At 66.5% G+C, this 216,314-nt stretch carries 187 protein-coding genes, 2 tRNA genes and 1 pseudogene (1 of these 190 only partly in view); 96 read left to right on the forward strand and 94 right to left on the reverse strand.

The window, feature by feature from the left end:
• A protein-coding gene (locus ACSQ3D_RS04455) for a methyltransferase domain-containing protein (protein WP_436126181.1) crosses the window boundary here: on the forward strand, positions 1–2,085 show its 3' portion. It extends 1,710 nt beyond the left edge of the window; only the last 2,085 of its 3,795 coding nucleotides appear in the window; its start codon lies off the left edge, out of view; it ends in the stop codon at positions 2,083–2,085.
• A gap of 265 nt (positions 2,086–2,350) precedes the next feature.
• Here the strand turns inward: ACSQ3D_RS04455 and ACSQ3D_RS04460 are convergent, their stop codons facing one another.
• The 18 genes from ACSQ3D_RS04460 to gspE all read right to left on the reverse strand — a co-directional run bounded on the left by ACSQ3D_RS04460 (position 2,351) and on the right by gspE (position 20,980).
• A complete protein-coding gene (locus ACSQ3D_RS04460; RefSeq protein WP_436126044.1) occupies positions 2,351–3,208 on the reverse strand; it encodes a class I SAM-dependent methyltransferase in 858 nt (285 codons plus the stop codon).
• A gap of 51 nt (positions 3,209–3,259) precedes the next feature.
• Positions 3,260–4,153, reverse strand: coding sequence for a class I SAM-dependent methyltransferase (locus ACSQ3D_RS04465; RefSeq protein WP_436126045.1), 894 nt, complete (start codon positions 4,151–4,153; stop codon positions 3,260–3,262).
• A gap of 108 nt (positions 4,154–4,261) precedes the next feature.
• Positions 4,262–5,647 (reverse strand): ABC transporter ATP-binding protein, encoded by a 1,386-nt coding sequence (locus ACSQ3D_RS04470; protein ID WP_436126046.1) that lies wholly within the window; start codon positions 5,645–5,647, stop codon positions 4,262–4,264.
• Positions 5,644–6,447, reverse strand: a complete 804-nt coding sequence (locus ACSQ3D_RS04475) for an ABC transporter permease (protein WP_436126047.1) — start codon at positions 6,445–6,447, stop codon at positions 5,644–5,646. Before ACSQ3D_RS04475 ends, ACSQ3D_RS04470 begins: the two co-directional genes overlap by 4 nt.
• Before the next feature lie 114 nt (positions 6,448–6,561).
• Entirely contained in the window at positions 6,562–7,455 is an 894-nt protein-coding gene (locus ACSQ3D_RS04480) for a peptidylprolyl isomerase (RefSeq protein ID WP_436126048.1), read from the reverse strand.
• 96 nt (positions 7,456–7,551) lie between these two features.
• On the reverse strand, positions 7,552–9,321 hold the full coding sequence (locus ACSQ3D_RS04485; protein ID WP_436126049.1) for a cell surface protein: 1,770 nt from the start codon (positions 9,319–9,321) through the stop codon (positions 7,552–7,554).
• Positions 9,322–9,508: 187 nt separating this feature from the next.
• Positions 9,509–9,922, reverse strand: coding sequence for a hypothetical protein (locus ACSQ3D_RS04490; protein WP_396506017.1), 414 nt, complete (start codon positions 9,920–9,922; stop codon positions 9,509–9,511).
• A 110-nt stretch (positions 9,923–10,032) separates the two neighbouring features.
• A complete protein-coding gene (gene gspD, locus ACSQ3D_RS04495) occupies positions 10,033–12,447 on the reverse strand; it encodes a type II secretion system secretin GspD (RefSeq protein ID WP_396506019.1) in 2,415 nt (804 codons plus the stop codon).
• A gap of 178 nt (positions 12,448–12,625) precedes the next feature.
• Positions 12,626–13,276, reverse strand: a complete 651-nt coding sequence (locus tag ACSQ3D_RS04500; RefSeq protein ID WP_436126050.1) for a hypothetical protein — start codon at positions 13,274–13,276, stop codon at positions 12,626–12,628.
• Positions 13,273–13,833 carry a type II secretion system protein GspM gene (gene gspM, locus ACSQ3D_RS04505; protein WP_396506023.1) on the reverse strand — a complete coding sequence of 187 codons (561 nt, stop codon included), beginning with the start codon at positions 13,831–13,833 and terminating at the stop codon, positions 13,273–13,275. The genes ACSQ3D_RS04500 and gspM overlap by 4 nt, the downstream gene beginning before the upstream one ends.
• Before the next feature lie 7 nt (positions 13,834–13,840).
• Entirely contained in the window at positions 13,841–15,151 is a 1,311-nt protein-coding gene (locus ACSQ3D_RS04510; RefSeq protein WP_436126051.1) for a PilN domain-containing protein, read from the reverse strand.
• 18 nt (positions 15,152–15,169) lie between these two features.
• Entirely contained in the window at positions 15,170–16,030 is an 861-nt protein-coding gene (locus tag ACSQ3D_RS04515) for a general secretion pathway protein GspK (protein ID WP_436126052.1), read from the reverse strand.
• On the reverse strand, positions 16,027–16,698 hold the full coding sequence (locus tag ACSQ3D_RS04520; RefSeq protein ID WP_436126053.1) for a prepilin-type N-terminal cleavage/methylation domain-containing protein: 672 nt from the start codon (positions 16,696–16,698) through the stop codon (positions 16,027–16,029). The genes ACSQ3D_RS04515 and ACSQ3D_RS04520 overlap by 4 nt, the downstream gene beginning before the upstream one ends.
• The gene (locus ACSQ3D_RS04525; RefSeq protein ID WP_396506031.1) at positions 16,695–17,108 is read right to left on the reverse strand and encodes a type II secretion system protein; all 414 of its coding nucleotides are present in this window, start codon (positions 17,106–17,108) and stop codon (positions 16,695–16,697) included. Before ACSQ3D_RS04525 ends, ACSQ3D_RS04520 begins: the two co-directional genes overlap by 4 nt.
• Positions 17,105–17,569, reverse strand: coding sequence for a GspH/FimT family pseudopilin (locus ACSQ3D_RS04530; RefSeq protein ID WP_396506033.1), 465 nt, complete (start codon positions 17,567–17,569; stop codon positions 17,105–17,107). The genes ACSQ3D_RS04525 and ACSQ3D_RS04530 overlap by 4 nt, the downstream gene beginning before the upstream one ends.
• Positions 17,570–17,589: 20 nt before the next feature.
• Positions 17,590–18,048: a type II secretion system major pseudopilin GspG gene (gene gspG / locus ACSQ3D_RS04535; protein WP_396506035.1), complete on the reverse strand. Its 459-nt coding sequence runs from the start codon at positions 18,046–18,048 to the stop codon at positions 17,590–17,592.
• Positions 18,049–18,069: 21 nt separating this feature from the next.
• The gene (locus ACSQ3D_RS04540; protein WP_436126054.1) at positions 18,070–19,332 is read right to left on the reverse strand and encodes a type II secretion system F family protein; all 1,263 of its coding nucleotides are present in this window, start codon (positions 19,330–19,332) and stop codon (positions 18,070–18,072) included.
• A complete protein-coding gene (gene gspE, locus ACSQ3D_RS04545) occupies positions 19,325–20,980 on the reverse strand; it encodes a type II secretion system ATPase GspE (protein ID WP_436126182.1) in 1,656 nt (551 codons plus the stop codon). Before gspE ends, ACSQ3D_RS04540 begins: the two co-directional genes overlap by 8 nt.
• Positions 20,981–21,386: 406 nt before the next feature.
• Here gspE and ACSQ3D_RS04550 point away from each other — a divergent pair, with 406 nt between their 5' ends.
• A complete protein-coding gene (locus ACSQ3D_RS04550; protein WP_396506037.1) occupies positions 21,387–23,117 on the forward strand; it encodes a hypothetical protein in 1,731 nt (576 codons plus the stop codon).
• 206 nt (positions 23,118–23,323) lie between these two features.
• Here the strand turns inward: ACSQ3D_RS04550 and rfbC are convergent, their stop codons facing one another.
• The 6 genes from rfbC to ACSQ3D_RS04580 all read right to left on the reverse strand — a co-directional run bounded on the left by rfbC (position 23,324) and on the right by ACSQ3D_RS04580 (position 30,711).
• Complete coding sequence (rfbC, locus tag ACSQ3D_RS04555; protein ID WP_396506038.1) at positions 23,324–23,872, reverse strand: dTDP-4-dehydrorhamnose 3,5-epimerase; 549 nt, start codon at positions 23,870–23,872, stop codon at positions 23,324–23,326.
• An 18-nt stretch (positions 23,873–23,890) separates the two neighbouring features.
• Entirely contained in the window at positions 23,891–25,699 is a 1,809-nt protein-coding gene (locus ACSQ3D_RS04560) for an O-linked N-acetylglucosamine transferase family protein (protein WP_436126055.1), read from the reverse strand.
• A 33-nt stretch (positions 25,700–25,732) separates the two neighbouring features.
• On the reverse strand, positions 25,733–26,617 hold the full coding sequence (gene rfbA / locus ACSQ3D_RS04565; RefSeq protein WP_436126056.1) for a glucose-1-phosphate thymidylyltransferase RfbA: 885 nt from the start codon (positions 26,615–26,617) through the stop codon (positions 25,733–25,735).
• Between the two features lie 13 nt (positions 26,618–26,630).
• Positions 26,631–27,521 (reverse strand): dTDP-4-dehydrorhamnose reductase, encoded by an 891-nt coding sequence (gene rfbD, locus ACSQ3D_RS04570; protein ID WP_436126057.1) that lies wholly within the window; start codon positions 27,519–27,521, stop codon positions 26,631–26,633.
• Complete coding sequence (gene rfbB / locus ACSQ3D_RS04575) at positions 27,518–28,609, reverse strand: dTDP-glucose 4,6-dehydratase (RefSeq protein WP_436126058.1); 1,092 nt, start codon at positions 28,607–28,609, stop codon at positions 27,518–27,520. Before rfbB ends, rfbD begins: the two co-directional genes overlap by 4 nt.
• A gap of 104 nt (positions 28,610–28,713) precedes the next feature.
• Complete coding sequence (locus ACSQ3D_RS04580; protein WP_436126059.1) at positions 28,714–30,711, reverse strand: SDR family oxidoreductase; 1,998 nt, start codon at positions 30,709–30,711, stop codon at positions 28,714–28,716.
• A gap of 225 nt (positions 30,712–30,936) precedes the next feature.
• Here ACSQ3D_RS04580 and ACSQ3D_RS04585 point away from each other — a divergent pair, with 225 nt between their 5' ends.
• The 3 genes from ACSQ3D_RS04585 to ACSQ3D_RS04595 all read left to right on the forward strand — a co-directional run bounded on the left by ACSQ3D_RS04585 (position 30,937) and on the right by ACSQ3D_RS04595 (position 33,227).
• Positions 30,937–31,497, forward strand: a complete 561-nt coding sequence (locus ACSQ3D_RS04585; RefSeq protein WP_436126060.1) for a phasin family protein — start codon at positions 30,937–30,939, stop codon at positions 31,495–31,497.
• Positions 31,498–31,722: 225 nt separating this feature from the next.
• Positions 31,723–32,385 (forward strand): TetR/AcrR family transcriptional regulator, encoded by a 663-nt coding sequence (locus tag ACSQ3D_RS04590; RefSeq protein WP_396506050.1) that lies wholly within the window; start codon positions 31,723–31,725, stop codon positions 32,383–32,385.
• A 65-nt stretch (positions 32,386–32,450) separates the two neighbouring features.
• Positions 32,451–33,227, forward strand: a complete 777-nt coding sequence (locus ACSQ3D_RS04595; protein ID WP_436126061.1) for a hypothetical protein — start codon at positions 32,451–32,453, stop codon at positions 33,225–33,227.
• 283 nt (positions 33,228–33,510) lie between these two features.
• Here ACSQ3D_RS04595 and ACSQ3D_RS04600 read toward each other — a convergent pair whose 3' ends face one another.
• A complete protein-coding gene (locus ACSQ3D_RS04600) occupies positions 33,511–34,278 on the reverse strand; it encodes a type III pantothenate kinase (RefSeq protein ID WP_056164110.1) in 768 nt (255 codons plus the stop codon).
• Between the two features lie 211 nt (positions 34,279–34,489).
• Here ACSQ3D_RS04600 and lysM point away from each other — a divergent pair, with 211 nt between their 5' ends.
• A complete protein-coding gene (gene lysM, locus ACSQ3D_RS04605) occupies positions 34,490–34,975 on the forward strand; it encodes a peptidoglycan-binding protein LysM (protein WP_056413966.1) in 486 nt (161 codons plus the stop codon).
• Positions 34,976–35,350: 375 nt separating this feature from the next.
• Here the strand turns inward: lysM and ACSQ3D_RS04610 are convergent, their stop codons facing one another.
• The 7 genes from ACSQ3D_RS04610 to ACSQ3D_RS04640 all read right to left on the reverse strand — a co-directional run bounded on the left by ACSQ3D_RS04610 (position 35,351) and on the right by ACSQ3D_RS04640 (position 43,017).
• Entirely contained in the window at positions 35,351–35,770 is a 420-nt protein-coding gene (locus tag ACSQ3D_RS04610; RefSeq protein ID WP_056413968.1) for a rhodanese-like domain-containing protein, read from the reverse strand.
• Positions 35,771–35,803: 33 nt separating this feature from the next.
• Positions 35,804–36,850: a M48 family metallopeptidase gene (locus tag ACSQ3D_RS04615; protein ID WP_436126183.1), complete on the reverse strand. Its 1,047-nt coding sequence runs from the start codon at positions 36,848–36,850 to the stop codon at positions 35,804–35,806.
• Between the two features lie 9 nt (positions 36,851–36,859).
• Entirely contained in the window at positions 36,860–37,645 is a 786-nt protein-coding gene (locus tag ACSQ3D_RS04620) for a lysophospholipid acyltransferase family protein (RefSeq protein ID WP_436126062.1), read from the reverse strand.
• A gap of 60 nt (positions 37,646–37,705) precedes the next feature.
• On the reverse strand, positions 37,706–38,320 hold the full coding sequence (gmhB, locus tag ACSQ3D_RS04625; RefSeq protein WP_056413976.1) for a D-glycero-beta-D-manno-heptose 1,7-bisphosphate 7-phosphatase: 615 nt from the start codon (positions 38,318–38,320) through the stop codon (positions 37,706–37,708).
• A gap of 52 nt (positions 38,321–38,372) precedes the next feature.
• Positions 38,373–40,517 (reverse strand): glycine--tRNA ligase subunit beta, encoded by a 2,145-nt coding sequence (glyS, locus tag ACSQ3D_RS04630; RefSeq protein WP_436126063.1) that lies wholly within the window; start codon positions 40,515–40,517, stop codon positions 38,373–38,375.
• A 22-nt stretch (positions 40,518–40,539) separates the two neighbouring features.
• Positions 40,540–41,445 (reverse strand): glycine--tRNA ligase subunit alpha, encoded by a 906-nt coding sequence (gene glyQ / locus ACSQ3D_RS04635; RefSeq protein WP_056413984.1) that lies wholly within the window; start codon positions 41,443–41,445, stop codon positions 40,540–40,542.
• A 489-nt stretch (positions 41,446–41,934) separates the two neighbouring features.
• Positions 41,935–43,017, reverse strand: coding sequence for a type II asparaginase (locus ACSQ3D_RS04640; protein WP_396506060.1), 1,083 nt, complete (start codon positions 43,015–43,017; stop codon positions 41,935–41,937).
• Between the two features lie 173 nt (positions 43,018–43,190).
• Between ACSQ3D_RS04640 and ACSQ3D_RS04645 the strand changes: the two genes are divergently transcribed.
• Positions 43,191–44,105 carry a LysR family transcriptional regulator gene (locus tag ACSQ3D_RS04645; protein WP_396506062.1) on the forward strand — a complete coding sequence of 305 codons (915 nt, stop codon included), beginning with the start codon at positions 43,191–43,193 and terminating at the stop codon, positions 44,103–44,105.
• Positions 44,106–44,261: 156 nt separating this feature from the next.
• Here the strand turns inward: ACSQ3D_RS04645 and fabB are convergent, their stop codons facing one another.
• From fabB to ACSQ3D_RS04690, 9 genes are all read right to left on the reverse strand, one after another.
• Positions 44,262–45,476 (reverse strand): beta-ketoacyl-ACP synthase I, encoded by a 1,215-nt coding sequence (gene fabB, locus ACSQ3D_RS04650; RefSeq protein WP_436126064.1) that lies wholly within the window; start codon positions 45,474–45,476, stop codon positions 44,262–44,264.
• Positions 45,473–46,006 carry a 3-hydroxyacyl-[acyl-carrier-protein] dehydratase FabA gene (gene fabA / locus ACSQ3D_RS04655; protein WP_056413993.1) on the reverse strand — a complete coding sequence of 178 codons (534 nt, stop codon included), beginning with the start codon at positions 46,004–46,006 and terminating at the stop codon, positions 45,473–45,475. The genes fabB and fabA overlap by 4 nt, the downstream gene beginning before the upstream one ends.
• 170 nt (positions 46,007–46,176) lie before the next feature.
• Positions 46,177–47,802, reverse strand: a complete 1,626-nt coding sequence (gene lnt / locus ACSQ3D_RS04660; RefSeq protein WP_436126065.1) for an apolipoprotein N-acyltransferase — start codon at positions 47,800–47,802, stop codon at positions 46,177–46,179.
• Positions 47,802–48,689 carry an HlyC/CorC family transporter gene (locus ACSQ3D_RS04665; protein ID WP_056413999.1) on the reverse strand — a complete coding sequence of 296 codons (888 nt, stop codon included), beginning with the start codon at positions 48,687–48,689 and terminating at the stop codon, positions 47,802–47,804. Before ACSQ3D_RS04665 ends, lnt begins: the two co-directional genes overlap by 1 nt.
• A gap of 147 nt (positions 48,690–48,836) precedes the next feature.
• Entirely contained in the window at positions 48,837–49,574 is a 738-nt protein-coding gene (locus ACSQ3D_RS04670) for an N-acetyltransferase family protein (RefSeq protein ID WP_436126066.1), read from the reverse strand.
• A 257-nt stretch (positions 49,575–49,831) separates the two neighbouring features.
• A complete protein-coding gene (locus ACSQ3D_RS04675; RefSeq protein ID WP_436126067.1) occupies positions 49,832–50,818 on the reverse strand; it encodes a hypothetical protein in 987 nt (328 codons plus the stop codon).
• Positions 50,818–51,678, reverse strand: a complete 861-nt coding sequence (locus tag ACSQ3D_RS04680; RefSeq protein WP_436126068.1) for a hypothetical protein — start codon at positions 51,676–51,678, stop codon at positions 50,818–50,820. The genes ACSQ3D_RS04675 and ACSQ3D_RS04680 overlap by 1 nt, the downstream gene beginning before the upstream one ends.
• A complete protein-coding gene (locus tag ACSQ3D_RS04685) occupies positions 51,675–52,574 on the reverse strand; it encodes an ATP-binding cassette domain-containing protein (RefSeq protein ID WP_056414208.1) in 900 nt (299 codons plus the stop codon). The genes ACSQ3D_RS04680 and ACSQ3D_RS04685 overlap by 4 nt, the downstream gene beginning before the upstream one ends.
• Positions 52,575–52,648: 74 nt before the next feature.
• The gene (locus ACSQ3D_RS04690; RefSeq protein WP_056166892.1) at positions 52,649–53,131 is read right to left on the reverse strand and encodes an Lrp/AsnC family transcriptional regulator; all 483 of its coding nucleotides are present in this window, start codon (positions 53,129–53,131) and stop codon (positions 52,649–52,651) included.
• Positions 53,132–53,295: 164 nt separating this feature from the next.
• Here ACSQ3D_RS04690 and ACSQ3D_RS04695 point away from each other — a divergent pair, with 164 nt between their 5' ends.
• The 5 genes from ACSQ3D_RS04695 (at position 53,296) to phhA (ending at position 58,486) form a co-directional block, all read left to right on the forward strand.
• Positions 53,296–54,234 (forward strand): lipase family alpha/beta hydrolase, encoded by a 939-nt coding sequence (locus ACSQ3D_RS04695; protein WP_436126069.1) that lies wholly within the window; start codon positions 53,296–53,298, stop codon positions 54,232–54,234.
• Between the two features lie 3 nt (positions 54,235–54,237).
• Positions 54,238–55,236 carry a lipase secretion chaperone gene (locus ACSQ3D_RS04700; RefSeq protein ID WP_436126070.1) on the forward strand — a complete coding sequence of 333 codons (999 nt, stop codon included), beginning with the start codon at positions 54,238–54,240 and terminating at the stop codon, positions 55,234–55,236.
• A 181-nt stretch (positions 55,237–55,417) separates the two neighbouring features.
• The gene (gene hppD / locus ACSQ3D_RS04705) at positions 55,418–56,530 is read left to right on the forward strand and encodes a 4-hydroxyphenylpyruvate dioxygenase (protein ID WP_436126071.1); all 1,113 of its coding nucleotides are present in this window, start codon (positions 55,418–55,420) and stop codon (positions 56,528–56,530) included.
• Between the two features lie 74 nt (positions 56,531–56,604).
• Positions 56,605–57,582: a Bug family tripartite tricarboxylate transporter substrate binding protein gene (locus tag ACSQ3D_RS04710; protein WP_436126072.1), complete on the forward strand. Its 978-nt coding sequence runs from the start codon at positions 56,605–56,607 to the stop codon at positions 57,580–57,582.
• A 64-nt stretch (positions 57,583–57,646) separates the two neighbouring features.
• Positions 57,647–58,486 (forward strand): phenylalanine 4-monooxygenase, encoded by an 840-nt coding sequence (gene phhA, locus ACSQ3D_RS04715; RefSeq protein WP_436126073.1) that lies wholly within the window; start codon positions 57,647–57,649, stop codon positions 58,484–58,486.
• 182 nt (positions 58,487–58,668) lie between these two features.
• Here phhA and ACSQ3D_RS04720 read toward each other — a convergent pair whose 3' ends face one another.
• The gene (locus ACSQ3D_RS04720; protein ID WP_436126074.1) at positions 58,669–59,652 is read right to left on the reverse strand and encodes a tripartite tricarboxylate transporter substrate-binding protein; all 984 of its coding nucleotides are present in this window, start codon (positions 59,650–59,652) and stop codon (positions 58,669–58,671) included.
• A gap of 231 nt (positions 59,653–59,883) precedes the next feature.
• Here ACSQ3D_RS04720 and ACSQ3D_RS04725 point away from each other — a divergent pair, with 231 nt between their 5' ends.
• Positions 59,884–61,473, forward strand: coding sequence for a gamma-glutamyltransferase family protein (locus tag ACSQ3D_RS04725; protein ID WP_436126075.1), 1,590 nt, complete (start codon positions 59,884–59,886; stop codon positions 61,471–61,473).
• A gap of 399 nt (positions 61,474–61,872) precedes the next feature.
• A complete protein-coding gene (locus tag ACSQ3D_RS04730; protein ID WP_436126076.1) occupies positions 61,873–62,871 on the forward strand; it encodes a helix-turn-helix domain-containing protein in 999 nt (332 codons plus the stop codon).
• A gap of 123 nt (positions 62,872–62,994) precedes the next feature.
• Here the strand turns inward: ACSQ3D_RS04730 and ACSQ3D_RS04735 are convergent, their stop codons facing one another.
• Positions 62,995–63,891 carry an esterase/lipase family protein gene (locus ACSQ3D_RS04735; protein ID WP_436126077.1) on the reverse strand — a complete coding sequence of 299 codons (897 nt, stop codon included), beginning with the start codon at positions 63,889–63,891 and terminating at the stop codon, positions 62,995–62,997.
• Between the two features lie 135 nt (positions 63,892–64,026).
• On the opposite strand from ACSQ3D_RS04735, the gene ACSQ3D_RS04740 reads away from it, so the two are divergent.
• The 9 genes from ACSQ3D_RS04740 (at position 64,027) to ACSQ3D_RS04780 (ending at position 74,708) form a co-directional block, all read left to right on the forward strand.
• Positions 64,027–64,815 (forward strand): FFLEELY motif protein, encoded by a 789-nt coding sequence (locus ACSQ3D_RS04740; protein ID WP_436126184.1) that lies wholly within the window; start codon positions 64,027–64,029, stop codon positions 64,813–64,815.
• Between the two features lie 118 nt (positions 64,816–64,933).
• A complete protein-coding gene (locus ACSQ3D_RS04745) occupies positions 64,934–66,616 on the forward strand; it encodes an AMP-binding protein (protein ID WP_396506083.1) in 1,683 nt (560 codons plus the stop codon).
• Between the two features lie 716 nt (positions 66,617–67,332).
• Positions 67,333–68,286, forward strand: a complete 954-nt coding sequence (locus tag ACSQ3D_RS04750; protein WP_436126078.1) for a sugar ABC transporter substrate-binding protein — start codon at positions 67,333–67,335, stop codon at positions 68,284–68,286.
• A 146-nt stretch (positions 68,287–68,432) separates the two neighbouring features.
• Positions 68,433–70,124 (forward strand): sugar ABC transporter ATP-binding protein, encoded by a 1,692-nt coding sequence (locus ACSQ3D_RS04755; RefSeq protein ID WP_436126079.1) that lies wholly within the window; start codon positions 68,433–68,435, stop codon positions 70,122–70,124.
• Positions 70,121–71,116 carry an ABC transporter permease gene (locus ACSQ3D_RS04760; RefSeq protein ID WP_056414035.1) on the forward strand — a complete coding sequence of 332 codons (996 nt, stop codon included), beginning with the start codon at positions 70,121–70,123 and terminating at the stop codon, positions 71,114–71,116. Before ACSQ3D_RS04755 ends, ACSQ3D_RS04760 begins: the two co-directional genes overlap by 4 nt.
• Positions 71,117–71,160: 44 nt before the next feature.
• Positions 71,161–72,180, forward strand: coding sequence for a LacI family DNA-binding transcriptional regulator (locus tag ACSQ3D_RS04765; RefSeq protein ID WP_396506091.1), 1,020 nt, complete (start codon positions 71,161–71,163; stop codon positions 72,178–72,180).
• Complete coding sequence (gene rbsK / locus ACSQ3D_RS04770) at positions 72,177–73,130, forward strand: ribokinase (RefSeq protein ID WP_436126080.1); 954 nt, start codon at positions 72,177–72,179, stop codon at positions 73,128–73,130. Before ACSQ3D_RS04765 ends, rbsK begins: the two co-directional genes overlap by 4 nt.
• Complete coding sequence (gene rbsD / locus ACSQ3D_RS04775) at positions 73,127–73,519, forward strand: D-ribose pyranase (protein ID WP_056414045.1); 393 nt, start codon at positions 73,127–73,129, stop codon at positions 73,517–73,519. The genes rbsK and rbsD overlap by 4 nt, the downstream gene beginning before the upstream one ends.
• A 253-nt stretch (positions 73,520–73,772) precedes the next feature.
• The gene (locus ACSQ3D_RS04780; protein WP_436126081.1) at positions 73,773–74,708 is read left to right on the forward strand and encodes an MBL fold metallo-hydrolase; all 936 of its coding nucleotides are present in this window, start codon (positions 73,773–73,775) and stop codon (positions 74,706–74,708) included.
• Positions 74,709–74,744: 36 nt separating this feature from the next.
• Here ACSQ3D_RS04780 and ACSQ3D_RS04785 read toward each other — a convergent pair whose 3' ends face one another.
• The 3 genes from ACSQ3D_RS04785 to ACSQ3D_RS04795 all read right to left on the reverse strand — a co-directional run bounded on the left by ACSQ3D_RS04785 (position 74,745) and on the right by ACSQ3D_RS04795 (position 78,044).
• A complete protein-coding gene (locus ACSQ3D_RS04785; protein ID WP_436126082.1) occupies positions 74,745–75,290 on the reverse strand; it encodes a hypothetical protein in 546 nt (181 codons plus the stop codon).
• 51 nt (positions 75,291–75,341) lie between these two features.
• Complete coding sequence (locus tag ACSQ3D_RS04790) at positions 75,342–75,929, reverse strand: DUF4124 domain-containing protein (RefSeq protein WP_436126083.1); 588 nt, start codon at positions 75,927–75,929, stop codon at positions 75,342–75,344.
• A 132-nt stretch (positions 75,930–76,061) separates the two neighbouring features.
• Positions 76,062–78,044 carry a lytic transglycosylase domain-containing protein gene (locus tag ACSQ3D_RS04795; RefSeq protein WP_056414057.1) on the reverse strand — a complete coding sequence of 661 codons (1,983 nt, stop codon included), beginning with the start codon at positions 78,042–78,044 and terminating at the stop codon, positions 76,062–76,064.
• Positions 78,045–78,058: 14 nt separating this feature from the next.
• On the opposite strand from ACSQ3D_RS04795, the gene ACSQ3D_RS04800 reads away from it, so the two are divergent.
• Positions 78,059–78,640, forward strand: a complete 582-nt coding sequence (locus ACSQ3D_RS04800; protein WP_056164526.1) for a 5-formyltetrahydrofolate cyclo-ligase — start codon at positions 78,059–78,061, stop codon at positions 78,638–78,640.
• 51 nt (positions 78,641–78,691) lie between these two features.
• On the opposite strand, the gene ACSQ3D_RS04805 is transcribed toward ACSQ3D_RS04800, so the two are convergent.
• Positions 78,692–80,413 carry a diguanylate cyclase gene (locus ACSQ3D_RS04805; RefSeq protein ID WP_436126084.1) on the reverse strand — a complete coding sequence of 574 codons (1,722 nt, stop codon included), beginning with the start codon at positions 80,411–80,413 and terminating at the stop codon, positions 78,692–78,694.
• 305 nt (positions 80,414–80,718) lie between these two features.
• Between ACSQ3D_RS04805 and ACSQ3D_RS04810 the strand changes: the two genes are divergently transcribed.
• From ACSQ3D_RS04810 to ACSQ3D_RS04825, 4 genes are all read left to right on the forward strand, one after another.
• The gene (locus ACSQ3D_RS04810; RefSeq protein WP_396506104.1) at positions 80,719–81,411 is read left to right on the forward strand and encodes a glutathione S-transferase family protein; all 693 of its coding nucleotides are present in this window, start codon (positions 80,719–80,721) and stop codon (positions 81,409–81,411) included.
• A 13-nt stretch (positions 81,412–81,424) separates the two neighbouring features.
• Positions 81,425–81,733: an NIPSNAP family protein gene (locus ACSQ3D_RS04815; protein ID WP_436126085.1), complete on the forward strand. Its 309-nt coding sequence runs from the start codon at positions 81,425–81,427 to the stop codon at positions 81,731–81,733.
• Between the two features lie 62 nt (positions 81,734–81,795).
• Positions 81,796–82,071, forward strand: a complete 276-nt coding sequence (locus ACSQ3D_RS04820) for a type II toxin -antitoxin system TacA 1-like antitoxin (protein WP_056164521.1) — start codon at positions 81,796–81,798, stop codon at positions 82,069–82,071.
• A complete protein-coding gene (locus ACSQ3D_RS04825; RefSeq protein WP_056164518.1) occupies positions 82,068–82,361 on the forward strand; it encodes a type II toxin-antitoxin system RelE/ParE family toxin in 294 nt (97 codons plus the stop codon). Before ACSQ3D_RS04820 ends, ACSQ3D_RS04825 begins: the two co-directional genes overlap by 4 nt.
• A 14-nt stretch (positions 82,362–82,375) precedes the next feature.
• Here the strand turns inward: ACSQ3D_RS04825 and ACSQ3D_RS04830 are convergent, their stop codons facing one another.
• Positions 82,376–82,831 carry a hypothetical protein gene (locus ACSQ3D_RS04830; RefSeq protein ID WP_436126086.1) on the reverse strand — a complete coding sequence of 152 codons (456 nt, stop codon included), beginning with the start codon at positions 82,829–82,831 and terminating at the stop codon, positions 82,376–82,378.
• 44 nt (positions 82,832–82,875) lie between these two features.
• On the opposite strand from ACSQ3D_RS04830, the gene ACSQ3D_RS04835 reads away from it, so the two are divergent.
• Positions 82,876–84,144 carry a multifunctional CCA addition/repair protein gene (locus ACSQ3D_RS04835; RefSeq protein ID WP_436126087.1) on the forward strand — a complete coding sequence of 423 codons (1,269 nt, stop codon included), beginning with the start codon at positions 82,876–82,878 and terminating at the stop codon, positions 84,142–84,144.
• Between the two features lie 258 nt (positions 84,145–84,402).
• On the forward strand, positions 84,403–84,858 hold the full coding sequence (locus tag ACSQ3D_RS04840; RefSeq protein ID WP_436126088.1) for an N-acetyltransferase family protein: 456 nt from the start codon (positions 84,403–84,405) through the stop codon (positions 84,856–84,858).
• Positions 84,859–84,993: 135 nt separating this feature from the next.
• Here ACSQ3D_RS04840 and ACSQ3D_RS04845 read toward each other — a convergent pair whose 3' ends face one another.
• Positions 84,994–85,635 (reverse strand): NrsF family protein, encoded by a 642-nt coding sequence (locus ACSQ3D_RS04845; RefSeq protein WP_056414077.1) that lies wholly within the window; start codon positions 85,633–85,635, stop codon positions 84,994–84,996.
• Entirely contained in the window at positions 85,635–86,174 is a 540-nt protein-coding gene (locus ACSQ3D_RS04850; protein WP_056164502.1) for a sigma-70 family RNA polymerase sigma factor, read from the reverse strand. The genes ACSQ3D_RS04845 and ACSQ3D_RS04850 overlap by 1 nt, the downstream gene beginning before the upstream one ends.
• A 252-nt stretch (positions 86,175–86,426) precedes the next feature.
• On the opposite strand from ACSQ3D_RS04850, the gene ACSQ3D_RS04855 reads away from it, so the two are divergent.
• From ACSQ3D_RS04855 to ACSQ3D_RS04870, 4 genes are all read left to right on the forward strand, one after another.
• Complete coding sequence (locus ACSQ3D_RS04855) at positions 86,427–86,723, forward strand: BufA1 family periplasmic bufferin-type metallophore (protein WP_056414230.1); 297 nt, start codon at positions 86,427–86,429, stop codon at positions 86,721–86,723.
• A gap of 184 nt (positions 86,724–86,907) precedes the next feature.
• Positions 86,908–87,771 (forward strand): MNIO family bufferin maturase, encoded by an 864-nt coding sequence (bufB, locus tag ACSQ3D_RS04860; protein ID WP_056164497.1) that lies wholly within the window; start codon positions 86,908–86,910, stop codon positions 87,769–87,771.
• Positions 87,762–88,565 carry an HvfC/BufC N-terminal domain-containing protein gene (locus tag ACSQ3D_RS04865; RefSeq protein ID WP_436126089.1) on the forward strand — a complete coding sequence of 268 codons (804 nt, stop codon included), beginning with the start codon at positions 87,762–87,764 and terminating at the stop codon, positions 88,563–88,565. The genes bufB and ACSQ3D_RS04865 overlap by 10 nt, the downstream gene beginning before the upstream one ends.
• Entirely contained in the window at positions 88,562–89,038 is a 477-nt protein-coding gene (locus ACSQ3D_RS04870; RefSeq protein ID WP_436126090.1) for a DoxX family protein, read from the forward strand. Before ACSQ3D_RS04865 ends, ACSQ3D_RS04870 begins: the two co-directional genes overlap by 4 nt.
• A 21-nt stretch (positions 89,039–89,059) precedes the next feature.
• Here ACSQ3D_RS04870 and trxC read toward each other — a convergent pair whose 3' ends face one another.
• Positions 89,060–89,506: a thioredoxin TrxC gene (gene trxC / locus ACSQ3D_RS04875; protein ID WP_436126091.1), complete on the reverse strand. Its 447-nt coding sequence runs from the start codon at positions 89,504–89,506 to the stop codon at positions 89,060–89,062.
• 183 nt (positions 89,507–89,689) lie between these two features.
• Between trxC and otsB the strand changes: the two genes are divergently transcribed.
• Genes otsB through otsA form a run of 3 tightly spaced genes read left to right on the forward strand, consistent with a single transcriptional unit; the run spans position 89,690 to position 93,656 of the window.
• Positions 89,690–90,427 carry a trehalose-phosphatase gene (otsB, locus tag ACSQ3D_RS04880; RefSeq protein ID WP_436126092.1) on the forward strand — a complete coding sequence of 246 codons (738 nt, stop codon included), beginning with the start codon at positions 89,690–89,692 and terminating at the stop codon, positions 90,425–90,427.
• Positions 90,424–92,229 (forward strand): glycoside hydrolase family 15 protein, encoded by a 1,806-nt coding sequence (locus tag ACSQ3D_RS04885; RefSeq protein ID WP_436126093.1) that lies wholly within the window; start codon positions 90,424–90,426, stop codon positions 92,227–92,229. The genes otsB and ACSQ3D_RS04885 overlap by 4 nt, the downstream gene beginning before the upstream one ends.
• A gap of 47 nt (positions 92,230–92,276) precedes the next feature.
• Positions 92,277–93,656 carry an alpha,alpha-trehalose-phosphate synthase (UDP-forming) gene (otsA, locus tag ACSQ3D_RS04890; protein ID WP_436126094.1) on the forward strand — a complete coding sequence of 460 codons (1,380 nt, stop codon included), beginning with the start codon at positions 92,277–92,279 and terminating at the stop codon, positions 93,654–93,656.
• A gap of 158 nt (positions 93,657–93,814) precedes the next feature.
• On the opposite strand, the gene ACSQ3D_RS04895 is transcribed toward otsA, so the two are convergent.
• Complete coding sequence (locus tag ACSQ3D_RS04895; RefSeq protein WP_056164478.1) at positions 93,815–94,009, reverse strand: DUF2905 domain-containing protein; 195 nt, start codon at positions 94,007–94,009, stop codon at positions 93,815–93,817.
• A 121-nt stretch (positions 94,010–94,130) separates the two neighbouring features.
• On the opposite strand from ACSQ3D_RS04895, the pseudogene ACSQ3D_RS04900 reads away from it, so the two are divergent.
• Both ACSQ3D_RS04900 and eutC read left to right on the forward strand, forming a co-directional pair.
• Positions 94,131–95,547: pseudogene (locus ACSQ3D_RS04900) on the forward strand (ethanolamine ammonia-lyase subunit EutB).
• Positions 95,544–96,398 carry an ethanolamine ammonia-lyase subunit EutC gene (gene eutC / locus ACSQ3D_RS04905; RefSeq protein WP_436126095.1) on the forward strand — a complete coding sequence of 285 codons (855 nt, stop codon included), beginning with the start codon at positions 95,544–95,546 and terminating at the stop codon, positions 96,396–96,398. The pseudogene ACSQ3D_RS04900 and the gene eutC overlap by 4 nt, the downstream one beginning before the upstream one ends.
• A 238-nt stretch (positions 96,399–96,636) precedes the next feature.
• On the opposite strand, the gene ACSQ3D_RS04910 is transcribed toward eutC, so the two are convergent.
• On the reverse strand, positions 96,637–97,755 hold the full coding sequence (locus tag ACSQ3D_RS04910) for a class I SAM-dependent methyltransferase (RefSeq protein ID WP_436126096.1): 1,119 nt from the start codon (positions 97,753–97,755) through the stop codon (positions 96,637–96,639).
• 19 nt (positions 97,756–97,774) lie between these two features.
• Between ACSQ3D_RS04910 and ACSQ3D_RS04915 the strand changes: the two genes are divergently transcribed.
• Together ACSQ3D_RS04915 and ACSQ3D_RS04920 are read left to right on the forward strand one after the other, a co-directional pair.
• On the forward strand, positions 97,775–98,560 hold the full coding sequence (locus ACSQ3D_RS04915; protein WP_436126097.1) for an SDR family oxidoreductase: 786 nt from the start codon (positions 97,775–97,777) through the stop codon (positions 98,558–98,560).
• Positions 98,561–98,596: 36 nt separating this feature from the next.
• On the forward strand, positions 98,597–98,971 hold the full coding sequence (locus tag ACSQ3D_RS04920; RefSeq protein ID WP_056414111.1) for a dihydroneopterin aldolase: 375 nt from the start codon (positions 98,597–98,599) through the stop codon (positions 98,969–98,971).
• Positions 98,972–99,072: 101 nt separating this feature from the next.
• On the opposite strand, the gene ACSQ3D_RS04925 is transcribed toward ACSQ3D_RS04920, so the two are convergent.
• From ACSQ3D_RS04925 to ACSQ3D_RS04950, 6 genes are all read right to left on the reverse strand, one after another.
• A complete protein-coding gene (locus tag ACSQ3D_RS04925) occupies positions 99,073–99,447 on the reverse strand; it encodes a DUF1090 domain-containing protein (protein ID WP_436126098.1) in 375 nt (124 codons plus the stop codon).
• Positions 99,448–99,510: 63 nt separating this feature from the next.
• Positions 99,511–100,128, reverse strand: a complete 618-nt coding sequence (locus ACSQ3D_RS04930) for an HNH endonuclease (protein ID WP_235503963.1) — start codon at positions 100,126–100,128, stop codon at positions 99,511–99,513.
• A 215-nt stretch (positions 100,129–100,343) separates the two neighbouring features.
• On the reverse strand, positions 100,344–100,529 hold the full coding sequence (locus ACSQ3D_RS04935) for a hypothetical protein (RefSeq protein ID WP_056164457.1): 186 nt from the start codon (positions 100,527–100,529) through the stop codon (positions 100,344–100,346).
• Between the two features lie 158 nt (positions 100,530–100,687).
• Positions 100,688–100,762, reverse strand: a tRNA-OTHER gene (locus ACSQ3D_RS04940).
• A 47-nt stretch (positions 100,763–100,809) separates the two neighbouring features.
• Positions 100,810–100,932, reverse strand: a tRNA-OTHER gene (locus tag ACSQ3D_RS04945).
• 442 nt (positions 100,933–101,374) lie between these two features.
• Positions 101,375–101,653, reverse strand: coding sequence for a hypothetical protein (locus tag ACSQ3D_RS04950; RefSeq protein ID WP_436126099.1), 279 nt, complete (start codon positions 101,651–101,653; stop codon positions 101,375–101,377).
• 163 nt (positions 101,654–101,816) lie between these two features.
• On the opposite strand from ACSQ3D_RS04950, the gene ACSQ3D_RS04955 reads away from it, so the two are divergent.
• From ACSQ3D_RS04955 to ACSQ3D_RS04980, 6 genes are all read left to right on the forward strand, one after another.
• The gene (locus ACSQ3D_RS04955; RefSeq protein WP_436126100.1) at positions 101,817–102,224 is read left to right on the forward strand and encodes a hypothetical protein; all 408 of its coding nucleotides are present in this window, start codon (positions 101,817–101,819) and stop codon (positions 102,222–102,224) included.
• A 162-nt stretch (positions 102,225–102,386) separates the two neighbouring features.
• Positions 102,387–103,373, forward strand: coding sequence for a tRNA 2-thiocytidine(32) synthetase TtcA (gene ttcA, locus ACSQ3D_RS04960; protein ID WP_436126101.1), 987 nt, complete (start codon positions 102,387–102,389; stop codon positions 103,371–103,373).
• A gap of 62 nt (positions 103,374–103,435) precedes the next feature.
• Positions 103,436–104,083, forward strand: a complete 648-nt coding sequence (locus tag ACSQ3D_RS04965) for a DUF4136 domain-containing protein (RefSeq protein WP_436126102.1) — start codon at positions 103,436–103,438, stop codon at positions 104,081–104,083.
• A 65-nt stretch (positions 104,084–104,148) separates the two neighbouring features.
• Entirely contained in the window at positions 104,149–104,790 is a 642-nt protein-coding gene (locus tag ACSQ3D_RS04970) for a histidine phosphatase family protein (RefSeq protein ID WP_056164442.1), read from the forward strand.
• On the forward strand, positions 104,774–105,982 hold the full coding sequence (locus ACSQ3D_RS04975) for a DSD1 family PLP-dependent enzyme (RefSeq protein WP_436126103.1): 1,209 nt from the start codon (positions 104,774–104,776) through the stop codon (positions 105,980–105,982). The genes ACSQ3D_RS04970 and ACSQ3D_RS04975 overlap by 17 nt, the downstream gene beginning before the upstream one ends.
• Before the next feature lie 37 nt (positions 105,983–106,019).
• A complete protein-coding gene (locus tag ACSQ3D_RS04980) occupies positions 106,020–107,855 on the forward strand; it encodes a lysoplasmalogenase family protein (protein ID WP_436126104.1) in 1,836 nt (611 codons plus the stop codon).
• Here ACSQ3D_RS04980 and ACSQ3D_RS04985 read toward each other — a convergent pair.
• The 4 genes from ACSQ3D_RS04985 to ruvA form a co-directional block, all read right to left on the reverse strand.
• On the reverse strand, positions 107,797–108,567 hold the full coding sequence (locus ACSQ3D_RS04985; protein ID WP_436126105.1) for a hypothetical protein: 771 nt from the start codon (positions 108,565–108,567) through the stop codon (positions 107,797–107,799). The genes ACSQ3D_RS04980 and ACSQ3D_RS04985 overlap by 59 nt on opposite strands.
• Before the next feature lie 238 nt (positions 108,568–108,805).
• Entirely contained in the window at positions 108,806–109,867 is a 1,062-nt protein-coding gene (gene ruvB, locus ACSQ3D_RS04990) for a Holliday junction branch migration DNA helicase RuvB (RefSeq protein ID WP_056414140.1), read from the reverse strand.
• 28 nt (positions 109,868–109,895) lie between these two features.
• On the reverse strand, positions 109,896–111,809 hold the full coding sequence (locus ACSQ3D_RS04995) for a trypsin-like peptidase domain-containing protein (RefSeq protein ID WP_436126106.1): 1,914 nt from the start codon (positions 111,807–111,809) through the stop codon (positions 109,896–109,898).
• 99 nt (positions 111,810–111,908) lie between these two features.
• Complete coding sequence (ruvA, locus tag ACSQ3D_RS05000) at positions 111,909–112,484, reverse strand: Holliday junction branch migration protein RuvA (protein ID WP_056414146.1); 576 nt, start codon at positions 112,482–112,484, stop codon at positions 111,909–111,911.
• 81 nt (positions 112,485–112,565) lie between these two features.
• Here ruvA and ACSQ3D_RS05005 point away from each other — a divergent pair, with 81 nt between their 5' ends.
• The 3 genes from ACSQ3D_RS05005 to ACSQ3D_RS05015 all read left to right on the forward strand — a co-directional run bounded on the left by ACSQ3D_RS05005 (position 112,566) and on the right by ACSQ3D_RS05015 (position 115,032).
• The gene (locus tag ACSQ3D_RS05005; protein WP_056414149.1) at positions 112,566–113,522 is read left to right on the forward strand and encodes a PhoH family protein; all 957 of its coding nucleotides are present in this window, start codon (positions 112,566–112,568) and stop codon (positions 113,520–113,522) included.
• A 67-nt stretch (positions 113,523–113,589) separates the two neighbouring features.
• The gene (gene ybeY / locus ACSQ3D_RS05010; RefSeq protein ID WP_056164422.1) at positions 113,590–114,048 is read left to right on the forward strand and encodes an rRNA maturation RNase YbeY; all 459 of its coding nucleotides are present in this window, start codon (positions 113,590–113,592) and stop codon (positions 114,046–114,048) included.
• A gap of 240 nt (positions 114,049–114,288) precedes the next feature.
• The gene (locus ACSQ3D_RS05015) at positions 114,289–115,032 is read left to right on the forward strand and encodes a sulfite exporter TauE/SafE family protein (protein WP_436126107.1); all 744 of its coding nucleotides are present in this window, start codon (positions 114,289–114,291) and stop codon (positions 115,030–115,032) included.
• An 89-nt stretch (positions 115,033–115,121) separates the two neighbouring features.
• Here ACSQ3D_RS05015 and ACSQ3D_RS05020 read toward each other — a convergent pair whose 3' ends face one another.
• Positions 115,122–115,658, reverse strand: coding sequence for a transcriptional regulator (locus tag ACSQ3D_RS05020; RefSeq protein WP_436126108.1), 537 nt, complete (start codon positions 115,656–115,658; stop codon positions 115,122–115,124).
• Between the two features lie 119 nt (positions 115,659–115,777).
• On the opposite strand from ACSQ3D_RS05020, the gene ACSQ3D_RS05025 reads away from it, so the two are divergent.
• Positions 115,778–117,775 carry a DNA methyltransferase gene (locus tag ACSQ3D_RS05025; protein WP_436126109.1) on the forward strand — a complete coding sequence of 666 codons (1,998 nt, stop codon included), beginning with the start codon at positions 115,778–115,780 and terminating at the stop codon, positions 117,773–117,775.
• Entirely contained in the window at positions 117,772–120,786 is a 3,015-nt protein-coding gene (locus tag ACSQ3D_RS05030) for a DEAD/DEAH box helicase family protein (RefSeq protein ID WP_436126110.1), read from the forward strand. Before ACSQ3D_RS05025 ends, ACSQ3D_RS05030 begins: the two co-directional genes overlap by 4 nt.
• A 48-nt stretch (positions 120,787–120,834) precedes the next feature.
• Here the strand turns inward: ACSQ3D_RS05030 and ACSQ3D_RS05035 are convergent, their stop codons facing one another.
• The 3 genes from ACSQ3D_RS05035 to ACSQ3D_RS05045 form a co-directional block, all read right to left on the reverse strand.
• A complete protein-coding gene (locus ACSQ3D_RS05035; RefSeq protein WP_436126185.1) occupies positions 120,835–122,031 on the reverse strand; it encodes an MFS transporter in 1,197 nt (398 codons plus the stop codon).
• Between the two features lie 267 nt (positions 122,032–122,298).
• Positions 122,299–122,769, reverse strand: a complete 471-nt coding sequence (gene dtd, locus ACSQ3D_RS05040; protein WP_436126111.1) for a D-aminoacyl-tRNA deacylase — start codon at positions 122,767–122,769, stop codon at positions 122,299–122,301.
• Positions 122,766–123,722, reverse strand: coding sequence for a cation diffusion facilitator family transporter (locus ACSQ3D_RS05045; protein WP_436126112.1), 957 nt, complete (start codon positions 123,720–123,722; stop codon positions 122,766–122,768). The genes dtd and ACSQ3D_RS05045 overlap by 4 nt, the downstream gene beginning before the upstream one ends.
• 110 nt (positions 123,723–123,832) lie before the next feature.
• Here ACSQ3D_RS05045 and ACSQ3D_RS05050 point away from each other — a divergent pair, with 110 nt between their 5' ends.
• The 4 genes from ACSQ3D_RS05050 (at position 123,833) to ACSQ3D_RS05065 (ending at position 128,793) form a co-directional block, all read left to right on the forward strand.
• Positions 123,833–125,401: a sensor histidine kinase gene (locus tag ACSQ3D_RS05050; protein WP_436126113.1), complete on the forward strand. Its 1,569-nt coding sequence runs from the start codon at positions 123,833–123,835 to the stop codon at positions 125,399–125,401.
• Positions 125,402–125,427: 26 nt separating this feature from the next.
• Entirely contained in the window at positions 125,428–126,054 is a 627-nt protein-coding gene (locus tag ACSQ3D_RS05055; protein WP_436126114.1) for a response regulator transcription factor, read from the forward strand.
• A gap of 1,423 nt (positions 126,055–127,477) precedes the next feature.
• Positions 127,478–127,975 carry a GlcG/HbpS family heme-binding protein gene (locus tag ACSQ3D_RS05060; RefSeq protein WP_436126115.1) on the forward strand — a complete coding sequence of 166 codons (498 nt, stop codon included), beginning with the start codon at positions 127,478–127,480 and terminating at the stop codon, positions 127,973–127,975.
• Positions 127,976–128,088: 113 nt separating this feature from the next.
• Positions 128,089–128,793 (forward strand): ankyrin repeat domain-containing protein, encoded by a 705-nt coding sequence (locus ACSQ3D_RS05065; RefSeq protein ID WP_436126116.1) that lies wholly within the window; start codon positions 128,089–128,091, stop codon positions 128,791–128,793.
• Positions 128,794–129,128: 335 nt separating this feature from the next.
• Here ACSQ3D_RS05065 and dbpA read toward each other — a convergent pair whose 3' ends face one another.
• Positions 129,129–130,547: an ATP-dependent RNA helicase DbpA gene (gene dbpA, locus ACSQ3D_RS05070; protein ID WP_056417150.1), complete on the reverse strand. Its 1,419-nt coding sequence runs from the start codon at positions 130,545–130,547 to the stop codon at positions 129,129–129,131.
• 133 nt (positions 130,548–130,680) lie between these two features.
• Here dbpA and ACSQ3D_RS05075 point away from each other — a divergent pair, with 133 nt between their 5' ends.
• Positions 130,681–132,768, forward strand: a complete 2,088-nt coding sequence (locus ACSQ3D_RS05075) for a putative bifunctional diguanylate cyclase/phosphodiesterase (RefSeq protein WP_436126117.1) — start codon at positions 130,681–130,683, stop codon at positions 132,766–132,768.
• 799 nt (positions 132,769–133,567) lie between these two features.
• Here ACSQ3D_RS05075 and ACSQ3D_RS05080 read toward each other — a convergent pair.
• The 8 genes from ACSQ3D_RS05080 to ACSQ3D_RS05115 all read right to left on the reverse strand — a co-directional run bounded on the left by ACSQ3D_RS05080 (position 133,568) and on the right by ACSQ3D_RS05115 (position 142,296).
• A complete protein-coding gene (locus ACSQ3D_RS05080) occupies positions 133,568–134,200 on the reverse strand; it encodes a hypothetical protein (protein ID WP_436126118.1) in 633 nt (210 codons plus the stop codon).
• Positions 134,197–134,529 carry a hypothetical protein gene (locus ACSQ3D_RS05085; RefSeq protein WP_436126119.1) on the reverse strand — a complete coding sequence of 111 codons (333 nt, stop codon included), beginning with the start codon at positions 134,527–134,529 and terminating at the stop codon, positions 134,197–134,199. Before ACSQ3D_RS05085 ends, ACSQ3D_RS05080 begins: the two co-directional genes overlap by 4 nt.
• Positions 134,530–135,263: 734 nt before the next feature.
• Complete coding sequence (locus tag ACSQ3D_RS05090) at positions 135,264–136,118, reverse strand: hypothetical protein (protein WP_436126120.1); 855 nt, start codon at positions 136,116–136,118, stop codon at positions 135,264–135,266.
• A gap of 108 nt (positions 136,119–136,226) precedes the next feature.
• A complete protein-coding gene (locus ACSQ3D_RS05095) occupies positions 136,227–137,351 on the reverse strand; it encodes a hypothetical protein (RefSeq protein ID WP_436126121.1) in 1,125 nt (374 codons plus the stop codon).
• Complete coding sequence (locus tag ACSQ3D_RS05100; protein ID WP_436126122.1) at positions 137,348–137,710, reverse strand: DUF4150 domain-containing protein; 363 nt, start codon at positions 137,708–137,710, stop codon at positions 137,348–137,350. The genes ACSQ3D_RS05095 and ACSQ3D_RS05100 overlap by 4 nt, the downstream gene beginning before the upstream one ends.
• A gap of 125 nt (positions 137,711–137,835) precedes the next feature.
• Positions 137,836–139,134, reverse strand: coding sequence for a DUF2169 family type VI secretion system accessory protein (locus ACSQ3D_RS05105; protein ID WP_436126123.1), 1,299 nt, complete (start codon positions 139,132–139,134; stop codon positions 137,836–137,838).
• Positions 139,135–139,253: 119 nt separating this feature from the next.
• Entirely contained in the window at positions 139,254–141,611 is a 2,358-nt protein-coding gene (locus ACSQ3D_RS05110; RefSeq protein ID WP_436126124.1) for a type VI secretion system Vgr family protein, read from the reverse strand.
• Between the two features lie 202 nt (positions 141,612–141,813).
• A complete protein-coding gene (locus ACSQ3D_RS05115; RefSeq protein ID WP_056409670.1) occupies positions 141,814–142,296 on the reverse strand; it encodes an Hcp family type VI secretion system effector in 483 nt (160 codons plus the stop codon).
• Positions 142,297–142,978: 682 nt separating this feature from the next.
• Between ACSQ3D_RS05115 and ACSQ3D_RS05120 the strand changes: the two genes are divergently transcribed.
• From ACSQ3D_RS05120 to ACSQ3D_RS05225, 22 genes are all read left to right on the forward strand, one after another.
• Positions 142,979–145,090, forward strand: a complete 2,112-nt coding sequence (locus ACSQ3D_RS05120; RefSeq protein ID WP_436126125.1) for a serine/threonine-protein kinase — start codon at positions 142,979–142,981, stop codon at positions 145,088–145,090.
• Between the two features lie 94 nt (positions 145,091–145,184).
• A complete protein-coding gene (locus tag ACSQ3D_RS05125) occupies positions 145,185–145,940 on the forward strand; it encodes a PEGA domain-containing protein (RefSeq protein ID WP_436126126.1) in 756 nt (251 codons plus the stop codon).
• Between the two features lie 4 nt (positions 145,941–145,944).
• Positions 145,945–146,421: a TssQ family T6SS-associated lipoprotein gene (locus ACSQ3D_RS05130; protein ID WP_156370499.1), complete on the forward strand. Its 477-nt coding sequence runs from the start codon at positions 145,945–145,947 to the stop codon at positions 146,419–146,421.
• Positions 146,422–146,456: 35 nt separating this feature from the next.
• A complete protein-coding gene (gene tagH, locus ACSQ3D_RS05135; RefSeq protein ID WP_436126127.1) occupies positions 146,457–148,778 on the forward strand; it encodes a type VI secretion system-associated FHA domain protein TagH in 2,322 nt (773 codons plus the stop codon).
• Between the two features lie 41 nt (positions 148,779–148,819).
• Positions 148,820–149,563 carry a PP2C family protein-serine/threonine phosphatase gene (locus tag ACSQ3D_RS05140; protein ID WP_235503832.1) on the forward strand — a complete coding sequence of 248 codons (744 nt, stop codon included), beginning with the start codon at positions 148,820–148,822 and terminating at the stop codon, positions 149,561–149,563.
• A gap of 17 nt (positions 149,564–149,580) precedes the next feature.
• Complete coding sequence (gene tssJ, locus ACSQ3D_RS05145; RefSeq protein ID WP_235503833.1) at positions 149,581–150,159, forward strand: type VI secretion system lipoprotein TssJ; 579 nt, start codon at positions 149,581–149,583, stop codon at positions 150,157–150,159.
• A gap of 4 nt (positions 150,160–150,163) precedes the next feature.
• Positions 150,164–151,498: a type VI secretion system baseplate subunit TssK gene (gene tssK, locus ACSQ3D_RS05150; RefSeq protein ID WP_436126128.1), complete on the forward strand. Its 1,335-nt coding sequence runs from the start codon at positions 150,164–150,166 to the stop codon at positions 151,496–151,498.
• A 96-nt stretch (positions 151,499–151,594) separates the two neighbouring features.
• Entirely contained in the window at positions 151,595–152,851 is a 1,257-nt protein-coding gene (locus tag ACSQ3D_RS05155; protein WP_326938662.1) for a DotU family type VI secretion system protein, read from the forward strand.
• A gap of 2 nt (positions 152,852–152,853) precedes the next feature.
• The gene (gene tssM, locus ACSQ3D_RS05160) at positions 152,854–156,486 is read left to right on the forward strand and encodes a type VI secretion system membrane subunit TssM (RefSeq protein ID WP_056411473.1); all 3,633 of its coding nucleotides are present in this window, start codon (positions 152,854–152,856) and stop codon (positions 156,484–156,486) included.
• Complete coding sequence (gene tagF, locus ACSQ3D_RS05165; RefSeq protein ID WP_436126129.1) at positions 156,468–157,211, forward strand: type VI secretion system-associated protein TagF; 744 nt, start codon at positions 156,468–156,470, stop codon at positions 157,209–157,211. Before tssM ends, tagF begins: the two co-directional genes overlap by 19 nt.
• A 44-nt stretch (positions 157,212–157,255) precedes the next feature.
• Positions 157,256–158,257 carry a type VI secretion system protein TssA gene (tssA, locus tag ACSQ3D_RS05170; protein ID WP_436126130.1) on the forward strand — a complete coding sequence of 334 codons (1,002 nt, stop codon included), beginning with the start codon at positions 157,256–157,258 and terminating at the stop codon, positions 158,255–158,257.
• A gap of 305 nt (positions 158,258–158,562) precedes the next feature.
• Positions 158,563–159,111, forward strand: coding sequence for a type VI secretion system contractile sheath small subunit (gene tssB / locus ACSQ3D_RS05175; protein ID WP_056409698.1), 549 nt, complete (start codon positions 158,563–158,565; stop codon positions 159,109–159,111).
• 26 nt (positions 159,112–159,137) lie between these two features.
• Positions 159,138–160,637, forward strand: a complete 1,500-nt coding sequence (gene tssC, locus ACSQ3D_RS05180) for a type VI secretion system contractile sheath large subunit (protein ID WP_056409701.1) — start codon at positions 159,138–159,140, stop codon at positions 160,635–160,637.
• A gap of 371 nt (positions 160,638–161,008) precedes the next feature.
• Positions 161,009–161,794: a type VI secretion system accessory protein TagJ gene (locus ACSQ3D_RS05185; protein WP_436126131.1), complete on the forward strand. Its 786-nt coding sequence runs from the start codon at positions 161,009–161,011 to the stop codon at positions 161,792–161,794.
• Between the two features lie 12 nt (positions 161,795–161,806).
• The gene (tssE, locus tag ACSQ3D_RS05190; protein ID WP_056409707.1) at positions 161,807–162,334 is read left to right on the forward strand and encodes a type VI secretion system baseplate subunit TssE; all 528 of its coding nucleotides are present in this window, start codon (positions 161,807–161,809) and stop codon (positions 162,332–162,334) included.
• Positions 162,335–162,350: 16 nt separating this feature from the next.
• Entirely contained in the window at positions 162,351–164,225 is a 1,875-nt protein-coding gene (gene tssF, locus ACSQ3D_RS05195) for a type VI secretion system baseplate subunit TssF (RefSeq protein ID WP_056409710.1), read from the forward strand.
• Entirely contained in the window at positions 164,222–165,325 is a 1,104-nt protein-coding gene (gene tssG / locus ACSQ3D_RS05200; protein WP_056409712.1) for a type VI secretion system baseplate subunit TssG, read from the forward strand. Before tssF ends, tssG begins: the two co-directional genes overlap by 4 nt.
• Positions 165,326–165,394: 69 nt before the next feature.
• On the forward strand, positions 165,395–168,169 hold the full coding sequence (gene tssH / locus ACSQ3D_RS05205; RefSeq protein WP_436126132.1) for a type VI secretion system ATPase TssH: 2,775 nt from the start codon (positions 165,395–165,397) through the stop codon (positions 168,167–168,169).
• Between the two features lie 35 nt (positions 168,170–168,204).
• Positions 168,205–170,520 (forward strand): S41 family peptidase, encoded by a 2,316-nt coding sequence (locus ACSQ3D_RS05210; RefSeq protein ID WP_436126133.1) that lies wholly within the window; start codon positions 168,205–168,207, stop codon positions 170,518–170,520.
• Between the two features lie 82 nt (positions 170,521–170,602).
• On the forward strand, positions 170,603–172,084 hold the full coding sequence (locus ACSQ3D_RS05215) for an AMP nucleosidase (protein WP_056409721.1): 1,482 nt from the start codon (positions 170,603–170,605) through the stop codon (positions 172,082–172,084).
• Positions 172,085–172,224: 140 nt separating this feature from the next.
• Positions 172,225–174,933 carry an IPTL-CTERM sorting domain-containing protein gene (locus ACSQ3D_RS05220; protein WP_436126134.1) on the forward strand — a complete coding sequence of 903 codons (2,709 nt, stop codon included), beginning with the start codon at positions 172,225–172,227 and terminating at the stop codon, positions 174,931–174,933.
• A gap of 329 nt (positions 174,934–175,262) precedes the next feature.
• On the forward strand, positions 175,263–176,399 hold the full coding sequence (locus tag ACSQ3D_RS05225) for a GGDEF domain-containing protein (RefSeq protein ID WP_436126135.1): 1,137 nt from the start codon (positions 175,263–175,265) through the stop codon (positions 176,397–176,399).
• 173 nt (positions 176,400–176,572) lie between these two features.
• Here ACSQ3D_RS05225 and ACSQ3D_RS05230 read toward each other — a convergent pair whose 3' ends face one another.
• Positions 176,573–177,220 carry an FMN-binding negative transcriptional regulator gene (locus tag ACSQ3D_RS05230; RefSeq protein WP_436126136.1) on the reverse strand — a complete coding sequence of 216 codons (648 nt, stop codon included), beginning with the start codon at positions 177,218–177,220 and terminating at the stop codon, positions 176,573–176,575.
• A gap of 309 nt (positions 177,221–177,529) precedes the next feature.
• Here ACSQ3D_RS05230 and ACSQ3D_RS05235 point away from each other — a divergent pair, with 309 nt between their 5' ends.
• A complete protein-coding gene (locus ACSQ3D_RS05235; protein WP_056409731.1) occupies positions 177,530–178,474 on the forward strand; it encodes an ATP-binding cassette domain-containing protein in 945 nt (314 codons plus the stop codon).
• A 78-nt stretch (positions 178,475–178,552) separates the two neighbouring features.
• Here ACSQ3D_RS05235 and purT read toward each other — a convergent pair whose 3' ends face one another.
• A complete protein-coding gene (purT, locus tag ACSQ3D_RS05240; RefSeq protein ID WP_436126137.1) occupies positions 178,553–179,767 on the reverse strand; it encodes a formate-dependent phosphoribosylglycinamide formyltransferase in 1,215 nt (404 codons plus the stop codon).
• A gap of 223 nt (positions 179,768–179,990) precedes the next feature.
• Between purT and ACSQ3D_RS05245 the strand changes: the two genes are divergently transcribed.
• From ACSQ3D_RS05245 to ACSQ3D_RS05260, 4 genes are all read left to right on the forward strand, one after another.
• Positions 179,991–180,755 carry a diguanylate cyclase domain-containing protein gene (locus ACSQ3D_RS05245; protein ID WP_396505066.1) on the forward strand — a complete coding sequence of 255 codons (765 nt, stop codon included), beginning with the start codon at positions 179,991–179,993 and terminating at the stop codon, positions 180,753–180,755.
• Between the two features lie 168 nt (positions 180,756–180,923).
• Positions 180,924–181,514, forward strand: a complete 591-nt coding sequence (locus tag ACSQ3D_RS05250; protein ID WP_056409741.1) for a DUF3455 domain-containing protein — start codon at positions 180,924–180,926, stop codon at positions 181,512–181,514.
• Between the two features lie 159 nt (positions 181,515–181,673).
• Positions 181,674–182,243, forward strand: a complete 570-nt coding sequence (locus ACSQ3D_RS05255; RefSeq protein ID WP_056409744.1) for a sigma-70 family RNA polymerase sigma factor — start codon at positions 181,674–181,676, stop codon at positions 182,241–182,243.
• Positions 182,240–183,028, forward strand: coding sequence for an anti-sigma factor (locus ACSQ3D_RS05260; RefSeq protein WP_436126138.1), 789 nt, complete (start codon positions 182,240–182,242; stop codon positions 183,026–183,028). The genes ACSQ3D_RS05255 and ACSQ3D_RS05260 overlap by 4 nt, the downstream gene beginning before the upstream one ends.
• A gap of 165 nt (positions 183,029–183,193) precedes the next feature.
• Here ACSQ3D_RS05260 and cynS read toward each other — a convergent pair whose 3' ends face one another.
• Positions 183,194–183,637 carry a cyanase gene (gene cynS / locus ACSQ3D_RS05265; RefSeq protein WP_436126139.1) on the reverse strand — a complete coding sequence of 148 codons (444 nt, stop codon included), beginning with the start codon at positions 183,635–183,637 and terminating at the stop codon, positions 183,194–183,196.
• Between the two features lie 132 nt (positions 183,638–183,769).
• On the opposite strand from cynS, the gene ACSQ3D_RS05270 reads away from it, so the two are divergent.
• Positions 183,770–184,630 (forward strand): ABC transporter permease, encoded by an 861-nt coding sequence (locus ACSQ3D_RS05270; protein WP_436126140.1) that lies wholly within the window; start codon positions 183,770–183,772, stop codon positions 184,628–184,630.
• Positions 184,631–184,693: 63 nt separating this feature from the next.
• On the opposite strand, the gene ACSQ3D_RS05275 is transcribed toward ACSQ3D_RS05270, so the two are convergent.
• Positions 184,694–186,283, reverse strand: coding sequence for a GMC family oxidoreductase (locus ACSQ3D_RS05275; RefSeq protein WP_436126186.1), 1,590 nt, complete (start codon positions 186,281–186,283; stop codon positions 184,694–184,696).
• Between the two features lie 178 nt (positions 186,284–186,461).
• Here ACSQ3D_RS05275 and ACSQ3D_RS05280 point away from each other — a divergent pair, with 178 nt between their 5' ends.
• The 8 genes from ACSQ3D_RS05280 to ACSQ3D_RS05315 all read left to right on the forward strand — a co-directional run bounded on the left by ACSQ3D_RS05280 (position 186,462) and on the right by ACSQ3D_RS05315 (position 193,262).
• On the forward strand, positions 186,462–187,310 hold the full coding sequence (locus ACSQ3D_RS05280) for a 3-hydroxybutyryl-CoA dehydrogenase (RefSeq protein ID WP_436126141.1): 849 nt from the start codon (positions 186,462–186,464) through the stop codon (positions 187,308–187,310).
• An 86-nt stretch (positions 187,311–187,396) separates the two neighbouring features.
• Positions 187,397–188,236: a crotonase/enoyl-CoA hydratase family protein gene (locus tag ACSQ3D_RS05285; RefSeq protein ID WP_436126187.1), complete on the forward strand. Its 840-nt coding sequence runs from the start codon at positions 187,397–187,399 to the stop codon at positions 188,234–188,236.
• 194 nt (positions 188,237–188,430) lie between these two features.
• Positions 188,431–188,895, forward strand: coding sequence for a MarR family winged helix-turn-helix transcriptional regulator (locus tag ACSQ3D_RS05290; protein ID WP_056409759.1), 465 nt, complete (start codon positions 188,431–188,433; stop codon positions 188,893–188,895).
• 71 nt (positions 188,896–188,966) lie between these two features.
• Positions 188,967–189,383, forward strand: coding sequence for an organic hydroperoxide resistance protein (locus tag ACSQ3D_RS05295; RefSeq protein ID WP_056409762.1), 417 nt, complete (start codon positions 188,967–188,969; stop codon positions 189,381–189,383).
• Between the two features lie 76 nt (positions 189,384–189,459).
• Positions 189,460–189,843, forward strand: a complete 384-nt coding sequence (locus ACSQ3D_RS05300) for a DUF1304 domain-containing protein (RefSeq protein ID WP_396505070.1) — start codon at positions 189,460–189,462, stop codon at positions 189,841–189,843.
• 251 nt (positions 189,844–190,094) lie between these two features.
• Positions 190,095–191,195 carry a DUF2855 family protein gene (locus ACSQ3D_RS05305; RefSeq protein WP_436126142.1) on the forward strand — a complete coding sequence of 367 codons (1,101 nt, stop codon included), beginning with the start codon at positions 190,095–190,097 and terminating at the stop codon, positions 191,193–191,195.
• A gap of 124 nt (positions 191,196–191,319) precedes the next feature.
• Entirely contained in the window at positions 191,320–192,396 is a 1,077-nt protein-coding gene (locus tag ACSQ3D_RS05310; RefSeq protein WP_436126143.1) for a serine/threonine protein kinase, read from the forward strand.
• Between the two features lie 149 nt (positions 192,397–192,545).
• Complete coding sequence (locus ACSQ3D_RS05315) at positions 192,546–193,262, forward strand: response regulator transcription factor (protein WP_056409774.1); 717 nt, start codon at positions 192,546–192,548, stop codon at positions 193,260–193,262.
• Between the two features lie 142 nt (positions 193,263–193,404).
• Here ACSQ3D_RS05315 and ACSQ3D_RS05320 read toward each other — a convergent pair whose 3' ends face one another.
• The 5 genes from ACSQ3D_RS05320 to ACSQ3D_RS05340 form a co-directional block, all read right to left on the reverse strand.
• Positions 193,405–194,163: a hypothetical protein gene (locus ACSQ3D_RS05320; RefSeq protein ID WP_436126144.1), complete on the reverse strand. Its 759-nt coding sequence runs from the start codon at positions 194,161–194,163 to the stop codon at positions 193,405–193,407.
• Between the two features lie 133 nt (positions 194,164–194,296).
• Positions 194,297–195,118 carry a hypothetical protein gene (locus ACSQ3D_RS05325; RefSeq protein ID WP_436126145.1) on the reverse strand — a complete coding sequence of 274 codons (822 nt, stop codon included), beginning with the start codon at positions 195,116–195,118 and terminating at the stop codon, positions 194,297–194,299.
• A gap of 688 nt (positions 195,119–195,806) precedes the next feature.
• The gene (locus ACSQ3D_RS05330; RefSeq protein WP_056409779.1) at positions 195,807–196,427 is read right to left on the reverse strand and encodes an exosortase H-associated membrane protein; all 621 of its coding nucleotides are present in this window, start codon (positions 196,425–196,427) and stop codon (positions 195,807–195,809) included.
• Positions 196,428–196,446: 19 nt separating this feature from the next.
• The gene (xrtH, locus tag ACSQ3D_RS05335) at positions 196,447–196,986 is read right to left on the reverse strand and encodes an exosortase H (protein WP_436126146.1); all 540 of its coding nucleotides are present in this window, start codon (positions 196,984–196,986) and stop codon (positions 196,447–196,449) included.
• A gap of 207 nt (positions 196,987–197,193) precedes the next feature.
• Entirely contained in the window at positions 197,194–200,661 is a 3,468-nt protein-coding gene (locus ACSQ3D_RS05340) for an IPTL-CTERM sorting domain-containing protein (RefSeq protein WP_436126147.1), read from the reverse strand.
• A 332-nt stretch (positions 200,662–200,993) separates the two neighbouring features.
• Here ACSQ3D_RS05340 and ACSQ3D_RS05345 point away from each other — a divergent pair, with 332 nt between their 5' ends.
• A complete protein-coding gene (locus ACSQ3D_RS05345; protein ID WP_056409786.1) occupies positions 200,994–201,302 on the forward strand; it encodes a hypothetical protein in 309 nt (102 codons plus the stop codon).
• A 257-nt stretch (positions 201,303–201,559) separates the two neighbouring features.
• Here the strand turns inward: ACSQ3D_RS05345 and htpG are convergent, their stop codons facing one another.
• The 7 genes from htpG to ACSQ3D_RS05380 all read right to left on the reverse strand — a co-directional run bounded on the left by htpG (position 201,560) and on the right by ACSQ3D_RS05380 (position 211,207).
• Positions 201,560–203,536, reverse strand: a complete 1,977-nt coding sequence (gene htpG / locus ACSQ3D_RS05350; RefSeq protein ID WP_436126148.1) for a molecular chaperone HtpG — start codon at positions 203,534–203,536, stop codon at positions 201,560–201,562.
• A 216-nt stretch (positions 203,537–203,752) separates the two neighbouring features.
• The gene (locus ACSQ3D_RS05355) at positions 203,753–204,688 is read right to left on the reverse strand and encodes a hypothetical protein (protein ID WP_056409791.1); all 936 of its coding nucleotides are present in this window, start codon (positions 204,686–204,688) and stop codon (positions 203,753–203,755) included.
• Positions 204,689–204,784: 96 nt separating this feature from the next.
• Complete coding sequence (locus ACSQ3D_RS05360) at positions 204,785–206,065, reverse strand: esterase/lipase family protein (RefSeq protein ID WP_436126149.1); 1,281 nt, start codon at positions 206,063–206,065, stop codon at positions 204,785–204,787.
• A gap of 107 nt (positions 206,066–206,172) precedes the next feature.
• Positions 206,173–207,195: a pseudouridine synthase gene (locus ACSQ3D_RS05365; protein WP_396505078.1), complete on the reverse strand. Its 1,023-nt coding sequence runs from the start codon at positions 207,193–207,195 to the stop codon at positions 206,173–206,175.
• Between the two features lie 105 nt (positions 207,196–207,300).
• Complete coding sequence (locus ACSQ3D_RS05370; protein WP_436126150.1) at positions 207,301–209,643, reverse strand: putative bifunctional diguanylate cyclase/phosphodiesterase; 2,343 nt, start codon at positions 209,641–209,643, stop codon at positions 207,301–207,303.
• Complete coding sequence (locus ACSQ3D_RS05375; protein WP_396505080.1) at positions 209,640–210,296, reverse strand: methylamine utilization protein; 657 nt, start codon at positions 210,294–210,296, stop codon at positions 209,640–209,642. Before ACSQ3D_RS05375 ends, ACSQ3D_RS05370 begins: the two co-directional genes overlap by 4 nt.
• A gap of 8 nt (positions 210,297–210,304) precedes the next feature.
• Complete coding sequence (locus ACSQ3D_RS05380) at positions 210,305–211,207, reverse strand: DUF4394 domain-containing protein (protein WP_056409801.1); 903 nt, start codon at positions 211,205–211,207, stop codon at positions 210,305–210,307.
• 450 nt (positions 211,208–211,657) lie between these two features.
• Between ACSQ3D_RS05380 and ACSQ3D_RS05385 the strand changes: the two genes are divergently transcribed.
• Positions 211,658–213,385: a methyl-accepting chemotaxis protein gene (locus ACSQ3D_RS05385; protein WP_056409803.1), complete on the forward strand. Its 1,728-nt coding sequence runs from the start codon at positions 211,658–211,660 to the stop codon at positions 213,383–213,385.
• A gap of 111 nt (positions 213,386–213,496) precedes the next feature.
• Here the strand turns inward: ACSQ3D_RS05385 and ACSQ3D_RS05390 are convergent, their stop codons facing one another.
• Positions 213,497–214,243 (reverse strand): Crp/Fnr family transcriptional regulator, encoded by a 747-nt coding sequence (locus ACSQ3D_RS05390; RefSeq protein ID WP_396505083.1) that lies wholly within the window; start codon positions 214,241–214,243, stop codon positions 213,497–213,499.
• Between the two features lie 154 nt (positions 214,244–214,397).
• Here ACSQ3D_RS05390 and ACSQ3D_RS05395 point away from each other — a divergent pair, with 154 nt between their 5' ends.
• Positions 214,398–215,621: an ABC transporter substrate-binding protein gene (locus ACSQ3D_RS05395; RefSeq protein ID WP_436126151.1), complete on the forward strand. Its 1,224-nt coding sequence runs from the start codon at positions 214,398–214,400 to the stop codon at positions 215,619–215,621.
• A gap of 398 nt (positions 215,622–216,019) precedes the next feature.
• Here ACSQ3D_RS05395 and ACSQ3D_RS05400 read toward each other — a convergent pair.
• Positions 216,020–216,314 (reverse strand): general secretion pathway protein GspB (locus ACSQ3D_RS05400; RefSeq protein ID WP_436126152.1); only part of this gene is annotated, 295 nt, incomplete at its 5' end.

Below are 216,314 nucleotides of genomic sequence, written 5' to 3' on the forward strand. Positions count from 1 at the left end.
GAAGTCACCGCGTGGCTGCGCGAGAAGGCCGCCCAGGACAGCCGCGTCACCTTGCTGGAGAACCCCGAGAACCTGGGCTTCGTCGGCACCGTGAACCGCGGCATGGCGCTCAGCGACAGCCACGATGTGCTGCTGCTCAACAGCGACACGGAAGTCGCCAATGACTGGCTCGACCGCATCCGCCGCGCGGCCTACAGCGACCAGAAGGTCGCGTCCGTCACGCCGTTTTCGAACAACGCGACCATCTGCAGCTACCCCCGCTTCTGCGAGGGCAACGACCTGCCGGAAGGCTACAGCACCGCCCGGCTGGACGCCCTGTGCGCAGCCACCAACCCTGGCGCGGTGGTGGATGTGCCCACCGGCGTGGGCTTTTGCATGTACATCCGGCGCGACAGCCTGGCCGACGTCGGGCTGTTCGACACCGAGAACTTCGGCAAGGGCTATGGCGAAGAGAACGACTTCTGCCAGCGCGCCGCCGCCAAGGGCTGGCGCAACCTGCACAACCTGGACACCTTCGTTCTGCACACCGGCGGCGTGAGCTTCGGCGACAGCAAGAGCCCGCGGGAAAAGGCCGCCATGGAGACGCTGCGGCGGCTGCATCCACGGTATGAAACCGAAGTGATGGCATTTGTGCAGGAAGATCCTGCGAAACCCTACCGGCTGGCGCTGGATGTCGCGCGGATACATGCCGCGAGGCTTCCGGTCGTTCTGGCGGTTTTGCACGACCGTGCAGGAGGCACGCTTCGCCACGTGCGCGAACTGGCAGCTCACCTGTCGACACGCGCGCAATTCCTCGTGCTCACCCCTGCGCCGGGTGGCACCGTGAAGCTGCAGTTCGCCGGTGCGCATGAAGGGTTTGCACTGCAATTCTCCTTGGAAGACGAGGCAGACGAGCTGCTGCAGGCTTTGACCTGCCTGGGCGTGGTGCATATCCACTACCACCATTTGCTAGGCCATGATGAGAAAGTCCTGGACCTGCCGCACCAGCTGGGCGTTGAATACGATTTCACGGCGCACGATTTCTTCAGCTATTGCACCCACATTTCCTTGACCGGCCTGGATGGCCGCTACGTTGGCGAGATGGCGCCAGGCAAATGCAAGTGCTGCGCTCCGGATGCAACAGCCCCCTATGGGGGCACCGTGAATGACTGGCGGCACCGAAATCGCCACTTCCTGACAGCCGCTCGAAACGTCATCGCGCCAAGCCACGACACCGCCCGAAGAATTGCCGGACTTGCACCCGGCGCGAATCTCCTGGTGGTGCCGCATACCGACCTTGATCACGCAGTCCCGCGTCCCACTCCGGCACCGAAGGCCTTGGCTTCCAACGGCACACTGAAGGTCGTGGTGCTGGGCGCACTCAGTGCCATCAAGGGCGCCGACATGCTGGAAGCGGTGGCTGAAGAGGCGGCGCGTCGCAATGCCCCGGTCGAGTTCCACCTTTTGGGGTACGGCTACCGCAGCCTGAAGACCCAGCCCAAAACGCATTTGACGGTGCACGGTGCATATGAAGACAAGGACCTGCCCCGCCTGCTGGCGTGGCTGCAGCCTGACGTGGCATGGTTCCCAGCACAATGGCCAGAGACCTACAGCTACACGCTCAGCGCGTGCCTGGAGGCTGGCTTGCCGGTGGTGGCCCCCGACATCGGCGCTTTTGCAGAGAGATTGGCTGATCGCCCCTGGAGTTGGGTCGCGCGCTGGGACCAGACGCCGGCTCAGTGGCTGGAAATGTTCATGCAGGTGCGAGAAGAAAACTTTGTCCGACAACATCTCCCAGCCAGCGTGCCTTCTCTCAGCGTGCAGTTCGCTGCACTGCCATCAGCCCAGCCTGAGTCACCTGCGCCTGTGCACTACGGCAATACATACATGAGCGGTTTCCCGGCCCGTCTTGAAAGCACGCAGTTGCCCAGCTTGACGCACGAATTCCTCGCCAAGCATCGCGCCAACGCGGCTGCGGGTACTGCTGCGAAATCGCTCCTGTTGAATGGGGTGCTGCGTCTTCGCTCGCATCCACTTCTGCGGGGGATCGCCAAGCGTGTGCCTCAGCACTGGCAAACCCGGGTTAAAAACTGGTTGCAAGCGTAGCCCTGGCTTCAATACTCGCAGGGAGTATTCTCATGCGGGGCGCTCCATGCCCCGCCGATGACCCCATGGCGTGGATGTGAAGAGCAGTCTGAGGGGATGAACGGATGCAAAGGCCATCCGCTCCTGTGGTGTTGCTCGTCGGCGGCGTTGCGTTGCTTTGCGTGCCGATCAGATCGACCCGTATCTCAGCGCTGCCCAGCAAAGAAATTGGGCGCCGCCGCTGACATCCTGCATTTGGCAATCTGCTGCCGACGAGGAAACTGCCTCATTTGCCCAGCAGCAGAAATATCTCGTTGTTGAGCAATAGCTCGTCGGGATACCTGCCCTGCAGCTCCGACGGTATGGGCATATCCACATGGCGCCGCTCTTGCCGCACCACATGGAATCCAGCCTGCGCAGTGATCTCCACGAGTTCATCCGCCGTCAACCGGTTGAGTGCCAGGTATTCCTTGAAGACGAATTTTTTATAACCGTCTACCCCAAAGTCCGCAAAACCGAAGTCAACTTCAGCCGCGTCGATAGGGCCTTCATGCTTCTGAATGATGTCCCAGAGCGCATCTTCATCGGCCAGCAAGTGATGCCACGGCACATCGTCATAGCGGCGAAGATGAGACCCAAACGGCGAGTAGAACAGCGGCTCGATCTGCAAGAAGAAAACACCCCCTGGCCGCAAACATGCATGCAGGTCTTTCAGGATCGGCAGAAGTTGATCTCGCTGAACATGTTCAAAAGTCGACCAGCTCATGATTCCGTCGAACTGCGGACGCTTGCCAGCCAGTGCCGAGCCGGGCTGGATGGTCTCGAAGGTCAACGCGGAGGGTATGCGCGCCATGCCCAATTGCTCCTTGGCAATGCGCGGAAGCTTTGCGTACTCCTGGCGGATATCGATGCCATGGATGGACGTTGCACCATGACGCAGCACCAACGACAGGTCGGTGATGCCATCCCCGCAGCCGAAATTCAGCAAACGGGCAGTTTTCAGGTCGAGTGCCCCTTCCATCCAGTGATGGACGACATCGGCCGCGTACTCGAAGTGGGCACGAAACCATTCATCGCTGATCTTGGCCGCATCCCATGGAGCAATGCCCCACATGCGCTCTTGTAGCTTGAGGATCCAGCTCATTCCAAAGGACTTTCTAGCGATAGCGACATGCGATTCAAGGCGGAGGCCTTGTCAACGCTTGCGCAGCACATATGCATCCTGGTGGTTCCAGAAATGGACTGGCTTTTTGTGCACGAGCGTGTCGGCACCCATGGTCTCTGCAATGCGGGCCAGTACGAACGCTTCAGACGTGAACGTGGTGCCATATTCCTGTTCGTCGATCGCATTCGATTCGCTGGAAGCAGCGAAGAAATAGCCGTCGTCGTCCAGCGCCACGTGATCGAAGTTTGCGGCCTTGACGCCGTGCGTACTGAAAACCAGCAGTCCGCCCGGTGCCAAGGCCTCGTACAACTTGGCCAGCCAGCGAGTCCAGGTCGCCTTTGGCAGGTGGCTGAAAAGGGACAGCACAAAGACCAGGTCGTACTTCGCGGGCCATTCCACCTGTTCCGGCGTGCTGGCGGAAAGGAATCCATCCACACCGAAAGTGCCTTTTGCGAACTCCACCGCGCTCGGCACGACATCTGAAACCGCCACCTTGTGCGATCCGACCGCCTTCACAAGATGGCGCGTGAAGCGACCATGACCACTCGCAAATTCAAGGATTCGTCCGGTCTTGAGCAAAGGTTGATCGACCGCTTCGAGCAGCAGCATCAGCTCGGACAGCGTGCGCCACCCGTCGGCCAGATAGTCGCGCAGCGGGTTGCGGCTGGAGTGATGGCCGGCAAAGAAGCCAAAAATATCGTCTTGCGGGGAGATGGTGCAGTCCAGCCCCATCACATTGTTGTAAGAGCCGACGAGGTCGTTGGCTTCAATCAGACTGTGGGCTGCCAGGAGCGTATCGCGCTCGTCCCTGGCACGCGCCAAAACCTGCGCAGCGCCGACCCGGTCGCCCTGAGCCAGCAGCTGCCGGCCTTCATCAAGGAGTTGTTCTCCTGGCGTCATTTGTTGGATTGCCTTGGTTGTCATAGTCGCTGCCGATTATTCATGGATTCGGGGTTTGCAACGCATCGGTGTGAATCCCGCGCTCCGGGCGAACATCACTGACCGGATCGATCGATGCAAAACGCCATCACTTCAGCTCCAATGGTGCGGGAGCCGCACCAAGCCCGGCAAAGGCTTGGGGAAAATAAAGCGAAAGTGCAGGAACTGGAACCATTCGTCGTAGACCGCCAAACCCGTCTCGTCAAAAAGAAAGGCGCTGATGACATAGTCGCCACTGTGCAAAGGCAGGTCCGGGAAAGTCAGAACGGACTGCCATGTGCCGTCCTCCAACTGCACCGGCGCAGCACCATCCTCATGGGTCGCCAGCGATGTGATGCCCACCCCTTTGGACTGCTCGATCATGAAGCCGATGTTGGGCCTCTCTTGTCCACGCCCCCGCGCCTTGATCGTCACGACCAGGTCATTGCCTTTCAAGACAGCCGGCTGGTTCCGCTCTGGCTCCCCAAGGTTGGCAACATCGACCGAGAGAATGCATGCGCTGCCCCCGTCAGGTTCACGTCGCGGTGACTGTCCCGCGTGCAGGTGTGCAGTGTTGTCACCCACCGCTCCGGCTGCCACTTCGTCAGAGGTCGCCGCGCTGGCGCCTTCGGCGTTCTCTGGTTGTCCTCTTGCGAGTGATTCAGCCTCTGCGTTTGCGGTGCCGCCGAGCGCCAGTTGGCCGGTGACATCCGCCGCCGCTTTTTCTTTTTCGCGGGTGTAGACGTCGTAGGCTGCCAGTACAGCTTCGGTTCCACCAAATTGCTCGACCCGCCCGCCCTTGAGCCAGAGCGCGCGATCGCACAAGTGTCTGATGTGATACGGACTGTGCGAGCAAAAAAGAATGGTGCAGCCGTTGTTGCGAAAGGCAGTGATGCGCTCGACACACTTCTTCTGGAAAGTCTGGTCACCCACCGCCAGGGCCTCGTCGATGATCAACACGTCGGGCTGCACTGCGGTCACCAGGGCAAACGCGAGCCTTACCGTCATGCCGGACGAGTAGGTCTTGACGGCCCGATCCAGGGCCTCACCCAACTCGCAAAATGCAATGATCTCCGGCTCCAGCCGCTCCATCTCCTCGCGCGAAATACCAATGAGGCTTCCGGCGAAGTAAAGGTTGTCGCGCCCGCTGAAATCGGGGTGAAAGCCGGCCCCCAACTCCAAGATTGCGGTCACGCGGCCTACCCGGTCGATCTTGCCGTGGCTCGGCTGCAGCGTGCCGGCCAGCAGCTTGAGCAATGTACTCTTGCCGGCGCCGTTGTCACCGATCACCCCAATGCACTCGCCCCGCTGCAGTTCGAACGACACGTCGTTCAGTGCCCAATGGCTGCGGTGCGTTGCCTTGCCCGTGACCAACGCACGCAAGCGGGCGCGGGGTGTGGGGTACAGCTTGTATTCCTTGGCCACGCTCTGCACGCGTAGGACCGTGGTGTGGAGCGCTGCTGGCGCTGACTGTGCTGCGGTGGTCATGGTGTGGTTCATAGCCAGTCCACCAGTTGATCGCGGCTGCGCTTGACCGCGACGCTCAGCAAAGCGGCGCTGAGCACCATCCATGCCAATGTCACCCACCATACGCTGGCGGGGGGCCACACTCCTTGCAGCAGGATCTGCTGGTAGCCCTGCACCAACGCCGTCATGGGGTTGAACCAAAGTACCCACCGCCAATTTTCAGGAAACAGGCTGAGCGGAAACAGGATGGGAGACAGGTAGATGCCCACCGACAGCAAAAAACCCACCAGCTGCACGGTGTCTCGCAAAGCGGCTGCCAGTACAGCTAGTAGGTAGCCCAGCAGAAGGCATATGAGCAATTGCAACAGCAGCAACAAAGGCATGCCTGCCAATAGCGGCAATGCGAACCTGTGAAGTGGTGCGTAGGCCAGGGCGACCATCGCCAGCAGCGGCCCGTAAATGAGGGCACTGGCCAACACTGCGCGTGTTGTGAAGAGAACGGGAGGCAACGGGTTCTTCTGCAACAAGCCACCGGCTTCGATCAGACTGTTCATGCCGCGCGATATGGCGTCGCAGAATGCCATCCACGGCAGTGCGCCGACGATGAGAAAGGTACCGACGTTGTGCGACGGGGCACCTTCGCCCAGGCGCATGGAGAACACGACGTCAAAAACCAGATAGTACGCAGCCACTGTGAGCAGAGGCTGCAGGTAGGGCCACAGCACACCCGCAGCGGTACCCGTATGACGCGCGGCAAGTTCTCGCCGGGTGAGCACCCATACCAACGCACGTGCACGCCAGAGCGCTTGCACTTCATTCAGTAGGGTGAACATGACAAGTCAGCAATCATCAAAAGCGAAAGCCCGCCCTCACGGGGTGGGCGGGCCGTCTCGTGGTCACGCCCTGCCCACGCGAAAGCGGTAAGTAACAGCGCAACGATCGATGCGCTATTGCGCCGGCTTATAGCTTGCAGCGAATGCGTTCACGGCCTCCTGATTGACCTTGGCACCCTCCTGCATCTTTTGTGCTTCAGCACTGCGGGCATCTTGCGTCAGACCCAGGCGGATTTCTTTCATCAAATCGCTTTTTGCCTCTTCGAACGTTTTGATCCGAGAAGGTTTGCGCTCGTTGAATTTTATGATGTGGTAGCCGAACTTCGTCTCGACGATCCCGCTCAATTCGCCAGGCTTCTGCATGGCGGCTGCTGCGGTTTCGAATTCTGGAACCATGCGTCCTTTCGCAAAGAATCCCAGATCGCCCCCCTTGTCCGCGCTTGCCTTGTCGGCGGATCGCTCTTTAGCAACGACGGCGAAGTCAGCACCCTTTTTGAGTTCTTGCAGCGCTTGCTCAGCCAGCTTTCGCGATTCTGGCACTGTGCCTGCGAACAGAATGTGGCTGACACGGACTTCTTCTTCAGTGCGGAAACGGTCCGGTTTGGCCCGGTAAACATTGCGCGCGAGGCCTTCCAGGGCTTCGTCTGTCGGTGCGTTCTTTTTGTCCTGATACTCAAGCATCGCGTCTGACAAGACCTTGTCACGCGCTATCTTCAATGCGGCCGCCACCTTGGGGTCCTTGTCCAGCCCCTCCGCTTCAGCGCGTATTGCAAACGCACGCCGGGCGTACAAGTTCGAGGCGATTTGCAGCACTGTTTCGGGCTTCTGCAGAATCACTGTGCGCATTTCAGCGGGCATGCGCAAGGAATCTGCCTGCATGTCTTCGGCCGTGATAGCGACCGAAGCACCCTCGATCAATACTGGGCTTGCAGCCCACCCAGGCGTTGCACAGGTGAAGAGGGCAGCAGCAGCTAGTCGTTGAATGGGAGTGCAAAGAAAGCGGTTCATAAGCAATTTGATCAGCCAATTCGAGCAGTTAAAAAAAAAGGCGGGGGAAGCCCCCCGCCTTTTTGGATCGCATTGCTGCGATTAAGTGCCCACGAATTACTTCGTGAAGCGGTGTGGCCAGGTGATACCGTAGGTGCCCACGGTGCCAGCAGAGGCTTGTGGGTTCGTCAGCTTGATGAACGAAGCACCCAGGATTGGCAGGCCAGTTTGCGAAGCGTAACCAGCGGCCAGTGCAGTAGCAACGTTAGACGTGCCTGGCAGGCTGTATGTGCCGCCCAGGGTCGTCGTGAACGCATTGCCCGTACCGATCACGCTCCAGCCGTTGGTGAACGGACCGGAAGCAGCGCCAGCAGCCACGTTTTGACGTGCCACGGAGGCAGCCAGAACGGAGTTACCGGTGTCAGCAAAGCTCAGGACGCTGGTTTCACCGCAGAAGCGGGTTTGCGACACGGAACCTGGCGAGAACACAGCACCAGCAGTACGCGAGATTTCTTCACGGTCGAAGAAAGCTTGACCGGTGGAGTTCACGCAGATCAGACCGCCTTGGAGGGCGGTGTTTTCTGGTGCAAACCACGTTGCGTAGTTAGGGCCAGCGCCACCAGCACCAGTGTCCAGCGTCGTGTACAGACGATAGTTGTTGTCCGCAGTCGTTGCAGCTGCGTAGTTAGCAGCAACGCTGTAGCGACGGGTAGGCATCGAGAACACCCAGTCAGTCTTGGCCGTGATCGTAGGATCGTTAGCGTACTGGTTGGTGATGGACGTGACAGCCAGTGCCTTGGTCAGGTTGTAAGCCTGAACACGGGTATCAACCGCAGCAGTACCGACAGCAGCCAAGGTGTAAGGCGTGGACAGGTCAGGCAGGTCGTAGTTGGCAGCGCGCAGAGCAGCCGTAGTGACCGCAGCGTTGGCGTTGTTACGCGTGAAGTTCACACGGAACAGGGGATCCGACGTGAAGGACTCAGGCGAAGGAGCAGCAGTAGCGTTTTGTGGGAAGTGCACAAAGTTACCGCGACCAGCCGTGGTACCACCAGCAGCCGTCACAGCCGTCAGAGCCGTAGCTGCACCAGCGAACGTGGTCGATTGAGCCACGTTGATGATGTACCAGTCACCCATCAGACCGGTCGTGGGGGTATCCAGACCCAGCTGACGAGCAGCTGCTTCGGTCGTGACGTTAGCCAGCGTAGCGTTCAGGACAGAACCCGTGCAAGGAGCGGTACCGTTCACGTGCTTGATGGCAGTGAACAGATCGCTGTTGGCGGTACGAGCGGTGCCGTAGAACTTGCTGCTGTCGATGTCAGCCATGTTGAAAATTTCAACGTAGCCTTCGCGCGTTTGTGCAGCGACATCACCAGCCTTGTCGCTCAGACGGTCGGTCACAAACGACTGGGAAACACCCTTGGCCAGCGCAGGCAGCGTGCAGGTGCCGTCGCCGGTGGTCAGCTGGGCGACGCCGTTAGCGCCAGCGCTGACAGCAGCGGTCCACACGTCGCCAGGCGACAGGAACACTTGGAAGTCAAGAATATCGTCAGAGTTGGCAGCGGAGCGGAAACGCACCTTGGCCAGCTTGCCGTACACCGTGTCGGTGTTGACCACATGCAGAACGGTCATGTTGCCGTTTTGCGCGTTGAAGTAAGGAACCACCAGCGAGTGGCCAGTACCGCCTTCAGTAACACGCAGATCGCGGGCATCAGTCGTGGTCAGCTTCCAAGCAGTCGCTGCAGTGGCCGCGTCTGGAATCCAGACACCGCCTACAACCGAACCGCCAGCGCCGCCAGTACCCGGCACCACATCAGCAGAAGCGATGTTTGCAAAGCCCAGGCCACCAATCATGGCAGCAATGCTCAGGGCCAGAACATTTTTCTTCATATCAAGAACTCCAGTTAAAAAAGTTTGTAAGCGCAACTACCACGATTGATTACGCTAAGGGATGGTAGCACAGCGATTCGAGAGGTTCCATCACGTTGCTACCGTAAAAAACCCGTTTGTTGAAGAAATGCAACACTGCTCCTTGGCAGTGGCGCATCTCCCCCTCTAAAGGGCTTCGGCGGCACCGTCAAAGGTCGTGATGGTGCCACCACTGGCCGTCCTCGAGCAGCCAAGTCTCGTCCAGGTGCGTCTCTATATTACTGAGCTTCAGGCCCACCAGGGCGGGTGTTACACCCAGTTTTAGGCGTGCCGTGCACTTTTCTGCTTCGCATGTGACTTTCGTCACCTCAGCGCTGACCACCGATGCAGCAGCCCCCTGCGCTTGCCTGAACTGATCGAGCGTGCGGGCCTTGCGGTAAGACGGGGTGGCCAATGCATACATCTTGTCGAACTGACCTGCCTGGCGCGCCTTCCAGTAGGCCGTCGCGCGCTGTTCCACAGCCGCTTCGGGCGAGGATGGAGTCATGGATGCACAACCCGCCAGCACGGAAGCCGCCAAAGCGAGGGCACCCAGCCGATAAGAAACGAACGATTTAGCCATAGTGTCTAGAAATCCTTAGAAAGTGAGTGTGGGCCGGTGTGCGCTGAAAACAACACACACCAGTCACGGTGCTGAAGCTTGCCGCCGAACCAAGCAGTCTATCCGCCACGTCAGTTGGAGGTGTTGGTGGACTGCGGGACTGATTGCAACGGGGTCGCCTTGGTTCCCAGGCCCAGGTTGTCGATGTCCTTCAGGCCCTTGAGCCTGTCGCGTAAGTCTTCGCTCACTTCACGGATGTCGATATCCGTGCGTACCACCCGCGGCGTGATGACGACGAGCAACTCCGTGCGCCCGCCGTTGACTGTGTTGGTGCTGAACAGCTTGCCCAGCAGGGGCACGTCCTGAAGCAGTGGAACGCCGGATTTGCCATTGGTAGCGTTGTCCTTGATCAGGCCGCCGAGCACGATGGCCTCGCCCGAGCGCACCGCCACCTTGCTGCTGATCTGCCGCTGCAAGAAAGCGCGCTGGTTGTTGGCCTCAGGAATCTGCGCCCCAACATCCGTCACCGTCTGATCGATCTGCATCGTCACCAAATTGCCGGAATTTACGGAAGGGGTTACCGAGAGCCCCACACCGGTGTCCTTGTATTGGATGGAACTGGTTGTGGCGCTGCTGGTGACGTCCGTCGTCGGCGTTGTGATGCTGCTGGTGATGGGCTGCTGGTTCCCCACGGTGATACTGGCCGTGTGATTGTCGAGAACCATCAACGACGGGCTCGAGATGACCTTGACCAGCGACTTGCTCGCCAGAGCGTGCAAAGTGGCCCGCACATTGCCGACCGACTTGCTCAGCGAGTAAGAGAAGCCACTGCCGGGGTTTTTGAATGTGCCCGTATCGCTGTTGCCGAGCACACCGGTACCGCTGTAGTTTCGGCCATTGATGCTGTGCATGTCATTGAAGGCCCATTGCAAGCCGTACTCCAGGTCGTCCGTGAGGGTGACCTCGACAATGGTGGCCTCGATCAATACCTGTGTGGGTGGCAGGTCCAGCCGCTTCAAGGTGGCCTCGATCTTTGAATACTCTGACTTCGTGCCCCACACCAGGATGGAGTTGTTCAGCTCGTCCGCCATGACGCGGATGTTGCCGATGGTGGCCACCGCCTGGCCGGCGGCCTGGGTGCCTTGCTGCGGGGTTCCAAAGCCACTACCGCTTTGATTGGTGCGGCCAAACGATCCCATCGCGGAGCCTGCTCCACCCAGGCTCAAGCCGCTCCGGTTAGCCTGCGTGCCGCCGCCCACCAGACTTCCTGTGTTGCCGAATGCGTTGGGCACCGTTTGCCCGAATGAATTACCAGTGACGCTCGACAAACCGGGGGCAATCCCGGTGTTGGTGTTGGTAGTGGAAGGGCTAGCAGCCCCGCCGAAGATGCCGCTCAGCACCGATGCCAAATGGCGTGCATTGCCGTTTTGCACCTTGTAGATGTGAAGTTGGGCTTCGGCCCCATTGTCGCTGGGCTGATCGAGCTTTTCGATCCAGCGGCGGGCCTCTTCCAGATAGGATGCCCGCGGCGTTACCACCAAAATGCTGTTGAGCCGCTCGATGGGCATGATGCGCAGGGCACCAAAGAGCGGGTTGGCTTCGCCCAGTGCCGAGGCCCCTGCCGATGGGGTGCTCGCTGATGCCACGCCGGGGCGGCCAGCGGAAGTGACGGCCCCGGGCGCACCCTGCCCCTGGCTTGCACCAGGGTTGCCGCCGCTGACCAGGGCCAGCGCAGCCTCTACTTCCTTGATACTGGCATATTTGAGAGGGAACACGCCGACCGACATGCCCTTGAGCAGGTCTACGTCGAAGGTGTTGATCATGTCGAGCCATCCCTCGGCCTGCGTGCGGGTGCCCGCCAACACCAGGAGGTTGCGCAGGTTGTCGACGCGCACCATCGATTCCGCTGGCATCATCGGGCGCAGGATGGCGGCCATTTCTGCCGCCCCGATGTACTGCAGTTGCACCACGATGGCCCCCTGCCCCGGTGACAGCGGGCCCGTGCCCACCTGACGCACAGAGCCCCCAATGGCGCGCAGCGCATCCGGACGGCCCACATGGTAGGAGCCGCGTGCATCCCGTACCATCCCCAACCCATTGGCCTGAAGGGCGCTTTCCAGCAGGAATGCCGCCTGGTCTGGAGTGACAGGATTGCGGGTGGCCAGCGTCACACTACCGGCCAGCGGCGGATGCAGAACGTAGTCCACTTTGAGAATATCGCCGAGCACGGTGCGCACCACCTGCGCCACCGGAGCTTCTTCGAAGTTCAGCGATACCGCCGGACCGTCGAACTGGGGGGTTGCCTTGGGTGCTCCCAGCACCTTGTCGTTGCCGCGAATGAGGCGAGGTTGGTTGACCGCTGCTTCGCCATCGGACGCAGTTGGGGAACTGCCACGCTCACTCACAGTGCCGTTGGGAGAAGCATCGTTGGCAGACATGACCGGCACAGCGCCCGGCGCCGGCACCTGGACCGGTGCCTGCTGCGCGTTGGATAGCTGACATACGGCAAGCGCGGTGGCAGTGAAGGCGTATTGGAATCGTTTCATAACTAGATATCTGTCCGGAGCGTAGCGTCTTTGCGCACATTCTTGCCAACGAAGACCAATGACCGCTGCGCCGAAAAGGCGGCGTCACAGTCCATGAAGCATGAGAGCGCAAAGGCTGATGATGACGAGACACAGTCGCTTAAAGCGGGCGTGCGGCGAACGCAGGCTGTCTGCATGGCTATCGGCTGCCCCCAAAAGTTGCACGTCGGGGGTCAGGCCGGTTGGGCGCCGCAGCGCCACCATTGGTACTGGCATCCGCGGATCCGGGTAGAGGCGCAGCAGCAGCAGGCGGCGGCGATGAGGGCGGCGGCACCACAGCCGCGGGCTGTCCTGTGTAGCTGGTCAGAGCAGCACGGGGCAGCGTCAATGTGCGCGTCTGCCCGGAACCGACAAACGTTGCGGTCATCCCTGAGACGGACTGCAGTACCCAGCCCTCGATGGATTCATTCAGCCGGACCCTGCGGTCAACTCCGGCAATATTGATGATGATGCTCGCCCCAGAGGGCCCCTGGAAAATTCCGGATATGCGGGCCGAACTCAGGTTGTCCACCAAGGCCGGCGTCGTCGGCTCCGGCGGTGGTGGCGGAGGAGGAGGCCGCCGGGTCACAGAAAACAGCGGCCGCTCCAGAATCGCCACGAACAGCCCCGTGTCTACCGGTGCAGCATCGGACAGACGCGGAAGCATCGCCACATAGTCTGCCTTTTGGGCACGAGGCGCCTCCCAATGCACGTTGCGGAGTTGGCCTTTGGGCGTGACCCAGAGCCCGGCGAGCACCATCACCAAGGCAACATTGATCAACACCAAAGTCAGCAGTACCGTTCGCTTCATGGGTGCTCTTTCAGCGCACTGAACGCAAAGTAGACCGCCAGCTTCGGATGGAACTTGGGAATGGTGTTTCCCAGTCCGCCAATGATCTGCACTTCAAACTCGTCGATCACCACGATGGGAGCCTGGCTTGCCAGCACGGATAGTGCACTTTGCACGGAAAGCCACTCGCCTTCTGCACGCACGGTGATAGGTATGCGGTCGTAGCCCTTGCCCGTCTTCGGCGGCAGCACCTGACTGCTGCTGATCTGAAGGCCAGCGCTGGTAAGCACATCACGAATCTGCTGCTGCGCGGCATTGCCAGCCTGCGTGGCCTCTTGGGAGGCCGGATACACGTACTTCGCCCGCGCTGTGCGGGCCGTGGTCAACGCTGCCTCAATCTCCTGACGCTGAGCGTCCAGCCCCAGCAAGCGGGAGTACCTGGGCTCAAGTTCATTGAGACGGTCTTGCGCCCATTGGTGCTTGCGGAAAATATAAGTCCCGGCGGCGCCCAAGATGGTCAAAACAAGCAGCGCCACACAGGCCAATGCCAGCATCTCGGCGGATTTTTGGCTCTTCATAAGAATATCAGGGCTTCTTGGCAGGTGAAGGCTCGCCACCTTGGGACGGGGGAGGCCGAGTGCCACCAAATGTTGCCCCCCCGAAAGTGGCCGCCGCGGGAGATGGATTGGTTTTCGGGGTATCCGCTGGCTTGGCGGCTGGTATCACCGACCCACTACCCGCTGGCGCAGACGCTGCAGGAAGCGAAGGCACAGACGACGCAGCACTGGCGGGCACTGCCGGCGCTGCAGTCACTGGAACGGCAGACGCTGCGGGCTGCGGAGGCGCCACCGTCAGAACCCCAAAGAGCTGGGGATCCAGCACAAACTCGATCATGAAGTTTTCCTTCAAGGCTCCGGCCATGCGCGTAGCTGCCGAAGGAGCACGAACGTCACGCACCCCTGGCTGGTCACTCAGTATCTGCATGAGTGCGGACGCATTGCCGGTCAAACCCACGATGGTCACTTTGTCTGCCTGGAGCTTCACGCTTTGCAAAGCCGTGTCGTCGGGCAGCGCGATCGTCAACCGGTGCATGAGCCGCAGCGGATCGATGCGGCGTCCCATGATGTCCGACAGGATGTTCAACTGCTCCACGGCTTGAAGAAGCTCCTCCCGCTGCGCCACTACAGGACGGGCACGTTCGAACACTTCACCGTAGGCGTTGACCGCCTCAATGGCCCGCAGCCGCAGTTGCGCCGTGGGCGTGACAGCCATTGCGAGCAACCAGAACAGCGCAAGAAGCAACAAGCCGTAGCCAACGGCTCGCCAGCGGTTCTCTATGCGTGCACGCAAGGTTTCCCCGTACCCCGCCATCACGATGGCGGGGCCGTGAACGGACCTCACCCAGACCTCGGGGATAGGTTCACCTGTGAGCTGCTCCTTCTGCGAAGCCAAGTATTGCTCGACTTGCTTGCGGGATGCCAAGGCGATATCAAGGTTCACCGCCCCCGGACCGCCACGCACAACCGAGTAGCCCCAGATGACGTCCTGCGCGCCGAACGGACTCGATGTTTTTACGTCGAGCGCTACAGCGCTGGCGATATCGCTCTCTGACATCGGCGGCAGGTTCAGCGTCCTGCGCAGAACCAGTGTTTCCGGCAGTTCCAGTGCCACGCACCGAGCCACAGAGACATTCATGGATCCACGGCCAGACTGCAGCTTGCCATGGAGCCACAGGGTCTTCTGTCCATCCACTTGAATCAGACGAACCGGAATGGATGGATTGATCCATGCGAGCGGCGGCCGTTTTTGCAGCGCTTGCCAGCCCTTGACCGCGGCGCGCCACACGGCATGGAGGTCCACGCCTAAAAAGCGGGCATCAGAAGAAATGGTGGGCATGTTGGGTATCTGGGTCACTCAGCGCGACATGGGTTCAATACTGCGTTCTGCATGGAGCGTTCGCCAGGCGAGCCCGTCCCGGGCGCTGGCCCCCACATCTACGATACGGGCGACACGGACGACCCCCCCGTCCGAAAGAGGCACCGCAGCTTCCACACGATATCGGCGAACAGAGGAAACCGAAACCAACGATGCGTCCAGGGAAGTAGTGTCTATCCCTTCAGCTCCGGCTTCGCGCTGCTGGACAATGCGGCGAGCCACCGCTTCATCTCCATTGGCAAGCACCATCAGAACGCCCAGCGGAGCTGCCAAAGGGTTGACCCGAGCGCCACCTCCCGATGATCCGTAGACGGTCACGAGCGGCGAAAGTCTAGCATAGAGGTCGTAGCCCACTCCTGGGATGCGCAGCAGGTCCTCTGGGGCTTCAAATCGCTCGGCCTGACCTCGCCAATCCTTTTTCTCCCGCGCTTCTATTGTCGATTGCGCCAATTGCTGCGCCGCGTCAGGCCCCAGCCCTCCCGCAAACTGATACAGGCGCGCCAACAGCGCCAGAGAGGCTCCATTCAAGTCTATCCAGCCGTTGAGCGGAGCCAGTTGAACCGGAACGGGCAAGCCCCGGTAGCTCATCGTTCCGGTGACCCCTCTGGATGGTCGGGTGGGGTTGGACGTGAGTTCTTGCAAAGCCAGTGTGATGGCCGCATCACCTATGGCTTGCGACTGCACGGCCTGACTCTGCGCAGACACTGCGCGGATTTCGCCACGGGTGGCTCTGCTCATGCCTGTTACCAAAATGGACAGCGCGGCGACGACCCACAGCACCGCAATCATGGCCATGCCCTTGGCTCTTCGATTAAGTTGCAGAGACGGCGTGCGCATCATGAGCTTCCACCGCCAAAAACCGCATCACCACCCGACCCTCGAGCACCCCGGGGCGTGGAGCGCATGGGAATCACCATCATGGGCCATTCACCCGCTGACGAGGCGACCGCAATGGCCACCCGGTCCGGCAGCAATTCGGGATGGCTCCAGCCAGCCACCCACTGCACGGGCTCCAGGTTCGTATTCGCGTAACGGAAAGCAAGGGTATTGGCACCGGGCAGCAGCAGACGACTTTGCGCCTGAGACCAGTCCGGCACAGGCACCTCGCCCGCCCAGGGCACGAAACTGAGAACCAAGCCAGTCTGCCCATCCGCTTGCCCCAGCGCCAGTCGGAAATAGTAACGCCCACCAATCCCATGCCGTGCCGGCATGATGCCGATCCAGGTGACCGTGGTGGGAGTGCCCTCGAAGAAGTAAGGGGCCTGCCCTGCCACCGAAGGTTCGTTCAGCCTCTGCAAGAAAGTGCGGCCCATGGCGGACCGGAGAAATCCAGAAGCAATACGGAGCTCGTCAGTCTGCAGCAAACGGGCGTCTATTTTTTCACCGGTCTGCGCCGTGGTGCGCAGCGCGGAGCCCATGGCCAGAACGATGAGAGACAGAAGTGTCATCACCACAAGCACTTCCACAAGGGTGAAGCCGCGTGACGGCTGCCGAGACGCGATCTTCACCGGGGAGCCCCCAGACCTTCGATTTTGCGCTCGGGCAGCAGTGTGGTCATCGCGATGGTTCGCGCAGTGGCTCCGTCTTGCCAGCTCACCAAAAATTCCACCTCTTGAAGCTTCGGCACGGCAGGGCCTTGCACAGATGTGGCATAGGGCGCACTGCGGACTTGCCACACATAGCCACCCGAGCTTCCGCCGTCCTGCCACCCGTCTGGCGAAACGCTGTCTCGCATGGACAGCAAAGACTCGGCCAAAAGAACTGCGCCCTGCTGGCGCTCAGCCACCCCCGCTGCACGCGCACTTCCGCCACTGGCCCTAAAAAGCATGGTCAAGGAAATCGCCATGATGACAAAGGCCACCAGCAATTCAAGCAGTGAAAAGCCACGCTGCCCGGACATACGCGGTTGCCCCTTCATGGCCCCACAGGCTCTTGGCTGACGCGACCTGAAAGCCAGTCCACACGCAGCCTGACGCCTGCATTGCTGGATGCACGCAGCACGTCGATGCTTCCGCCCGTGGCGCCGCCATCCGGCAGGAAACGAATGGCCGCTACGCCCTCGGCTGTCAGCTCGGCACCAGCGACTGTTGCGCGCACCGTGAGCGATTCTGGAAGTGCATGCATGGTGTTGCCCTGAACCCCGAAGCTGCGTTGCTGCAGATCAACGCTGAACCGGGTCTCGGTGCGCCGCGCGACAGCCTGTTGGCGCGCTTCACGCAACTCCGAGAGCATGGTGCGCAAAACATCCCGATATTGGGCAGTCTCGCGCATCTTCTGGTAGGCAATCGGCGTGATGCCAATCAAAAGCCCCATGATGGCAAATGCCACGAGAAGCTCCACCAAAGTGAAACCTCCGTGGCGCCTCGGCTGCAAGCGCACTTCAGTGATCCAGGAACAGGTCAGGGGGTGTTGCGAACGTCTGCGTTCTCACCCTCGCCCCCGGGAGCACCGTCAGCACCCAGCGAGAGTATTTCTATGCCCCCGTTAGAACCGGAGTTGCTGTAGCGGTACGGGCGTCCCCATGGATCCGAAGGAACATTGCCCTTAACGTAAGGGCCAGACCAGCTGGCGGCATTGCCTGGACGCTTTACCAGCGCTTCCAGCCCCTCCTCGGTGGTGGGGTAACGCCCCACATCCAACTTGAACAGTTCCAGGGACTTGTCCAGGTCTGAAATTTGCACACCCGCCGTCTTGGACTTCGCTCCACCCAACTGATTCAGAACCCTTGGGCCCACCAAACCAGCGAGAAGCGTGAGGATGGCCAGAACCACCAGCAATTCGATCAGGGTGAAACCACGCTGGAGGCGACCATGGGCCCGCGCCACGCGCGCGACCTGGGATGTATGAGTACTCGTCATGGGAAGATGATTCCTTAACATTTAAACAGCGAGATCATTCACGGAAAGAATGCCAAGCAGGATGGAGACGATGATGGCGGCAATAAAGACCCCGAGAATCAGGATCAAAGCGGGCTCCACCAAAGTGAGAAGTCGTTTGATCCCGGTTTCAACCTCCCGGTTCAATATGTTTGCCAATTCCAGCATCATGGGGCCGGTGCGACCTGTCTCTTCGCCTACGCGGATGAGATTGATGGCAAGGGGCTCAAAAATACCCGTGGCTGAAATCGCCTGCACCATCTTGCCCCCCTCCTTGACGATAGGGGCCACCTTGACCAACTCCTGACGCAGTACGGAGTTACTGACGGTCTCCGTCGCGATGTGCAGCGCCGTCAAAAGGGGCACTCCATTGCCAAGCAGTGTCCCCAAGGAGCGGGAAAAAAGCGTGAGTTGATACTTCAAGGCCAAGGGTCCCATCAAGGGCACTCTCAACAGCCGCACCTGCCACCAGCGCTTGCCAGAAGGCGACTTGAGCCATCGTGACAGTGCAACCCACAACAACACAGCCCCCACACCCAGAAACAGACCATAGCGCGTAAAAATTTGGCCCAGCCCCATCACCAGGCGGGTGGGGGTGGGCAGCGCGTCTCCCATGTCCATGAACAACTTTTCGAACTGGGGCACGACGAAGCCCAGCATCACGATCAGCGAGAGCACGGCGACACCCAGCAAAATCGCGGGGTAGATGGTGGCAGAAATGACGCTGTCGCGCAGAGCTCGCTGGCGCTCCATGTGCTCGACCAAGCGGTCGAGCACTGCCGACATCTGTCCGCTGGCTTCGCCCGATCGCACCATGTTGATATAGAAATCGCCAAACAGCGACCCGTGGCGCGCCAGGGCCTTGCTCAGCGGAGTTCCGCCTTTGACTGCATCCAGCGTCGAGCCCACGAGTTCCGCCACACTCGGCTTGTGGCTCATATCGATTAGCACGCGCAGGGCGTTGTCCAGTGCAAGCCCCGCGCGTAGCATGATCGCCAGTTCCGAGGTCAGCGCGAGCACATCTGCTGAATTCACGGCGCTTTTGTCCACACGGCTTTTGCGCCTGCTTCCGAACACGGAAGCGCCGGTCTGCACGCCCGATACCGCGGCGCCGGCGCCACCGGACGCTGCCGCCTCTTGTACCGTCAGTGGGGTCAGTCCTTTGTCACGAAGCGCCTTCATGACCGCCACGGCACTGCCGGCTGACAGTTCGCCCTCCTGAATTTGCCCCTGCGCGGAGGCCGCCCGCCAGACGAAATCAGGCATCGGACTGGTCCTGCGTCACTCGCGCCAATTCGTCGAGGGATGTCGCACCGGCAGCAACCTTGCGAAGACCATCTTCATGCAGGCTCAACATCCCATTGGCCGCCGCGATGCCGTGCATGGTATTTGCGTCACGCCCTTCAAGGATGGCCCGTCGAATGGGCTCATCCAGCACCAGTAGCTCGTGGATGCCGGTGCGCCCCTTGTAGCCCGACTGCCGGCATTCGGGGCAACCGACGGCCCGGTAGATCAGGCGTTGCCCTTGCGGCATGAAGCGATGAAGTCCTGAACCGGTCATCACGGTGGCATCAGGCTCATAAGATTCCTTGCAGACATTGCACAGCGTGCGCACCAGCCGCTGGGCCAACACACCATTGACCGACGACGTGATCAGATAACGCTCCACGCCCATGTCCTGCATTCGAATGACCGCCCCAGCAGCGGTGTTGGTGTGCAGCGTCGACAGGACCAAGTGGCCAGTGAGTGCCGATTGGACAGCAATCTGCGCCGTCTCACCATCGCGCATTTCCCCGATCATGATGATGTCGGGGTCCTGACGCAGGATCGAGCGCAAGGCATTGGCAAATGTCAGGTTGATCTGGGCATGCACCTGAATCTGGTTGATGCCATCGAGCTGGTACTCCACAGGATCTTCCACGGTGATGATCTTTTGCTCGCTGGCATCGATCTTCGCAAGCGCGGCATAGAGAGTCGTGGTTTTTCCGGAGCCTGTAGGCCCCGTGACCAGCATGATGCCGTGCGGCTTCGCCAGCAACCCGTTGAAACGTGCGAGGGTATCGGCTTCAAACCCCATTTTTTCAAGATCAAGCCTGACGCTGGCGCGGTCCAGCACCCGCATGACAACGCTTTCTCCATGGACTGTGGGCACGGTAGAGACACGCAAGTCCAGTTCACGGCCTTTCACACGCGTCTTGATGCGGCCGTCCTGAGGAAGGCGACGCTCCGCAATATCCAGATGCGCCAACAACTTGACCCGCGAGCTGACAGCAGCGCTGAGCCGCGGGGGGACCAACTCCCCCGGATGAATGACTCCGTCGACCCGGTACCGCACATGCAACCCATCATCAAACGGCTCCAGATGGATGTCAGATGCTCGCAGGTCGATGACACGCCCAATGACCGAGTTGACCAGCCGGATGACGGGCGCCTCACTGGCGAGATCCTTCAGGTGCTCGACGAAGTCTCCCCCATCGGTGGAGTCTTCCAACCCATCGTCAGCCTCGGCGGCCTCCTCGACAGGCCCGGCCAATGCCTTCTCGATATCGCTGTCCAGCGCCAGAAGGGGCTGGATTTCAAGGCCAGTTGCAAGATGAAGGGCCTTGATGACAAAAGCGTCCTGGGGCTTGGACATGGCCACCTGAAGTACAGCCCCCTCCACGCGCAGGGGGCACACGCCATTGGCATGCAGAAATTCTGGAAGCAACCCATCCACCTCGGGCAACAAATCCGGAAAGTCTTGCGCTTGAGCCAGCGGCAATCTCAACTGGGCAGAAATCGCCAAGGCGATGTCCAGGTCGGAAACTACACCGAGGCGAACCAGAACACGCCCCAGGAGTCCGCCCATTTCCTGCTGCGCCAGAAGGGCGCGCTCAAGATCGCGAGCGCTCAACTTGCCGGAACGCACCAGCATTTCACCTATCCGCAGGTGCGGTGTGTCTGGCGAGCTGTCAGTTGGGATGGATAGCAAAATGGGTTCTGTGGTCATGTGCGCAATGCCCAAGCCGCGAAGAAGTCTTGGGAGCAGCCAGGAGGCGCGAAGGCGTGAGTGTATCCGGGGCAGCAGGGGCACCCCCAGCCATCATTTACATTCCAATGCACGACCCATGGCGGCTACCGCCTCGAAGATTCAGCTTTTCCCTGGTGCACATCTTTTCATGCAGTTACTTTCCTGTGGCACTCGCCCTCAACTCCGACAAATTGCGTGGTACCTGAGCACAGGAGCCTTGGCGCTAGGCGCAGGCGCCTGGGGATTCTGGCTGTTCGCATCAAGCCCACACCCACCAGCACCCGAGAGGGATTCCCTCCTTCTAGCACCCATGATCGGCGTGATCGAGAACTGCATCCTGCGTCCTTCAGATACAAGCGCAGCACCCAGCAACGGCCTTTCCCAAAAATGCGATGGTGAACAAGGGTCCGCTGCGGCGTTGGTGGAGTCGACACTTTCCGCCCTGGCACCCCATTCCACCGCTCAGCTGAAAAAGGTGCAATTGGGCTACACACTCCCCGTGCCGTTGCTGCAGCTGATACGACAGACGCCCGCCGGATGGGAAGTGGATGTTGATACCGCCAACAAGTTTGCGAGAACGATTCGCGACAATGAGCGCCCTCTGATTCTTTACTTGTTCTCTTCGCACTTCTCGACAGGTGCACCGATCGAGAAAATTCTGGCATCCGATGGGGACAACATCGCATCGACCCAAGATGGGCGCCTGAGCACCGGCAGTTACTATGGTGAACCGGTCTACCACTGGTCCACGGCATCGACTCATAACGCCATCACCCGCTGGAGGGTGCGAACCATCAATACGTTGGTCGATCAAATTTGTCGCCTGCCCCCCAAAGACCGAGAGAAGATCCAGGGCATTACCTTGCTGGGCGAGACCCATCAATACTTTCCGAATTTTGAAAGTGGCATGGGCTTTGACTCGCCATATCGGGTCACGGATTACAGTCCACGCTCTGTGGCGGGATTTCAGTCTTTCCTCGCACAGAAATTCGATAGCATCGGCACGCTGAACAGGAGCGTGGGATCCAGTTACTCTTCGTTCAGCGACGTCAAGCCGCCATCCAAGGATATCCGTTCAGAAAAGCTCAGTGGCTTCACTGAGCATATCGACTCTTTTGCCCACGGCTCGCTGCCCATATCGGGGTGGGTCTATGTCCCAGCCAATCACGCCGGCAACACCTCATCGCCGAGGATTCAGATTTACCTCAATGGCAAGTTCTGGGGCAAAACCAATGTGAACATAAGACGCCAAGACGTCTTGGAAGCTCATCCAGAAATGGGCAATGCAGATACCGGCTGGAGAGTGGACATGGACTACCGGCGCATGCCCCTGGGCGTGCACAAGTTGGATATTTTCCTGGAGGCGGGCGGGGGTGGACTCACGCACCTCGGTTCGCGGCGCATTGTCTTGATGGACAAGAGTCAGGCAACGCCTCTGGAACACGCATCGTCAGCGCTGCCCCCGCGCATATCGGCACCATCATTTCCTTTCCATCTTGACCAACCCAGAGATTTGTATTCGTACTATTACAACCCCTTGGTGCCACTCTGGCTGGAATTCCGCGAAAAACAAATCAAGGACTACATTGATTTCTTCGGCCACCTGCTCGCCGAATCATGTTTGTCGGGCGTTCCCAGGTACGCTCACCAGATATTTCCCTATGCCAATCCTAGCTGGGACTCCAACAAGCTGTCAGTGGGCTCATCACTCCAAGGAAGTAAGTCCTATCTTCCGGGCGTCAGTCTCTACGGCGATGCAACATACGGCACGTCATTCTTGTCTTGGCACCAGCGAGGTCCGCGCCGTCCGTATGGCATCACCGAGTTTCATCCGTTGAAGCCGTTGGATGCCAAGGCGATTCAGGACGTGATCGAAACCCATCGGCGCAGCGGCGCTAGGTTTTTGTCGTTCTTCCTTGAACCCCGCTGGGAAGGGACCGCGACTCCCAGGAATCACAATATATTTTCTTTCGACCCGAACAATCCGCAGTTTGGATCGGATGTACTGTATGAATCGGTTCGGCAGGTTATCTCTCGCTAGGGACCCGCTGCACGAATCATCGGGCCGTGTGCATCTGCGGTCTCGGGCGGCCTGCGGCGTTGCCAATACTCGCAATAGCTACGGCTATGGCTGCGTTTTGCGCCTTGCACTCCATCCCGATCCGCAGCGCACATTTGGCAGCTCGATTCCTGCAGAGGATCCCTAGCAAGCGAAGACGGCAAGAACATTGCGGCCAGAAGACATGATCAATCAAATGTCTCGGCCAGATGAAAGGCTGATCCTTCAGCATCTTTGGGCGAGACTTGGGGCGATACTCCATCCAGTTGCCAATCGATGCCAAGTGTCTTGTCGTTCCATACGACACATCGCTCATGGGCAGGCGCATAGTAGTCGGTGGTCTTGTAGAGAAAATCCGCACTCTCGCTGAGAACCACAAAACCATGTGCAAAACCAGGTGGCACCCACAGTTGACGCCTGTTGTCAGCGCTCAGCAACTCCCCCACCCATTGACCAAAGGTGGGTGAAGATCGGCGCATATCCACAGCCACGTCAAAAACAGCGCCGGAGACAACGCGCACGAGCTTGCCCTGTGGCTGTTGAATCTGGTAATGAAGACCCCGCAGCACTGATTTGGCGCTGCGGCTGTGGTTGTCCTGAACAAAGGTGCACTCGCGCCCTATCGCTTCCTCGAAACGCTGATGGTTGAAACTTTCGAAGAAAAATCCTCGAGAGTCCTCGAAGACTTTCGGTTCCAGCACGAGGACGTCGGGGATGAGTGTGGGAGTAACGCGCATGTCAACTTCAATCAAATGTCAATGGTGAGGGGTTGGAAGAGCCGGTACTGAAAACTGCTCAGGAGGCAGACCAGCCTGCCAACGATCGTGCATCGTCGTGAATGCGCGCTCAATGGCGGCGGTGAAAGCTGGGGTGTCAAACAACGGAAGATGCATTCGATGGGTCGACAGCTGCGTCTTCAATTGCGTCAAACGCTGTGGATCATCGGCAAGGGCCTTCGCCAGCGCGAAATACTCGTCGAGCGAGTGCGCGATCAGTTCGGGCAAGTGCGTCGCGTGAAGCAAGCTGGCCGCGACCCGACCTGCAAATGACTGGCCCTGCAACGTGACAACAGGCACACCGGCCCAGAGGGCGTCACTGGCCGTCGTGTGTGCGTTGTAGGGCAAGGTATCCAGCAGCAAGCCTGCATGCACATGCCGAGCCAAATGCATCTCCAGCGATCGACGCTGGGCAAAAACAAGCCGCTCCGCGGCCACACCACGGCTCACAGCCTCCGATCTGAGCCGCTGCTGGATGGTTTCGGATTCACAGATCAACCACAGCACGCTGCCCTTTACCTCGCGCAGCAACTTCATCCAGACGGCGAAAAAGGTCGGGGTTATTTTGTAGCAGTTATTGAAAGCGGCGAACACGAAGCCACTGGGGGGAAGCCCTTCATCCTTGCGCGAAGGAGCATCCGCCGCAATGCCTCTTCGGTTGTCATTGGCTTGATAGCAGGCAGGCATGTGCACGATCTTTTCAGCATAGTTCTGCTGGCTGGAAAAGGGCGTGACGATCGCATCGCCAATCACATAGTCGAAGGCAGACACGCCCAAACTACCTGGGTACCCCAGATAGTTGACGACGATGGGCGCAGGACGCCGAAGCAGCGCAGAGGCCATGGCATTCCTCGTAAATCCTTTCAGGTCGACTGCAATGTCAATCTGAAGCGATCTCAAATGATCGGCAATCGACGCACTCGTCCAATCCCGCACATCCAGAAAATGCTCGAAGGATTTGCTGACACGGTCGCGCATCGGCGATCCGTCATCAGGCCCGAATGACACACCGAAGGTCTCAAAGCGCGAGCGGTCATGCGCTTCGAACATGCCGACAGCGAGATGAGAAGTGGCATGCTCGTGAAAGTCAGAGGAGAGGTATGCAACCTTGATTCGGCTGTTTCGAGGGCGCGGTGGGTGATGAAAAGGAGAAATCTCTTCCCGAATCACAATGTCGTGCGCATATGCTGCGGCACACTTCAGATGGAGCGCTTCGTCTTCGCTGAAAGACAGCGCTTCGAAAGGCAACAGGGCAGGCCGGTCCTGTGCCACAGCTGCCTGAACTCGGGGGATGATGTCTGGCAAATCACTCCATTGACAAGACTCCATGGAGGCCCGCCAAAGACCCGTCCACGCGGCACCGCGGTCTGGCGCCAGATTCAGGGCTGCGCGAAATGCTTCGACAGCTTCCTCATGCCGAGAAAGTGCCTGCAAGATGGTGGCGCGGGTGATCCACGCCGTCACATATTCGGGGCGCATCGCGAGCGCCCGTGAAACGGCATGCAGCGCATCCTGCGTCGCACCGAAATCCTGCAATGCATTCGCAAAATTGTTCCATGCCAGGGGATCGCCGGGGTTGATCTCAACGCTGCGCTGAAGAAGTTCAACGGCTTGCTGGAGCTGCCCCATTTGGCCCGCCAGTACACCCGATAAATGCAGCGCCAACGCATGGCTGGGACTCTGCGCGAGCACCTGCCGATACAAGGCCTGCGCCGCAGCCTTGTGCCCGGATTTCTGCAAATCCAGACCGCGCTTGACCATCTCGAACAACGGATCAACCATGCTCATTTCGACCTGCCCACGTTTCGTTCACCTTCACCATCAGTAAACGACATCCCGAAGAAGGCGCATGAGATAACTGCCGTAACCGCTCTTGGCCAGCGGCTGCGCCAAGCGCTCCACCTGCGCGGCGTCTATCCATTGGTAGCGCCAGGCGATCTCTTCCGGACACGCAATCTTCAAGCCCTGCCGGTGCTCCAGCGTCGCAATGAACTGCCCCGCTTCCAGCAGGCTCTCGTGCGTGCCGGTGTCCAGCCAGGCGTAGCCGCGGCCCATGATCTCCACGTTGAGCTGGCCCTTGTCCAGGTACAGGCGGTTCAGGTCGGTGATTTCGTACTCGCCCCGCGCTGACGGCTTCAGGCTCTTGGCCAGTTCCACCACGCTGCTGTCGTAGAAGTACAGGCCGGTGACGGCATAGCTCGACTTGGGCTGCGCGGGCTTTTCCTCCAGCGAGAGGACCTTGCCCTGCGCATCGAACTCTGCCACGCCGTAGCGCTCGGGGTCGTGCACGTGGTAGGCGAACACGCTGGCGCCGTCGGTGCGCTGCATCGCGTTTCCGAGCAGCTCATGAAAGTCGTGGCCGTAGAAGATGTTGTCGCCCAGTACCAGCGCGCTGGGCGCGCCGTCCAGAAACTTTTCGCCGATGACGAAGGCCTGGGCCAGGCCGTCCGGGCTCTCCTGCACCGCATAGTCCAGGCGGATGCCCCACTGGCTGCCATCGCCCAGCAGTTGCTCGAACCGCGGCGTGTCCTGCGGGGTGCTGATGATGAGGATGTCGCGGATGCCCGCCAGCATCAGCGTGCTCAGCGGGTAATAGATCATGGGCTTGTCGTACACCGGCAGCAGTTGCTTGCTGATGGCCAGGGTGGCCGGGTGCAGACGGGTGCCGGAGCCCCCGGCGAGGATGATGCCTTTGCGTTGCGTCATGGTCAGGTGCCGTTCACAGAATTTCAGCCAGCATGCGCGCCACGCCCGCTTGCCAATGCGGCAGCTGCAGGCCGAAGGTGGCTTGCAGCTTGCCGGTGTTCAGGCGCGAGTTGTGCGGGCGCACTGCAGGGGTGGGGAATGCGCTGGTCGGCACGGGCGCCACCTCTTTTGCTTTGATTTCGATAGCAGGTTGCGCAATCTGCGCCTGCGCCAGCACGTATTTGGCGTAGGCATTCCAGGTTGTCTCGCCCGCGGCCACGCAGTGGTAGAGGCCCGCATCCTGCGGGCGCTGCTGCAGGTGGCGGATGGCGTGGGCCGTGACGTCGGCCAGCAGGTCGGCGCCGGTGGGCGCGCCCCACTGGTCGTCGATCACCGTCAGGCGCTCGCGCTCCTGCGCCAGGCGCAGCATGGTCTTGGCGAAGTTGCCGCCGCGGGCGGCGTAGACCCAGCTGGTGCGCAGGATCAGGTGCTGGGCGCCGGCCTCTGCAATGCGTTGCTCGCCTTCGAGCTTGGTGCGGCCGTAGACGCTCAAGGGGGCCGGCCCGTCGGTCTCCACCCAGGGGCGGCTGCCGCTGCCGTCGAACACGTAGTCGGTGCTGTAGTGCACCAGCCAGGCGCCGAGCCTTGCGGCCTCCTGCGCGATGGCGCCGGGGGTGGTGGCGTTGAGCGTGCGCGCAAAGTCGGGCTCGCTCTCGGCCTTGTCCACCGCGGTGTGGGCTGCGGCATTGACGATGACGTCGGGGCGCAGGGCGCGCACCGTCTCCACCACGCCAGCGGTGTTCGAGAAATCGCCGCAATGCTCGGTGCTGTCGAAGTCCAGCGCCGTCACGGAGCCCAGCACCGACAGGCTGCGCTGCAGCTCCCAGCCGACCTGGCCGCTTTTGCCAAAGAGCAGGATGTTCATGCGCTGGCGTCCGCCACGGCCGCGGGCTCCTGCGCCGCGTACTGGGTCTGCACCCAGTCGCGGTAGGCGCCGGTCTGCACGCTGGCCACCCAGTCGGCATGGTCCAGGTACCACTGCACCGTCTTGCGGATGCCGGTGTCGAAGGTCTCGGCGGGCTTCCAGCCCAGCTCGCGTTCGATCTTGCGCGCGTCGATCGCGTAGCGGCGGTCGTGGCCGGGGCGGTCCTTCACATAGGTGATCTGGGTGCGGTAGCTCTGGCCGTCGGCGCGGGGGCGCAGCTCGTCGAGCAGGCTGCAGACCATGTTCACGATCTCGATGTTGGGCTTCTCGTTCCAGCCACCGACGTTGTAGGTCTCGCCGGGGGCACCGGCCTCCAGCACGCGGCGGATGGCGCTGCAGTGGTCCTTCACGTACAGCCAGTCGCGCACCTGCATGCCGTCGCCATACACCGGCAGGTTCTTGCCGGCCAGGGCGTTGACGATCATCAGCGGGATCAGCTTCTCGGGGAAGTGGTACGGCCCGTAGTTGTTGCTGCAGTTGGTGGTGAGCACCGGCAGGCCGTAGGTGTGGTGCCAGGCGCGCACCAGGTGGTCGCTGGCGGCCTTGCTGGCGCTGTAGGGGCTGTTGGGCTCAAAGCCGCGCGTCTCGGCAAAGGCCGGGTCGGTGGGCGCGAGCGATCCATACACCTCGTCGGTGGAGACGTGCAGGAAGCGGAAGGCCGCGCGCTCGCCCTCGGGCAGTGCGCCCCAGTAGGCCCGCACGGCTTCGAGCAGGCGGAACGAGCCCACGATGTTGGTCTGGATGAAGTCCTCGGGCCCGTGGATGGACCGGTCCACATGCGACTCGGCCGCGAAGTTGACCACGGCGCGGGGCTTGTGCTCGGCCAGCAGGCGGGCCACCAGGGCGGTGTCGCCGATGTCGCCCTGCACGAAGATGTGGCGCGCATCGCCCTGGACACCGTCCAGGTTGTGCACATTGCCCGCGTACGTGAGCTTGTCGAGGTTGACCACGGGCTCGCTGGAAGCAGCAAGCCAGTCAAGAACGAAGTTGGCGCCGATGAAGCCTGCGCCGCCGGTAACCAGAATCATGGGTAAGCCGTCTGAGAATGCCTTGCGGCAAAGCTGGCGATTATCCCACCCGCGTTTCCGGCTGGACGTAACAAGCCCCAACGGGCACAGGCCGGCACCAGGACTCAGAAATGGATGCCGCGCATCATCTGCTGCAGTGCCACCGCCTCGGCCGACAGCTGCGGCTTGGCGGCCTTGTCGCCCTTGTCCCCCTTGGCCGCTGCGGTGGAGTCCGGGAACATGCGAAAGCTCGTGTTCATCGTGATCTGCGCCACGCGCGGCACCAGGGCATGCAGGATCTGCCCGGTGATGCCCAGGCGGGTGGCGATGCGCACCGGCTTGAAGATGCAGGCCTGGGCGATCATGTCGGCCGCCTCCTCGGGGCTCAGCGTCGGCACGTTGTTGTAGATCTTGGTGGGCGCGATCATGGGCGTGCGCACCAGCGGCATGTTGATGGTGGTGAAGGTGATGCCCTGGTCGGCGAACTCGCTCGATGCACAGCGCGTCCAGGCATCGAGCGCCGCCTTGCTGGCCACATAGGCCGAGAAGCGCGGCGCATTGGTCAGCACCCCGATGGAGCTGATGTTCACCACATGGCCCTTGCGCCGGGCCACCATGCCGGGCAGGAAGCCCATGGTCACGCGCAGGCAGCCGAAGTAGTTGAGCTGCATGGTGCGCTCGTAGTCATGAAAGCGGTCGTAGCTCGACTCGATGGCGCGGCGGATGGAGCGGCCCGCGTTGTTGATGAGGAAGTCCACGCCGCCGTGCTTGTCGATCAAGAGCTGCACGAAGCGGTCGCAGTCGGCCATGTCGGCGATGTCGGCCGCATAGGCGATGAACTCGTAGCCCTTGGCCCGCGCCTCGGCGCAGGCCTCGTCGAGCTTGTCCTGGTCGCGCCCGCAGATCACCGTGGTGGCGCCCGCCTCGGCAAACTTGTGCGCGGCGGCCAGGCCGATGCCCGAAGAGCCCCCGGTCACCAGCACCACCTTGCCGCCCACCGTGCCCTTGAGCGAACGGTCGATGAAGAGCTCCGGGTCCAGGTTGCGCTCCCAGTAGTCCCACAGGCGCCAGGCGTAGTCCTTGAGGTTGGGGCAGGTCACGCCCGAGCCCTTGAGCGCCGCGAGCGTCTCGCGGCAATCGAAGCGCGTGGGGTAGTTCACAAACGTCAGCATGTCCTCGGGCAGGCCCAGGTCCTTCAGCACGGCGTTGCGCACGCGGCGCACCGGGGCCAGCGCCATCAGGCCCTTCTTCACGCTCTTGGGGATGAAGCCCAGCAGCGCCGCGTTGATGAACAGGTTCATGCGCGGTGCGTGCGCTGCGCGGCTGAAGATGTCCAGCACGTCGCCCACGCGGTAGCCCACTGGGTCCACCAGGTGGTAGCACTTCTTGACGATGTCCTTCTGGTGGCTGATCACGTTCAGGGCATCGACCACGAAATCCACCGGCACGATGTTCACGCGCCCGCCTTCCAGGCCCACGGTGGGCATCCAGGGCGGCAGCAGCTGGCGCAGGCGCTGGATCAGCTTGAAGAAGTAGTAGGGCCCGTCGATCTTGTCCATCTCGCCGGTCGTGCTGTCGCCCACCACCATGGCCGGGCGGTACACCGTCCAGGGCACCTTGCAGTCCTGGCGCACGATCTTCTCGCTCTCGTGCTTGGTCTGGAAGTACGGGTGGTCCAGGCCCTCGGCCTCCTCGAACATGTCTTCGCGGAACACGCCTTCATACAAACCGGCGGCGGCGATGGACGAGACGTGGTGGAAGTGGCCGGCGTCGATGGCCTTGGCCAGGTCCACCGTGTTGCGCGTGCCTTCGATGTTCACGGCCACCTGGGTCTCTTCGTCGGCCCCCAGGTCGTACACCGCGGCCAGGTGGTAGAAGTGGTCGATCTGGCCCTTGAGCTTTTTGATGTCGTCCGCCGCCACGCCCAGCTTTTTGGCCGTGAGGTCGCCGAACACCGGCACCGCGCGGGCGGCCGTCGTGCCCCAGAAGCTGCGCAGGTCGGCCACCTTGTCAGCGCTTTCGCGGCGGATCAGGAAATGCACCACCGCTCCCTTGCGCTCCAGCAGCTTCTTGACCAGCCGCTTGCCGATGAACCCTGTTGCCCCCGTCACGAAATACTGCATGGATAACTCCTGTGTGATCGCCCGATTCTTGCGCAGGCCCACCGGGCGCGGATTCAGCACAAACCCGCGCCGAATCGGGGGCAGCCCCGGCGCCGCCAGTAGACGGCACGCTCTACACTTTTAGGAGCCGGTGCCTACACCTTGCGCGCCGTGCGGCGTACAGTCCGGCCATGCGTGCAAGGCACCCTGCCCTGACAACCCCACCATCCACACAACGGAGGCCCCATGGTCAAGAAACTGCAGAAACTCAGCGCTGACAACAAGAAGAGCAACGCCCAACTGTCGGGCACCGTGAAGGACTCCGCCCAGCAGATCTGGCTGGCCGGCCTGGGCGCCTTCTCCAAGGCCCAGGAAGAAGGCGGCAAGGTGTTCGAAGCCCTGGTCAAGGAAGGCCTGACCATCCAGCGCAAGACCCAGGCCGTGGCCGAAGAGAAAATCTCCGAAGCCACCAGCCGCGTGACCAACATGGCCACCGACATCGGCTCCAAGGCCCAGGGCCAGTGGGACAAGCTCGAGAACATCTTCGAAGACCGCGTGGCCAAGGCCCTGGCCAAGCTGGGCGTGCCCTCCGCCCGCGACATAGAAGCCCTGAACGCCCGCATCGACGCGCTGTCCAAGGGCACGAGCAAGACTGCACCCAAGGCCGCCGCAACGAAGAAGGCAGCTCCCGCCAAGAAGGCCTCAGCCAAGAAAGCGCCCGCCAAGGCCGCTGCAGCACCAGCCAAGAAGGCCGCCGCCAAGCCCCGCGCCGCCGCCAAGAAGGCGGCGCCCGCAGCATCCAACTGATGCTGCGGCACGCTACGGCACGGGCCGTCCGCCCGCGCTGAAGAGGCCCAAGACAAAACGGCCGGCATGCCTTTGGCGTGCCGGCCGTTTTGCCGTGCGGCCCGGGCGCAGCGCGCCGCGCAAGGCCTATCAGATTTGATGCAATGCAGCATCTGCCGCTCGGTTAGAGTGTCGCCAGAGACAAGCACATACCGATCCCCAAAGACGCGAAGAGGGCCCGCCCACATGGTGAAGAAAGCGCCACGCCGCACCGCAGAACGCATTCTGGAAGTCACGCTCGACCTGTTCAACCGGTTCGGCGAACCCAACGTCTCCACCACGCTCATCTCCGCCGAGCTGCGCATCAGCCCCGGCAACCTGTACTACCACTACCCTGCCAAGGACGAGCTGATCAACGCGCTGTTCGATCGCTACGAGCTGTCGCTCAACGAACTGCTGGCCGCCGCCGACGGGGTGCGCAACGTGGAGGACGCCTGGTTCTTCATGCACACGCTGTTCGAGCTGATCTGGCAGTACCGCTTTCTGTACCGCGACCTCAACGACTTGCTGTCCAAGAACCGGCGCCTGGAGACGCACTTCCAGGCCATCCTGAAGAACAAGACCCGTGCGGTGCGCGCCATGCTGGACGGCATGGGCCGTGCGGACGCGCTGCACATCGACACGCGCGAGCTGGAGGCCACGGCGACCAGCATGGTCGTGGTGCTCACCTACTGGCTCAGCTTCGAATACGTGCGCGACCCGCGCCGGGCCCTGGAGCCCGAGAGCGCGCAGGCGGCGCTGCTGCGCGGCGCCCACCATGTGCTCAACCTGCTGATGCCGTACCTGGAGGCCGGCCAGCGCGCGCACCTGCTGCAGCTCGTGGAGGCCTACGCCGCAGCGCCCGGCTGACGGGCCTGGGCTGCCCGCCACCACCCCCATATCTTCACCAACAAGAACCTCAGGAGACACAGACCATGGCCAAGTGGACCTCTTTCCCACACGCTGGTGAATACACGTTCGATGCTGCAAGCATCAAGAAGCAATGGGCGCGCCTGCACAACGGCGACGCCGAGCCCGTCCCCAAAGAGCCGGCCGTGCTGCAGGCCTGGGCGCTGTTCCACAGCGGCGACTTCGAGAAGGCCGCCGCGGCCGGCATCGCCGCGGGCGGCGCGGGCATCACCGTCGCCAACAAGGCCACGGCGATCTATGCCAACTACCTGGAGCAAAAGGAAAAGACGCGGCTCGACCTCTTCATGCAGGTGGCAGAACGCGCCGCAGCGCAGGCCGCGGCAGAGCCCGGCAATGCCAACGCCTGGTACTGGCATGCGTATGCGCTGGGCCGCTACAGCCAGGGCATCAGCGTGGCCAAGGCGCTGGCGCAGGGCCTGGGCGGCAAGGTGAAGGAATCGCTGGAAAAAGCCATCGCCCTGTCGCCCAAGCATGCCGACGCCCGCATCGCCCTGGGCGCCTTCCATGCCGAGGTGATCGACAAGGTGGGCTCGCTGATCGGCGGCATGACCTATGGAGCCAAGAAGGACACGGGCCTGAAGCTGTTTCAGGAAGCGCTCAAGCTCAACCCCGGCTCGGCCATCGGCATGATCGAATACGCCAATGCGCTGGTCATGCTGGAAGGCGACAAGAAGATGAAGGAAGCCACCCAGCTGTACGAGAAAGCCGCCGCGAGCGAGCCGGCCGATGCCATGGAGCGCCTGGACATCGAGATGGCGCGCGCGGAGCTGGAAGAGGAGTAAGGGGGCATCCCCCTGAGGCGCTTCGCGCCTTCCCCCTTCTCTCGAATCACTGCGTGATTCGGGAATGGGGACACCGCCAGCGCCCGCAAGCGAGGCGCCGCCTTTGCGGCTTGGCGGCCCTTGCGCGGCGGTCGCTGGTCTGGGCAGCGACCGTTTCCACAGGTCGTGTGCAAAGAAACGCTCTTCCAGAGACTGAGCCGTCGAGGGATGGATAGGAACCACTCGGAGCCAGTGGAGGCCTACACCTCAAGATCTCACGCACAGCCGCCTGCAGCGGCAGCTCTCAGCCCCCGAAGCGCCGCGCGGCGATCTCCAGCAGTCCGTCGAAGATCAGGTTGTCCACCAGCTCGAAGGGGCGGGTCATGCTGGGCGCCATCTTCCAGCCCGCGCCGCCGGTCATCAGGCAGGCCGGCTCCTCGCCGCAGTGCTGGATCACGTGCTGCACCATGCGCTCCACGGCCCCTGCGATGGCATAGGTGCCGCCGCTGGTGAGCGCGTCGCTGGTGTTGGTGGGGAACATGCGCACCTCGCCCGTGGGCACATGCAGGCCTGCGGTGCCGGACTCCAGCGCCCGCAGCATGATGCCGTGGCCGGGCAGGATCAGCCCGCCCATGAAGCGGCCCTGGGCATCGATGCACTCCACCGTGACCGCCGTGCCCACCATCACCACCACCAGCGGGCGCGCGGGTCCCTGGCGCAGCACATGGTGGCGCGCGCCGACCATCGCCACCCAGCGGTCCGAGCCCAGGCGCGACGGATGGTCGTAGCCGTTGACCAGCCCCGCTTCTTCCGTGGACGAGACCACCCACGAGGGCTGCACGTCCCAGATCTCCATCTGCTCCTGCACGCGCCGCTTGACGGCATCGCCGGCCACCACGCAGCCCAGCATGCGCTCGGGGTGGCGCAGCGGCGCCCAGCTGCCTTCGGCGAGCCGGTCGATGTTGTCCAGGAATTCGGCGCCATGGGCCAGCAACGGGGCCCCGGGACGGGGTGCGTCGTACAAGGCCCACTTGAGGCGGGTGTTGCCGACGTCGATGGCCAGAAAAGTCATGCGGCGGATTATCACGAGTTTTGCCGCGCACCCTGATTCGGGGGCGACACAGGGCAACCCAGGGCAACAAGGGCCGAGACGGGGCGCGCCGCGGACGGTCGCCGGCGCGGTATTGTCAAAAATCGTTTCACGTCCCTGTCCGACACGGAGGGCGCGGGCTTTGCCGCTACATTGGTCCTTCCTGTTTTTGTTTCACTCTAGGAGGTACGACATGGGTCTTTTCAGTTTCATCAAGGAAGCCGGCGAAAAACTGTTCGGCGGCAAGGAAGCCCAGGCGGCCACTGCAGCAGCCCCCACGCAGGATGAACTCAACACCAAGGCGGCCAAGGCCATCGAGGCCTACATCGCGTCGCAAAGCCTGGGCGCCACCAACGTGCAGGTGGCCTTCGACGGCACGCAGGGCAAGGTCACCGTGAAGGGCACGGCCCCCACGCAGTCGGCGAAAGAAAAGGTCACCCTGTGCTGCGGCAACGTGGCCAACGTGACCAGCGTCGAAAACCTGATGGACGTGACCAACCCCGAGCCCGAAGCCCAGTACCACGACGTGGTGCGCGGCGACACGCTCTCGGCCATCGCCAAGAAGTTCTACGGCGATGCCAACAAGTACCCCGTGATCTTCGAGGCCAACAAGCCCATGCTGAGCCACCCGGACAAGATCTATCCAGGCCAGAAGCTGCGCATCCCCGCGGCTAAATAACCCCCTGAGTCGCCTTCGGCACCTTCCCCCATGGGGGACGCACCCGGTGGCCCGGCAAAGCCGGTTCCACGGGAAGGATGGGTCACCCCCTTAGCCGCTGCGCGTCTTCCCCCAAGGGGGACGCACCCGGTGGCCCGGCAAAGCCGGTTCCACGGGAAGGATGGGTCACCCCCTTAGCCGCTGCGCGCCTTCCCCCAAGGGGGACGCACCCGGTGGCTCGGCAAAGCCGGTTCCACGGGTGCACTGGCGGAGGGCGGGGGAAATATCGCGCGGCGGGTCGGCGCTATCGCTGGGCCGTCCAACACCGTCGAATTCAAAGAAAAATAGCTGCTACCGCTTGATGGACAAGCGCTAGCAGCTATTTTTTTAGGAGCATCAGCTCTGCTTCCATGGCAGGCCGTGGAAGCGCCAGCCGCCGCGTTGGCCGCGGTGGCCCTGGGCGTCGGGGTCGCCTTCGAAGCCTTCGAGGATGTTGTAGGCGGTCAGGCCCAGTTCCGTGGCGCGGCGGGCGGCGGCGATGGAGCGTACGCCGCTGCGGCACAGCAGCACGGCGGGGGTGCCGGCAGGGACTGCGGCGCGGATCTGTGCGTCGAAGTCGGGGTTCATGGCCATGCCGGGCCACTGCTTCCAGGCCACGGCCGCGGCGCCGGGCACCTGGCCGACCCAGTCGCGCTCGGCGTCGCTGCGCACGTCCACCAGCACGGCCTGGCCGGCCTCGACCCATTGCCAGGCCTGCTGCGGGGAAACATCGCCGGCGTATCCGTCGGCGGGGCTGATCGTCGGGCTTGCTGTCATCGGTCCACTCCTTCGTGTCTCAGTCTCGGGCCTTCACCACAGCGGCGCGGGCTCTTCGCGCAGGTGGCTGCGCAGCTGCGCGTAGTCGGGCACCACCGTGGCCACGGTGTCCCAAAAGCGCGGGCTGTGGTCCATCACGCGCAGGTGGGCCAGCTCGTGCGCCACCACGTAGTCGATGATGGCCGGGCGGTAATGCAGCAGCCGCCAGTTCAGGCGGATGGAGCCATCGGCCTTGGCGCTGCCCCAGCGGGTCTGCGCGCTCGACAGGCGCAGGCTGGCCCAGCGCACGCCCAGCAGCGGCGCAAAGTGGTCGAGCCGCGCGGTGAAGTGGCGGCGGGCATCGCGCATCAGCCAGGCCTGCACGGCATCGCGGATCTGCGCGGGGCTGGCGCTGTGGGGCAGGCCGATGTGCAGGCTGCGGGCTTCGGCCGGGGCTGCGCCTTCCGGCGCGGCAGCGCCGGGCACCTGGGGGGGCGAAGCCGGCGCGGCCGACACCAGCGCCCCACCCTTGCCGGTGAAGCCGTGGCTCGGGTCCAGCACCACGGTGAGCGGCTCGCCCAGGTGCGGCAGCACGGCGCCATGGGCCCAGACGATGCGCCCGCCCTCCATGCGCTGCTGGCGCTCGCGCGCTTCGGCGAGTTTGCGCAGGATCCAGTCGGCCTTCTCGCGCAGTGCTGCGTCCACGGCCGACAGCGTGACCCAGCTGGGCGCGCGCACCGCCAGCCCGTCGGCGCCCACGGTGAAGCCGATGGTGCGGCGCCGCGCGCGCGCCAGGGCATAGCCCACCACGGCGTCGCCCAGCAGCACCTCGCGGTTGGCCTGCGGATGGCGGAATTCGGCGGGGGACAGCAGCGAGGGCAGCGGCACGCCCGGGGTGTGCACGGGGGGCGTGCGGACGGCCGGGGGGGCAACGGCCGGGGCCGCGTCCGCTATATTTTCAGTAGCACCCCCCGCCCTTCCCTGGCGCGGCAGAGGCACTTTCGGTACGGAGGGGGGGCTGGCAGGCGGCACACCGGGCGCCCCGGGCGCTGCCGGGGGCGGGTCGAACAGGTCGAGCGCCAGTTGCACCAGCCGCTGCATCACGGTGGATTACTTCCCGGGCATGGTGGTGGTGACGCCGGTGGCAGCGGGGCTGGCGGCGGGATATGCCTCGGGGTCCAGGCGGCGCATCTCGGCCTCGATCCAGGCCTCCACCTCGCGCATCAGCTCTTCGGGCTGGCGGCCGGCACTGGGGATGGGCTTGCCGATGGACACGTCCACTACGCCGGGGCGCTTGATGAACGCCTTGCGCGGCCACACCTTGGCGGACGTCACCGCGATCGGCACCACCGGCGCGCCGGTGTCGATGGCCAGGCGCGTGCCGCCGGTCTTGTAGTTGCCCTTCTGGCCCCGCTCGATGCGGGTGCCTTCGGGGAACATGATGATCCAGATGCCCTTGTCCAGCAGCTTCTTGCCTTGCTGCACGACCTTGTTGAACGCCTGCGTGCGCTGGTTGCGGTCGATGTGGATCATGTCCAGCCGGCCGATGGACCACCCGAAGAACGGCACGTGCAGCAGCTCCTTCTTGAACACGTACGCCAGGGGGCGCGGCATGATCGACGGCATCAGGAAGGTCTCGTACGTGGACTGGTGCTTGACCAGCAGCACCGCCCCGGCGTTCTCGCCCTGCGGCAGGTTCTCCATGCCCATCACGTTGGCCCGCACGCCCAGGATCACCCGGGCGCTGCTGATGCACAGCGACAGCCACGCCCGCGCAATGCGGTAGAGCGGGCGCCCGCGCATGCCGAACAACGAGCCCAGCATGATGGCCAGCGTGTAGGGCACCACGGTGATGCCCATCCAGAGGAAGTGAAGGAGAGAACGGATGAAAGCCATGGAGTAAATCAAGCCTTTTAGGCCGCTACCGCTTGATGGACAAGCGCCAGCAGCTATCAATTAAATAGCATCGGGTGGAACCGCGGGAGCCAGCGCAGCGGCGGCGGGCGGTGCGGGCACCGGCACGGCAGGCAGCAGCCGGTCCACAAAATCGTTCAGGCTCGCATGCAGCACGGTGCCGGGCGGAAACCCCTCCGGCACCGCGCCGCGGGCATCGACCCGGGCCGACTGGCCGGTGCAGACCAGGTGCAGCTGCTGGGCCCCGGCGGCGGCGCCCGCCTGCAGGTGCGCGGCGCAGCTGCCCACCATCTGCACATCGTGCCGCTCCACACCGTAGCGGTCGCAGATCTGCTCGATCAGCCCCGGCGCGGGCTTGCGGCAGGCGCAGTCCTCGTCGGGCGCGTGGGGGCAGTAGAACACCGCATCGATGCGCCCGCCCACGGCGGCCAGCTGGCGGTGCATCTTGGCGTGGATGGCGTTGATGGCCATCACGTCGAACAGCCCGCGCCCCAGGCCCGGCTGGTTGGTGGCGACCACCACATGCCAGCCCGCGTGGTTGAGCCGCGCAATGGCTTCGAGCGCGCCGGGCACGGCGGTCCACTCGTCGGCGGTGGTGATGAAGTCCTCCCCCAGCGGATTGAGGGTGCCGTCGCGGTCGAGGATGGCGAGTTTCATGGGGCTTGGTTACCTTGTGAGAATCGCCAGCCTATCAGCTTGGGCCATCCGGTCAAACGGCCAGGCGGGAAAGGTCCGCGACGCGGTTCATCGCGTTGTGCAGCATCTTGAGCAGGCCCAGGCGGTTCATCCGCACATCCAGCTGCTCGGCGTTGACCATCACGTCGTCGAAGAACGCATCCACCGGCGCGCGCAGCACGGCCAGGGTCTGCAGGCTGGCGGTGTAGTCGCCGGCGTCGAACTGGGCGTTGGCCTCGGGCACAAAGCGCTGCAGCGCGGCGTACAGGTCCTGCTCGGCCTTTTCCTGCAGCAGGTCGGGGTTCACGTGAGCATCCACCGGGCCCTCGACCTCGGCCTTTTTCAGGATGTTGCCCACGCGCTTGTTGGCCGCGGCCAGGGCCGGGCTTTCGGGCAGCGCGGCAAAGGCGCGCACGGCCGCGAGCTGCTTTTCGACCAGGGCCAGGCGCTGCGGGCGCAGGGCCATGACGGCGTCCACTTCCTGCGCGCGGTAGCCCTGCTCGCGCAGGCTGCCGGCAAGGCGGTCGTAGATGAAGTCGGCCAGGGGCGCCGATGCGTCGGTGATCTTGTCGCCAAAGGCGGGCACCGCACTGGCGAGCAGGTCGTTGAGCTGCAGCGGCAGGTCTTTTTCGACCAGCATGCGGATCACGCCCAGCGCATGGCGGCGCAGCGCGAACGGGTCGCGGTCGCCGGTGGGCAGGTTGCCGATGCCGAACATGCCCACCAGGGTTTCGAGCTTGTCGGCCAGCGCCACCACCACGCCGGCGGTGTTGCGCGGCAGCGTGTCGCCCGCGAAGCGGGGCTTGTAGTGGTCTTCGATGGCGTGCGCCACGGTCTCGCCCAGGCCGTCGTTCAGCGCGTAGTAGCCGCCCATGATGCCCTGCAGCTCGGGGAACTCGCCCACCATGTCGGTCACAAGATCGGTCTTGGCCAGTTGCGCGGCCAAGTCGGCGTCTTGCACCAGTTGCGCATCACCCAGCTGCTGTGCGATGGCCTTGGCAATGGCGCGCACGCGCTCCACGCGCTCACCCTGCGTGCCCAGCTTGTTGTGATAGACCACCTTGCCGAGGCCCTCGACGCGCGAGGCCAGGGTCTTCTTGCGGTCCTGGTCGAAGAAGAACTTCGCGTCGGCCAGGCGCGGTCGCACCACGCGCTCGTTGCCGCCGGTCACGAAGCTCGTGTCTTCGGGACTGATGTTGCTGACCACCAGGAACTTGTGGGTGAGCTTGCCCGCGGCGTCGAGCAGCGGAAAGTACTTCTGGTTGGCCTTCATCGTGAGGATCAGGCATTCCTGCGGCACGTCGAGGAACTCGGTCTCGAACGAGCAGGTGACCACGTTGGGGCGTTCGACCAGCGCGGTCACTTCGTCGAGCAGCGCCTCGTCTTCGATGGGGCGCGCGCCGTTGCCCACCTGGGCGGCGGCCGCGGCCAGCTGGCGGGCGATCTCGGCCTTGCGCTCGGCAAAGGAGGCGATCACGGCGCCGTCCTTCTTGAGCGTGGCGGCGTAGCTGTCGGCGTGTGCCAGCACCACGGGCGACACGGCGGCTTCAAACCGGTGGCCCTGCGTGCTGTGGCCCGCCGACAGGCCCAGCGCCTTCACCGGCACCACGGTGCTGCCGTGCAGCGCGACCAGGCCGTGCGCGGGGCGCACGAAGTTCACGCTGGTCCAGCCGGGCAGTTCGCAGTCGGTCTCGAGCTGGTAGCTCATGACCTTGGGGATGGGCAGCTTGGCAATCGCCTCCTGCAGCGCTTTCTGCAGGCCGTCCTGCAGCGTAGCGCCAGGCACCACGCTGTCGTAGAACAGCGCCTCGGCCTTGCCGTCCTGCGCGCGCTTGAGCGCCGCCACGGCGGCTGCCGGGTCGGACACATCCGCGCCGAGGGCCTGCAGCTTTTTGAGCAGTGCCGGGCTCGCGTTGCCGCTGGCGTCGAGCCCCACGGCCACAGGCATGAGCTTTTGCTGCACGGCCTTGTCGGCGGCCTTGTCGGCCACGCCGGTCACGTGCGCGGCCAGGCGGCGGGGCGACGCGAAGGGCGTGACCACGGACGCTGCCGTGGCCAGGCCCTGCGCCTTGAGCTGGTCTCCCAGCACGGTGGCAAAGGCATCGCCCAGCTTTTGCAGCGCCTTGGGCGGCAGCTCTTCGACAAACAGTTCTACGAGAAGGTTTTGGGTCGTCGTCATGTTCTTGTTCTCTTTCGTCCGCTCAGGCTGCCTTCTTGGCCATTTGCTCCACCCACTCGCGCGGCGCCATGGGGAAGCCCAGGCGCTCGCGGCTCTCGTAGTAGCTTTGCGCCACGGCACGGGCCAGGTTGCGGATGCGGCCGATGTACGCGGCCCGCTCGGTCACGCTGATCGCGCCGCGCGCATCCAGCAGGTTGAAGCTGTGCGCGGCCTTGAGCACCTGCTCGTAGGCGGGCAGCGCCAGCTGCTGCTCCATCAGGTACTTGGCCTGCTTCTCGTGCGCGTTGAAGGCGGTGAACAAGAAGTCCGCGTCGCTGTGCTCGAAGTTGTAGGTGGACTGCTCGACCTCGTTTTGCTTGTAGACATCGCCATAGCTCAGCGTGTCGGTCCACTTGAGGTTGTAGACGTTGTCCACGCCCTGCAGGTACATCGCCAGGCGCTCCAGGCCATAGGTGATCTCGCCCGTGGCGGGCTTGCAGTCGATGCCGCCGACCTGCTGGAAGTAAGTGAACTGCGTCACCTCCATGCCGTTGAGCCACACCTCCCAGCCCAGGCCCCAGGCGCCCAGCGTGGGGTTCTCCCAGTCGTCCTCGACGAAGCGGATGTCGTTCTTCTTGAGGTCGAAACCGAGGGCTTCGAGCGAACCCAGGTACAGCTCCAGGATGTTGGCTGGCGCGGGCTTCAGGACCACCTGGTACTGGTAGTAGTGCTGCAGCCGGTTGGGGTTCTCGCCATAGCGGCCGTCCTTGGGGCGGCGGCTGGGCTGCACGTAGGCGGCCTTCCAGGGCTCGGGCCCGATGGCGCGCAGGAAGGTGGCGGTGTGCGAGGTGCCGGCGCCCACTTCCATGTCGTAGGGCTGCAAAAGAGCGCAACCCTGCGCGTCCCAGTAGGACTGCAGCTTCAGAATGATTTGCTGGAATGTCAACATGGCGTCTGTGGCACTGGCAAGCCAGGGCCGGGCAAGTAGGAGGAGAAAAAGAAAACGATGCAAGGCGTTGGCGCGACGCCTGCTGACCACCCCAGGCAGCACGGACGGGCATCGCACACGCGAACCGATCATTTTACGGCGCCGCAGCAAGGCCGCCCTGCAAACACCGCGACGCCAGCGCCAGTTGCTGCCAGCAGCCAGAGGTCCAAACCGCCCGCCCCATGAAAAAAGGCCAGGGCCCTCGTGGAGCCCCAGCCTTTCCAACCCATCCGCGCCGCCCATAAGCCACCGCGTGCAGGTGCCGCCCTTGCAGGCAACCATCGGCGCACAGCAGTGCGCCAAATCAATAAAAATCCGTCGCCCGACTCGCACAACCCAACGCCCAACTGGACGCGCCGTCATCGCGAGAGCACCCGTGGATCTGGCTTAGCCAGGCCACCGGGTGCGTCCCCCCTCCGGGGGGAAGGCGCGCAGCGCCTCAGGGGGGCTTCAATACTCCCAGAAAATCCGCTGCAGTTCCTTGCTGTCATTGGTCTTGGTCAGGGCCACCATCGCCAGGATGCGGGCCTTTTGCGGACGCAGGTCGTGCGCCACCACCCAGTCGTACTTGTCGTCGGGCTGCTCGGCATTGCGCAGCACGAACCCATCCGGCACGCGGGCCGAGCGGATCACCTGCACGCCCTTGCCGCGCAGCGCCTTGAGCGAATCCACCGCCTGGGCGGCCACCGAGCCGTTGCCGGTACCGGCGTGGATCAGCGCCTTCACGCCGGCCTTGCTGTAGGCCTCGATGCCGGTGGTGTTCATGTTGCCGTAGCCGTACACGATGTCCACCGCAGGCAGGGCCTGGATCTCGTCGATGTTGAACTCGGAATTGGCGGTGTGGCGCTTGACGGGCGCGCGGAACCAGTAGTTCTTGCCTTCCACCACCATGCCCAGCGGGCCCCACTGGCTCTTGAAGGCCTCGGTCTTGATGTTGATGGTCTTGCTCACGTCGCGGCCGCTCTGGATCTCGTCGTTCATGGTGACGAGCACGCCCTTGCCAGCCGCGTCCTTGCTGGCCGCCACGCTCACGGCGTCGTACAGGTTCAGCGCGCCGTCGGCCGACAGGGCCGTGCCGGGGCGCATGGAGCCGACCACCACGATGGGCTTGTTCGTGCGCACCACCAGGTTCAGGAAGTAGGCGGTTTCTTCCAGCGTGTCGGTGCCGTGGGTGATGACGATGCCGTCCACGTCGGCCTGCTTGGACAGGGCCGAGACGCGCTGGCCGAGCTTGAGCAGATGCTCGTTGGTGAAGCTCTCGGACGCGATCTGGAACACCTGCTCGCCGGAGACCTTGGCAACGCTGGCCAGCTCGGGCAGGCCGGCCAGCAGCTTGTCGACGGGCACCTTGGCCGCAGCGTAGGTGGCGCTGTTGGCCGCCGAGGCACCGGCGCCGGCAATGGTGCCGCCCGTGGCCAGCACCACAACGTGGGGCTGGGCGGCCTGGGCCATGGCCACGGCGGACGCGGCCGAGAGCAGCAGGCCGGCCAGCCAGCGGTGGGCAGCAACAGCGGCAGGTGGGGAAATACGCATGGTTAAAAAGTCTCCTGGAACAGGTGTGTCGTGTTGTGTGTCACGGCGCCTTTGTGGCCACCGCGCCGCTTTCGAGCGGTGGCGCATCCTATGAGAGATCGACACACACCGTTGCGGAATAATCAGCAACCCCATGTGAATTTCACTCACACCCCAAAACCAGTGATCGACATATGAACCTGCGGCAGCTGGAAGTTTTTCAGGCGGTGCTCCAGACCGGCAACATGAGCGCGGCGGCGCGGCTGCTGTGCATCACGCCGTCGGCCATCAGCAAGGCGGTGGCGCACACCGAGCTGCAGCTGGGCTACCGCCTGTTCGTGCGCACGCCGGCGGGCCTGACCCCCACGCCCGAGGCGCAGGTGCTGGCCTCCGAATCCACCGGCATCCACCGCCAGCTCGACGCATTGCGCCGCACCGCCCGCAACCTGGCTGCCAGCGACACTGGCGACGTGCGCATGGCCGCGATCCCGGCGGTGAGCCACGAGTTCTTGCCGCTGCTGCTGCAGCAGCACGCGCTGCGCTACCCGCAGGTGGGCGTGGAGGTGCGCACCATCCACCAGGACCAGATGACACAGGCGCTGCTCACGCGCAGCGTGGACTTCTGCCTGGGGTTCTACAAGCACCCGCATCCGCAGATCCGCAGCGAGCTGCTGGTGAGCGGGCGCATGTACCTGGCGGTGGCCGAGGCGCTGTGGAGCCGCGCGCCCCGCGCCACCTCGCACAGCGCCCGGCTGGCGCAGGTGCCGGTGATCCGCCTGGTGGGGGACGATCCCATGCGCCAGTCCATCGACGAGATCGCGCAGCGCCTGGGCACGCCGGCGGGGCCGGGCATCCAGGTGCAGACTTCGCGCCTGGCGCTGGAACTGGTGCGCCTGGGCATGGGCTGGACGGTGGTCGACTTTCTGACCGCCACGCGCCTGGACCCGGCGAGCATGGTCACGCTGGAGTTGCACGAACTGCCGCCGATCTCGCTGTACAGCTACCACGCACGATCGTCGCCACCGGGCCTGCAGGCCACGCGCATGCTGGCGATGCTGCCGGGGGTGCTGCATGGGGCGCTGTCGGGCCAGCCGGATCGGCGGGCATAAAGAAGAAAAAACCCGCACATCTCTCAGCGAGACAGCGGGTTTTCAAGGGCGTCAGCGACTGCGTGTGCTTCGTGTGCGGCCTGCAATATTGCAAGGCTGCAATTTGGCGAGGCTACAAAGACAACGAGAACACGCAAGGCGCCTCAGGCGGATCGCTCAAGCACTCCAGCGGCGCAGCACCAGGCTGGCGTTGGTGCCGCCAAAGCCGAAGCTGTTGGACAGCACCGTGGTCAGTTCCGCATCGCGGGTCTGCGTGACCAGCGGCATGGAGCCCAGCGCGGGGTCGGGCGTGTCCACGTTGGCCGAGCCGGCGATGAAACCCTTGTTCAGCATGATCATGCAGTAGATGGCCTCTTGCACACCCGTGGCGCCCAGCGAGTGGCCGGTGAGCGACTTGGTGGACGAGAACGGCGGCACCTTGTCGCCGAACAGCGCCTGCATGGCCCGCACTTCCTGCATGTCGCCCACGGGCGTGGAGGTGCCGTGGGTGTTGATGTAGTCGATGGGCGCATCAAGCCCCTCCATCGCCTGCTTCATGCAGGCAATGGCACCGTCGCCCGACGGGGCCACCATGTCTTCGCCGTCGCTGGTGGCGCCAAAGCCCACCACTTCGGCCAGGATGGTGGCGCCGCGCGCCTGGGCGTGCTCCAGGCTCTCCAGCACCACGGCGCCGCCGCCGCCGGCGATCACGAAGCCGTCGCGGTTGGCGTCGTAGGCGCGCGAGGCTTTCTCGGGCGTGTCGTTGTACTTGCTGGACATGGCGCCCATGCCGTCGAACAGCAGCGACATGCCCCAGGACAGCTCTTCGCCGCCGCCTGCGAACATCACGTCCTGCATGCCCCAGGCGATCTGCTGCGCGGCCGCGCCGATGCAGTGCGCCGACGTGGAGCAGGCAGACGTGATGGAGTAGTTGATGCCCTTGACCTTGAAGTTGGTCGCCAGGCACGCGGACACGGTGGAGCTCATGCAGCGCGTGACCTGGTAGGGCCCCACGCGGCGGATGCCCTTTTCGCGCAGCGTGTCGGCCGCCTCGATTTGGTTGTTGGGCGAGCCGCCGCCCGAGCCCATGATGAGGCCGGTGCGCGGGTGGCTGACCTGCTCGGGCGTGAGGCCGGCCTGGGCAATCGCGTCTTCCAGGGCGATCTGCGCGTACGCCGCGGCATCGCCCATGAAGCGCAGCTGCTTGCGGTCGATGCGCGACTCGATGTCGATCTCGGGCGCGCCGCCCACCTGGCTGCGCAGGCCCAGCTCCTTGAACTTTTCGACGGCCTTGATGCCGCTCTTGCTGGCGCGCAGCGAGGCCTCCACCGTGGCCAGGTCGTTGCCAATGCACGAGACGATGCCCGCGCCGGTGATGACTACGCGTTTCATGCTGCTGCTCCTGGTGCCCCCGCAGCCTGTTCCTCGCGCTTGAACAAGCCCACGCGCAGGTCATTGGCCACGTAGATTTCCTGGCCATCGGCCAGAAGGCGTGCATCGCCAATCGCCATGACCAGCTTGCGCTTGATCACGCGCTTGATGTCGATTTCGTAGGTCACGAGTTTCACGTTAGGGCCCACTTCGCCGGTGAACTTCACTTCACCAGCCCCGAGCGCCCGGCCCTTGCCCGGCAGGCGCAGCCAGGTCAGGTAAAAGCCGATCAGCTGCCACATGGCATCGAGCCCCAGGCAACCGGGCATGACCGGGTCGCCCTGGAAGTGGCAGGCAAAGAACCACAGGTCGGGACGCACGTCCAGTTCGGCGCGGATCTTTCCCAGACCGTGCTCGCCGCCATCGCTGTCGATGTGCGTGATGCGGTCGAACATCAGCATGGGCGGCAGCGGCAGGCGGCCACTGTCGGCGCCGAACAGCCGGCCCTCACCCGAGGCGATCAGTTGTTCGTAGGAAAAGGAATCAGCCATCTTCAGTCGTGCTCCAGAACGGCGGGTTGGCCCGCCTCAAATCATCGTTGTAACCCACATAAAACCCACACAAGCCCCCGCTTGTGGGGCTCCATTATCAAGGCAGCAGGCGCCGCGGCGCGTTTTGGCCTACCTGGGCGCCGGGGCTCCCCGCCGCACGCTGACGTGGATCAAGCCGCCTCCACCGTCCGCCGCCGCCGGGCCACCGCCGCAAAGACCACCGCCACGCCGCCCAGTATCCACAGCGGCCACAGCCCCCAGCGTGACACCCACCAGGCGTACGGCGTGATCGCCCAGCCCTCTTGCGCATCGAGCCCGCGGCCCCGCACCTCGCCCAGCAGAACGCCGCGGGTGTGGCGCTCCAGGGCGTGCGTCACCACCCCGCGGTGGTCGATGATGGCCGTGGCCCCGGTGTTGGTGGCGCGCACCATGGGGCGCTCGAACTCCAGGGCCCGCATGCGGCTGATGTGCAGGTGCTGGTCGATGGCCACCGTGTTGCCGAACCAGCCGATGTTGCTGAAATTGACGAACACCGTGGGCGCCTGGGCCGGGTCGATGAAGCGGGCGCCCAGCTCTTCGCCGAACAGATCCTCGTAGCAGATGTTGGGCGCTATGCGCTGGCCCGCCCAGGCGAACGAAGCCTGGCCCACCGCGCCGCGGTTGAAGTCGCCCAGCGGGATGTCCATCATGGCCGTGAACCACTTGAAGAACGGCGGGATGAACTCGCCAAACGGCACCAGGTGGTGCTTGTCGTAGCGGTACGGCTTGCCAGGCGGGGCCACGCCCGCGCCCATGCCCAGCACGGTGTTGGTGTAGCCGACGGTCTCGTCGCCCATCGGAATGCCCACCAGCGCCGCCTGCGGGCCCTGGGCGTAGCGCTGCTCGATGCCCTCGAGATACCCCGGAATCAGTTGCTGAGGCAGCAGCGGGATGGCGGTTTCTGGCGCCACCACCAGGTCGGCCCGGGCCTCCTGCAGTTGCCCGGCGTACCACTGGAGAGCCAGCGGCACGCCGCTGCCCGGCTGGAATTTCTCGTCCTGCGGGATGTTGCCCTGAAGCAACGCGAGGGTCAGGGGCTTGGCCTGCGCATGGGGGGGCGTGTAGCACAGGTTCACCGCGCAAAAGCGGTCGGCCGTGGCCGCGGCCAGCAGCACCGCGGCGGCGGCCGGTGCCACCCAGGTGCGCCAGCGGCCCAGGTCCGCGCCACGCAGCTGCACCACGTACATCGCCAGCGCCGCGGCCACGGCGCCCACACCGTAGACGCCGATATAGCGCGCCAGGGCCGCCAGTGGACCGTCGACGTGCGCGTAGCCCCCCGCGCCCCAGGGAAAGCCCGTCCACAGCGTACCGCGCGCCAGTTCGGCCAGCAGCCAGAATGCTCCGAAAAATATAGCACCCAGCGCACGACTGGAGGGCGACAGGCGGCAAAAAAGTCCCAGCATCGCGGCGTAGTAGCTGGCCAAAAACGCCGCCAGCCCCAGCACCGCCGCCACCGCCAGCGGGGCCGCGAGCCCCCCGTAGGTGTGCATGGAAATGAACAGCCACCAGAACGTGCCGCACAGCCACGCGGTGGCAAAAAGCCCGCCCGTCATCGCGCCGCGCCGCCAGCCGATGGCCTGCGTCGGGGACGGCCGCACCAGCCAGGCCAGTACCGCCATCGACAGCAGCTGCAGCCACCACAGCGGCTCGCCGCTGCCGGGCCAGGCCAGCGACGCGGCCTGGGCCAGGCCCGCGGCCACCGCCAGCACCGCCTGCGGGACCAGCGGCAGTCCCGCAGATGCTCGGACGCGCGCCATCACTCGCCGCTGGCGCCGGGCTCTTGCGCCCGCGACACCTTGAACCAGCGCACCGCCCCACCCTTGGTGTGCAGCACGACGAAGTTCAGCCCCGACAGTTGCAGATGTTCGCCCCGCTTGGGCACGTGGCCCATTTCATGGGCGATGAGGCCGCCGATGGTGTCGAAGTGCTCTCCGGGGTCGCTGCCCTGGATCAGCACGTCGAACGCCTCGCAGACACGCTCGATGGAGGTGTCGCCGCTCACGCGGTAGGTGTGGTCGGCCAGGCCGAAGATGTCGCCGTCGTCCTCGGGGATGTCGAACTCGTCCTCGATCTCACCCACGATCTGCTCGAGCACGTCTTCGATGGTAATGAGCCCCGCCACGCGGCCGAACTCGTCGATCACTATCGCCAGATGGCTGCGGTTGCCGCGGAACTCGCGCAGCAGGTCGTTCAGGCCCTTGCTCTCGGGCACGAAGATGGCGGGGCGCAGCAGCGCGCGGATGTTGAGCTCGGGCGCCCGCTGCAGCTTGAGCAGGTCCTTGGCCAGCAGAATGCCGATGATGTTCTCGCGCTCGCCCTGGTACACCGGAAAGCGCGAGTGCGCGGTGTGGATGACCAGGTTGAGCAGGTCTTCGAACGGCGCTTCGATGTTGATCAGATCCATCCGCGGCGCGGCGACCATCACGTCGCCCGCCGTCATGTCGGCCATGCGGATCACGCGCTCGAGCATCACACGCGCTTCGGCGCCAATGACCTCGTTGTCTTCGGCCTCGGCCAGGGTCTCGATGAGTTCTTCCGTGGAGTCCGGGCCGGGGTGGATGAACTCGGCCACTTTCTGCAGGAAGGTGCGCTTGTCTTCCCTTTCGGGCGGTCGCCCAGGGTGCGCGGGGTGCGGCTCGGACACTGTCTTGGAGTGCAGGACGTGCGGTAGTGGATCAGGCCCCTAGGATAGCGGATTGTTGTGACAGGGCGTCGCTCGCCGTGCACCGGCCCCGCACCCGCCCATCTCCACGACCGTCCCGCGGGCGGGGCGGATGCATGCCCCCGCCGTTCATTCGGCCGACTGGTGGCGCGCGTGCTGCACGCCGCTGCGCACTTCCTGCACGTTGGCCAGGAAATCCCAGAACTGCTTGGCCTGCTTCTTGAGCTGGTAGTCCACCTCGGCGAACTGCTGGCCCACGATCTCGGCCATGCGGGTATCAAAGCTGGCAGGCGGAATCTGCAGGTACGCCTCGGACTCCGAGCCGTCGCGGCGCACCGTGGCACCGGCGCTGCGTGCGATCTTGAGCATGGCCGTGTTTTCGGACAGCGCATGGATGAACACCATGTTCACGCCTTCGTTGCGGGCGTGCATCACGGCGCGCTCGAACAGCCGCGCGCCGAACCCGCGGCCCCGGGCCTGCTTGAGCACGGACACGCCGAATTCCGCGCAGTGCTTGTGCTCGGGGTGTTCGGAAAAAGCCAGATGGGCCATCGCGATGAGTTCGAGGCGGCGGTTGTAGATGCCGAAGATCTCGTCGCGGTTGAAATCGAGTTGCTCGGCGTAGCGGCGGATCTGCTCGTCGTTGGCCGCATAGCCGAACCGCAGGTAGCGGTCCGACGGCTCCAGCTGCAACAGATGCTGGGTGATGCGCTCGCGGTACGAGGGCCCCAGGGCACGGATGGGAACCATCACGGGAACCTCCTTCTTGACGCGGCTTTCCGCCGCCGATGGAGCACCTGTCACAGGGCGCAGCATGCCCCTGCCTGCATACCAGGATGCCTTGAGCCAGTCTTTCGTTGCGAACATGGATCGAATATAAGGGTTTTCCCTCACTATTTCCACACTTTTTGTTGCATTGCAGCAAAGTAGTGAGGTGACTCAGTTTACGGTCGTAAATGGCATTTACGCTTGCTGGCAGTTCGTCGCATGCTATTAAAAATATAGCAAACATCACCGTGACGGCCCCGCAACAGTCCCTGACGCGACCTTTGCGCTACCGGCGATGCCGCGCATCCAGCACATCGGGAGCCCGAACAGGCGACAGAAGCGGCGCGACCACCTGGCTACTTTGCAACCAACGGGCTATCAGGCATCCGGAGCAAATCCAGAGGGTGTGATCTTGCAGGATCGCCCTGCAATGCCGGGGCAACTACACAGTCGCCCGCGGGTAGCACACCTCGCGCTTGCCCCGCATTCCCATCAACGCCACGTGGAAGCCGGAGCACCGCAACGCGGTCAACCAACAGCGCCACATGGTCGCCCAACTGAAGGTCCAGTTGTTTCAAGCGTTCGGTGTCGCCAACCTTGACATTGCCCTCCCATGCCTCGATGCGCACTGACTGCATGTTTTTCGCACTGACTTCGAGCAGAGGATTCTTACCTTTCGTCGCACGCTCATCGCATGCAGCGTCGTTTTTGTCCGCTGAGGCCGGCCCGCCAGCCGCACAACGACCGCATTGCGTCGATTGCAGGTCCAGATGGGCCACCTCGCCACGCACCTCCACGGAACGGCCGGAGACCTGTAGGCGCTCTACAGGCTCCAGGGCCTCCACCAACGCATGCGAAAGCGCCAAGCCCTGGAAGTGCTTCGGCAGCTTGATTTTGCCGATCCATTGGTCTTGCACGTCGGAAGTCTCCGCGTTCTGGGGGAGTTCCCGGGGCTTCCAGCGCAGAACCAGGGTGTCGCCCTCGCGTACCACTGTCAGCGGCGGCTCGGCATGCCAACCGGGCCGTTCTTGTGCCCGTGCCCCTTTGCGGCGGCCTTCTCGTCGAAGGTGAAGACTTAGAGTGATATCGCTTGTATTGCTTAGCACGACACGCGTTGGGGGCACATAGCCTTGTGCGTCGTCGGAATCGCCATCGATGCGCAGTCGCGTAACGCCTATCAGTTGTGCAGCAGGGATGGTGTATTCGCGGCTGTCGCCGTCCTTGGCCTTGAAGCGGTCCATCCCGCTGATGGCCAGCAGGACCCAGAACATGACGAACACACCGGCAAAGAGCCAGGGGCCCAGCTTGCGCGGCGCGCCCGCACGGGAGCGAAACCGCGCCATCACGTGAGCTCCTTTTCGCGCAGGTGCTGGTAGGTTTGCCACCACAGCAGCATCGGCAGGGCCAGCCAGAGCGCGGCGTTCAGTGCATGGGTCTCGGCGCCCAGCGTTGCAGCCCCGTCCCGCCACCAGGCAAAGAGCACCTCGTCCCGCGGACGCGACAGCACGGAGACCATGACCGTGGCGATGAACAGCACCACGCCGAGCACCAAGGTCTTGAGCATCGCCACCTTGCGAAAGTACAGCGAGCCCGTCACGGCCGCCCCCTGCAGGGCCCAGGCGGCAATGAAGAGCCCCCATTGCTGCGGAATGCTGAGCAGGGCTTCGCGCAGCGGCTGGCGCAGCAGCGGCACGAAGAGCGCGTAGTTCTGCGGATCGAGGTTGGCAGGGTCCGCCCAGGCCGTCCGCATCGCCAGCGCCACACCCTGCGCAGGCCACGAGATCGCCAGGAACAACAGTGTGTAGGCCACGGGGTATCCGACGACCACGATGCCTACGCACAGCAGCCACTTTTCCAGCACCGACGCCGGACGCATCAACACCAGCAGCGCGGACTCGCGCCGCGCCATGCCGTCGAAGTACCGCCCCGCAAACACGAAACCCGTGAGGTACAGCCCCCAGAAGTAGAAGGCCGACTGCCCCCCGGTCACAAACACTTCTCCGCGCGACACGCTCAGGCTGAACACCAGCAGCACGCAGTACAGGATGCCCGTCACCAGCAGGTGGCCCAGGTACTGCCGCATGTGCTCCGCCCAGTGCGCACGGGCCAGCAGCGTGAAGCGGTGCCACGAAAACGAGGCGCTGCCTGCGCTCGACAGTGGTGTGGATGCGGGTGCAGATGGGTGGTTGTTTGCGTTGCTCATGCCGTCTCCCTGGCCGCCGGGGCCGCGCGCAGCGGGGCCAGTGCCTGCAGCACCTGGTCCCGGTTCAGGCTCAGCGCCTTGTACAAAAGCTCCAGTTGCACCGAGCTGCCTGTCGGCACGGTCGCGCCAGGCTCGTTGGAGCGCAGAGCGACATAGGCCAGTTGCTGGCCGATGCGCTCCTGGTACAGCAGCGCGCCGCCTGCCTGCACGCGCGCAGCGTCGTCGTCCTGCGCCACGCCCATGTGCAGCCAGCGCGCCAGCTCGTCCATGCGCGCCGACAGCGCCAGCCGCCCCTGGTCGATGAACCAGATGTGGCTCAGGATGCTCTCCAGGTCGTGCGCCTGGTGGGTGCTGATGAGCACCGCGCGGTGGGCGTGCTCGGGGCGCTGCAGGAGCTTGCGAAACTGTGTGCGGCCCACGATGTCGAGGCCGTTGGTGGGCTCGTCCATCAGCAGCAGCGGCGTGCACGTGGCCAGTGCGAAGGCGATGGCGGCCTTCTTTTTCTGTCCCAGGCTCATGGACTCGAACCGCGCGGTGGCCGGCACCTCCAGCTCCGCCAGGTACTCGTTCAGCAGCGCGTTTGAAAAGCGCGGGTAGAACACGCCCTGCGTGGCGGCCAGTTGCGCGCACGTCAGATTGGGCAGGTGGAATTCTTCCGGCACGATGTAGATGGACGCCAGCAGGTCCGCAGCGCGTGCGCGGGGGTTGCGCCCCAGCACCTGCAAGTGCCCGGCCCAGGGCGTGAGCAGGCCGCAGATCAGCTTGAGCAGCGTGGACTTGCCGCTACCGTTGCGCCCGAAAAGGCCGTAGATGCCGGGCTGCTCCACACGGGCGGCAAAGCCGTCATACAGCAGGTGTCGGCCATAGCCGAACTGCAGGTTGTCGATAGCGATCATGAACAATCCGTAACACCCCCGGGGCCGAGGGCGCGCGGATTGTCACACAGGCTCGGAAGGTGCTTGCGCGGGGCTCAGACAGGCACTGCGGTGGTCGCCTTCACGCGGTCGAGCACGAAGCTCGTCTTGCAATCCTGCACGCTCGGGTGCTTGAGCAGCGTGTCCATGATGAAGCGGCTGTAGTGCGCCATGTCCGCCACCACCACGCGCAGCAGGTAGTCCATCTCGCCGGTGAGCGACGCGCACTCCACCACCTCGGGCCAGGTCTGCACGCTCGCGCGAAACAGGTCCATCGGGTTGCGCTTGTGGCTTTCAGTGTGCTTTTCCAGCCGCACGTTGAGGTACGCCGTGAGCCCCAGGCCCACCGCCTCGGGCGGGACCAGCGCCACGTAGCGCTCGATCACGCCGCTGTCTTCCAGGCGCTTGACGCGGCGCAGCACGGCGCTGGGCGACAGGCCCACCTGCTCGCCGATGACGTCATACGTCTCGCGGCCGTTTTCCTGCAGACGGCGCAGGATGGCGCGGTCCAGCTTGTCGAGTGCGTCAAAGGCTTTCATGGCGCAGGATTCTACGAAATTGCGCAGATTTTCGGCCGCCATATTGCGGGCTCGGGTATGTCCCGATAGTGACAAAAGCCGCTCCCACGAAGAATGAATCCTGCAAAAAAGAACGATCGTTCTATTTTGCAAATACAAGAAATCACATCACTGGAGACAAACACATGACAGGATTTTTGAGCCGCTTTCTGCGGCGACTGGTGCTGGCGGCGACCGCGGGGCTTTTGCTGCTGGGGGCGGGTGCGCACGCACAAAGCGGCTACACGCAGACGCGCTATCCCATCGTGCTGGTGCACGGGCTGTTCGGCTTCGACTCGGCCCTGGGCATCGACTACTTCTACGGCATCCCCGACGCGCTGCGCCAGGGCGGCGCCAAGGTCTACGTGGCCCAGGTCTCGGCGGCCAACAGCAGCGAGGTGCGCGGCGAGCAATTGCTGGCGCAGGTCAAGACCATCCTCGCGATCACGGGCGCGGGCAAGGTCAACCTGGTCGGCCACTCGCATGGCGGGCCCACCACGCGCTATGTGGCGGGCGTGGCGCCGCAGCTGGTGGCCTCGGTCACCTCCATCGGGGGCGTGAACAAGGGCTCGCGCGTCGCCGACATCCTGCGCGGCGTGGCGCCGGCGGGGTCAGTGTCCGAGACCGTGGCCAACGCCGCGGCCAAGGCGCTGGTCAGCCTGATCAACCTCACCTCCGGCGGCTCCGGCCTGCCGCAGATGCCCACCGCCGCACTGGACTCGCTCACCACCGCGGGCCTGGCCAGCTTCAACCGCCGCTTCCCGCAGGGCCTGCCCAGCGGCTGCGGCAGCGGGGCCGAGCTGGTCAACGGCGTGCGCTACTACTCGTGGACGGGCACGCAGCCGCTGACCAACGTGCTCGACGCCAGCGACGGCCTGCTCAGCGTACTGAGCCTGGTGTTCGGCGAAGCCAACGACGGCCTGGTGTCGGCCTGCTCGTCGCGCCTGGGCAAGCACCTGGGCGACTACCGCCAGAACCACCTGGACGAGGTGAACCAGCTGGTGGGCCTGCGCGACTGGTTCTCCACCGACCCGGTGACGCTGTACCGCCAGCACGCCAACCGCCTGAAGGCGCAGGGCCTGTAAGCCATGCAGCGCAGCCGCGTGATCGCAGGGGTGGCCGTGCTGGCCGCCGTGGCCGGGGCTGCGCTCTGGTGGATTCAACCCGACCCTGAGGCCGGTACACCCGGCACGGCAGTCCACGGCGCGCCACCCGCCGCAGAGCGGCAGGCCGCGGCCCTGGGCGCCGCCGCGCTGGACGGGGGCGCGCCCGGCAGCGCCGTGGGCGCACGGCGATCTGCGGCGGACGCGGACCTGTCCGACCCCCTGCTCGTCCAGGGCCTGCGCGACACGCTCGAAGCCCTGCTGATGGAAGCCGGCGACGTGAGCGACCCGGCCGCCCTCAAGCAGCGGCTGGCCGCTTTGGTGGGCCGGCACTTTCCGGCGGCGCTGGCCGCGCGGGCGCTGGCACTGGCAGAGCGCTACGTGGACTACCGCGTGGCGCTGGGTCAGCTTAAAAGCCCAGCTGCAGCGCAGGACCTGACCGACCCGCGCGCGCTGCGCGATGCCATGCAGGCGCGGGACAAGGTGCGCCTGCAGTTCTTCGACGGCCCTGAATACGATGCACTTTTCGCGCGCGAAGCCGCATTGGACCGCTACACCCTGGCGCGCCTGGAGATCGCACGCAACACCGGCCTCAGCCCCGAACAGCGGGCCCAGGCCCTGCAGGCCGCTGACAGCGAACTGCCCCCGGAGCGCCGCGCAGAGCGCGCCGCCTCCACAGAACACATGGCGGCGGCCGCCCAGACCGCCGCTTTCAATGCGCAGAACGCGAGCGACCTCACGCGCCACCAGGCCCGCAGCGCCCAGTACGGCGAGGCCGCCGCCCACGCGCTGGCGCAGCTCGACCGCGACGAGCAGCACTGGCAGCAGCGGCTCGACCAGTACAGCCAGGCCCGCGCGCAGCAGGGCGACCAGAGCGCCGCGGCGCAGCAACTGCGCCAGCAGCTGTTCAGCAGCGAAGAGCAGCAGCGCCTGGATGCGGCACTGGCGCTGCGCAGGCTGGGTGCCGCGCCCGCGGGCTCCTGAGCGTCACGCTGCCACGCCCAGGCTTTGTGCCGCAAGGCGCTCCCCCATTGCGCCGATATTTGATCATTCGCAAGATTCCTGCAAATCATGAGCCCCGGCGTCTTGATTTCGCCAGAAACATGAGGCCATGCGCGCCTACAGTCGATGCCATTCACCCCACCACGAATGCCGGAGACACCCCATGAACGCCGCCCTGCCGCAAGAAACCGCCGCCCAGCTCGAAGCCTGGGACAACCCCATGGGGCTGATGGGCTTCGAGTTCATCGAGTTCACCTCGCCCACGCCCGGCGTGCTGGAGGCGGTGTTTGAAAAACTGGGCTTCACGCTGATCGCCAAGCACCGCTCCAAGGACGTGGTGCTGTACCGCCAGAACGGCATCAACTTCATCCTGAACCGTGAACCCCACAGCCAGGCGGCCTACTTCGGCGCCGAGCACGGCCCTTCGGCCTGCGGCCTGGCGTTTCGCGTGAAGGATGCGCACAAGGCGTACAACCGCGCGCTGGAGCTGGGCGCCCAGCCCATCGAGATCCCGACCGGCCCGATGGAGCTGCGCCTGCCCGCCATCAAGGGCATCGGCGGTGCGCCGCTGTATCTGATCGACCGGTTCGAAGACGGCAAGTCCATCTACGACATCGACTTCGAATTCATCGAAGGCGTGGACCGCCGCCCCGTGGGCCACGGCCTGAACCTGATCGACCACCTCACGCACAACGTGTACCGGGGCCGCATGGGCTTCTGGGCCAATTTCTACGAAAAGCTGTTCAACTTCCGCGAGATCCGCTACTTCGACATCCAGGGCGAGTACACGGGCCTGACGTCCAAGGCCATGACCGCGCCCGACGGCAAGATCCGCATCCCGCTGAACGAAGAGTCCAAGCAGGGCGGCGGCCAGATCGAAGAATTCCTGATGCAGTTCAACGGTGAAGGCATCCAGCACATCGCCCTCATCTGCGACAACCTGCAGGACGTGGTGGACAAGCTGGGCATGGCCGGTGTCGGCCTGGCCACGGCCCCCAACGACGTCTACTACGAAATGCTGGACACCCGCCTGCCCGGCCACGGCCAGCCCGTGCCTGAGCTGCAGTCGCGCGGCATTCTGCTGGACGGCACCACGGCCGACGGCACGCCGCGCCTGTTGCTGCAGATCTTCTCCACGCCCATGCTGGGCCCGGTGTTCTTCGAGTTCATCCAGCGCGAGGGCGACTACCGCGACGGCTTCGGCGAGGGCAACTTCAAGGCGCTGTTCGAATCGCTGGAACGCGACCAGATCCGCCGGGGCGTGCTGAACACCTGAGACGTCAGACATCCTTGGGTTAACCCTGGGCAGGTGCCTATACTGCGCGCTCCCTGGAACTCAAAAGGATCCCGATGTCGCTCCGTACTCTCTGGCTGTCCAGCATCGTCCTGGCTGCTGCTGCAGCAGCAGCCATGCCCGCCCTGGCACAAAACCCCGCCGCCCCGCTCACCATCGTGGTCCCCTACCCTGCGGGCGGCCCGCTCGACATCTCGGCCCGCATCGTGGCCGAAGGCACGACCCAGCTGGGCCCCATCACGGTGGAGAACAAGCCGGGCGCGGGCGGCAACACCGGGGCGGACCAGGTCGCCAAGGCCGGCAAGACCAGCAACCAGGTGCTGATGGGCGCGGTGGCCACCCACGCGGTGAACCCGTGGCTGTACAAGAACTTTCCGTACAACCCCATCAAGGACTTCAAGCCCCTGGTGCTGGTGGCGCGCACGCCCAACGTGCTGGTGGTGAACGCCGAGCAGGCCAGCAAGCTCGGCATCAAGACCACGCCGGACCTGGTGCAGTACCTCAAGAAGAACCCGAACCAGTTCAAGTACGGCTCGGGCGGCAACGGCAGCATCGGCCACATCGCGGCCGAGATGTTCGAATCGCTCACCAACACCAAGATGGACCACACGCCCTTCCAGGGCTCCAAGCCCGCGCTCGCGGCGCTGGAGTCCGGCCAGGTGCTGCTGGTGTTCGACAACCTGGCGTCGGCCCTGCCGCAGATCAAGTCGGGCAAGTTCCTGGCGCTGGGTGTGACCACGCTGAGCCGCAACGAGGCGCTGCCCGACGTGCACAGCATCAACGACAGCGTGCAGGGCTTCAACGTGTCCACCTGGTTCGGCCTGTTCGCGCCCGCCTCGCTGCCCGACGCAGACGCGCGCCGCTATGCCACCGCCTTTGCGGCGGCCATGCATTCGCCCGCCGGCAAGGAGAAGTTCAAGAAGATGGGCATCGCGCCCGAAGAGCTCACGCTCGACACGTTCGCCCAGTTCGTGCGCTCGGAAAACAGCAAGTACGAGTTCCTGATCCGGGCCGCAAAGATCAAGATCGATTAAGCAGCCGCCAGGGCAGGTGCGCGCCACCCCGGCGCGCGGTCAGGGCGGCAAGGAGTACCAGAAAATGGGACAAGCCCCTGTCGTCTATGGCCAATCCGCCCGCCCACCCCGCGGCGACTACTCGCGTGCCAGCGAGGACTACACCTGCCCGCAGGACTACGCGGCCTACACCGCCGCCGACCACGACACCTACCGCCGGCTGTACGAGCGCCAGCGCGCGCTGCTGCCGGGCCTGGCCAGCCAGGCGTTCATCGACGCCCTGCCCTCGCTGGGCGCGAGCGACCGCATCCCGCGCTTCGAAGAGGTCAACGAGCGCCTGTTGAAAGCCACCGGCTGGGAGCTGGTGGGCGTGCCGGGCCTGATCCCGGAAGTGCCCTTCTTCACGCTGCTGGCCAACCGCAAGTTCCCGGTGACGGACTGGATCCGCAAGCCCGAGGAGTTCGAGTACATCGTCGAGCCCGACATCTTTCACGACCTGTTCGGCCATGTGCCGCTGCTGTTCAACCCCGTGTTCGCGGACTACGTGCAGCGCTACGGCCAGGGCGGCCTGAAGGCCCAGGGGCTGGGCTCGTGCGAGATGCTGTCGCGCCTGTACTGGTACACCATCGAGTTCGGGCTGATCCGCGAGGCCGGGCAGTTGCGGGCCTACGGAGCGGGCATCCTGAGCTCGTCGGGCGAACTCGCGTATTCGGTGCAGAGCCCGGAGCCGCAGCGGATTGCGCTGGCGCTGGAGCGGACGATGCGCACGCGCTACAAGATCGATACGTACCAGCAGACGTATTTTGTGATCGATAGTTTCGAGCAGCTGTTCGAGATGACGGCCGCCGACTTTGCGCCGATCTACGAGCGGCTCAGGGGCCTGCCGGAATTTGCGGCGGATGAGCGGGACGCCGTGCCCGCCTGACCCGGAGCCTCTCCATAGCCAGGGCATGTCTTCGCGTCGGCGGCCCATGGTGGGCGGGCCATCGTCGTGGTTCCACACACCCGCACCGGGGCATGCATGGCACCGCCGCGGCCCCACGCGTTCGATCGATGGCCGCGGTGCAGGCGGCACGGCTGATGCCGCGAAGCTGTCTTTGCAGGGCCTCAGTCCAGATAGAAGCCAGACGCCTTCACCACCGGCGCCCATACCGCCAGCCCCGCGGCCTGGGCGGCGCGCAGCTCAGCCGGTGAGCCGGGCCTGGGCTGCAGGCCGATGGCCATCAGCCGTGCGTACACGTCACGCTCCGCCAGCACCTTGCGCAACGCCGTGTTCCACTGCGCAATCGCCGCTGGCGGTGTGGCGGCGGGGGCATACAGGCCGTACCAGCCCCTGACCTGCGTGCCCGGGTAGCCGCTCTCGGCAAAGGTCGGCACGTCCGGCAGCAGGGGCGCCCTGTCGCGGCCGGACACGGCCAGCACCTGGACCTTGCCGCTGCGGTGCATCTCCAGCATGTCGCCCAGGGTGTTGATGCCCGCCGGAACATGGCCGCCCGCCATGGCGGTGACCAGGGGAGCGCCGCCCTGAAAAGGCACGTGCACCATCGGCAACTGCGTGACCTGCCCCACCAGCAAGCCGAAGAAATGCAGCGGGCTGCCGGCCGCGGGCGATCCGAAGCTGGCGCGCTCGGGTGACTGCCGGGCCCACTTCACGAAGTCGGGCAAGGTCTTGGCACCGGCCACGCTGCCGGCCGCCAGCACATACGGAAACTCCGCCACCATGGAGATGGGCGCGAGGTCCGACACCGCATACGCGAGCTTGCGAAAGACCAGCGGATTGGTGACCGTGAGCGCCTCGGGCGCGAGCATCACCACGCTCCCATCGCTCGGTGCCGACTTGAGCGCCGCCGCGGCAATCCGCCCGCCCGCGCCCGGCCGGTTGTCGACGATGACCGGCCGGCCCAGCTGAACCGACAGCTTCTCGGTGAGCAACCGCGCCACGGCGTCGGCCGATCCGCCCGCAGGAAAGCCGACCACGATGCGGGCGGGCGCGTCGGTGGGCTGCGCCAGTGCGGGCGACATGGCACACACCGCAGCCAGCGCGATCGCCCAGGAGCGGCGCAGGCAGCGGACGGAGACGGAATCTGGCATGGCAATGTCCTTCACGGTGGGGGTGGAACTGCGCGCCGGGCGGCCGCGCCATCGAGCCCCAGGTTATCCCTGCGGCGGACACCCCGTTATCGAAATCCGGCAAATGTGGGGTGGCCTGTTGCGAGTGCGCAGAACCCCTGCGCGCGCGCTTGCGGCGGCCCGGGTGCGGGGCTACGCTGAGGTTTTGCCCCCTTCGCCTGCGCCACCCATTGCGTCGCCGCCGCCACTGCCATGCACTCGACATCCCCCTATGCCTCGCACCGCACGCCCACCCTGGCGCGCAACACCGTCACCACCACACAGCCCCTGGCCGCCCAGGCCGGGCTGCGGATGCTGCAGGCAGGAGGCAATGCCGTGGACGCGGCCCTCGCCGCCGCCATCACCCTCACCGTGGTGGAGCCGATCATGAATGGCATCGGTGGTGACCTGTATGCGCTGGTGTGGCACCAGGGCGAACTGCACGGCCTGAACGCGACCGGAGCAGCCCCGGCCGCATGGCGGCCGGAGCGATTCGCCGGCCAGTCGCAGATGCCGCGCACCGGCTGGGACGCCGTCACCGTGCCGGGCCAGGTGTCGGGCTGGCGCGCGCTGTCGGACCGGTTCGGACGCCTGCCGTTCGCGCGGCTGTTCGACAGCGCCATCGGCTACGCGGACAACGGGTTCGCGGTGTCGCCCTTCATCGCGTCGGTCTGGCCCCAGCTGGCCGAGCTGGTGCGTGGGCAGCCGGGGTTCGACGCCGCCTTCCTGCGCGAGGGGCGCGCTCCAGCGGCGGGGGCGTGGTGGCGCTTTCCCGACCAGGCCCGGACGCTGGCCGACATCGCGGCCACGGGCGGAGAGTCGTTCTACCGGGGAGCGCTGGCCGAGCGCATTGCAGCGCATGCGCAGGCCACAGGCGGTGCGCTGACCGATGCCGACCTGGCGGCCCACCAGCCGCAGTGGGTGACCCCGGTCACGCAGCGCTACCGCGGGCTCACCTTGCACGAAATTCCGCCCAATGGGCAAGGCATCGCCGCGCTGATGGCGCTGGGAATGCTCGAGCACTTCGATGTGCGGGGAGCGGGCCTGGACACCGCTGCGGCGGCGCACTTTCAGATCGAGGCGATGAAGCTTGCCTTCGCCGACCTGCACGCGCACGTGGCCGACCCTGCGCACATGCAATGCACCACGGCGCAGCTGCTGGACCCGGACTACCTGGCACGCCGCGCCCGGTTGATCGACCCGCGCCGGGCCCAGGCGCCCGCGCCCGGCGCGCCGAGGGCCGCAGGCACGGTCTATCTCGCCGCCGCGGATGCCGACGGCATGATGGTTTCGCTGATCCAGTCCAACTACTTTGCCTTCGGCTCGGGGGTGGTGGTGCCGGGCACCGGCATCGCGCTGCACAACCGGGGCTGGAACTTCAGCCTGGAGCCGGGGCACCCCAACCAGGTGGCGCCCGGCAAGCGGCCCCTGCACACCATCATCCCGGGCTTCGTCACCGATGCCGCGGGCGACGCGCTGATGGCTTTCGGCGTGATGGGCGGGTTCATGCAGGCCCAGGGCCATGTGCAGATGCTGTCGCGCCTGGCCGACTTCGGGCAGGCACCCCAGGCCATGAACGATGCGCCGCGCTTCATGGTCTCGCCGCTGGACCATGCCGTGAAGCTGGAAGCGCACATGCCGTCGGAGGTGGCGCAAGGCCTGCAGGAGCGGGGGCACGCGGTGCAGACGCTGCCCACGGGGCACCTGGACTTCGGCGCGGCCCAGATCGTGCAGCGCGCACAGGAGGGCTACTACGTCGCAGCCTCCGACGGGCGCCGCGATGGCCAGGCCGTGGGCTACTGAAGGGCGCGGATGGCCCGGATGCTCCACCGTGGTGCGCAGTGCGTGGATTTCCGCCGTTCACCGAGCGGCTCGGGTGGGGCGAGCTTGCCGCGCACCGGGATGCGGCACGGGCCGGCTGGCACGGCCCGTGCATCCGGCTTGCGCAGCCCCGGGGGCCCGCCTCGGCATCCGGTGGGCCGACAGGCCCCCGGGATCCTCTGCACGCACCGAGCCGCCAAGTGTGCGCTGCTGTTGCGGGTACGGGCAACGCCGCAGGCCGCCCGGGACCGCAGTTGCACCCGGCGCGATGATTCACGCAGAGGACCCTCAGGGTTTGCGTGAAGAGCTTCTTGTCCCGGCTTGCCTGACATTTCAGGCGGCAGTGCCTGTGTGCAGGCGACCCTTTTCAGGAGTCCGATGGTGGTCCGTACCGTTGTCAAAGACCGTTGCGCCCCCGATGGCACCATGCCGCGCGCCGCATGGCATGGCTGCGCGGACACGGCGGATGTGCAAGAGCATGCGGGTTCGCTGCCGGAGTGGGCATTGCAGTACGAGCAATTGTCCGGCGGTGCATTCCATGGCCGCGTGGAGCAGATTCACCTGCCCGGCGCCTACATGGTCAAGGAAACCATGAACCGGTCGGTCCGCCAGCAGGGCGAGATCGGCCGGGACATGTATGGCTTCGCGCTGGTGCTGCAGCCCGAGGGCGAGGCCATCTGCAACGGTCAGCGCCTGGGCGCCACCTCGCTGCTGGTGGGGCGGGGTGACGACCTGGACCTGTGCAACACCCGTGCGTCGCAGATCGGCGCCTTGTCGGTGGACTGCGATCTGGTCCACACCATCTCCCAGGGCATCTACCACCGGCCGCTGGCGCCGTGGCTGGCGCAACAGGTGGTGGTCGACGTGGGGCCCCAGGTCGCCGGCGATCTGCGCGCGCACCTGAACCGCGTGTTCCTGCAGGCCGATCGGCCCCAGGCCCGCCACTGGCAGGGCGAAGCCGCCATGTCACGCGTGCGGGACGACATGCTGCTGGCTTTTCTGGACGCCCTGCCGCTCGACACCGACACCTCGCACCTGAAGTCCATCGCCCAGCGCCGGCGCGTGGTGCACCGTGCGCGGGAGATGATGCTGGCCCGCGTGGATCAGCCGCCGTCGCTGCTGGAGGTGTGCCGCCACGTGGGTGCCAGCCACCGCAAGCTCCACTACTGCTTTCAGGACATCCTGGGCATGAGCCCCGCCCGCTATCTGCGGGTCTTGCGCCTCAATGGCGTGCGGCGCCAACTCCAGTCGCGGCGCGACCCGCATGCGGGCGTGCAGGACGTGGCAGCCCTGTGGGGGTTCTGGCACCTCGGGCAGTTTTCTGCCGACTACAAGCGCCTGTTTGCAGAACTGCCTTCGCAGACGCTGCGCAGGGCCTGACGCCCCACCGGCCGGCGGATGCGGGCCCTGGCTGGCCTGCGCACGGCCCTGAGTACCGAGGTACCTGGGCTCGACAGCCTGGTCCGAACGGCCGGTGCAACCGGTGCGGCCTGCGCCCCCCGTTCAGTCCCGCCCCACCTCATCCAGGCACTCCGCCATCACGCCGGGGTGAAACGCCATCTGCACATGCGCCACCCCCTCCACGAACCGGTTGTCGGCCCCCGGCAGGCTCGCCGTGGTGGCCGGAAACACGATGTTGTCGCAGTTCGAATACCAGCAGGTGAACAAGGCCGCGCGCCCCGCAGGCTCCGCTTTCTGCAGCGCCCCCACCCACTCCCCCGCCAGGCTCATCTGCCGCCCATTCACCGCCCGGCTGAACCGCCCCAGCCACGTCCCGCCGTGCGGCGTGCCCAGCGTCAGCACGCGGCGCACCCTCCCATCGGCCTGGTGCGCCCGCAGCCACGCCCGCGCGGCCAGCCCGCCCATGCTGTGGCACACCAGCACGGGGGCCTGCCCCGCCGCTGCGGCCACGCGCGCCACGGCGTCGTCGATGGTGTTGGCGTACTCGTCGATGGAGCCCATCACCGGCTCCAGATTGACGGCCACGTACGCATGACCGCGCGCCTTCAGGTGCGCGAACCACGGCAGCCACAGCCCCCGGTTGCACATGAACCCGTGGACCAGCACCACGCCGCGCCGGCCCGTGGGCTGGGCCGGCAGCCAGTCGGGCAGCGACTGGTGGCGAAACGGCTGGCGCCAGCCGAAGAGCGCGAGCGCCACGCACACCTCGGCCCACCAGGCTGCCACCACCTGGGCCAGCCGCGCACGCGGCGCCGCGTCGGTGCGGTTGGTAATGTGCATCAGCACGAACTCGACGGCCATCACCAGCAGGTACACCGCCAGCGGGACGAGTGCGCCCACGATGGCCACCTGGGGCGAACGGGGCCACCGCCAGGCCAGCCAGGCCGCCATGGCCGCAAGGATGAAAAGGATCAAGACTCGTTGCCAGCGCGCAATCATGGTGTCGGTGCGGGGGAGAGGGATGGTGTAATGGTGAGCGACTCGTTCACCGCATTGTGCGGCCTGGCCGACAGGGTGCAGGGCGTGCGGCGGCAGCGGTGCCACCCCAACAACGGCCCTACTTTCATGACCACCATGGACGCAGCCCAGACCATCCGAGAGCGCATTGCCGATGTCACCGCCCTGCGGCAGCACCGCACGGGCGACCCGGGGCTCGGCGCGGCGGTGGGCCAGGTCAAGACGCTGCAGGCCCGGCGGTTCCGGGGCACGTATGCCGACCTGATGGCGTCGCCGTCGTTCGGCCCCGCCGCGAAATTCTTTCTGGAGGAGCTGTACAGCGACTCCGACTACACCGCCCGCGACCAGCAATTCAGCCGCATCGCAGGCACGCTGCAGACCATGTTCCCGGCGGCGGTGGTGGCCACGGCCGTGGCCCTGGCTGTGCTGCACGCGCAGACCGAAGCACTGGACCACGCGATGGGCCTCGCGTGGCCCGCCGCAGCCGGCGGCACGGCCGATGCCATCACCGGCCCGGCAACCACCACCGCACGCAACGACACCACCGACGCCGCCCGCTACGTGGCCGCCTGGCGCGCGGTGGGCGACCGCGCCGCGCGCGAGCAGCAGCTGCAGCGCGTGCTGGCCATGGGCACCGACCTGGCACGCCTCACGCGCACGCCCGGCCTGCGCATGATGCTGCGCATGATGCGCGCCCCGGCCCACGCGGCGGGCATGGGCGATCTGCAGCAGTTTCTGGAGGCGGGCTTCGACACCTTCGGCCAGCTGGCGCGCCAGCGCGGCGGGGTCGAGCAGTTCCTGGCCACCATCGAGGCGCGCGAGCGTGCGCTGATGGCGGAGCTCTTCGATGCCAACCGTGTCACCTGCGAGACCCAACTGGCCCGCACCCTAGGACAAGCCCGGTAGCTGGTTGCTCCTCGCGCTTTCACAATCTTCGCAGCCACCGCCTGGCCGGTGGGTCACGCAAGCACACAAGCTGCACAAGCCGACACGCAAGCAGCACGCAGAAGAAGGAACCAAGCGCATGGAAAAGATCTGGCTCAAGAGCTACCCCCCAGGCGTACCGCACGACGTCAAGCCCGAGCAATACCGCTCTGTCGCCCACCTGCTGGAAGAGTCCTTCCGCAAGCACGCATCGAGCCCGTTTTCGGTCTGCATGGACCGCTGGATGACGTATGGCGAGCTGGAGCGCCGCTCGGCCGCCCTGGGCGCCTACCTGCAGAGCCTGGGCCTGGCGCCCGGTGCGCGCGTGGCCATCATGCTGCCCAACCTGCCGCAGTTCGGCGTGACCATGGCGGCCGTGCTGCGCGCAGGCTACACCTGCGTGAACGTGAACCCGCTGTACACCGCGCGCGAGCTGGAGCACCAGCTCAAGGACTCGGGCGCCACCGCCATCGTGATCCTGGAGAACTTCGCACACACGCTGGCCGAGGTGGTCGACCGCACCGCCGTGCAGCACGTGGTGATGACCGCCATGGGCGACCTGCTGGGCGCAGCCTTCGGCACCTGGATCACCTTCGCCGTGCGCCACCTGGCCAAGATGGTGCCCGCCTACGAGCTGCCGCTGACCAACGGCCGCAAGGTCGTGCCCTTCAAGAAGGCGCTGTCGCTGGGCGAGCACAAGTCGCTCGCGCCCAGCCAGGCCACGCTCGACTCCATCGCCTTCCTGCAGTACACGGGCGGCACCACCGGCCTGTCCAAGGGCGCGGTGCTCACCCACCGCAACATCGTGGCCGCCACGCTGCAGGCCGAGGCCTGGTTCACGCCGGCACTGTCCAGGATCGGTGACGTGAGCAAGGCCAACAGCATCGCCGCGCTGCCGCTGTACCACATCTTCGCGCTCACGCTGTGCCTGCTGGCCATCCGCCAGGGCTCCAGCCTCACGCTGATCCCGAACCCGCGCGACATCCCCAAGTTCGTGGCCGAGCTGAAAAAGCGCCCCTTCCACATGCTGCCCGCGGTGAACACCTTGTTCAACGCATTGCTGCAAAACCCGCAGTTCAAGACGCTCGACTTCTCGCACCTGTGCGTGTCGCAGGCCGGCGGCATGGCCGCCAGCGAAGGCACGGCCAAGCAGTGGCAGAAGGTGACCGGCAGCACCATGATCGAAGGCTGGGGCATGAGCGAGACCTGCGCCATCGGCACCAACAACCCGGTGAACAACACGTCCTTCAGCGGCACCATCGGCCTGCCGCTGCCGGGCATCGACATCGCCATCAAGGACGATGCTGGCAACAGCGTGCCCCAGGGCGACCCGGGCGAGATCTGCATCCGCGGCCCCAACGTGATGACGGGCTACTACAACCAGCCCGAAGAGAACGCCAAGGCCTTCACCGCCGACGGCTTCATGCGCACGGGCGACATCGGCGTGATGGACGCCGAGGGCTACACCCGCATCATCGACCGCAAGAAGGACATGATCCTGGTGAGCGGCTTCAACGTGTTCCCCAACGAGCTGGAGCAGGTCATCAGCCTGTGCCCCGGCGTGGTGGAATGCGCGGCCATCGGCATCCCGGACGAGAAGCAGGGCGAGGCGATCAAGGTGTTCATCATCAAGAACGACCCCACGCTGAGCGAAGAGGACGTGGCCCGCTTCTGCCAGGAGAACCTGACGGGCTACAAGCGGCCCAAGTACATCGAGTTTCGCGACGAGCTGCCCAAGAGCAACGTGGGCAAGATCCTGCGGCGCGAACTGCGCAAGGCGTAGGGCGCGTATCAAACCCAGCAGCTGCACGCGGGCGCAGCTGCTGGCATGGTTCCCTGCTTCACTCCCCACACCACACCATTCGGGCTGAGCTTGTCGAAGCGCCACGCAAGGCTTCGACAAGCTCAGCCCGAACGGCTTGGAGTGAACGAGCGCTGATACGCGCGGCATCTTCTAGGAGTCAACTGTTGCACACCCCCGACCCGTTCACGCTGAGCCTGTCGAAGCGCCGCGCGAGGCTTCGACAGGCTCAGCCCGAACGGTTTGGACTGGGCGAATGCTGATCCGTTAGGCCTCTTCTCGCCAGCTGCTAGCGGATACCCCAAAACCGTTTACGTGGAGGCTGTCGAAACGCCGCGCAAAGCTTCGGCAAGCCTGTCCTGAGCCTGTCGAAGGACTCAGCCCGAACGGGTGGGTAGGCACATCCGCCCATACCCCACCAGCCTCCCTCGCTCGAATCCGACACGCCCTGAATTCCCCACATCTTCGGGTTTTCACCGACTAGCAAACGTTTGCGCAAACGTTTGCTTTCGTTATGATCCGCGGGCCACAAGGCGATCGGGCGCTTATCCTTGGCTGTTGTCCATGGGTCGCGCGCACCTGGAAATGCCGTGCCTGGCCCTGCGGGGTTCGGCTTGCATCCCCCGCGCCGTTGTCGGTTTTGTTTGTTCCGTTTGTTCGTTCTTGACGCCCTGACCACCATTCCAACAGGAGACACCATGCACTTCACCCGCCGTTCCGTTCAGACCGCCGCCGCCCTTGCCGTGCTGGGTGGCATGCTCGCCAGCCCCGCACTGGCGCAGGACAAGCCCAAGATCGCCCTGGTCATGAAATCGCTGGCCAACGAGTTCTTCCGCACCATGGAAGACGGCGCCAAGGCGCACCAGAAGGCGCACGCCAGCGAATACACGCTGGTGGCCAACGGCATCAAGAACGAGACCGACACCGCCGCCCAGATCAAGATGGTCGAGCAGGCCGTGGCCCAAAAGGCCAGCGCCATCGTGATCGCCCCGGCCGATTCCAAGGCCCTGGTGCCCGCCGTCAAGGCCGCCATCGACAAGGGCGTGATCGTGATCAACATCGACAACCAGCTCGATGCCGATGCGCTGAAGGAAAAGAACATCACCGTGCCCTTCGTGGGCCCGGACAACCGCGCGGGCGCCAAGCTCGTGGGCGACCACCTGGCCAAGAGCCTGAAGGCGGGCGACAAGGTGGGCATCATCGAAGGCGTGTCCACCACTTTCAATGCGCAGCAGCGCACCCTGGGCTACCAGGACGCGATGAAGGCCGCCAACATCACCGTGGTGGGCGTGCAGTCCGGCAACTGGGAGATCGAAAAAGGCAACACCGTGGCCGCCGGCATGATGCGCGAGCACCCTGACCTCGTGGCCCTGCTGGCCGGCAACGACAGCATGGCGCTGGGCGCCGTGGCCGCCGTGAAGGCCGCAGGCAAGACCGGCAAGGTGCAGGTGGTGGGCTACGACAACATCAACGCCATCAAGCCCATGCTGGCCGACGGCCGCGTGCTGGCCACCGCGGACCAGTACGCCGCCAAGCAGGCCGTGTTCGGCATCGAGCTGGCCCAGAAGGCCCTGGCCGCCAAGACGCCGCAGAACCAGCTGCCTGCCGCGGTGAAGACCGACGTGGTGCTGGTCACCAAGGGCAGCAAGTAACCCGGAGCGGTGAACAAAACTCTTCTGGCGTCGTTGCCGGGTCTGGTCGTACTTCCAGTACTGCCTGCGACCCGGCGCCTGGCCAGAACGCTTCGCTGAGCTTTGTTCACCGCTCAAGAGATCAGCAACCCTTGCCGCGACCTGCCATGCACTCAACCCCCACAACCCAACCGCCCGCGCCCCCCACACCCCTGCTGTGCATCGACGCGGTCGGCAAGGACTACAGCGCCACCACCGTGCTCGACGGGGTGACGCTGGCGCTGAACGCGGGCGAGGTGCTGGCGCTCACGGGCGAGAACGGCGCGGGCAAGAGCACGCTGTCCAAGATCGTCTGCGGCCTCACGCCCGCCACGCGTGGCGGCATGCGGCTGGCGGGGCAGACCTTTGCCCCGGCCACGCGGCACGAGGCCGAGCAGCACGGAGTGCGCATGGTGATGCAGGAGCTGGGCCTGGTGCCCACGCTCACCGTGGCCGAGAACCTGCTGCTGGGCCGCCTGCCGAACCGCGCGGGCTGGCTGCAGCGGGACGTGCTGCACGCCGCGGCGCGCACGCAGCTGGCCAAGATCGGCCTCGAATCCATCGACCCGGCCACGCCGGTGTCGCAACTGGGCATCGGCCAGCAGCAGATGGTGGAGATCGCCCGCAACCTGCAGGACGACACGCGCATCCTGGTGCTCGATGAGCCCACGGCCATGCTCACGCCACGCGAGACCACCTACCTGTTCGACCAGATCGCGCGCCTGACCGCGCGCGGCGTGGCCATCGTCTACGTGTCGCACCGGCTCGAAGAGCTGCGCCGCATCGCCGACCGTGCCGCCGTGCTGCGCGACGGCCGGCTGGTGGACGTGCTGCCCATGGCCGGCCTGTCCGAGGACGATCTGGTGCGCCGCATGGTGGGCCGCTCCGTCAACGACCTGGACCACCGCCCTCGCCGCACGGCCGGCCCGGTGGTGATGGAAGTGAGCGGCATCGGCCGCGGCACCGCCGTGCAGGACGTGAGCCTCAGCCTGCGCGCAGGCGAGGTGTTCGGCGTGGCAGGCCTGGTGGGCTCGGGCCGCACGGAGCTGGTGCGCCTGCTCTTCGGTGCGGACCGCGCGGACCGGGGCAGCGTCACGCTGCATGGTTCCGATTCAGTTTCAGATTCAGACCCAAAACAGCCCCTGCCGCTGGATGGACAAGCGCAAGCAGCTACAAAAAAAGTAGCAACCAAGATCGACAAGGGTTTTGCATCGCCCCTGCAGGCCATCCGCGCGGGCATCGGGCTGGTCACGGAGGACCGCAAGTCGCAGGGCCTGCTGCTGGCCCAGCCCATCCGCATCAACGCCACGCTGTCCGACCTGTCGGCGGTGTCGCGCGGCGGCTGGCTGCAGCGTGCGCTGGAGCACCGGCTGGTGCAGGGCTTTGTGCGCACGCTCAGCATCCGCTGCAAAGACGGCGAGCAGCCCGTGGGCCAGCTGTCGGGCGGCAACCAGCAAAAGGTCGTGTTCGCCCGCTGGCTGCACCGCCCGGTGCGCGTGCTGCTGCTGGACGAGCCCACCCGCGGCGTGGACGTGGGCGCACGCGCCGAGATCTACACCGAACTCGACCGCATGGCCGACGAAGGCCGCGCGCTGCTCATGGTGTCGTCCGACCTGCGCGAGCTCATGGCCATGGCCGACCGCATCGGCGTGATGAGCGCCGGCCGCCTGGTGGCCGTGTTCGAGCGCGGCGAGTGGTCCGAGCAGTCGCTGCTGGCCGCCGCGTTCTCCGACATGGCGGGCCGCGCCAGCGAGCCGCCTGCCGCCGCACCCTCTTCTTCCCGCGGGCCCTCGTCCGCACCTTCTTCCGCCACCGCATGAACGCCGCAGCCCCCTCCTCCCCCACCGCATCCCCCGCCCCGCGCGCCACCCCGGTGTGGCGCAGCCAGCTCGGCACCTACCTCGGGCTCCTGGCCGTGCTGGCCGGCATGGTGGGCCTGTTCTCGTGGATGTCCGAATACTTCTGGAGCGCCGAGACCTTCATCACCATCGCCAACGAGATCCCGGCCCTGGCCGTGATGGCGGTGGGCATGACCTTCGTGCTCATCATCGCGGGCATCGACCTGTCGGTGGGCTCGGTGATGGCGCTGTCGGCCGCCACGTCGGCGGCCGCCATCCTGCAATGGGGCTGGACGGTGCCGGCCGCGGCCGCGCTGGCGCTGGCCACGGGCCTGGTGTGCGGCACCATCACGGGCTCCATCTCGGTGGCCTGGCGGCTGCCCTCGTTCATCGTCTCGCTGGGCATGCTCGAAGCCGTGCGCGGCAGCGCCTACCTGGTCACCGACTCGCGCACGCAGTACGTGGGCGATGCGATCTCGTGGCTGGCCGCGCCGTTCTTCGGCGGCATCTCGGTGGCCTTCCTGATCGCGCTGGTGCTGGTGGTGGTGGCGCAGCTGGTGCTCACGCGCACGGTGTTCGGCCGCTCGGTCGTGGGCATCGGCACCAACGAAGAGGCCATGCGCCTGGCGGGCGTGGACCCGCGCCCGGTGCGCATCATCGTGTTCGCGCTCACCGGCTTGCTCGCGGGCCTGGCGGGCCTCATGCAGTCGGCGCGGCTGGAGGCGGCCGACCCCAACGCGGGCTCGGGCATGGAGCTGCAGGTCATCGCAGCGGTGGTGATTGGCGGCACCAGCCTCATGGGCGGGCGCGGCTCGGTGGTAACCACCGCGTTCGGCGTGCTGATCATCGCGGTGCTGGAGGCGGGCCTGGCCCAGGTGGGCGCGAGCGAGCCGAGCAAGCGCATCATCACGGGCTGCGTGATCGTGGCCGCCGTCATCGTGGACACGCTGCGCCAGCGCCGCGCCGCCGTCTGAACATCACCTTCGCCCCACCTCCACCGAATCCGTTTTTCCACCCCATGGCTACTATCAAGGACGTTGCGCGCCACGCCGACGTATCGGTCACCACCGTGTCCCACGTGGTCAACGGCACGCGCCGCGTGAGCCCCGAAGGCCGCGCGCGCGTCGAGACAGCCATCCGCGCCCTGGGCTACGTGCCCAGCGCCATCGCGCGCAGCCTCAAGAGCAACAACACGCGCACGCTGGGCATGCTGATCCCCAACAGCTCCAACCCCTACTTCGCCGAAATCGTGCACAGCGTGGAAGACCGGTGCTTCGGCGCGGGCTACAACGTCATCCTGTGCAACACCAACGACGAGGCGCACCGCCAGGGCAGCTACCTGCAGGTGCTGGCCGAGCGCCGCATCGACGGGCTGATCGTCGTCTCCACCGGCCATGACGCCACGCTGCCCACGCAACTGGCGGGCCTGTCCATCCCCACCGTGCTGGTGGACCGCGAGATCGAGATCGCCGAGCTGCCCTGCGACCTGGTCGAAACCGCCCACATGCAGGGCGGCCAACTGGCCACGCGCCACCTGCTGGCCCAGGGCCACCGCCGCATCGCCTGCATCGGCGGCCCCGCGGGCCTGGCGCCCAGCGAGCAGCGCATCGCCGGCTGGCGCGCCGCGCTGGCCGACGCGGGTTGCGGCGACGGCAGCGGCCTGCTGTGGCACGGCAACTTCACCAGCCAGGGCGGGTACGAGGCCATGCACGCGGTGCTGCGCGCGAGCGAGCCGCCCACCGCCGTTTTTGTCTGCAACGACCTCATGGCCATGGGCGCGCTGTGCGCCGCCCACGAACGCGCGCTGCGCGTGCCCGAGGCGCTGTCCATCGTCGGCTTCGACGACATCGAACTGGCCGCCTTCACCAGCCCGCCGCTGACCACCGTGGCCCAGCCCAAGCAGCGCATCGGCGCACTGGCGGTGGACATGCTGCTCGAACGCATCGACGGCAAGCGCCAGGACGTGCGCAAGGTGATGCTGCAGCCCGAGCTGCGCGTGCGGTCTTCCACCGCCCCGGCCCCGGAGACCGCAGCATGAGCGACAAAGCGTTGAACACCGCACCCCGCATCGCCGTGGTCGGCAGCCTGAACATGGACCTGGTGCTGCAGGTCGCCCGCGCGCCCGAGGCCGGCGAGACCGTGCTGGCCGACGGCCTGCACCTGGTGCCCGGTGGCAAGGGCGGCAACCAGGCCGTGGCCTGCGCGCGCCAGGGCGCCCAGGTGCACCTCTTCGGCCGCCTGGGCGACGACGGCTACGGCCGCACGCTGCGCGCAGGCCTGGCCGCCGACGGCATCGACCACAGCGGCGTGCAGACCGATACCGCATCCACCACCGGCGTGGCCGCCATCACGGTCGAAGCCACGGGCCAGAACCGCATCGTGGTGGTGCCCGGCGCCAACGGCCGCTTCGTGCTGGACGCGCTCGCGCTGGGCGCCGCGCTGCCCGGTGCCGGCGGGCTGGTGGTGCAGTTCGAAACCCCCATGCCGCAGGTCGTGGCGGCGGCGCAGCAGGCCCACGCTGCGGGCTGCCCGGTGGTGCTCAACCCCTCGCCCATCCAGCCCCTGCCCGACACGCTCTGGCCCCTGGTGCACACGCTGGTGGTCAACGAGGTCGAGGCCGCGGCCCTGGCCGGCGTGGCCGTGGACAGCCCGCAAGACGCCGCCGCCGCCGCCCAGGCGCTGCGCGGCCGGGGCCCCGCGCAGGTCGTGGTCACGCTGGGCGCCGCCGGCGCCGTGGCGGCCGACGCCGATGGCTGCCGCCACCACCCCGGCATGCGCGTGCGCGCGGTGGACACCACGGCGGCCGGCGACACCTTTCTGGGTGCGCTGGCCGTGGCGCTGGCGCGCAGCGAGCCGCTGGATGCCGGCGTGCGCGAAGGCATCCGCGCCGCCGCGCTGTGCGTGACGCAGCACGGCGCGCAGCCCTCCATCCCCACCCGCGCCGCCGTGGCGCAGAGCCCCCAACCGCCCGACTGGACCGCCCTGTGAAACGCACCACCCTGCTGCACGCCGAACTCTCCCACGCCATCGCCAGCCTCGGCCACGGCGACATGCTGGTCATCGGCGACGTGGGCCTGCCCATCCCCGACGGCCCGCGCCGCATCGACCTGGCGCTGACCCCCGGCATCCCGGCCGTGGTGGACGTGCTGCGCGTGGTGCTGGCCGAGATGCAGGTCGAAAAAGCCATCATCGCCACCGAGGCCGTGGAGCGCCACGCCGGCATCCAGCCCGGCTGGTCGGCCGCGCTGCCCGTGGCCCCCGCGCAGATGCCGCACGAAGACTTCAAGCGCCTGACCCGGCAGGCCCGCGTGATGGTGCGCACCGGCGAGTGCACGCCGTACGCGAACGTGATCCTGGTGGCCGGCGTCACGTTCTGAAGGGACAGACTCCCCCTGAGTCGCCTGCGGCGCCTTCCCCCTGAGGGGGACGACGCCCTCGCTGCGGGGCGGCCCTTGGCTTGCGGTCCCCATCGACAGCGCCCGCCGCAGACGCCGCGTAGGGGTTTTGCATAGCCCGCCAGGGGCGCAGGCTGGGTTACGCTGGATTGAGACCTCGTTCTGACACGCCAGCCCCGGCGGCCCGGGCCTCACGAGGCCACCGGCCCGCCGCCAGCCCCACGCCCCGCCACCCATGCCCCACAGCCCCGCGCCCCACGATTTGCTCCCCCCCGAGATCACCGTCCTGGAGCGCGGCTGGCTGTCGGCCAACAACATCCTCTTCATCGGCCAGCACGACACCGCCATCGTGGACACCGGCTACTGCAGCCACGCCGAGCAGACCGTAGCCCTGGTGCAGGGCGCCCTGGCGGGCCGCCCGCTCGACCGCGTGCTCAACACCCACCTGCACAGCGACCACTGCGGCGGCAACGCAGCCCTGCAGAAAACCTGGCCCCGCGTGCTGACCGCCATCCCGCCCGGGCAGGCGCGCCACGTGCGGCAGTGGAACGCCTACGCGCTGAGCTACACCCCCACCGGCCAGGAATGCCCGCCGTTTCGCGCCGACACCCTGCTCGACCCCGGCTCCTGCGTGCTGCTGGGCGACAAGCCCTGGCAGGTGCACGCCGCACCCGGCCACGACCCGCATTCGGTGGTGCTGTTCAGCCCGCAGGACCGGGTGCTGATCTCGGCCGACGCGCTGTGGGAAAACGGCTTCGGCGTCGTCTTCCCGGAGCTGGAAGGCGACAGCGCATTCGCCGAGGTGGCCGCCACGCTGGACGTGATCGAGGCCCTGGCCCCCCAGGTCGTGATCCCCGGCCACGGCCCCGTCTTCACCGACGCCCCCCGCGCCATCGACGGCGCACGCCGCCGGCTGGACGGCTTTGTACGCAACCCCACCAAACACGCACTCTATGCCGCCAAGGTGCTGCTGAAATACAAGCTGCTGGAGTGGCAGCAGATCCGCATGGCGGACCTGACTGCCTGGGCCCAGGGCACACCGTATTTCGGCATGCTGCGCGAGACGCATTTTGGGGACCAGGAGGAGGATGCGTGGCTGCAGAGTCTGGCGCAGGACCTGGTGCGGTCGGGGGCGGCGGTGCGGCAGGGGGACGTGCTGCACAACGTGTGAGCCCTTGCAAGGCAGCCATTCCCATGGCCGCCGGAGCTACACAGCTTTCGCCTTGTATTCACGCAATCGCGCCCCGAGGCCCGGCTCCAGGAGCGCATTGAATCGGTCTGCTTCCCGTACGCAGGCGTCAGAGCCCTCTGCATACAGAACTGCAATCCAGGTCGGCTCGATGCGTCGCGGTACCGGCTCGGCTTCTTGCCCTAGCGCATACCGCATGGCGCTGACCACCTGCTGGTTCTGCGCAACCTCCGACAACTTGGAGCGCTGGCGTTCCGTTCCGATGGGAGAGGTGTACAGCAATGCGCGAAGGTGAGACAGATTGCGCTTCCATGACTCGCGCAGGGCATCATCGTCGTCTGCAAGCTCGACGATCCGGGTGAGCGCATGGGTATAGCGGGAGAGGTCCGGCCGCTCCCGCAGCAAGCGGAGCGAATCCCGTATCAGCTGAGGCTTGATGCCCACGAGATTCTTCGAGCCGGAATCAAATGCAGCCGACGGGTCCCAATCCGCCCAGATGATGCAGCGGATGAACTCGTCGGCCGATTTCGGCCTCTGGTGGAAGGGATTGCCGAGTGGATGCATGTCAGTCAGTGCATGGAGGGACATCAAGCGGGGCAGCGCGGCAAAGATAGCCTATTCCCCGTGCTTGTACTGCTTGTCACACCCCATCACATGGTTGTAACTGCTCGACATGCATTGGTAGAACAGCTTCTTGTTGCCCGACGATGACTGGCAGTCCGACACGCTGTACTTGCCCCGGGCCTCGCGGATCTTGGGGGCAGTCTTATCGAACTCTGCTTTGCTCATGTAGCCGTCGCGCACGTTCTTCTGGCCCACTTCCAGCATGGTGTCGGCCTGGTCGTGGATGTTGCCCACGGCGGCGGAGCAGTTGAGGGGCACCTGCTTGCCGTCCACCTTCTGCAGGGCTTTCTTCATGTCTTCGCCGAACTCTTCCACGTCCTTCGGGACTTTCTTGGTGCCGTCGGCGTTGTACTGCTGGCCCGGCTTGCCGGACGCGGATGACGACGACACGCTCTTGGTGGCGCCGTTGTTGCTCTGCAGCTTGAGCGGCTCGGCGTCTGCGTTGGACGGCGGCGGCTGGGAGCCGTAGTGGGTCTTGCCCTGGGCGTCCACCCACTTGTAGACGGGTTGCGCTTGCGCGCCCCCGAACAGCCCCGACACCACGGCGGCCATGGCCAGCCACTGCAGATTCTTCATCATCTCCACTCCCTCCATCTTTGATTGAAAAATGGCGCTACCGCTTGCTCATCCAGCGGCAGCAGCTCTTATTTTTATAGCATTCCTTTGCAAACCCGCAAAACCGCAGACCTGCAGACCTGCCCACCGCACGAATTACGGCAGGTCCTTGTTCACCTCGGGCGCGGCCGCATCACGCGGGCCGATGGTGCCCAGGCGGCTCTTGAGCGACTGGGGCTGGCCGGTGAGCATGGCGGCGTAGTTGGTGGTGTTGGCCAGCACCTTCTTCACGTAGTCGCGCGTTTCCGCAAAGGGCACGTTTTCGGCCCAGATGGCGGCGTCCAGCACCGGGCCGTTGCGCCAGCTGCGTGGGCGGCCGGGGCCGGCGTTGTAGGCGGCGGCGGCCATGGGCATGGAGCCCGCGAAGTCATCGAGCGCGAGCTTGAGGTACGCGGTGCCGATGGTGATGTTGGTGTCGCGGTCGTTGATCTGGTCGGCGGTGAAGTTGTTCATGCCGATCTTCTTGGCCGTCCAGCGCGCGGTGGCGGGCATGACCTGCATCAGGCCCGAGGCGCCCACGTGGGAGCGCGCGTCCATGATGAAGCGGCTTTCCTGGCGGATCAGGCCGTAGACATACGCCGGGTCCAGGCCGATGCCGTTGGCGCGCTCGACCACGGCGCTGCGAAACGGCGTGGGAAAGCGCTGGGTGGTGTCCACCACGCTCTTGGTGCGTTCGCTGGTGTTGATGCAGCGGTCCCACACCTCGCGCTGGCAGGCGAAGTCGGCGGCGGCCAGCAGTTCGCGGTCGGGCATGCCGCCGCTCTGGTGCAGGTTGGTGGTGTAGTTCCACTCGCGCACGCCTTCGCTGCGCAGGCCGAGCAGGATGGCGTACAGCGCTCGGTTCAGGCCCGGGTTCGCGCGGGCGGCGGCTTTTTCTTCGGCCGTGAGGGGGGCGGGTGCGGGCGGTACCGTGATGCGCTGGCCGATTTCTTCGAGCGCCAGTTGCTCATAAAAGCCGCGCGTGCTGGCGATGCCTTCGAGCAGTTGGCGGGCCTCGGCGCGTTCGGCGTCGGTCACGCGGCCTGTGAGCAGGGAGCGCGCCTTCCAGTACACCCAGGTGCTGTCCTGGCGGCCTTCAGGGCTCATGGCGTTGACGGCCTTGGCCACCGCATTCCACTGGCCGGCGCGCAGGGCGGCGCGCACTTTCCAGCCCAGCAGGTCGTCGTTCAGGTCGGTATCTTTGGTGACGTTGGCGAAGTAGCCGTGGGCGTTGCCCGCCAGCCGCTGTGCGGCGGTCTTGCCAATCACGGCCCAGGCCCAGTTGCGCTCTTCGGCCGACAGGTGCACGCCCCATTTGCTGTCGAGCTGGTAGGCCGCGCCGTCCGGGTCGCCGATGGCCAGCTTGAGCAGGGCCAGGAGGACCAGTTCCTGCTTGGCCTTGCCGGAAGCCGTGGCGCGCGAGAGCAAATATTTGCTGGGCGCATCCAGCACGTCCTTGACCTGGGGCAGCGAGTCGGGCGAGACGATCTCGACCGCAGTGCGCACCACGCGGGGGCGGTTGGCCTCGATGCCCAGGCGGGCCTTGCGCCACACGTCCAGGGCCGAGAGCTTCTTGTAGCCGTACAGCTCCCGTGCGGCGTGGGTGCAGCCATCGTCGCCGTCGCGCTGGGCATACCAGTTGCTGCGCACGTCCTCGGCCACGGTGGGGCTGGCGGTGCCCTTGATCTGGTCGATCAGCAGGGCGTAGCAGCGCACCTCGCGGTCGTCGGACATGCGGTAGCTCGGGTGCTGCTCGGCAAACTGCGCCCAGTCGCGGCGCTGGCCCAAGAGCAGCAGCCAGTCGTTGCGCAGGCGGTCTTCCTGGTAACTGCCGGCGTAGCGCTGCATGAAGGACTGGATCTCGGCCGGCGAGGCCTCGCCCAGGCGCAGCTTGAGTTCCCAGTACGCCGCCCAGGGCTCCAGCGCGTGACCGCGCGCCGAGGGCAGCAGTTGCTCCAGTCTCTTGCGGTCTCCCTTGCGGAAGGCCTGTTGCATCTCGAGCAGGGTATCGTCACCACGGTTTTGCGCCTGGACAAGGGGCGCGGCGGTGGCCAGCAGGGCGCCGGCGAGAAGCGGTGTCAGAATTCGAAACAATTGCATGGGGGAATTATCTGATGGACAAAGCAGCCCTGCGGCGCGCGTTGGTAGAAGAACGCCTGAACCTGCCCGACCGCCTACAGCGGTCCGACCTGTTACAGCAGGTCATGCGCATCTGGCTGGTGAACCGGCCGGACACGGTGATCGGGGCCTATTGGCCCATCAAGGGCGAGTTCGACCCGTTGCCCGCCCTGCACCGCTGGAAGGAAGACGGCGAACTGCTGGACGAGCCCCAGTTGCGCCGCATCGGCCTGCCGGTGGTCAACAAGGTGCACAAGACCCTGACCTTCCACGCCTGGTACCCCGGCTGCCCCATGGAGGAGGACGCCTACGGCATCCCCAAGCCCAAGGACACCGAGGTCATCGTGCCCACCCTGCTGTTCGTGCCCTGCGTGGGCTATGCGCCGGGCGGCTACCGGCTGGGGTATGGCGGCGGTTTCTACGACCGCACGCTGGCCACGCTGCAGCCCAAGCCGTTCACGGTGGGGCTGGGCTTTACCAACGGGTACCTGGACGATTTTGAGCCGGAAGAGTTCGACCTGCCGCTCGACGCGATCCTGAACGACAACGGCGTGGTCTGGCCGGTGGGCTCCCCCTGAAACATCTTCAGCGCCTGCTGTGACGGCGCCCGGCACCGCCGGGTCGCTGCCTCAGCCCACCCGCAGTTCCGAGGCAAAGGCATAGCACTCGCCACCGGCAGGGCGGCGTTTGCAGGCGTACATGGCGCTGTCGGCGGCGCGCAGCAGGTCGGCCAGGGTCACGCCGTCGACCGGGTGGCTGGCGATGCCCAGGCTCATGCCCACGGTGAGTGCGCGGCCTTCGAACATCACGGGCTCGGCGGCGCTGGCGGCCATGCGGCGGGCCATGGCGGCGATCACGTCGCGCGGCGGGGCGCCGGCGATCAGCACCGCGAATTCATCGCCGCCCAGGCGTGCCACCATGTCTTCGGCCCGCAACTGGGCGCGCAGGCGCTGCACCATGGTGGCCAGCACCACGTCGCCCGCGGCGTGGCCGTGGGTGTCGTTCACGCCCTTAAAACCGTCCAGGTCCAGCAGCAGCAAAGCAAACGGCCGGTTCTCCGCGATGGCGGCGCCAGCGCGGCTGGCCAGCCCGGCGCGGTTGGCGGCACCGGTCAGGGCATCGGTGCCCAGCGCCTCGACCAATTCTTGCGTGCGCACGGTGAGCGCTTCTTCCGAATTGCGCAGCAGCCGCACGCGCGAGGCCATGGCGGCCGCGAACACGATGGACTCGGCCACCAGCACGGTCTGGGTCATGTCCATCTGCTGCGGCGTCCAGGCCACCCAGCCCCAGCTGGCCACGACGATGGCGCAGATGCCGATGAGCAGCAGGGTCACCCCCGCCGAATACAGCACGGCCGGCCAGTACCGCCGCCGCATGGCCATCACCGCACCGGCCGTCAGCACCACGGTGGACGCCATGACCGAGGCCTGCACCAGGCGGAACAGCCACAGCGGGTGCGACCCCAGCAGCCCGTACACCGTGGCCAGCGCCAACGCCGCCACCATGGCCAGCACCACCTTGTCCAGGCGCGGCGCAAAGTGCGACAGCCGCAGGAGGCTGCGCCCGAACATCAGCTTGGAGATGGCCCACAGCGGCGGCGCCACGCTGTAGAAGAACCCCGCCGCCTCGGGCCAGTGCGCAAACGGGTAGCGCAGCGTGTGGCCGTTGAACCCCGCCAGGGCCAGCAGCGCCCCGGCGCACGACACCAGGTACCAGGCGTAGATGCTCTCGCGGAACACCAGCAGCATCACCGTGCTGAACACCACCAGACCGAGCAGCAGGCCGTAGCACACGCCGTCGAACATGCGCTTGTCCTGCGTGGCCTGCAGGTAGTCCGCCAGGTCCCACACCGAGGCCGCGTAGAACCGCGCAAAGGTCGACTCCACCCGGAAGTACACCGTGTACACGCCCGCATCGGGCAGCTTGAAGCGCCAGGCCATCTGCTCGGACCCCGCCGGCCGCGTGGACCAGGGGTGGCGCATGCCCGTGACCACCGGCTCGGCCAGCGCCTTGCCCTGGGCGTCGTAGGGGCCGTTGAACCGCAACTCGTGCGTGGACACGGTGGGCACCAGCAGCAGCCACTCGCGCAGCGCATCGGCCGGGTCGGCCAGCTGCAGGCGCAGCCGGAACCACAGCACCCGGTCGGATTCCGCGCCCTTGAGGGGGTTCTCGGGGTAGGCAAACTGCGCCTCGTTCTCGGGCTGGCGCACCGCCTCGATGGTCATCTGGCGGGTCTTGTCCTCGAACATGCCCATGAACGGCACCACCAGCATGCCGCCGGCGTGCTGGGCGACGGGGGCCGGGGCATCGCGCCCCGCGGGCTGGGCCTGGGCGGTTGCGGCCAGGGCCATGGCGGCCCACACCAGGCCGCCGGCCAGTGCGGCCGCGCTGCGCAGCCACCGCTGGCAAACCACCCTCAGCAAAAAAGCAAAAAAAGACAGCGTCATCAAAGCCGGCCCGGCAGAGATCGGGCGGGAAACCACCTCGAAAGCGGCAGATTGTGCCGCACCCCGGAATTCCCCAGCCGGGCGGAATGGGCGGCTTTTTGGGCTTTGATGCGCAGATGGCATCAAATGACGTGTCATTCAGCATGGATGAACCGCCCATGGCGGCGGTAGCATCAATGCCCCTTACCCAGGCACCAGGTTTTTCATCCATGCTCAAGCTCTACATCGGCAACAAGAATTACTCCTCGTGGTCCATGCGCCCCTGGGTGCTGCTGCGCCAGGCCGGCATCGCGTTCGACGAAGTCCGCGTGCGCTTCGACAGCTTCGACGCGGATTCCGAATTCAAGCGCGCCATCGGCGCCGTCAACCCCACCGGCAAAGTGCCGGTGCTGGTCGACGGCGACCTGGTGGTGTGGGACACCCTGGCCATCGCCGAATACGCGGCCGAGACGCACCCCGACAAGAAGCTCTGGCCCACCGACCCCAAGGCCCGGGCGCGCGCGCGCAGCATCTGCGCCGAAATGCACAGCGGCTTTTCGGCCCTGCGCAACAACTGCCCCATGAACATCGAGGCCGACCTGCCCGACACCGGCGCGCTGCTGTGGCGCGACAACGCCGGCGTGCGTGCCGACGTGCAGCGCCTGGTGGGCATGTGGAGCGCGCTGCTCGACGAGCATGGCGGCCCGATGCTGTTCGGCGAGTTCACCATCGCCGACGCGTACTTCGCCCCCGTGTGCATGCGCCTGGCGACCTACGCCCTGCCCCTGCCGCCGCAGATCGCCGACTACGTGCAGCGCGTGCGCGCCCTGCCCGGCGTGAAGGCCTGGATCGACGACGCATTGGCCGAAAAGGACTTCCTCGACTTCGAGGAACCCTACCGCCTGGCCCCCGCCAAGCGCTGAGGAGCACTTGTACATGGCAGTCACCATCTACCTGCGCTATGTGCTCAATACCAGCAAGCTCCGGGAGTTCGAGCACTACGGCAAGCTGTGGATTCCGCTGGTCGAGAAATTCGGCGGCCAGCACCACGGCTACTTCATGCCCAGCGAAGGCGCGAACAACATCGCGCTGGCGCTGTTCACCTTCGAGAGCCTGGCGGCCTACGAGGTGTACCGCCAGCAATCGATGCAGGACGCGGAGTGCCTGGCGGCGTTCCGCTATGCCGAGGAGACAGGCTGCATCGTAAGCTATGAGCGGAGCTTTTTCAGGCCGGTGTTTGCCTGAGAAACGCGTTGAGTCGATGTAGCACCAATGTGCTACATTGCCTTTTCCTGCAGGAGCCCCCCATGTCCACCACCACCATTCGCCTTGAAGATGAGATGAAAAGCCGCATCAACGCCGCGGCAGCGCAAGTCGGCAAGACAGCACACGCTTTCATCCTGGAGGCCTTGGCCCAGAAGGTGGAGCAAGTGGAGCAGGACAACGCATTCCACGCCCTGGCCGACGAGCGCTGGGCACGCATTCGCGCTACCGGCAAGACGGTGGCGTGGGACGATGCCAAGGCTTACCTGACCGCCCGAGCCCAGGGCGAGCAGCCTCGCAAACCCGCCGCCAAGGCATGACCCGCATCGAGCTGGCGCCAGAGGTTCTGGAGGACTTCGACCGCTTCTTCGACCACATCGCGCAGTACGACCCGGGCAGTGCGCCCGAACGCATCGGCGCCATCGTGGACGCCCTGCAGATCCTGTCCCACAGCCCACAGATCGGTCGGCCTGTGCAAGGTGGCAAGCGCGAACTGGTGATAGGCCGGGCGTCTCGCGGGTACGTGGCGCTGTACCACTACGTGGCGGACATCGACACCGTTTTTGTATTGGCGGTGCGCAACCAGCGGGAGGCGGGCTTCAAGCGCTGAACCCCGCCCATCCACTACCGAAACTGCTTGCGCAACTTCGCTTTGTGCCGCGCGATGTGCGCCATCTGCGCCTCGGCAATCGAGCCGCCCAAATCCACCCCGTCGCCATTGAGCACATCGTTCGCATAGGCCAGCGCCCGCGCCACCACCTCGGCCTCGGTCACGCCCTGCTGCTCGGCCAGGTCCAGGGCCACGCGGCGCATGGCGCGCTGCGACAGCATCCACATCGCGCCGAAGGCCTCCCAGGCAGCGGCAGATTCCTTGAACTTGTCCCGGTCGCCCAGGATTTCGTTCAAGGGCTTGGCCAGGATTGCTTCCAGGTCCTCCACCTTGGACTTCAGCGCTTCGAACTGCGCCTCGCGCTGCAGTGCGGCAGCAGCAGCGTTGGCCGCAGCGTCCGGCGCCGGGGGCACGGGCACGCTGCCGTCGGGGTTGAGCTGGGCGATAGTGAGGTCGGACGATAGGGACATGGTGGGGCGAATATACGGCGCAGCGCAGGTTCTAAACTCGCCCCATGAAAATCTACATGGTGGGCGGCGCCGTCCGCGACAAGCTGCTGGGCCGTCCGGTGAACGACCGCGACTGGGTGGTGGTGGGCGCCACGCCCGAGCAGATGCTGGAGGGTGGCTACCTGCCCGTGGGCCGCGACTTCCCCGTCTTTTTGCACCCCACCACGCGCGAGGAATATGCGCTGGCCCGCACCGAGCGCAAGAGCGGCCAGGGCTACCGGGGCTTTGCGGTGCACACCGCGCCCGACGTGACGCTGGAGGAAGACCTCTCGCGCCGCGACCTCACTATCAATGCGATAGCAGAAGACACCCATCCATCTCGTGGCAGCGGCCTGTTTGACCCCTACCACGGCGTGCGCGACATCGAAGCGCGCGTGCTGCGCCACGTGACCGATGCCTTCCGCGAAGACCCGGTGCGCATCCTGCGCGTGGCGCGTTTTGCGGCGCGCTTCACCGACTTCACCGTGGCGCCCGAGACCATGCAGCTCATGCGCGAGATGGTCGCCCACGGCGAGGTGGACCACCTGGTGCCCGAGCGCGTGTGGCAGGAGCTGGCGCGCGGCCTGATGGAAGCCAGGCCCTCGCGCATGTTCGAAGTGCTGCGCGAATGCGGTGCGCTGGCCGTGCTGCTGCCCGAGGTGGCGCGCCTGTGGGGCGTGCCGCAGCGCGCTGAATACCACCCCGAGGTGGACACCGGCGTGCACCTGATGATGGTGCTGGACATGTCCGCGCGGCTGGGTGCCCCGCTGACCGTGCGCTTTGCCTGCCTGGCGCACGACCTGGGCAAGGGCACGACACCCGCCGACGTGCTGCCGCGCCACATCGAGCACGAGCAGCGCAGCGCCGAGCTGCTGGTGGACGTGGCCGAGCGCCTGCGCGTGCCGGTGGACTGCCGCGAGACCGCCGACGTGGTGGCCCGTGAGCACGGCCACATCCACCGCAGCGGCGAGCTGTCCGCCGCGGCCCTCATGCGCCTGCTGGAGCGCTGCGACGCCATTCGCAAGCCTGCGCGGTTTGCCGACGTGTTGCTGGCCTGCGAGTGCGATGCGCGCGGGCGACTGCACTTCGAAGAAACGCCCTACCCGCAGCGCCCGCGTTTGCTGGCGGTGCTGACGGCAGCGCAGTCGGTGGTCACGCGCGATATCGCAGCGCAGGCCGCGAGCCGGGGGCTGACCGGGCCGCAGGTGGGCGGGTTGATCCACCAGGAGCGCGTGCGGGCCGTGGCGCAATGGCTGCAGGAGGAGAAGCAAGTGACTGAGCCGGGGCAGAAGTAAGAAGCTTCTGCTTCTGGTTTTGCCTCTGCTTCGGTACCGGCTTCTGCGCAGGCTTGACAACGGCCCGCGCCCCTCACAACCGTTCGGGCTGAGCTTGTCGAAGCCAGGGCATGCGCGTGCCACACCCCTCGCACCTTCACCCAACGCAAGCGTGGCACAAGCCTCGCAACGCCTCTAGAATCCGCCTCCTTTCGACCACCCCGTGCGCAGCGGCATTGCCTGCGGGCGGGCCCCTGCTCCAGCCACCACCGCTCCGCCATGAACCCTCTGCACATCCGCCTGGCCACCCCCGCCGACGCGGACACCATCGCCCCGCTGTTCGACGCCTACCGCCAGTTCTACGACCAGGCACCCGACCTTGCAGCGGCGCAGCACTTCATCGCCGACCGGCTCACGCGCGGCGAGTCCAGCATCCTCATGGCGTTCGATGAAACCGGTGCAGCCATCGGCTTTTGCCAGCTCTACCCCACGTTCTGCTCGGTGGAGGCGGCGCCCATCTACACGCTGTACGACCTGTTCGTGGCGCCCACCGCCCGCAAGACGGGAGCAGGCCGCGCCTTGCTGATCGCGGCGCGCGACCACGCACGCGCGCAGGGCAAGGTGCGCATGGACCTGACCACGGCCCACACCAACACCACGGCGCAGTCGCTGTACGAGTCGCTGGGCTGGGTGCACGACACGGTGTTTCGGGCGTACAGCCAGCGGGTGGGATAGGTATTCGCTCTCTTTTGCGGATTCACTCTCGATCAAAACCGTTCGGGCTGAGCTTGTCGAAGCCTCGCCGCGCTCCGACAAGCTCAGCGTGAACGGCTTTGCTTTTTTCGAGCAGGGACCGTCTTGAAGGCACGCTCACCAGCGCAACCACCGCGGCCCCGCAATAGCCCCCACGGCCGTCGGCACCGCCATGCCCGCCAGATACCACACCGCGAGAAACGGCGTGGCCATCTCTGGGCAGTGCAGCGCATACACCAGCGCCCCCAGCGCCCCAGCCAGCAGGCCGGCCCCAGCGCCCGCCCAGGCCAGGCGCGTGGGTGCCGCGCCTTTCAATGCCCAGAAGCCCGCGGCGAACGCCGGCACCGACAGCACGGCGATGTTGAAGGGGCACGTCCGCCAGGTGCTGCCCAGGATGAGCGGCAGGCGCTCGGCCGGCGCCGCCTGCGCCAGCGTGGCCAGCGCCAGGCCCCACAGCACCAGCGGCGGCAGCGCCAGCCACAGTGCGGCACGACCGGCAGGCACGCCCGGGCGCGCCATGCGCTGCAGCAGCATCAGCCCGGCCGCGGCCAGCGTGCCCGCGAAGGCCAGCTTGCCCCAGAACATGGGCATGGCCATCGTGGCGGCCAGATCGCTGCGCAGGCCGAAAAGCGCCAGCATGAGCACGGAGGCCCCGGCAATGCCGGCGAACGCGGCCACGGCCAGGCGCTGCTCCACCGTGTGGCGGGCCACCGGGTGCGCGTCGGCGGCCAACAGCTCGATCAATTCATCGGTCTTCATCACATTCCCCTGATCTTGGCGGCCAGGGCCTTCAGGCCCCGGTGCACGCCGACTTTGACGGCCGACTCCGACAGGCCGGTGAGCTGTGCGGTCTCGACTACCGACAGGCCCTCGAGCTTCATGTGCACAATGGGCAGGCGCTGGCGGTCGGGCAACTGCTCCAGCAGGCGGCCCAGGTCGCGCCGGGCCTCGGCCGCCTCGCTGTCGGTGCTGGCGAACAGGTCGTCGGTGTCGTCCAGCGGCACATGCAGCGCTTCCTTGGCGGCGCGCGATCGCAGCCAGTCGATGAGCTTGTAGCGCGCAATCGCATGCACCCAGGCCGTCACCGGCGAGTCGGCCCGGTAGGTGTGGCGCTGGTTGTGCACCGCCAGCAGGGTCTCCTGCACGAGGTCCTCCACCTCGTCGGGCCGCTGCGCCAGGCGGCGGCGCAGGAACGCACGCAGGTGCGCGCTCAGCTCCTTCAGAAATCGCTGGTAGGCCGCTGCGTCGGCGTCCAGCCCCTGCAGCAGCAATCCGCGCAGCCGCTCTTCAATGTCCATGGCGTCTCCCTGCAGGGTATTCGTCACAGCGGGCCCTCCGGTTACAGCGGGTGCAAAAAATAAATAAGCGTGTGGATTGGCAGCGCCGTGTAACCCGCGGCGCCGCCAGCGCGAATTACAGCGCAGATCGGGTGCTGCAGGGTGCAGGCAGTCAGCTAGTTAGTTAGTTCTGCCCCGCACGTTGCCGCCACCGGTCCGCTTCGATCCCTTTCTTATTAATTTATTTATCAAACTCTGTTGGAGAAATTTGCCATGACCACACGCACCCTCAGCCTCGGCGCCCTCGCACTCTCGGCCATTGCCTGCACCTCCGCCTTGGCACAGGCCCCTGCCCAGCCCATGGCCGACGCCGCCAAGCCCGCCATGGAGAAGTGCTACGGCGTGTCGATGGCCGGCAAGAACGACTGCGCTGCCGGCGCCGGCACCACGTGCGCGGGCACGTCCAAGATGGACTACCAGGGCAACGCCTGGAAGTACGTGCCCGCCGGCACCTGCGCCACGCTCAAGACGCCCAAGGGCATGGGGTCGCTGATGCCCATCAAATCCTGAAATGAAGCGCCCCCTGAGGCGCTGCGCGCCTTCCCCCGAAGGGGGACGCACCCGGTGGCCCGGCAAAGCCGGCTCCACGGGTGCACTGGCCTGGTCCGCGCCCGCTTCGTGGGCCGCGGGTGGCGCGCAGCGCCATGGATAACCGATACGGCAAAGCCTCCCCTCACCACTACAGCGATCTGCCATGCCATCCCCGTTGACCGCCGGCCTGGGCCTCAAGCCCCAGCACTACGCCGAGGCACAGCACTGCGGTGCGCCCGGCCTGTGGTGGGAGGTTCATCCCGAAAACTACTTGGCCGCCGGCGGCCCGCGGCTGGCGTGGCTCGAAGCCATCCGTGCGCGCCACCCGGTGGCGCTGCATGGGGTGTCGCTGTCGCTCGCGGCCGATGCACCGCCCGATGCCGATCACTTGGCCCGGCTGGCCGCGCTGGTGCGGCGCATCGAGCCCGCCATCGTGTCCGAACATCTGGCGTGGTCCTCCTGGCGCGGCCACTACCTGCCCGACCTGCTGCCGTTTCCGCGCACCCACGCCGCACTGGCCCGCATCGCGGACAACATCGCGCGCACGCAGGATGCCTTGCAGCGCACCATCGCCATCGAGAACCCCACGCACTACCTGCACATCGACGGGCACGACTGGTGCGAGACCGACTTTCTGGCCGATCTGGTGCGGCGCACCGGCTGCGCGCTGCTGCTGGATGTGAACAACGTGCATGTGAGCGCCCACAACCTGGGCACGGATGCGCGGGCCTACATCGATGCGTTCCCGCTGCACGCCGTCGCGGAGATCCACCTGGCCGGGCACCATGCCGACCCGGCGCTGGGCGACGCGCTGCTCATCGACAGCCACGATGCGCCCATCGACCCTGCCGTTTGGGCGTTGTATGAACAGGTGCTGGCGCGCACAGGCCCTATCCCCACGCTCATCGAACGGGACGGCAACGTGCCCGCGTTGGCAGAGCTGCTGGCTGAACGCGACGAGGCACACAGCGCGCTGGCCGCCTGCGCGCAACACCACGAACAACGCGAGGTGGCGCCATGCACCTGAGCGATTTTCAGGACGGCCTGGCGGCTGCGTTGCTGCCTTCGCCAGACACCGTGGCACCAACACCCGCGTGGCTCACAGCCCTGGCCGCCCAGCCCGGCTTTGCGGTGTACCGCAACACCGTGCTCGCCGCCTGCATCGACACGCTGCAGGCCAATTACCCCACCGTGTGCAGCCTGGTGGGCACCGACTGGTTTCGTGCAGCGGCGGCCGTTTTCGCCCACGCGCAGCCACCGGCCGACGGGCGGCTCATGGACTATGGCGCGGGCTTTGCCGATTTTCTGCAGCAGTTCGGGCCAGCCGCAGCACTGCCCTACCTGCCCGCCGTTGCACACCTCGACCGGTGCTGGACGACGAGCCACCTGGCGGCCGATGCCCCTGCGCTCGACGCGACCTGGCTGGGCCGCCAGCCGACCGACACGCTGGCACTGTGGCACCTGCGGCCCCACCCGGCGGCGCGCTGGGCCTGGTGCGATGACCACCCCGCGTATGCCCTGTGGCAGCGCCACCGCGACCAGTGGCCGATGGATGCAGACCTGCTGTGGACAGGCGATGGCGGCTTGCTGACCCGGCCCGATTCCGCCGTGGTGTGGTGCGCGTTGCCGCATGCAGGCATCGCCTTCATGGACGCCTGCGCGCAAGGCCTGCCATTGGAGGCCGCTGCCACAGAAGCATTGGTGGCCGAACCAGATACCGACATCGCAGCGCTGCTGATGTTGCTGCTGGACGCCGGAGCGCTCACCGAAGCCGCGGCCGATGCGGCTGCACCGGCCCCATGTTCAAAGGAAACACCATGACACCCAACACCATCCCCATGCTCTCCCCAACCGCAGGCGGCCCCCGCGCGTGGCTGGCCCGGCTGGCACACATCTCCGCCTGGCTCACACCCCACAGCCTGCTCGCACTCGTCAACCGCATCGCGCTGGCCGGCATCTTCTGGCTGTCGGCGCGCACCAAGGTCGAGGGCTGGTTCACCATCTCCGACAGCGCCTATGCGCTGTTCAGCGACGAGTACAAGCTGCCGCTGATCCCGCCGCACCTGGCCGCACAGATGGCCACGGTGGCCGAGCACCTGTTCGCCGTGCTGCTGGTGCTGGGGCTGTTCACCCGGCTGTCCGCGCTGGCGCTCTTGGGCATGACGCTGGTGATCCAGGTGTTCGTGTACCCGGACGCGTGGCCCACGCACCTGTCCTGGGCGGGGCTGCTGCTGTACCTGGTGGGGCGCGGCGCGGGCGCTGTGTCGCTGGACCGCGCGCTGGGCCTGCGCTGAGCCGGCCGCCTCAGCCCACCTTCACGCGTTGGACGGGGCCGCGGTGCGCACCCAGCGCGCGATGTCCGCCGCGCCCAGCGCGCCGGAGATGCGGGCCACCTCGCGCCCCTGCTGGAACATCACCATGGTCGGAATGCTGCGGATCGCATGGCGCGCTCCCAGAGCCTGGTGCTCTTCGGTGTTGAGCTTGGCCAGGCGTACCTGCGGCTCCAGCTCGCGCGCGGCCTGGGCAAAGGCGGGCGCCATCTGGCGGCACGGGCCGCACCACGGCGCCCAGAAGTCCACCACCACGGGGATGTGGCTGCGCGCCACATGGCGCTCGAACGACGCGGCGTCGAGTTCGAGCGGTGCCCCTTCGAAGAGCGGCTGGTGGCACTGGCCGCAGTCGGGCGCGCTGGCCAGCTGCGCGGTTTGCACGCGGTTGGTGGTGTGGCAGTGGGGGCAGACGATGTGCAGGGCTTCGGACATGGGGGCGCGTTGTTGGCAGTCTGAATGTGCGCAGGTGGCGACCGCGCCGGATTTTTCAAGTCGGCGCACCCGCCGCAGCACTGTCGGCCAAATACCTGCTTGCAAAAATTTACGCGGGATTACAGGGTGTAGAACACCCCGGCGGGCCGGTCGGCCCGGTGGCATCTGCTAAGGTCTCGGCCCATGCAGCTGCTTCCGATACTGACAACTGCCAACGCCCTTTTTCTCGATTTCGACGGCACGCTCACCGAGCTGGCGTCGCGCCCCGAAGCGGTGCGCATCGCGTCCGGGCTGGTACCCACACTCTCCGCGCTGCACGGGCACCTGGGTGGTGCACTGGCCATCGTGACCGGGCGACCCGAGGCCGACATCGACGTGTTTCTGGCCCCGCTGCACCTGCCGCTGGCCAGCGAGCACGGTGCGCAATACCGCCTCCACGACACATCCCACCCGGCCGTGCAGCCGCCCGATCTGGCCCCCGTGCTGCAGGCGGCGTACGACCTGGCGTCGCGCCATCCCGGCCTGCTGGTGGAGCCCAAGCGCGCCAGCGTCGCCCTGCACTACCGCCTGGCGCCCCATATGGAGGCGCGCTGTCTGGACACCCTGGAACGCGCCTTGCAAGGCATGGAAGGCGTGGAGCTGATGCGCGGCAAGTTCGTCTTCGAGGTCAAGCCCCGCGGGGTCCACAAGGGGCAGGCCATCGTCGACTTCATGACCCAGCCGCCGTTTGCGGGCCGGGTCCCTGTCTTCGTGGGCGACGACGTCACCGACGAATCGGGCTTTGCCGCCGTGCAGGCCCTGGGCGGGTGGGGCATCAAGGTGGGCGAGGGCCCGACCATGGCACAACACCGCTGCATGACACCCGCCGCACTGCGCGGCTGGCTCTCCAGCGCAAGGACCAACTGGGAACGAGAACAATGAACACTGCCGCCAACGAACCCCAACAGGGCTCGCTCAACCTCGGAATGATCGGCAATTGCGCCATCAGCGCACTGATCGACAACCACGCCCGCATGGTCTGGTGCTGCCTGCCCCGCTTCGATGGCGACCCGGTGTTCAACGCGCTGCTGCAGCCCGGCGACGAGGGCAGCCACTTCGCGATCGAGATCGAGGACCTGGCCTCGGCCCACCAGTGGTACGAGCCCAATACCGCCATCCTGCGCACGCAGCTGTTCGACAAGGCCGGGCATGGTGTGGAGATCACCGACTTTGCGCCGCGCTTCAACAGCCGCTCGCGGTTCTTTCGGCCCATGACACTGGTGCGCCGCGTGCGGCCCATCGAAGGCGCGCCGCGCATCCGCGTGGCGCTCAAGGTGCGCTACGACTGGGGCCGCAGCACGCCGCACATCACGCGCGGCAGCAACCACATCCGCTATGTGGGCGAGGACATGACGCTGCGCCTGTCCACCGATGCGCCGGTATCGCACGTGCTGTCGGGGCAGTCGTTCGTGCTCACGCGCGAGCACAACTTCTTGCTCGGCGCGGACGAGCCTCTGCACGAAGGCATTGCCGACACGGCGCGCTACTTCGAGCAGGAAACCACCAGCTACTGGCGCAACTGGAGCCGTGCACTGGCCTTGCCGCTGGAGTGGCAGGACGCGGTGATCCGCGCGGCCATCACGCTCAAGCTGTCGCTGTACGAGGACACCGGCGCCATCGTGGCGGCCATGACCACCAGCATCCCCGAGTCCGCGCACAGCGGCCGCAACTGGGACTACCGCTACTGCTGGCTGCGCGATGCGTTCTTCGTGGTGCGTGCGCTCAACAGCATCTCCGAAGTCGGCACCATGGAGGACTACCTGCGCTGGCTCAGCAACGTGGTCATCGAAGGCGGCGACGGCCACATCCAGCCGCTGTACGGCATTGGTCTGGAAAAAGACCTGCCCGAGTCCGTGATGCCGCAGCTGGCCGGCTACCGCGGCATGGGCCCGGTGCGCGTGGGCAACCAGGCGGCCGAGCATTTTCAGCATGACGTGTACGGCAACATCGTGCTGGGCGCCGCGCAGTCGTTCCATGACCACCGGCTGCTGCACCGCGCAGGCCAGGCCGAGTTCACCCGCCTGGAGCAAGTGGGCGCCAACGCGGTGCGCGTGTACGGCCAGCCCGATGCGGGCATGTGGGAGCTGCGCACCCGCGCGCGGGTCCACACATCATCTGCGCTGATGAGCTGGGGCGCCTGCGACCGCCTGGCCAAGATCGCGCTGACCCTGCAACTGCCCGACCGCGCCGCATACTGGCGCGACCATGCCGACCGCATGCGCGACGAGATCATCGCCAAGTCCTGGAGCGAATCCCGCCAGGCCTTTGCCGAAAGCTTCGGCGGCAACGAGCTCGACGCCAGCGTGCTGCTGATGGCCGAGGTGGGCATGATCGACCCCATGGACCCGCGCTTCGTGAGCACGGTGGAGGCCATGGAAAAGAGCCTGTGCGACGGCCCGTACATGCGCCGCTACGAAGCGGCCGACGACTTCGGCAAGCCCGAGACGGCGTTCAACATCTGCACCTTCTGGCGCATCGACGCGCTCGCGCGCATCGGCCGCAAGGACGAGGCACGGGCCATCTTCGAGACCATGCTGGCAGCGCGCAACCCGCTGGGCCTGCTGTCCGAAGACACCCATGCCGAGACGCAGGAGATGTGGGGCAACTTCCCGCAGACCTACTCGATGGTGGGTGTGATCAACGCCGCGGTGCGCCTGTCGGCCCCGTGGGACAGTGTGATTTGAGGCGACGTCCGACAGTTTGACTGCACCATCCGCGGCGATGATGCGGCATGAGCCGACTCGTTGTTGTATCGAACCGCATTGCGGACCCCCGTAAACCTGCCGCTGGCGGCCTGGCCGTCGCCCTGGGCGACGCGCTGAACCAGACCGGCGGCCTGTGGTTCGGCTGGAGCGGCACCGTCACCGAAGACGGCACCCCCGGCGAATGCGAGCTGCAGACACGCCACGCAGGTGCCGTGACCCTGGCCACCGTGGACCTGTGCCGCGAAGACCACGACAGCTACTACCACGGCTACAGCAACAGCGTGCTGTGGCCCGTCTTCCACTACCGGCTGGACCTGGCGGACTTCAACACCCGCTACATCGCGGGCTACCGCCGGGTCAACCAGATGTTCGCGCGCAAGCTGCTGCCGCTACTGCGCGACGACGACATCATCTGGATACACGACTACCACCTGATCCCCCTGGCCGCCGAGCTGCGCGCCATGGGCTGCAAGCAGCGCATCGGCTTCTTCCTGCACATCCCCATGCCGCCGCCGCTCATCATGGCGGCCATTCCGCAGCACGAGTGGCTGATGCGGTCGCTGTTCGCCTACGACCTGGTGGGCCTGCAGAGCGAGGCCGATGTCTCGCATTTCACCCGCTACGTGCGCAACGAGGCCAGCGCCGAAGAAGTGGGCGTGCAGCAGCTGCGCGCGTTCGGCGCCACGGTGCAGGTCAAGGCGTTCCCCATCGGCATCGACGTGGACGAGTTCATCCGCCTGGGCCAGGCCCCAGATGCCGTGGAAACCTACGAGAACATGCGCGACGAATACTCGCGCCGGCGGCTGCTGCTGGGCATCGACCGGCTGGACTACTCCAAGGGCATCCCGCACCGCGTGCGCGCGTTCCGCGAGCTGCTGGACCGCTACCCCGAGAACCGCGACAGCGCCACGATGATCATGATCGCCTCGCCGTCGCGCGACGACGTGCACGCCTATGCCGACCTGCGCCAGGAGCTCGAAGGCCTGTGCGGCTCCGTCAATGGCGACTACGGCGAGCTCGACTGGATGCCCGTGCGCTACATCCACCGCATGGTGGCGCGCAAGCGCGTGCCGGGGCTGTGCCGCGCCGCGGCGGTGGGCCTGGTCACGCCGCTGCGCGACGGCATGAACCTGGTGGCCAAGGAATACGTGGTGGCCCAGAACCCCGAGGACCCCGGCGTGCTGGTGCTCTCGCGTTTTGCGGGCGCGGCCGAGCAACTGAAGGAAGCGCTGCTGGTGAACCCCTACGACACGCAGGGCACGGCGGACAGCATCCAGCAGGCGCTGCAGATGCCGCTGGCCGAGCGGCAGGCCCGCCACCAGAAGCTCATGGCGCGCATCCGCGAGCACGATGTGCACTGGTGGCGCAAGTCGTTCCTCGCAGCATTGGAAGCAGCGGGCGACTGACTCGGATTTGCACTGAACGCATTGAACACCGTTCGGGCTGCGCCTGTCCAAGCCCTGCGCGGCGCTTCGACAGGCTCAGCGTGAACGGTTTGTATAGTGGACGGATGTGGGCATGACAGCATGACCACATGACCGCATGACGACTACCACGCGGCGCGCTACAGCAGTTTGGTGAGCAGGCTCACCACAAAGCTCAGCAGCAGGGTGGACGCGAGCGGCACATCCCAGTCGCGCCCCAGCCACCGAAAGCGCAGGTCGCCGGGCAGCCGGCCAAAGCCCATGCGCCGCAGCAGGGGCGAGAGCCAGCTGAGCAGCATCAGGGCCAGGAAGATGACGAGGAGCCAGCGGATCATGGTGCGCCGAGTGTAGGCGCTGGAGGCTCCACCGCGCACGCCGACGGGCAGGCACGCAGTCAGGCAGTCAGGCACGGGCCTTGCACCACGTTGGCATGACCGCAACCGACCGAGGGCACGCATGGATTGGAGCTACCACCACACCGCCGGCGGCCAGCGCTGGCAGTTCGACGGCCTGCGCGACGTGCTGGGCAAGGCGTCGCCCCTGCGCTCGGGCGATGTGCTGGCGGGCATTGCGGCAGCCGCCGCGGTGGAGCGCATGGCCGCGCGCATGTGCCTGGCCGACGTGCCGCTGGCGCGGTTCCTGACCGAGGCCCTGGTGCCCTACGAGTCCGACGAGGTCACGCGGCTCATCATCGACACCCACGATGCCGCCGCGTTCGCGCCCATTGCCCACCTCACCGTGGGCGACTTTCGCAACTGGCTGCTCGACCACGCCACCGACAGCGCCGCGCTGGCCGCCGCGGCCCCCGGCATCACGCCCGAGATGGCCGCTGCCGTGAGCAAGCTCATGCGCAACCAGGACCTGATCGCGGTGGCCCGCAAATGCCGCGTGGTCACGCGCTTTCGCAACACCATCGGCCTGCCGGGCCGGCTGTCGGTGCGGCTGCAGCCCAACCACCCCACCGACGACCTGCGCGGCATCGCCGCATCAATGATCGACGGGCTGCTGTACGGCGCGGGCGACGCGGTGATCGGCATCAACCCGGCGACCGACAGCATCGCGGCCCTCACCGGCCTGGTGCACCGGCTGGACGATGTGATCGCCACGCTGCAGATCCCCACGCAGTCGTGTGTGCTGACCCACGTGACCAACACCGTGCAGATGATCGAGCGCGGCGCGCCGGTGGACCTGGTGTTTCAGTCCATCGCGGGCACCGAGAAGGCCAACGCGGGCTTCGGCATCAGCCTGGCCCTGCTGCGCGAGGCGCACGACGCGGCGCGGTCCCTGCAGCGCGGCGCGGACTTTGGCGATGGCCGGGGCGACAACGTGATGTACTTTGAGACCGGCCAGGGCAGCGCCCTGTCGGCCGACGCGCACCACGGCGTGGACCAGCCAGACCTGCGAGGCGCGGGCCTACGGCGTGGCGCGCGCGTTCTCGCCGCTGCTCACCAACACGGTGGTCGGCTTCATCGGGCCGGAGTACTTGTACGACGGCAAGCAGATCGTCCGCGCGGGGCTGGAAGACCATTTCTGCGGCAAGCTGCTGGGCGTGCCGCTGGGCTGCGATGTCTGCTACACCAACCATGCCGAGGCGGATTCGGACGACATGGACACGCTGATGACGCTGCTGGGCACCGCGGGCCTGACCTTCATCATGGGCGTGCCGGGGGCGGACGACATCATGCTCAACTACCAGAGCACCTCGTTCCACGACGCGCTGTACCTGCGCGAGGTGCTGGGCCTGCGGCGCGCGCCTGAGTTCGAGGCCTGGCTTGCGCGCATGCACCTGGCCGACGGCGCGGGCCGGCTGCTGCCCGCCACACAGCAGCAGGCGGCCATCGCGCAGTTGCGGCAGATCGGGATGCGGGCATGACAGACCCCACCGGCACCCCACCCCCCTTCGGCCCGCCGCCCGACCCCTGGGCCGACCTGCGCGCCCACACCGCCGCCCGCCTGGCCCTGGGCCGCGCGGGCACGGCCATCCCCACCCGCGAACTGCTCGACTTCGGCCTGGCCCATGCCCAGGCGCGCGATGCGGTGCATTTGCCGCTCGATGCCGATGCGCTGGCGCAGCGGCTGGCCGCGCTGGGCTGCACCACGCTGCAGGTGGCCAGCGCCGCGCCCGACCGGGCCACGTACCTGCTGCGCCCTGATCTGGGCCGGCGCCTGTGCGACGGGGATGCACAGCGTCTGCGGGCATTGGGCCAGGGCGGCCAGGCGGACTGCGACCTGCTGCTGGTGGCGGCCGACGGCCTGTCGGCCCTGGCGGTCGAACGCCATGCCGAGCCGCTGGTGCAGTGCATCGTCAGCACGGCGCCCCAGGGCTGGCGCATCGGCCCCGTGGTGATCGCCACGCAGGCGCGCGTGGCGCTGGGCGACGAGGTGGGCGCACTGCTGGGGGCCCGCCTGGTGGCGGTGCTGATCGGCGAGCGCCCGGGGCTGAGTTCGCCGGACAGTCTGGGCATTTATCTGTCCTGGCACCCCCGGGTCGGGTGCAGCGATGCGGAGCGCAACTGCATTTCCAACGTGCGTCCGCAGGGGTTGCCGCCTGCCGCCGCCGCTGCGCGCCTGTGGTGGCTGTGTGCAGAGGCGCGGAGGCTGGGGCTGACGGGCGTGACGTTGAAGGACCGCAGTGATGGCGTGACGCTGCCGGCGGGCGGGCCGCAGAGGCCTCAAGACGAGCCCCCTCTCCCCCACCCTTTCCCGCGAGGGGAGAGGGAGTAAAACCGGCGCTCGGTGGCTCACAGCGCGCGTCCCATTCAGACATTCGCGAAGGCGGCCTGCGCGCTGGCCACATCGCCGACAACTGTCTTCCCAATCGCCCCCAAAGGCGCGGCGCCCCTCTCCAGCCAGCGCAACCAGCGCCCCGGAAACCCCCTCTCCCCTTGCGGGAGAGGGTTGGGGAGAGGGGGCAATGAGCAGCAGGGCCTCGACCCAGCGCCCCCCACTCCACTCCACCCCCTCACAACCGGTGCGACCGATCCCCCCGCACAAACCCCATCGGCTCCCACGCCGGCCCCGCCCCCAGGGCCAGCACCTTGAAGAGCTCGCCCATCTCATGCTCCATGATCAATTTGGCCGCTGTCGCCCGCTCCGCCTGCGGTAGCCGCTCCATTTTTGATAGCAATCCACAGTTAATGAGGAAATGCGCCTGCGTCGTGTAGCCCAGCACCTCCAGCCCCGTCTCCTGCGCGGCCAGGGCCATGGCGGTGAAGTTGACGTGGGCGGTGATGTCCTTGCGCCCCACCGCCACCAGCGGGTCGCCGTCGGCCAGGTGGCCCTGGTGGCACATCACCGTGCCCATGTGGCGCTGGGGGTGGTAGTACTCGCTCTCGCCAAAGCCGTAGTCCAGCAGAAAGGCCGCGCCGCGTGTGAGCCGGTCGGCCAGCATGCGGATGAAGCCTTCGCCCTGGGCGTGGATCTCGGTCAGGTAGTCCTGCGGGCCTTCGATGTCGATGGGCGGGCGCAGCGCGGTGGGGCGGTCGGCCCAGGCGAAGCTGCCGTCGTCCTGCGCCACCACGCCGCGCTCGTGCCACACGCCTTGCGCCTGGCCGCCGTGGCGCGCCAGCAGCTGCACGGGCATGGCGTCCAGCACCTCGTTGCCCACGACCACGCCCTCGATGCGCTCGGGCAGCGCGTCCACCCAGCGCAGCTTGTGGGCATGTGCTGCCAGCCGCACCTGCTGGCGCGCGCGCAGGCTGCCCGACAAATCGACGATGGTGTAGCGCTGCACCTGGTCGCCCAGTGCGTCCAGCAGCTGCAGGGCCAGCGCGCCGGAGCCGGCGCCGAACTCCCACACCTCGGAGGTGCCCGTGGCGGCCAGCGCCTGCGCCACCTGCCGCGCCAGCGTCTGGCCGAACAGGGGCGTGAGCTCGGGCGCGGTCACGAAGTCGCTGCCGGACTCGGGCATGGCGCCGAACTTGGCACTGTCGTTGGCGTAGTAGCCCAGGCCCGGCGTATACAGCGCCAGCGCCATGAAGCGGTCAAAGCCGATCCAGCCGCCCTCGGCGGCAATGGTCTGGCGGATGTGGGCCGCCAGGGCGGTCGTTAAACTGTCGGGTTGTTGGGTCACGGCCCGCATTGTCCCCCACCCCGCCACCATGCCCCACCCCACCCGTTTCCGCACCGTGCTTGTGACCGGCGCCGCCAAGCGCCTGGGGCGCGCCATTGCGCTGGCGCTGGCCGAGGGTGGCTGGCAGGTGGCGGTGCACTACCGCACGTCCGAGCAGGATGCTATCGAAACAGTAGCTGCTTGCGCACGCCTGGCAGGCGGTAGCGCCCATTTTGATGCCGATTTCGACGACGAGGCCGCCGTGCGCGGCCTGCTGCCGCGTGTGGTGGCGCACTTTGGCAGCGTGGACGCGGTGGTCAACAGCGCGTCGCTGTTCGAGCACGACAACGCCCAGACCTTCGGCTTTGCGTCGCTGGAAAAGCACCTGCGCAGCAACACCGCCGCGCCCGTGCTGCTGGCCCAGGCGCTGCACCAGCACCTGGCCGACCGCGCCGCCGCCGGCGAGGCCGATGCCCAGGGCGCCGTGGTCAACCTGCTGGACCAGAAGCTCTGGAACCAGAACCCCGACTTCGTAAGCTACACCTTGTCCAAGGCGGCGCTCGAAGCCGCCGGCACCATGCTGGCCCTGGCCCTGGCGCCGCGCGTGCGCGTGGTGGGCGTGGCGCCCGGCCTCACGCTCACCAGCCACATGCTGGAAGAGCAAAAATTCCAGCAGCTGCACGCGCTGAGCCCGCTGGGCCGCTCATCCACGGCCGAGGACGTCGCCGCCACCGTGAAGTTTGCGCTGGAGAACCGCTCCATCACCGGCACCACGCTGCTGGTGGACGGCGGCCAGCATTTGATGAAGTTCGAGCGCGATTTTTCAATGATGTGACCGGGCGCCGGCCCACGCAGAAAGAAGCTATCTCCCATGGACCACACCGCCGTCGGCACCCAGATCCTCACCCTGACCGGCCTGCGCTTTGACGCCAACCTGGGCATCCTCTCGCACGAGAAGACCGACCCCCAGCCCATCCAGGTCGATGCCGAACTGAGCCTGGGCGTGCAGCCCCTCACCCCGCGCGACGACGACATCCTGCACGTGCTGGACTACCGCAAGGTGCGCCAGATCATCATCGACGAATGCCGCGCCGAGCACGTGAACCTGCTCGAGAGCCTGATCGGCAAGCTGGCCAACCGGCTGATGCAACTGCCCGGCGTGCTGGGCGTGCGCGTGAAGATCGCCAAGCTGGAGATCTTCGACGACTGCGAGGTGGCGATCCGCATCGAGACCGGGCAGTGGTGACCACCCCGAGCAACCGGCAGAAGTAGCCGGCACGAAGCGAAGCCGCGCGCGCCCAAAGGAAAGGGCCGCAGTCATCGACCACGGCCCTCCAGGGGGTTGCGCTACAGCGGCTTTTGCGCCTCGGCCAGCGCGCTGCGGGCTTCGTCCAGCTTGGCTTGGCGCGCGGCGATCTTTTTGGCATCGCCCTTCTTCTGCGCCTCGGCCAGGCTTTTCTCACGCTCGGCCACCTTCTTCGTGGCCTTGCGGATCTCCGCGTCGCGCTCCTTGGCCAGCCAGGCGTCGGTGCAGTGCGCCTTATTGGACCGGCGCGCCTGCCGCAGCCCCGCGACCTCGCGGGTGCGGCCTTGCGCGGTGGCCTCGGCCAGCTGCGCTTCGATGCGCGCCTGCTTGGCGGCGCAGGCAGGCGATGCATCCACCGCCAGCGCGGGCACGGCATACAGGGCCAGGAGACAGACACCCACAACAAGGTTCTTCACGGCAACGCTCCGATCGGTGGTACAGCGCTCCATCGTAGCGGCCTTGCCGGGGCCCGCGACTTCTCAATGAAGCCGGGAGCCCTTGGGCAGCCGTTTGGCCAGCCACTCGTGCACATCGGCCCGCACGTTGCGGCCGTCCAGCAAGAACGACTCGTACCGGCTGGGCACGTACGGCAGGAACAACAGGCGCATGCCCGCCTCTTCGGGCAGGCGGGCGGCCTTGTAGCCGTTGCACGCGGCGCAGGCGGCCACCAGGTTGGTCCACGACGTGGCGCCGCCGCGCGACTGCGGCACGATGTGCTCGCACTGCAGCACGTCCTCGCTGAACACACCGCCGCAGTAGGCGCAGGTGTGGCGGTCGCGGCGCAGCAGCCGGCGCTTGGTGAGGCCGGGCACCACGTCAAAGAGGTTGATCCGGGCCACACCGCGCAGCGCGATGATGGGCGCGACCTCCAGCACCGACTGCCGGCCCGTCGCCGCGTTGTGCCCGCCACGCAATGTGGCCAGGGGCGCCAGGCCGGCATCCCACGCCACGGCGCCGCTGGCGTAGTGCACGGCGGCTTGCTCCAGCGGCATCCAGGACTGGGGCGTGCCGTGCAGGTCCAGCTGCAGCACGCGGGGCGCGGGGGTGCGGGGTTTTCGGGACGAGGGTTCGGTGGGGGTGATGGTGGTGCGGGGCATGGGGCTCTCCTTTCTGGGGATGAAGGGCGCAGCCGCCCAGCCCAGCGCACGCCCCGGTTAATACATGGTCATCGACGACTGCGACAACGAAGACAAAGCGACAAACAAAAGCACAAACAAAAGCGTCAGGGGCCGCCCACCGTCAATCGGTGGGGGCCGGTGTGGATGCATGCCCAAGGCGCGCAGGGACCGCGGACGCGCGCAGGGGCGTGCCGTTACCACTCGCCGACCTCGCGCACGCGCTGGTCGAGGTCGAGCTGGTCAAGGCGGCGCGCTGCGGCTGCGCGGCCTGGGGCCGTGCGTTGCAGGCGCGCGCGCACGGATGCCAGGCGGGCCAGCCAGCCTGCAAGGCCGACACGGCGCCGCTGGGCGCCCAAGGGGAAGGAATGCTGGATGGCCATGGGGGATCTCCTGGAGGTGAATGGATGGTTGGAAACGGGGTGGGTGGGTTGATGAAAAGGAAGGGCAGACCGGGGAGGGATCGAACCTCCGAATGGCGGAATCAAAATCCGCTGCCTTACCACTTGGCGACCTGTCAGCAAAAAGGAAAAAGAAGGGGCGCCACAGACAGGAGTCGAACCTGCAATCCCCGGTTGAACCAACCAGGCGCCCCATCCGACAGGGCTGCTGCGGCATGCCTGCCAAGCCCACGCAATGCGGGTGATGGACAGGGAAAGAAATTGGCGCGCGCGGAAGGAGTCGAACCTTCAACCGCTAAGAACCTGCTGACGCCTTATTCGAGGCCCGAATAAGGCGTCAGCAGGTTCCCGGAGACCAGTGCTCTGCCAGTTGAGCTACACGCGCATGGAGCCTGAATGGGCGTTTCTCGCCCAATGCATATCCATTTCGGCTGTGCCTTCACGCGACCGCAGCCCGCCGGGGGCTGCGCATGCACGTCGCTGCACTGGGCGATCAACCCCAGCACATCCCGCCGGGCCGCGCATGCGGCCGATCCAGCGGTGTGAGCAAAGGCACACCCGAAATGGAGAAGGGGTGCAATGCGGTGAACGCGCAAACCCTTCTGCTTTCGACGCAGGTCGGCCATCACTCCCTCGGAGCGCGGCGCCTGCGGCAAACTTTTAATGAACGGAATCCCCGGCAGGTCGATACCTGCGGGGGCAGCGCTGGCGCTGCAAACAAAAAAAAAGGGTGGAGAAAAACGACCGGCAAAAAGAAAAAGGCCCGGAACCACTTGGTTGCCGGGCCTCTTGTCGATCAAGAGATCGGGAGGGAGAACGCTTTGGGACTACTGCCCTGCGTTGCAACCTCCGCCCGGTGACGGAGCGGTATCCTCAAAACCATTACCCAGCCACTGCGGCTGGCTGGTGCGGGAGCTGCCGTCCATGCAGCTGTCCATCTGGCTGTCCATGTGGCTATGGCCCTGCAAATACGCCGCGGCGCCTTGGTGCGATGGCAGTCGTTTGGACACCATGCCAATGGACGAAGCGTGCGCATCGAACGCCCCACGCACGGCCACGGCGCACTGGGGGGTGCGGCGGTGGATGGCGTTGTGGCGGGCGTTCATGGCGGTCTCTCGGAGGTGGTCGGCGTGTTCGTGTGGAAAGGGGACGGGGACATGGAGTCCTGATGACCGTGGACTGTAAATAGTCTTTACACTCCGGTCAACGCCCCGTACCCGCTTTTTTTGCGTCTGTTGTTTTTTCTTTGTGACCCCGCCGCCCACCACCGTGACCCGCCGCACCAATGTGCTGGCCCTGCACCGCCTTTTTCTCGAACAACAGATCGCCGCCGGCAAGCCCGCCAAGGGGCTGGACCAGGCGTTCGCCGCGTCGCTGGAGATATCGCCCAGCATGTGGAGCCAGATCAAGAGCGCCCGCCCCATCGGAGACACGCTGGCGCGGCAGATCGAGCGGCATGCGCGCGTGGACATCGGCTGGCTGGATGCCCAGCACGCCACCGAGCACCCAGACCCGGCCGAGGAACGCTTTGTGGCGGTGGCGCGCGACGCCTGGCGCAGCGCCAATGCCAAGGGCAAGCGCGACCTGCGTCTGTGGCTGACCGCGCGTGCCAGCGCTGGTGAGCCGCAGAGCAGCAGCAGCCCCTCTGACCACAAGCCGCCCAAGGCGCAAAAATAGCCCCCCTGGGCGCAGAACGCCCCCTGGAGAGCCCGCCCTACCCCACGGCACGGCGGTTTCACCGACAATTGAGGGCTTGTTGACGCCTTTTGGCACCGCCCGTGCGCACCACCCTTGCGCCCCGCGGCATCGCTTTACCCGACCCCAGAGCCCCTTCTTCCCATGAGCGCAGTGATGAACGACACCCCCCAGGCCGGCTGGACCGCCGAGCCCCCCGAAGTGGCAGCCACGGGCGCCGATGCCCTGGCCGCAGCGGGCCCGGCGCGCCTGAAGATCGAGCGCGAGACCCACAAGCTCGAAAAGCGCCTGTGCCGCGAGGTGGGCAAGGCCATCGTCGACTTCAACATGATCGAAGAAGGCGACAAGGTCATGGTGTGCATGTCCGGCGGCAAGGACAGCTACACCCTGCTGGACATCCTGCTCAAGCTCAAGGCCCGCGCGCCCATCCATTTCGACCTGGTGGCGGTCAACCTGGACCAGAAGCAGCCCGGCTTTCCCGAGCACGTGCTGCCCGAATACCTCAAGACCACCGGCGTGCCGTTCCACATCGAGAACGAGGACACCTACAGCATCGTCAAGAAGCTGGTGCCCGAAGGCAAGACCACCTGCAGCCTGTGCAGCCGCCTGCGCCGGGGCATTCTGTACCGCGTGGCCGACGAACTGGGCTGCACCAAGATCGCGCTGGGCCACCACCGCGACGACATCCTGCAGACGCTGCTGCTTAACATGTTCTTCGGCGGCAAGATGAAGAGCATGCCGCCCAAGCTGGTCAGCGACGACGGCAGGCACGTGGTGATCCGCCCGCTGGCCTACGTGGCCGAGAAGGACACCGCGCGCTGGTCCGCGCACCGCGACTTCCCCATCATCCCGTGCAACCTGTGCGGCAGCCAGGAGAACCTGCAGCGCAAGCAGGTGGGCGAGATGCTGCGCGAATGGGACAAGAAATTCCCCGGCCGCGTGGAGAACATGTTCAACGCGCTGCAGAACGTGGTGCCCTCGCACCTGCTCGACGGCGGCCTGTTCGACTTCAAGAACGCCCGGGCCACGGGCGTAGCCAGCGAAGACGGCGACAAGGCTTTCGACAAGGAAGAGTTCTCGGCGCCATCGCTGCCGGGCATGGGCGGCGTGCAAGTGGTAACACTGTCGTGAACCTCCGGGGCCGGGCGCACTCTCACCGGGATCCTGTTACCCCGCCCAAGGAGACTCTCACCATGATGCGCCGCTCCCTCTCCGTCGCCCTGCTGTGCGCCACAGCAGCGGCCGTCCTTGCCGGTTGCAGCACCGGCCCGCGCCTGGTCGAAGGCCAGGTGCAGAGCTTTTCGACCCTGCAGGCCATTCCCACGCCCGCCACCTACCGCATCGAGCGCCTGCCGTCGCAGCAGATGCCCTCGTTCGATCCGGTCATGGCCCTGGCCGAGCAGGCGCTCGGCCGCGCCGGCCTGCGCCGCGACGACGCCGCGCCCAAGCTGCTGGCCCAGGTCGGCGTGCAGGCCGACCTGGTGCCGCGCGCGGACCCGTTCCGCCCCTATGGGCCCTACGGATACGGCCCCTCCCCTTGGGGCTGGGGCTTTGGCAGCTGGCACGGGCGGGGCGTTGGCCTGTACGGCGGCTGGGGCTTCTACGAGCCCACGCCCTTGCACCGCCGCGCCGTGAGCATCGTGCTGCGCGACGCCGCCACGCAGGCCGTGGTGTACGAGACCTCCGCCGTGCACGAGGACGTGTGGGTGAGCGACCCTGCCGTCTACGGCGTGCTGTTCGACGCCGCGCTCAGCGGCTTTCCGCAGCCGCCCCAAGGCCCGCGGCTGGTGCGCCAGTCCCTGGCGCCCATGCCCGCCGCCGTGCCCGGCACCGTGCGCTGACCGCGCGGCACCGCACGCACCGGCGCTGCCCCTTTCAACCCCACACGCCCCACACCACCGCCCGCATGCACGCCACCCGCATCGTTGCCGTCCGCCACGGAGAAACCGCCTGGAACGTGGACACCCGCATCCAGGGCCACCTGGACATCCCGCTCAACGACACCGGCCTGTGGCAGGCCGAGCAGTTGGGCCAGGCGCTGGCCGGCGAGAGCTTTGCCGCCATCTACACCAGCGACCTGCAGCGCGCCCACGCCACGGCGCAGGCGGTGCAGCGCACCACCGGCGCGCCGCTGACCACCGTGCCGGGCCTGCGCGAGCGCAGCTTCGGCCACTTCCAGGGCCGCACCTTCGCCGAGATCGAGGCCGAGCTGCCCGACGACGCGCGCCGCTGGCGCAAGCGCGACCCGCACTACACGCCCGAGGGCGGCGAGTCGCTGGTGACCTTGCGCGAGCGCATCGAGCGCACCGTGATGGCGCTGGCCGCACCGCACGCGGGCGAGCAGATCCTGCTGGTGGCGCACGGCGGCGTGCTCGACGTGCTGTACCGCCTGGCCACGCGCCAGGAGACCCAGGCGCCGCGCACCTGGCAGCTGTCGAACGCCGCCATCAACCGCCTGCTGTGGACCCCGGACGGCCTCACCCTGGTGGGCTGGGCCGACACGCAACACCTGGACGACAACGCGGTGCGCGATGAAACCCATTCCTGAGGCACTGAAGGCGTCCATCGGCCAACGGGTGGACCTGATCGATACGCCCTCGCTGGTGGTCGACCTGGACGCCATGGACCGCAACATCCAGCGCATGGCCGACTTCGCGCGCAAGCACCAGGTGCGCTGGCGCCCGCACGCCAAGATGCACAAGAGCGCCGAGCTGGCCCTGCTGATGCAGCGGGCCGGCGCGCAGGGCGTGTGCGTGCAGAAGGTGGCCGAGGCCGAGGCGCTGGCCGCTGGCGGCGTGAACGACATCTACATCAGCAACCAGGTGGTGGCCATGCCCAAGCTGCAGCGCGTGGCGCGCCTGGCCGCCCTGCTGGCGGCGCGCGGCGGCCGGCTGGCGATTGCGGTGGACCACCTTGAAGGCATCGAGCGGCTGGCCGAGACCATGGCCCAGGTCGGCGCGCCCCTGCCGCGCGAGGGCCACTGGGCGGCCGGCGACAGCACGCTGATCGATGTGTTCGTGGAGATCGACGTGGGCCAGGGCCGCTGCGGCGTGCCGCCCGGCGAGGCCGCCGTGCCCCTGGCGCTGGCCGTGGCACGCAGCCGGGGCCTGCGCTTTGCGGGCCTGCAGGCCTATCACGGCCGTGCCCAGCACCTGCCGGGTGCCACCGACCGGCGCGACGCCATGGCTGCCGTGGTGCGCGCCGCCAGCCACACCCGCGACCTGATCGAAGCCGCCGGCGTGCCCGTGCCGCTCATCACCGGATCGGGCACCGGCACGCTGGTGCACGAGGCGGCCAGCGGCGTGTACGGCGAGCTGCAGGCGGGCTCCTTCCTCTTCATGGACGCCGACTACGCCCGCAACGAGCGCGAGCCGGCGCAGCCCGCCTTCGAGCACGCGCTGTTCATCAAGACCCAGGTGGTGTCGGTGCGCGAGAACGTGCACGCCGTGTGCGACGCGGGCCACAAGAGCCACGCCATCGACTGCGGCCTGCCCACCGTGGCCCTGCTGCCGCCCGACCGCGGCCTGCGCTACGCCAACGGCGGCGACGAGCACGGCATCCTGCACCCCGACAGCCCCAAGTCCCGCCTGCCCGCCCTGGGCCGCATGCTGTGGCTCATCCCCGGCCACTGCGACCCCACGGTCAACCTGCACGACTTCATGATCGGCGTGCGCGGTGGCCTCGCGATGGGCGTGGTGGAGCGGATCATCCGGGTAGATGCCAGGGGCGCGCTGACCTGATCGGGGCAAGAATCGGCGAACTCTTCGTCTCGCCGCCATGAGCCCCAGCCAGATCATCGTCCTTGCCACGCCCGTCTTCTTCGTCCTGATCGCCATCGAGCTGGCCGTCGGCTACAAGCGCCAGCGCAACACCTACCGCCTGGCCGACGCGGTCAGCAGCATCAGCCTGGGGATGCTGAGCCAGACGAGCGCGGTGTTCACGCGGCTCTTGCGCATCGGCATCTACACCGCGCTGTTCGAGCACGTGGCCCTGTGGCGCAGCGATGCGTTCTGGACCAGCCTGCCGGGCTGGCTGCTGGCGCTGGTGTTCTACGACTTTTGCTACTACTGGCTGCACCGCATGGGGCACGAGTCGGCGGTGCTGTGGGCGGCGCATGCGGTGCACCACCAGAGCCAGGACTACAACCTGTCCACCGCGCTGCGCCAGACGAGCTCGGGCGCGCTGCTGGGCTGGGTGTTCTACGTGCCCATGGCGCTGGCGGGCGTGCCGCCGCTGGTGTTTGCGGTGGTGGCGCTGGTCGATCTGCTCTATCAATTTTGGGTGCACACCGAGCAGGTGGGCAAGCTCGGCTGGTTCGACCGCTGGTTCTGCAGCCCCAGCAACCACCGCGCGCACCACGCCGTGAACGACGCTTACCTGGACAAGAACTACGGCGGCATCCTCATCGTGTGGGACCGGATGTTCGGCACCTTCAAGGAAGAAGACGACCGGGACCGCTGCGTGTACGGCACGCGCGGCCTGCTCAACAGCTGGGACCCGCTGTGGGCCAACGCCCAGGTGTACGCGGGCCTGGCGCACGACAGCTGGCATGCGCGCAGCTGGGCCGACAAGCTGCGGGTGTGGATCAAGCCCCCGGGCTGGCGGCCGGCCGATGTGGCGGCGCGCTTTCCGAAGCCCGCGTTCAGCATGGCGCAGATGGTGCCCTACCACCCGCCGATGTCGCGTGCGGTGCAGTGGTTTGCGCTGGTGCAGTTCACGCTGATGCTCGCGGGCGTGGCGGCGTTTTTGTGGCGGGCCGACAGCGCGCCGCTGGCCGAGAACGCGGTCTGGTTTGCCACGCTGCTGGTGGCGCAGTGGGCGCTGGGCGCGGTGATGCAGGGGCGCATCGGCCTGCTGATGGCGCTGGTGCTGCAGAGCGGCGCGCTGGCCACGGCCACCAGTGCGCTGGGGTTCGTGCAGTGGCACTGGGTGTTCAAGCCGCTCACCATGGTGATTGCTATAATTTTAGCAGCTGCCAGCGCTTACCAGTTGCGCGGCAGAGGCCGATTTGACTCCAAAACCTGGGTGCTGCTGGGCGCCGCGCTGGCGGGGTCGCTGGCGGGGGATGTGTTTTTGATGGTCGAGGGCTTCTTCATCCCGGGGCTCGTGAGTTTCCTGATCGCCCACTTGTTCTACGTGGCGCTGTTCAAGACCGGGCAGCGGTGGTTTCCACACCGCGGGGCGCTGGCGGCCACGCTGGGTGTGGGCGTGGCGATGTATGCCTTCTTGTGGACCGGCGGGCTGCCGGCCGCGCTGCGGGGGCCGGTGGCAGCGTACGTGCTGGTGATCGCGCTGATGGCCGCGCAGGCCATCGGGCGGGCCAGCGTGCTGCGCGACAGCGCGGCGGTGCTGGTAGCGGTAGGGGCGGCGTTCTTCATGCTCAGCGATTCGCTGCTGGCCACGCACCGCTTCGTGTCGCCCCTGCCGTGGTCGCAGGTGTGGGTGCTGGGCACCTACTACGCGGCGCAGGCGTGCATCGTGGCGGGGGTGCTGAAGGCGGCAACGGCGCCTGACGGTCTGCCGGTCGCTGCGACTGCTGCTGCTGTGGCTGTGGCTAGTGCGACCACGTGCGGGCCAGCGCGGCAGCCGGAACATACGCCGCACCCGCAATGAACAGCACGCCGGCCAGGGTGAACGAGCCGGCGCTCAGCAACCACAGCAGGGTGTCGGCGTTGTACCAGCCGGGCCGCGCCTGCAGCAGCGCGGCCAGGGCCGGTTCCTGCGCCGCGATCAAGCCCCGCCCCGCGGTGTAGTGGTACACGGCGCCGCCCAGGGCCCAGAACCCGGTCAGCACCAGCGCCAGGCCATAGAACGCGTACCCGGTGCGCCAGCGCTTGGTGCTGCCCGCCGTGCACCACACGCCCAGGCAGCCCGCCAGCACCGCCGCGGCCACCGACCAACCCTGAATCAGGTTGCTGGCCACCGGCAGCAGCCAGTGCCAGGCCCAGGGCAAGGGCGTGAGCAGCCATTCCGATTGCGACCCGAGCCCCGGCCAGCGCTGCGGGGGCAGGTCCATGGAGAAGCGCGGTCGGTCCACCATGGTCAGCACGAAGGTCACCGGCACCAGCACGGCGAAGAGGATGTAGGCACTGGCACGGCCCACCAGCAGGCGGTGCGCCCACGGGGTGGCCGTGCCGTCACGCCGTTGCCCGCTGAGGAGCTGCAATGCGATGCCGGCCGCCAACGCGGCTTCGGCGATCGCGCCGCACACGGCCACGCGGCCGCGCAGATCGGCAAAACCTTCCAGCACGAAGACCGAGAGCTGGCCGTAGACGAGCGCGCCCAGCGCGTGCAGGGCCAAGGTGCCCGCCAGCAAGGCCCACATGCAGGACCTCAAAAAGCGTTGCTCGGGAACGATGTCCGCCCCGCTGGCACTGACCCAGCCCCGCGCGGCGCGCGCCCGGGCTTCGGCCCGAAGCTGGCGGCGGCGGTCATTCTTTTTGTCTGGCTTGCGCGGTGGTGCCATGGCTCTGTGGTGCGGCCTGGACGGCTGCGGCAAGGATGGGCGAAAGCGAGAGGGTGAGCGAGGGAGACGGGGGACGGAGGACAACAACCGGAGCCGCTCAAGCGCCGAACAGCCCGGGCGCCCCCGCGCTGGGCGGCGCCACGCCCAGGTGCCGAAACGCCGCCAGCGTGGCGATGCGCCCGCGCGGCGTGCGCTGCAAGAAGCCCTGCTGGATGAGGTACGGCTCGATCACGTCCTCGATGGTGCCGGCCTCTTCGCCGATGCTGGCGGCGATGTTGTCCAGCCCCACGGGTCCGCCGTCGAAGCGGTGGATCACGGCCTCGAGCAGCTTGCGGTCCATCACGTCGAAGCCCTGCGGGTCCACGTCGAGCATGGCCAGCGCGCGGTCGGCGATCTCCTTGGTGATGCGGCCGTCGCCCTTGACCTCGGCGTAGTCGCGCACGCGGCGCAGCAGCCGGTTGGCGATGCGCGGCGTGCCGCGCGAGCGGCGGGCGATCTCGAAACCCCCGTCTTCGTCCATGGGCGCGCCCAGCAGCCCGGCGCTGCGCTTGACGATGCGCGCCAGCTCTTCGGACGTGTAGAACTCCAGCCGCGCCACAATGCCGAAGCGGTCGCGCAGCGGGTTGGTCAGCATGCCGGCGCGCGTGGTGGCACCCACCAGGGTGAAGGGCTGCAGGTCGAGCTTGATGCTGCGCGCCGCCGGCCCTTCGCCGATCATGATGTCGATCTGGTAGTCCTCGAGCGCGGGGTAGAGGATTTCCTCGACCACGGGCGACAGGCGGTGGATCTCGTCGATGAAGAGAACGTCGTTCTTCTCGAGGTTGGTGAGCAGCGCGGCCAGGTCCTTGGGCTTTTCCAGCACGGGCCCGCTGGTCTGGCGCAGGTTCACGCCCAGCTCGGCCGCGATGATGTGGCTCAGCGTGGTCTTGCCCAGCCCCGGGGGGCCGAACAGCAGCACGTGGTCCAGCGCCTCGCCGCGCTTCCTGGCCGCGCCGATGAAGATCTCCAGCTGCTCACGCGCCTTGGCCTGCCCCACGTACTCCTGCAGGAGCTTGGGGCGCAGGGCGCGTTCGATGGCTTCTTCCTGGGGGGAGGCAGGGGCTGCTGAGACGACGCGTTTGGCGGGAGCGGGGGCGAAGTCGTCGGTTTGGATGGTCATGCGGGGATCGGAGGGGTCATGACCGGTATCACTGGCTGGTCCAGGCGTAGTACATGGGACCTTCGTAGCGGAAGTCTTTGTGCACCTGGATCACGAAGTCGCGCTCTGCCACGCTGATGGTGTAGAAGTGCGCGCCGGTCTTGTCGTTGTAGAAGCGGAATATGGCGGAGGCGTCGTTACCGGCGTTTGTCTGCGCATACCAGCTCACGACTTCGTATCGGAACTCGGGAAGCCTGGCAATCACGAAGTCCCGCTCCGCTACGCTTCCAGAATAGAAATGCGCACCCGTCTTGTCGTTGTAGAAGCGAAACACGGGGTCTTTGCCCGAACTGGCATCAGCGTATGCATAGAACGCGATGTTCTCGTAGCCGAACTCCGGGAATGTCCGGATCACGAAGTCGCGTTCGGCAGCGCTAGCCGTGTAGAAATGAGCGCCCGTCTTGGCGTTGTAGAAGCGATAAACCGCCGTGCGCGTCGCGGCCGAGGCGGCGGGCGCCAACCAGTTCTTCAATGCGGCGTTGTACGCCACGTCGAAACGACCGTAGAACTCGGGAGAGGCTGTGGACAAGCAACTGGCACTCCCGCCGTACAGCGTACCGATGACATGCGTGCCGCCCTTGAAAAGCGCAGATCCGCTGCTGCCGCCTTCGGTGGTTCCCTGGCTCCAGTTCACGCGGTAGAAGTTGCCTGCGGTCCCGCTGCACTGAAACTGCGTGCTGCTGGTGGAAGTGCAGTTGGACAGGCTGTTGAGCGTGCCGAAGCTGATTTTCAGCAGGTCGCCCTGCGGGTGGTGAAGCCCCACCACCGAGGCGCCGATGGCCTGGGTGCTGGCATCCCATCCCGCAAAGAACGCGCCGGCCGGGGGCGCGTCATTGAGCCTGAGCAAGGCCGTGTCGGTGCTGTTGCTGGCATACAGCAGCGTGGCGCCGTTCACCCGCTTGGCGGTTGTGCTCGACAAAGTGCGGGAATTGCACGCGGGCGCCCGGTAGAACCAGTCCGTCTGCAGCGTAGAGGCCACCGTCTGCGACGAGATGCAGTGGTTGGCACTGAGGAAGTAAGGCGTGCCCGACGACTTGTTGTCATTCAGCAATGTGCCAGTGCATGCGAACGTGTCCGCACCGGATGTGAAGAGCATGCGTGCCACCGCATTGCGCTGGCTGGCATAGCTTTCGTAGCAGCTCGCGTCCAGCTGGCAAGAGGCGGATTCGTTGATCTTGATCGAGAGCTCTTCGTCCGTGGGAATGGACAGGTTTTCAAAGATGTGAGAGACGCGCGGCACGGCGATGTCCACCGCGCTCGCAGGCGTTCCAGGCGGCAACTCCACCTCCAACGTCGCCTCATCCGAACCGAGGTCTGGCGTCCACCAGGTCTGGCCGTCCAGGGTGGTGTCACCCGCCTGCGCATTGCGCTGGATGCGCTGCAGAATGTCCTGGCCGGACGTCTGGAAAACCGTCCCGGCCCTGGCCTGGCTGTAGACGCGCAACTGCGCGCTGCCGGGCAACTGCTTGACGACCACACCCAGTCGCAAGCCATGCGCGCCCTGCGCCGTGAAGCTGATGGCCGCCACCTGGCCGCCGTTGGCCGAAGCCTTCCACTGGAGCTGCTTCAACGTCTGCGCGGCATCCCGGGTAGCGCCCACATCGCGCGCAGCACCCACCTTGCGGGGCCCCACGGTAGACGCCAGCGCAGCCGTCTTTTCCTGCGCCAGCTCACCCAGTACGACCTGGGTGGGCTTGGGCGCTTCCACCACGCTGCGCGACTTGATGCTGGAGACACCTTGGTCGGTGCTGGCGGGTTGTACCCAGCCATCGACCTTGGTCACCGGAGCTGGCGCCTGCGCAGCAGCCACCGAACCACCGTCCTGGCCACCTCCGCACCCAGCAAGGAGAGCCAGCGTTATGAAAAGGGCACCGGCCCCACGCATGAAAAAGTTCTTTGTCATCTCTTCACCTGTATCTACTACAGACCGCACCATTCGACGGCAAACCGTCCACCCGCAGGCTGTGAATTGAGAAATCAGCCGGACCGATGCCGACAGCTCCTATTTCGCCAGCGCCTTCAGCGCCAGCTTGATCCCGTCACTCACACCCACCTCCGCGGGCAGCGCCTTGAGCGCTGCCGCAGCTTCCTTGTCGTTATAGCCCAAGGCCAGCAAGGCCTGAAGGATATCTGTCTGCGCGTCGCTGGTCGCCCCGCCCGGTGTTGCGCCGATGTCAGCGCCCAGCTTGCCCTTGAGCTCCAGCAGCAGGCGCTCCGCCGTCTTCTTGCCGATGCCCGGCACCTTGACCAGCCGCCCGGCCTCCTGCAGCGAGATGGCCTGGGCCAGGTCGGTCACGCCCATGCCCGACAGGATGGACAGCGCCGTGCGCGGCCCCACGCCCGAGATCTTGATGAGCTCGCGAAAAGCCTGGCGCTCGGGCGCCGTGGCAAAGCCGTAGAGCAGCTGCGCGTCCTCGCGGACGATGAACTGCGTGAGCAGGCTCACGCGCTCGCCCACGGCGGGCAGGTTGTAGAAGGTGCTCATGGGCACATTCACCTCGTAGCCGACGCCGTGGCAGTCCAGCAGCACCTCCGGGGGGTTCTTCTCCAGCAGGGTGCCGGTCAATTTGCCTATCATTGGTGTCCTTTGATGCCGCCGGCCACACAGCCAGCGCCGTCGTTCTTGCCGCTTTTCCGTTGTTTGACTGGAATTATCCGCGTGATCCTGCGACACACATTCACTCCCCACAACAACATGCGGCTCACGCACTTGTGTGGTCCGGCCGACGCCCATCTGCGCACCATCGAGGAATCGCTCGGGGTGAGCATCGCGCACCGCCACGAGCAGTTCAAGGTCGACGGTCCCAAGGCCAAGGCGACGCAGGCCATGGAGCTGCTGCAGGCGCTGTACGAGATGGCCGACCGGCCCGTCACCGAGGACTACCTGCAGCTGATGCTGGCGGGCGACACCGCCCTGGTGGAGGCGCCCGAGGGCGCCATCGTGCTCAACACCCGGCGCGCCGACCTGCGCGGCCGCACGCCCACGCAGAGCCTGTACCTCGAAAACATCGCCAGCCACGACATCACCTTCGGCATCGGCCCGGCCGGCACGGGCAAGACGTACCTGGCCGTGGCGAGCGCGGTGGACGCGCTGGAGCGCAGCGCGGTGCAGCGCATCGTGCTGACCCGCCCCGCGGTGGAGGCCGGCGAGCGCCTGGGCTTTCTGCCCGGCGACCTGGCCCAGAAGGTGGACCCGTACCTGCGTCCGCTGTACGACGCGCTGTACGAGCTGATGGGCTACGACAAGGTGATGAAGGCGTTCGAGCGCAATGCGCTGGAGATCGCGCCCCTCGCTTTCATGCGCGGGCGCACGCTGAACAATGCCTTCGTGATCCTGGACGAGGCGCAGAACACCACGCCTGAGCAGATGAAAATGTTCCTCACCCGCATCGGCTTCGGCGCCAAGGCCGTGGTCACCGGCGACGTGAGCCAGATCGACCTGCCCAAGGGATCGATGAGCGGCCTGATCGACGCCGAGCGCGTGCTCAAGCGCGTCAAGGGCATCTCGGTCACGCGCTTCACCACCGCCGACGTGGTGCGCCACCCGCTCGTTGCGCGCATCGTCGACGCGTACGACGCCCCACGGCGGGCGCCCGCGGCCCGCGCCCGGGACTGATGCTCACTTTTTGATAGCTGCCAGCGCTTTCCGATCAAGCGGTAGCGGCCAAAAATAACAATAAAACATGCCCCTGAACCAACTGTCCCTCTCGCTCCAGTTCGGCCGCTTCGACGAACTGGCCGCCCACCGCGCCGTGCTGCCGCGCCACAAGGTCGCGCGCTGGATCCGCCACGCCCTGGCCACCGATGCCGAGATCACGGTGCGCATCGTGGGCAGCGAAGAAGGCCAGCAGCTCAACCGCGAGTACCGCAAGAAGGACTACGCCACCAACGTGCTCACCTTCGACTACACCCAGGAGCCGGTCGTGACCGCCGACCTGGTCCTGTGCGCCCCCGTGATCGAGCGCGAGGCGAAGGAGCAGAACAAGACCCTGGAAGAGCACTACGCCCACATGCTGGTGCACGGCACGCTGCACGCCCAGGGCTGGGACCACGAAACCAGCGAGGCCGACGCCGACGAGATGGAGTCGTACGAGACGGACATCCTCGCCGAACTGGGGTTCGAAGACCCGTACGCCAAGTAGCCTGGGACTTCGGGCCCTCCAGCGCCACCAGCGCTCCCGCAGCCACGGCACGGCCTGCGCACCGGCTGCGTTCAACAGGGTCCTTCAGTTGGGCTGCGGGGCGGCTGGGCAGCGCCTGCAAATCTCTCCAACCTTTTTCCCACCCAATCCGCGCGGGTGGCGGGTGTTTTCGCACCTAAGATCGACTCAATCATCCAATGACAACACCCAGGGCCCGGCAACGCGCCCCATGGGGGAGACATGCTCGAGACCGCCCTGCTGCTCACCGCCGCGTTCATCGCCGGCGCCCTCAATGCCGTTGCCGGAGGCGGCAGCTTTCTGACCCTGCCCGCGCTGGTGTTCACCGGCGTGCCGCCCGTGGTGGCCAATGCCACGGGCACGGTGGCGCTGCTGCCGGGGTACATCGCGGGTGCCTGGGGCTTTCGCGAAGACACCGCCCCGCCGCCGGGGCTGTCGATGCGGCTGCTGGTGGCGCTGGCGCTCATCGGCGGCGCGGCCGGGGCGGCGCTGCTGCTGGTCACGCCCGATGCAACCTTCAGGCGCGTGGTGCCCTGGCTGCTGCTGGCCGCCACCGCGCTCTTCGCGTTCGGGCCGTGGCTGCGCAGGCGGCTCGCGGGCGGCCACCCGTCCACGGCCAAGGCCATGTTGGGCGTGCTGGCGGTGGCCGCCTACGGTGGGTACTTCAATGGCGGGCTGGGCATCTTGCTGCTGGCGCTGTTCGGCCTCTTGGGGCAAACCCACCTGAACGCCATGAACGGGCTCAAGAACTGGGTCTCGGCCCTGCTCACCGCCATTGCCGTGGCGATCTACGCCGCGGGCGGGGTGGTGCTGTGGCCCCAGGCGCTGATGATGATGGTGGCGGCCACGGCGGGCGGCTACGGCGGCGCGCGGGTGGCGCGGCGCCTGCCCGCGCCCGTGCTGCGCTGGGGCATCGTGGCCACGGGGCTGGTGATGGCGGGGCTGTTCTTCTGGCGACAGCCGTGAGCCGCGATGCATCGCGATCACCGCGGCCACCCCCGGGGTGCCCGCACAGCGATGCGGCCTATGGCGGCGGCGGTGGCGGGGCCGGCTGACTACTTCGCCCGGCCCTGGGGTCGCTTCTTGCGCGTGCTGCCAGTCGCAGCGGCGGCCGAGGGCGCAGCGGGCCCGGCAGGCCCGGCAGGGGCAACGCGCGCAACGCGAACCACGGGTGCCACAGGTACCGGCGGCACCACCGGCGGCGCCGGATACACCTTGGCAAAGGTCAGGATGATTTCGCGCACGAGCTTGCGCTGAGGTGCAGGCAACTGCAAGAAGGCGTCGAAGGTCTCGCGCTCCAGATAGCCCACGCCGACCTGCCAGCGGTTGCGGTGCTCCTGCACCGCGTGCCGCACGCTGGAGCCGAACCGCAGCACTTCCGGCTCGATCTTGAGCAACTCCGCCAGCACCACCAGCTTGTCCTGCGCCGGGATCGCCTCGCCCTTGAGCCAGCGCGACACCGCCTGGAAGGTCACGGAGCGCCCCCAGTACTTGCCATTGAACAGGCTCAGCAACACCCCTGGCCGCGGCTCCAGGCCCGCAGCCACCATGGCGTCACGCAATCGTTCGGCGAACTCCAACTTGTTGTCCATCCTCCAACCGTAAAGCGGCGGTTGAATTGGCCATCAACTTCTTGTTGCACAATGGATTCAATCATTTGTTGATTGAATCACCCAACAGGCTTGCAGGCATCTGCGGCCGCGTACGCCGTATGCCCAAATCGCTGCTTGAACAACTCCCCGAGATCGTGGCCCAGGGCCGCAAGGAAGCCGAAAGAATTCTGGAGGGCCTGGAAGGCCGCTACCGCGTGAGCCTCCAGACCCGCGAAGTGGTGCTGCCCGCCCGGGCCAGCGCCACCACCGACTGGGTTCAACACCAGGCCCGCCAGGAGCAGCGGGACGGCAGCGACGGCGCGTGGGCCAACCGGTTGGTCTATGGCGACAACCTGTTGGCCATGGCCGCGCTGCTGGCGGGCGATGCCCATACGCCCAGTTTGCGCGGCAAGGTGGACCTGATCTATATCGATCCACCGTTTGACAGCAAGGCCGACTACCGCACCAAGGTCACGCTGCCGGGCCTGGAGCTGGAACAGCGCCCGACCGTCATCGAGCAGTTCGCGTATTCCGACACCTGGAGCGATGGTACGGCCTCCTACCTGGCCATGATCACCCCGCGCCTCATCCTGATGCGGGAGTTACTGGCGGACACAGGCTCCATCTACGTGCACCTGGACTGGCATGTGGGCCACTACGTCAAGCTGGTGATGGACGAGGTCTTCGGCAAGCAACACTTCGTCAACGAGATCTGCTGGTGGTACAAGCGCTGGTCGGCCGCGGCCAGCACGTTCCAGCGGATGCACGACACGATCTACTTCTACCGCAAGTCCGAGAACTACAGGTTCAACCAGCTGTTCCAGCCCCTGGCCGCGTCCACCGCCGCCATCCACGGCAACACCCGGCGCGTGAATGTGCCGGACGACAGCGGCAAGCTCGTCACCGTGCGCACCGAAGAGCCCAGCCGGGGCGTGCAGATGCACGACGTGTGGGAGGTGCCCTTCGTCGTGGCGCACTCGCAGGAGCAAGTGGGCTATGCCACGCAAAAACCCATCGAGCTGGTGGCGCGCATCCTCGAAGCCTCGTCCAACCCCGGCGACCTGGTGGCCGACTTCTTTGGCGGCAGCGGCAGCTTTGCGGCCGCCGCCGAGGGGCGGCGCGTGGCCAAGGACGGCAACAAGAGCGTCTACTCCAACGCCGCAGCGCGCCGCTGGATCACCACCGACCTGGGCAAGCCCGCGTGCATGATCATGCGCAAGCGCCTGATCGACCTGCAGGCGCGGCCGTTTCTCTACCAGGCCATCGGCGACTACCAGGTCGAAGCCGCCAAGGCCACGCTGGGCCGCGACTTCCGCATGGGCGACCTGTCGCACATCGTGCTGTCGCTGTACGGCGCCCTGCCCCTGCCGGCCGATGTGAACCCGCAGCGCAACCTGGGGCAGATCGCGGGCTTCGACTTTGGCGGCAAGCGCGGCAGCAAGACGCTGGTGCTGGCCGACTCGCCCAACAAGCTCACCGGCATGGTCACGCTCAAGAAGGCGGTGGCCCTGCGCGACAACCTGCTGGGCGGCTGGGACCGCGTGGTGGTGCTGGGCTGGAATTTCGAGCCCAGCATCGGCGAGACCATCACCGCGCTCAACGACCCGCGCCTGGAGGTGCTGGTGATCCCGCCCGACCTGATGGACCGGCTCAAGAAAAAGGGCGGCATCGACAAGCTGCGCGGGCAGGTGCGCTTCTCCAGCCTGCAGTACCTCACCATCCACCCGGTGCACCGGCAGGCGTCGGCGGGCACGGCGCACCCGGGCGGGGTGGCCGAGGAAACGCTGACCGTGCGGCTCAAGAACTACGTGCTGCTCTCGCCCGAGGCCATCAACCTCGATGACGACAACCGCACCAAGCTGCAACAGGTCGCCAATGCCGAGCCCCTGGCCCTGATCGAGTACTGGGCGGTGGACCCGGACTACGACGGCCAGGTGTTCCGCTCGGTGTGGCAGGACTACCGGGGCAACACCGCGAGCGACGCCGATGCGCTGCGCGTGGTCAGCACCGCCGTCGTGTCCACCCCCGCCAGGCCCGGCCCGCGCAAAGTGTGTGTGCGGGTGGTGGATGTCTTCGGCTTCGAGGCCGAGGTGGTGGCCACGGTGGAGGCCGCATGAGCGCCCACGCCAACGCCCCCCACGCCAACGCCCCGCCCACCACCGACCCGCTCGCCCTGGCCGCCGGCCTGACCGCCAAGACCCGGCAACTGTGCCAGGGGCTCGAATCCGGCACGGCGGACATCCTGGACCTGGTCACCCCCTCCACGGCCGAGCTGCTGCACTGGTGGTTTGGCGACGACATGCTGCTGGCACGGGGCGCGACGGCCGCGGGCGGCGGCGGGCTCAACTTTCATGCGGGGCAAAAGCAGGCCATCCTGAACGCCATCGTCGCGCACGAAGTGCTGGGGAACCACCGCGACCACGGGCCGCTGCTGCAGCTGTACGAGGCCTGCGCGCCCGCGGCGCTGCAGGGCGGCACGCTCCGGGGCGAGCTGGCGCGCCCGCGCCACGCCCACCCCAAGTACTGCTTCAAGATGGCCACGGGCACCGGCAAGACCTGGGTGATGCAGGCGCTGATGGTGTGGCAGCTGCTGAACAAGACCGCGGCGCTGGCCAGCGGCGCGGACGATGCGCGCTTCACCCGCCAGTTCATGGTGGTGGCGCCCGGACTCATCGTGTACGAGCGGCTGCTGGACGCGTTCTGCGGCAAACCGGTGGCGGGCAGCGCGGCGCGGGACTTCAGCCGCTCGGACATCGCGCTGTACGCCGACCTCTTCGTGCCCGAGGCACACCGCGACGCCGTGCTGGCCTTCGTGCGCGGCAATGTGTGCACCAAGGCAGAGATCGGCCTCAAGACCACCGGCAACGGCCTGATCGCCATCACCAACTGGCACCTGCTGGCCGAAGGAGAAGCGCCGCAAGACATCATGGACGAGCCAACCGCCGCCGCTACCGCAACACCGCTGCCCGCCCATGAAGTGGTGGCTGCGGTGCTGCCGCTCACCCCCGGCCGCGCCACCGGCAACAGCCTGGACGTGCTGGACCGCCGCTACGCCCGCGGCAACGTGCTCGAATTCCTGGCGGGCCTGCCGGAGCTGATGGTCTTCAACGACGAAGCGCACCACATCCACGAGCTGCAGCGCGAGGGCGAGACCACCGAGGTCGAATGGCAAAAAAGCCTGACCCGCATCGCTGCCAGCAAGGGGCGGCGCTTCGTGCAGGTGGACTTCTCGGCCACGCCGTACAACGACGTGGGCAGCGGCAGAACCCGACGCAAGCTGTACTTCCCGCACATCGTGGTGGACTTCGACCTGCACAGCGCCATGCGCGCCGGCCTGGTGAAGTCGCTGGTGCTCGACCGCCGCAAGGAGATCGGCGCGCTGCCGCTGGAGTTCAAGGCCGAGCGCGACGAGACCGGCCGCCCGACCCTGAGCGAGGGCCAGCGGGTGATGCTGCGGGCGGGCCTGCACAAGCTGCGCAAGCTCGAAGCCGACTTTGCCCGCATCGACCCGCACCGCCACCCCAAGATGCTGGTGGTGTGCGAAGACACCGGCGTGTCGCCCCTGGTGGCGGACTTTTTGCGCCAGCACGAGGGCCTCGCCGACGAGGATGTGATGACCATCGACTCCGGCAGAAAGGCCGAGCTGGGCGAGAAGGACTGGGCGCCCGTGCGCGAGCGCCTGTTCAGTGTGGACAGCCACGCCACGCCGCGCGTCATCGTCAGCGTGCTGATGCTGCGCGAGGGGTTTGATGTGAACAACATCTGCGTCATCGTGCCGCTGCGCTCCAGCCAGGCGCAGATCCTGCTCGAGCAGACCATTGGCCGAGGCCTGCGGCTGATGTGGCGGGACGCCGAATACACCGACCTCAAGCGCGAGAACCGCGAGCGCATCAACGCAGGCCAGGAGCCCGGCAGCCTGATCGACGTGCTCTCCATCGTGGAGCACCCGGCCTTCCAGTCGTTCTACGACGACTTGCTGCACGAAGGCCTGGCCGGCACCACCGGCGACGGCACCGATGAGACCTCCAGCACCGGCGACGTGGTGGCGGCAGAACTGCGGGACGGCTTTGAAGCGTTCGACTTCGGCATCCCCTTCATCCTGCAAGAGGCCGACGAGGTGCGCGAGCACCGCAGCCCCGACCTGGCCACGCTGCTGGCCTTCACCGCCATGACGGCCGATCAGCTGACCGCCCTGCTGGGCCGGGGCGACACCTTCATCTCGCAAGACCTGCAAAGCGCCACCCTGTTCGGCGACTACCGCGTGGACGGCGCGGTGATGAACGTGGGCGGCTACAACGAGTACCTGTCGCGCCTGACCCGGCGCATCAGCCAGGCGCTGAGCGAACCCCTGCCCAGGGGCCAGAAGATTGCCACGCACCTGGCCAAGCCGTATTGGCAGGTGCACACGGCCGAACTGACCGGCTGGCTGGACGACTACATCTGGACCACCTTGTTCGGCGGCGCCTTCAACCCGCTGGCGGGCGAAAACTGGCGCGTGCTGCTGCTGCAGCCGGTGGTGGACCACATCACCAAGGTGTTTGCCGTGGCCTTGCTGGAGTCCGAGCAGCGGCACGCCGCGGGACACACCGAAGTGCATCTGCGCAGGCTGAGCGAAGCGCCGCGCCTGATGGTGCGCGAGAGCCAGTCCGTGGCGGTCAGCAAGTGCATCTACACCCGGCTGGGCTGGCCCGCCAGGAACGGCGGGCTGGAGCGCACGTTCATCCACTGGGCCCAGGCGGATTCGCAGGTGCTGGCGTTTTGCCGCATCAGCGAAAACCGGCACCCCTTTGCCCGGCTGCGCTATGTGAAGGACGACGGCTTGCCCGCCTTCTACTCGCCCGACTTTCTGGTGCGCACCGCGGACGCGGTGTACCTGGCAGAGACCAAGGCGCAGCAGCAAACCACCCACCCCAACGTGCTGCGCAAACGCACGGCGGCGCTGGCTTGGTGCGAGCGCATCAACGCGCTCACGCCCGCGCAGCGCGGCAGCCCGCCCTGGCACTACGTGCTGCTGGCAGAAGACGCCATGGCCGAGTGGCAGGCCAAGGGCGCGCGCCTGGTGGACCTGCTGGACTTTGCGCGCCTGCGCCCGCAGGCCCACGCCGCACTGCAAGCCAGCCTGCTGTGAAGGCCAACGCCTGCGGCCCGCCTGCCACGGCGGTGGCAGCGCCAAGCACTACAGGGCGCTGCGCTGCAGCAAGGGCGAGCGCGGCAAGAACCTGAATGCGGTCGACGCCGCCGCCAGCATGCACGCAATGCAGATCATCACCGCCTGGTAGGGCTCGTGCCCCTGGCGCTGCGCCCAGGCGGCCAGCAGGCCGGTCAGCCACTGCATGAGCGCAATGCCCATGAACATCGACATCGTGTACAGCGACAGCGCGCGCCCTGTCATCTCGGCGGGGTAGGACGAGCGCACGTCGGCGTACTGCAGCACGCCGTAGCCCGACAGCAGCCCCATGAGGAAGATCAGCACCACGTTCGCCGCCGCATGGTGCAAAAACGCCATGAGCAAAAACAGGCTGCCCATGAGCAGCGAAAAATTGGTGATCCACCGCCGCCGCCGCGCAGGCCCCGGGTCCACCCGGCCGAACAGGGCGGGCATGAACAGCGAGATCACCGACAGCACCAGGGCCACATTGCCGCTTTGCACCAGCGAAAACCCATACCGCCCCATCAGCAGCGGCCCCAGCCACAGTCCGCGCAGCGTGAGGAACGCCGCGTAGCAGCACATGCCCAAGACCAGGATGCCCCAGGTGTGCGGCACCTTGAACAGCGCCCCGAACCGCCGCGCCGCCTGCGCCCACGACTCGCGCGGCTGCTCTGCCGCCCGGGGCAACGCAGGCTCGCGCACCCGCAGAAAAATCAACAGCCACGCCAGCAGCGACAGCACCGACAGCACCGCAAAGCCGGTGCGCCAGCCCCAGTGCTGCACCATGAACGCCAGCGGCGTGCCGGTGAAGATGAGCCCCAGCCCTCCCACCCCCATGCCCAGGCCCGAGAAGAAGGCGAACCGCTGCGCCGGAAAGTGGCGTGCAATGAACACCGTGCTGGCCAGAAAGGCCGGCGAGCAGCCCACCCCGATGAGCAGCTGCCCCAGCATCAGCCAGCCGTAGCTCGGCGCAGCGGCTGATACGGCGGCGCCCAATGCGGCCAATGGAAACGCCGTGAGCACCGTGCGGCGCAGGCCGTACAAATCCATGCCGATGCCCATGAGCAACTGCGCCACGCCGAACGACAGGCCAAAGAGCCCCGCGAACGCGCCCAGCGAATCCGGCGAGATGCCGAAGTCGGCCTGCAGGCCGGTGGCGATGATGCTGGTCACTGTGCGGTACGCCTGGCTCAGCGCAAAGGCCGACAGCAGGCACAGGTACATGACCCACAGGGCGCGGGGTGGCGATGGCAGCGGGGCAGGCGATGCGGTAAGGGGTGGGATGGCGGCTTCAGTCACGGAGAGGGACAGACAAGGGTGCAGGCAAGGGCACAGTCAAAGGTGCAACGCAATGGAAAGGCACCCGCCCGAGCCTACAGACTTTGCAACCCGCCTGCCGTCGCAGTGCGGACAGGCCCCGGCAGCGCGGGACGGGGCTGGCGATGGTGCGGCAGGCCGTCGGTCGGTCGGTCGGACGGACAAGCGGCCACGTCAGGCAGCGGCTGCTGCGGACGCGGGCGCGGGAGCGATCCGCAGCGGTATCGTCACCGGCCCGTCGTTGACCAGATGCACCTGCATGTCGGCGGCGAACTGGCCCGTGGCCACCTGCGGATGCGCGGCGCGGGCCCGGGCCACCACGTAGTCGTACAGGCGCCGCCCCTCGTCGGGGGCCGCGGCCTGGGTGAAGCTGGGCCGGTTGCCGCCGGTGGTGTCGGCCGCCAGCGTGAACTGGCTGACCAGCAGCAGGCCGCCGCCGGTGTCCTGCACGCTCCGGTTCATCTTGCCGGCGTCGTCAGAAAAGATGCGCAGCTTCAAGATCTTGGCCAGCAGTTTGTCGGCCTCGGCCTCGGTATCGCCGCGCTCGGCACACACCAGCACCAGCAGGCCCGCGCCAATGGCCCCCACCGTGCACCCTTCCACATCCACCCGCGCTTCGCGCACACGTTGCAAGACACTGATCACGTCACTTCATCCTTGGGGTCGTCAAAATGTGCTTCCACATCGGTGGGCAGCAGCTCGATGGTGGCACGCAGGCCGGGCACGGCGGCCATCAGCGCGCGTTCGACCTGGCCCCGCAGTTCCGCGGCGCGGCCCAGGGTCCAGTGGGCAGGCATGTGCAGATGCAGGTCCACGAACTGGCGCTGGCCCGCACGGCGGGTGGAGACATGGTCAAAGCGTACCGCGCCGGGCGGCCGGGTTTGCACGAACTGCTGCAGGGTGGCGTCGATGGTGGCCTGCACCTCAGGCTCCACCGCGGAATCCATGAGCCCCTGGGACGAGCGCCAGACCAGCTCCACGCCCTCCTTGAGGATGTTGAGCGCCACGGCGATCGCCGCCACGGCATCGAGCCAGAGCCAGCCCGTGAGAGCCGCGCCGACGATGCCCACCAGCACGCCCGCCGAGGTCCACACGTCGGTGACCAGATGGCGCGCATCGGCCTCGAGCGCGATGGAGCGGTGCTCGCGCGCCGAGCGGAACATCACCCAGGCCAGCAAGCCGTTGAGCGCCGAGCTGATCACCGACAGCCCCAGGCCCCAGCCGATCTGCTCGATGGGCTGCGGGTCCACCAGCCGGTGCCCCGCCGCCCACAGGATGCCGGCCGACACGCCCACGATGAGAATGCCCTCGAACCCGGACGAAAAATACTCGGCCTTGTGGTGGCCGTAGGGGTGGTCGTCATCGGCCGGCCGCGCCGCCACCGTCACCATGGCCAGCGCAAACATGGCACTGGCCAGGTTCACGAACGACTCCATCGCATCGGACAGCAACCCGACCGAGCCCGTGACCACCCAGGCCAGGGTCTTGAGCGCGATGGTGACCACGGCCACGGCCACCGACGCCCAGAGCAGATTGCGGGGCTGGAGCCAGGGGTGCGAGGCGCGGGGGGCGCCGGATGTAGGCGGAGGCGAGGACATGGACTGCGTGCATCAAGGCCCGGAAGGCCGAGCCCGGAATTACACCAGAGCCACCTTAAGCACCGCTTGCGCCCGGGCAGCCACGCCCACCCCATGCCAGAATCGGCCGCATGACCCAGGCATGGCGACGCCACTTCACAGGACTGCATCTCGCCGCGCTGGCGCTGTGGGCGCTGGTGGCCGGCGCAGGCTGCGTGTGGCTGGCATCGGCGCGGCTGCAGCAGCTGCATGCGGCGTTCGAGACCGATGCCCGCATCGTGCACCGCCTGCTGAGCCAGCGCGTGGTGCAGCACGACGCGGTGATGTCCACCCTGGCCCTGCTGCAGCCCCCGTCTGAACAGGCGCCCGGCGATGCTCCCGCGCCTGCGGCCGCCCTGCCCCGCCTGCCGTCGGTGTACCCGCAGATCGTGTCGGTGCTGCAACGGCCTGCCAGCGGCGACTGGCCTGCCGCGCTGCAGGCCCCGTTGGCAGCGGCAGAGGCCGCATCGCGCCGCTCGGGCCACCCCGAGATGGCGCTGCCCGACCTGCCCGCCGGCCGCTTCTACCTCGTGCTGGGCAGCACGCCCGCCAGCCACGCCCTGCAGATCGACCTGCGCGCCACCGTGCCACAGGACGAATGGCCAATGGACATGGCGACGAGCCCGGTGCGTGTGACGCTGGAGCACGCGGGCGCCGCTTTTGTCGTGCAGCCGGGTCGGCTGGGCGGCGGCCTGGGCTGGTCGTACGAATTCCACAAGCTACTGGCCGCGGCCAGCCAGCCGCTCGATGTGGTGGCGCGCCGCCAGGTGGGGATGGCCGAGCTGCCCTGGCTGGCCATGCTGGGCTGGTGCGTGCTGACGGCGGCGCTGTGGGCCGGTGGCGTGGCCTGGTGGCGCCAGCGCGTGGCGCGCCAGCGGGCCGAAGAACTGCTGCGCCTGGGCCAGGTGGCACGGCTCAACACCCTGGGCGAGCTGGCGGCCGGCATGGCGCATGAACTGAACCAGCCGCTGACCGCGCTGCTGTCCAGCACCCAGGCCGCGCAGCGCCTGCTGGCCGATGAAACACCCGACCTTGCCACCGCCCAGACGGCCATGGCCCGCGCGGTGGAGCAGGCGCGCCGCGCCACCGCCGTGGTGGGCCGCCTGCGCCGCCTGGTCGAGCGCCCCGACCTGGCCGGCCAGGCCCAGCCGCTGGCGCCCGCGGCCGCCGTGCAGGACGTGCTGCACCTGCTGGAGCCCGAGATGGCGCAGCGCGGCGTGGCCCCCACGGTGGCCGTCGCCGCCGACCTGCCCGCCGTGCTGGCCGAGCCGGTAGCCCTGCAGCAGATCGTGCACAACCTGCTGATGAACGCGCTGCAGGCGCTGGACCAGGTGCCGCCCACCGAGCGCCAGCTGGCGCTGCGCCTGTGGATGCCGGACGCCGCGCACGTGGCGCTGTCGGTGCGCGACCACGGCCCCGGCGTGCCGCCCGAGGCGCGCGCGCACCTGTTCGAGCCGTTCTACACCACGCGCACCGGCGGCCTGGGGTTGGGCCTCACGCTGTGCGAAAGCCTGGCGCAGGCCATGGGCGCAAGCCTGGTGCTGGCGCCCCAGCCGTCGTCTGCCAGCGAGCGGGGTGCGGAGTTTGTGCTGACCTTGCCCGCGGCGCCCGGCACGGCCCCGCTGCAGCCTGCGCAGCACCTACCCGCCAGCGTGCCCTAGTTTTTGCTTTTGCCCTTGCCATCGCCATGACCACCGACAACGCCACCTCGCTGTCCCCCCTGATCCACCTGGTGGACGACGACGCTGCCGTGCGCGAGGGCCTGTCGCTGCTCATCAGCACCGTGGGCCTGCGCGTGCAGGCCTGGGCCGAGCCGCAGGCTTTCATGGCGGGGTTCGATCGCGCCAGCATCGGCGCCATCGTGCTCGACGTGCGCATGCCGGGCATCAGCGGGCTCACGGTGCTGGAGCAGTTGCTGGCGCAGGGCGTGGACCAGCCCATGATCTTGCTCACCGGCCACGGCACCGTGGAGATGTGCCGCCGCGCCTTCAAGGCCGGGGCGGCGGAGTTTCTGGAAAAGCCCGTGGACGACGAGGTGCTGATCGAGGCCCTGCAGAACGCGGTGCGCCAGCATGTGCGCTCGCGCGAACGTCACCAGGCCGACCAGCAGGCGCGCGAGCGTTTTGCCCAGCTGTCGGCGCGGGAGCGTGAGGTGCTGGGCCTTATTGTGGAAGGGCTGACCAACAAGCAGATCGGCAAGGCGCTGGCGCTGTCACCGCGCACGGTGGAGACGCACCGGGCCAATCTGTTTGGCAAGTTGGGGGCGGAGTCGCTGGCGCAGTTGATACGGCGGTATGCGGCGCTGGTGGAGTGAGGCGTTCTCGGGTGGCTGCTCACGGCGCAGGGCTCGTGACCGCCATCCGTTCGGGTGGAGTCTTTCGCGACCGGGTCAGATTGAATCCCACCCGTTCGGGTTGAGCTTGTCGAAACCTGGGCACTTCGATCCACGTCCGTTCGGGTTGAGCCTGTCGAAACCTGGGCGCATCGGTCCACGCCCGTTCGGGTTGAGCTTGTCGAAACCTGGGCGCATCGGTCCACGTCCGTTCGGGTTGAGCTTGTCGAAACCTGGGCACATCGATCCACATCCGTTCGGGTTGAGCCTGTCGAAACCTGGGCGCATCGACCCATGGCCGTTCGGGTTGAGCTTGTCGAAACCGGGGTGCGCTCGCAGGCTCGCTGGTTTGTACCGCGTGCCTGGTTCAAGGGCGGAGGCCGGGAGTCGCCCGGCGTGCGAGTAACTTTCTTTTGGTTCGCCAAAAGAAAGTCACCAAAGAAAAGGCGACCCTACAGCCTGCGTCCCTTCGCTTCGCTGCGGGCAACCTGCGGTGCTCGGTCGTGGGTTGCGCTGCGGAACTCGCTGCGCGCTGCCGCGCTACGCTCAAACATCCGCAGCGAGTCAGTTCACGATGCGTGTGTCCTTCGGCACACGCTCACCCCACGCCCTGCGCTCCTCGGCGCATCCTGAAGGGATGGGGGAGAGAACATCCACACGGGCCATCGCGTTGCTCGGCCCCGAACGCGCAGGCGCTGCGCGCCGCGACCGCCAGGCCGAGCGAAGCAATGGCCCGTGTGGCTGTTTGGCTGTTCGGCTGTCCACCCCCTGTGGCTGCGCCTGCGGCGGGGCGGTTGCGGGGTGGCATGCGCGTCGCAGCGCGCATGCTTCGTGCACTGACTCGCCGCAGTTGTCTGAACGGAGCGCGCAGCGCGCAGTGAGTTCTGCGGCGCACCCCGCAACCACCCCGACGCAGGTTTGCCCCTTCGCAACGCGAAGGGGTCGCAGACTGGGGGTCGCCTTTCTTTTGGGTACTTTTCTTTGGCGAAGCGAAGAACAAGTACCTCGCCCGCCGGGGCGAACTCCCGGCCTCCGACCTCCACACAGGCACGCCGTCCAAATTAGCGAGTGAGCCCAGGTTCCGACAAGCTCAAGCCGAACGGACATGGATCGATGCGCCCAAGTTTCGACAAGCTCAACCCGAACGGATAGGGGTAGTAACACGCACAGGCTTCGACAAGCTCAGCCCGAACGGTCGGGGCAGCCAAGGCCAAAGGCGTCGACACACTCACCACGCGACCGGCAGCAAGCCGCAGACCCCGGCAAGGCATCCGCCCATCACTGCGTAGTTCTACGGAGCCCTTCACGTAACCGCACGAATGTGCAACAACACGCGCATTTCCTACAGTTCTCCCACGGCGCCACAACGGGTGGCACCGGCCCCCAACACCGGAGAACAAACACCATGCAAAAGACCATCGCCCACACCGCCGCCGCCATCACCCTGGCCCTGATCGCCACCGCCGCCAGCGCCGAAGGCGTTCGCACCGAAAAGAACATCTCGCTCGACCTGGCCAACCAGATCGCCGCCCACACCGTGGCCGCCTGCACCGCCAACGGCTACAACGTGACCGCCACCGTGGTGGACCGCGCCGGCACCGTGCGCGCCGTGCAGCGGGCCGACAACGCAGGCCCCCACACCCTGGAAGCCAGCCGCCTGAAGGCCTACACGTCCGCATCGGCCAAGAACACGACGCTCGCGATCATGGAAGGCTCGCAAAAGAACCCCGCCGCCGCCAACCTGGGCCAGATCCCCGGCTACCTGCTGCTGGGCGGTGGCGTGCCGCTGAAGGTGGGCAATGAAGTCATCGGCGCCGTGGGCGTGGGCGGCGCGCCCGGCGGCCACCTGGACGAGCAGTGCGCCATGGCGGGCATCGCCAAGGTGGCCGATCAGCTGAAGTAAGTAAGTAAAAAGTAGTTCCGTACAACCTGCAGCGTCCGCGCCTTCTGAGCAAGGGCGTGGACGCTGCGCAGTCACCCGCCGCCGCAACCTCCACTGCAAAAGGGACACACGCCATGAACCGAACCACCACCTTGCCCCTGGCCCTGCTGGCCGCTGCCCTGCTGCTGGCGCACCCCGCCCAGGCGCAAGTGCCGCCCACGGCCGCGCAAACCGCCGCCTACCAGGGCCTACACGCCGCTGCAGCGCGCGGCGACACGGCCAAAGTGCAAAAACTGGTGGCGGCCCGTGCCGATGTGAATGCGCGCGACAGCTATGGCCGCACGCCGCTGCACGTGGCCACGTTTGCCCGCCAGCGCGATGTGATCCGGCTGCTGGTGCAAGCCCAGGCCGACATCAATGCGCTGGAGAACGACCGCTACGACGCGGTGACCATCGCCGCCGTGGCGGACGATGAAGACACTCTGCGCCTGCTGCTGCAACTGGGCGCGAGTGCGGCGCAGGTCACCAGCCGCTACGACGGCACCGCCCTGATTGCCGCGGCGCACCTGGGGCACGACGGCGTGGTGCGCCAGCTCATCGCGGCCGGCGCGCCGCTGGACCATGTGAACAACCTGCACTGGACGGCGCTGATCGAGTCCATTGTGCTGGGCGACGGAGGCACGCGTCACCAGGCCACCCTGCAGGCGCTGCTGAAGGCCGGTGCCAGCCAGGCGCTGACGGACCGCCAGGGCAACACGCCGCTGCAACTGGCGCGCCAGCGGGGCTACACCGCGATGGTGCAGATGCTGGAGAACCCGGGTGCGGGGCGGCCGCTTTGAGCTGTGCTGGTTGTGCCGGAGCCGGGCCCGAAGCTGTGGCTGCGATGGCCGCGGTAGGCTGCAGTAGCGTCAGTCATTGCGAATGCCAGGCAGGCAGGCAGGCAGGCAGGCAATTGGTATACAAATAATAGCTGCCAGCGCTTGACCAACAAGCGGTAGCGGCCAGTTTCACTTGAATTTCTACCCCACCAGCACCGAGCCAACCTCTGGTACCGGCGCTCGCAGTGGTGGACCACCCTGACCACCCACCTGCAAGGCGTGTCGCAGGCCAGGAGGCAGGATGCTATTGAAACAATAGCTGCCAGCGCTCTACCAACAAGCGGTAGCGGCCTTTTTCACTCAAAGTCCTGCTCGCCCGTCACCAGGCGCGCCTTCACGGTCTTGCCCTTCACGCGGCCCTGGTTCAGGCGCTGGGCAGCCTGTGCGCCGATGGCGCGGTCCACCGCCACGTAGGTGGAGAAGTCGTTCACGTTGATCTTGCCGATCTGCTCGCGGGTGTAGCCCATCTCGCCGGTCAGCGCGCCCAGCACGTCGCCGGCGCGGATCTTTTCCTTGCGCCCGCCGATGATCTGGATGGTGACCATGGGCGGCACCAGCGGGCCGCTACCCGTGGGGGTCAGGTCAGCCACCGGGTACCAGCGCGATTCGCGGCCCTGCAGCACCTCGATCTTGCCCACGCTGCCCATCTCGTCCAGGCTGGCCAGGTTCAGCGCCAGGCCCTCGGCATCGCCCCGGCCGGTGCGGCCGATGCGGTGGATGTGCACCTCGGGGTCGGGCGTCACGTCCACGTTGATCACCGCGGCCAGGTTGGCGATATCGAGGCCGCGCGCGGCCACGTCGGTGGCCACCAGCACCGAGCAGCTGCGGTTGGCAAACTGCACCAGCACCTGGTCGCGCTCGCGCTGCTCCAGCTCGCCGAACAGCGCCAGCGCGCTGAAGCCCTGCGCCTGCAGCACGCCCACCAGGTCGCGGCACTGCTGCTTGGTGTTGCAAAACGCGATGGAAGAGTCGGGCCGGAAGTGGTTGAGCAACTGCGACACGGCGTGCAGGCGCTCGCTGTGCTTCACCTCGTACCAGCGCTGCTCGATCTTGCCTTCGGCATGCTGGGCCTGCACGGTGATCTGCACCGGCGACTTCATGAACTGCGCGCTCAGCTTGGCGATGCCTTCCGGGTAGGTGGCCGAGAACAGCAGGGTCTGGCGCTCCTTCGGGCACTGGCGCGCCACGGTGACGATGTCGTCGAAGAAGCCCATGTCCAGCATGCGGTCGGCCTCGTCCAGCACCAGGGTGTTCAGCGCTTCCAGGCTCAGGTGCTGGCGCTCCAGGTGGTCCATCACGCGGCCGGGCGTGCCCACCACGATGTGCGCGCCGTGCTCCAGGCTCAGCATCTGGCCGCGCAGCGGCACGCCGCCGCACAGGGTCACGACCTTGATGTTTTCTTCGGCGCGCGCCAGGCGGCGGATCTCGGTCGTCACCTGGTCGGCCAGCTCGCGCGTGGGGCACAGCACCAGGGTCTGCACCGCAAAACGGCGGGGGTTGAGGTTGGCCAGCAGCGCCAGCGCAAACGCGGCGGTCTTGCCGCTGCCGGTGCTGGCCTGGGCGATCAGGTCCTTGCCCAGCAGCGCGGGCGGCAGGCTGGCGGCCTGGATGGGGGTCATCTGCGTGTAGCCCAGCTGCTGCAGGTTGGCCAGCATGGCGGGGTTCAGCGCCAGCGTGCTGAAATCAGTGCCGGCTTGGTTTTCTTTGGAGGTCATGCCCCGATTATCCGGCCCAGGCCTTGCGGGCGGGGCTACCGGGCCCCTGCCATGGCGTGCAGCATCCGGGCAACTACCCGCGCGGCGCCGCAGGAGGATCGGCTATAACGGTCAGTCAAAGCACGGGTGGGACATGCCACATTCCAACAACGCCACAGCGAATGCACCAGCAGGCCAGGGGGGCGCGAGCGACTCGCTGCTGCGCCTGATCGCCGATTCGGTGCCCGCGCTGATGGCGTACTTCGACGTGCCCGCGCTGCGCTGCCGCTTTGCCAACCAGGGCTATGCCGCCTACAACGGCCACAGCACCGACTCCATCCTGGGCCTCACGGTGCAGGAGGCCATCGGCGACAAGGCCTGGGCGGCCATAGAGCCGCATGTCGAGCGCTCCACGCGCGGCGAGCACGTGAAGTACACCCGCGAGCAGACCCTGCCCAACGGCGAGATGCGCATGATCGAGGTCAACCTGATCCCGCACTTCGGCGCCGATGCGAGCCTGCAGGTGGGCTCCTTCGTGCTGATCACCGACATCACCGAGCGCTGGCGCGCCGAGCGCACCGTGCGCCAGAGCGAAGAGCGCATGCGCAAGTTCACCGAGGCCACCGAAGAGGCCATCGTGTTCCACCGCGACGGCATCATCACCGACGGCAACGAGGCGCTCACCCGGCTGACGGGCTACGCACTGGCCGAAGTCACCGGCCTGTCGATCTTCAACTTCATCAGCCCCGAGTGGCGGTCCATAGCGCTCGACTACACCCGCACCGGCCGCGAAGACCCGTACGAGGTGACCATCCGCCACAAGGACGGCCACGGCATTCCCGTGGAAGTGGTGGGCAAGACCATGCCGCTGCACCATGCGGACTACCGCATCGTCGTGGTGCGCGACATCACGGCCCGCAAGCAGGCCCAGGAGCGCGAGGCCTTCATCGCGCTGCACGACCCGCTCACGCAGCTGCCCAACCGGCACTTCCTGATGGAGCAGCTGTCGCAGGTGCTGTCGCTGGCGCGCCGCCGCCATGGCAGCGCGGCCGTGCTGTTCGTGAACCTCGACCACTTCAAGACCGTGAACGACTCGCTGGGCCACCGCGCCGGCGACCAACTGCTGTGCCACGTGGCCGAGCGGCTGCGCCAGGGCGTGCGCGACGCGGACGTGGTGGCCCGGCTGGGCGGCGACGAATTCGTGGTGGTGCTCACCGACGTGCAAGGCCCCGAGGACGCCATGCAGGTGGCCGACCAGCTGCTGGACGCCATGCACGGCGCCTTCACCGTCGAGCAGGTGCCGCTGACGATTTCTCCCTCGATCGGCATCAGTCTGTTCCCGGACCATGCCGACACGGGCGACGCACTGCTGCGCTGCGCCGACGCCGCCATGCACCACGCCAAGGACAACGGCCGCGGCAACCGCCAGGTCTACGCCCCCGGCATGGACGCCGGCGGCATCGACGTGCTGCGCCAGGAGCGCCAGCTGCGCGACGCCATCCTGACCAACGCCTTCGTGCTGCACTACCAGCCGCAGATGTGCCTGGCCGATGGCTCGCTCAAGGGCTTTGAAGCGCTGGTGCGCTGGCAACACCCCGAGCGCGGCCTGGTCGGCCCCGACGAATTCATCACCTTCTCCGAATCGCGCGGCCTCATCACGCCCATTGGCCGCTGGGTGATGCGCGAGGCCTGCCGCCAGCTCAAGGCCTGGCAGGACCAGAGCCTGGCCATGGTGCCCGTGGCCGTCAACCTCTCGGCCCTGGAGTTCCGCCAGCGCGACGTGGCCGGCGAGATCGCCGCCGTGCTGCGCGACACGGGCCTCGCACCGCAGTACCTGGAGATCGAACTGACCGAATCGGTGCTGATGCACCAGACCGGCGACGTGCTGAGCACCCTGAACGCCATCAAGTCGCTGGGCGTGGGGATCTCCATCGACGACTTCGGGACCGGGTACTCATCGCTGGCGTACCTGAAGCGCTATCCCATCGACAAGCTCAAGATCGACCGGTCGTTCGTGGTGGATACCCCGGGGAATGCGGATGACGTGGCCATCGTCACCGCGATCATTCAGATGGGGCGCAGCTTGCAGATCATGACGGTGGCGGAGGGGGTCGAGACGCAGGCGCAGGTGGAGCTGCTGGCGGGGTTGGGGTGCGACATGATCCAGGGGCATGTGGTGGCTATGCCGATGGGTACTGAGGCCATGCTGGGGTGGATGCGGGATTTTGGTCCGGCAAAGTAGGTACAGGGCGTGGGTCAGACGCCGAAAGCGCAGGGTTTCGCTTTGTCTGTGTGAGCATGTAGTAACAGCACTGGGCCTTACAACGCTGGGCTGAAGCGGCCCTCGTGGATGTACTAAGGGTTGAGATCTGCGCAGTAGCTGCAAAGAACTGTACATAAGGGCGAGCGCCACTTTCTGTTTTCCAGCCCGCGTTTGCGCTGATGGGCCTCAGAAAGCGCCGCTACTGCAACACCATGTGAGAGTGCGAAACACCGGTTTGTTCGCCCAATAGCGACAGCCGTTCTGCTTCAGGCTCTGCCCCTTTCGCGAAAATCACAATTCAGCGATCCGCCACCTTCTTTATTATTTAGAGCGGCTCCATCGGACCACTTGACCATTCCTCTTCACGGATTCGCGCAACACCACCCACTCCAATTTTTCAGCAAAAGATAGTTGTAGCCTCATGACATTGACGTCATAAATTTTACCAAGAATAATTTCGCTACTTTTATCGCCGTCGTTTCGTCCAAAAAATCCGTTGCCGGATGAAAAAATTGCGCCTCTCGATTATCTTAGCAACGACGCAGGTCGCAAACAGAGACAGCGAAATTGAGAGCAAAAGTCCGAGGAATAAATTCATTGCTACGTCAATAAAAATTTGGATTCAAAGAAAAATTCAGCAAAACCAAAACAATTCTCAAGAATAGACAATCACAGAGGCCGCCAACAACATTTTCACGATTTTCTTGTTATCCCTCACCTTCGACTAAATGCCTCGCTATTTTTTGACTACGACATCATTCCAAATGCACCAATTCATTCAAGAACCCTTTAACAAGTTAATTATTTTCAAAATTTCCTCTTCACTTTTATTCTCATTTTTTGCCTTTTTCAGCACAGATTTTACAAGTGCATCCAAGTCGACATAATTACCAGTCGATGGGCTAATAAAACGCCTAGTCGGATCAGCACCTCTCTTTAGAAGCCTCTCAACAAAATTTGCATTTTTCGCAAGAATTGCATCCACTAAAGGCGGCGTATCGTTCAGACCAATATTTGGATCACAATTGTCGATCAGATCAAGCACCAATTTATTTGCTGCCTCAGCTTCTTTGGATGAATATTTACTCTCAAATTCATAATAAATTTGAATCCCAAGGGATATAGACGAGTTTTTAGATTCTATATAATTGACGGGGAAAAAATTCTTTGACTCAAGCAAGCCAGCGTCACATTCAACCCCCAACAATCCAACTCTCTTTTCTGATATGAACTTATGGAGAAATACCCTTTCAAACGAATTCTTCTTTGATGCCTTGGTGGCAACGTCTGACAACAAAATTGTCAGGTGATTTCCAAATGGCAAAAATATGCAAACCAAAAGCCAAGAGAAAAACACAAAGATTAATAGATACAAGACCCTTGAATAACCGTGAACTGCAATCGCTCTCATAGGCCAAGATCCTTCATTTGTTGCGCTCTTGTTTCTCCTGATAACACTTTTGCAGCATTGCCAGATAGCCCGTTGTTGTTAATAACTGCATTTGCTGCCTCTGCCGCCGTACGATTGACCACCTGCCCGGGGTCAATGCAGGCGGGATCAACAGAAATACTAGGCCCTTGCACAGAAGCACTCCCTTTTATTGCCCCATCACCAATTCCAAGCTTTTTCTCGAACCATTTTCGGGACCATGGCGAAACCGGTATTTCGTTTGGCCGGCATGGCTCGCCAATTTTGACCTCGCCTACAGAATCGCTCTTTTTTATGGCTGTGTTATTCATTTTTCCGCCAGCCACGGGCTTTTCACCATGAGCACCCTTGAACTCGAAGCGCCAAGTGACGCTTTTGCGCCCCTAATCTAACGCCAATCTCGTCCGCACGAACATGGTTAATTTCGATTAACCCTCTCAGAACTATAATTATCTGTCTTTTTGTCATCATTGATCAGTAAGACATCGCTTCTGACCGCCTCTTTGAGCTTGGAGAATTTAGGCATCAATAAAAATAGCGCCATAAATCCAACAAGGATGACGACAAAGACAGTATACCTTCCAAATACACCCCAATAAATCAGAACAAACTGCATGGCAAAAACTGACAGGGCCGCGATTATTTTCAAAAAAATTATTTACCTCTTGGCTCAACATATGGACAGTCACTTACCATAACTTGACTGCAAAATTTAACGGCAGCACCGACTGCAGGGCCTGCGCTGTATCCCACTTGCCCTCGGACACCATCGCTTCCGTAGGCCCCGCTCGCCGAGACCCCCCTAATATGGGTGCAGATAATTTACCCAATAGGCTTACATTCCAGCCATCGCTCGGCGTTCCCGCGCTTACATTCAGAACCGTCACATCAACTGTTGCAGCAACCATTGGCCCCACAATTACGCAGTTGTTTTGCATAGATTGCACCATGGCGTCTTGCACGCTTCCATGCAGTGCGTGCGCAGTGCCTGGAGCTCAACCACCTTCATCTACATTTTTTGCAGAAATACTCTTTAGGCCTGTTTTTAGCCTAAGCGCAAGTCCGGATACTCACCGCGATACACCTGCAGTACCGCATCCAGCAAAGGGTTTTGGGCATGGTCGCCGGTCAGTGGCGGCAAGAATTTGCCCAGTGGCTGTGCAAACAACGGATGGGTGAGCATGGCCGGATCGGGGTTAGGTAATTTTTGCCATTCGCGCAACCGCAGGTAGGCAAAGATCTCGTAGGGGAAAATCATGGCCTCGGTGTGGTCAAACTCCAGCGCGTCGTCTTGGTTGCCGCTCCAGGCATTGCGAATATGGTGCTCGGCCATGTCGTTGCACCATCCTGCCACTTTTTGAACATCGCGGGTTTGCCAGTCGTCGAGGACGGTGTCGTACACAGCCATGGTTTCAGCATCCGGGTACGAATACTTTCCCGTATCAATCGCTGGCAGGTCACGCCAGAGGGTGTAAAGATGCATCAGGAACCAGAAGTGCGGAAAAATCGTTCCTTTGTAGTGACGATTCGTATGCCTCAAGTCCAGCATGGGTGTATCCAAACCTTTAGTGAGGACGTCCCCAATTACTTTAGCCCTTTCAGGCCATCCCACTATAAATTGCAGCCCAAGGCATTTGGCTGCTTGAAAAATCAGTACATCGCCGCCCCGGTCGCGATTTGCAAGGGGTTCGCTGCACAGCACGTACCAGTAAGCATGGTGCGCTGCCATGGCTAAGTGTTCGGGGTTATAGGTGCCTTTTTCCAGGGCTTCGGCCTGAAAGAGGGTTTCGTGCCAGCTTGAAAGACGCGAAGCGCAACTCTCTACAAAAATAAGATTACGTTGCCCTGCTACATAAGCCTGCAATTTTTGATTTGGTTTATTCCAGAAGGTTTCAATCATAGGAGGGCGTTCATTCCACCCGATTTGATCACTACGAACTTGCTTTAAAAGTTTATTTGTCAATTTCTGACTGTCTAGCATCTGGAATTCCTATGCTTTTGGATAACGTTATTTTCTACCTCGGGGCTTGGGTGTGACCTTACCTTCAGATTTTTTCGAGGGCGCTTCCCAAGGACTGCTTTTGGAATCTTTACGCTTGATGCAACCTTTATCGGGGTCCTCCACATAAACGTCGTATTTCTCCGGGGTGACTTTGGCGCCGCGACGTTTGGCATCTTTTAGCCACTCATCTAGTTTCTCTGCATTTGCTTTGAGCTCTGGCTGATTCTGCCAGTGGCCCTTTCCTTCCAAGGCTTTCTCCAGCCGGTCGCGTGTGAACTCCAGTCCACCCATACTCTTCCCCGCCCCCGTCAAAGGCGGGGCCACATCCGTCTGCGTGGTCTTGACCTCCAACACCCGCACTTCGCCTGTCTTAGGGTTGCGCCCCGCCACATCGATGCCGTGCCCGGATTTGTTCTGCACGTCAATGACTTCAAACCCCTCGGACTCCAGATCTCGACGCGCTTGCCATTCGCCACACTTGCCATTGGCGTTGCGGCCCTTGCCCGGGGTGTAGCCGCCTTCTTTGGACCGGGCCGCCTGAATCTTGCCGATGTACTGTGCGGCCCGCTTGGTCGCCATTTTGGCAAACGCATCCCCGCCCATCTCCCAGGCCGAGCCGAGGGTCATCAGCTGCTCCGGGGGCAATCCCACATTGGGCAAGTCTTTGACCGACATGCCCATGCCTGCAGCCTTTTGCTGCAAGCCGGCCAGCGCATCTTTGGCTGCTGTGGCGCCACGCACGTCGCCCGCCGCTTGGGCCGCCTTCTGGGCCTGCTGCAGTTCGCCCCACTGCGTCTTGACCTGCTGGGGCGTCTTGACGCTCCCCAAGTAGTCATTGAGCTCATCAGCGTAGTTGGCTGCGCGCGGGTTGGTCGGGGCTTTGGGGGGCTGCGGCTGGGTTTTGTTGACGATGCGCCCGGTGGTGTTCTGATTCTTGGGGGGCGATCCTTTGGCCGGCTGGATTTGGGCTTTTTCGGCGGCACTGGGCGATGCGTCGGGTGACGCACCAGCGGGAGCGCCGGACGATTCGCCGGGCGCGCTGCCGGGCGCGCTGCCGGGTGTGCTGCCTGGTGGCTTGCCTGGTGGTTTACCAGGCGCCTTGCCGGCGGGTTTGATCGGGGGTTTGTTCATGGCTTTTTGGTGTTCATGTGCACCAAGTCGCCCGTACGCACTATCGGGTGGCCGTTGACATAGACCGTGGGACTTTTTTGCAGGCTGTGGCTAATCTTGACGTTGACCCCGGTGATCACGCCGCCCTTGGTTCCCGGCTCATCGCCTTTTACGTTGTCGACATAGCTCATGGCATGCAGGAACGCTGGCTTGCCGTTGACGAACACGTCCTGCGAGCATTGCTCGGACTGGTCCATCGTGTGGCTGATCGCATAGGGGATGGGCACCACCTTCTTGCCCACGGGGGTCCAGCACACATCAGGGGCCATGCTGATAAGCATGAAGTCGCCGTCTTTGGCGGTAATTCTTTCGTCTGCCATGGCTGTGTCTTTGCGTTGTCGTCAGGCTGTCTGTTTGCGCGGAGATCGAGGGTGCAGAAAGGCTGCGACGCTGGCTGCAAAGGTGGCGAGTTCCTTTGCGTCCCCTGCGCACAGGCTGGCGCTGCTCACTGGCCCAGAGGCCCCATTTGCTCCAGCGGCACGGATTCCAGCGGCAGGCCCACCGGGCTCATGCGGGTTTCCATTCGCACCAGGGTGTGGTGCCCGAATGCGCTTTGCGGCACCCGGGCGCGGTAGACGGCCTCCACGCGCTGGGCCTGAAGGTCCAGCCGCAGGGTGTCCAGCTTGCAAGGCAGGATGGGGTCTTTGGTCACAATGCCAATGTGGGCGGCCCGATAGATGGGCTGCACGAACAACTGGTGCAGCGGTAGCCGCGCACGCCACACTTCATGGCCAGGCGGGGGCGGTGCAGGAAGCTCGTTCTCCGGCGTGGGAGGCCAGAGGTTGATGAGCGCGATCTGCGCCCCTGGTTCTGGGTGACGGATCTGCTGATCCACCGGAGCGCAGTTCCAAAAGCCATCGTCCAGATCGCCTGGGGGCAAGGGCCATTGGTGTTTGAGCCAAGCCTCGTCGTAGGTGCCTGCCAGGGCCCGCCGAGGTAGCCAGGCTTTGCCCACCGGGCCCAGGTGCACTGGCGGGTAGTTGCCGCCGCGATAAGGCGTACCTTGCAACTCCTGTTGCGGTTGGCGGCTATCAGAGCTGCTGGTGTGCCCAACACCCAGTGGGTTGCGCTCATCATCGGGCCCGCCGAATGCGTGGAGCCAACTCAGGCGTACTTCGTGGACCTCCTGCGGCTGGCCCACTGCTCCCATCAGCGTGGTGCCGCGCGGGCCGGTGACCACCAGGGTTTTTTGCCATTGGTGTCGTTGTCCGGAGTCGTCCTGGTAGCCCAGGCCTACGCCACAGCTCCAGCGCGCCGCAGCCGGCGTCTGCTGCAGATTGCCGCCGTTCATGGCGCGCTGCCATTGGCTCAGTGGGCCCATGGGAGGGCGCGTAGCCGCGTTGATCACCAGCACATCGCACCGGGGCTTGTAGGCGCAGAAGTCGCTTTCCCACAGCAGGTCGCTGCCGTGAGGATGAGCGGGGTCCGCGAACACATCGCCCATGGCCAACTCGCCTTGCTCTGCGCAGTAGCTCAGCACGCTGCCGGTGTTGTCGCCCGCGCCGCCGCGCGCAACACTGGCCATGTCGTAGCTCACGCGGGTGACTACGGTATGGAACACTTCGCCAGTGCTGTCCACGCTCTGAAAGTATTGGCTCCAGAAAGGGGTGTGGTTGACGTGCTGGGCCACAGGCACATCGGGTATCGCGCGCCCAGGCTGGTCCTGGGCAGCGGCATCGGTGTGCTTTTGCACCAGCGCTTGGTCATGCGCAGGAGCAGCGTGCTCGGATTTGGTGGAGCTCATGGAGTGAGATTCAGCGTTGGCCAACACAACCTTTGGCCTGAGCAAAGGAGTGTGAGTGAAGGGAAAAGAAGGGAAAGGAACGGCGTCAAGCCGTGTGCGTGCGCCAAAGGCGTGGCGCATCAGTTGATGTCGATCCGTTCCGACTCCAATCCCATGTGTTCGCTGGCCACCACGTCAACGGTCCTTCCATTGATGGTGACACTGCCATCAGCCTTCATCACCATCAGGCTTTGCCCCACTTGGAAGGTGATGCTGTCCGCCTCCATGGTGATGCTGGACGTGCTGCCACCGCCAGCACCGCTGCCGTTGCCTGCCGCGCCGCCCGACGGCGCCACGATGTTCTTCGCTCCTCCTGCTCCCGCACCACCACCACCAGCCCCTGCACCACCGCCCCCTCCCACGGTCAGCGTGTACTTGGTTCCCACCGTGGTGCTCTTGTCGCTGCCCACCTTGGTGGTCTGCGTACTGCCCACCATGGTGGCCATGATGGCGCCCACGTTCAGGTTGTAGGCAACGCCCACGTTCTCCATCCGGCCTACGCCCACGTTTTGCAGGTAGGCGATGCCGATGGTCTCGGTCTTGAACTTGCCCACCTTGATGGACCAGTTGCTGCCGATCTTGTCCTTCTCGTTCTTGCCCACCGTCTTAGTGCGGTTGATGCCGATCTTGAAGGTCTGGTTGTCGCCGATGTCCACGGTTTCGTTGTGGTCCACCCGCTCTTTGCGGTTGCTGTGGATGGTGATGGTCTCGTCCCCATCGACCTCTTCCGTGCGCCAGCCGTGCACGGTGATCTTCTCGTTGCGGTCCACCGTCTCGGTGCGGTCCCGGTGGATGGTGTTGGTCTCGTCCCGGTCGATGGTCTTCTCGCGGTCGCGGCCCACCCACTTTTCTTCGTCGTTCTCGACTTCGGTCAGCTGGTCTTTCTGCGCATGCAGCCACAGCTGTTCCTGCCCCGCCTTGTCTTCAAACCGCAGGGCGTTGGCGTCACCCGGGCCGTTTTTCATACCCGCGCCCGCCGCGCCGCCCTTGCTCGATCGCGTGAGGATGCCGCTTTGCGTGGCGTTGCCCGGCAGGCTCCAGGGGGGCATGTTGACGGCGTTGTAGACGCAGCCGGTGAGGATGGGGTAGTCCGGGTCACCGTTGAGGTGGTCGATGATCACTTCCATGCCGATGCGCGGGATGAACACGGCGCCGAACTGCGGGCCCGCCCAGCTGGTGGATACGCGCACCCAGCAGCTGGAGTTCTCGTCCATCGCGCCGATGCGGTCCCAGTGGAATTGCACTTTGACGCGCCCGTACTTGTCGGTCCAGATTTCTTCCCCGGGCGGGCCCACCACCACCGCGGTCTGCGGGCCGCGGGTGCGCGGCTTTTGCGTGGTGCGCGGGGGGCGGTAGTCGCTGCTCGTGGGCTGCGCCCGCATCACGAATTGCTGGATGGAGCCCGCCTCTTGCGTGTTCTTGGTCGCCGTGGCGCCCCCTGCCTTGGCGCTGCTCACTTCGGGGTTTTCTTCGAAGTGGTAGTGCACGCTCAGCACCAGGTACTGGCGGTTTTGGTCTTCGCGCGGGTAGTTTTCCAGGTTGATGGTGTAGCCGGGCGCCAGGTTGCGTTTGTTGGCGCGGCCCAGCACGCGGTTTTGCTTGGCCAGGTGTTCCTGCAGGCGCAGCCGGGCGTAGGTCTCGCCGTCCGGGAATTCGGTGTAGCCACCGGGCCATTCGTAGATCTCGTACTTGTCGTGCTCGTGCCCCGGGGGGTTTTGGCGCATGTTGGACAGGTCGGCCCGGGGTTTCTTGAAGTCGTAGTCGTCGTTGTAGTGGCGCCCGGGCTGCACTTCCTGCGTGAGCTCCCACGCATGGAAGTGCTCGCGCTCGGCCACGGCCGCCTTGCCCGGTGGGTAGAACGGGATGACGTGCCCGCCCGGCAGCGGGCTGTGCGAGCCCACGATGTCGTCGGCCAGCACCAGGGTGTGGCTGCCCGCGCTGTGCGTGAAGTAGTAGTAGGCGCCTTCGTGCTCCAAAAGGCGGGCGATGAAGTTGTAATCGCTCTCGCCGTACTGGGTGCAGTAGTCCCAGGTGCGGTAGGTGCGGGTGAGCTTTTTTTCGATGGGATAGCCGTATTTGCCCAGCACTTCCATGATGATGTCCGGCACGGTCTTGTGCTGGAAGATCTTGAAGTCGGTCTTGCGCGTGGCCACCCACAGCCAGGGGCGAAGGCGCATCCGGTAAGACCCCCACCGGTGGTCCTGCCCCTGCATGCCAAAGTGCGTGACCAGGCCGCTCAGGTAGCGTTTGCCCAGGCCTTCTATCTCGACCTCCACCGATGCCGCCTTGCCCAGCAGCGCCTTGGGGTCGATGCTTTTGCTCGCGCTCACCAGGTCGATCTCCAGCGAGTACAGCTCGCTCAGTGCCTCTGTGCCGTCGAGTTTGCGAAACTGCAGTTGTTCGCCCAAAGGGGTTTGGATGGTGACGCGGCGGGTCATGGCAAATGGGTGTGTGTCTTGGCGCTCACCGGTCAACAGTCGCACTGGCGCAGTGCAATCTGTGGCGCGGGTTCAGCTGGGGGGAGGTCGATGGCCCGCCGTCAAGCGGGCAAAAAAGAGCCGCCTCCGTAGACGCGGCTCTTGGGATGCGCAGCGAACGTGCGCACCGAAGAAAGCAGCCAGGGGGCAAAAGCCCCGGCTATCAGGCTTCCTTGTTTTCCTTGATGCTGAAGCCCATCTGGCTCGTAGCACCCTTGCCACCCTGAGCGGTCTGCTCGGAGTACTCGGTCTTGATCTTGGCAGCCTGGAACGCGTAGTTCACCACCACGGTGTCGCCAGAGCTGGTGCCGCTGACGGTGACGTTGGTCACCATCACGTCGGTCAGCGTGATCTTGCCAAACTCGATCTGCGTGCCGCCGGCCTTGCACATCGAGATTTCCACTTGGCCCAAATGCTTACCGGTGGCGCAATGCTTGAGCACGGCGGGGTAGCACTTGTCGATGTTGGCAACGATGTTCAGGTTCTGAAAATCGGCCTTGCCCGCGCCGGCACCGCCGCCGCTGGCCATCGAGTGAGGCTGGGTCACGCCCCAGGTGAAAGACTCGACATCGGTCCAGTCCTTGTGCGCAGCGTCTTTCGACTCACCGCTGGCACCTTCCACTTTCATAAAAATTGCGACAGTCATCACGTACCTCTTTTTGGTTCAAAAAATGCGAGAACAAACCCTGCTGCGGGCAACGCGCCCACGATCAAGGCATCGCAAGGGGATGCGATGCCTTTCACAGACAAGCTGCCTGAGAGGGACCAGCCTGCGATGTGCGTGATTCACAAGTCGGGAGTGCGTCTTGGCTACACACTCTCCCTTGCGCACACGGCGCCGATCGATGGCGCATCGCTGGCGTGCCTGCATTGATTCCCCTCCCTCGCAAGCTCGTTTGCGGGCGGATGTTACGGGGACGGCGTCAAAAAAAGGGTTTCAAGTGACAGCAAATGAACGCACCTGGGCAACATTGGAAACAGTGTGTTTCCGCGTTCAAAAAGCCGCATTTCGTGACGCATTTTGTAATGGCTTCACGTTAGACTCGCCCGCGCTTTCGCACCTCTATAGACCTCTGTGTGAGGCCTCCAATTTGTTGCGAAATGTTGCCCAAACCTTCTTCAGACAGCGAGTCATGCCGTTCATACGGTGTTGCGCCAAGACGTCAACCACCGCCAATCAGCCATGGTGATGGTGACTGGATCTGTGGAGTGAACCACGACGATCTGGCGCCGATTCGTTCTTCGTCCGGTGCCACCAAAGAATTGTCTTTGTCAGCAAGCATATTGAGTAGAGCTGTAACCGAGAATGAAAGCAGAGGCGTCACCTCATGATTGACACCGTTGGAGGATCAGCCAATTGCTTGGCGCCTGGCGTGCAGGTCGGTGAATATCGGCTGCTCGACGTCATTGGCGAAGGCGGGTTTGGCATCGTGTACCGCGCTCGGGATATCAGCCTGGACCGGGTGGTGGCCATCAAGGAATACATGCCTGCCACCTTGGCGGGGCGCAAGTCTTCCAATGAAATCCACGTTCGCTCCCAGCACCGGGGTGCGTTCGATGCCGGGCTGCGCAGCTTCATCAACGAAGCACGCCTGCTGGCCAAGTTTTCGCACCCTGCCCTGGTGCACGTCTACCGGTTCTTCGAGTTCAACGGCACTGCCTACATGGTCATGCGCCACTACGAAGGGCAGACGTTCAGGGAGTTTCTGACCGCGCAGCAGGACCGGATGAACCAGCGCATGCTGGCGGCCATCGTCGGCCCCGTCCTGGATGTGGTGGAGATGCTGCACGCTGCAGACTGCTACCACCGCGATATCGCCCCCGACAACGTCTTCCTGCAAAACTCGGGGATGCCGGTGCTGCTCGACTTCGGCGCCGCGCGCCGCATCATCGGGGACATGACGCAGGCCCTGACGATGGTGCTCAAGCCCGGCTTTGCCCCCATCGAGCAGTACGTGGACGACGGCGCGATGCCACAAGGGGCCTGGACGGACATCTACCAGATCGGCGCCATGCTCTATCTGGCGATCACCGGCAAGCCGCCCGCCACCTCGGTGGCCAGAATGATCAACGACCCGGTGGCTGCGCTGTCGACCACGGCTTACCCGGGGTACTCGGCCCAGTTCCTGCATGGGGTGGACCGCGCATTGGCCGTCAAGCCGCAAGATCGCCCCCAGACCATCGCGGCGCTCAAGGAGCTGCTGGGCATCACCACCTTCACGATGCCCATGTCTGCGCCGTGGAAGGACGCGGGAGCCCCGGTTGCAACGGCCGCCTTGCCGCCTTTGTCGCCTTTGTCGCCGGCCGTACCTGCCGCCGCAGCGCAAGGCGCAGTGGCACCGGGCGAATCCGTGCGCACGGCGGTCCCTGCCGAATTGCTTGCCGATGCGCCCGGCGCGAATGCGGCGTGGGATCCTCTGGCACAGGCACCAGCGTTCAGCGCAACGTCTGCATCGAGCGCCTCGCCCGGCCACCCCGCCAATGCCGTCTTCGGGGTGATGCCACCGCTGCCCGACGCCATGCAGCAGCAAGGCCTGCCCACGGCAACCCCGCTCCCCCCCGCTGAAGGCCCCGCCATGGGCCTTGCCCCCGGCAGCGACGCCGCTTCGGCATCTGCCCGCACTTCGGCAGCGACACCATCAGCAACGGGTGCAGCGGCTGCCGCGGGCGCTGCGGCCAGTGCGGGCGCACCTTCGGCACCCGCGACCTCGCCCAAGCCAGCGCGCCAGCACAGCGGCGCAACGGCAGATGGCGCGACGCGGCCACCGGTGTCCCGCGTGCCCACCACCATGCGCTGGGCTGCCGTGGGCGCGGCATTCGTCGTTGCAACGGCGCTGGCCGTGTGGTGGGGCACCCAAGGCAGCTCTTCGGAACGACCTGCGGAAGAAGTGGCGCTGACGCTCGACGATCAGCACTGGCGCGAAGCCCAGGCCGCAGGCACGGTGGGAGCGCTGGACGCGTACCTGGGTGCCCACCCACAAGGCAAGTACCGCAGCGAGGCCATGGCGCTCATCAGCCGCATGGAGATCCAGGAGCCCGCGAAAAGCACGGCCCCCGCAGCGCCCGCCGATACGGTGGCCCTCGCGCCTTCCGCACCAGAGCGCCCTGAATCGCCTCCTGCTGCGACATCACCCCCTGCCACCACGGCGCCAACGCCCCCCGCGGCCAACCCAGCCAGCACCCCGGCAGAGCCTGTGGCGACGCCCAAAACCCCGCCCAAGCCCGTGGGCGACATGGGCCGCGTGGTGCTGCGCATCAGCCCATGGGGCCGGATTTCCGTGAACGGCAACCCGGTGGGCACAACCCCTCCAATGACCTCCGTCGAGCTTCCGGAAGGCGCCCACCGCATCGAGGTGAGCAACCCCGCCGCCGCCACCGTCGTCAGGACGGTGCAGGTCAAAAAAGGTGAACCGGTGGTGATCAGCCATCAGTTCGAGTAGTGCAACCCCATCGCCGACGCCTGCCGACATGCCAATGAACGCTTTACCGCGATGGGTCGCATTTCTGTGCCTGTGCCTTGGCGCAGGATCATCCGTGGCGTCCAACGACTGCAACGAGCCGCCTGCGCCTGAGGTGCGCGGCCCGGACTCTGCAGCAGGCCGCCAGTACCTGGGACAGGGCATCTCGCTCTACGACTCGCGAAAGCTGGATCTCGCGGAAAAGGCATTGCAGGCATCGCTGTTCGCAGGCCTGCCGGACCGGCGCGAAAGATCCACTGCGCACAAGTACCTGGCGTTCGTGTACTGCACCAACAAGGAATGGGCCCGGTGCGATGCCGCCTTCGATGCGGCATTCGAAGCCCGGCCCTCTTTCGCGCTGGAAGAATACGAGCTGCAGAACACGCCGTGGCGCGACGCCTATGTCAGGGTGCAAGGCAGGCGCGGCTGGCAGTGCAGCCGGCCCCTGGGGAACCAGGGCGGCCAGACGCAGGGTGCGCCTGCCAATCCGCTGGTCTTTTCGCTCAACAGTTCGGTGATCACAGCCATCACGCCGCTGCTGCCCGCAGCGGGTGGCAACTTCCTGTCGTCCCCTGCAGGGGCAGCGTCTGCTCTGGGCGCCCGCAGACCCCTGAGCACGGAAAACAATGTTCAACTGCGTGTGTCCCCCTGGGCGAATGTCACCCTCAATGGCAAAAGACTCGGTGTGACCCCTCCGCTGACCGAAATCAAACTCCCACCGGGGTCCCACAGCATTGACTTCAGCAATCCCGGCTTTGAGACCGTGCGCAAGACGCTGAAGGTCGAGCCGGATCAAACGATCACCATCACCCATGACTTTGACGCGAGATAAATCCATGCGAAACCGTTTCTGGAGCGCCCTGATCATCGGGTGCGCAAGCCTTTTCCTCACTGCTTGCGAGACCACCCCCAAGGCACCCGAGCCCAAGGTGGAAGCCCCTCCGCCCGCGCCCCCCATCCCCGAACCGGTCGCCCCGGTGGACCCACGCGCACAGAAAGAGGCCCTGCTCACAGAAGCGCTGAGTGTTTATGCAGAGGGTCAATTCGACGAGGCGATTGCCAAGCTCACGCCCCTGGCCGATGCCCCTGAATTGCCCCTGACGTCGCAGATCAAGGCACGCAAGTTCATGGCCTTCAGCCACTGCGCTGCGGGCCGGCCGCGTCCTTGCAGGCAACAGTTTGAACTGGCGCTGGAGCAGGACCCGACGTTTCAGCTGACCGAAGCCGAGAAGGGCCACCCGGTGTGGGGACGCGAGTTCATCAACGCCCGCAACGCGGCGCGCAACAAGCGCGGCGCACGCAAAACGCCCTGACCAGCCAGCACAGAGACAACGCGAGCGCGAACGCAATGGACAAGATTGAACTGGTGGTGACGCACCAATCCGGCGGCCCGGTGGACCGCCATTGGTCTGCCATCTTTGGCATGGCCGGGGGAACCGTCGGACGCGCGGGCCAGAACAAGCTGGTTCTGCCCGACGACGATGCGATGGTGGCGCGCGTGCACGCCATGGTGCGTCTCGACTCCGACCAGGCCTACATTGCCAACCTTTGCGAGCGTCGCTCCGTGCAGGTGGACGGACTGGAAGTGCTGTCGGGCCAGGAGGTACCACTGCTGCCCGGCGCGCACATCGGCATCGGCCCCTACCAGCTGCGGGCCGTGCTGCCGGGTCAACAGGTCCAGGCGCAGGCGCAGGCAGCCAGCAGGGCCGCACCCGCAGTGGCCCCTGCGGCAGCTCCCGCTCCGGCTCCGGCTCCGATGGCGCCGACCCCAACCGACGCGCAATGGCCTGCAGCCCCAGCGCAGCCCAGCACGTCCGTGGCCAACAAGTCCCTGGATCTGGCCTCGCTGCCCAACCCATGGGCGGATATCGCGCCCATCGTGGGCGGCGACCCGTACATGCCGGACCTGGTTCTCGCATGCCTGCCCGACGCCCCTCCTCCCTCATCGGCGGCCAGTGCTGCGGCAGACAGCAATCCATTCGCGATGCTGGGCCGTGTGGAAGCGCCCCAGGTGTCGCCGGCCCCGTCCGCGGAGCCCGTGGTGACTGCACCAGCACCCGTGGCCCCGGTACCGGCCCAGCCGGTCTTCCAGAGCGCCGTGGAGCCGGTACTGCCCAACCCGTTCGACAAGCAGCCTGCGGCCAGCAAGCCCTTGCCAGCACAGCCGGTCGCTCACCGCGCCATGGTGATACCCGACGACTTCGATCCCTTCGCGGCCGACCCCAAGGAGATCGACAACCGCCGCGACCCCTGGAGCGGCGACCTGGTGGCGCAGAGCCTGTCCGAAGTCGCCCAGCTCAAGAACGACGACCTGCTGCAATCCTTGCCGGAGTCGGGCCAGTTCGCGGGAGAGATGGACAATGCCGCGCACACCGGCCTGCCGGAACGGCTGGACCCCACCATCGAGCTCAACCCGCTGAAGCTGTTTCGCGAACCCGGCGAGTCGATGTTTGTGGAATCGCAGGACCATGGCATGTCGCGCGGCTCCGACCTTGCGCAGGTTTTCAGCATGCCCCGCGACGCGCAGCACCGCCAGGCCAAACCCATCCCCGATGCGGCGCCCGCAGCGCCCACGCCTGCCGAGCCGGTCGTCCAGGCGGGTCTGCACGCCATGCAAGGCCTGGACCTGGCCCTTTTTGGTGGCGGCTCGCTGGATACCCTGCCCCCGGCGACAGATTTGCTGGGTGTGGACGATGCACTCCAGGCGCCCAGCGGCGCGCCCGGCACGCAGCACGCGAAACATGCTGCAGCCACACAAGCCACCCCGGCCACCGTGCACGGCGGTGCGCACACCGACTTGCCCGGACTCGGCGCTGCCGCGCCGCTGCCGCTTCCGCTTCCGCTGCCGGAGAGCGCGCTGAACCCCGAGAGTCTCCTGAACCCGGTATCGCCGCTGCCGGTGATGCCGCTGCCGCAGCCTATTCCACTGCCCCTGCCGGTGGCGCAGGCACCCACCCTCGCGGATGTGCACGTGGCGGCACAACCCCCCGCACAGCCAGCTGCTGCGCTGGCCGCTGCTGCGCCGGCCGCTGCGGCGCCCCAGCCTACACCCGGCACGCCCGCTGATTTCTCATTGGACGCGCTGGCTGCAGCCTTTCTCGAAGGTGCAGCGATCGAGCCGGGGAAGGTGAATGTCAACCTCACGCCGGACTTCATGCGCGGATTCGGCGAAGCCCTGCGCGTGGCGGTGCAGGGCTCCATCGACCTGCTGTCCGCCCGCTCGGAGATCAAGCGCGAGTTCCGGGCCGACGTCACCATCATTGCCTCGGGAGCGAACAACCCGCTCAAGTTCCTGCCCACCGCAGACGGCGTGATGCTGCAGCTCGCGGGCCAGACCTTCCCCGGCTTCATGAAGCCCGTGCCGGCCATGCAGGAGGCCTATAAGGACCTGGCGGTGCACCAGATCGCCTTGATGGCCGGAATCCGTGCCGCCTACGCTGAGGCTGTGGCGCGCATGAGCCCTGCCGAGCTGGAAAAGAACGCCGCCGCAGCGTCCGGCCTGTTGTCCAAGATATCGTCCGTCCACCGCAAGGCGGCCCTCTGGGATGACTTTCAACAGCGCTACGACGCCATTCGCCGCAACGCAGAAGACGACCTGATGGCGTTCTCGGGCCAGACTTTTGTGGATGCCTACGAAGCTGCCGCGCAGGCTGCAGGAGAGAACCTTTGATCGCTCACATTGCCGGAGACGCGCACCGATTGCAGCTGTCAGTGTCTGCCATCACCCAAAAGGGAGGGCGCGCTTCCAACGAAGACTACCTGGGCATGATCGACCTGGGTCCCAAGGGCTTTTGCTGCACGCTCGCCGACGGTGCCGGAGGCCACGGCAACGGTGCGCTGGCAGCGCGCCTGACCGTGGACGCGGTGCTGGGTGGCTACCGCGAGAACCCGATGTTTGCGCCCGCGAGCCTTGCATCGTTGATTTTTCGCGCGGAACATACGGTCTCCGAGGAGCAGCCCACCTCCATCTCGCGGATGCACATGAGCGCGACGGTGGTGCTGCTGTGCATCGAGCCCGTCACCGGCCGGGCCCTGTGGGCCCACTGGGGCGATTCGCGGCTGTATTGGTTTCGCGGCGGCAAGGTCCACCGCATGACCGAAGACCACAGCGTGGTGCAGCAACTGCTGCACGCCGGCATGTACGCCAACGGAGACCCTCGCTCACTGCCCAATCGCAGCGTCCTGGCCGGGGCGGTCGGTGCCGAGTCGCAGGTGCCCCCCACGGTGCTCCATGAATCCATGGAGCTGATGGAAGGAGACGCCTTCCTGCTGTGCTCGGACGGGCTGTGGGAGAACCTCCACGAATCCGCCATGGAGCAGGCGCTCCAGGGCTCGGAGCGGCCCGACGTCTGGCTGCAGAACATGGCCGATACCGTGACCTCCAAGGGTCGCCCTCACCAGGACAATCTCAGCGCGTTTGCCGTCTGGGTATCTGCCAACCACACCGTCAATTGAACCCGAAGGATGCTGCCATGCGCATGACCCAGAACGCCATTTCACGGCGCACGATCCTGAAGACAGCCCCTCTTGTCTCGCTTGCGGGGGTTTCGCTGTCCGGCTGCGGTGTGGTGAACACGCTCAATCGCCCGACGGAAGCGCCCACCGCCGTGCCGCCCGCCATCATCGAGATCATCGCGGAGCGCAGCCTGAACCCCGATGTGGACGGCATGCCCAAGCCGGTCTTGCTGCGCATCTATGAACTGCGCACGCCGGTGACCTTCGAGCGCTCTAGCTTCTTCGATCTGCTGGACAAGGACGAGAGCCAGCTCGGAGGGGATTTCGTGCGGCGCGAGGAGATCCTGATCGCCCCGGGCGAGCGCCGCATCATCGAGCGCAAGGGAAACCCTGATGTGCGCGCCTTCGGCTTCTTTGCCAGCTACAGAGACCTGGAGCGCAGCACGTGGCGCGCCTCTGTGGATGCACCGAACTCGGTGGAAATGCGCCGCCGCTGGTGGGGCCTGGGAGAAACAGAGCGGCTCAAGCCCGTTCACTACCTCGTCACGGTTTCGCGGGAAGCCATTCGGGTGCAGCATCAAATAACTTCAAGGTAGAACCATGGTTTGGCAACGCAAGGTGGTGTGGGCCGAGGGCATGTTCCTGCGCCCCCAGCACTTTCAGCAGCAAGAGCGGTACGTCGATTTTCTGGTGCAGGGGCGCGCACTCCCCGCACAGCCGTTCTACTGGGGATTCTCCGAACTCACGCTGGACACCCAGATGCTGGCACTGGGAAAGATCGCCGTGATATCGGCGCACGGCGTGCTGCCGGACGGCACACCGTTCCGCATCCCGCAGGTGGACGATGCCCCGGCGCCGCTGGATGTGGGCAAGGACACCAAGGACACCCTGGTGCACCTGTCCCTGCCGATGCGCCGCCGCAGCGGCGCAGAAGTCACGCTGGGCGAAGGGGACCTGGGGATGACGCGCTATCAGGCGCAGGTGCTGGAAGTCGCCGACGTCAATGACGTGGGCGCGCAACCCGCCGAAGTGCAGCTGGGCGTTGCCCGCTTCAGCCTGCGCGCATCGCAGGACCTGTCCGATGGCTGGGTCTCCCTGCCCGTCGCCCATGTGGTCGAGCGCAAGTCCGACGGCTCGGCACTTCTGGACAAGACCTTCATCCCCACGGTGGTGAACAACTCCGAGACCTCGCCGCTTTTCGCCTTCTGCCGGGAGCTGCATGGACTGCTGCGCCAACGGGGCGCTGCGCTCGAAGAGCGGCTGATCCAGCCGGGCCGCGGCGGCGTGGGCGAGGTCGGTGATTTCCTGATGCTGCAGTTCATCAACCGCTGGGAGCCCGCGGTAGAGCACTGGGTGCGGGTTCGCACCATCCATCCCGAGCGGCTCTTCGATGACCTTCTGAAGATGGCCGGAGAACTGGCCACCTTCACCCGCGAGCAACGGCGGCCCGCGCCCTTGCCGGCCTACGACCACGACGACCTGCGCAGCTGCTTTCCACCGCTGATGCTGGAGCTGCGGCGCGGCTTGTCTTCGGTGCTGGAACAAAACGCGATCCAGATCGAACTGCAAGAGCGGCAGTACGGCGTGCGCGTGGCGCTCATCCCGTCCACCGAGCTGCTCACCACGTGCGACTTCGTGCTCGCTGTGCATGCGCAGACCACGGTGGAATTCCTGCGCACCCACTTTCCGACCCAGACCAAACTGGGCCCGGTCGAGAAGATCCGGGACCTCGTCAACCTGCACCTTCCGGGCGTCGTCCTGCGGTCGCTGTCCGTCGCACCGCGCGAGATCCCCTACCACGCCGGGTATTCGTATTTCGAGGTCGACACCACCCACGACCTATGGCGCCAGTTGAACAGCTCCGGCGGCCTGGCCATGCATGTCTCTGGCGAGTTCCCGGAGCTCCAGCTGGAGTTCTGGGCCATCCGCAGATAACAACAACCCATGACGATGCAAATGACGGACAACGTCTTCGCCTTCAGCGCCAGCGACCACACCGCGCCGGTCGACCCAGGCCTGCTGGACACGTCCATGCCCGCGCCTTCCGCCAACGCCGCGCCCCGCACCAGCCTGCCCGATGTGGTGAGCGGTGGCAACCCGCTGGTCGCTTCGGCCAACGTGTTGCTCAATCTGATTCCGCAGATTCGGGCGATGGCCTCCAACGCAGACCCTGAAGGTTTTCAGCGCCTGCTGCTCACGAACATCCGCGAGTTCGAGCGCAGTGCCGGCGTGGCCGGGGTTCCGATAGAAACCGTGATCGGCGCCAGGTACTGCCTGTGCACGGTGGTGGACGAAGCCGCTGCGCAAACCCCCTGGGGTGGCTCGGGCGTCTGGCCCAAGTTCAGCCTGCTCGTGGCGCTGCACAACGAAACGTGGGGTGGTGAGAAGTTCTTCCAGCTGCTGGCCAAGCTGGTGCAGACACCCCACCAGCACATCGACCTCATCGAGCTGATGTACTTTTGCCTGATGCTCGGCTTTGAAGGCCGCTACCGGGTGATCGAGAACGGCCGCAGCCAGCTGGAGACACTCAAGGCGCGCCTGCTTGCACTGATCGAAAGCACGCGCGGCGACCGCAGTGGCGCGCTGTCTATCCACTGGAAAGGCGAAGAGCGCAAAGCGGCGCCCCCCTGGACGATGGTGCCGCTGTGGGTGGCAACGGCCCTGGCCCTGCTGCTGGCCTTCGCCCTCTTCCTGTGGTTCAGCTACCGGCTTGCCGCACAGTCGGACGACCTGTTTGCCACCATCAACGCCATCCGGTTTCCCAAGGCCATCGCGGCGGTGGCCACCGTGGACAAGCCCCGGCTGCGCCAGTTCCTCGAACCCGAAATCCGGGAAGGCCTCGTCGAGGTCATCGACCAGGCGGACCGCAGCACCATCATTCTTCGGGGCGACGGGCTTTTCGACCTCGGCTCCAATGTGGTCAAGCCCCGCTACGTCCAGGTGATCGAGCGCATCGCGACCGCGCTGAACGAAGTGCCCGGGAAGGTGGTGGTCAATGGCTACACCGACAACTCGCCCATCCGCACGGCCCGCTACCCGTCCAACTGGCACCTGTCCCAGGACCGCGCCAAGTCGGTGTCCGACATGCTGCTGCGCACGGTGCGCGACGGCCAGCGCGTGCACGCAGAGGGTCGCGGAGAAGCGGACCCGGTGGCGCCCAACACCACCAGTGAAGGCAAGGCAAGAAACCGGCGCGTGGAAATCGTCCTGCTGGTAGCGCCCCAGGTGCGCGACAACGAATTGCAGCTCAGCGGCAATGCCCCCCGCACCGAAGGCATCAGGAAATGAGCATGCTGAGAAATATGGCAGCCCTGCTGTTCAACCGTTACACCCTGGCCTTCATCGGCCTGGTCCTGCTGAGCCTGGTGATCTGGTTCATCGGTCCCCTTGTCTACATCAAGCCCTATCAACCGCTGGAGAGTGAGAGCGTCCGCTGGGCGCTGATCGCCGCGCTGTTTGCCATCTGGTTCATCAAGCTCCTGTTCCACTGGTGGCGCGCCAAGCGGATGAACGACAAGCTCATGGGGCAGCTTGCGCGGCTCACCGCGGGCCGCGATGCCCCCGATCAGCTGACGCCGGGCCAGGAGGAAGTGGTCGAGCTGGAGGGACGGTTCAAGGAAGCTGTCGAAGTCCTGTCCAAGACACGGTTCGGCGCGACGGAAAGCGGGCTCTTCGGCCGCTTCACCAAGCGCTACGTGTACCAGCTGCCGTGGTACCTGATCATCGGCTCGCCAGGTTCGGGCAAGACCACCGCGCTGGTCAATTCCGGGCTGGACTTTCCGCTGGCCGAGCAATTCGGCAAAGGCTCCATCCGGGGCGTCGGCGGCACGCGCAACTGCGACTGGTGGTTCACCGACCAGGCCGTGCTGCTCGACACCGCGGGCCGCTACACCACGCAAGAGAGCGATGCCGTACAGGACAGGGCCGCATGGTCCGGCTTCCTGCAGTTGCTCAAGCGATTCCGGGGGCGGCAGCCCATCAATGGCGTGATCGTCACCCTGAGCGTGCAGGAGCTGTTGAGCAGCACGGAGGCGGAACGCGCCCGGCTGGCCAAGACCATCGGCACGCGCCTGGGCGAGCTGTGCGACGAACTCGCCATCAAGTTCCCCGTCTACGTCCTCATCACCAAGGCCGACCTGCTGGCAGGCTTCAACGAGTTCTTCGGCCAGATGACCCGCGACGAACGCTCGCAGGTCTGGGGATTCACGCAGAAGTACCAGGAGAACGCGCCGTCGACCGATCCGACCGCGCAGTTCACGGCGGAGTTCGATGCGCTGGTGGCGCAGATCAACCGCTTGCTGCCCCAGCGTTTGCTGGCAGAGCCGGATCTTGCACGCCGCGGGCTGATCTACGCCCTGCCTCAGCAGTTCGTGGGCCTGCGGGAGGTCGTGAACCAGACCTTGCAGGAAGCGTTCTCGTCGTCCCGCTTCAAGGAAAAGCCGCTGTTTCGGGGCGTGTACTTCACCAGCGGCACCCAGGAAGGCATGCCGTTCGACCGCGTGCTGTCGGCCCTCAAGCGGCGCTTCTCCATCGCCAGCCAGGTCAAGCCCGGCGCGGGCCAGCAAGGCAAGAGTTTCTTCATCGAGACGCTCTTCAAGGGCGTGATGTTCAACGAGGCGGGCCTGACGGGGCGCAACGCGAAGAAGGAGCGACAGCTCAGGTTGCTGCAGGCTGGTGGCTTGATCGGCCTGGCACTCGCACTGAGCGGCGCGGCCTTGGCGTGGAGCATCAGCAACCAGAACAACCTGGCCTACCTGGATGAGGTCAAGGCGAGCGCCGCCACCCTGCGCCAGGCCGTGGAAGAGGCCAAAACGGGCGACCCGGAAAACCTGGTGGCGCTGCTGCCCTTGCTCGACCACGCTGAATCGCTGGCCGCCAGCGAGCGGTACACGGGCTCCCCTCCCGTGAGCTGGCGCTGGGGCCTGCTGCAGGTACCCAAGGTGGAGACCGCCGCCGACACGACCTACCTGCGGCTTCTGGAAGATGCATGGCTGCCTGGAATCGTTCGGCAACTGCGGCGTTCGCTGCAGCAGACCTCGACCAACAATCCCGAGGCCAGCTACGAGGCGCTGAAGGCCTACCTCATGATCCACGACGCCGACCGCTTCGACGCGCGCACCGTGAAGGCATGGATCCGCCACGAATGGGACGCGAGCCTGACGCCCCAGCTGGTGCAGGCGGGTGTCGGTGACCGGCTGTCGCACCATCTGGATCGCTTGATGGACGAACGCATCGTGCTGTCGCCCACCCCGATCGACACGGCGCTGGTGGCCGAAGTCCGGCAGCGCCTGGCGCAGATGTCACCCGCCCAGCGGGCCTACAGCCGGCTCAAGCAACTGCTGACGACGGGCAACAACCTGCCCGCCGACTTCAGCGTCGTGCGCGCCAGTGGCCCCGAAGCACCTCAGGTGTTCAGCCGCCGCAGCGGAAGGCCGCTCACGCAGGGCATATCCGGGCTCTTCACCTACGACGGATACCACGGCGTCTTCCTGCACGAGCTTCCCAAGGTGACCACCCTCCTGTCCAAGGAGGAAGGCTGGGTGCTGGGGCAAGCCGACGGCAAACGCAGCACCACCCAGGAAGTGCTGACGGGACAGGTGGCCAACGAGGTGAAACGGCTGTACCTCATGGAGTACGCCAAGCTGTGGGAGGACTACCTGGCCGATGTGCGCCCCACCCGCATCGGTTCGCTCGACCAGGCCGGTGAACAGGCGCGCCTGTATTCCTCGGCCAATTCGAGCCTGGAGCAATTCATTCGCGCTGTAGCCAAAGAGACCACGCTGGCGCGTCGCCCCGATGCGGATGCCGACAGCGGTGCCAGCACCAGCAGCTGGCTGGGTGAAAAACTCAACCGCATCCGGGAAGAGCAGCGGCAGCTCAGCCGACTGACCGGCAAACAGGTCAACGTGGGCGGACTCACGCCCAGCGGAACGCTCGAAGCGGACATCGTGGATTTCCGATTCCGCGAATACCGGCGCCTGGCGACCAGCAATGGATCGGGTCCGTCGCCCCTGACGCAAAGCCTGCAGGTGCTGAACGAAGCCTCGGCCGTGATTGCATCCGCGCGGCAGCAGGTGAAATCCGGCGGCACGATTCCGCCGACGCTGTCCTCGACACTGGAGCGGGTGCGCGCCGAAGCCAAACGCCTGCCTCCGCCGCTGAACCTCATGTACACGGACCTGGCCGAAGCGACATCCACCATGGTGGGACGCGACGTTCGCAGCACCATCGGCGGCAACCTGAATGCCACCATCGGCGACTTCTGCCGCCGCGCGATCCTCGGCAGGTATCCGTTCACCCGCAGTGCGGGGCGCGACGTCACCGCGGACGACTTCGCCAAGCTGTTCGCAGTCGGTGGCGTGATGGACGAGTTCTTCCGCAGCAACCTGCAGCCCATGGTCGATATTTCAGCCAACACCTGGACCTTCAAGCAAGGGGTGGACGGAACGCCGGTGGGGGGATCCGCATCGCTCGCATCGTTCCAGAAGGCTGCGACGATCCGCGACGTCTACTTCCGCGCGGGCGGCAAGGCGCCGGGCATCCGCCTGGACATCAAGCCCATCGAGATGGACGCGAACATTTCCCAGATGGTGCTGGATGTGGACGGCGATGTGCTCCGCTACCAACACGGCCCGCAAATTCCCAAGTCGATGAACTGGCCTGGAACGCGGGGCACGGGCCAGGTGAGGCTCCAGATCACCAGCGCTACCGGCGAAAACTCGGGGCTGGTCACGGAAGGCCCCTGGGCGCTGCACAGGCTGTTCGACCGGGCACAGATCCTTCCGGGCAATGCGCCGGAGAAGTTCACGGCCGTCTTCAATGTGGACGGTCGCAGGGTCCGGTTCGAGGTCACGACCAGCAGCGTCTTCAACCCGTTCCGGCTCAAGGCGATGGAAGAGTTCGAATGTCCGAGCAACCTGTAGGCATGGAGGTCCGCGGCATGCAGGCGCAGTCGTCCGTCGCCTGGTACGGAAAGCTGCCGAGCCTCGGCGACTTCGCGGGCCGCCGCATGTCGCACGCGCTCACCACCGAGTGGGACACCTGGCTTCGCGCGGGCATGGACGAGCTGCGCCGCACGGACGACACCGGCTGGCCGGACACCTTCGTGAATGCGCCCCTGTGGTTTTTCATCGCCCGTGTCGCCGCGTCGGGCTCGCCGGTGATCGGGGCCCTGGCCCCGAGCATGGACCGTGTGGGCCGCTACTACCCGCTCACCGTGATGGCCACTGCGCCCCGGGCCGGCTGCGCATTGGCAGACGATGCAGCGGTCAAGGCCTTCCTGGCCGGCGCCCGTGCGGCCATTGTGGACGCCCGGCGCCGAACGCTGTCGGTCGACGAACTGGACAGACGCGTCAACCAGCTGCCCAGCCCGTTTGAGGCCGGCCCGGCCATGGAACGCGAACCCTCGCTCATCCACGACATCCTGTCGGACCTGAGCGAAGCCTCTCGCGCCCACCAATCCGTGGCGAACGAGCAGCAGGCTGAAAACGTTCTGCTCCCTGCGGGAGACTGGAGAATGCGCGCCGCGAATCTTCGGGAGCAAAGTCTCTGGTGGGTCTCTCCCACCATCCGCGTGGGCTACCAGGAACTGCTGCACGAAGGCGCTTGCGACCGGTGGCTCTTCACGCAACTGTTCGCCAGAACCTGACCCGCCCGCCGATCAGCGGCTCGCCCTTCCCACAAGAATCCACCATGACCGACATCGACGAACTCCTGAGCGAAGCTCCGTCCAGCCCTCCCTGCGGCCCTGAAATGACCTACGCGGCGGAGTTTCTGGCGCTGGAGCAACTGGCGCGCGGAAAGATCGAACAGCAGTACGGCGACACCATCATCCCGGCGGAGGACCCTGACTGGCAGGCGGTGGAGAACAGCGCCCTGCAGCTGCTGCGGCAAAGCAAGGACATGCGCATCGCCGGCCTGCTGTGCAGATCGTGGACCAATACGGAGGGATTCGTGGGGCTGGCACGCGGGCTGAGCCTCATGAGCGCCCTGCTCGAGAACTACTGGGATCTCATCCATCCACTGCCGGAAGACGACGACTATTTCATGCGGATGAATGCCGTCGCCATGCTCAATGATGTGACCGGCTTGCTGCGGGAATTGAGGCAAACCGAGTTCCTGGCCTCCAACTTCGGCAGTTTCACGGTGCGCGACGCGGAGGCGCTGGCGCGCGGCCAGCGTGCGGAGTCGAACGCCCAGCTCACCGTCGAGCAGCTGCGGCTGGGCATGGGCAGCGCACTGGAGCAAGGCTACCCGCTGCTGCTGGCAGTGCCCCGGGCGAAGGAAGGCCTGGAAAAGCTCACCCGGATCTGCGCCGACAAGCTGCCCCACCACCAGCAGCCCGACCTCGGAAACATCCAGTCCCTGGTGTCGCTGCTCAATGCGCTGCTGCCCAAAGGAGAGAAGGTCGCCGAAGCCGCGGCTGCGGGCCAGGCCCCCGATGCGGCGACGGTGACCATCCAACCGCCCGCCGCAGGACTGGAAATCAGGACCCGGGACGACGCCATCAAGCAGCTGGTCAAGATCGCCGAGTTCCTCGAATCCACGGAACCCACCAATCCGGCCTCCCTCCTCATTCGCCGGTCCGCGAAGCTGATGGGCATGAGCTTCATCGACATCCTGCGCGAGCTCGCCCCCCAGAGTCTTCAGCAGATCGAAGTGATCACCGGGGTGCAGCCCGACCAACCCTCCTGAAGAACGAACTGTAACAGTCACTTCATAGGCAGATTGGATACTGAAGCACCGAAGTGACATAGCTTTTGGGCGCGCAAAACAGGCATGGAATCGTGCTTTGTTCCGCCGCCGAAGAGAGATTCTGCGCAGCAGGTGTCACTTGTTCATGCTCCGGACGCGGTGGTCGGAGCATGGCACCCAGGAACGATTCGTTGCGGCGACCACAAACCGTAGCGAATTCACACAACTTTGTAAGCATTTGAACCAAATGGCCGTCCTAGCGCTGGCCACGGGTTTATCGGCCAGCCAACTTGAGAGAGGTAAGCATGTCAATCACCAAAGTGGGAAAAAGCGGACAGAAGTTCATCGCCAGAAACCGCGCGCCGCGTGTGCAGATCGAGTACGACGTGGAAATCTACGGTTCGGAAAAGAAGGTGCATATCCCGTTCGTGATGGGCGTGATGGCCGACCTCTCCGGCAAGCCGCTGGAGAACCTGCCCGAGATCGCTGACCGCAAGTTCCTGGACATCGACATCGACAACTTCGATGCCCGCATGAAGTCCATCAAGCCCCGCGCGTCGTTCCTGGTGCCCAACACGCTCACCGGCGAAGGCTACCTGAGCGTGGACCTGACCTTTGAGAGCATGGACGACTTCTCGCCGGCGGCGGTCGCCCGCAACATCGGCCCGCTCAACACCCTGCTGGAAGCACGCACCCAGCTGCACAACCTGCTTTCCTACATGGATGGCAAGCAAGGCGCCGAAGAACTCATCCGCAAGGTGCTGCAGGACCCCGCACTGCTCAAGTCACTGGCTGCCAGTGCCAAACCCGCCACTGAGCCCGCCCAGGGCCCAGTTCAAAACGACGCCGCCTGAGGCGCCACAGCGAACGGAGATTACCCATGAGTGCAGTAGCAGCCACCACCGAATCATCCACCGCCCAGTCGTTGGAAGGCCACGACTTCGCGGCATTGCTGAACAAGGAGTTCAAGCCCAAGACCGACCAGGCACGCGACGCGGTGGAAGCCGCCGTGCAGACCCTGGCGCAGCAGGCGCTCGCTTCGGTCACCACCATCTCTAACGATGCGTACCAGACGGTGCAGGCCATCATCGCGGAGATCGACCGCAAGCTGTCCGAGCAGGTCAACCTGGTCATCCACCATGCGGAGTTCCAGAAGCTGGAAGGCGCCTGGCGCGGCCTGCAGCATCTGGTGACCAACACCGAAGTGGACGAGATGCTCAAGATTCGCGTCATGAACATCTCCAAGAAGGAACTGCACCGCAACATGCGCCGCTACAAGGGCGTCGGCTGGGACCAGAGCCCCATCTTCAAGAAGGTCTACGAAGAAGAGTACGGCCAGTTCGGCGGCGAGCCTTTCGGCTGCCTGGTGGGCGACTACCACTTCGACCACAGCCCGCCCGACGTGGAACTGCTGGGTGAAATGGCCAAGGTGGCTGCGGCAGCCCACTGCCCGTTCATTTCCGGCGCGTCCCCCGCGCTGATGCAGATGGATTCGTGGCAAGAACTGGCCAATCCCCGCGACCTGACCAAGATCTTCACCAACACCGAGTACGCCGCCTGGCGCAGCCTGCGCGAGTCGGACGACTCCAAGTACATCGGTCTGGCCATGCCACGCTTCCTGGCGCGCCTGCCCTACGGTGCCAAGACCAACCCGGTGGACGAGTTCGACTTCGAAGAAGAAACCGCCAGCGGCAACCACAGCAAGTACTGCTGGGCCAATTCGGCGTACGCCATGGCGGTGAACATCAACCGCTCGTTCAAGTACTACGGCTGGTGCACGTCCATCCGCGGTGTCGAATCCGGCGGCGCGGTGGAAAACCTGCCCGCGCACACCTTCCCGACCGACGACGGCGGCGTGGACATGAAGTGCCCCACCGAAATCGCCATCAGCGACCGCCGCGAGGCAGAGCTGGCCAAGAACGGCTTCATGCCGCTGGTGCACCGCAAGAACTCGGACGTGGCCGCCTTCATTGGCGCCCAGTCGCTCAACAAGCCTGCCGAGTACTACGATGCAGACGCCACGGCCAATGCCAACCTGTCGGCACGCCTGCCCTACATGTTCGCCTGCTGCCGTTTCGCCCACTACCTCAAGTGCATCGTGCGCGACAAGATCGGCTCGTTCAAGGAGCGCAGCGACATGGAGCGCTGGCTGAACGACTGGATCATGAACTACGTCGATGGAGACCCATCGAACTCATCGCAGGAAACCAAGGCACGCAAGCCCCTGGCCGCTGCCGAAGTCGAAGTGAACGAGGTGGAAGGCAACCCGGGGTACTACACCTCCAAGTTCTTCCTGCGCCCGCATTACCAGCTCGAAGGCCTGACCGTCTCCTTGCGCCTCGTGTCCAAGCTGCCATCCGTCAAGGAAGCGGGCAACTGATCCCCCTGTGTGCCTGCGGTCGGTGCGCGGCTGCCCTGCAGCCTTGCAACGACCGGCGCAACGCGCGCTGTCCTGGGTGCCGTGGCACCGAAAGGCAGCCTGCGTAGCCTCCCGGCGTCCGGCATGGACTGCGACGCCCGGGCATTGCGCACAGGTGCTGGACCAGGGCCAGCGCAGACAACGCAGAGGCCCTGGACATCGCCTGCAACGCACTGACATCGGGTGCCGCACAAGCACCGGCCAGGGAGCAGGGTTGCAACCGAAGGCAAGCGCGCTGGACACCGCCGGTTCTGCCGGGGCTTGCCCGGAACCGACAGTTCGTACAACCACCGTGGACGCCTCGGCGCCACAGACCTCCATGAGCTTTCAACGTGACTGCCGCCCTTTTTGACTCCCAAAGCCCCCTCGACCTTCAACTGAGCAGCGTCAAGGATGCGATCCGCGCGGAGCCTGCCAAGGCATCCCTGCGCACGTTCTACTTCCAGCTGCTGGCAGTCCTTGGCGATTGGGACAAGGCGCTGGCACAGCTGCAGGTGTGCGGGCAGCTGGATCCCAAGGCCATTCCCATGGCCCATGCCTACCGGGAAGCCATGCGGTGCGAACTCCTGCGCACCGAAGTGTTTGCAGGGCGCCGCACGCCCTACATCCTGGGGGAGCCACCGGCCTGGATGAGCTACATGGTGGACGCGTTGAAAGCCCAGTCGGAAGGTTCCCAGGACGCTGCGTTGAACCTGCGCACCCAGGCCCTGGACATGGCCCCTGCCTGCCCGGGCGAGATCAATGGCGAGCCGTTCGAATGGCTGTGCGACTCCGACTCGCGGCTCGGGCCGGTGCTGGAGCTTCACGCCAACGGCTGCTACTACTGGGTGCCTTACTCCGCGGTGCGCAGCCTGGCATTCGAAAAGCCCCAGGACCTGCGCGACCTGGTCTGGCAACCCGCCGAAATCACGCTGGTCAACGAGAGCACGCTGCAGGGGCTGGTCCCTGCGCGCTATCCCACCCAGGCCGGCGACGACGACAGCCTGCGCCTGGCGCGGCGCACCGAATGGGCGGACATCGGCGGCGAGCATGTCGCAGGCCGGGGACAGCGGGTGCTGATCTCCGACCAGGGCGACCATGCACTGCTGGACGTGCGCACCATCGCCTTCAACGCCTGACGCGGACCCACCATGCTGCCCAGCAGGCGACTGAGCGGGTTCGGGACCGAGAAGGACCGCTTGCAGCCGGCGCTGCTGGACCGGCTGACCGACCACGAACCCACCAAGAGAACGGAGCAGGCCGAAGCGGTGTACGTCACCGAGTCACGCCTGCGGACCGCGCTGTTGCGCGATCTCGGGTGGCTGCTGAACGCGAGCAATGCATCGGGGCACATCGACTTCGACGGCCTGCCGCATGCGGAGCGGTCCACGCTGAACTACGGCATGGCGCCACTGGCGGGCAAGCTCCTGTCCGATCTGGACTGGAAGGATGTCGAAGCCAGCGTGAGCCGCGCCATCCTCGCGTTCGAGCCCCGCGTCCTGCCGGATTCGTTGACGGTGACGCTGCTCCCATCGTTCGACTCATTGAACCATCACAACACATTGCAGTTCGAGATCCGTTGCCAGTTCTGGTCGATGCCCTACCCGCTGGAGCTGTTGCTCAAGACCAGCCTGGACCTGGAAACCGGGCAGGTCGTGGTATCGGACCTGAGAAGCTGACCGTGAGAGAGCACCGATGAATCCGCGCCTGGTGGAGTACTACAACCGCGAATTGGCCTACCTGCGTGAGCTCGGGGCCGAGTTTGCCGCGGCGTTTCCCAAGGTGGCCAGCCGCCTGGCCCTGCGCGACCTGGACGTTGCGGACCCGTATGTCGAGCGCCTGCTGGAGGGCTTCAGCTTCCTGACGGCACGGGTGCAGATGAAGATGGACGCGGAGTTTCCGCGGCTGTCGCAGCGCATCCTCGAGATGGTGTGCCCGCACTACCTGGCACCCACCCCTGCGATGGTCGTGGTCCAGATGTCGCCCAGCGACACCGAGGGCAACGTCGCGGACGGCTACTGCCTGCCGGCAGGCAGCATGCTGCGGTCCCGCAAGACCACGGACGATCAGACGCCGTGCGACTTCCGCACCGGGCACGACGTCACACTGTGGCCGGTGTCGCTCGCGCGGGCCGCACTGGGCGGGCCGCCGCTGGACCTGCCGCTGGCACGCTTTGGACTGCCGCATGAGCCCGCAGGGCATCTGCGCCTCGAACTCGAGACCCAGGGCGCCACCGACTTCGCGCACCTGCCGATGGACCGGCTGGACTTCTACATCCACGCGACGGACGCCGTGGCCTCGCACCTGCAGGAGGTGCTGCACGAGTCGCTCCTTGGCATCGTGCTGCACGATGTGCAGGACCCCACCCGCGTGTACGGATACCTGCCGGCGCAGGCGCTGCAGGCCGAGGGCTACGAACAGCGCCAGGCGCTGCTGCCCTACTCGCACAGGGCGTTCCAGGGGCACCGGCTGCTGCACGAGTATTTCGCGTTTCCGCCGCGCTTCCGGTTCTTCTCGATCCAGGGCCTGTCCGCCTCTCTGCGGCAGGTTCCGGCAAGGCGCCTGGCCATGACGCTGCTGCTGCGCAAGGCCAGCCCGGAGCTGGAGCCCGTGGTGGATCGGCAGAACTTCCTGCTGCATTGCACGCCCGCCATCAACCTGTTCGAGCGCATGGCAGACCGGATCCACGTGTCCGCGGACATGAACGAATACCACGTGGTGATGGAGCGCACCCGTCCGCGCGATTTCGAGGTCTACAGCGTGCTCAGCGTGACCGGCCACCAGGAAGGCCAGGTGAACGACCGCGATTTCGTTCCGCTGTACGCATCGGTGCACGGCATCCGCTCGGACGACCAGGCGTACTTCGCCATGCGGCGCGAGCCCCGCCTGTTCTCGGAGCACGCGGTGCGCTTTGGCCCGCGCACCCAGTACCTGGGCAGCGAAGTGTTCCTGTCCCTGGTGGACCAGCGCGCCGCGCCGTTCTCGGACGACCTCAAGCAGCTGTCCGTGCGCACGCTCTGCACCAACCGCGACCTGCCCCTGCTGATGCCCACCAACCAGCCCGAGGGGGACTTCATCACGCTCGACTCCGCGCCCATCGGAGCCATCCGCACCATCGCCGGGCCCTCGCGCCCGATGGGCAGCGTGGCGGAGAACGAGATCACCTGGCGACTGATCTCCCACCTGTCGCTGAACTACCTGGCCATGACCGACCTGTCCGACCAGGAAGGCGCCGCCACGTTGCGCGAGTTGATGAACCTCTACCTCGCGCTGGGCAACCACGCGCTGGCGGGCCAGGTCGCGGGGCTCAAGGAGGTCAGCATCCGGCCCATCACCCGGCGCCTCGCACAGCACCGGCAGCTCGTCTACGGCCGCGGGGTGGGCGTGACGCTGACGGTGGATGAGTCCTCGTTCGCCGGCGTGAGCGCCTGGCCCCTGGCGTGCGTGCTCGAGCGCTTCTTTGCCCGCCACGTGGGCGTCAACAGCTTCACCGAACTGTCCTTGCATTCACGGCAGCGCGGGCCGGTGGCCAAGTGGGAAGTCCGCCCCGGACAGAGACCCAACACATGAGCGGCGCCGCCACGTCCCCCCAGCCCCGCGCCGCGCGGCGGCACAGCGAAACGGCAGACCTGTGGCAGCGGCTGCGCCGCGACCCCCATGCCTTCGACCTGTTCTTCACGCTGCGGTGGCTGCAGGCCCGCAACCCCGACCTGCCGCCCCTGGGCCGCGCCGCGCGCCCGCAGGCCGAGCCCATCCGCCTGGGGCAGGACCCCTCGCTCGCCTTCGCGCCGGCCACCATCGCCGAGCTGCTGCCGCCGGTGGCGGGCCAGCCGGAGCGACTGACCGTCTGGAACTTCGGCCTGTACGGACCCAACGGTCCCATGCCGACCCACCTGACGGAATACGTCCGCGAACGGCAGCGCCAGTTCGACGACCCGACGCTCGCGCGGTTTTCCGACATCTTTCACCACCGGCTGCTGCTGCTGTTCTTCCGGGCCTGGGCCGACGCGCAGCCCACCGTGTCGCTGGACCGCCCAGGCGACGGCATGTTCGGGCGCCATCTGGCCAGCATCGTCGGCATCGGCGAACCGACGGCACGCCAGCGCGATGCCGTCGAGGACCATGCCAAGCTGCACATGGCCGGGCACCTCACGCGCACCACGCGCAACCCCGAGGGACTGCAGCGCGCCATCGGGAGCTACTTCGGGGTGCCGGTGGTCCTGCAGGAGTACTGCCTGCACTTCCTGGAACTCGAGCCATCCCAGCAGACCCGCCTGTCGCGGCATCCGTGCAACTCGCAGCTGGGCGTCGACACCGTGGTGGGATCGCGGGTGCCCGACGCGCAGAGCAAGTTCCGCCTGCGCATCGGTCCCATGACACTCGCGCAGTACGAACGCTTCCTGCCCGGCCAACCCGATTTCAACGCCCTCGTGGACTGGGTGCGCAGCTACCTGGGCATCGAGTACGCCTGGGACTTCGAGCTGGTGCTGCAGCGCGAGGAAGTCCCCGGCACGCGCCTGGGCGGCGCAACCCGCCTGGGCTGGACCAGCTGGATGCTGGACGGCCCCGCGCCCCGCGACGCGGACGACTTCCGCATCGACCCGGAAAGCTGGCTGCAGTCGCGCGGCCGCCCGGTCAGGGCCCAGGCCGCCACGCCGCGGCCCGCATAGCCGGGCACCTCCTCGTCCAGCCTTCCAGCTTCAACCGTACTTTCTCTTCAACACACCGCCTTCACGCCCATGTCAGAGATCAGCCGCCTTGCCCTGTTCGGAAAACTCAACCCTTTGCTCTTCAAGTCGCTGGAGGGCGCCACGGTGTTCTGCAAGCTGCGGGGCAACCCGTACGTGGAACTGGTGCACTGGCTGCACCAGTTGCTGCAGGAAAACGACTCCGACCTGCTCAGGGTGTTCCGCCACTTCGAGGTGGATGCAGAGCAGCTTGCCGCGGACGTGCTGCGCAGCCTCGACCGGCTGCCCCGCGGTGCCACGGCGATCTCCGACTTCTCCGACCAGATCGAGATGTCGATCGAGCGCGGCTGGGTGTATGCCACGCTGATGTTCAACGAGTCGCAGATCCGCAGCGCCTACTGGCTCTCCGGCATGCTGCGCACCCGCACCCTCGCCAATGAGCTGCGGTCCATTTCCAAGGAATTCGAGAAAATCAGCGAGCCCGGCCTGAGCGACGCATTCCCCAAGGTCTTGCCCCTGTCGCCAGAGGCCAAGCTCCAGGCGGCCGATGGCTCCGGCCTGCAAGGCACGCCCGGCGAGGCGAGCGGCGCGACATCGCCGCTGGGCGCTGGCAAGCAGGAAGCCCTGCAGCGCTACACCGTCGATCTGACCGAGCGCGCCCGCAATGGCGAGCTCGACCCGGTCACCGGGCGCGACGAGGAAGTGCGCCAGATGATCGACATCCTCATGCGCAGGCGGCAGAACAACCCCATCCTGGTGGGCGAGGCCGGCGTCGGCAAAACGGCGGTGGTCGAAGGCCTGGCGCTGCGCATCGCATCGGACGACGTTCCGCCGCCGCTGCGCGGCGTGCAACTGCGCGTGATGGACGTCGGCCTGCTGCAGGCCGGCGCCAGCATGAAGGGCGAGTTCGAGAACCGCCTGCGCTCGCTGCTGGACGAAGTGCAGGCCAGCACCACGCCCATCGTGTTGTTCATCGACGAAGTCCACACGCTCATTGGCGCCGGCGGCCAGGCAGGCACCGGGGACGCGGCCAACCTGCTCAAGCCGGCGCTGGCGCGCGGCGTGCTGCGCACCATCGGTGCGACCACCTGGGCCGAATACAAGAAGTACATCGAAAAAGACCCGGCCCTCACACGCCGGTTCCAGCTGGTGCACATCCACGAGCCCGACGAACCCAAGGCCGTGCACATGCTGCGCGGCGTGGCCGCCAAACTCGAAGCGCACCACAAGGTGCGGATCGCCGACGAGGCCGTGGTGGCGGCGGTGAGCCTTTCGCACCGCTACATTCCGTCGCGCCAGCTGCCCGACAAGGCCGTGAGCCTGATGGACACCGCATGCTCGCGCGTCGCGATGGCCCTGACCTCCACGCCAGCGCGCCTGGAATCCGTGACCCGGCAGCAAGAGGCGATCCGGGTGGAGCTCGACGTGGTCGAGCGCGAGGCGTCCCTCGGCGTCACCGATGCCGGCCGCCTCGATGAACTGGCGGCCTCGCTCGAGCGCCTGCAGCAGGAACACGACACCCTGGCCGAGCGGCTGTCCCGCGAAAGCGAACTGGCCCAGCGCATCGTCGACGCAGAGAACGCGCTGATGGCCGCACGCACCGCCCGCGCGCCAAAAGAAGCCGCCGCCCAGGCAGCGTCCACCGACGCGGCCCCCAACGGTACTGGTACTGGCACTGGCACCGAAGCCGGCGCGGCAGCAGCGGCAGCGCCCACCCCGGCGGCGGCCCCGGCCCAGCCCGCGGTCACCGCGGCGGAGCTCGAAGCGCTGCGCAAGGAGCTGCTGGCCCTGCAAGGCGACGACCCGCTGCTGCACCCCGTGGTCGACGCGGGCGTGGTCGCGGAGGTCGTGGCCGAGTGGACCGGCATCCCCGTGGGCCGCATGGTGCGCGACGAAGTGCAGTCGGTCCTGACCCTGACCGAGACGCTGGAAAAACGCGTGATCGGCCAGCGCCACGGGCTGGAGGCCATCACCCGCCGCATCCAGACCGCGCGCGCGCAGCTGGACAACCCCGGAAAGCCCATCGGCGTGTTCCTGCTGGCAGGCCCTTCGGGCGTGGGCAAGACCGAGACCGCGCTGTCCCTGGCCGAGGCGCTGTACGGCGGTGAGCAGAACCTCATCACCATCAACATGAGCGAGTTCCAGGAAGCGCACACCGTGTCCACGCTCAAGGGCGCGCCGCCCGGCTACGTGGGCTACGGCGAGGGCGGCGTGCTGACCGAGGCCGTGCGCCGCAGGCCCTACAGCGTGGTGCTGCTCGACGAGATCGAGAAGGCCCACTCCGACGTGCACGAAATGTTCTTCCAGGTGTTCGACAAGGGCTGGATGGAAGACGGCGAAGGCCGCTACATCGACTTCAAGAACACCGTGATCATCCTGACCTCCAATGTGGGCTCCGAGCTCATCGCGGGCATGTGCAACGACCCGGACCTGATCCCCGGCCCCGAGGCACTGACCAAGGCCGTGCGCCAGCCGCTGCTCGACAAGTTCCCGGCCGCGCTGCTGGGCCGCCTGACGGTGGTGCCTTACTACCCGATCTCCGATGCGATGCTCGAGCAGATCATCCGCCTGCAGCTGCGCCGCATCCAGAACCGCATCGAGGCCAACCACGGCGCGCAGTTCCACTTCGACGACAGCGCGGTGCAACTGATCCGCGAGCGCTGCAGCGAGGTCGAATCCGGCGCCCGCATGATCGACGCGATCCTGACGCAGAACCTGCTGCCCCGCCTGGCCATGGAGTTCCTGCAGGCGTCGGTGGATGCCCACTCCATCGCCAGCATCGACGTGAGCGCGGCCGACAACGACTTCGTCATCCGCTACGCCTGAGTCCGAACGCCCTCCCCTTCGACGCCCAAGCCACCATGCCCATCGTCCGCCTGCTCCGCGCTCCATCCCCTCCCCGCGCCGCGCGCGCCCTGCCCGGCCCTGCACCGCAGCACAGCGGGGCGCGCCGCGCGAGCGGTCGAAGAACCCGCGGCGCGCAGGCCGCCCTGGTGACGGCTCTGGCGCTCGCGCCCGTGTGGGCGCTGGCACAGGCCGGGATGCTCGGCAACATCGGCCGCGCGGGCGAGGTGATGAGCCGTGGAGAAAGCGCGGTGTCCACCGGCCAGCAGGTGATGTCCACCGGCGGCCAGGTCATGGACGCCGGCCGCCAGGCCTGGAACAACCGCAACGGCACGCCGTTCCAGGCCCCCACCGGGCCTGCGGTGATGGCCCGCGACGAGGGCGGCCCCCTGCGGCTCATCGCGGCGCTGGAGCGCGGCGCCGGCGACCCCATGGCCGCTGGCAACACCCTCGTGGCCTTGCTGGACCAGGGCGCCTACTTCATACAGCGGCAGGCCGCGCACGTGACGCCTGCGCAAGACCAGTTGCTGGCCACGCCCCGCGCGGACAGCTCCGCCGTGTCCATCGACCTTCCGTCGTCGCCCCCGGGCACGCTGTTCGACCTGGGCTCGGGCCGTGCGCGCGCGTCGGGCCCGGGCGTGAAGATCTTCGCGCTGTCCGTGCACACCCACCTGCCGCGCCGCGCCGGCCGCAGGGCGCTGGATGCGATCGAGCAGCACGCCATGCTCACCACCAGCTCGGTGCAGATGGAATGGCCGCTGCAGCCGGACCTGGCCATGGAGCCCGTGGGCGGCAAGCTGCTGGTGTGGGCCAGCGAAGCCGGCGCGGCGTTCCCCGCCGGGTTCGGTGCGGACGGCAGGCTCTTTACCGCGGACGACCCCATGGTGCGGCTGCCGCGCGGCTACACCGTGGTGACGCTGGACAGCCGTGGCTTCAGCTTCGACCGCAGCCGCGAGATCGCGCTGTCCCAGTACGGCGTGCAGTCCACCACCGACATCGACCTGTCCCGGCTGGCCCCCGGCGACGCTTTCAAGGCCTTCACCAGCGTGATGCAGGAGCGCTACCCTTTCCGCGGCGCACAGCCCATGGACTGGGGGCGCCTGCACGGTGAGCTGGCGGACAAGGTCCGCCAGGCGGGTGACCAGAAGGATCGCCTGGCGATGGGCCAGATCTACGCCGACATCGGGGCCCGCCTGCAGGACGGGCTGTTCCGGGTCGATGTGCGCGGGGCGGGCGGGTCGCCAGGACTTGCCGCCGGGCTCGATACGGGCCTGGCCGGGCAATGGCAGCCACGCGGCATCACCCCGCTGCCGCTGCCGGGCGTCTGGTGGCTGCCCGACGGGCGGGCCATGGTCGGCAGCGTCGCGCCGCGTTCTGCGGCAGAGCTGGCCGGGCTGCGCCCGGGTGCGGAGATCGTGGAAGTCAACGGCGAGAGCATCGCGCGCTACGTAGGCCGTGCGTCGCGCTACTCCAACCGGGCCACCGAGGTCGGCCGGCGCCATGATGCCCTCAAGCTCATGGCCTACGAGCGCGAAGCCATGGTCCTCAAGGTGCGGCAGGACGGCAAGGACCAGACCATCGATCTGCGGCAACGCATGGCCGAGCGGCCACAGTCGGCGGGCACGCCGCCCAACAATGAGTCGCTCTCGGGATTTCAGCTGCGCAGCCAGTCGGGCCGCCAGTATGGGTACATCGCGCTCAGCTCTTTCGCCGACGGCGGCGGCAACCTGGACGTGTGGGAGCGCAGCCTGGCCACGGTGAACCAGGCGCGGCTGCCCGGCCTCATCCTGGACTTGCGGGGCGCCAACCACGGCGCGTACCAGCTGGTTCCCCACTATGCCGCGTCGTTCTTCTCGTACGACCGCCCGCTCAGGCTGCAGGGCTATGCGCAGCGGCAGGTGGACGCGACCGCCAAGGTGTGGCGCACCCGGGGCAGCCTGGGCCTGCCACCGCAGCTGCCGCTGTTCACCCAGGGCGCGGGCTACTACAGCGCGCCGCTGGTGCTGCTGACAGGCCCGGACTGCACGGGCCCCTGCGAAATGTTCTCGGTCTGGCTGCAAAAGGCCGGCCGCGCGCATGTGGTGGCCACGGAAGCGACGCCCGGGGCGGTCGGCATGACCACCCGCGTCCTGCTGCCCGGCGACATCGTCGTGCACGCCCCCACCGTGGCCGAAATCGGCGCCAACGGCGAGCACTATGTGTTCGCCAAGGGCGTCGAGCCCAACCTGCGGGTACCCGTGGATGCCGGGTTCGTCCAGCGCGCCATGACGGGCGGCGACCCCGTGCTGGACGCCGCCGTGCAGTGGCTCGATGGCAGGCCCCAGGGCCGCTGAACGGCATCGCCGCCGCGGCGGCTTCTTCCCCCTGAAAAACCGCCCGCGCTCCTGCGGGACCGCGGGCAAGCGAAAATAGAGCATGCCCCTCATCCCCGAATTCCACGCCCCCACCCGCCACACCGATCCGGCCGAAGCGCTGGCCCAGGTGCAGCGCATCTATCAACAGCAGATCGGCCACCTGCGCGAGGCCATGCAGCGCTTCGTGGCGGGCGAGACACCCACCAGTGCGGTGCGGGCCTTCTACCCCTTCGTGCGGGTGCACACCACCACCGTGGCGCGGGCGGATTCCAAGCTCGCCTACGGCTTTGTCGAGGGCCCGGGGCGGTATGAGACCACGCTGACCCGGCCCGACCTGTTCGCCCGGTACTACGCCGAGCAGTTCCGCCTGCTGCGGGCCAGCCACAACGTCGAGCTGGAGGTGGGCACCAGCGCCCACCCCATCCCCATCCACTTCTCGTTCGCCGAGCACGACCACATCGAAGGCACGCTCACGGCCGAGCGCCGCATGCTGATGCGCGACGTGTTCGACCTGCCCGACCTGGCCGCCATGGACGACGGCATCGCCAACGGCACCTGGCAGGCGCGCCCGGGCGAGGCGCAGCCGCTGTCGCTCTTCACCGCGCCGCGCGTGGACTATTCGCTGCACCGCCTGCGCCACTACACCGGCACGGCGCCCGAGTGGTTCCAGAACTTCGTGCTGTTCACCAACTACCAGTTCTACATCGACGAGTTCGTGCGGCTGGGCCACTCGGAGATGGCCAAGCCCGACAGCGAGTACGTGGCCTTCATCGAGCCCGGCAACGTGGTCACCCGCCGCACCGGCCTGCCCGCGCAGCCCGGCGACGAGCTGGGCAACGCCCCGCCGCGCCTGCCGCAGATGCCCGGCTACCACCTGGTGCGCAAGGACGCGAGCGGCATCAGCATGGTCAACATCGGCGTGGGCCCGGCCAATGCCAAGACCATCACCGACCACATCGCCGTGCTGCGCCCGCACGCCTGGATGATGCTGGGCCACTGCGCCGGCCTGCGCAACAGCCAGCAGCTGGGGGACTACGTGCTGGCCCACGCCTATGTGCGCGAGGACCACGTGCTGGACGAGGAACTGCCGCTGTGGGTGCCCATCCCGGCGCTGGCCGAGATCCAGATGGCGCTGCAGCAGGCCGTGGCCGACGTGGCCCAGGTGCCCGAAGACCAGCTCAAGCGCATCATGCGCACGGGCACCGTGGCCAGCACCGACAACCGCAACTGGGAGCTGCTGCCCGACAACATGCCCCAGCGCCGCTTCAGCCAGAGCCGCGCCGTGGCGCTGGACATGGAAAGCGCCACCATCGCGGCCAACGGCTTCCGCTTTCGGGTGCCCTACGGCACGCTGCTGTGCGTGAGCGACAAGCCCCTGCACGGCGAGATCAAGCTGCCCGGCATGGCCAACCACTTCTACCGCGAGCGGGTGGACCAGCACTTGCGCATCGGCATGCGGGCCATCGAGATCCTGCGCAACGGCGGGGTGGACCGCCTGCACAGCCGCAAGCTGCGCAGCTTCGCCGAGGTGGCTTTCCAGTGAGTTTGCGGTGGGGCGTGGGGGAAGGCGCCTACACTTGCTCACACACTGCGTGAAAGCGCCCTCACTGAATGCATCTATTGAACTCCCCCCAACGCGCACAATTAAAAACATGGGGGGTAGTTGCAGCGTTGACGGGCCTCTTGGCTGCCAGTGGGCTCCACGCCTGGGCCGCAAGCCCTCCGGCCACGGCCAGCCCGACGCAGCCCACGCCCTCGCAGGTACGGCACCATGCAGACCACAGCATCGCCGTTCCCTTCGAGGCCAACCAGGGCCAGTTTGCACCCGAGGTGGCCTTCGGTGCACGAACATTTGCCGGTGCTCTCTACATCACCAAGGACGGCACCATCGTCCACGCTCTGGCCGGCCGGGCCACTGAGCCAATGCCCCGGTCCGCGGCCAGCCACGGCGCTGCCGCGCCAGCGCAGCGTGGGCCCGGCTGGGCCTTGGTGGAAAAGCTGGACGGCACGCCAGCGCTGGCACCTTCGGGCCTGAATCCCAGCCCGGTGCGGGTCAACCGCTTTCAGGGCTCCAACCCCGCGCACTGGCCGACGGACATCGCGACCTTCTCCAGCATCGCCCTGGGCGACGCCTGGCCGGGCATCAGCGTCTCTCTGGCCGCGCGCGGCAGCAATGTGGAGAAACTCTTCACGGTCGCCCCCGGTGCCGATCCGGGCAGCATCAGCCTGTCCATCGAGGGAACAACAGCGGGCTTGCGCCTGGCGCCCGATGGTGCGCTCATCGCCGCCACGGGCCATGGCGAGGTGGCGTTCACCGCACCGATCGCCTTCCAGCTCGACACCACCGGTCGACGCGTCGAGGTGCCAGTGCACTATGCGTTGCTGGCCGACCGCACGGGCTACCGCTTCCAGGTGGGCGACTATGACCGCTCTCGCGCCCTCGTGATCGACCCGCTGCTGCAGGCCACTTACCTGGGCGGCGGTGCCGCCGACGAGGCGCTCACCATCGCGCGAGACGCGGCCGGCAATATTCTGGTCGGCGGCTTCACAGGAAGTACCCCTTTTCCCGGCACGACCGGTGGGATGCAACCCGCCTTGGTCGGAAGCACGGACGGCTATGTCAGCAAGTTCAGCAGCGACCTCACGACCTTGCTGCAGACCACCTACCTGGGCGGCAGCGGCGATGACCAGATCCGCAGCATGCGCCTGGACGCGGCGGGCAACATCTATGTGGGGGGCAACACCTCCTCGACCAACTTTCCGGGTACCGCTGGCGGATTGCAGCCTGCGAAGGCAGGGGGCATGGATGCATTCCTCGCCAAGCTGAGCGGCGACATGGCCACGCTGCAACAGGCCACCTACCTGGGCGGCGGCGGGGACGAGTCGGACGGCGGCATCGTATCCATCGTGTTCGACGCCGGTGGCAACCTCCTGGTGGCCGGTACCACGCAGTCGGGTGATTTTCCGGGCAGGACCGGCGGCGGACGGCCGAACCACGCCGGCGCCCGCGATGCCTTCGTTTCCCGCATTGCGCCCGACCTGAAGACGCTCCTGCAGTCCACCTACTACGGCGGCAGCGGACTCGATTTCGCGTCGGTCATTGCGATCGACGGCAGCGGCAAGGTGCTGATCACAGGCACCCACTGGTCTACCGATCTCCCCATGACCGCAGGCGGTGCCCAGCCTGCGCACGGCGGGCGCTACGACGGCTACGTCGCCCGTTTCAGCGCCGATCTGACCGCGCTGGAACAGGCCACCTACTTCGGCGGCACCATGGACGAGAACACGGCCACCATGGCCGTCGACAGCGCCGGCCACGTATTCATCGCGGGTTACACCGCAAGCCCCAACCTGCCAGCGGCCGGAGCGGCTCAAAGCGCCCTTGGCGGCAGCGTGGACGTCTTCGTCGCCCGGCTGAGCCCTGACCTGACCGCGGTGCAAAAGGTCACGTACTACGGCGGCAACGGCTTCGACCTGGCCTCCACCATGGTGATCGACGCGGCCGGCAATGTCATCGTCGCCGGAACCGGTGAATCGACCAATCTGCCGGGAACCGCCGGTGCATACCAGTCCGTGTACCGGGGCTCCAGCGACGGGCTCATTGCCAAATTCAACAACGACCTCACGGTGTTGACCCAGGCCACCTATTTCGGCGGCAGCGGCCGGGAGGACATCCCCGCGATCCTGATCGATGGCGGTGGCAACTACGTCATTGCGGGTACCACGGCATCGAACAACCTGACGGGCACCACGGGCGGCGCCCAGCCAGTCTTCGGCGGCGGCGCCCGAGACGCCTTCGTGGCCCGATTCACGGCCAACCTGCTGGCCAACCCCGTCGTGACCGCAACGGCGGGCAGCCACGGCAGCGTGAACCCCGCCAGCCAGAGCGCGCTGCCGGGGCGCCCGGCCACGGTCACGGTGACGGCGGATTCCGGTTATGTCGCGAGCGCCACCGGGTGCGGCGGCACTCTGGCAGGAACGGTCTACACCACGGCGAACGTCACGGCAGATTGCAGCGTCACGGCCACTTTTCTGCTCGTGCAAACGATCAGCGTCGGGCCCTTGCCGACGGTGCCAGCCTTTCGGGCAGGCACGAGCTTCGTGCTTCCTGCAGCCACTAGCAGCTCAGGCCTGCCGGTCACCTACACCAGCACCACGCCGGCCATCTGTACAGTCGCGGGCACCACGGTCACCATGGTCGGTGCGGGCACCTGCGGGATCATCGCGACACAGGCGGGCAACGGGGCCTACGCGGCGGCGACGGCCAACCTGAACCTGGTATTGGCAGCTGCCGAGCCCGTCGGAATCCCCGCACTGTCGCCCTACGGTGTGGTCGCCATGTCGCTTTTGCTGTCGGGCTTCGCCTGGCGCAGACGGCGTGCTGACCGATAGGCCCAAAACAGCTCCATCGACAATGCTACTGAATTAGGAGCTGCTTGCCCTTTCGTATACTGCCCGGACGTTCAATCTGATGCGCTGACGATGGCATGCACCCTTTCATTCATTGCACGGACCGAGCGCTGTGGCGGCAAGGTCGGGGTCGCCTCGGAACGGCGCCACGCCCGCACTGTCTGGCAACACGCGGGTGTTTCCAGCCCCCACCACACCGACGACCTCGCCGTCGGTGGGACGCGCACCGGCCCGGCGCAACGCCCGCGATGCCGTAGCGCGCGCAGTGGTGCCACGTGGGATTGCAGCCAACCGGACCGGGGCCGCAGCAGATGCCACTAGACTTCCTCACGCTCATGACCGCGATGGCGGCCAACCTGTTCATGATCTCGGCCGCGCTGCCGCTGATCATGGGCCGGGACGTGAGCCGGGCGGCGCGCCACGTGCAGGCCAGCCTGCTGCTGCAGGCGCTGGCCTGGGCGGCGATCATCGCGTCGAGCTCGCTGTGGGACCGCACGCTGTCCACCGTGTCCATCGCCTGCAACGCCGCCGCGCAGTGGATGCTGTACCGGGCGCTGGAAGAGTGGCTGGGGCCGCGCCCGCTGCGCCGGGTGCTGCTGGCGCTGGTGGTCGCCGCACCACTGGGCTACGCGCTCGGCTTCGACCACTATGCCTGGCGCGTGGGCTGGGCCAACGGGCTCATGGCCGCCATCCTGTGCATCGTGGCGCGCGCCACGCTGTACCCGCTGATCCTGGCCGACGTGCGCTGGCGCAGCGTGCTGCTGGGCTGCCTGCTCACGTCCGCGGTGTTCACCCTGGCGCGCGGGCTGCTGGGCGCCTTCACCGACCAGTACCCGAGCTTTCGATCGCCGCACCCGATCAACCTGGCCGCGGCCCTGGCGACCAACGTGAGCCTGGTGCTGGGCACCGTGGCCGTGCTGGTGGCCTGGCGCTACGAGGCCGAGCAAAAGCTGCGCACGCTGGCCATGACCGACGGCCTGACCGGGCTGCTCAACCGGCGCGGCTTCACCAACCAGGGCGACAACCTGCTCGCCCACGCGTGGCGCCACCGGCTGCCGCTGACCGCGCTGATGCTGGACCTGGACCACTTCAAGCAGATCAACGACACCCACGGCCACGACGCGGGCGACCGCGCGCTGCAGCTGTTCGCGCGCCTCTTGGGCGACACCTGCCGCAGCGGCGATTTGATCGCCCGGCTGGGCGGCGAGGAGTTCGCGGTGCTGATGCTGCACAACACGGCCGCTGCGGGTGTGGCCTTCGACCGGCGCCTGCGCCACCGGCTGCACGATGCGAGTGCGGCCGAACTGGGCTTCGTGCTGGACTACAGCGTGGGCATGGCCGCCCTGGTGCCCGGAGAGGCCAGCCTGGCCACGCTGATGGCCCGCGCCGACGGCGCGCTGTACGAGGCCAAGACGGCGGGCCGGGGGCGCCTGATGGCGGCACCGTAGTGCTGGGGCATGGCGCTACGCTATTGATAGCGCCTGGCGCGCTCCCATCCAGCGGTAGAGGCGTTTTTTTGCTGCTCAACATCCGGAACGGCGGCGGCGCTGGAACCTGCGGGGCATGCAGGTGGCATGCGGATCGCAGACGCGGGCACGGACCGGCGCCCGCAGGGTCAGCCTCAGGGCTTGATCAGCCCCGCCACGTCCCGCGCGGCACCGGCAGGTTCCTGCAGCAGGTGCGCGATCACGCTGCGCCGGTCGGCCTCGGTGCGCTGCTGCGACAGGAAGTGCTTGCCCACCAGCCGGTCCACCAAGACCTCGAACCCCACCAGCCGTGCCGCCGCCTCATCGATGAAGCCCGGCTGCGCATCGCCGATGGACCAGGGCTGCGCGCGGCCGCCTTCCTGCGCCGCGGCCAGCGCCCCCAGGTGGGTGCGCATCCAGCCGGCATCGTCCACCCAATGCAGGCGGCCACGGGCCTCGGCGGCGGCGTAGTTCCAGCTGGGCGCCAGGCGCCCGCTGCTCTGGCCGTTCACGTACCAGCGCGGCGAGATGTAGGCATTGGGGCTCTGGAACACCGCCAGCACCTCGGCACCGTCCGGCACCGACTGCGCCATGCCGTGCCGCCGCGCCACATGGCCGCGCAGGCGCACGGCGCCGCCCGGTTCTGCCACCACCTCCAGCGGCAGCAGGTCGGCCTGCAGCCCCGCGCCATCCGGTAGCGCAGGCAAGGTGGACAGCGTGACCACGGTGGCCAGCGGGTGGGCGCGCATCAGCGCGTGCAGTTCGCTCGGGTCGTCGGCTTGGAAGAGGGGCTGGCTGTGCATGGTTGTGGATTCAGATTCAGGTGGGGGTTTGCATGGCGGTCCGAAACAGGCGGCGTCGACGGGTTCAATCTGGCACCGTGCCGGCCCGCGCCCAGCGGGGCATAGCGCCCACTGCCTGCATGCGGGGAACGACAGCGCGGTGCCGCAGACCACTCCAACGCGGGTCTCATGGCATGCGGCGCGATGGGGCATGGGATGGCGTGGCGGGGCCTATGCCACGCACCATGCCGCAGGCCAGCGCCGGCGGCCGTCGCGGGCGCGACGCAGGGGTGCCATGCCCGGGGCGCCCGCATCGCACACAATCGGTGCATGACCTCCGCACTCTTTGAAGTTGAGCAACTGCGCAAACGCTACGGCGAGACAACCGTGGTGAACGATGTCTCCTTTGCCATCGCCCCGGGCGAATGCCTGGGCGTGATCGGGCCCAACGGCGCGGGCAAGACCACCACGATCCGCATGTGCCTGGGCCTCACGGCGCCGGACGGCGGGGCGGTGCGCTTTTTTGCCGAGCCCGGCGCGCAGGCCCTGCACATGCCACGCGACGCACTGGCCATCAAGGCGCAGCTGGGCGTGGTCACGCAGTTCGACACGCTGGACCCGGACTTCACCTGCGCCGAGAACCTGCGCGTGTTCGGCCGCTACTTCGGCCTCAAGGGCGCGGTGATGGACGAGCGGGTGCCGCGCCTGCTCGACTTCGCCGCCCTCACGCACAAGGCCCACGCCAAGCCCGGGGAGCTGTCGGGCGGCATGAAGCGGCGCCTGAGCCTGGCCCGCGCCCTGGTCAACGACCCGCGCCTCTTGCTGCTGGACGAGCCCACCACCGGCCTCGACCCCCAGGCCCGCCACCTGATGTGGGAGCGCCTGCAACTGCTGCTGCAGCAGGGCAAGTCCATCCTGCTGACCACCCACTTCATGGACGAGGCCGAACGCCTGTGCTCGCGCCTGTTGGTGCTGGACCACGGCAAGAAGATCGCCGAAGGCCGCCCGCGCGAGCTGATCGCCCAGCACCTGGAGCCCGACGTGGTGGAGGTCTTCGGCCTGGGCGCGGTGGCGCTGGCCGAGGACGCCGCGCTGCGCGCCCTGGCGGCGCGCGTGGAGATCAGCGGCGAGACGGTGTTCTTCTACACCCAGAACGCCCAGCCGCTGCTGCAGGCGCTGGGCGCGCACCCGCACCTGCGCACGCTGCACCGGCCGGCGAACCTGGAGGACCTGTTCCTGAAACTCACGGGCCGCCAGATCCGCGAGGATGGTTGACAGCGGTTGCTACTAATTTTGCAGCAAACAAAGGCCGACCAACGAGCGGTAGCGGCCTTTTTCACCACAACCGCCCGCTTACGCCACCCGTGGCTTGACCTTGCTGGCCGCGAGCTTGGCGTTGGTGCGGGCCGTCTCCACATCGGACGCACGCGCCAGGGCCACGCCCATGCGGCGCTTGGCAAAGCTCTCGGGCTTGCCGAACAGGCGCAGGTCGGTGTCGGGCACGCGCAGCGCCTCGTCCACGCCGTCGAAGACGATGCCCTGGGCTTCCACGCCGCCGTAGATCACGGCGCTGGCGCCGGGGTTGCGCAGGCGGGTGTCCACCGGCAGGCCCAGGATGGCGCGGGCGTGCAGCTCGAACTCGCTCTGGTGCTGGGTGCACAGCGTGACCAGGCCCGTGTCGTGCGGGCGGGGGCTCACCTCGCTGAACCACACGTCCTGGCCTTTCACGAACAGCTCCACACCGAACAAGCCCTGGCCGCCGAGGTTGTCCGTCACGGCCTTGGCGATCTGGCGCGACTTCTCGAGCGCGGCCGGGTGCATGGGGTGGGGCTGCCAGCTTTCCACATAGTCGCCGCTCACCTGCACGTGGCCGATGGGGTCGCAGAAGTGGGTTTCGATCTGGCCGTCCGCGCCGACCGAGCGCACCGTGAGCTGGGTGATCTCGTAGTCGAAGTCGATGAAGCCCTCGACGATCACACGCCCGTGGCTCACGCGGCCACCGGCCATGGCGTAGTCCCAGGCCTTTTGCACGTCGGCGGGGCCGTCGATCTTGCTCTGTCCCTTGCCGGAGCTGCTCATCACGGGCTTGACGATGCAGGGGTAGCCGATGCCCTGGCCATTCTCGCCATCGATGGCCGCCTGCAGCTCTTGGAGCGAATTGCAGAACTTGTACGGACTGGTGGGCAGGCCCAGCGTTTCGGCGGCCAGCACGCGGATGCCTTCGCGGTCCATGGTGAGGCGTGCGGCACGGGCGGTGGGGATCACGCGCACGGTGCCGGCGGCTTCGAGCTCTTCGAGCATGGGGGTGGCGATGGCCTCGATCTCGGGCACCACGAGGTGCGGGCGCTCGGCTTCGATCAGCGCCTTGAGCTGTGCGGGGTCGCTCATGGTGATGGTGCGCGCATGGTGCGCCACCTGCTGGCCGGGTGCGTTGTCGTAGCGGTCTACCGCGATGGTCTCCACGCCCAGGCGCTGCAGGGCGATGAGCACTTCCTTGCCCAGCTCGCCCGAGCCCAGCAGCATGACTTTGGTGGCATGGGGCGACAGGGGGGTTCCGAGGGTGGTCATGTCAGGCTTTCAGAAAATCGAAGGGTTGGGGGCCGCACCCACGCGCGCGGACTCGGTCATGGGCTGGCGGGTCGGTGCAGGCGACTGTAATGCACCCGCCCGCCCCGCCGACCGCGCCCCGGTCGCGCAAGTGCTTGCGCCCCTGCCGCCCTTTTCCTACGATAGCGGCCTGCCCCGGCCCGCCGGACAGCCCCCGCCACGCGCACCCACCCATGGAGCCCCCTTGACCTCCGGCGACCACGACCAGCTTTTCCTCCAGCGTCTGAACGACGTGATGCAGCGCATCGCCCACCAGGGCGACCTGCATGCCGTCGAACCCCTGATGGCCATGACCGGCCAGTTGCCCCCGCACAGCACCCTGGCCCAGCTGGCCGAATCGTTCGCCCACATGGTGGTCAAGCTGGAGGCGCGCGAGTTCGAGCTCGAATGCCGCATCGAGGACCTGGACCAGACCCGGCGCGAGCTGGAGCAGGCCAACCTGGACCCGCTCACCAACCTGCCCAACCGCATGATCGCCCGCGACCGCCTGCGCCAGGCCGTGGCCGACGCCCGCACGCGGCAGGTGCAGTTCTCGGTGTTCTTCCTGGACCTCGACCGGTTCAAGAAGGTCAACGACACCCTGGGCCACGCCGCGGGCGACGAGCTGCTGGTGCAGGTCACCCAGCGCCTGTCGGCCTGCCTGCAGGAGGGCGACACCCTGGCCCGCCTGGGCGGGGATGAGTTCCTGTGCGTACTGCCCCGGTGCGCCGAGGCCGCGGCAGCCCAGGCCATCGCCAGCCAGATGGTGGCCGCGCTCAACCAGCCGTTTCCGCTGGCGGCGGGACAGGCCGACATCGGCACCAGCATCGGCATCTCGCACTTTCCGGAGCATGGGCAGACGGTGGACGAGCTCATCGCGTTTGCCGACGCGGGCCTGTACGAGGCCAAGCACCGCGGGCGCAATGTGTGGGCTTACTCGCCCAAGCAGGCGCCACTGCGCACGGGCTGAGGCCGGCAAAGCGCCGGCCTGCGTGCACGCCGCCCACCCCGGCGGCGGGCCCATAAAAAAAAATTTTTGCGCAGCCTGCATCCAAATGGCGTTCTCGCGGGTAGTACCTCCAGCAGCCGATCTTCACCGGCCGCTGTCCTTTCCACCCAACTGAAGAAAGAGAACGCCATGAACACCACCCTGACCTTGTCCTCGCGCACCCTGGCCATCGCTGGCGCCGTGACAGCCGCCGCCCTGCTGACGGCCTGCGGATCGATGTCCTCGTCTTCCGCATCGTCTTCGCGCCCCATGATGTATTCGCAAGACGGCCTGCCCGACACCATCAAGGTGCCCGCGGGCCACAAGGTCGCCATGGAAACCGTGGGCGTGGGCGAGATCACCTACGAATGCCGCGACAAGGCCAACGCCCCCGGCCAGACCGAATGGTTCTTCGTGGGCCCCAAGGCCGTGCTGAACGACCGCAGCGGCAAGCAAGTGGGCACCTACTACGGCCCGCCCGCCACGTGGGAATCGCAAGACGGCTCCAAGCTCACGGCCACCCAGCTGGCCGTGGCGCCATCGGGCACCGGCAACCTGCCCTACCAGCTGGTCAAGGCCAACCCGGCCATGGGCTCGGGCGCGATGACGGGCGTGACCTACATCCAGCGCGTGGCCCTCAAGGGCGGCGTGGCGCCTGCCGCAGCCTGCACGGCCACGAACAAGGGCGAGCGCCAGATCGTGAAGTACCAGGCCGACTACATCTTCTGGAAGGCCGCGTAAGCCTGCGCCCCACCGCAGCCCGGCGGGGCCGCCCAGTAATTCCCTTGGGCTGCGCAGGACTGCGCGGGTGTGGGGCGCATTGCCCGGTACGATGTGTGCCGCCGGGGCTTCCCCGGCAGACCCGCCCATCCCGCCGACGCGCCCCCACACCTGCCCACCGTGCCCCACGAGCCGCCTGTTGACCTCGACTACGAAGCCACGCTGGCCGCCTGCGCGGCCGGCGACCGCCAGGCCATGCGCAGGCTCTATGAACACGAAGGCGCCCGGCTCCTGGGCGTGGCGCTGCGCATCGTGCGGCAGCGCGCCCTGGCGGAGGACATCGTGCACGACGCCTGCCTGAACATCTGGACCCGCGCTGCCAGCTTCGACGCCCAGCGCGGCAGCGCGCGCGGCTGGATCTATAGCGTGGTGCGCAACCTGGCGCTCAACGCCGTGCGCGACGCGGGCCGCCATGCCGATGTGGACGACGACACCACCCAAGCGCTGCAGGACGCGCAGGCCGCACTCGCCCACCGCGAGGTGGCCGAGGCCTTCGAGCTGAACGCCAGCCTGGGCCGTCTGCAGCACTGCCTGGAAGCGCTGGACCCCGCGCGCCGCAATTGCGTGCTGCACGCCTACGTGGACGGCTGCTCCCACGGTGAGATCGCCGAGCGCCTGGGCGCACCGCTGGGCACCGTCAAGGCCTGGATACGGCGCAGCCTCACCTCGCTGCGGGAGTGCATGGCATGACCGGGCCCACGGACACCCACACGGACAACGCGGCACCTCTGCCACCGCAGGACGATGACACCCTGGCCGGCGAGTACGTGCTGGGCACCCTGCCCGCCGCAGCGCGCCGCGCGCTGGAGCAGCGCCTGCCCACCGACCCTGCGCTGCAGCACGCCGTGCTGGCCTGGGAGGCCCGGCTGCACCCGCTGACCCAACTGGCCGAGCCCATCGCACCGCCGCCCGCGCTGTGGGCGCGCATCGATGCGTCCCTGCAGGCCGCCCGCCCGGATACCGTGGCCGCGCCCCAGGCCACCGCCCCGCGCGGTGCCCGCACCAACCCCGCCAAGTCCGCATCGGCCTGGTGGAACCACCTGGGCCTGTGGCGTGCGCTGGCCGGATCGGGCTTTGCGATGGCCGCCGTGCTCGCTGCCGTGCTCGTCACCCGCACCGCCCCGCAGGTCGCGCCCACGCAGTTCATGGTGGTGCTGGTGGCGCCGCAGGACAAGGCACCGGGCTGGGTGGTGCAGGCCAGCGCGCCGCGCACCATCAGCCTCATCCCGCTGGGCGTGGCCGAGGTGCCCGCCGGCAAGGCGCTCGAATTCTGGACCAAGGCCGACGACTGGAACGGCCCCGTCTCCCTGGGCCTGGTGCAGCCGGGCCAGCCGCTGCAGTTGCAGCTCGACAAGCTCCCCCCGCTGCAGCCCAACCAGCTCTTCGAGCTGACCCTGGAGCCACCCACAGGCTCCCCCATCGGCAAACCCACCGGCCCGATCCAGTTCATCGGCCGCGCAGTCAAGGTGCTTTGACGGCTTGGGTCATTGACGTAACCAGTCGCCCCCGCACCTAAAAAAAGCACGCTCTCAACCAGCGACCGCCGCGCAAGGGCCGCCCCGCCGCGCTGGCGGTGTCCCCCTTCCCGAATTGCGCAGCAATTTGAGAGAAAGGGGGAAGGCGCGAAGCGACTCAGGGGGTTAGTACTGCCTATACGGGAGGAACTTGCCCGACAGCACGACGTTCACGCGGTCGCCCTTGGGGTCGGCCTCGCGCTGGATGTCCATGCTGAAGTCGATGGCGCTCATGATGCCGTCGCCGAACTCCTCGTGGATCAGCTCCTTGATCGTGGTGCCGTACACGCTCACCACCTCGTACCAACGGTAGATCAGCGGGTCGGTCGGCACCGGTGTGGGCAGCGAGCCCTTGTAGGGCACCACCTGCAGCCACTTCTGCTCTTCGGACGAGAGGCCGAAGATCTTGCCCAGCACCTTGGCCTGCTCGGGCGTGGCGGTCATCTGGCCCAGGCACAGCGCGGTGGTCCATTCCTTGGACTGGCCCACCTTCTTGGCGATGGCGTGCCACTGCAGGCCTTTGGCGACCTTGGTGCTGATGATCTTTTCGGTGACGTCGGTGCGGTTCATGCGGTCTCCTCGGGGGGGGTGAAAGGGCTGGAAGGGGTACGCCCAGCCACAAGCAATGCCCATGCCCGCACGCCGCGCGGCCCTGCCGCGCAGGTGCTGGCGGCTGCCGGGATGACGCCGCACAATAGGCGCATGCAGACCCCACCTTCGTCCCCAGCCCACGGCATCGCCGACGCGCCGCAAGAGCCCTCCCACTGGCGCCCGCCACACCTGTCGCCCCGCTGGTGGCCGGTGTTCCTGCGCAACCTGCTGGTGTGGCGCAAGCTGGCCATTCCCAGCCTCGTGGGCAACATCGCCGAGCCGCTGATGTGGCTGGTGGCCTTCGGCTACGGCATGGGGGCGCTGGTGGGCCAGGTGAACGTGGGCGGCGCGGGGGGCACCACCACGCAGGTGCCCTACATCCTGTTTTTGGCCAGCGGCTCGATCTGCATGAGCGCGATGAACGCGGCGAGCTTCGAGGCGCTGTACTCGGCCTTCTCGCGCATGCATGTGCAAAAGACCTGGGACGGCATCATGAACGCCCCCGTGAGCCTGGACGACGTGGTGCTGGCCGAGATGCTGTGGGCCGCCTTCAAGGCGCTGTTCACCGTGTCGGCCATCCTGTGCGTGATGCTGGCGCTGGGCATCAGCCACAGCCCCAGGCTGCTGGTGGCATGGCCGGTGCTGCTGTTCGTGGGGGTGATGTTCTCCAGCATCGCGCTCATCTTCAACGCGCTGGCCAAGGGCTACGACTTCTTCACGTACTACTTCACGCTGGTGCTCACGCCGATGATGTTCCTGTCGGGCGTGTTCTTCCCGCGCGAGCAACTGCCGCCCATCGTGCGCGCGATCTCCGACTGGCTGCCGCTGACCAACGCGGTCGAGCTGGTGCGCCCGCTGTTCATGGACCAGTGGCCCGCCCACCCCTGGCGCCACGGGCTGGTGCTGGTCATGACCACGGTGGTGGCGTTCTGGGTGGCGCTGGCACTCACCCGCAAGCGCTTCAAGGCCTGACGCAGAGCCCGGCAGTCCACCACGACGCGGGCACAGGCACCCGCGCGGTGTGCCGTCAGCCCTTCACGCGGCGGCACGCAGCAGGTCCACGGCCTTCTCGGCAATCATCACCGTGGGTGCATTGGTGTTGCCGCTCACGATGCGCGGCATGATGGACGCGTCCACCACGCGCAGGCCCGCCACGCCGTGCACGCGCAGCGCGCTGTCCACCACGTCCATCACGCCCGGCCCCATGCGGCAGGTGCCCACGGGGTGGTAGATGGTGTCGGCGTACTGGCGGATGAACTGCTCGATCTGCGCGTCGGTCTGTGCACCGGCGGACGCGGGCAGCTCCCGGGCGCCGTACTGCGCCAGGGCGGGCTGGGTGAGGATCTCGCGCAGGCGCTGAAAGCCCCGCACCATGCGCTGCATGTCGTCGGGGTCGGACAGGAAGCGCGGGTCCACCAGCGGCAGCGCCATCGGGTCCTTGCTGGCCAGCGTGACGGACCCGCGGCTTTTGGGCTGCAGCAGGCACACGTGGGCCGAGTAGCCGTGGCCCAGCACCGTCTTGCGGCCATGGTCCACCAGCTTGCCGACCACGAAGTGCAGTTGCAGGTCGGGCACCGGCTCGGTAGGGTCGCTCTTGATGAAGCCGCCCGCCTCGGCGAAGTTGGTGGTCAGCATGCCGGTGCGGTGCCGGCGCCATTCGGCAATGCCGCGCAGCGCGTTGAGCATGCCGGTGGGCGACAGGCCGAAAAGGTCGCGGTGGTTGGGTGCGTCGAGCACCTGCACCACGTCCGGGTGGTCGTGCAGATGCGCGCCCACGCCGGGCAGGTGGTGCAGCACGGGGATGCCGTGTCGCTGCAGTTGCGCGCCCGGCCCCACGCCCGACAGCATGAGCAGCTGGGGCGACAGCAGCGCGCCCGCGCTCAGCAGCACCTCGCGTGCGGCCTTCACCTGGTGCAGCGCGCCTGCCTGGCGGTATTCCACGCCCACGGCGCGCTGGCCTTCGAACAGGATGCGCGTGGCGTGGGCGCTGGTGATGACCTGCAGGTTGGGCCGCGCCCGGTGCGGCGTGAGGTAGCCCTTGGATGCACTGTGGCGCTCGCCGTTCTTGTGGGTGACCTGGTACAGGCCCACGCCTTCTTGCGTGGCTCCGTTGAAGTCGGTGTTGTGCGGGTGGCCGGCCTGCACGCCTGCCTGGGTGAACAGGTGGCTGAAGCGGTGCGGGCTGCGCAGGTCTGCCACGTTGAGCGGGCCGCCCTGGCCGTGCCAGGCATCGGCGCCGCGCTCGTTGTGCTCGGCCTTCATGAAGTACGGCTTCACCTCGTCCCAGCCCCAGCCCGGGTTGCCTTCGCGTGCCCAGTGGTCGTAGTCGGCATGCTGGCCGCGAACGTAGACCATGGCGTTGATGGAGCTCGAGCCGCCCAGCACCTTGCCGCGCGGCTGGTAGCCCTGGCGGTTGTTCAGCGCGGGCTGCGGCGTGGTGTTGAAGCCCCAACCGTTGAGTTCGAACTTGGCCATGACCGCCAGGCCCGCCGGGCAGTGGATGAGCACGCTGCTGTCGGCCGGGCCGGCTTCGAGCAGGCACACGCGCACGGCGGGGTCTTCGGTCAGCCGGCCGGCCAGCACCGAGCCCGCCGAGCCGCCGCCGATGACGATGTAGTCGAACAACATGGTGTCTGTCTCCTCCGCCCTGCGGTGCCGCGGGCGGTTTGTGTAGAGTGAAATGCGGTTCGCACACCCCTGCACACGGGCAGGGCGAATCCACGCCAGGCCACGATAACCGAACGGTCGTGCGATTCGCTTTACCATCCCGTCCATCCGTTTCACTTTGAAGAGAGCTCTCTATATGACGATTCAGACCGTTGGCATCATCGGCGCGGGCACCATGGGCAACGGCATTGCGCAGGCCTGCGCGGTGTCGGGCATTGACGTGGTGATGGTCGACATCTCCGATGCGGCAGTGCAAAAGGGCCTGGCGACCGTGGCCGGCAGCCTGGACCGCCTGATCAAGAAGGAAAAGATCAGCGCGGCCGACAAGGATGCGGCGCTGGCGCGCATCAAGACCTCCACCAGCTACGACGACCTCAAGGCCGCCCAGCTCGTGATCGAGGCCGCCACCGAGAACTACGAGCTCAAGCTCAAGATCCTGAAGCAGGTGGACGCCATCGTGGCGCCCGAGGTGCTGATCGCATCGAACACCTCGTCGATCTCCATCACCAAGCTGGCGGCTGCCACCAGCCGCGCCGACAGGTTCATCGGCATGCACTTCTTCAACCCCGTGCCGATGATGGCGCTGGTGGAGATCATCCGCGGCCTGCAGACCAGCGACGCCACGCACGACGCCGTCAAGGCCCTGGCCGAAGCCCTGGGCAAGAGCCCCATCACCGTGAAGAACGCGCCAGGCTTTGTGGTCAACCGCATCCTGGTGCCGATGATCAACGAGGCCTTCTTCGTGCTGGCCGAAGGCCTGGCCACGCCCGAGGACATCGACGCGGGCATGAAGCTCGGCTGCAACCAGCCCATCGGCCCGCTGGCGCTGGCCGACATGATCGGCCTGGACGTGTGCCTGGCCGTGATGGACGTGTACCTGACCGAGTTCGGCGACAGCAAGTACCGTCCGTGCCCGCTGCTCAAGGAGATGGTTGCGGCCGGCCGCCTCGGGCGCAAGACCGGGCGCGGCGTCTACAGCTACTGAGCGTGCAAGAGCGCTGTCCCACGCGAGACGGCGCTCGGGTTTCATAGCGTTTTCAATGGCGGGCAAGGAGACACCAAGCCATGTCCATGCCCGCCAGCGCTCACACCATCACCCCCATCACACCCAATACGCCCCCGCCCGAGGGCTGCATCGACACCCAGGTGCTCGGCCATGTGCTGCTCATCGGCATCAACCGCCCGGCCAAGCGCAATGGCTGGACGCCGCCCATGTTCCGCCAGCTGGCCGAGGCCTATACCCGGCTGGACGACGACCCCGACCTGCGTGTGGGCGTGCTGCATGCGTTCGGCGACCACTTCACCGCGGGCCTGGACCTGCCCGCCGTCAGCGCCTACATGCAGCGCGGCGAAAAGGCCATCCCCGAGGGCCTGGTGGAGCCGCACGACTACGGCCTGCCCGGCTACCGGCGCCGCACCAAGCCCATGGTGGTGGCGGTCAAGGGCATCTGCTTCACGGTGGGCATCGAGCTGATGCTGGGCGCGGACATCGTGGTCGCGGCGGACGACTGCCGCTTCTCGCAGATGGAGGTGCAGCGCGGCATCATGGCCACGGGCGGCGCCACGCTGCGCATGGCCGAACGCGCAGGCACGGGCAACGCGCTGCTGCATTTGCTGACCGCCGATGAGTTCGGCAGCAGCGAGGCGTACCGCCTGAACTTCGTGCAGAAGGTGGTGCCCGCCGCGCAGGTGCTGGACGAGGCCATCGACATCGCGCAGCGCATCGAGGCCCAGGCGCCGCGGGCCGTGGTGGCCACGCGGCTCAACGTGCTCAAGGCCATCGAGCAGGGGCAGGCCGCGGCGGTGGCCGAGTTCATCCCCGTGCAGAAGCAGCTGGCCAACAGCGAGGATGCGGCGGAAGGCGTGCGGGCGTTTGTCGAGCGGCGGCCTGCCCGCTTCACCGGCCGCTGAACGGCCCACGGCCTGGGCCCTCACCCCGGCCTTGGCCCGAGCCCCGGTCATTCGCGGCTTGCACCCGCACGCGCGCCGTGCGTGAATAGCACCTTCGCCCGCCCACCGGCAGACCCGGCCGCAAAACCGCACGGGCAACAAAAGATTACACAATTGAATTGCGCACAATTCAATTTCGCCGCACAATTCACTCCATGGCCCGCAGCAAACCCACCACCGACACCCCCAGCCCAGCCCTGCTGCGCCTGGACAACCAGGTGTGCTTCGCGCTGTATTCCGCCTCGCTGGCGATGACCAAGCTGTACAAGCCGCTGCTCGAAGCCATCGGCCTGACCTACCCCCAATACCTGGTGATGCTGGTGCTCTGGGAGCGCGACGGCGTCACCGTGTCCGAGCTGGGCGAGCGCCTGTTCCTCGACTCCGGCACGCTCACGCCGCTGCTCAAGCGCCTGGAAGCCTCGGGCCTGATTGCCCGCCTGCGCGACGTGCAGGACGAGCGCCGGGTGCGCATCACCCTCACCCCCGCTGGCCGTGCGCTGCGCCAGGGCGCAGAGGCCATCCCGCCCTGCGTGCTGGAAAGCAGCCAGTGCACCATCCCCGAGCTCACGGCCCTGACCACCGAACTCAAGCAACTGCGCGACCGGCTGGGCCAGCGCTGACGGCAGCGGCCCAATTTTTCATCGATTCCCTCCCCGCCCGCCTGTGGGCAACAACCTCAAAGGAAGACACCATGACGCAACTCGAAAAAGTCCTGTACACCGCCAAGGCCCACGTGACCGGTGGCCGTGATGGCGCCGCCAAGACCGACGACGGCCGCCTGGACGTCAAGCTGTCCTCGCCCGGCACGTCCGGCACGGGCACCAACCCCGAGCAGCTGTTCGCATCGGGCTACGCAGCCTGCTTCATCGGTGCGATGAAGGCCGTGGGCGGCAAGATCGGCATCCCGGTGCCTCAGGACGTGTCCATCGACGCCGAAGTCGACCTGGGCCCCATCCCGAACGCCTACGGCATCGCCGCCCGCCTGGCCATCAGCCTGCCCGGCCTGGACAAGGAAACCGCCCAGAAGCTGGTGGACGCAGCCCATCAGGTCTGCCCCTACTCCAACGCCACGCGCGGCAACATCGACGTGACCATCACGCTGGTGTAAAGACCATGCCGACGACCCCGCGGTGGCCGCACGCCGGCGGCGGCGGGGTGGTTGGCGTGCGCTCGCCAGTCTTGCCATGAACCGCTTGCTGATTCCCCGCATCGCCGTGGCCCTGGTGGCCATCGAGCATGCGTACATCCTGGTGCTGGAGATGTTCTTCTGGAACAAGCCTCTGGGCCTCAAGACCTTCAACCTGACCCAGGAGCTGGCCGACGCCACCGTGACGCTGGCGGCCAACCAGGGGCTGTACAACGGCTTCCTGGCCGCCGGCCTGTTCTGGGGCCTGTTCACCAACAACCGGCTGTTCAAGATCTTCTTTCTGGCCTGCGTGATCGTGGCCGGCGTGTTCGGCGGCGTGACCGCCGTGCCCAAGATCTTCTTCACCCAGGCGCTGCCGGCCATCATCGCCCTGGCCCTGGTGCTGGCGCTCGACAAACCGGCCGCACAGCGCAGCCTGTAAGCTTCGGCCACCCGCCAAAGCTATCAAAACAATAGCTGCCAACGCTTGCACAACAAGCGGTGGCGGCTATTTTTCATGGCAACCACGTGCCTGCAAACGGGCAGTCAGCCACTGCAAACGGGCGGGGCCCTGTGCGCTGCCCCGTGCGTGCACACGCGGCCGGACACGAGCGGATACCGCAGGGCGTGGCCGTGTCGCCCACGCGCCCGGGCCTGGTTGAGCCGTGCAGCGGTTTGCGCTAGCGTGTGAGGATGAGCACCACCACCCTCCTCGTGCGCCAGGACCAGCTGGCCACCACCCGCCTGCACACGGTGAATGACGACGCACCGCTGGCCGAAGGCCAGGTCCGCGTGCGCGTCGACCAGTTCGCGCTGACCGCCAACAACATCACCTACGCGGCCATGGGCGAGATGCTGCAGTACTGGCAGTTCTACCCCAGCGGCGAGGCAGGCTGGGGCATCGTGCCGGTCTGGGGCTTCGGCACCGTGGTGCAGTCGCAGTGCGCGGACGTGGCGGTGGGCGAACGCCTGTACGGCTACTGGCCCATGGCCGACCAGGCCGTGCTGTCGCCGCACCGCATCACGCCCGCAGGCTTCGCCGACGGCGCGCCCCACCGCGCCAGCCTGCACGCGGTCTACAACCAGTACCTGCGCGCTGCCGCCGACCCGTTCTACCGCACCGACAACGAAGACGTGCAGGCGCTGCTGCGGCCGCTGTTCGTCACCTCGTGGCTCATCGACGACTTCCTGGACGACCAGCAGTTCTTCGGCGCGCGCCGCATGCTGCTGTCCAGCGCATCGAGCAAGACGGCGTACGGCACGGCCTTTCAGCTGGCGCAGCGCGACGGCATCGAGGTCATCGGCCTCACATCGCCGGGCAACGTGGCCTTTTGCGAAAGCCTGGGCTGCTACGACCGCGTGGTGACCTACGACGCGCTGGAGGCCGAGATCGACGGTGCCACACCCAGCGTGTACATCGACTTCGCGGGCAGCGTGGGCCTGCGCCAGCGCATCCACGCGCACTTCAGCGGGCTGGCCTACAGCTGCGCCGTGGGCGCGAGCCACGTGCAGGACCTGGGCGGCGCAGGCCAGCTGCCCGGCCCGCGCCCGGTGATGTTCTTTGCGCCCGCACAGGTCAAGAAACGCAACGCCGACTGGGGCGCGCAGGGCCTGGGCGAGCGGCTGGTGCGCGCCTGGAACCACTTCAGCACCACGGTGCAGGCGCCGCCCGCGCCCTGGCTCACGGTGCAGCACCATGCCGGCCCCGAGGCCACGCAGGCGCTGTTCACCCGCATGCTGGCAGGCAGCGGCGACGCGCGCACCGGGCACATCGCGACCTTGCAGGCCGGCTGACCTGCACGTTATGGGCGGGGCCCGGGCGACCGGCGCAGGCCGTTGCCCAGGGACTTCCGGGCGCTCTGCAGCGGCGTAGCGACCCCACCGCCTGCACGGCGGCGGCGCACGGCGACAATGGGGCATGACCCGACCGCCCCCCGACAGCACGCCCGACGCCGCTGACACGACCGCTTCGCCTCACCCGCTGCACCCTTACGCCCAGCTCACGCCCGACCATGTGCTCGACGCGCTGGCCGGCGTGGGCCTGTACGGCGACGGCCGCCTCATGGCCCTGTCGTCGTATGAGAACCGCGTGTACCGGGTCACCCTGGAAGACGGCCAGCGCGTGGTCGCCAAGTTCTACCGCCCCGGCCGCTGGAGCGAGGCGCAGATCCACGAAGAGCACGCCTTCGCCGCCGACCTGATGGCCGCCGAGGTGCCCGCCGTCGGCCCGATGGTGCTGAACGGCCAGACGCTGCACCAGCACGACGGCTTCGCGTTTTCGGTCAGCCCCTGGCGCGGCGGGCGCCAGCCCGAGCTGGACGACTTCGAGGTGCTGGAATGGATCGGCCGCTTTCTCGCGCGCATCCACACCGTGGGCGCGGCGCAGCCCTTCGTGCACCGGCCGCTGCTGGACGTGGAGACCTTCGCCACCGCATCGCGCGACTGGCTGCTCGCCCACGAGATCATCCCGCTCGACATGCAGGCCACGTGGAAGGCCCAGTGCGACAAAGCTATTGAATTGATAGCTGCCAGCGCTTTACCATCGAGCGGTAGCAGCCCTTTTGGCTTGAAGGATGCCACGCCCATCCGGCTGCACGGCGACTGCCACCCCGGCAACATCCTGTGGACCCCGCTCGACGAATACGGCCGCGGCGGCCCGCACTTCGTGGACCTGGACGACGCCCGCATGGGCCCCGCGGTGCAGGACCTGTGGATGCTGCTGTCCGGCGACCGCCGCCAGCGCACCCACCAGCTCAGCGCCCTGCTGGACGGCTACGAACAGTTCCGCAGCTTCGACCGCCGCGAGCTGGCGCTGATCGAGCCGCTGCGCACGCTGCGCCTCATCCACTACAGCGCCTGGCTGGCACGCCGCTGGCAGGACCCGATCTTCCCGGCCAACTTCCCGTGGTTCGGCAGCAGCGACTACTGGCGCGGGCAGGTGGACATGCTCATCGAGCAGTGCGAAGCAATGCAGGAAGAGCCGCTGGCGGCGTAGCGGCTGCGCGCGCTGCGCAGGCCTCGGCGCCACTGCAAACGATTGTCAACTCGCGCGCACAACCGGTGGATGTCGGGCAATATCAAAGCGCCTCCCCGAGAGGCGTTTTCGTATCGATTCCCAAGGGCTGACCCCCTCATCACACCACCATGCGCATTGCCGTCCTTGACGATGACTCCGACCTTCTGGAGCTCATCAAGGCCCACCTCGAACGCCATCACCATGTCTGCCACGTCTACGCGAGCGGCGCGAGCCTGCTCATGGACACACGGCATGAAACCTTCGACCTGCTCATCGTGGAGTGGCACCTCCCCGACATGGAGGGCATCGACGTGGTGCACAGCGTGCGCCAGGGCATCGGCCCGCAGTTGCCCATCCTTTTCGTGACCAGCCGCCACGACGAGCGCGATGTGGTGGAGGCGCTGAACCGCGGCGCCGACGACTACATGGTCAAGCCCCTGCGCATGGGCGAACTGGCGGCGCGGGTGGCCGCACTGCTGCGCCGCGCCTACCCCGAAGCGCTGGGTGCCGCTGCGCGGCAGGAGTTCGGCCCCTACCGCTTCGACCTGCAAAAGCGGCTGTTGCTGCTGCGCGGCACACCCCTGAACCTCAAGCACCGCGAGTACGAACTGGCGCTGTTCATGTTCCGCAACGCGGGCCGTCTGCTATCGCGTGCGCACCTGCGCGAAGTGGTCTGGGGTGAGATCAACGAAGCGCCGTCGCGGTCGCTGGACACACATGTCTCGCGCCTGCGCAGCAAGCTGGAATTGACGCCGGAAAGCGGCTACACGATCACGTCGGTCTACGGCATGGGATATCGGCTGGACTTGCCTGGAATGCAGCGGGGAGCCACCGCCGCAGGGTGAGGTGCCAGGCTGTGGCCGCTTGGCGCGCAAGGCGCAGCGATCACCCCGCGCAGCCAGTACGCGCCAAAGAAAATGCCAGTCAGGGCTCGCCTGACCGGCATGGGACAGAACTCGCGTTCGTCGACCTCGTTCTGATGTTCTCCTATGGCCGCATGGCGCAACACGCATTGAAGATGACTTGCGCTCTGGCGACCACCTTGTCACGATCCACATTGCCGGCCGGCACATTACTGGGCAGCAATTCGCCCGCGATGTACGGATCGAGAATTTCAGCAGACGGATCTGGCGACAAAACCAATTTCCAGGCCGCAGACTCTACCGGGTCATAGAGATGATACCGGTCGGTGACCGTAATTTCATAGGCATAGGACATCGCGACTGGATCGCCGGTCATGGCCAAGCCGAGAAGTTCCTTGGCTGCGAGTTTGGCGTTTTCACTCGCAGGATCGTTCCACTTCTTGGACGACTCTTCATGGACAAGTTTTTCGATGGCCTTGAACGTTCTGGCACCCGGATCGCCTGCCAACGCGGCTTCCGTCATCAGCTTTTGAATGAGGGGGCGGTCTTCCGGCGGCACGTCCTGGCAAAGGATTTTGCGCACCTCCAAAAAAAATATCCTTTGCTGAACCTCCGGCAACTCAAGGTCTTGCACGGAACGCGCTTGGCCCGTTGATTCCAGGTCGGAGATTTCATCCAGCAGATCCTGGCAATCCAGCATCTGCTGGGCCCTGACGTACGAGGGATGCCCTTTCGGAGGAGGCATATTTTGTACGAATATGTGCGGGTCCAGACCTGTGAAGTAATTTTGTTGTGCCCAGACGTTTCCAGCCGCCGTTCCACAAGCCAGCACAGCCATTGCCAGACCACTGCGCAGGAATAATTTCGGAGATTTGTACATCATGATTTCATCTCATGTTCGTTGGTGTTTGAAAATCAGGAAATGAGCAATCCGTCAGCCCACGGATTCGAAGACTCCAACGGGAAACGCTCCCACGAACTCCAAGGCCCATTGACTGCCGACAGGTGCGCCCGCATCAAGGCGGGGCCAAACTATAATCAGGCTGCAGCTGATGAAAATATTCAACCGGGGTGTATCCCATAAAATACGGAAGATTGGGGTCCAATGGGTTCTGCCTGAAAGAAATGAATCCATAGAGAAGCCTATGCGTACTCACGACGGCCCCTCCAGAATCACCAGGCTGTACCGGCCGAAGTGTATTGATAGCCCCTTTGGCAACGCCTTCCGGTGGAGACTCCGGACCATGCGGAATGGGAGCACTGACCCAATCGCAAGTGATATTGGTGATAGCGCCGCTGGTACAAAACGGCAAACCCGGTGCAGGCGAGCCCACGCCTGCAAGAGGCAATGATGAAAATGTAGGTAATCCGAAGGGTACAGTGATCACCCTCCCTACTGCACGCGGTGTGGTCGTGTACGTCAAATGGCAAGGATTGTTCCATTTGGGGTCGACTACACACACGTGATTCCAGGTCACGTCAGGCGGCACACGCACCATGGCTACGTCCCGAATCTGATCCAACCAGACGACCTTCCCGAGCCACTGCCCGCTGTTGAAGCCAAGGCCCACCCTCACCTCTTCGTTTGCCACCACACAGTGCCTTGCAGTCACAGCGTACCGCGTATTCTTTCGGTACGCTGTAATGTTCTGCCAAAAGCCCCTTCTTCTGAAGACACCGCCTACCGTGCAGCTCTCCCCATTCTCCAGGTGAATCTCAGTGCCAGCCATGGCAGGTATTTCCTGTCGTCGCTCATGCACGGCGAACGACATTGTCGATACAGTCGTTCCAGCAAAAAACACCAGAATTTTCAGTTTGTCGATTTTGCTCTTCTTCATTTTTTTCTCCAAAGTTGAAAACTTTTTGAACTATCGGTATCAGAAGGCGAAAACAGGCACCAGTCGAATTGCTTCATTCATATCAAACACTCCTTGTATCAAAATGCCAAGTATTGCGTTGCAACAAAGCGTGCACCGATATCCCATGCACATATTGAATGTAGCTTTTGCAAAGAGTATGTTTATTCAAAAAAGCCGTCGGCAAGAGCGACAAATGGCGATTAACTGCCGCTCGGCAAAATCTAAAGGAAGTTATTGAAATGGCGTCTCTGGACCGCGCAAGTGGGCGTAGGACCGGATCCAGAGTGAATCCTTCAGCAGACCCAAGAAACGCACGGCAGGGCGCCTGAGCCGCGAGCATTGCGCTTGCGGCATCGGCTCTATCGCCGATTCGCCGGAGCCCAGTGCCGGGCTTCGTACAGGAACTGGTCCGCCGCGCCACCGCCCCTTCGGCACGGGCCCCGCTGTAGACCGCAGGCCATACCCGTTCGAAGCTCGCAGTGGCAACGCCTGCGGCGCTGTCGGCGTGCGGGAATGCCGGTGTTTGCCTCACCGCCCGCGCCTGCCGGCCAAGACTCAGGGTCGGCTACACGCCACGGCGCCCACCCTTTCGATGGGGAGGTCGAACGCTCCCCCTCCCCACCACCACTTGAACGCTCTGCCAGCGCCCCCGCGAGTCCGCAAGCCCTCAGGACTGCGGGGGGGCCGATGGCGCCAGCGAATCGCGCCAGCCGCGCACCAGGACATCCTGGACGAACCGGCGGTCCAGCCACAGCCACAGCAGGATGGGCACCAGGGTGGGCAGGACCAGCGAGCCCAGTTGGTAACCGTAGATGATGGCCTCCATCTGCCACTGAGAGACGCGCAGCAGCCGGATATTGGTCTGTGCGGCCATCACGATCTGCATGAGCAGGGACATCGTGAGGCTGAAAGCCTGCCCCGGCAGCAGCAGGGCCCAGCCCGCCACCGCGCGCCAGCCAAGCCCTTTGCCCCGCGCCGCAAACAGCAGGGCCAGGAAGATCGGCAGTCCATAGGCATAACGCGCAGGGTTGGCCTCCACGGTGAGTTCTCCCCTGCGTCCGCCCTGCTCCGGCACGGGCACCGACACAGCGGTATCCACCTCGATATTGCCTGGCGTCACCGTCGCCTGGCGGATCCACATCGGCGCCCCCTGCTCCAGCGCGATGTGCGACAGGACACCCACCGGATAGGACGTCCAGGCGGACACCTGCGACCACAGTGCGGTGAGCACCACGATCCAGCCAAAGGCCGAGAGCACGAAGACCGTGAGCGGTGAGAGGCGGCGCATGCAGTGGGTCTCCGTGGGGTCAGGCGGCGGCGGACGGGGTGTCGGGAGTACCGGGCTTGGGGGCCGGGTTGGCACGGGCCTGGGCCCTGGCGTCGGCCCGCACCCACAGCAGCCAGACGATGAGCACGTCCAGCATGATGAGCGCCTGCCACAGGTATTCGTGGGCGAAGTTGAACACCGGCGTGCTCCACTGGCCCAGATAGAAAAGGCTGATCACGCGCACGACGTTCAGGCCCTGCACCGCCACGAAGCCCACGACCAGGCCGACCAGCTTGTGGCGCCAGGACGCCGGGAACGCCATCACCGCCGCGAACAGCACGATGCACGCTTCGATGCCATTGCAGCCCGGCTCGATGGAGACACCAAAGCCCGTCACCGTGTTCCACAGCACCTTGCCCGCCGCGGCTGCGGTGGAGTCGAACAGCGTGACCAGCGCCACGCAGGCGCGGGCCAGCAGTGCCGTCCACGGCAGCACCACGTGCTGCTGCACCACCCCCAGCATGTTGATGCCGAAGAGCGTGAGTTGCAGGACCACGAAGGTAAGGAAGAAACGCAGCATGGGAACTCCGGGACAACAAGGCAGCGCCGGCGGCACTGGCAGCGGGTGCGAGCGAGCGGCGCAGGCAAGACAAAGCCAGCGATGCAAGGCGAAGCGCGCATTATCGACAAACGCCACAGGCCAGCACGCCGGTGTCGCCGTGCTGGCCTGTGAAGAAGGCTCGGGGGGTTGGCTGCGGCCCGCTCGCGCGGGCCGCAGCGCGCCCTGTTACCTGCGGCGGATGCCGCCAGCGTGGCCGAAGGCCATCAGTGCCAGCAGCCCCGACAGGAGGATGAGGCCCCACTCGGACAGCGTGGGAATGCCGGTCGCGCCGCCGGGTGGCGTGGACACGGTGGTGGTGGCGCTGGAGGTGTTGTTGGCGGGGTTGGTGTCGCCCGGCGCGTCCAGGCTGGCGTTGTTCACCAGCGGCCGCGCGCCTGTGTAGGGCGAGCTCAGCGTCGTGCGGACGGTGAACGTGCGCGATGCCCCCACCGCCAGCGGGCCGATCGCGCAGCGCACTGTTCCGGCGGCGTTCACGCAGCCCACGGCCGAGACGAAGTCCACGCCGGCAGGCAAGGCATCCACCACCTGCGCACCATCGCTCGCCAGGGGGCCGTTGTTGGTGACCACGAGGGTGTAGTCCAGGGTCGCACCGGGGGCCAGCGGGCCGCCGGGGGCCGTCTTGACCAGGGCCAGGTCGGTGGCCACGGTGAAGCGGCGTGCGGTGGTGTCATGCGTCACCACGTTGTTGGCCAGCGTGGTTTCGGTTTCGTCCACCGTCACGCTCGCACGGTTGAACGCGGTACCGCTGGTGGCACCTGCGACCGTCAGGGTCTCGGCGCGCATCGCATAGGTCACGGTGGCCGTCTGCCCGCTGCTGAGGCCCGGGAACACGCAGCGCAGCGTGCCGCTGGTGGAGCCGACCGAGGGCTCGGTACACACACCGCCGGCGTTGACCGTGAGGGCCCCCTGGTAGCTGAACGTGGCCGTGGGAGCGGAGCCGGGCGCAGGGAAGATGTCCGTCATCACCACGTTGGTACCGAACGACGGGCCGCTGTTGTTGATGGTGATGGTGTACGTCGTCGGCTGCCCCAGGTCCACTGGGTCGGCGCTGTCCACCTTGTTCACCAGGATGTCCAGCTGCGCGGCCGTGACGGCCGTGGTGGTGGTGGCGCTGTTGTTGCCCGCATTCGACTCGGCCGTGGCCGTGGTCGCCGCCAGGCTGTTGACCACCGTGCCGCCCGCCGCCGTGCCCAGGGGGCGCATGCGGTAGGTCACCGTCTGCTGCACGCCGGCGTTGATGCTGCCCCAGTTGCAGGTCAGCGTGCCGCCCACGGCCCCTGCGGTGATGGGCGTGCAGGTGCCGCCGCCGCTCACCGAGACGATGTCGATGAATGCCGCGTTCGATGGCAGCGTATCCACCATCTGCACCGTTTGCGCGTTCGAAGGACCGGTGTTGCCGATGGTGGCGACAAAGGTGATGGGTGCGCCCGCTGGCACGGAGGCCGGGGTCGCGGTCTTGGCCGCGGTCACGTCCACGATGGCCGTGACCTGGCTGGTCACGCTGCCGCTGTTGTTGCTCTGGACCGGATCGCCCACATCGGTGGAGCGGACCGTCGCGGTGTTGGTGCGCGGGCCGGTGGCGCCGATGCTGGGGCGCACCACCACGGTCACCGTGGCCTGTGCGCCCATGGCGAGGGTGCCCAGGTTGCAGCTCAGGTTCTGCTGCGTGCCATTGGTCACGCTGTTGGGCGTGCAGGTACCTTGCGATGGCGTGGCCGACTGGAAGCCCCCGGTGTTGACCAGGCTGGCCAGGGTGTCGGACACCACCACGTTGGTGGCGCTGGCAGGGCCCAGATTCTCCACGGTGATCACGTAGGTCAGGTTGGCACCTGCGACCACAGGGTCGGGCGCTGCCGTCTTGGACACCACGCGCAGGTCGGCCTGCGTGACGGTGGAAGACACGGCGACGCCCGTGCAGTTGTTGCCGCCGTTGCCGTCCACACGCCCGCCGCCGCCCAGGGCGACGCAGGCGTTGTTGGTGGCGGTGCCGGTGCCGGTCAGTACCGCAGACACGGTGATGGCGGGTGCATTGGTGTTGGCCGCAAGGCCCGAGTTGCGCGTGCAGTTCCAGGCGCCGGGGCCGGTGAAGGGCAGCGCATCGCAGGTCCAGCCTGAAGCGGTCAGGGGTGCGCTGAGCGTGACGCCCGCAGGCACCTGGTCGGTGACGGTGATGTCCTGGCCCGCGGGCACGGCCAGCGGACCGGCGTTGCGTGCGGTCAGTACGTAGTTGAACGCCTGGTTGGGCACGACGGGGTTGATGCTGGCCGTCTTCGTGAGCTGCATGTCCGCGTCGTTGCTTGATGTCACATTGATCGAGGCGGTGTTGTTGGCGGGCACTGGGTCCGACAACGCGGTGCTGATGCCAGCGGTGTTGGTCAGCGCGCCCGTGCTGGTCGCGGTGGCCACCACCGTGATGACCGGCATGTTGGTGAAGTTGGCGCCGGTGTACTCCGTGCGCGTGCAGGTGATGGTGGGATCGCACGTCCACCCGGCTCCGCTGGCGGAGACGAAGGACAGGCCGGCACCGAGCGTGTCGGTCACCGTGATGGGCTGGCCGGTCAGCAGCACACCGCCGTTCAGGCGCGGCGTGAGCGTGTAGGAGACATCGCTGCCCAGCGCCACATTGGTACCGCCGGGAGCGGACTTGGAGATCTGCACGTCGGCCCCGGAGGCGGACGTCACGTCGGCGGACACGGTGTTGTTGGACGCATCGCCATCGGGCATGGCGGAGTTGTCAGGCTTGATGCCGGCCACCGCGAACGCGGCGGTCACCGTGCCGTTCACATTGGACACCGCCGGTACCGTGAGCACGGACGATGTGGCACCGTTGGCGAGCGTGGCCGCACGCGTGCAGGCCACGGACGCACCGCTGGCCAGGGGATAGCCTGCGGAGGGGGTGCAGGTCCAGCCGCCGCCGCTAGGCGCCGCAGTCACCGAGGCCCCTGCGGGCACGGTGAAGCTGATGCGCTGGCTGCCGGTGGCCGCATCCGGGCCGTTGTTGGCCACCTGCAGCGCGTAGCTGTAGTTCTGGCCGGCGGTCACGTTGGCCAGCGACGGCGTGGCCGTGAGTGCCAGGTCCGCGGCCTGCGTGGCCGTGGTGTCCTGGATGCTGTTGACGTTGTTGCTGGTGTTGGGGTCGGACGTGCTGCTGCCCGCCGTGGCGGTGTTCGTCCACACGCCGGCGGAGGGCAGGCGCACGCGGATGGTCACCGTCTGGTTCGCATTGAACGGAATGTTGCCCAGGGCACAGTTGACGGTGCCGCCGGCCTGGTTGCAGGTGCCGGCGGTGGTGTTGACGTCGATGAAGGCCGAGCCCGTGGGCAGCGTGTCGACCAGGGTCACGGCGGTCGCGGCATTGGGGCCGTTGTTGTCGATGCGCAGGGTGTACGTGAAGATGCCGCCGGCAGGGCCCGGGTCCGGAGAGTCCGCATGGTTCACCACCAGGTCGGCAGACTGCGCCATCGCAGCCCCCGCGCACAGGCCACCGGCCAACAGCAACCAGCGCAGGCGCCGCACGGCGCGCGGTTTCACCGCGGCGCCCGGGGCGGCAGGCAAGGTATCGCCCGAGGCCGGCAGCTGCCGGCTGGGGGGATGTTCTCGCGCGAACAGGCGCGCCAATGAACTGAACAACATAAATGCTCCTGGGTGTGAATGGCTCAAGCCTTTTGGGTCACGCCGCAACCTCACCAAGCCCCTTTCGGGTTGGAACAAAGTCGGTGCAAAGGGAGTGCGTGAAATCTGCCTTGAGCACAGCGGCTGAAGGCTGGGACCGAATCTATCGGCACTACGGCCGGCAGGCCGCGTTGCAACAATCGTTCACATTCTACCGACTGGTAGCGTTGGGTTTGTGCCACGCCGCCACGGGCATTGAACAATTCGATCCGTGCAATCTGCTGCATAGCCGCATCTCGGCCACTGATATATGCTGCACCCATGACCAACCCTGTGAACGGACCACCCACCCCATGAAGGACTGGATTCGCAACGCCCTCTCGATTCGCCAGAAGCGCCGCGCCGCGCCCGTCGGCTCACTCCCCCCGGTGGGCGCCACCATCGTTCGGGGCCCGATCAAGATGACCATCACGCACGATGTGCCGCCCGACCTGTGGGACTGGCTGGTGCTTTCGGGCTGGCGCAACATGCCCGTCAAGAACGACCGGCGCAAAGGCATGCAGGCCTCCAAGAGCGCCCTCAAGGACCTGATCGACGCCGACCCGCAAGAGCGCAACCGCGCGCACAGCCGCATCCTGGAGCAGGCGCAGCCCGAGGAGTGAGCCGCGGGGTGCCACTCGTGCGCCCTTGGCACGGTTCGGGCACGGGTTCGGGCACGGACCGGGCACGAACTTGGCACGGACTTCGGCGTGCGCATCGCCCCCCTGCAGCCTGCGCCCCGCGTGCGTTGATGGCGCAAAAAAGCCCGGGTCCTTTCGGAGCCCGGGCTTGCTATCAAATAAGTAGCTGCTTGCGCTCTGCCGGCCAGCGTCAGAGGCAGAGAGAGGCACAGGCCGATGCCATCACCAGCCCGGCCGCATCAGACCAGCAGCGCATTCACGCGGCGCACGTAGGCTGCCGGGTCTTCGGGCAGGCCGCCTTCGGCCAGCAGGGCCTGGTCGAACAGGATGTGCGCCAGGTCGTGGAAGTGCACGCTGCCGTCGAGCTTCTTGACCAGCGCGTGCTCGGCATTGACCTCCAGCACGGGCTTGGATTGCGGGGCCTGCTGGCCGGCCTGCTTGAGCATGCGCGCCAGCTGGGTGCTCATGCCGTCGTCCTGCACCACCAGGCAGGCGGGTGAATCCACCAGGCGGGTGGTCACGCGCACGTCTTCGGCCTTGTCCTTCAGGGCTTCCTTGAGCTTGGCGAGCAGGGGCTTGAAGGCCTCGGCGGCTTCTTCGGCGGCCTTCTTCTCGGCCTCGTCCTGCAGCGTGCCCAGGTCCACCGCGCCCTTGGCCACGCTCTGCAGCGGGGTGCCGTCGAACTCGTGCAGGTAGTTCAGCGCCCACTCGTCCACGCGGTCGGTCATGAGCAGCACCTCGATGCCCTTCTTCTTGAAGACTTCGAGCTGCGGGCTGTTCTTGGCGGCGGCCAGGGTGTCGGCGGTGATGTAGTAGATGGCCTCCTGGCCCTCTTTCATGCGCGCCTTGTAGTCGGCAAAGCCCACCGTCACGGCGTCGCTGGCGGTGCTGGCAAAGCGCAGCAGCTTGGCCAGGCGCTCGCGGTTGCCGAAGTCCTCGCCCAGGCCTTCCTTGAGGACCGAGCCGAACTCGGCGTAGAACGCGGTGTACTTGCCTTCCTTGGCCTTGTCGTCGGCGTCGACCACGTCGGTGACGGCGTCGTCGCCGCCGGCTGCAGCTTCGTGCTTGTCGTGCTTGGCCAGGTCTTCCAGCATGCCCAGCACGCGCTTGGTCGAGCCTTCGCGGATGGCGCGCACGTCGCGGCTTTCCTGCAGCAGCTCGCGGCTTACGTTCAGCGGCAGGTCGGCCGAGTCGATCACGCCCTTGACGAAGCGCAGGTAGGTGGGCATCAGCGCCTCCGCGTCGTCCATGATGAACACGCGCTTGACGTAGAGCTTCACGCCCGCTTTCTTGTCGCGGTTCCACAGATCGAACGGCGCCTTGGCAGGGATGTATAGCAGCTGCGTGTACTCGGTGTTGCCCTCGACGCGGTTGTGCGCCCAGGTCAGCGGGGCCTCGTGGTCGTGGCTGATGGCCTTGTAGAACTCGGCGTACTGCTCTTCGGTGATGTCCTTCTTGGGGCGGGTCCACAGGGCGCTGGCCTTGTTGATGGTTTCCCACTCGCCGGTCTTGACCATGCCGCCGGGCTGGCGGCCGCCGGCTTCGTCGCCGGGGGTGATCAGTTCGCCGTCTTTCCACTCTTCCTTTTCCATCAGGATGGGCAGGCTGATGTGGTCGGAATACTTGGCGATGACGGACTTGAGCTTCCAGGCGTTGAGGTATTCCTCGGCATCGTCGCGCAGGTGCAGGATGATGCTGGTGCCACGCTCTGCACGGGTGATGGTCTCCACCTCGAAATCGCCCGTGCCGCCGCTCACCCAGCGCACGCCCTGGTCGGCGGGCAGGCCGGCACGGCGCGATTCAACGGTGATCTTGTCGGCCACGATGAAGCCCGAGTAGAAGCCCACGCCGAACTGGCCGATGAGCTGGGCGTCCTGCTTCTGGTCGCCCGAGAGCTTGCCCATGAAGTCCTTGGTGCCGCTCTTGGCGATGGTGCCCAGGTGGTCGATGGCCTCCTGCTGGCTCATGCCGATGCCGGTGTCGGTGATGGTGAGCGTCTTGGCGGCCTGGTCGAAGGTCACGCGCACCTGCAGGTCGGGTGCGTCTTCGTACAGGGCGTTGTTGTTCAGCGCCTCGAAGCGCAGCTTGTCGCACGCGTCCGACGCGTTGGAGATCAGCTCGCGCAGGAAGATTTCCTGGTTGGAATACAGCGAATGCGTGACCAGGTGCAGCAGCTGGGCCACTTCGGCCTGGAAGGACAGGGTTTGCTTGCTCATGGGATGAATGCTCTGGATCAGGATAAAAAAACGTCAGCCGGCGCAGCCCCGCGGGAAGCCGCCCGGCCTGGCAGGCGATGACGTGGGGGCACACGGCCCCATTTCAAGAGGACTCCGGAAACGGCCCGGACGCGGGTGTGGCAGCCAGCGATTGTTGGCGCCGCCGGGCACCACGGTGCGCGCTCCGGGGCGGACACCCCGGGCGCGGCGTCGGCCTCAGCCTTCCAGCGTGATGCGCTGCACCAGCGACTGCAGGATCTTGTCGGCCCGGTCGTTGGCCACCTGGCAGGTGCCGGCCGCCGCGTGGCCGCCGCCGCCAAACTCCAGCATCAGGTTGCCCACGTGCACTTGGCTGCTGCGGTCCAGGATGGACTTGCCGGTGGCGAACACGGTGTTCTGCTTTTGCAGGCCCCACATCACGTGGATGGAGATGTTGGAGCCGGGGAACAGCGCGTAGATCATGAAGCGGTTGGTGGCCCAGATGGTGTCCTCCTCGCGCAAATCCAGCACCACCAGCTTGCCGATGTCGATGCCGCAGCGCAGCAGCTGCTCCTTGGCCTTGGGGGCGTGTTCGCGGTACAGCTGCACGCGCTCCTGCACGTCGGGCAGGGCCAGGATCTCTTCGATGGTGTGGTCGCGGCAGTACTGGATCAGGTCCATCATCAGCGCGTAGTTGCTGATGCGGAAGTCGCGGAAACGCCCCAGGCCCGTGCGCGAATCCATCATGTAGTTCAGCAGCACCCAGCCCTGCGGGTCCAGGATGTCCTCGCGCGAGTACTGGGCCGAGTCGGCCTGGTCCACGGCGGCCATCATCTCTTCGGTGATGCGCGGAAACGCGGCCTTGCCGCCGTAGTAGTTGTAGACCACGCGCGCCGCGGACGGGGCGTGGGCCTCGATGATGTGGTTCTCGTCGCGGCGGCCCGAGTTGCGCACGGTTTCGGACTCGTGGTGGTCGAACACCAGGTGGGCGCCGGGCACGTAGGGCAGGTTGGTGGTGATGTCGCGGCTGGTGACGGCGATCTTGCCGTCCTGCATGTCCTTGGGGTGGACGAAGGTGATCTCGTCGATGAGGTTGAGCTCATTGAGCAGCACGGCGCACACCAGGCCGTCAAAGTCGCTGCGGGTTACCAGGCGGTATTTCACGTCGCTCACTAGCTTCTCCTTGTTTCGGTTCTCACAGCCGCATGGTAGCGGCGTCTCCACGTCCGTCCGCACCGTTGGCATCAAAAAGGCACCCTCCGGTCGTTTTCACGCGGTCTCCAGCCATTGTTCGACCTGGCGGGCCACGCGCACGTCGTCCAACATCGCCAGATGCCCCATGTTGTGGAACACCGCCTGCCGCTCCTGCGCGAAGTGCAGGCAACGCCGCGCATCATCGTGGATCCCCAGGGCGCTGCGCAATGGCACCAGGCCGTCGCCCAGCAGGCGCTCGGCCACCGGGCTGCGCCGCGGCGCCAGCGTGGCCGCCACGGTGCAGCATGCCACCCCGGGGGGCAGCGGCACGGGGGTGCGCTGGTCGGGGCTTTGGCGAAAGCGGTCGCGCCCGGCCCAGTCGGCATCGCACACGTGGCCGTAGCGCAGGTCGGTGATGCCGGCACTGCGCAGTTGCGCCAGCCGCGCAAAGGGGCGCGAATAGGCAGAACTGCCCAGCAGCACGTCCACCCAGCTGCCGGCCCGCTCCAGCGGCGCGCCGTGGTGCGGCGTGCCCAGGCACACCAGGTGGCGCAGCAGGCCCCGCCAGCGCGTGGCCGGCGCCTGGTCGCCGGCCGCCGCGTGCTGGCAGGCGCTGCGGGCCACCAGCCCGCCCATGCTGTGGGCGAGGATCGCCAGGTCCGTGACCGGCACGGGCCAGGCCGCCACCAGTGCGTCGAGCATCCGGGACAGTTCGGCGCCGTTGGTGGAGGTGTGCAGGCCCGTGTTGTAGCGCAGGTAGACCGGCGTGTAGCCCAGCGCCTCTCCCAGATAGGCGCCGTGGTCGTGGCCGCCGCGCTGCCACTGCAAGTCGTTCATGCACAGGCCGTGCACCAGCACCAGCAGCTTGCCGCTGGCGCGCCCCGCAGCGCCCAGCGCGGCCGGGTCCAGCGGCAAGCCGTGCTGGTAAAAGCCCATGGGCGTGCACAGCGGGTTGTGGTCGGCCTGCAGCCGGTCGCCCATCACGCCGTTCAGCGCTGCCAGCACGGCCTGGCGCTTCCACTGCACGCCGGCCTCCGCCGGGCCCTGCACCAGGGGCTCCAGCCGCTGCAGGCCCGCCTGCAGGCCGGCATCCACCAGGCGGGTCACGCCGCGGATGCTCTGGTAGACCAGCCCGGTGAACCCGCGCGCCTGGCCCGGCTGCGCGCCGCCCGGCAGGCCCAGCGTGCCCAGCACCGACTGGTGCACGCCCTCGACCACCCGGGTGATGCCCGTGGTGGCCTGGGTGGCCAGCCGGGCCACGCCGCGCAGGTCCGACGCCCGCAGTTGCCGCAAGGGGCGTGCCGCCGCCGGTGGGACCACCGGCGGGCGTGAGCGGGGGCGTGGCGTGGACGGCATGGCTGTGTGTCCAATCCTGATCAAACCAGCGCCATGGCGGGCCCTGCGGCCCGCACCCGGCCAGCCGCATCCCCACCCGGCAGGCGGGCCTGTGCGCTCATGCGGCGTCAGAACTGTTCATGGGGCGAGAGGTAGCGCCACTGGCCCACGGGCAGGTTGCCCAGCGTCACCCGGCCGATGCGGATGCGCTTGAGTCCCACCACCTTCAGGCCCACCTGCTCGCACATGCGGCGGATCTGGCGCTTCTTGCCTTCGTTGAGCACGAAGCGCAGTTGCTCGGGGTTCTGCCACTCGACCTTCGCGGGCTTCAATGCCTGGCCGTCCAGCGACAGCCCGTGGCACAGCAGCGCCAGCTGTTCGCGCGGAAACGCCGACTGCACATCGGTGGTGATGTCGCCGTACTGCACGCGCACCAGGTATTCCTTGTCGACCGTGGAGTCCTCGCCGATGAGGTGGCGCGCCACGCGGCCGTCCTGGGTCAGCACCAGCAGGCCCACCGAGTCGATATCGAGCCGCCCGCAGGGCGCCAGGCCGCGCAGCTGCGGCGGCGAGAAGCGGTTGCGGCTCGGGTCATCGCGCCAGTGGGTGCGGGGGTTGATCAGCGCCACGGCGGGCGTGTGGCCGTCTTCGGCCTGGCCGCTCACGTAGCCCATGGGCTTGTGCAGCAAGATGGTGACGCGCTGCTCCTGAAAGCTCTGCGCGACCTTGTCGACCTCGATGCGGTCGGTGGGCAGCACCTGCTGGCCCATCTCCGCCACCTGGCCATTGACCTTGACCCAGCCCAGCGCCACCCATTCGTCGGCCTCGCGGCGCGAGCACATGCCCAGCTCTGCCATGCGCTTGTTCAGGCGCGAGCTGACCAGGCCGTTGGGTGCCACGGTGCGTGCGGCGGGCGCGGGGGCCTGGCGCACCGGGGCGACAAACCCGGTGCCCGACGCGGTGCGGTAGCCCGACGGTGCAGGCGCGCGGGAGGGCCGGGGCGGCGGCGCGGGCCGTGCAGGGGCGGCCTTGGCGGCCTTGCCCGCGATGACGGGACGGCGAAGCACGGGCCGCGGTGCGGACGGGCCGCCGGCATCCGGGGCGGGGGCCGCGGCGGGGCCGGCGGGCGGGCGGGAGCTGGAAGAGGACATTGCGCGTATTTTCGCCTGTGGGCCGGTCGGGCCTTGCGGGCCCGGCGCCAAAAGACCGGAAACGGTGCCGCTGCGGCACCCGCCCCCGGTGAAAAACCGGAAAGCTTACCCCTGGCGCGCCTGCCAGGCCAGGAAATCCTCCACCGGCAGCGGGCGGGTGATGTGGTAGCCCTGCGCCTCGTCGCAGTCGAGCACGCGCAGCCGCTCCAGGATGCCGGCCGTCTCCACCCCTTCGGCCACCACCGTGAGGCCCAGGTTGTGGGCCAGGTCGATGGTGGAGCGCACGATGGTGGCGTCGTCCTCGCCCACCTCCATGCCCATCACGAAGGACTTGTCGATCTTGAGCTCGTCCACCGGCAGGCGCTTCAGGTACGCCAGCGACGAGTAGCCCGTGCCGAAGTCGTCGATGGACAGCTTGAAGCCCTGCTCCGACAGCTTGTTGAGCATGGCCTCGGCGCGCAGCGGGTCGTCCATGATCGCGCTCTCGGTGATCTCCAGGCAAAACGACGCGGCCTGCACGCTGTGGCGCACCAGGATGGCGCCCAGGCGCTGGCTCAGCTCCGGGTCCAGCAGGTCGCGCGTGGACAGGTTCACCGACACCCGCAGGGGCAGGCCCTGCGTGCGCGGGTCGGCCAGCAGCCGGGCCACGGCCTCGAACATCCACAGCGTGAGCTGCCGCACGAAGCCCGTCTGCTCGGCAAACGGGATGAACTCCATCGGCGGCACCAGGCCCCGCTGGGGGTGCGCCCAGCGCACCAGCGCCTCGGCCGCCAGGCCGCCCTGCCCGTGCAGCGCCACCTTGGGCTGCAGGTACAGGCGCAGCTCGTTGTGCTCGACCGCGCGGCGCAACTCGCTCAGCAGCGACAGGGTGAGCGAGCTGGCCGAGTCGAACGAGGCGTCGTACTGCAGCGCGCCGCTGAGCTTGCGCTTGGCCGCGTACATCGCGATCTCGGACCGGCTGAGCAGCGTGTCGGCATCGTCCGCATCGCCCGGCCAGCACGCGATGCCGATGCCCGCGCTCAGGTCCACCGTCTGGTCCGCAAACGCCAGCGGCTCCTCGAACGACCGCGTGATGCGCTGCGCCATCTCGTGCGCCGCTGCGGCATCCGCGTCGGGCAGCAGCACCCCGAACCCGTTGCCCCCCAGCCGCGCCACCATGTCGTCGCCGGAGCGCACCTGCTGGCGCAGCCGCTCGGCGACGGCCTGCAGCAGGCGGTCGCCGAACGCGTAGCCCAGCACGTCGTTCACGTGCTTGAAGCGGTCCAGGTCGAGCGTGAGCACGGCCAGCGGCTGCGCGGGCGCGCCCTGGCGGGTGCTTTGCGTGATGGCCTGCACCACGGCTTCGCGAAAGCGCTCGCGGTTGGGCAGGCCGGTCAGGCGGTCCCAGTAGGCCAGGCGGCGGATCTCGGTTTGCTGCGTGCCGATGTCCACGCGCATGCGGTCGAACGAGCGCGCCAGGTTGCCGATCTCGTCGGTGCGCTGGGTGTGCGCCAGCGGCACGTCGTACTCGCCGCGCGACAGCCGCTGCGTGGCCCCGAGCAGCGAGCGCAGCGGCGTCGCCAGGCGCTGGGCCATCAGGCCCGTGCCCACCGCGAACAGCAGCACGCCCGCCACGGTGATGATGGCCAGCAGCACCTGCAGCTGGCGGTACGGGGCCAGCACATCGTCCACGGAGCGCAGCAGCAGCGCCTGCACCTCGCCGCCCACGCTGTCCATGCGGATGGCGCGCGCCAGCAGCGTGCCGTCCGCGGTGGTCAACTCGCCGGCCCCGGCGCCCTGGCGCTTGAGCTGGGCCAGCGGCTCGGGCGGCAGGGTGGAGACCGGCATGGTCACCACACCGTTCTTGTCCTGGAGCGCCAGCACCACGTGCACCGACAGCAGGCGGCGCATTTCATCGGCCAGCGGCTGGTCGATGGGAAAGCCCATCAGCACCCAGCCGATGACCACGGGCGCGCGCAGCGGCACCATCACGAACTGGTAGGGCACGCCGCCCATCACTGCGATCTGGCTGCCCTGCGGCTTGGCGGCCAGCGGCGGCACGATCTGGCGCAGCGTGGCCGGAAACTCCTCCATGCTGTCCGACAGACTGGCCGCGCGCAGCGTGAGGTCGGTGCCCAGCAGCGCCGTCACGGCCGCGCCGATGCGGCTGCCGTGGTTCTCCAGCACCGACTGGATGGTCTGCGCGTCGCCCGAATTGACCGCCGACCGAAAGCCGTAGTCGGCCGCGAGCAGGGCCGAGCCCTGGCGCAGCTTGTCGGCGTTCTGGTCGAGCAGGCGCAGCCAGACGTTCTCGTCCAGGTCCAGCGCCTGCGCGATCTGGGTGCGGGCATTGCGCTCGATGCTGGCGCGCACCACCGCGAAGCCCGCCGCCTGCACGATGAGCAGCAGCAGGAGCGACAGCCCCACCAGCCGCACGATGAGGCTGCGCCGGGGCCAGCGCAACGTCAAGGCAACAACCCCGTCATGCGCACCGATGCGGTGCCGGTGCCCGTGGCGGGCACGGTGATCGCCTGCTCCAGCGCGGGCGCGCCCACGGGCAGGCGGCTGTGCCAGGTGCGCAGCGTGTAGCTGCCGGGCGGCACGTTGTCGATCTGCGCCCGGCCGGTGGCCGCCTGGCTGCGGGTGTAGAACGGCGTCTCCACAACCAGGATCCAGCCCACCATCTGGTCATGGATGTTGCAGCCGAGCACCGCCACGCCCGGGCGGTCGAACAGCACGGGGTTGGCAGGCGTGCCGGCATAAAGCTTGAGCTCGAACTTCTTGGTTTGCGAGAACGAATACACGTGGTGCCGCACCGAGTCGTTGTTCGGAAATCGCACCTCCGAGCCCACCGGCACCACCAGCACCCCGGGCACGAACTGGCGCTTTTCCTGCGCCATCTCGGCGTTGGCCAGGGGCTTGGCCAGCTTCTTCGCATCGGCCGAATCCAGAAGCACCACGGCATCGGCCACGGGCTTGCCCGCGGCGTCCAGCACATCGACCTGCACGGTGGCGGCGTGGGCGCCGGCCACCGCACCGGCCAGGCCCAGGCAGGCCAGCGCCGCGCGCACCGCGTGGCCGGTGCGGCCGCGGGCCTGGGTGGCAATGGAAGGCGCGCGCATGGGCGGACTCAGGGCTCGATGGCCATGCCGACCAGCGGCGCGCCGTCGCCCACCTGGCCCAGGGGCTGGGCCGCTCCGGTCTGAAGGTTCACCAGCACCAGGCGCGTCGGGTTGTCGGCCGCGGTGCGCACCACCGCCAGCGCCGCGTTGCCGACGTCGGCAATGTCGAAGGACACGTCGGTCAGCCGCCCCAGGCCCAGCGGCCCCACGGTGCGCAACTGGCCGGAGTTGGGTGAGACCACGGGCGTGGTGCCTTCGAGCGAGCCCTGCATCACCAGCACGCCCAGCGCGCGGTCGATGGCGTAGTTGGTGGTGAGCTTGCTGTCCTGGGTGTTGTAGGTGTAGGCGGCGCCCGCGATGCTTGGCGTGCGGCCGGCGTTCACGTCGCTGGCGGCGTAGCGCAGCCAGGGGTCGGCCTGCACGCCGTCCACCGCCGGATCGCCGTCCACCACAGCGCCGGTGTCCGGATGCAGCCGCAGGTTGAGGCCCGTGTCGGAGACCACGCGGATGCGGTCGGCCGCGGGGTTGAAGTCGAAGCCGAACACCTGGCCCCTGAGCGGCACTACCGCGGGCGCGGCGCCCACGGGCCGCAGCGCGCCGGAGGGAATGTCGAGCGTGTACAGGCGGCCCGACTGCGCCAGCGCATACAGCACGCCGCGCGCCACGCGAAAGTCGATGCCCACGAGCCGGTCGCCCGCGGCCAGGCCCGTGACGGGGCGGCGCTCGAGGATGCGACCGGGTTCGCCGGCACTGAAGGTGATGAGTTCGTGCGAAGCCGTGACGGCCACGACGAGTTCGCGCCGGGCCGGGTCTGCAGCGGGCGGCGCGGCACAGCCGGCGATGAACGCAGCCACCGCCAGCAGCACACCCGCGGCCGGACGGCGCGCGAAAGAGAGGGATTTCAGTGACATCGACGGCCTCGAATCTGTAACATGGTTATAACCCAACGGCCCTGCCGAAATGCGGCACAGGGTATTGCAGGCCACCGGAGTTGCTATTATTTCAATAGCTACAAACAATTTAAAAACAAGCGTGAAAGCCTATTTTGAATCATAATTTCAGACTTGCACAGGTCCATCTATCGTCGCACCATCCGGCCTTGCGTGGCGCGGCCATTTGTAACAGACAGGCTATGCGCTTTGGGCATGCCGCTATCCGCAAGCGTCATGCCGCAAACAGCACTTTCTGCCTACACTGCCCGGCGGGTATGGGCATCGATATTGCTTCCGCCGTTGTTACCGCGCGGTAGCACCGCCCGCCTTGCACCCTGACCGACCGATGGACCTTGGTGGGTTCGCCCGTTGTTTGTTCGTTTGCTTGTTTGTTGTTCGCTTCTTTACCGAGACCCAAGGAAAAAAACCATGCCGGCCGCCTCCTCCTTCAAATCCTTGTCGATCTCCACCCGCCTGGCCCTGGGCTTTGGCTGCCTGCTGGTGCTGCTGCTGGCCGTGGCCGCGGTGGGCCAGTGGTCCATCGGCAAGGTGCACGACCAGATGCTCCAGATCACCGGTGCGGGCGCGAGCAAGGCCAAGCTGGTCAACGGCATGCTCGAGAGCGTGAGCGCCATCGGCATCCAGGGCCGCTCGGCCGCGATGCTCAACGACATCGACCCCAAGCAGGCGCGCGAGCAGATCGTGAGCGTGGGCAAGACGCTGACCGAATACGCACGCCAGGAGGCCGCCCTGGCCGAGCTGCTCAAGCCCGACAGCGCCACGCCCGCCGAGGTCAAGCTGCTGGGTGAAGTGCAGGAGCTCGGCCGCAAGGCGCGCCCCGAACTGGACACGGCGATCAAGGCCGCCGACGACGGCGACACCGTGAGCGCATCGCTCGCGCTGATGACCCGCGTGGCCCCGGCAGAAACCGCCTGGCGCGCCAAGCTGCGCGAGCTCATCGACCTGCAGAACACGCTCAATGCCGAGGCCACCGCGTCGGCCGAAACCACGCAGAGCCGCTCGCGCGCCGTGGGCGGCCTGCTGGTGCTGCTGGCCATCGGCCTGGGGGCGCTGATCGCCTGGCGCATCACCTCCAGCATCACCGCGCCCATCGGGCGTGCGGTGGTGCTGGCCGAGCGCATCGCGCGCGGTGACCTCACCTCGACGGTGGAAGTGCGCATCCACGACGAAACCGGCCGCCTGCTGGAAGCCATCGCCGCCATGCAGGAGCGCCTGCGCACGCTGGTGGGCGAGATCGGCCAGACAGCGGACTCCATCCTCGTGGCCAGCTCCGAAGTCGCCTCGGGCAATCTCGATCTGAGCCAGCGCACCGAGCAGACGTCGCACAACCTGCAAAGCGCCGCCACGTCGCTCGTCGACCTGACCGGCACCGTGGCCCAAAGTGCCGACTCTGCCCGCCAGGCCAACCAGCTCGCCTCCACCGCATCGGACGCCGCCACGCGCGGCGGCGAGGTGGTGTCGCAGGTGGTGCGCACCATGGACACCATCAGCGCCAGCTCGCGCAAGATCGCCGACATCATCAGCGTGATCGACGGCATCGCATTCCAGACCAACATCCTGGCGCTGAACGCCGCGGTGGAAGCCGCCCGCGCCGGCGAGCAGGGCCGCGGCTTTGCGGTGGTGGCGGGCGAGGTGCGCAACCTGGCCGGCCGCTCGGCCAACGCCGCGCGCGAGATCAAGGCGCTGATCGGCGCCAGCGTCGACCAGGTGCAGGAGGGCAGCACGCTGGTGAACCATGCGGGCAAGACCATCGAGGAGCTGGTGCTGTCGGTGCGCCGCGTGTCCGACATCATGGGCGAGATCACCGCCGCCACGCAGGAGCAAAGCCAGCGCATCGGCCACGTGAGCCAGTCGGTGGGCGAGCTCGAAGAGATGACGCAGCAGAACGCCGCGCTGGTCGAAGAAGGCGCGGCCGCGGCCGACAGCCTGAAAGACCAGGCCGGGCGCCTCACGCAGATGGTGGGCGCGTTCCGCCTCTCGCGCAACGGCGGCGACGCCGACAGCTGGGAACCCCCGGCCATCGGCGCCCTGCCAGCATCCGCGCCCGTGCCGGCACCGGCTGCGCGCAGGCCCGGCACGGCCGCCCATCCGCTGCAGGCACCGCGCCGCAACCTGCCGTCGCTGCCGCGCCACTGACGGCCCCCAGCGGGCTGGCGGGGCGCGCGGCGGCCTGTTTGCCTGCCCGTCCTCCTACCGGCCTACCGCCCCGACCTGCGACCGCGCAACGTCATCTCGCGGTGCGCCGGGTCACTCCGCGCCCTGCTGCGCCTGCAGCTGGAAAATGCTGGATCGCAACGCCGCCAGCTCCAGCACGCGCAGCCCGCCGTACTCCACGCGGATCGCGCCCTGCGCCTCCAGCGCCTTGAGCGCCTCGTTCACCCGCTGGCGCGACAGCCCCACCAGGTAGGCCAGCTCCTGCTGCGTGATGCGCAGCACCTCGCCCACCCCCGGGTACAGCACCGGATTGAACAGTGACGCCAGGCTGCGCGCCACGCGCACGTCGGGGTTGCCGAAGCGGTCGATCTCGCGCGCGGCGATGAACTGCCCCAGCCGCTCGTTGAGCTGGTTCATCACGAAACGGTTGAAGCCGATGGAGTGGTCCAGCAGCCAGTGGAAGGTGTCGATCGGCAGGCCCGCCACCACGCTCCTCCTCAGCGCCTGGATGTTGTAGCGGTAGGGCTCGCGCTTGAGCGCCGTGCCCTCGCCGAACCAGCCGCCCGGCGGCACGCCGGTGAAGGTCATCGTCTGGCCCTGCGCGTTGTCGCTGCTCATCTTGAGCAGGCCCTCCACCACGCCAAACCAGTACGTCACCGGCCGGCCCACGCGGCACACATAGTCGCCCGCCTTGGCATCGCCCACCAGCAGCGCCGCCACGGCGCGCTCGCGCTCGGGCGGCTGCAGCTGGTCCAGCCACGGGATGCCGTCGAGCTCGTCGGCCGTGGGCGGCCTGCGCCGTTGGTGCAGCGAGAGGTCCTGGTGCGTGCGGGGGTCCATGGGGGGATGGGGTCGGTTCGGTGGGGCCGTCGGTCCGGCAGGTACGGGAAATCCTGAGACCAATTGTCGTCAGAAAGACAAAAAAATGCCAATCTCCGCCGGATGATGGCGCCTCCCCGGGCCGCAGGCCCGGGTCCACCGAGGAGACAACAACATGAAAAACCAAAGATCCACCGGGTGCGGCACAGCCACGGGCACCGGGCCCGGCCCCGCCGCGCCCGCCCACCGCAGCGGCCTGGGCCGGCGGCAGCTGCTGGCGGGCGCGGCCGCACTGCCGGTGCTGGGGCTGGCGGCTTGGACCGGCCGGGCCCGCGCGCAGGACGGCGCCACGATCCGCATCGCCCAGTCCACCGCGCTCACCGGCCCGCTGGGCGACCTGGGCTCGGCCATGCACCAGGGCGCGAAGGCGGCGTTCGCCGGCATCAACGCGCGCGGCGGCGTGAACGGCCGCACCATCGACCTCGTGACCCAGGACGACGCCTACGAGGTGCCCAAGGCGCTGGCCAACGTGGAGCAGTTCCTGGCCGACCGCGACGTCTTTGCGCTGTTCAACTGCATGGGCACGCCGATGATCGATGCCATGCTGCCCAAGGTGGTGGACAGCGGGATTCCGTTCTTTGCACCGTTCACGGGCGCGCAGCTCAGCCGCACCAAGAGCGCGCGCAATGTGTTCAACATCCGCGCCAGCTACGCCGACGAGGCCGAGAAACTGGTGCAGCACCTGTCCACCATTGGCATCCAGCGCATCGGCATCGTCTACCAGAACAACTCGTTCGGCAAAGAGGTATTCACGGCCGCCAAGCAGTCGATGGACCGCCTCAAGCTGCCCGAGGCCGTGGCGGTGACCGTGGAGAACAACGCCTCCGACGCGGGCAGCGCCGCCGCCAAGCTGGCCGCAGGCAACCTGGAGGCCATCGTGATCGGCCTGGCCGGCAAGCCCACGCTGGAGTTCGTCAAGGCCTTCCGTGCCCTGAAGCGCGGGGTCACGCTGTACGCGCTGTCGGTCATGGGCACGCCCGCCACCGTCAAGGCCCTGGGCGCCGATGCCACCGGCATGGCCATCTCGCAGGTCGTGCCCCTGCCGTCCAACGTGGTGATGCCGGTGGTGCGCGATTTTCAGGCCGCGTGGAAGGCCTCGGGCGCCACGGCCGAGCCGTCGCACCTGGCGCTGGAGGGCTACATCAACGCCCGCGTGTTCGCCGAGGCCCTGCAGCGCGCCGGCCGCAACCCCACGCGCGCGGCGTTCATCGACGCGAGCTGGAACCTGAAGAAGTGGGACCTGGGCGGCTTCGAGGTCAGCGCCAGCACGCCGGACCGCAATGCCTCGCGGTTTGTGGAGCTGACGCTGGTGGGGCGGGATGGCAGATTTATTAAATGACCCCCTGAGCCGCTGCGCGTCTTCCCCCAAGGGGGACGCACCCGGTGGCCCGGCAAAGCCGGTTCCACGGGTGCACTCGCGGTGGCGGCGTGGGGGTTTGGAGGGTGGCGGGCTATAGTGGGCGTTTTCTGCAGCGCTATTTATTTGATAGCTGCCGGCGCTTTCTGGATGGGCGGTAGCGGCCGGTTTTTATCTTGCAGCTGCTGCTCCGGGGACCGGGCCTCACTCACCACGCCTCGGCGGTGGCACTACGGTGGCGGTGTGCGCGGTGGTGGGGCTGGGGCGCCGCGGCAGGGCGGAGAGGGGGCCGCTTGGCGGGCTACTTTGCTACTCACTATATTTTTGATAGCTGCTAGCGCTTGCCAGACAAGCGGTAGTGGCCTTTTTTTAACAAAACCCTATTGCGACGCGACGCCGTAGCGGTAGCCGCGGAAGGTCCAGACGGTGCGGCCGGGCTCGACGCGTTCGAGCACCAGGCCGGGGGCGGCCAGGTCGCCCTCGTGCAGGACCTGGCCGTTGACGATGGCCATGCGGTAGGCCGGGTTGTTCGAGTGCGTGGCGCCGCTGATCTTGAGCGTGGGCAGCTGTGTGCGCACCGACTCGGGCAGGTCGGCCTGTGCGAACACAGGGCCGCCGGAGGGCGCGGCGACGGGCTGGTCGGCCACGGGGCGCTGTGCGGCGGCGGGCTCGCGC

It is taken from the genome of Acidovorax sp. LjRoot117 (genome assembly GCF_964252695.1).
In the GTDB taxonomy this organism is placed as follows: Bacteria; Pseudomonadota; Gammaproteobacteria; order Burkholderiales; family Burkholderiaceae_C; genus Acidovorax.

Coding starts and splice junctions, on each gene's coding strand:
- ACSQ3D_RS04460 (WP_436126044.1), bottom strand. CDS start 3,208: ATGAGCTGGATCCTCAAGCTACAAGAGCGCATGTGGGGCATTGCTCCA.
- ACSQ3D_RS04465 (WP_436126045.1), bottom strand. CDS start 4,153: ATGACAACCAAGGCAATCCAACAAATGACGCCAGGAGAACAACTCCTT.
- ACSQ3D_RS04470 (WP_436126046.1), bottom strand. CDS start 5,647: ATGAACCACACCATGACCACCGCAGCACAGTCAGCGCCAGCAGCGCTC.
- ACSQ3D_RS04475 (WP_436126047.1), bottom strand. CDS start 6,447: ATGTTCACCCTACTGAATGAAGTGCAAGCGCTCTGGCGTGCACGTGCG.
- ACSQ3D_RS04480 (WP_436126048.1), bottom strand. CDS start 7,455: ATGAACCGCTTTCTTTGCACTCCCATTCAACGACTAGCTGCTGCTGCC.
- ACSQ3D_RS04485 (WP_436126049.1), bottom strand. CDS start 9,321: ATGAAGAAAAATGTTCTGGCCCTGAGCATTGCTGCCATGATTGGTGGC.
- ACSQ3D_RS04490 (WP_396506017.1), bottom strand. CDS start 9,922: ATGGCTAAATCGTTCGTTTCTTATCGGCTGGGTGCCCTCGCTTTGGCG.
- gspD (WP_396506019.1), bottom strand. CDS start 12,447: ATGAAACGATTCCAATACGCCTTCACTGCCACCGCGCTTGCCGTATGT.
- ACSQ3D_RS04500 (WP_436126050.1), bottom strand. CDS start 13,276: ATGAAGCGAACGGTACTGCTGACTTTGGTGTTGATCAATGTTGCCTTG.
- gspM (WP_396506023.1), bottom strand. CDS start 13,833: ATGAAGAGCCAAAAATCCGCCGAGATGCTGGCATTGGCCTGTGTGGCG.
- ACSQ3D_RS04510 (WP_436126051.1), bottom strand. CDS start 15,151: ATGCCCACCATTTCTTCTGATGCCCGCTTTTTAGGCGTGGACCTCCAT.
- ACSQ3D_RS04515 (WP_436126052.1), bottom strand. CDS start 16,030: ATGATGCGCACGCCGTCTCTGCAACTTAATCGAAGAGCCAAGGGCATG.
- ACSQ3D_RS04525 (WP_396506031.1), bottom strand. CDS start 17,108: ATGAAGGGGCAACCGCGTATGTCCGGGCAGCGTGGCTTTTCACTGCTT.
- gspG (WP_396506035.1), bottom strand. CDS start 18,048: ATGACGAGTACTCATACATCCCAGGTCGCGCGCGTGGCGCGGGCCCAT.
- ACSQ3D_RS04540 (WP_436126054.1), bottom strand. CDS start 19,332: ATGCCTGATTTCGTCTGGCGGGCGGCCTCCGCGCAGGGGCAAATTCAG.
- gspE (WP_436126182.1), bottom strand. CDS start 20,980: ATGCTGGTGCGTTCCGGCAAGTTGAGCGCTCGCGATCTTGAGCGCGCC.
- ACSQ3D_RS04550 (WP_396506037.1), top strand. CDS start 21,387: ATGATCGGCGTGATCGAGAACTGCATCCTGCGTCCTTCAGATACAAGC.
- rfbC (WP_396506038.1), bottom strand. CDS start 23,872: ATGCGCGTTACTCCCACACTCATCCCCGACGTCCTCGTGCTGGAACCG.
- ACSQ3D_RS04560 (WP_436126055.1), bottom strand. CDS start 25,699: ATGAGCATGGTTGATCCGTTGTTCGAGATGGTCAAGCGCGGTCTGGAT.
- rfbA (WP_436126056.1), bottom strand. CDS start 26,617: ATGACGCAACGCAAAGGCATCATCCTCGCCGGGGGCTCCGGCACCCGT.
- rfbD (WP_436126057.1), bottom strand. CDS start 27,521: ATGAACATCCTGCTCTTTGGCAAAAGCGGCCAGGTCGGCTGGGAGCTG.
- rfbB (WP_436126058.1), bottom strand. CDS start 28,609: ATGATTCTGGTTACCGGCGGCGCAGGCTTCATCGGCGCCAACTTCGTT.
- ACSQ3D_RS04580 (WP_436126059.1), bottom strand. CDS start 30,711: ATGCAGTATTTCGTGACGGGGGCAACAGGGTTCATCGGCAAGCGGCTG.
- ACSQ3D_RS04585 (WP_436126060.1), top strand. CDS start 30,937: ATGGTCAAGAAACTGCAGAAACTCAGCGCTGACAACAAGAAGAGCAAC.
- ACSQ3D_RS04590 (WP_396506050.1), top strand. CDS start 31,723: ATGGTGAAGAAAGCGCCACGCCGCACCGCAGAACGCATTCTGGAAGTC.
- ACSQ3D_RS04595 (WP_436126061.1), top strand. CDS start 32,451: ATGGCCAAGTGGACCTCTTTCCCACACGCTGGTGAATACACGTTCGAT.
- ACSQ3D_RS04600 (WP_056164110.1), bottom strand. CDS start 34,278: ATGACTTTTCTGGCCATCGACGTCGGCAACACCCGCCTCAAGTGGGCC.
- lysM (WP_056413966.1), top strand. CDS start 34,490: ATGGGTCTTTTCAGTTTCATCAAGGAAGCCGGCGAAAAACTGTTCGGC.
- ACSQ3D_RS04610 (WP_056413968.1), bottom strand. CDS start 35,770: ATGACAGCAAGCCCGACGATCAGCCCCGCCGACGGATACGCCGGCGAT.
- ACSQ3D_RS04615 (WP_436126183.1), bottom strand. CDS start 36,850: ATGCAGCGGCTGGTGCAACTGGCGCTCGACCTGTTCGACCCGCCCCCG.
- ACSQ3D_RS04620 (WP_436126062.1), bottom strand. CDS start 37,645: ATGGCTTTCATCCGTTCTCTCCTTCACTTCCTCTGGATGGGCATCACC.
- gmhB (WP_056413976.1), bottom strand. CDS start 38,320: ATGAAACTCGCCATCCTCGACCGCGACGGCACCCTCAATCCGCTGGGG.
- glyS (WP_436126063.1), bottom strand. CDS start 40,517: ATGACGACGACCCAAAACCTTCTCGTAGAACTGTTTGTCGAAGAGCTG.
- glyQ (WP_056413984.1), bottom strand. CDS start 41,445: ATGTTGACATTCCAGCAAATCATTCTGAAGCTGCAGTCCTACTGGGAC.
- ACSQ3D_RS04640 (WP_396506060.1), bottom strand. CDS start 43,017: ATGCGTATTTCCCCACCTGCCGCTGTTGCTGCCCACCGCTGGCTGGCC.
- ACSQ3D_RS04645 (WP_396506062.1), top strand. CDS start 43,191: ATGAACCTGCGGCAGCTGGAAGTTTTTCAGGCGGTGCTCCAGACCGGC.
- fabB (WP_436126064.1), bottom strand. CDS start 45,476: ATGAAACGCGTAGTCATCACCGGCGCGGGCATCGTCTCGTGCATTGGC.
- fabA (WP_056413993.1), bottom strand. CDS start 46,006: ATGGCTGATTCCTTTTCCTACGAACAACTGATCGCCTCGGGTGAGGGC.
- lnt (WP_436126065.1), bottom strand. CDS start 47,802: ATGGCGCGCGTCCGAGCATCTGCGGGACTGCCGCTGGTCCCGCAGGCG.
- ACSQ3D_RS04670 (WP_436126066.1), bottom strand. CDS start 49,574: ATGTTCGCAACGAAAGACTGGCTCAAGGCATCCTGGTATGCAGGCAGG.
- ACSQ3D_RS04675 (WP_436126067.1), bottom strand. CDS start 50,818: ATGGCGCGGTTTCGCTCCCGTGCGGGCGCGCCGCGCAAGCTGGGCCCC.
- ACSQ3D_RS04680 (WP_436126068.1), bottom strand. CDS start 51,678: ATGAGCAACGCAAACAACCACCCATCTGCACCCGCATCCACACCACTG.
- ACSQ3D_RS04685 (WP_056414208.1), bottom strand. CDS start 52,574: ATGATCGCTATCGACAACCTGCAGTTCGGCTATGGCCGACACCTGCTG.
- ACSQ3D_RS04690 (WP_056166892.1), bottom strand. CDS start 53,131: ATGAAAGCCTTTGACGCACTCGACAAGCTGGACCGCGCCATCCTGCGC.
- ACSQ3D_RS04695 (WP_436126069.1), top strand. CDS start 53,296: ATGACAGGATTTTTGAGCCGCTTTCTGCGGCGACTGGTGCTGGCGGCG.
- ACSQ3D_RS04700 (WP_436126070.1), top strand. CDS start 54,238: ATGCAGCGCAGCCGCGTGATCGCAGGGGTGGCCGTGCTGGCCGCCGTG.
- hppD (WP_436126071.1), top strand. CDS start 55,418: ATGAACGCCGCCCTGCCGCAAGAAACCGCCGCCCAGCTCGAAGCCTGG.
- ACSQ3D_RS04710 (WP_436126072.1), top strand. CDS start 56,605: ATGTCGCTCCGTACTCTCTGGCTGTCCAGCATCGTCCTGGCTGCTGCT.
- phhA (WP_436126073.1), top strand. CDS start 57,647: ATGGGACAAGCCCCTGTCGTCTATGGCCAATCCGCCCGCCCACCCCGC.
- ACSQ3D_RS04720 (WP_436126074.1), bottom strand. CDS start 59,652: ATGCCAGATTCCGTCTCCGTCCGCTGCCTGCGCCGCTCCTGGGCGATC.
- ACSQ3D_RS04725 (WP_436126075.1), top strand. CDS start 59,884: ATGCACTCGACATCCCCCTATGCCTCGCACCGCACGCCCACCCTGGCG.
- ACSQ3D_RS04735 (WP_436126077.1), bottom strand. CDS start 63,891: ATGATTGCGCGCTGGCAACGAGTCTTGATCCTTTTCATCCTTGCGGCC.
- ACSQ3D_RS04740 (WP_436126184.1), top strand. CDS start 64,027: ATGGACGCAGCCCAGACCATCCGAGAGCGCATTGCCGATGTCACCGCC.
- ACSQ3D_RS04745 (WP_396506083.1), top strand. CDS start 64,934: ATGGAAAAGATCTGGCTCAAGAGCTACCCCCCAGGCGTACCGCACGAC.
- ACSQ3D_RS04750 (WP_436126078.1), top strand. CDS start 67,333: ATGCACTTCACCCGCCGTTCCGTTCAGACCGCCGCCGCCCTTGCCGTG.
- ACSQ3D_RS04755 (WP_436126079.1), top strand. CDS start 68,433: ATGCACTCAACCCCCACAACCCAACCGCCCGCGCCCCCCACACCCCTG.
- ACSQ3D_RS04760 (WP_056414035.1), top strand. CDS start 70,121: ATGAACGCCGCAGCCCCCTCCTCCCCCACCGCATCCCCCGCCCCGCGC.
- ACSQ3D_RS04765 (WP_396506091.1), top strand. CDS start 71,161: ATGGCTACTATCAAGGACGTTGCGCGCCACGCCGACGTATCGGTCACC.
- rbsK (WP_436126080.1), top strand. CDS start 72,177: ATGAGCGACAAAGCGTTGAACACCGCACCCCGCATCGCCGTGGTCGGC.
- ACSQ3D_RS04780 (WP_436126081.1), top strand. CDS start 73,773: ATGCCCCACAGCCCCGCGCCCCACGATTTGCTCCCCCCCGAGATCACC.
- ACSQ3D_RS04785 (WP_436126082.1), bottom strand. CDS start 75,290: ATGCATCCACTCGGCAATCCCTTCCACCAGAGGCCGAAATCGGCCGAC.
- ACSQ3D_RS04790 (WP_436126083.1), bottom strand. CDS start 75,929: ATGATGAAGAATCTGCAGTGGCTGGCCATGGCCGCCGTGGTGTCGGGG.
- ACSQ3D_RS04795 (WP_056414057.1), bottom strand. CDS start 78,044: ATGCAATTGTTTCGAATTCTGACACCGCTTCTCGCCGGCGCCCTGCTG.
- ACSQ3D_RS04800 (WP_056164526.1), top strand. CDS start 78,059: ATGGACAAAGCAGCCCTGCGGCGCGCGTTGGTAGAAGAACGCCTGAAC.
- ACSQ3D_RS04805 (WP_436126084.1), bottom strand. CDS start 80,413: ATGGCCCTGGCCGCAACCGCCCAGGCCCAGCCCGCGGGGCGCGATGCC.
- ACSQ3D_RS04810 (WP_396506104.1), top strand. CDS start 80,719: ATGCTCAAGCTCTACATCGGCAACAAGAATTACTCCTCGTGGTCCATG.
- ACSQ3D_RS04815 (WP_436126085.1), top strand. CDS start 81,425: ATGGCAGTCACCATCTACCTGCGCTATGTGCTCAATACCAGCAAGCTC.
- ACSQ3D_RS04820 (WP_056164521.1), top strand. CDS start 81,796: ATGTCCACCACCACCATTCGCCTTGAAGATGAGATGAAAAGCCGCATC.
- ACSQ3D_RS04825 (WP_056164518.1), top strand. CDS start 82,068: ATGACCCGCATCGAGCTGGCGCCAGAGGTTCTGGAGGACTTCGACCGC.
- ACSQ3D_RS04830 (WP_436126086.1), bottom strand. CDS start 82,831: ATGTCCCTATCGTCCGACCTCACTATCGCCCAGCTCAACCCCGACGGC.
- ACSQ3D_RS04835 (WP_436126087.1), top strand. CDS start 82,876: ATGAAAATCTACATGGTGGGCGGCGCCGTCCGCGACAAGCTGCTGGGC.
- ACSQ3D_RS04840 (WP_436126088.1), top strand. CDS start 84,403: ATGAACCCTCTGCACATCCGCCTGGCCACCCCCGCCGACGCGGACACC.
- ACSQ3D_RS04845 (WP_056414077.1), bottom strand. CDS start 85,635: ATGAAGACCGATGAATTGATCGAGCTGTTGGCCGCCGACGCGCACCCG.
- ACSQ3D_RS04850 (WP_056164502.1), bottom strand. CDS start 86,174: ATGGACATTGAAGAGCGGCTGCGCGGATTGCTGCTGCAGGGGCTGGAC.
- ACSQ3D_RS04855 (WP_056414230.1), top strand. CDS start 86,427: ATGACCACACGCACCCTCAGCCTCGGCGCCCTCGCACTCTCGGCCATT.
- bufB (WP_056164497.1), top strand. CDS start 86,908: ATGCCATCCCCGTTGACCGCCGGCCTGGGCCTCAAGCCCCAGCACTAC.
- ACSQ3D_RS04865 (WP_436126089.1), top strand. CDS start 87,762: ATGCACCTGAGCGATTTTCAGGACGGCCTGGCGGCTGCGTTGCTGCCT.
- ACSQ3D_RS04870 (WP_436126090.1), top strand. CDS start 88,562: ATGACACCCAACACCATCCCCATGCTCTCCCCAACCGCAGGCGGCCCC.
- trxC (WP_436126091.1), bottom strand. CDS start 89,506: ATGTCCGAAGCCCTGCACATCGTCTGCCCCCACTGCCACACCACCAAC.
- otsB (WP_436126092.1), top strand. CDS start 89,690: ATGCAGCTGCTTCCGATACTGACAACTGCCAACGCCCTTTTTCTCGAT.
- ACSQ3D_RS04885 (WP_436126093.1), top strand. CDS start 90,424: ATGAACACTGCCGCCAACGAACCCCAACAGGGCTCGCTCAACCTCGGA.
- otsA (WP_436126094.1), top strand. CDS start 92,277: ATGAGCCGACTCGTTGTTGTATCGAACCGCATTGCGGACCCCCGTAAA.
- ACSQ3D_RS04895 (WP_056164478.1), bottom strand. CDS start 94,009: ATGATCCGCTGGCTCCTCGTCATCTTCCTGGCCCTGATGCTGCTCAGC.
- eutC (WP_436126095.1), top strand. CDS start 95,544: ATGACAGACCCCACCGGCACCCCACCCCCCTTCGGCCCGCCGCCCGAC.
- ACSQ3D_RS04910 (WP_436126096.1), bottom strand. CDS start 97,755: ATGCGGGCCGTGACCCAACAACCCGACAGTTTAACGACCGCCCTGGCG.
- ACSQ3D_RS04915 (WP_436126097.1), top strand. CDS start 97,775: ATGCCCCACCCCACCCGTTTCCGCACCGTGCTTGTGACCGGCGCCGCC.
- ACSQ3D_RS04920 (WP_056414111.1), top strand. CDS start 98,597: ATGGACCACACCGCCGTCGGCACCCAGATCCTCACCCTGACCGGCCTG.
- ACSQ3D_RS04930 (WP_235503963.1), bottom strand. CDS start 100,128: ATGCCCCGCACCACCATCACCCCCACCGAACCCTCGTCCCGAAAACCC.
- ACSQ3D_RS04935 (WP_056164457.1), bottom strand. CDS start 100,529: ATGGCCATCCAGCATTCCTTCCCCTTGGGCGCCCAGCGGCGCCGTGTC.
- ACSQ3D_RS04950 (WP_436126099.1), bottom strand. CDS start 101,653: ATGAACGCCCGCCACAACGCCATCCACCGCCGCACCCCCCAGTGCGCC.
- ttcA (WP_436126101.1), top strand. CDS start 102,387: ATGAGCGCAGTGATGAACGACACCCCCCAGGCCGGCTGGACCGCCGAG.
- ACSQ3D_RS04965 (WP_436126102.1), top strand. CDS start 103,436: ATGATGCGCCGCTCCCTCTCCGTCGCCCTGCTGTGCGCCACAGCAGCG.
- ACSQ3D_RS04970 (WP_056164442.1), top strand. CDS start 104,149: ATGCACGCCACCCGCATCGTTGCCGTCCGCCACGGAGAAACCGCCTGG.
- ACSQ3D_RS04975 (WP_436126103.1), top strand. CDS start 104,774: ATGAAACCCATTCCTGAGGCACTGAAGGCGTCCATCGGCCAACGGGTG.
- ACSQ3D_RS04980 (WP_436126104.1), top strand. CDS start 106,020: ATGAGCCCCAGCCAGATCATCGTCCTTGCCACGCCCGTCTTCTTCGTC.
- ACSQ3D_RS04985 (WP_436126105.1), bottom strand. CDS start 108,567: ATGTGGGCCTTGCTGGCGGGCACCTTGGCCCTGCACGCGCTGGGCGCG.
- ruvB (WP_056414140.1), bottom strand. CDS start 109,867: ATGACCATCCAAACCGACGACTTCGCCCCCGCTCCCGCCAAACGCGTC.
- ACSQ3D_RS04995 (WP_436126106.1), bottom strand. CDS start 111,809: ATGACAAAGAACTTTTTCATGCGTGGGGCCGGTGCCCTTTTCATAACG.
- ruvA (WP_056414146.1), bottom strand. CDS start 112,484: ATGATAGGCAAATTGACCGGCACCCTGCTGGAGAAGAACCCCCCGGAG.
- ybeY (WP_056164422.1), top strand. CDS start 113,590: ATGCCCCTGAACCAACTGTCCCTCTCGCTCCAGTTCGGCCGCTTCGAC.
- ACSQ3D_RS05015 (WP_436126107.1), top strand. CDS start 114,289: ATGCTCGAGACCGCCCTGCTGCTCACCGCCGCGTTCATCGCCGGCGCC.
- ACSQ3D_RS05020 (WP_436126108.1), bottom strand. CDS start 115,658: ATGGACAACAAGTTGGAGTTCGCCGAACGATTGCGTGACGCCATGGTG.
- ACSQ3D_RS05025 (WP_436126109.1), top strand. CDS start 115,778: ATGCCCAAATCGCTGCTTGAACAACTCCCCGAGATCGTGGCCCAGGGC.
- ACSQ3D_RS05030 (WP_436126110.1), top strand. CDS start 117,772: ATGAGCGCCCACGCCAACGCCCCCCACGCCAACGCCCCGCCCACCACC.
- ACSQ3D_RS05035 (WP_436126185.1), bottom strand. CDS start 122,031: ATGTACCTGTGCCTGCTGTCGGCCTTTGCGCTGAGCCAGGCGTACCGC.
- ACSQ3D_RS05045 (WP_436126112.1), bottom strand. CDS start 123,722: ATGTCCTCGCCTCCGCCTACATCCGGCGCCCCCCGCGCCTCGCACCCC.
- ACSQ3D_RS05050 (WP_436126113.1), top strand. CDS start 123,833: ATGACCCAGGCATGGCGACGCCACTTCACAGGACTGCATCTCGCCGCG.
- ACSQ3D_RS05055 (WP_436126114.1), top strand. CDS start 125,428: ATGACCACCGACAACGCCACCTCGCTGTCCCCCCTGATCCACCTGGTG.
- ACSQ3D_RS05060 (WP_436126115.1), top strand. CDS start 127,478: ATGCAAAAGACCATCGCCCACACCGCCGCCGCCATCACCCTGGCCCTG.
- ACSQ3D_RS05065 (WP_436126116.1), top strand. CDS start 128,089: ATGAACCGAACCACCACCTTGCCCCTGGCCCTGCTGGCCGCTGCCCTG.
- dbpA (WP_056417150.1), bottom strand. CDS start 130,547: ATGACCTCCAAAGAAAACCAAGCCGGCACTGATTTCAGCACGCTGGCG.
- ACSQ3D_RS05075 (WP_436126117.1), top strand. CDS start 130,681: ATGCCACATTCCAACAACGCCACAGCGAATGCACCAGCAGGCCAGGGG.
- ACSQ3D_RS05080 (WP_436126118.1), bottom strand. CDS start 134,200: ATGAGAGCGATTGCAGTTCACGGTTATTCAAGGGTCTTGTATCTATTA.
- ACSQ3D_RS05085 (WP_436126119.1), bottom strand. CDS start 134,529: ATGAATAACACAGCCATAAAAAAGAGCGATTCTGTAGGCGAGGTCAAA.
- ACSQ3D_RS05090 (WP_436126120.1), bottom strand. CDS start 136,118: ATGATTGAAACCTTCTGGAATAAACCAAATCAAAAATTGCAGGCTTAT.
- ACSQ3D_RS05095 (WP_436126121.1), bottom strand. CDS start 137,351: ATGAACAAACCCCCGATCAAACCCGCCGGCAAGGCGCCTGGTAAACCA.
- ACSQ3D_RS05100 (WP_436126122.1), bottom strand. CDS start 137,710: ATGGCAGACGAAAGAATTACCGCCAAAGACGGCGACTTCATGCTTATC.
- ACSQ3D_RS05105 (WP_436126123.1), bottom strand. CDS start 139,134: ATGAGCTCCACCAAATCCGAGCACGCTGCTCCTGCGCATGACCAAGCG.
- ACSQ3D_RS05110 (WP_436126124.1), bottom strand. CDS start 141,611: ATGACCCGCCGCGTCACCATCCAAACCCCTTTGGGCGAACAACTGCAG.
- ACSQ3D_RS05115 (WP_056409670.1), bottom strand. CDS start 142,296: ATGACTGTCGCAATTTTTATGAAAGTGGAAGGTGCCAGCGGTGAGTCG.
- ACSQ3D_RS05120 (WP_436126125.1), top strand. CDS start 142,979: ATGATTGACACCGTTGGAGGATCAGCCAATTGCTTGGCGCCTGGCGTG.
- ACSQ3D_RS05130 (WP_156370499.1), top strand. CDS start 145,945: ATGCGAAACCGTTTCTGGAGCGCCCTGATCATCGGGTGCGCAAGCCTT.
- tagH (WP_436126127.1), top strand. CDS start 146,457: ATGGACAAGATTGAACTGGTGGTGACGCACCAATCCGGCGGCCCGGTG.
- tssJ (WP_235503833.1), top strand. CDS start 149,581: ATGCGCATGACCCAGAACGCCATTTCACGGCGCACGATCCTGAAGACA.
- tssK (WP_436126128.1), top strand. CDS start 150,164: ATGGTTTGGCAACGCAAGGTGGTGTGGGCCGAGGGCATGTTCCTGCGC.
- ACSQ3D_RS05155 (WP_326938662.1), top strand. CDS start 151,595: ATGCCCGCGCCTTCCGCCAACGCCGCGCCCCGCACCAGCCTGCCCGAT.
- tssM (WP_056411473.1), top strand. CDS start 152,854: ATGCTGAGAAATATGGCAGCCCTGCTGTTCAACCGTTACACCCTGGCC.
- tagF (WP_436126129.1), top strand. CDS start 156,468: ATGTCCGAGCAACCTGTAGGCATGGAGGTCCGCGGCATGCAGGCGCAG.
- tssA (WP_436126130.1), top strand. CDS start 157,256: ATGACCGACATCGACGAACTCCTGAGCGAAGCTCCGTCCAGCCCTCCC.
- tssB (WP_056409698.1), top strand. CDS start 158,563: ATGTCAATCACCAAAGTGGGAAAAAGCGGACAGAAGTTCATCGCCAGA.
- tssC (WP_056409701.1), top strand. CDS start 159,138: ATGAGTGCAGTAGCAGCCACCACCGAATCATCCACCGCCCAGTCGTTG.
- tssE (WP_056409707.1), top strand. CDS start 161,807: ATGCTGCCCAGCAGGCGACTGAGCGGGTTCGGGACCGAGAAGGACCGC.
- tssF (WP_056409710.1), top strand. CDS start 162,351: ATGAATCCGCGCCTGGTGGAGTACTACAACCGCGAATTGGCCTACCTG.
- tssG (WP_056409712.1), top strand. CDS start 164,222: ATGAGCGGCGCCGCCACGTCCCCCCAGCCCCGCGCCGCGCGGCGGCAC.
- tssH (WP_436126132.1), top strand. CDS start 165,395: ATGTCAGAGATCAGCCGCCTTGCCCTGTTCGGAAAACTCAACCCTTTG.
- ACSQ3D_RS05210 (WP_436126133.1), top strand. CDS start 168,205: ATGCCCATCGTCCGCCTGCTCCGCGCTCCATCCCCTCCCCGCGCCGCG.
- ACSQ3D_RS05215 (WP_056409721.1), top strand. CDS start 170,603: ATGCCCCTCATCCCCGAATTCCACGCCCCCACCCGCCACACCGATCCG.
- ACSQ3D_RS05225 (WP_436126135.1), top strand. CDS start 175,263: ATGCCACTAGACTTCCTCACGCTCATGACCGCGATGGCGGCCAACCTG.
- ACSQ3D_RS05230 (WP_436126136.1), bottom strand. CDS start 177,220: ATGCACAGCCAGCCCCTCTTCCAAGCCGACGACCCGAGCGAACTGCAC.
- ACSQ3D_RS05235 (WP_056409731.1), top strand. CDS start 177,530: ATGACCTCCGCACTCTTTGAAGTTGAGCAACTGCGCAAACGCTACGGC.
- purT (WP_436126137.1), bottom strand. CDS start 179,767: ATGACCACCCTCGGAACCCCCCTGTCGCCCCATGCCACCAAAGTCATG.
- ACSQ3D_RS05250 (WP_056409741.1), top strand. CDS start 180,924: ATGAACACCACCCTGACCTTGTCCTCGCGCACCCTGGCCATCGCTGGC.
- ACSQ3D_RS05260 (WP_436126138.1), top strand. CDS start 182,240: ATGACCGGGCCCACGGACACCCACACGGACAACGCGGCACCTCTGCCA.
- cynS (WP_436126139.1), bottom strand. CDS start 183,637: ATGAACCGCACCGACGTCACCGAAAAGATCATCAGCACCAAGGTCGCC.
- ACSQ3D_RS05270 (WP_436126140.1), top strand. CDS start 183,770: ATGCAGACCCCACCTTCGTCCCCAGCCCACGGCATCGCCGACGCGCCG.
- ACSQ3D_RS05280 (WP_436126141.1), top strand. CDS start 186,462: ATGACGATTCAGACCGTTGGCATCATCGGCGCGGGCACCATGGGCAAC.
- ACSQ3D_RS05285 (WP_436126187.1), top strand. CDS start 187,397: ATGCCCGCCAGCGCTCACACCATCACCCCCATCACACCCAATACGCCC.
- ACSQ3D_RS05290 (WP_056409759.1), top strand. CDS start 188,431: ATGGCCCGCAGCAAACCCACCACCGACACCCCCAGCCCAGCCCTGCTG.
- ACSQ3D_RS05295 (WP_056409762.1), top strand. CDS start 188,967: ATGACGCAACTCGAAAAAGTCCTGTACACCGCCAAGGCCCACGTGACC.
- ACSQ3D_RS05300 (WP_396505070.1), top strand. CDS start 189,460: ATGAACCGCTTGCTGATTCCCCGCATCGCCGTGGCCCTGGTGGCCATC.
- ACSQ3D_RS05305 (WP_436126142.1), top strand. CDS start 190,095: ATGAGCACCACCACCCTCCTCGTGCGCCAGGACCAGCTGGCCACCACC.
- ACSQ3D_RS05310 (WP_436126143.1), top strand. CDS start 191,320: ATGACCCGACCGCCCCCCGACAGCACGCCCGACGCCGCTGACACGACC.
- ACSQ3D_RS05315 (WP_056409774.1), top strand. CDS start 192,546: ATGCGCATTGCCGTCCTTGACGATGACTCCGACCTTCTGGAGCTCATC.
- ACSQ3D_RS05320 (WP_436126144.1), bottom strand. CDS start 194,163: ATGATGTACAAATCTCCGAAATTATTCCTGCGCAGTGGTCTGGCAATG.
- ACSQ3D_RS05325 (WP_436126145.1), bottom strand. CDS start 195,118: ATGAAGAAGAGCAAAATCGACAAACTGAAAATTCTGGTGTTTTTTGCT.
- ACSQ3D_RS05330 (WP_056409779.1), bottom strand. CDS start 196,427: ATGCGCCGCCTCTCACCGCTCACGGTCTTCGTGCTCTCGGCCTTTGGC.
- xrtH (WP_436126146.1), bottom strand. CDS start 196,986: ATGCTGCGTTTCTTCCTTACCTTCGTGGTCCTGCAACTCACGCTCTTC.
- ACSQ3D_RS05340 (WP_436126147.1), bottom strand. CDS start 200,661: ATGTTGTTCAGTTCATTGGCGCGCCTGTTCGCGCGAGAACATCCCCCC.
- ACSQ3D_RS05345 (WP_056409786.1), top strand. CDS start 200,994: ATGAAGGACTGGATTCGCAACGCCCTCTCGATTCGCCAGAAGCGCCGC.
- htpG (WP_436126148.1), bottom strand. CDS start 203,536: ATGAGCAAGCAAACCCTGTCCTTCCAGGCCGAAGTGGCCCAGCTGCTG.
- ACSQ3D_RS05360 (WP_436126149.1), bottom strand. CDS start 206,065: ATGCCGTCCACGCCACGCCCCCGCTCACGCCCGCCGGTGGTCCCACCG.
- ACSQ3D_RS05365 (WP_396505078.1), bottom strand. CDS start 207,195: ATGTCCTCTTCCAGCTCCCGCCCGCCCGCCGGCCCCGCCGCGGCCCCC.
- ACSQ3D_RS05375 (WP_396505080.1), bottom strand. CDS start 210,296: ATGCGCGCGCCTTCCATTGCCACCCAGGCCCGCGGCCGCACCGGCCAC.
- ACSQ3D_RS05380 (WP_056409801.1), bottom strand. CDS start 211,207: ATGTCACTGAAATCCCTCTCTTTCGCGCGCCGTCCGGCCGCGGGTGTG.
- ACSQ3D_RS05385 (WP_056409803.1), top strand. CDS start 211,658: ATGCCGGCCGCCTCCTCCTTCAAATCCTTGTCGATCTCCACCCGCCTG.
- ACSQ3D_RS05390 (WP_396505083.1), bottom strand. CDS start 214,243: ATGGACCCCCGCACGCACCAGGACCTCTCGCTGCACCAACGGCGCAGG.
- ACSQ3D_RS05395 (WP_436126151.1), top strand. CDS start 214,398: ATGAAAAACCAAAGATCCACCGGGTGCGGCACAGCCACGGGCACCGGG.